Annotated in this window: 126 protein-coding genes; 79 read left to right on the top strand and 47 right to left on the bottom strand. The window is 33.7% G+C overall.

The features are described from left to right. Nucleotides 1-6 precede the first annotated feature (6 nt). From L1276_RS23800 to L1276_RS23830, 7 genes are all read left to right on the top strand, one after another. Nucleotides 7-2187 (top strand): HAD-IIB family hydrolase, encoded by a 2181-nt coding sequence (locus L1276_RS23800; RefSeq protein ID WP_253792205.1) that lies wholly within the window; start codon nt 7-9, stop codon nt 2185-2187. A 123-nt stretch (nt 2188-2310) separates the two neighbouring features. Further along, on the top strand, nt 2311-3828 hold the full coding sequence (locus L1276_RS23805; protein ID WP_253792206.1) for a glycosyl hydrolase family 32: 1518 nt from the start codon (nt 2311-2313) through the stop codon (nt 3826-3828). A 193-nt stretch (nt 3829-4021) separates the two neighbouring features. Next, the gene (locus L1276_RS23810; protein WP_253792209.1) at nt 4022-5830 is read left to right on the top strand and encodes a type VI secretion system Vgr family protein; all 1809 of its coding nucleotides are present in this window, start codon (nt 4022-4024) and stop codon (nt 5828-5830) included. Nucleotides 5831-5856: 26 nt separating this feature from the next. Further along, nucleotides 5857-6858 carry a hypothetical protein gene (locus tag L1276_RS23815; protein ID WP_253792212.1) on the top strand — a complete coding sequence of 334 codons (1002 nt, stop codon included), beginning with the start codon at nt 5857-5859 and terminating at the stop codon, nt 6856-6858. A 3-nt stretch (nt 6859-6861) separates the two neighbouring features. After that, on the top strand, nt 6862-7536 hold the full coding sequence (locus tag L1276_RS23820) for a hypothetical protein (RefSeq protein WP_253792213.1): 675 nt from the start codon (nt 6862-6864) through the stop codon (nt 7534-7536). A 136-nt stretch (nt 7537-7672) separates the two neighbouring features. Continuing rightward, nucleotides 7673-8170 (top strand): hypothetical protein, encoded by a 498-nt coding sequence (locus tag L1276_RS23825; protein ID WP_253792216.1) that lies wholly within the window; start codon nt 7673-7675, stop codon nt 8168-8170. Continuing rightward, complete coding sequence (locus L1276_RS23830; RefSeq protein WP_253792218.1) at nt 8171-8902, top strand: hypothetical protein; 732 nt, start codon at nt 8171-8173, stop codon at nt 8900-8902. Nucleotides 8903-9262: 360 nt separating this feature from the next. Here the strand turns inward: L1276_RS23830 and L1276_RS23835 are convergent, their stop codons facing one another. From L1276_RS23835 to L1276_RS23845, 3 genes are read right to left on the bottom strand one after another with little or no spacing between them, the layout of a single operon-like run. Continuing rightward, nucleotides 9263-10504, bottom strand: a complete 1242-nt coding sequence (locus L1276_RS23835) for an MFS transporter (protein ID WP_253792221.1) — start codon at nt 10502-10504, stop codon at nt 9263-9265. A 5-nt stretch (nt 10505-10509) separates the two neighbouring features. Next, nucleotides 10510-10722 (bottom strand): hypothetical protein, encoded by a 213-nt coding sequence (locus L1276_RS23840; protein ID WP_253792224.1) that lies wholly within the window; start codon nt 10720-10722, stop codon nt 10510-10512. 11 nt (nt 10723-10733) lie between these two features. After that, nucleotides 10734-11327 carry a TetR/AcrR family transcriptional regulator gene (locus tag L1276_RS23845; RefSeq protein WP_253792227.1) on the bottom strand — a complete coding sequence of 198 codons (594 nt, stop codon included), beginning with the start codon at nt 11325-11327 and terminating at the stop codon, nt 10734-10736. A gap of 213 nt (nt 11328-11540) precedes the next feature. Between L1276_RS23845 and L1276_RS23850 the strand changes: the two genes are divergently transcribed. The 5 genes from L1276_RS23850 to L1276_RS23870 all read left to right on the top strand — a co-directional run bounded on the left by L1276_RS23850 (nt 11541) and on the right by L1276_RS23870 (nt 17035). Beyond that, entirely contained in the window at nt 11541-11942 is a 402-nt protein-coding gene (locus L1276_RS23850) for a DoxX family protein (RefSeq protein ID WP_253792229.1), read from the top strand. A 242-nt stretch (nt 11943-12184) separates the two neighbouring features. Continuing rightward, on the top strand, nt 12185-12520 hold the full coding sequence (locus tag L1276_RS23855; protein ID WP_253792232.1) for a hypothetical protein: 336 nt from the start codon (nt 12185-12187) through the stop codon (nt 12518-12520). Between the two features lie 102 nt (nt 12521-12622). Further along, the gene (locus tag L1276_RS23860) at nt 12623-14278 is read left to right on the top strand and encodes a peptidase domain-containing ABC transporter (protein ID WP_253792234.1); all 1656 of its coding nucleotides are present in this window, start codon (nt 12623-12625) and stop codon (nt 14276-14278) included. 2 nt (nt 14279-14280) lie between these two features. After that, nucleotides 14281-15636, top strand: a complete 1356-nt coding sequence (locus tag L1276_RS23865; RefSeq protein WP_253792238.1) for an HlyD family secretion protein — start codon at nt 14281-14283, stop codon at nt 15634-15636. Continuing rightward, nucleotides 15617-17035, top strand: a complete 1419-nt coding sequence (locus L1276_RS23870) for a TolC family protein (RefSeq protein WP_253792241.1) — start codon at nt 15617-15619, stop codon at nt 17033-17035. Before L1276_RS23865 ends, L1276_RS23870 begins: the two co-directional genes overlap by 20 nt. Nucleotides 17036-17121: 86 nt before the next feature. On the opposite strand, the gene L1276_RS23875 is transcribed toward L1276_RS23870, so the two are convergent. After that, nucleotides 17122-17976 (bottom strand): fatty acid desaturase, encoded by an 855-nt coding sequence (locus tag L1276_RS23875; protein ID WP_253792244.1) that lies wholly within the window; start codon nt 17974-17976, stop codon nt 17122-17124. A gap of 208 nt (nt 17977-18184) precedes the next feature. Further along, nucleotides 18185-19060 carry an NAD(P)H-binding protein gene (locus L1276_RS23880; RefSeq protein ID WP_253792246.1) on the bottom strand — a complete coding sequence of 292 codons (876 nt, stop codon included), beginning with the start codon at nt 19058-19060 and terminating at the stop codon, nt 18185-18187. Between the two features lie 80 nt (nt 19061-19140). Between L1276_RS23880 and L1276_RS23885 the strand changes: the two genes are divergently transcribed. Next, complete coding sequence (locus tag L1276_RS23885) at nt 19141-19506, top strand: helix-turn-helix domain-containing protein (RefSeq protein ID WP_253792249.1); 366 nt, start codon at nt 19141-19143, stop codon at nt 19504-19506. A gap of 49 nt (nt 19507-19555) precedes the next feature. Here L1276_RS23885 and L1276_RS23890 read toward each other — a convergent pair whose 3' ends face one another. The 3 genes from L1276_RS23890 to L1276_RS23900 form a co-directional block, all read right to left on the bottom strand. Continuing rightward, nucleotides 19556-21838: a cation:proton antiporter gene (locus tag L1276_RS23890; protein ID WP_253792251.1), complete on the bottom strand. Its 2283-nt coding sequence runs from the start codon at nt 21836-21838 to the stop codon at nt 19556-19558. A gap of 221 nt (nt 21839-22059) precedes the next feature. After that, nucleotides 22060-22449 carry a RidA family protein gene (locus tag L1276_RS23895; protein WP_253792254.1) on the bottom strand — a complete coding sequence of 130 codons (390 nt, stop codon included), beginning with the start codon at nt 22447-22449 and terminating at the stop codon, nt 22060-22062. A 95-nt stretch (nt 22450-22544) separates the two neighbouring features. Continuing rightward, complete coding sequence (locus L1276_RS23900; protein WP_253792257.1) at nt 22545-23108, bottom strand: Crp/Fnr family transcriptional regulator; 564 nt, start codon at nt 23106-23108, stop codon at nt 22545-22547. Nucleotides 23109-23260: 152 nt separating this feature from the next. Between L1276_RS23900 and L1276_RS23905 the strand changes: the two genes are divergently transcribed. The 13 genes from L1276_RS23905 to L1276_RS23965 all read left to right on the top strand — a co-directional run bounded on the left by L1276_RS23905 (nt 23261) and on the right by L1276_RS23965 (nt 53273). Beyond that, nucleotides 23261-24316 (top strand): helix-turn-helix domain-containing protein, encoded by a 1056-nt coding sequence (locus L1276_RS23905; protein WP_253792260.1) that lies wholly within the window; start codon nt 23261-23263, stop codon nt 24314-24316. A gap of 461 nt (nt 24317-24777) precedes the next feature. Next, nucleotides 24778-33792 carry an Ig-like domain-containing protein gene (locus tag L1276_RS23910; protein ID WP_253792262.1) on the top strand — a complete coding sequence of 3005 codons (9015 nt, stop codon included), beginning with the start codon at nt 24778-24780 and terminating at the stop codon, nt 33790-33792. Between the two features lie 60 nt (nt 33793-33852). Beyond that, the gene (locus L1276_RS23915) at nt 33853-34764 is read left to right on the top strand and encodes a type IX secretion system membrane protein PorP/SprF (protein WP_253792264.1); all 912 of its coding nucleotides are present in this window, start codon (nt 33853-33855) and stop codon (nt 34762-34764) included. Nucleotides 34765-34766: 2 nt separating this feature from the next. After that, complete coding sequence (locus L1276_RS23920; protein ID WP_253792266.1) at nt 34767-36728, top strand: OmpA family protein; 1962 nt, start codon at nt 34767-34769, stop codon at nt 36726-36728. A 195-nt stretch (nt 36729-36923) separates the two neighbouring features. Further along, nucleotides 36924-37910 (top strand): hypothetical protein, encoded by a 987-nt coding sequence (locus tag L1276_RS23925; protein WP_253792268.1) that lies wholly within the window; start codon nt 36924-36926, stop codon nt 37908-37910. 1 nt (nt 37911) lies between these two features. After that, complete coding sequence (locus tag L1276_RS23930; protein WP_253792270.1) at nt 37912-38604, top strand: hypothetical protein; 693 nt, start codon at nt 37912-37914, stop codon at nt 38602-38604. A 303-nt stretch (nt 38605-38907) separates the two neighbouring features. Then, nucleotides 38908-39450, top strand: coding sequence for an RNA polymerase sigma factor (locus tag L1276_RS23935; protein WP_253792272.1), 543 nt, complete (start codon nt 38908-38910; stop codon nt 39448-39450). A gap of 88 nt (nt 39451-39538) precedes the next feature. Continuing rightward, nucleotides 39539-40591 (top strand): FecR family protein, encoded by a 1053-nt coding sequence (locus tag L1276_RS23940; protein WP_253792275.1) that lies wholly within the window; start codon nt 39539-39541, stop codon nt 40589-40591. Between the two features lie 162 nt (nt 40592-40753). Next, nucleotides 40754-44320 (top strand): SusC/RagA family TonB-linked outer membrane protein, encoded by a 3567-nt coding sequence (locus L1276_RS23945; RefSeq protein WP_253792276.1) that lies wholly within the window; start codon nt 40754-40756, stop codon nt 44318-44320. A gap of 18 nt (nt 44321-44338) precedes the next feature. Further along, nucleotides 44339-45694 (top strand): RagB/SusD family nutrient uptake outer membrane protein, encoded by a 1356-nt coding sequence (locus tag L1276_RS23950; RefSeq protein ID WP_253792278.1) that lies wholly within the window; start codon nt 44339-44341, stop codon nt 45692-45694. Between the two features lie 11 nt (nt 45695-45705). Further along, nucleotides 45706-47685, top strand: a complete 1980-nt coding sequence (locus L1276_RS23955; protein ID WP_253792280.1) for a TlpA disulfide reductase family protein — start codon at nt 45706-45708, stop codon at nt 47683-47685. Between the two features lie 24 nt (nt 47686-47709). Next, the gene (locus L1276_RS23960) at nt 47710-50307 is read left to right on the top strand and encodes a S9 family peptidase (protein ID WP_253792282.1); all 2598 of its coding nucleotides are present in this window, start codon (nt 47710-47712) and stop codon (nt 50305-50307) included. 149 nt (nt 50308-50456) lie between these two features. Further along, nucleotides 50457-53273 carry a pitrilysin family protein gene (locus L1276_RS23965; RefSeq protein WP_253792284.1) on the top strand — a complete coding sequence of 939 codons (2817 nt, stop codon included), beginning with the start codon at nt 50457-50459 and terminating at the stop codon, nt 53271-53273. Between the two features lie 144 nt (nt 53274-53417). Here the strand turns inward: L1276_RS23965 and L1276_RS23970 are convergent, their stop codons facing one another. After that, nucleotides 53418-53954, bottom strand: coding sequence for a contractile injection system tape measure protein (locus tag L1276_RS23970; protein WP_253792286.1), 537 nt, complete (start codon nt 53952-53954; stop codon nt 53418-53420). 251 nt (nt 53955-54205) lie between these two features. Between L1276_RS23970 and L1276_RS23975 the strand changes: the two genes are divergently transcribed. The 4 genes from L1276_RS23975 to L1276_RS23990 all read left to right on the top strand — a co-directional run bounded on the left by L1276_RS23975 (nt 54206) and on the right by L1276_RS23990 (nt 58649). Next, a complete protein-coding gene (locus L1276_RS23975) occupies nt 54206-54973 on the top strand; it encodes a methyltransferase domain-containing protein (protein ID WP_253792288.1) in 768 nt (255 codons plus the stop codon). A gap of 21 nt (nt 54974-54994) precedes the next feature. Further along, the gene (locus L1276_RS23980; RefSeq protein ID WP_253792290.1) at nt 54995-55633 is read left to right on the top strand and encodes an NAD(P)H-binding protein; all 639 of its coding nucleotides are present in this window, start codon (nt 54995-54997) and stop codon (nt 55631-55633) included. A 141-nt stretch (nt 55634-55774) separates the two neighbouring features. Next, entirely contained in the window at nt 55775-56386 is a 612-nt protein-coding gene (locus tag L1276_RS23985; RefSeq protein ID WP_253792291.1) for a biliverdin-producing heme oxygenase, read from the top strand. Next, entirely contained in the window at nt 56376-58649 is a 2274-nt protein-coding gene (locus L1276_RS23990) for an ATP-binding protein (RefSeq protein WP_253792293.1), read from the top strand. The genes L1276_RS23985 and L1276_RS23990 overlap by 11 nt, the downstream gene beginning before the upstream one ends. Before the next feature lie 3 nt (nt 58650-58652). On the opposite strand, the gene L1276_RS23995 is transcribed toward L1276_RS23990, so the two are convergent. Beyond that, nucleotides 58653-59576 carry a phytanoyl-CoA dioxygenase family protein gene (locus L1276_RS23995; protein WP_253792295.1) on the bottom strand — a complete coding sequence of 308 codons (924 nt, stop codon included), beginning with the start codon at nt 59574-59576 and terminating at the stop codon, nt 58653-58655. A 229-nt stretch (nt 59577-59805) separates the two neighbouring features. On the opposite strand from L1276_RS23995, the gene L1276_RS24000 reads away from it, so the two are divergent. The 6 genes from L1276_RS24000 (at nt 59806) to L1276_RS24025 (ending at nt 66651) form a co-directional block, all read left to right on the top strand. Then, the gene (locus L1276_RS24000; protein ID WP_253792297.1) at nt 59806-61794 is read left to right on the top strand and encodes a GAF domain-containing hybrid sensor histidine kinase/response regulator; all 1989 of its coding nucleotides are present in this window, start codon (nt 59806-59808) and stop codon (nt 61792-61794) included. Nucleotides 61795-61874: 80 nt separating this feature from the next. Next, nucleotides 61875-62240 carry a response regulator transcription factor gene (locus L1276_RS24005; RefSeq protein WP_253792298.1) on the top strand — a complete coding sequence of 122 codons (366 nt, stop codon included), beginning with the start codon at nt 61875-61877 and terminating at the stop codon, nt 62238-62240. Then, nucleotides 62240-63454, top strand: coding sequence for a YaiO family outer membrane beta-barrel protein (locus L1276_RS24010; RefSeq protein ID WP_253792299.1), 1215 nt, complete (start codon nt 62240-62242; stop codon nt 63452-63454). The genes L1276_RS24005 and L1276_RS24010 overlap by 1 nt, the downstream gene beginning before the upstream one ends. Nucleotide 63455: 1 nt before the next feature. After that, a complete protein-coding gene (locus L1276_RS24015; RefSeq protein WP_253792301.1) occupies nt 63456-64277 on the top strand; it encodes a hypothetical protein in 822 nt (273 codons plus the stop codon). 13 nt (nt 64278-64290) lie between these two features. Further along, nucleotides 64291-65724: a glycosyltransferase family 2 protein gene (locus tag L1276_RS24020; protein ID WP_253792303.1), complete on the top strand. Its 1434-nt coding sequence runs from the start codon at nt 64291-64293 to the stop codon at nt 65722-65724. Between the two features lie 147 nt (nt 65725-65871). After that, nucleotides 65872-66651: a polysaccharide deacetylase family protein gene (locus L1276_RS24025; RefSeq protein WP_253792305.1), complete on the top strand. Its 780-nt coding sequence runs from the start codon at nt 65872-65874 to the stop codon at nt 66649-66651. A gap of 46 nt (nt 66652-66697) precedes the next feature. Here the strand turns inward: L1276_RS24025 and L1276_RS24030 are convergent, their stop codons facing one another. Continuing rightward, nucleotides 66698-67057, bottom strand: a complete 360-nt coding sequence (locus L1276_RS24030) for a hypothetical protein (RefSeq protein WP_253792307.1) — start codon at nt 67055-67057, stop codon at nt 66698-66700. A gap of 143 nt (nt 67058-67200) precedes the next feature. Next, nucleotides 67201-67416: a hypothetical protein gene (locus L1276_RS24035; protein ID WP_253792309.1), complete on the bottom strand. Its 216-nt coding sequence runs from the start codon at nt 67414-67416 to the stop codon at nt 67201-67203. A 613-nt stretch (nt 67417-68029) separates the two neighbouring features. Here L1276_RS24035 and L1276_RS24040 point away from each other — a divergent pair. After that, a complete protein-coding gene (locus L1276_RS24040) occupies nt 68030-68632 on the top strand; it encodes a murein L,D-transpeptidase catalytic domain-containing protein (protein WP_253792311.1) in 603 nt (200 codons plus the stop codon). A 131-nt stretch (nt 68633-68763) separates the two neighbouring features. Here the strand turns inward: L1276_RS24040 and L1276_RS24045 are convergent, their stop codons facing one another. The 3 genes from L1276_RS24045 to L1276_RS24055 form a co-directional block, all read right to left on the bottom strand. Further along, nucleotides 68764-69354: an NAD(P)-binding domain-containing protein gene (locus L1276_RS24045; protein ID WP_253792313.1), complete on the bottom strand. Its 591-nt coding sequence runs from the start codon at nt 69352-69354 to the stop codon at nt 68764-68766. A gap of 168 nt (nt 69355-69522) precedes the next feature. Continuing rightward, nucleotides 69523-70218 carry a LytTR family DNA-binding domain-containing protein gene (locus L1276_RS24050; protein WP_253792315.1) on the bottom strand — a complete coding sequence of 232 codons (696 nt, stop codon included), beginning with the start codon at nt 70216-70218 and terminating at the stop codon, nt 69523-69525. Further along, complete coding sequence (locus L1276_RS24055; protein WP_253792317.1) at nt 70215-71789, bottom strand: histidine kinase; 1575 nt, start codon at nt 71787-71789, stop codon at nt 70215-70217. The genes L1276_RS24050 and L1276_RS24055 overlap by 4 nt, the downstream gene beginning before the upstream one ends. Nucleotides 71790-71985: 196 nt before the next feature. Here L1276_RS24055 and L1276_RS24060 point away from each other — a divergent pair, with 196 nt between their 5' ends. After that, entirely contained in the window at nt 71986-74361 is a 2376-nt protein-coding gene (locus L1276_RS24060; protein WP_253792319.1) for an outer membrane beta-barrel family protein, read from the top strand. A gap of 141 nt (nt 74362-74502) precedes the next feature. Here the strand turns inward: L1276_RS24060 and L1276_RS24065 are convergent, their stop codons facing one another. After that, nucleotides 74503-74790 carry a hypothetical protein gene (locus tag L1276_RS24065; protein ID WP_253792321.1) on the bottom strand — a complete coding sequence of 96 codons (288 nt, stop codon included), beginning with the start codon at nt 74788-74790 and terminating at the stop codon, nt 74503-74505. Between the two features lie 251 nt (nt 74791-75041). Here L1276_RS24065 and L1276_RS24070 point away from each other — a divergent pair, with 251 nt between their 5' ends. Beyond that, nucleotides 75042-77513 carry a PAS domain S-box protein gene (locus L1276_RS24070; RefSeq protein WP_253792323.1) on the top strand — a complete coding sequence of 824 codons (2472 nt, stop codon included), beginning with the start codon at nt 75042-75044 and terminating at the stop codon, nt 77511-77513. 33 nt (nt 77514-77546) lie between these two features. Here L1276_RS24070 and L1276_RS24075 read toward each other — a convergent pair whose 3' ends face one another. Then, nucleotides 77547-77978: a response regulator gene (locus L1276_RS24075; RefSeq protein WP_253792325.1), complete on the bottom strand. Its 432-nt coding sequence runs from the start codon at nt 77976-77978 to the stop codon at nt 77547-77549. Nucleotides 77979-78392: 414 nt separating this feature from the next. On the opposite strand from L1276_RS24075, the gene L1276_RS24080 reads away from it, so the two are divergent. Beyond that, the gene (locus L1276_RS24080; protein ID WP_253792326.1) at nt 78393-79163 is read left to right on the top strand and encodes a carboxylesterase; all 771 of its coding nucleotides are present in this window, start codon (nt 78393-78395) and stop codon (nt 79161-79163) included. A 58-nt stretch (nt 79164-79221) separates the two neighbouring features. Then, on the top strand, nt 79222-80043 hold the full coding sequence (locus tag L1276_RS24085; protein ID WP_253792327.1) for an alpha/beta fold hydrolase: 822 nt from the start codon (nt 79222-79224) through the stop codon (nt 80041-80043). 100 nt (nt 80044-80143) lie between these two features. Here the strand turns inward: L1276_RS24085 and L1276_RS24090 are convergent, their stop codons facing one another. Continuing rightward, the gene (locus L1276_RS24090) at nt 80144-80887 is read right to left on the bottom strand and encodes an SDR family oxidoreductase (RefSeq protein WP_253792328.1); all 744 of its coding nucleotides are present in this window, start codon (nt 80885-80887) and stop codon (nt 80144-80146) included. Between the two features lie 103 nt (nt 80888-80990). Between L1276_RS24090 and L1276_RS24095 the strand changes: the two genes are divergently transcribed. The 5 genes from L1276_RS24095 to L1276_RS24115 all read left to right on the top strand — a co-directional run bounded on the left by L1276_RS24095 (nt 80991) and on the right by L1276_RS24115 (nt 83876). Next, nucleotides 80991-81338, top strand: coding sequence for a helix-turn-helix domain-containing protein (locus L1276_RS24095; RefSeq protein WP_253792329.1), 348 nt, complete (start codon nt 80991-80993; stop codon nt 81336-81338). A gap of 170 nt (nt 81339-81508) precedes the next feature. Further along, nucleotides 81509-82126 carry a hypothetical protein gene (locus tag L1276_RS24100; protein ID WP_253792330.1) on the top strand — a complete coding sequence of 206 codons (618 nt, stop codon included), beginning with the start codon at nt 81509-81511 and terminating at the stop codon, nt 82124-82126. A 338-nt stretch (nt 82127-82464) separates the two neighbouring features. Beyond that, entirely contained in the window at nt 82465-82632 is a 168-nt protein-coding gene (locus L1276_RS24105; protein WP_253792331.1) for a hypothetical protein, read from the top strand. Between the two features lie 142 nt (nt 82633-82774). Then, nucleotides 82775-83287, top strand: coding sequence for a PRC-barrel domain-containing protein (locus tag L1276_RS24110; RefSeq protein ID WP_253792332.1), 513 nt, complete (start codon nt 82775-82777; stop codon nt 83285-83287). A 187-nt stretch (nt 83288-83474) separates the two neighbouring features. Next, nucleotides 83475-83876: a response regulator gene (locus L1276_RS24115; RefSeq protein ID WP_253792334.1), complete on the top strand. Its 402-nt coding sequence runs from the start codon at nt 83475-83477 to the stop codon at nt 83874-83876. Between the two features lie 46 nt (nt 83877-83922). Here the strand turns inward: L1276_RS24115 and L1276_RS24120 are convergent, their stop codons facing one another. After that, a complete protein-coding gene (locus tag L1276_RS24120) occupies nt 83923-84915 on the bottom strand; it encodes an SDR family NAD(P)-dependent oxidoreductase (protein WP_253792336.1) in 993 nt (330 codons plus the stop codon). Nucleotides 84916-85090: 175 nt separating this feature from the next. Here L1276_RS24120 and L1276_RS24125 point away from each other — a divergent pair, with 175 nt between their 5' ends. The 3 genes from L1276_RS24125 to L1276_RS24135 all read left to right on the top strand — a co-directional run bounded on the left by L1276_RS24125 (nt 85091) and on the right by L1276_RS24135 (nt 87822). Next, nucleotides 85091-85948, top strand: coding sequence for an AraC family transcriptional regulator (locus tag L1276_RS24125; protein ID WP_253792338.1), 858 nt, complete (start codon nt 85091-85093; stop codon nt 85946-85948). Between the two features lie 172 nt (nt 85949-86120). Further along, complete coding sequence (locus tag L1276_RS24130; protein ID WP_253792340.1) at nt 86121-86615, top strand: hypothetical protein; 495 nt, start codon at nt 86121-86123, stop codon at nt 86613-86615. Between the two features lie 295 nt (nt 86616-86910). Continuing rightward, nucleotides 86911-87822 carry a DUF3387 domain-containing protein gene (locus L1276_RS24135; protein ID WP_253792342.1) on the top strand — a complete coding sequence of 304 codons (912 nt, stop codon included), beginning with the start codon at nt 86911-86913 and terminating at the stop codon, nt 87820-87822. Between the two features lie 208 nt (nt 87823-88030). On the opposite strand, the gene L1276_RS24140 is transcribed toward L1276_RS24135, so the two are convergent. Next, a complete protein-coding gene (locus L1276_RS24140; protein WP_253792344.1) occupies nt 88031-90745 on the bottom strand; it encodes a S8 family serine peptidase in 2715 nt (904 codons plus the stop codon). Between the two features lie 528 nt (nt 90746-91273). On the opposite strand from L1276_RS24140, the gene L1276_RS24145 reads away from it, so the two are divergent. The 5 genes from L1276_RS24145 (at nt 91274) to egtB (ending at nt 96238) form a co-directional block, all read left to right on the top strand. Further along, nucleotides 91274-92104 (top strand): M57 family metalloprotease, encoded by an 831-nt coding sequence (locus tag L1276_RS24145; RefSeq protein WP_253792346.1) that lies wholly within the window; start codon nt 91274-91276, stop codon nt 92102-92104. A gap of 246 nt (nt 92105-92350) precedes the next feature. After that, on the top strand, nt 92351-92803 hold the full coding sequence (locus tag L1276_RS24150; protein WP_253792348.1) for a hypothetical protein: 453 nt from the start codon (nt 92351-92353) through the stop codon (nt 92801-92803). A gap of 45 nt (nt 92804-92848) precedes the next feature. Next, nucleotides 92849-93403: a hypothetical protein gene (locus L1276_RS24155; RefSeq protein WP_253792350.1), complete on the top strand. Its 555-nt coding sequence runs from the start codon at nt 92849-92851 to the stop codon at nt 93401-93403. 653 nt (nt 93404-94056) lie between these two features. After that, entirely contained in the window at nt 94057-95049 is a 993-nt protein-coding gene (locus L1276_RS24160; RefSeq protein WP_253792352.1) for an L-histidine N(alpha)-methyltransferase, read from the top strand. A 10-nt stretch (nt 95050-95059) separates the two neighbouring features. Further along, nucleotides 95060-96238, top strand: coding sequence for an ergothioneine biosynthesis protein EgtB (gene egtB, locus L1276_RS24165; protein ID WP_253792354.1), 1179 nt, complete (start codon nt 95060-95062; stop codon nt 96236-96238). Between the two features lie 145 nt (nt 96239-96383). On the opposite strand, the gene L1276_RS24170 is transcribed toward egtB, so the two are convergent. Together L1276_RS24170 and L1276_RS24175 are read right to left on the bottom strand one after the other, a co-directional pair. Continuing rightward, the gene (locus L1276_RS24170; RefSeq protein ID WP_253792356.1) at nt 96384-96689 is read right to left on the bottom strand and encodes a hypothetical protein; all 306 of its coding nucleotides are present in this window, start codon (nt 96687-96689) and stop codon (nt 96384-96386) included. A gap of 937 nt (nt 96690-97626) precedes the next feature. Continuing rightward, nucleotides 97627-98730 carry a hypothetical protein gene (locus L1276_RS24175; RefSeq protein WP_253792358.1) on the bottom strand — a complete coding sequence of 368 codons (1104 nt, stop codon included), beginning with the start codon at nt 98728-98730 and terminating at the stop codon, nt 97627-97629. A 136-nt stretch (nt 98731-98866) separates the two neighbouring features. On the opposite strand from L1276_RS24175, the gene L1276_RS24180 reads away from it, so the two are divergent. Beyond that, nucleotides 98867-101269 carry a TonB-dependent receptor domain-containing protein gene (locus L1276_RS24180; protein WP_253792360.1) on the top strand — a complete coding sequence of 801 codons (2403 nt, stop codon included), beginning with the start codon at nt 98867-98869 and terminating at the stop codon, nt 101267-101269. Nucleotides 101270-101398: 129 nt separating this feature from the next. On the opposite strand, the gene L1276_RS24185 is transcribed toward L1276_RS24180, so the two are convergent. Continuing rightward, nucleotides 101399-102190 (bottom strand): glucose 1-dehydrogenase, encoded by a 792-nt coding sequence (locus L1276_RS24185; protein WP_253792362.1) that lies wholly within the window; start codon nt 102188-102190, stop codon nt 101399-101401. A gap of 53 nt (nt 102191-102243) precedes the next feature. Then, a complete protein-coding gene (locus L1276_RS24190) occupies nt 102244-102825 on the bottom strand; it encodes a TetR/AcrR family transcriptional regulator (protein WP_253792364.1) in 582 nt (193 codons plus the stop codon). A gap of 355 nt (nt 102826-103180) precedes the next feature. Here L1276_RS24190 and L1276_RS24195 point away from each other — a divergent pair, with 355 nt between their 5' ends. Continuing rightward, nucleotides 103181-103921 carry a trypsin-like serine protease gene (locus L1276_RS24195; protein WP_253792366.1) on the top strand — a complete coding sequence of 247 codons (741 nt, stop codon included), beginning with the start codon at nt 103181-103183 and terminating at the stop codon, nt 103919-103921. A gap of 263 nt (nt 103922-104184) precedes the next feature. Here the strand turns inward: L1276_RS24195 and L1276_RS24200 are convergent, their stop codons facing one another. The 6 genes from L1276_RS24200 to L1276_RS24225 all read right to left on the bottom strand — a co-directional run bounded on the left by L1276_RS24200 (nt 104185) and on the right by L1276_RS24225 (nt 114913). Then, nucleotides 104185-105462, bottom strand: coding sequence for an MFS transporter (locus L1276_RS24200; protein ID WP_253792368.1), 1278 nt, complete (start codon nt 105460-105462; stop codon nt 104185-104187). A 562-nt stretch (nt 105463-106024) separates the two neighbouring features. Then, nucleotides 106025-107785 (bottom strand): alpha-keto acid decarboxylase family protein, encoded by a 1761-nt coding sequence (locus tag L1276_RS24205; protein WP_253792370.1) that lies wholly within the window; start codon nt 107783-107785, stop codon nt 106025-106027. Nucleotide 107786: 1 nt separating this feature from the next. Beyond that, nucleotides 107787-109508 (bottom strand): FAD-dependent oxidoreductase, encoded by a 1722-nt coding sequence (locus L1276_RS24210; RefSeq protein WP_253792372.1) that lies wholly within the window; start codon nt 109506-109508, stop codon nt 107787-107789. A gap of 673 nt (nt 109509-110181) precedes the next feature. Beyond that, nucleotides 110182-111807 carry a hypothetical protein gene (locus tag L1276_RS24215; protein WP_253792374.1) on the bottom strand — a complete coding sequence of 542 codons (1626 nt, stop codon included), beginning with the start codon at nt 111805-111807 and terminating at the stop codon, nt 110182-110184. Nucleotides 111808-111909: 102 nt separating this feature from the next. Continuing rightward, on the bottom strand, nt 111910-113475 hold the full coding sequence (locus L1276_RS24220; RefSeq protein WP_253792376.1) for a hypothetical protein: 1566 nt from the start codon (nt 113473-113475) through the stop codon (nt 111910-111912). 1075 nt (nt 113476-114550) lie between these two features. After that, nucleotides 114551-114913, bottom strand: a complete 363-nt coding sequence (locus L1276_RS24225; protein WP_253792378.1) for a helix-turn-helix domain-containing protein — start codon at nt 114911-114913, stop codon at nt 114551-114553. A gap of 125 nt (nt 114914-115038) precedes the next feature. Here L1276_RS24225 and L1276_RS24230 point away from each other — a divergent pair, with 125 nt between their 5' ends. Further along, a complete protein-coding gene (locus L1276_RS24230; protein ID WP_253792380.1) occupies nt 115039-115482 on the top strand; it encodes a nuclear transport factor 2 family protein in 444 nt (147 codons plus the stop codon). A gap of 522 nt (nt 115483-116004) precedes the next feature. Here the strand turns inward: L1276_RS24230 and L1276_RS24235 are convergent. After that, nucleotides 116005-116568 carry an AAA family ATPase gene (locus L1276_RS24235; protein WP_253792382.1) on the bottom strand — a complete coding sequence of 188 codons (564 nt, stop codon included), beginning with the start codon at nt 116566-116568 and terminating at the stop codon, nt 116005-116007. A gap of 578 nt (nt 116569-117146) precedes the next feature. Between L1276_RS24235 and L1276_RS24240 the strand changes: the two genes are divergently transcribed. The 4 genes from L1276_RS24240 to L1276_RS24255 all read left to right on the top strand — a co-directional run bounded on the left by L1276_RS24240 (nt 117147) and on the right by L1276_RS24255 (nt 120568). Continuing rightward, the gene (locus L1276_RS24240; RefSeq protein ID WP_253792384.1) at nt 117147-117716 is read left to right on the top strand and encodes a Crp/Fnr family transcriptional regulator; all 570 of its coding nucleotides are present in this window, start codon (nt 117147-117149) and stop codon (nt 117714-117716) included. 130 nt (nt 117717-117846) lie between these two features. Continuing rightward, a complete protein-coding gene (locus L1276_RS24245) occupies nt 117847-118641 on the top strand; it encodes a type 1 glutamine amidotransferase domain-containing protein (RefSeq protein WP_253792386.1) in 795 nt (264 codons plus the stop codon). A gap of 95 nt (nt 118642-118736) precedes the next feature. Beyond that, nucleotides 118737-119042: a putative quinol monooxygenase gene (locus L1276_RS24250; protein ID WP_253792387.1), complete on the top strand. Its 306-nt coding sequence runs from the start codon at nt 118737-118739 to the stop codon at nt 119040-119042. Between the two features lie 131 nt (nt 119043-119173). Then, nucleotides 119174-120568, top strand: a complete 1395-nt coding sequence (locus L1276_RS24255; RefSeq protein ID WP_253792388.1) for an aldehyde dehydrogenase family protein — start codon at nt 119174-119176, stop codon at nt 120566-120568. Nucleotides 120569-120705: 137 nt separating this feature from the next. Here the strand turns inward: L1276_RS24255 and L1276_RS24260 are convergent, their stop codons facing one another. From L1276_RS24260 to mnmE, 4 genes are all read right to left on the bottom strand, one after another. Continuing rightward, entirely contained in the window at nt 120706-121332 is a 627-nt protein-coding gene (locus tag L1276_RS24260; protein WP_253792389.1) for an NAD(P)-dependent oxidoreductase, read from the bottom strand. A 1-nt stretch (nt 121333) separates the two neighbouring features. Next, nucleotides 121334-122140: an inositol monophosphatase family protein gene (locus tag L1276_RS24265; RefSeq protein WP_253792390.1), complete on the bottom strand. Its 807-nt coding sequence runs from the start codon at nt 122138-122140 to the stop codon at nt 121334-121336. 80 nt (nt 122141-122220) lie between these two features. After that, a complete protein-coding gene (locus L1276_RS24270) occupies nt 122221-123081 on the bottom strand; it encodes an AraC family transcriptional regulator (RefSeq protein WP_253792391.1) in 861 nt (286 codons plus the stop codon). A gap of 294 nt (nt 123082-123375) precedes the next feature. Next, entirely contained in the window at nt 123376-124776 is a 1401-nt protein-coding gene (gene mnmE / locus L1276_RS24275; RefSeq protein ID WP_253792392.1) for a tRNA uridine-5-carboxymethylaminomethyl(34) synthesis GTPase MnmE, read from the bottom strand. A gap of 182 nt (nt 124777-124958) precedes the next feature. Here mnmE and L1276_RS24280 point away from each other — a divergent pair, with 182 nt between their 5' ends. From L1276_RS24280 to L1276_RS24325, 10 genes are all read left to right on the top strand, one after another. Next, complete coding sequence (locus tag L1276_RS24280) at nt 124959-125792, top strand: universal stress protein (protein ID WP_253792393.1); 834 nt, start codon at nt 124959-124961, stop codon at nt 125790-125792. Nucleotides 125793-125862: 70 nt separating this feature from the next. After that, a complete protein-coding gene (locus L1276_RS24285) occupies nt 125863-127635 on the top strand; it encodes a DNA mismatch repair protein (protein WP_253792395.1) in 1773 nt (590 codons plus the stop codon). A 454-nt stretch (nt 127636-128089) separates the two neighbouring features. Beyond that, nucleotides 128090-129100 (top strand): LacI family DNA-binding transcriptional regulator, encoded by a 1011-nt coding sequence (locus L1276_RS24290; protein ID WP_253792397.1) that lies wholly within the window; start codon nt 128090-128092, stop codon nt 129098-129100. Nucleotides 129101-129384: 284 nt separating this feature from the next. Then, nucleotides 129385-132471: a SusC/RagA family TonB-linked outer membrane protein gene (locus tag L1276_RS24295; RefSeq protein ID WP_253792399.1), complete on the top strand. Its 3087-nt coding sequence runs from the start codon at nt 129385-129387 to the stop codon at nt 132469-132471. A 12-nt stretch (nt 132472-132483) separates the two neighbouring features. Continuing rightward, entirely contained in the window at nt 132484-133998 is a 1515-nt protein-coding gene (locus L1276_RS24300) for a SusD/RagB family nutrient-binding outer membrane lipoprotein (RefSeq protein WP_253792401.1), read from the top strand. 430 nt (nt 133999-134428) lie between these two features. Next, nucleotides 134429-136417, top strand: coding sequence for a glycoside hydrolase family 2 protein (locus L1276_RS24305; RefSeq protein WP_253792402.1), 1989 nt, complete (start codon nt 134429-134431; stop codon nt 136415-136417). Nucleotides 136418-136562: 145 nt separating this feature from the next. Next, on the top strand, nt 136563-138824 hold the full coding sequence (locus tag L1276_RS24310; RefSeq protein ID WP_253792404.1) for a GH92 family glycosyl hydrolase: 2262 nt from the start codon (nt 136563-136565) through the stop codon (nt 138822-138824). A gap of 143 nt (nt 138825-138967) precedes the next feature. After that, entirely contained in the window at nt 138968-141247 is a 2280-nt protein-coding gene (locus tag L1276_RS24315; protein ID WP_253792406.1) for a GH92 family glycosyl hydrolase, read from the top strand. Between the two features lie 6 nt (nt 141248-141253). Next, on the top strand, nt 141254-142717 hold the full coding sequence (locus tag L1276_RS24320) for a glycoside hydrolase family 125 protein (protein WP_253792407.1): 1464 nt from the start codon (nt 141254-141256) through the stop codon (nt 142715-142717). Between the two features lie 23 nt (nt 142718-142740). Then, complete coding sequence (locus tag L1276_RS24325) at nt 142741-143640, top strand: ROK family protein (RefSeq protein WP_253792409.1); 900 nt, start codon at nt 142741-142743, stop codon at nt 143638-143640. A 58-nt stretch (nt 143641-143698) separates the two neighbouring features. On the opposite strand, the gene L1276_RS24330 is transcribed toward L1276_RS24325, so the two are convergent. Further along, nucleotides 143699-144328: a DsbA family oxidoreductase gene (locus L1276_RS24330; RefSeq protein WP_253792411.1), complete on the bottom strand. Its 630-nt coding sequence runs from the start codon at nt 144326-144328 to the stop codon at nt 143699-143701. Between the two features lie 199 nt (nt 144329-144527). Between L1276_RS24330 and L1276_RS24335 the strand changes: the two genes are divergently transcribed. Continuing rightward, entirely contained in the window at nt 144528-145184 is a 657-nt protein-coding gene (locus tag L1276_RS24335; protein WP_253792413.1) for a hypothetical protein, read from the top strand. A gap of 389 nt (nt 145185-145573) precedes the next feature. Here the strand turns inward: L1276_RS24335 and dnaN are convergent, their stop codons facing one another. From dnaN to L1276_RS24360, 5 genes are all read right to left on the bottom strand, one after another. After that, nucleotides 145574-146692 (bottom strand): DNA polymerase III subunit beta, encoded by a 1119-nt coding sequence (gene dnaN / locus L1276_RS24340; RefSeq protein WP_012024781.1) that lies wholly within the window; start codon nt 146690-146692, stop codon nt 145574-145576. Nucleotides 146693-146799: 107 nt separating this feature from the next. Continuing rightward, on the bottom strand, nt 146800-148485 hold the full coding sequence (gldG, locus tag L1276_RS24345; RefSeq protein ID WP_253792415.1) for a gliding motility-associated ABC transporter substrate-binding protein GldG: 1686 nt from the start codon (nt 148483-148485) through the stop codon (nt 146800-146802). Further along, nucleotides 148485-149210: a gliding motility-associated ABC transporter permease subunit GldF gene (gldF, locus tag L1276_RS24350; protein ID WP_253792417.1), complete on the bottom strand. Its 726-nt coding sequence runs from the start codon at nt 149208-149210 to the stop codon at nt 148485-148487. The genes gldG and gldF overlap by 1 nt, the downstream gene beginning before the upstream one ends. Nucleotides 149211-149352: 142 nt before the next feature. Next, entirely contained in the window at nt 149353-149649 is a 297-nt protein-coding gene (locus tag L1276_RS24355; protein ID WP_253792419.1) for a putative quinol monooxygenase, read from the bottom strand. 354 nt (nt 149650-150003) lie between these two features. Next, nucleotides 150004-150831, bottom strand: a complete 828-nt coding sequence (locus L1276_RS24360) for an S-adenosyl-l-methionine hydroxide adenosyltransferase family protein (RefSeq protein WP_253792440.1) — start codon at nt 150829-150831, stop codon at nt 150004-150006. Between the two features lie 182 nt (nt 150832-151013). On the opposite strand from L1276_RS24360, the gene L1276_RS24365 reads away from it, so the two are divergent. From L1276_RS24365 to L1276_RS24390, 6 genes are all read left to right on the top strand, one after another. After that, a complete protein-coding gene (locus L1276_RS24365; RefSeq protein ID WP_089055972.1) occupies nt 151014-151964 on the top strand; it encodes a PhoH family protein in 951 nt (316 codons plus the stop codon). A 181-nt stretch (nt 151965-152145) separates the two neighbouring features. Next, nucleotides 152146-152508 (top strand): DUF1801 domain-containing protein, encoded by a 363-nt coding sequence (locus L1276_RS24370; protein ID WP_253792421.1) that lies wholly within the window; start codon nt 152146-152148, stop codon nt 152506-152508. 138 nt (nt 152509-152646) lie between these two features. Continuing rightward, on the top strand, nt 152647-153471 hold the full coding sequence (locus L1276_RS24375; protein ID WP_253792422.1) for a Cof-type HAD-IIB family hydrolase: 825 nt from the start codon (nt 152647-152649) through the stop codon (nt 153469-153471). Between the two features lie 212 nt (nt 153472-153683). Then, a complete protein-coding gene (locus L1276_RS24380; RefSeq protein WP_253792423.1) occupies nt 153684-154637 on the top strand; it encodes a phosphoribosylaminoimidazolesuccinocarboxamide synthase in 954 nt (317 codons plus the stop codon). 32 nt (nt 154638-154669) lie between these two features. Beyond that, nucleotides 154670-155821, top strand: coding sequence for a glycoside hydrolase family 26 protein (locus L1276_RS24385; RefSeq protein WP_253792424.1), 1152 nt, complete (start codon nt 154670-154672; stop codon nt 155819-155821). Nucleotides 155822-156278: 457 nt separating this feature from the next. Further along, nucleotides 156279-156662, top strand: a complete 384-nt coding sequence (locus tag L1276_RS24390; RefSeq protein ID WP_253792425.1) for an ankyrin repeat domain-containing protein — start codon at nt 156279-156281, stop codon at nt 156660-156662. Between the two features lie 178 nt (nt 156663-156840). Here L1276_RS24390 and L1276_RS24395 read toward each other — a convergent pair whose 3' ends face one another. The 6 genes from L1276_RS24395 to L1276_RS24420 form a co-directional block, all read right to left on the bottom strand. Beyond that, nucleotides 156841-159939: an efflux RND transporter permease subunit gene (locus L1276_RS24395; protein WP_253792426.1), complete on the bottom strand. Its 3099-nt coding sequence runs from the start codon at nt 159937-159939 to the stop codon at nt 156841-156843. 3 nt (nt 159940-159942) lie between these two features. Beyond that, complete coding sequence (locus tag L1276_RS24400; RefSeq protein ID WP_253792427.1) at nt 159943-161028, bottom strand: efflux RND transporter periplasmic adaptor subunit; 1086 nt, start codon at nt 161026-161028, stop codon at nt 159943-159945. Nucleotides 161029-161040: 12 nt separating this feature from the next. After that, nucleotides 161041-162288, bottom strand: a complete 1248-nt coding sequence (locus tag L1276_RS24405; RefSeq protein ID WP_253792429.1) for a TolC family protein — start codon at nt 162286-162288, stop codon at nt 161041-161043. Between the two features lie 88 nt (nt 162289-162376). Next, a complete protein-coding gene (locus L1276_RS24410) occupies nt 162377-163738 on the bottom strand; it encodes a HAMP domain-containing sensor histidine kinase (RefSeq protein ID WP_253792431.1) in 1362 nt (453 codons plus the stop codon). After that, nucleotides 163735-164415: a response regulator transcription factor gene (locus tag L1276_RS24415; protein ID WP_253792432.1), complete on the bottom strand. Its 681-nt coding sequence runs from the start codon at nt 164413-164415 to the stop codon at nt 163735-163737. Before L1276_RS24415 ends, L1276_RS24410 begins: the two co-directional genes overlap by 4 nt. A gap of 61 nt (nt 164416-164476) precedes the next feature. Beyond that, a complete protein-coding gene (locus tag L1276_RS24420) occupies nt 164477-165565 on the bottom strand; it encodes a M42 family metallopeptidase (protein WP_253792434.1) in 1089 nt (362 codons plus the stop codon). Between the two features lie 81 nt (nt 165566-165646). Here L1276_RS24420 and L1276_RS24425 point away from each other — a divergent pair, with 81 nt between their 5' ends. Next, nucleotides 165647-166330, top strand: coding sequence for a DUF4294 domain-containing protein (locus tag L1276_RS24425; RefSeq protein WP_253792436.1), 684 nt, complete (start codon nt 165647-165649; stop codon nt 166328-166330). Nucleotides 166331-166980: the final 650 nt, after the last annotated feature.

Raw genomic sequence — 166980 nt, forward strand, 5'->3', positions numbered from 1 at the left:
GCAAGAATGATGAAAAAATTACGAATATCATTAATTAATATACACGGACTTTTAAAAGGGTCAGGTCTTGAAATAGGAAAGGATGCAGATAATGGCGGACAAACGAAATATGTATATGAACTGGCCGAATTTTTATCGCAGCATAAAGATGTAGAACATGTACATTTATTTACAAGATTGATTGATGATCCGGCGCTTTCACCAGAATACGCTGTTCCTGTTGAAATAGTTAATGAAAAATTGGATATACGCCGAATTCCGTTTCTCGGAAAAAAATACAAACCCAAAGAGCAATTATGGGAAGGACTTGACACTTTTGTAAATGGAGTTGTACAGCATATTAAAGCACATAATATTTTTCCGGACTGGATTCATTCACATTACGGCGATGCGGGATATGCTGCAGCAGAATTATCAGCAGTTTTAAATATACCTTTTGCGCATACAGGACATTCGCTTGGCTTTTACAAAAAGAAAAAACTGCTCGAAAGCGGTTTAAGTGAAGAAGAACTTGATAAAAAATTTAAGTTTAAGGAAAGAATTGCTGCCGAAGAAAAAACATTAGAATTATCTGAATTTATTGTTACTTCGACAGAACAGGAAATAGAAACCTACAAAGTCTATAAAAACTTTGAATTAGGAAAATACCACGCTATTTCTCCCGGAATTGATACAAGAAAATTTGCTCCTTATTATTTTCAGGAAACTGATATTGACAAGCAAATGGAAGAAACGCAGCGAAAATACTGGGTTTCTGAAACGATTTCTAAATTCCTGACCAATCCGCATAAACCTTTTATACTGGCGCTTTCAAGACCAGACCGACATAAAAATCTTCATACACTTATCGACGTTTATGGTAAAGACAAAGAATTGCAGAGTATTGCCAATTTGGTCATTTTTGCCGGAATCCGTAAGGACATTGCCAAAATGCCGGAATCTGAAAAAGACGTTTTAACCGATTTATTATTGCTGATGGATAAGTACGATTTGTATGGAAAAATGGCAATTCCAAAAAAACATGATGTCGAAAATGAAGTTTCCATTATCTATCGTTATGCAGCCGAAAAACGAGGCGTATTTGTAAATCTGGCCTTGCATGAAAACTTTGGTTTAACCGTTATAGAATCGGCAAGTTCTGGACTTCCTGTAGTGGTTACTAAAAACGGCGGACCTTCAGAAATTATTCCGGTCTGTCAAAACGGAGAATTAGTAGATCCGCAAGACGAAAATCAAATTAAAAAAGCCCTTCGAAATATTCTAACCGATGAAAATCAATGGAAATATTATTCGAATAACGGCGCGATAAACATTCAAAAACATTACAGCTGGCTGAGCCATGTTAATCAATATGTTGAATTGGTAAACGAAAATCTTTCTTTGTCCTCGGGCTCGGGAATAAAAAAACTACATTATCCCAATATTAATGTTGATCGTTTAAAAAGAAAAATTGATCATTTATTGGTTTCAGACATTGACGGCACGCTGATCGAGCCAAAACTGAACAATCCGGGACTGAAGGAATTAAAAGCGCATCTTGTAAACCGTACTGATAAAATGGCTTTTGCAATGGCTTCCGGCAGAAACCTGGCGCTTGTAAAAAAAGTTATTGACGAAGAACAATTTCCACTTCCTGATTTTATAATTTGTTCTGTTGGTACAGAGATTTATTATACCAACGGTAAAGATTATATTTTAGATAAAGGCTGGGCTAAATTCTTAGCTGGAAGATGGAAAAGAGACGATATTGTAAATCGTCTTAAAGAAATAAAATGGATTAAACTTCAGGAAGAGAACGCCCAAAATCCGTATAAGATTTCCTATTACTATGAAAAAGAACATTACAATCATGAAGAACTGATTCGGGTTTTAGGAACAGGCTGGTACAAAGTAAATATAATTCCGAGTCACGGACAGTTTCTGGATTTTATTCCCAAACGGGCTTCAAAAGGAAATGCCATAAAGTTTTTATGCCGTAAATGGGCCATTCCGTTAAGTAATGTAATTGCTGCCGGAGATTCAGGAAATGATATTGATATGTTTAGAGGACCGGTAAAAGGGATTATAGTAGGAAACCGAAGTGCAGAACTGGCAGAATATGAAACAAGCAAAAGTATTTATGTTGCCAAAACCTTTGCTTCCGAAGGGATTTTAGAAGGATTAAAACATTATAAAATAATTAAATAACCATGTTGGTTTAATGTGAAAAAATCAACACATGGATAAATAGAAACATCTTTTTCAACTAAAAAAATCTATGTTTCTATGTGTTTTAAAAAAAAAATAACAACCAATTAAATAAGTAATAAAATGTATTCAGGATCAGGATTCAGCAACTGGGAAATAGGAGACGTTGATATATTTATAGACGAAAATGGAATTCATCATTTATTTCACTTGATTATTCCCAATCACGATTATATTGCGCACGCAGTATCAAAAGACGGACTTTCTTGGAAAAGGGTAAAAAATGCTCTTTGGGTAGGAGAACCGGGCGAATGGGATGATGATATGTTATGGACGATGCATGTGAGTAAAATATCGGGTGGAAAAGGATATGAAATGTATTATACAGGACTCAAACGTCAGGACAAAGGAATTGAACAGAAAATAGGAAGGGCAGTTTCTAAAGATTTAATTATTTGGAAAAAAGAAAATTTACACGGATTGCCCTTTAAAAGTGAAGCGCCGCATTATGAAGGCCCATCCAATAATCCGAGGGAATGGATTAGTTTTCGTGATCCTTTTAAATACCATTATAAAGGAGAAGATTACCTGTTAATTTGTGCCCGAAGCGCTTCCGGACCAACTTATAGACGCGGTTGTATTGGTGTTGCGAAACTGGAGAAAGAAGGTTTTGTACTTCAAAAACCACTTCATATTCCGTATGTATATGATGATGTTGAATGCCCTTGTGTGGTCGAAATTAAAGGTTCGCATTATCTTTTAGGTTCGATTAGAGAAGATATTAAAGTGAGATATTGGATGGCTCCTGATTTTAAATCAGAATATTGTGCTTTTCATAATAATGTATTGCTGCCACAAGGAAATTATGCGGCGAGGGTTGTAAAAGACGGCGATCATTTTTTACTCTATAATTTTTATTTTGCAGATGGAAACGTAAATACACATCGTGTAATTCCGCCTCCAAAAGAACTCGATATTGATAAAAGCGGAAGACTTTTGCTGAAGTCATATCATCATTGGAACAATTTATACCAAAAGACCATAGAGCAAAAAGATCTTCCTCAGCCGCTTCCGATTTTGGGAAACCCAACTGCCGAATTTGAAATAGAAAATGAAAGCAAATGGAGATTTGGCTGCAGAAGCGGTTATGAAATTTACTGCTTCGAAAAACCATCAATGGATTTTGTCTGGGAAGGAACTTTATCTGTAGAAGGAATGGGGAAAACCGGATTTGTAATTGAGTGTGATAAAGAAGGTACAGGATATTATATTTCAATAGACTTTATGAATGGTTTTGTGCAGTTTCGAGCTTGGGGATTTAATGAAAAAGATGTGAAGAATAATTTCATTTTTGAAAACATTCAGACTAATCAATTTGAGATTCACGAAAACAAGCAGATTTATTTTAAGATAATTCGTTACGGAAATTATTACGAACTTTCTATAAATGATATTGTGAAACTCACTTTGCTGGATTTTAAATACAGCGAAGGAAAAATAGGAATCTACGTTTGTTCTGCCGTAGTGGCTATTACAGATTCACAAATTCACTCAATTCCGGAACCCGAAAATGAATATGCTGCATCTGACCCTGATAAATATTTGAAAGATTATATGAGAATTACTCAGATTCAGAATTAGGTTTCAAAACAAAAAACTCCCATTATTGAACTGCTCCCAAAAAGTTAGATACTATTTGGGAGTTTTTTTTAAGTTGAATTAGCAGCTTTTTTAATATACCTTATTCTGTTACAATAAAACCTTTTAGCGGCTATTTCTGAAAATTTGTAAAGATATGTTTACAAGTATATTAATTACTAAAAAACATATTCTTATGTCACAATTTTCAGAACAAGTACAAATTTCTATAGAAGGTTTTACTCAAAATGTTATTTATTATAATTTTGAACTGTCTCAAAAAATGGCAGACCATCATTATTTTTCTTTCTTTTGGCAGTATACCGGAAAACCAATTATAGAACCTCATGATCAGGAAAAAGCTTTTAGCAATTATATAGGCAGCGAAGTAATTTTTACTTTTAAAGTAAAAGGCATCAGACTAATGTCTAAAGGAAGAATTACAAAATTAGGTTCTCTTGACGAAGACGGAAGCCCTGCCGGCTTACTGGTATTTGGAACCAGCCATACTATTGCGCTTGACGACAGACCAAAATCCAGAATTTTCCTCGAAAAGAACTTACAGCAGATTGGACTCGAAATTTTTGCCGAAGAAAGTTCTGGAGAATTTTATCAGCGTGAATCTATCGTACCTACTTATACCAAAGAATTTAAATTTAAAACTCAGTATAACGAGACCAATTTTGATTTCCTTAAACGTCTTTCTCAACGATATGCGCAATGGTTTTATTTTGATGGAATGCGTATGCAGTTCGGGAAAATTAAAAATACCGATATCAGGATTGTAAACGAATCTTCACTTCATAAATTAAATATTGAAGCAAATTTAATTTCGCAAAAAGCTTCGTTTGGCGGTTACGATTATACCAATGCTTCTAATATAAAAAATGGTGCCGAAAAAACCACACAGGGAAGCAGAGACAGATTTGCCTCGATAGCTGGTTTTAAACAGCCTTATATTGTGCGTCCGGGGTTAGAAAATGGCGCATACACCAACAATGCCCAAAACAAAGCTGAAATTGAAGAAATGGTAAAAATGCAGACTGCGGGTCATGATGCCAACAGTATATTTTACAGCGGTACCTCTTATTTTCCCATTGGACTGGGACAAACTTTTACCATAGAAAACAAAACAGTAGAACATCATTTACTGGCAGTTGAAATTGTACACCGCTCTGAGGTAAACGGAAATTATACCTGCGATTTCAAAGCTATTCCTGCCGATGTTACTGCTCCGCATTATACCAATGTAAATGTATTTGCCATAGCCGAAAGCCAGTCAGCTGTTGTGATTGATAATAACGATCCCGAAAAAATCGGACGTATAAAAGTACAGTACAATTGGTATACTTATGCTTCTAAAAGCGAATGGATGCGCGTTGCACAATCGTACGGTGGTTCAGGAAAAGGAAATTATTTTATACCCGAAATCGGCGAAGAAGTTCAGGTAAGTTTTGAAGGCAGTAATACCGACTGCCCATACGTATCTGCCTGTTTTTATAACGGAATGGAAAAACCAGATTTTTTTGATCCCAAAAATTTAATTAAAGGCTTAAAAATGAAATTTGGGCAAATGCTCAAATTCGTTGAAAAAGCAGGAATCTGGCTTTCTGACCCAAGCGGAAATGAAATTCATTTGGATGAAGAAACCAAAAGCACCACTTTGACGGTTCCGGAAACCTTGACTCTTAATTGCAAAAACTTAGTCATAAATGCTACTGAAAGTATTATAACGAATGCCGGAACTAATATTCTCGAAACTGCAGGTATAAATAAAACTTTACAGGTTGGAGGAATTATGGATACACAAGTTACAGGAGATAATCTGCTTCATGTAAAAGGAGCTTTTCATGAACAAATTGATGGTGATCTTCATTCTGAAACAAAACAAGATAGAAATACTATAAGTCATTCTGATTTTACTTCGCAAAGTAATGAAAATGCTGAATTTCACTCAAAAAATGATATTCAAAATAATAGTACCGAGGATACAACACAAAATTAAAATTATTAAATTGAAATTAAAAGAATATGTCTAGAACAAGAATTGTAAAAGGAAAAATTACTGAAATTACAGGCGGAACTTCAAGAATTTTTGCAAACAGCATTAAAATTAATTCAGGAGGGAGCATAAATTATTATGCTAAAAATTATACTTACGGTGAACCACAAGAACCGCCTGTATCGAAATTTTTACCTAGAATTTTATATGTAAATGGGCATTTTTATAATGAGGATGGAACTTTTGAAGGAAAAGTAAATGAAGTAGAAAATGAAGGAAGCGTGGAAGATGTTTATGTTTGTGATGGGAAATCAATTTTTAAAAATGAAAAAGGAGAAGAAAGTATTACATATAATGATATTCAGATTTTAAAAGAAAATGATATAAATATAAAACATGGAGAGTTCATTAATAATGCCTATCTTGTTTTTCATGAAGCTTCGATTGCTGGTAATAAAGAGACTGCATTATGGATCGCACATACAGTCAATAATGCTTTGAATTCTAAATATAGAAAAGGCAAAAACACATTCAATCAATTATTTAAAACTGGTTATTCATCAGTAAAAGAATTGGATAAAGTAAAAATTATTCCAACAACCTCAAATAATGAAGCTCATTGTTTTGCACGTTCAGCTATGATAAGCGTATTAAAGGGAAATGAAGATCCTACAAGTAAATCTTATTTTTGGGATGGATTGGATTTATTCACTAGAAGTGGAGATCTGGATCATCCAAAATTCAAACAATATAGGAGTGTTAATATTACGAAAGCTCATTTAAATTTAGCTATTGATTTTTGGAATGTTGATTCCAATAAAGCTAAAGTAAATAAAAATGCAAAAATAAATTCTATTTTTTCAAAAGAGGAATATCCTCTCAAAAATACTGCAGATGGAGTAATTTTAAATGAAGGTGGTTTTTTTTCTGGAGCGAGAACAGCTTCACAAAATAATAAAGCGGTACACGAGAGTTTAAAATCAACAGGTTTTAAATCAGGAACTTTATTTTGGACAACATTTAAAATTTAAAATATGAAATTTATTAGTCTTATATTTCTAATAGGAATATTTTTTACCTCATGTGATAGAACTGAAAAAAAAATTAAAGAAAATAATAATGTTTTAAAAGATACAATTAAAAAACCTATAGATATTTCTTTATACAAGAATTGCTTACAACAAATTCAAGGTTATAAAAATAGATATGGGATTACATTTTCAAATTATTATAAGGATTCTTTTTTAAGTTTTGATTTTGATAATGATAAATTAATTGATACAATTATTGTTTTAAAACCTTATCACGAAATTGATGCTGATTGCTTTACTAGTAATACTGACTTTGATTTTCCCATACTTTTAATTAGTAAAAATGTAAATAATATAAGTAAAATTTTAAAAACATATGCAAACGCTTTGCAGTGTAATACGCCTGTTTATTATGAAGAGATAAGTACTAATAAAGATGGTTTTGTTATCTCTAAAGATATTACAGGAAACAATGGTTTTTATACAAAGACTTATGTTGTGTTTAAGTTTAATGACTTTTATATAGATAGTATAAATGTTCAATCATGGGGACGACTACAATATAATAAAACACTAAAGTATAATGCCAAAATTTTTCCCTTTTCAAAATTTAAAAGAACAGATGTTGATTCTATTCGAAATATCTTAGATGAAGATTTTGATTACAATAAAAGATGATCAAAGCTATAATTACTGGTAATTGTTTGATGTATTACTAAACCGCGGACAGGAAACTTTTTCGTTGACAGACGCTTATGGAAACCTTACTACAGAATCCAGACATGGTTATGGCACATTCTAGCCTACTAATGCGATGCACGACAGTATTGCTTTTCCTGAAAAACCGAAAGAACCGAAGGAGCCAATAAGGTCAGATTTTCAAAGGGAATCGGAATTCAATAAAAAGAAAATAGAATATCAAGAGGATCTAAAAAAGTATGAAATTGATAAGATGAATTACGATATAAGTAATCAACTAAAAAACAATCCTACTCAGGATAAACCAAAAAAACCTGAGCCCCCTGAGAAATCAAAATATACTACTGATGAAGAATATGAAAAGGCTAAATTACAACACCAAAAAGACCTGGAAGCATACAAAATAGACAAGTTTAATTACGATATAAGTAATAAATTAAAAACCATACCTACTTTTCACCACCTAGAGGTTGTATATGATAAAAATAATAAAGTTAGTCCAGAAAGACTTGAAACTTACCTAAATGCAGGACAGTCTGAACGAGGAAAATTATTAAAGGAATTTTATTTATTAGAAGAAAAATTTAAAAATGATGCAAATAAAAACAAATAAATGATAAAAAGAATAATAATGTCAATGATTGTATGCTCTATAATAGCTTGTAGTTCATATAAGGAGAAGAAAGAAAAAGAAAGAAAAAATCATAAAGCTTATGTTAATTATTTAATTTCAAGAAATATAGACACAATAAAAGCAAATGATCTTGATTTTTATGATGATTTTTTTGAATTTAAAAAACAACAAAAAAATCATTTTTTGTTGAATCATAAATATTTAAAGACTAATAAAGTATATGTTTATCAAGGAGACAAAGTAATCACTTTTTGTGTTTATGCAGATAATGGCGAATTATACATAGCAGAAATAAATAAAAAAAGAGATGTATTTTTAGAAGACCCAGAAAACGGAAAAATAAAATTAAGCGAAAGGGTCAATCTTATTTCATTAGGTATTTTTGAATTAGAAAACAATACCATCAAAAATACACGTTACGAGAAAACTCTCCGTAAACAATGGTATGATTGTAATGTTGGAATCGTAAAACAAGATACAATCACAATTGTAGAAGATTACAGAACCAATAAGTACGGAAGTTACAAGAAAAAATGGCTTACAAAAACTCTCAAAACAAATTATAATTTAATTTATCAGCCCGATTTGAAAGCAACAAAATTTAAAAATGAATTTGGTTTTGATTCTTATTTTATTGAAGGTTCATTTAATTTTGAGAGAGACATGAAAGAAGAAAAAATGCTGGAACTTATAAATAGTAGAGAGTATTGAAAATCTAAATATACTTTTTCCCGATCGCGCGGATTTGCAACCAAAGAAGGGGTTGAAATTAATTCAAACGGAAGCTGAATATAAAGAATGGAAACACAATAGTTTTAGGTGGTTTTCTTGTCCTAAAATAGGTTTACACTTTTGTATAAACCTATTTTAGGACAAGAAAAGTTTATTTAGATGAATAATTTCAAAAAATTCACAAGATTCCGGAACCCGAAAATGAATATGCTGCATCTGACCCTGATAAATATTTGAAAGATTATATGAGAATTACTCAGATTCAGAATTAGGTTTCAAAACAAAAAACTCCCAATTATTGATTGGGAGTTTTTTTATATAGATTGTATTCTATAAAAATTAGAATTTATTCGGTTTACTATCCACAATTTTACTCACTTTAAAAACTAAGTAAATCGTAAGTAACATAATGGCAGAAGCGACCATTGCTAAAATATCATAATGTTCCAGCGGTGCATAACTGTCTTTTTGATAGATAATTAATCCGGCAATTACGGCGCCAAAACCTCCAGCCATTTGCTGTAAAGAAGAGTTAATACTCATAAACGCACCACGATCCTGCGGATCCGGAATAGCAGAGGTTAAAGTTGTTGACGGAACCATTCGGCTCATGATCGTTGCCATCATAAATACATTTATAACCAAAACAATCCAGAAAGGCGTAGGGCCAAAATGCGAGTAAATGTTAATTAAAATCACAGCAGATACGGTTGCAAAAGCAAAGATTTTAAATTTATTTACCTTATCACTTAGTTTACCAATAAAAGGCATGGTAAATAAAGTAGCGATTCCTGTAATCATAAACAATAATGGTAATTGCTCATTTGTTACTTTAAGGTTGTTAATAGCAAAAGCACTACCAAAAGGCATCATCATAAAACCTCCAATAGAAAGCAGGGCAGTAGAAAGAAAACCAATCTGATAATTCTTTTTTGAAATAGTATGCACTAAATGCATTAAGGCCGTTTTTTCTTGTTTTAAGTTTAAGTGTTCAGTTACAGGCTGTAATTTTAAATACAAAATCAGAGTGATAATTGCTGCCATTGCTGCAATCCATAAAAAAGGAACATGCCAGCCCCAGGCGTTTGCAATGTATAGACCAATCGGGATTCCAAGAACCTGACTAACACCAAATCCCATTTGAATAAATCCCATTACTTTACCTCTTTGCTGTAAACTGAATAAATCAGCTACAATAGCAAGGGAAATAGAACCAATTACACCGCCAAATAATCCGGTAAAGATTCTTGCGGCAACTAAAAGGAAAAAGTTAGGTGCCAAAGCACAAAATAATGTTCCTATAGTAAAACCGATGTAAAAGAAAAGCAGCATTTTTTTTCGGTCAAATTTATCTGCAAAACCAGCTGTAAGCAATCCAGAGATTCCGGCGCTGAAGGCATATGCAGAAACGGCAACACCAAATTGAGAGGCCGTGATTTTTAAAGTTTTCATCATAATATCTCCAAGAGGCGACATTACCATGAAATCCAGTACAACTGTAAATTGGGTTATAGCTAATAAAAATATAACCAGTTTTTGATAACCATTAAAACTGGAAGCCAAAGTTTGTTTTTCGTTCATATATATTATTGTAGTTCTTTGCAGTCAAAATCGTGAAAATTTAATAAATCGATTATTTGGCCTGCGTTTAGTTTTTCGCTTATAATTCTAAGTACACAATCAATATCTTCCTGATCAATACTCCATTGCAAAATGGATTTATTTGCATTTAAGAATGTTGCGATTTTACTTTTGTTTTTTTCTGTTTTTATATTAGTTGCAAATATCAAGACATTCATAACATAATTATTTAAGGTTTTAGTGCTTTAATTACTAAGCTTAATGCTTCTTGTTGTATTTCGGCTGTTAATTTAAACGGAGTGGAGCCTCCAAGTCCTTTTCCTTTTTCATGAAAACGCAGCAAATTATATAAAGGTCCATAAGCAATACTCCAGAAAACTTCTTTTGATACGGGTACTATTTCTTTTCTTTCAATTGCTCCATGCAAAAACTGCGTCATAATCTCTTTTAATTCCATCAGGCTTTCGTTTACGATATATTCTCCATAATTAGAATTTTGAAGAATTTCCCAAAAAGCAATTTTATCTTTGTTTTTCAGCATAAACTCTGATCGATTTTCCCACTGTTTGGCTAGACCTTCTGCAAAAGGCATGTCTGGCGAGAAATCTTTAAGGGAACTTTTAAAAAAATAAGTACCCATTTCAGTTCCAATTTTTTTGATTAAATCTTCTTTGTCAGCATAATAAATATAAAGAGTCGCTACAGAAATCCCGCATTCCTTGGCGAGGCGGTTCATGGCAAAGCCCTCGATGCCATGCTTTACAATCATTTCTATAGTTTTTTGTTTAACTAATTCTTCTTTATTAACATCTCTCGTTCTCAATCTAAAAGGATTTTAATTGGATGCAAAGATATAATAATAAATGAATGCTTGCTTACTTATGATATTTTTTTTTGGTTAATGATGTTGATAAAGATATTTTGAGAACGTTTATTAAAATATATTTTTCATTATTTTTATACTTAGCAGTTAAATTACACACTGTTCGTTTGTAAGAAACACTGAATTGTTTTACTAAATTTATTAAAAAGAAAGATGAGAAAAAACAACGATTTTGGTTTGCTGATACTTCGTATTGCAATTGGATTTTTAATGCTTTTACATGGTATTTCTAAATTTGGAGGAGGCTTAGAATTTATAAGCGGTATGCTTGTAGAAAAAGGACTTCCGGGTTTCTTTGCCTATGGAGTTTTAATAGGCGAGATCCTGGCTCCAATCTTAATCATAATTGGTTTTAGAACCAGAATTGCTGCCCTAATTCTCGCGATTAATTGCGTAATAGCCGTTTTAATGGCACACAGCGCAGATATTTTTAAAATAAGCGATCATGGAGGCTGGGAATTAGAACTTCTAGGGTTATATTTCTTTGGATCACTTGCTTTGTTTTTTACTGGGGGAGGAAAAATTTCAGCTTCAAAAAACAATAACTGGGATTAAAAAATCTCTTTTTTAATTTAAAATATATAGCGGCCAATGTGCCGCTTTTTTTATGTTTTTATTAGTAAGAAGTCAGTAAAATCTGGGTTTGATAATAATTTGAATTCTAATGTTATTCTAATGTTGCGATAAAAATTTAGTTTTAACTTGCGCCCTTAATTTATTTTTTTACAATGCTTAACAGAATCAAAAATAGCCTTTTATGTAAATGCCTTCAGGCGTTACTAATCGGCTATTTTTTAATGAGCAGTATAAACTTATCAGGTACTTTTGGGCGAATTGTAAATAACAATTCTGAAGTACATTCAGTAAAAGGACTTACCTGCAATTTTTTAAAGAAAATTTTTAAGTGCGATGGAATCCCTGAAGAACTGGACGATTATGAAACAAAAGACACCAAAACGACTAAACTCGCAAAAGGAATTTTGTTATTAGAATATTTAGTTCCGTCGCATACTACAATGGCTGGTTGCAGCTTTCAATTAAAGGAACAAGGAAAAAACTATATAGATAATTCTGTTTTTTCATTTGGGTTTCATGGCAAAATTGATATACCGCCTCCTCGAGTTATCATATAAATACTTAATTTTGTTAGGATTAGGATAATTTTTGTAATCCTTAATACGGTATTTACCGTATATTAATATCTATCTATTAATCTTGTATTTATATATAAATTCATGACACCATTACAACGTTTTTACAACTTACTAAGGCTGGATAAGCGCGACGTATATCAAATTATATTTTATGCTGCTTTTGCCGGTTTGGTCAATCTTTCTCTGCCTTTAGGAATACAGGCGATTATTAATTTTATTCAAAGCGGACAACTTAGTGTTTCCTGGATCGTTTTAGTGATTCTGGTTACTATTGGAGTTGGTTTTGGCGGAATCCTAACTATTTTACAGCTTAGAATAGTTGAAAATTTGCAGCAGCGAATTTTTGTTCGTTCCTCTTTTGAATTCGCTTACAGAATGCCTTTAATTAAATTTAAAGAAATGTATTCTGAATATGCGCCTGAAAAAGCAAACCGTTTCTTTGATACTTTAATGGTTCAAAAAGGAACGGCAAAACTATTACTAGACTTCTGCACGGCTTTCCTACAGGTGGGACTGGGTATTATTTTATTGGTTTTATACCATTCTTTCTTCATGGTAATCGGCCTTTTGTTTATTGCTATTTTGTATATCATCTTTAAATTTTCGTACCGAGACGGACTTGAAACGAGTCTTAACGAATCGAAGTTTAAATATAAAGTAGCGGCCTGGCTTCAGGAAATAGCACGCAACCGCGAAAGTTTCCGCCGAAAAGGAGGTTTTGAATATGCATTAGAAAGAAACGACGGGTATGTTAGTCAATATGTAAATTACCGTGAAAAACACTTTCAGGTAATGAAAAAACAATACATTCAGCTTACTATTTTTAAAGTAATTGTTACAGCTGCCTTATTGTCGATTGGTGGTTTTCTGGTAATTCACCATCAAATGAACATTGGGCAGTTTGTGGCAGCTGAAATTGTAATCGTATTGCTGATCAATTCTGTCGAAAAAATAATCTTTGGTCTGGAATCTTTTTATGATGTTTTAACCTCTGTAGAAAAAATTGGACAGGTTACGGATATGAAAATTTCATGTATTCCCAATACATCTGCGGTTAGCGATACCGGTATTAATATTGAAACCGAAAGTGTAGCCTACAACTATCCGGAACATAATAAAAAGTCTCTTAAAAATATTAACCTGAAAATATCTCAGGGTGAAAAGATTATTTTAAGAGGAACAAATGGTGCCGGAAAAAGTACATTATTACGCTTACTTGCCGGTTTACTTGAGCCGGAAAGCGGTGCTATGTATGTAACAGACAATTATATGAACCGTCTTGACGAAGATACATACAGAGCGCAGGCGGGAACATTTTTACAAGGCGACACACTATTTGCGGGAACGATTAGAGAAAATATTCTTTTTGGAAACGAAACCCTTAATAATGACGATTTAAAATGGGCTTTAGACAATGTTGGTTTAACGCCGGATATTAAAACTTTCCCGAACGGACTGGAACATCAGATTCATCCGGGAGGACGTGAACTTTCGGCTTCAGATGTGCAAAAAATTCTTTTGGCAAGAAGTATTGTGAACAAACCTAATATATTATTCCTTGAAGATCCTGTTGATAAAATGGATGAATTGACTTCAGGTAAAATTGTTGATTTTTTACTTTCTGAAGAAAATGACTGGACGGTAATTGTTACTTCTAAAAATGATATTTGGAAGAATAAATGCGGCCGTATGGTAACAATTGACGATGGAAAAATTATTAACGACATAAAGCTATAATCATGCTCAATATATCAAAAGATAATAATATACTTATAACTCCAGGTAAATACAAATCTATTACAAGTGTTGCCAAGAGACCTCATTACCAAATTTTAAACAGGATAATCATTGTGTTTCTGATATTTTTGGTTGCCTGTCTTTTCCTGCCTTGGACACAGAATATTTCAGGAAGCGGTTCGGTTACGACGTTAAAACCAGATCAAAGACCACAAACGGTACATAATGCTATTGCGGGACGTATCGAAAAATGGTATGTTCAGGAAGGGGATTATGTTAAGAAAGGCGATACGATTGTTTTTATTTCGGAGGTAAAAGAAGATTACTTAGATCCCAATTTGGTTAACAATACCAAACAGCAGGTCGATGCAAAAAAAATGGCGGTAGAATCGTATGGAGACAAAGTAAACTCTCTTGATGTTCAGGCTCAGTCCCTTAATACAGAAAGAGAATTAAAATTACAGCAAGCTCAAAATAAAATTAAACAAGCCCAGCTTAAAATTAAAAGTGACAGTATGGATCTTGAAGCGGTAAAAACGCAGTTAAGAATTGCCAGAACACAATTCGACCGTTCTACGGCGCTTAATAAAGAAGGTTTAAAGCCGCTTACAGATGTTGAGCAGAAAAGATTAAAACTTCAGGAATCTGAAGCGTATATCATTACACAGCAAAATAAACTTTTAAGCAGTAAAAATGAATTAATAAATGCCAGAGTTGAAATTAATCGTATTACGGCTGAATATTCAGAGAAGATTTCGAAATCAAGAAGTGATAAATTTACTGCATTAAGTACACAATACGATACAGAAGCTCAGGTAAATAAACTTCAAAACCAATATGTAAATTATAGTTTAAGAAACGGTTTGTACTATATTACGGCACCGCAGAGCGGTTATGTAAACCGAGCTTTACTGGCTGGGCTTGGAGAGACTATTAAAGAGGGAACTCCAATTGTAAGTATTATGCCTTCAATTTATGATATCGCAGTAGAAACCTATGTTGATCCTATTGATCTTCCGTTAGTTCATCGTGGTGCAAAAGTGAGAGTCTGGTTTGACGGATGGCCTAGAATTGTTTTCTCCGGATGGCCGGGATTATCATATGGAACGTATGGAGGAAGGGTAGTAGCAATCGAAAATTTTATCAGTTCGAATGGAAAATACAGAGTACTGATTTCTCCTGATGGAGTAGATAATAAATGGCCGAAAGAACTAAGCATTGGAGCAGGGGCGCAAAGTATTGCTTTGCTGGAAACGGTTTCGGTTTGGTATGAAATATGGCGAAACCTAAACGGGTTTCCGCCAAACTATTATAATTCAGGTGAAAAAGAAGCAAAGGATGGTAAAGACAAAAAATAAATTGAAATACGCTGCAGTGCTGTTTTCTCTTTTATTTTTATTAGGTTTTTCTAATGTATACAGCCAGGATTTTAATAAAGAGGAATTAAGTTACAGCGAGTTTTTAGGATATGTAAAAAAATACCATCCATTGGTAAAACAGGCAAATCTTGAAATAAGCAACGCTCAGGCCATGCTTATGATGGCACGTGGTGGATTTGATCCTAAAATTGAAGTAGATTACAGCAAAAAAGAGTTTAAAGGAACAGAATATTATTCCTTATTAAACAGCAGTTTTAAAATTCCGACTTGGTATGGAATTGAAATTAAAGCGGGATTTGATGATACAGACGGGCAATATTACAATCCGCAGAATCGTACGCCTGAAGCCGGATTAACTTCTTTAGGAATCAGCGTTGCATTGGGACAGGGAATGTTTATCAATCAGCGTATGGCCGATGTAAGAGAAGGAAAACTACAGTTGAAGTTGAGTGATGCCCAAAGAAAACTGAAAGCAATTGAGGTTTTGTACAAAGCGAGTGAAGCGTATTTTGAGTGGAGAAAAAGCTATAATGAAGCAGAACTTTATAAAAGATATTTAGGTTTTGCGAGCACTCGTTTTCAGGGTGTAAAAAAATTGATTGAACTGGGTGATTCTCCTGCAATAGACAGCGTTGAAGCCGGAATAACAGTGAGAAACCGTGAATTAAACGTAGAGAACGGAAACTTGAAACTGGCAAAAGCTAAACTATATCTTTCTAATTATTTGTGGATTGAAAATGTGCCGGTTGAATTGGATGAACTGGTTAAACCAGAAGAAAATTTAATTCTTACCGTTGAAGGAACGCTTAAAACTGATGCTATGATGGTTGATGTTGAAAGTCTGGAATCTCACCCAAAAATTCAGGCTTTGGAAACCAAAATGGATATGCTTGAAATTGGCAGAAAACTGAAAGCAAATTCATTACTGCCAAAATTAAATGTGGGTTATAATTATATTTCAGAACCTGCTTATTTTGATTCTTTTAATGCCGATGATTATAAGTTTAATGTAGATTTCAGTATTCCGATTTTCCTGAGAAAGGAAAGGGGAAGCCTTAAAATAGCCAAACTTAAAATTCAGGATTTAAAGTTTGATATTGAGCAGCAGCGACTTGAATTGAAAAACAAAATTAAAGCGCAGCAAACAGAAATTGCTTCTTTAAGAAGACAGAAAAATGTAATTGATAATCTGGTAAAAGATTATACAACTATGCTTACTTCCGAAGAGAAATTGTTCTCTTTTGGCGAAAGCTCCATATTCCTGATTAATTCAAGAGAAAATAATCTGGTTAGCGCTAAGTTATCTCAAATAGGAATCGAGAATCAGTTTTATATTTCAAATGCCGAATTGTATAAGATTCTGGCAAATCCGGATTAAGATAATGGTCTTAATTTCTATACATAAAAAAGCCAGCAAATTATTATTTTGCTGGCTTTTTATATAAGATAATGTTTAGCTGCGGCCTATTTTACATTATAAAAAGTGAATTTTTTATCTAATAAAATCCCTTTTATACTTTTTACAGGATTTGAGTTTTTCTCTCTTTTTGTTAATCCAATAGCCAAAGTTAACCATGATAAATTTGGATATTCATGGTGAACATCGTGATTGCCAATACCAAATCCCATTGGAAACCAATAAGTATTTGTTTTGTGCTCTAAAGAAGTTCCCATATGTTCACACCAGCTTCTTACTGCCGAAATGATATTTAAAAATATAAGTGTAAATAAAACAAAATAAACAGGAGGTTGAAGTAACCAGAACCAAATTATACTTATGCAGATGGTAATTAAAAAATACATTCGATTAATTTTTAATGCACTGTTTACTTTTTTTGTGCTTTCCTTATTATTAAAATCAAAAATTAGGTAAAAAGTATACAAAAGAGGAATCGATTCTAATAAAATATATAGAAAGCGATTTTTTTGATATATATATTTAGATTTTGAAGAAGAGAGCGGATCAAAATCGGTATTTGTATATCCGTGATGAATTAAATGATACTTTCTGTAATGTTCCCCATAAAAAGGAAGAAAAACTAAGGCAGAACATAAGTTTAAAATAAAACGGTCCAATTTAGTTTTTGTAATTGCTTTATGAGAACCATCGTGAACCGTGATTATTAAAAAAGAATGAACGAAAAAACCTGCCGGAATAAATGCCCAATAATATCCTTTTTCGTATAAATTCATGCAATAAGCAATTGATAGAGATAGCAGTGAAGCAAGAATTAAAGTAGCTAGAGGAATCAATAAAAAATTTTTTCTAAGTTTTTTTTCAATAGAGATTTCTGTAAGGGCTTGTATTTTATATTTCATGTTTGCGTATAGAATAATTTATGCAAACTTAGAGAGAAGCATTTTAAAAATAGCTGATAAAAGTTATAAAAATGATAAAATAAGTTTTTTTTTAGTTAATAAAAAACTATTAAAAAGCAGAAGGGTTTATTTGTAAACTATTTTTATAAATGAGTAAAACAAAAAAAGCAGCAAGTATGTTTGCTGCTTTTTTTGTTACGAATTGTATTTAGAATTTTAAAGCAAATTCTTTTGCAAAGTCTTCCAGTTTTGTTTTTCCATCGACAGACAGATTGCTTTTTAAGAAATCTTCGGCAATTTTTCCATTGCGTAAACCTGTCCCCATTTCAGTATATAGTTTGGCAATTTCTTCTGGTATTCCTGCTTGTGTCATTCCTTGCAGCGATTGTTCATCAGTAAATTCAACCCAGGGTAAATCTAATTTATCAATGGCAGTTCCTAACACTTTAGCAATATCACCCGGCGTGCGAACATCACTTATAATGTAGCGGATGTTTTTTCCTGATGGAGTTTCTGCTAATTCTTCGGCAGCCGCCTGAGCAATATCTACTGGATGAACTAAAGGTATTTTTGCATCTGAAGGAAAATTCCCGCCCATAATTCCCACGCCTTTAATCATCAGAACATCATTATAAAAGTTGTTAAAGAAGTAACCAGCTCTTAAAAACGTGACAGAAGTATTCAATTCGTTGTACAATTTTTCAATATGGTAAAGTCCGGCAATTGGTCCGTTTCCGGTTGGAAGATCAGCTCCAATGCTGCTTAACATCACAACACGTTTAATGCTTGCCGCTGCTATGGCTTTCGCGAAAGCGCGGCCTGCTTCGGTAGTATTTGCTATTACGTTTTGGCCTCCTAAATTTGGCGGTGTCATTGCAAAAAGCGCATCGGCACCATTGAATGTTTCTGTTAAAAAAGTGCTGTCGCTTACAGAACCAATCGCTGCTTTTGCGCCTAAATTTTCGATTGCGGCTTTTTTGTTCAAGTCACTGCTGATTACCGTTACGTCGTGTCCAGCGTTTATAAGTTTTTCTGCTAAAGGTTTTCCGATGTTCCCTAAAGAACCTGATACTATAATTTTCATATATATAATTTTTTTTATTACAGTTACAAAGGTATCTTTGTACTTACTTTTATACAAGTACTTACCCTAAAGTATGTATTATGACAGCAATTAAAGAAACATCGACTATTCAGGAAAATAAGCAGTATGCTTTAGAAAAATGTCCTGTAACATTTGTAATGGAGAAAATTGGAGGTTACTGGAAACCCATAATTGTTTATCACTTGTCTACTGGTGATATGCGTTACAGCGAATTAAAAAGAGCTATTCCGGCTGTGACCGAAAAAATGCTCATCCAGCATCTAAAACAATTAGAAGCCGACGGTTTAGTAATTAGAGAGGCCAAACCTGTTGTACCGCCTTTTGTAACCTATAGACTCAGCACAGCCGGAGAAGGTTTACTGCCGGTTATTGATGCAATGGCTTCGTGGGCTTTTAAGGTGAAAGACGGTGTTTTTAATATATAATCTGAAATAAAAATGCCTCTTTGTGTGAAAGAGGCATTTTTAGTGGAATTTATTTTTTTTCTTCTGAAATTATTAAAGTGGAAGGAATGTCAGACAGCCATGAAGTTTTGGTGTCTACCAGACGTTTCCAGCCTTCAATAGTAATCAGCATCAGGTTTTGTTCATTTAGGAAATCCTTTTCTACAGGTCTTTCATTTTTTAATGAGAGTTGATTTGGAGCCGCCATTTCCATCAATCTGATTTTTTCTTTAGTGTCTAAATCGGAGATGATTTTTCCTTCGGTATCCAAAACAACAATTTTGCTGGATGAATTATGAATGAATTTTTGGACATAAGGCTGAATCAATTCCCAGTCTTTTGATTCAAATAAAGGAATAAATATCGTCGAAAGATCTTTTAAATCTTTGTCAATCAGGATTCCTACCGGAATTTGAGATTTTGCAATAATCTGCTTTGTTCCGTCATCAAAAAGAGCCGATTCTAATATGTTTTCTTTTCCGGTAACGGTATTAATAAGTTTCTCCGGATTAATGATACGAGTAGTAAAACCAAGCACTTTTCCTAATAAACTTCCTTCATAAATAGAGCGTCCAATTCCAACTAACAGTAAGTCGTGTCTGCTTTTATTGGCAACAGTTACAATTTCGTTATCAATATCTGAAGAAGCCTTAAACATAGTTGTAATGTTTCTGTTTAGTTCTATAGATTCCCCTATAACTTCCTTGAAACTTTCTGTTTCATATGTTTCGGTATTGTAATGATGTATTTCTTCTGTCGGGAGGAAATGCATGGCTGTAATTTCGGAGCTTTCGGTTCTTTTACTGGTCAAACCATCGGCAACTTTAAGCAAAGCTTTTCCAGAATCAGGTTTATCAAATGATAATAAAATGCGGTATTTGTTTTTTAATACAATATCATTTTCTGACTCTTCTTTTTGCCCTTTAAATAACCAATTGATTAAATCTAAAGCTGGTCCGGTCATAAAGGTTGTAGCAAGCGCCATAATTACCATCATTGAAAATAGTTCCGGAGTTAAAACTCCTAAATCGTAACCAATGTTTAAGGCAACTAATTCAGTTAAGCCGCGCGTGTTCATCAGCGCTCCAATAGATAAACTGTCTTTCCAGTTCTGTCCGACAAATTTGGCAGCCAAAGTACTGCTGACGAATTTTCCAATTACAGCAACAAGAAAAATTACTCCGGCTATTTTCCATAAATAAGGTTCATTTAATAACCCAATTTGTGTTCTTAAACCTGTAAATACAAAGAAAAGCGGTAACAAAAGAACCAATGCAACGTCTTCTACTTTTTCAATAAACAGGTTTCTGAAACGTACATTTTCCGGCATTATGGCACCTGCGATGAAAGCGCCAAATAAAGCGTGGATACCAATAACTTCTGTTAAATAAGAAGAGATAACAAGGGTTAAGAAAAAGATTGCTACGATTGGTTTGCTTAACTTTTCGTTTGAGCTGTATAAATCTCCAATTCTTTTTAAGAACGGACGAACCACTTTTACCATTAGTATCACATAACCAATAGCCAGAAGGACTGTGTATATTGCGCTTCCAAAAGATCCGGCTTTTACAATGGCAATTACAACTGCCAATATACACCATGCTGTAATATCATCTGCTGCGGCGCAGGTAATTACAATAGTTCCTAATCTTGTTTTATGAATACCGCGTTCCTGCACAATTCTTGCCAAAACAGGAAATGCGGTAATACTCATGGCAATTCCGGCAAATAACCCAAATGAAGTAAACTGAACATTGGCAGGAGCAAATTCGTCATAAATAAAATAGGCAAGTCCCATACCTAAAACAAAAGGAATAATGATACTTGCATGACTTATAACTACGGCATCGTGGGCTTTGTTTCGAAGAATTTTCATGTCGATCTCCATACCTACAATGTACATAAAGAGGATTAAACCAATCTGGCTTAAAAACTGAAGGTTTCCAAGTGATTCAGCTGGGAATAACATGGCAGAAAATTCCGGAAAATACATTCCTATAAGTGAAGGACCCATAACAATTCCGGCAATCATTTCGCCAATAACGGCAGGCTGTTTCATTTTTATACAGATCCAGCCAAAAATTCTGGCAACGAAAATGATGGTTACGATTTGTGCTAATAAAAGGGCTAAAGGGTGATGCAGGTTTTTAATCAGCGAGTCAAGAAATTCGGCTAATTGGTTTTTATCTGAGGTTTGAATAGTAAGGTTTCTACCGGTTTCGAGTTTTACCCCCATTTGGATTATCCAATACATTAGAAGCGAAAATCCTCCAATAATGCCAACATAAAAAATACTGTTTCTAAATTTTTTCATTTTGCTTTAATTTAAAATTCCCGAAAATCTATTCTGCTTTTTATGGGAGAAAAGAATAGATTTTTGAGAGATTACTCTATAAAATCAGCGCAATTTTAAAACAAAATGAGTTTATCCGAAACAGGCAGTGCCCAATTTTGTAATAACTCAGAAAAACTTTGTAATGAAACAGAATTATGAAGGCAATTGGAGGATTTTTTGACTCTGAAAAAGCAAAAAGTTTATCTAACTACAGTCGCTTCAAGTTCAACTTTTAAGGTTTCGAAGAGGCTTTTTACTTCCATTAAAGTGGTAGCTTGTTTGATATTGTGTTTGGCAGCCCAATCCTGAATGATAGAAAAATGAGGCCAAAGTTCATGGGTTGCTGTTGTGTAGATATTCAATCTCACAATACCGCTGCATTCATAACCCGCCTCTGTGATTACTTGTTCGAGGTTTTTTATGGCAAGCTTTATTTGAGATTCCATGTTTTCATTACTCGAAATTCCGTCGGGGCTTATAGCGGTTTGGCCTGAAACGTATAAGGTTCCCTGCGGATTTTTTACTTCTACGGCTTGTACATAACTGCGTTCATTTTGCCATTCCCACGGGTTTATGATTCTTTTTTCCATTTCTTTTTTATTTAAAATTTATACCACAAAATTGTAAATAAGAAACGGAATTGGGTCTTGACATTAGTCACGAATAAAAAGTGAGGTTTGTCACATTATGACGATAATCGGCTTAAGGTTTCTCGCGAAACGCCTAAATAAGAAGCGATAAGACTTTTGGGTATTCGCTGCGTTAATGACGGGTATTGTTTAAGAAACTGTTCGTAACGTTCTTTTGAGCTTGAAGTCATCCAGGAAATAATACGACGTTGTGAACTTAGGAATCCAAAATTGGCTTTTTCCAGGAAGAAACGTTCCATTTTTTGAAGGCCGCTACAAAGGTTTTTATAGCCTTCAAATGTAAAACAAAGTACTTCGGTATCTTCCAGACATTCTAAAGACATTGTAGCTTCTGTTTGAGTAAAGAAGGCGTAATAATCGCTTTCCCACCAGTCTTCCATAGCAAAAGATACGATATGTTCTTTGCCAGAATCATCGGTGTAAACCAACTTTAAAAGTCCTGAAACTACAAAATAAGAGCAAGGAGCAGGATCGCCTTTTTGAATTATAAACTGATGTTTTTTGAATTTTTTAGTAGAAAAATGCCCGTTTATAAATGAGAATTCATCATTTGTTAACGGAATGATTTTTTCGATATGTTCCCGGAGTTTTGTCTGCATAGTAGTTTTCAAAGTTATTTAAAATTTCTTAACTTCTAATCGCATCTTTTTTAAAGATTATATGCTGGTTATTTTTATTTTTGCATACTAAAATACCTCATGACCATAAGGTCTGCCAAAATAAAATATCCGCCTAGAACTGCTTTAATCTTATGACTTTAGATAATTGGCCTAAACATATTCAAAAATATCTTTTTTTGCTAAAAGATGGTTTTTTTCAATTTCCTTATTTATTTAACTCTCCGCAGATAATGCTGGACAGTATGTTAAAGCTTCCTATTACGAGGCATTTTCCAGAAAAAAGACTTATTACTTTTAATACTTCTTTGTGCAAAGCAAAAATGTATTACAGAGAAATGGACGAAGGATTCTGGCTTTTAACTTTTTATTTAAACATGAAAGAAAACATCATGGCTTTGTCTGGCTATGATGAAAAACAATCCAGTGAATATTATCTTTTGACTTTTTCGATTTTCGAATATAAATTTCCTTTAAAGGATGGAAGTGCATTAAGTCTTTTAAGTACCTGCTGGACAATTAGTAAACCGAATACGGAGATTTCAAGTTATTTTTATAAGCAGGCAGATGGAAAATTCTTTAGTATAGCTATTCGAAAAGACTGGGCAAAAAAGAATTTGACTTCTAAAAAGTTCAAAGAAAGGAAAACTATTTTAAAATTTCTGAATGGCAAAAGAGGTTCATATACCTGGCTCGATATTTCGCAGAAGGCACATGAAGTGGGGGACGATTTATCTGATTTATTAGAAAAAGAAACTAACTCTGAAGCTGATAATATTGCGATTAAAAAGAAATCAATGAAATTAATGACAGAGTTTTTTAATAATTGTTTTATTGACAGCCGAATTGAAGATAATATTTCTTTGAGTAATCTGGACTATCTGAACGTTTCGAGAGCAGAAAAAATTATCCTTCAAAATCTGCATCTTCCTTTTATCGGAATAGAGTATATAGCCAAAGAAGTAAATACATCGCCGACAAAATTAAAAACAAATTTTAAAGCTGTTTTTGGTTTTTCGATGCTGCAATATCATAAAGAAAAAAACATGATGCTGGCACGGCAATTAGTTAAGAAATCAGATTTTGATATTCAGGAAATTGCAGTAATTGCAGGTTACGATTCCCCCGGCAGATTTGCATCGAGTTTCAAAAAAAGATTTGGACAGCTTCCTTCAGAGGCTCGTTTTTAGGGAATTAAAAAACCGAAATGGCAAAAAAAAATATTTTTGCTTACTTGAATACTCTGAGCTTTTCTAATTTGTAAAAATCATAATTATTTAAATAATAGTGTTTTAGAAACACTTATTGCGGTTTTTACGTAGAGTTTTTCTCGCAGGTTATACTGGTTCTTATTGAGACTAAAATATGTCCGAATTGACTATTCACAGCTTTATTTTTGCTCTACATTTGGCCGCGAAAGAAATGGTTGACACTTTTTAGAAATTATATATTTCAGCTGTCAGCCCTTTATCCTTGCTGTTTTTACAGCTTTTTATTAAGATTTTATTACAAACAATAATGCGCCGGATTTCAAAAAATGGGATCTGAGGGTACAGGGATTTTTTATGCTTATTTGTGAATTTTTAATTATTGATTATATATGGTGAACTTTACTTATTTTAAAAACTTAACGTGTAATAAAGATCGGACTTTGAAGCTATTCTTGGTCAGTTTTTTATTTTTGTGCAGCCTTAACGGGTTTTCACAAACCAATATTTCTGGAATAGTAAACAGCTATTTTTCTGTTACAGGAATTAATCAGCCTTCATGTGATCCTTGCGATAAAACGTGTATTAATACCATTACGGTAAGTAATGGTGCAGGTCTTGCCGCAGGAGATAAAGCTTTGATTATTCAAATGAAAGGAGCCGTTGTTGATAATAACAACACTATCAATGGAGGTAAAGTAACGGCAATTAACAATACAGGTAACTACGAATTTTTTGAGATCAAAAGTATTGTTGGAAATGTACTGACTCCAATGTATCCTTTAATAAAAAGCTATACGCTGACCGATATGGTTCAGGTCGTAAAAGTGCCAAAATATACTGGAACCGTAAATATCAATAATATTTTAACAGCTAAAGATTGGACAACTACAGACAAAACAGGTGGTGTTTTAGCCATTGAGGCTGATCGTTTGGTATTTAATGCCAACATTAATGTTGCTGGAAAAGGATATCAAGGTATTCAAATGACTATAAACGGACCTGATAATAATTGTAATTTTGTTCCCAATACACAATATGTTTTAAGCAGTACAGCTACATCTTCATTTACTAAGGGAGATGGTATTGTAATAGATGACCCGGCTCATAATAGAGGACGTGCACCACGAGCAAATGGTGGAGGATCTGGAATCGCAGGAGATTCAGGCGGAGGCGGTGGATCTAATTATGGTGCCGGAGGTGAAGGAGGTAAACGCTGGTGTAATGTTGATGGAGACAATGCCGGAGGTTTAGGAGGAGTTTCTTTATCTACATACTTTGCGCAAGATAGAGTTTTTCTTGGCGGAGCCGGAGGTTCTGGATATGTTACGACAAATAATCCTTCGTCAGCAGCTGATGGAGGTGGTATCGTAATTATTTTTGCTAATGAAATAGTTGGAAATGGTCATTCTATTATTGCTGATGGTTTTTCACCAGAAGCTGTAAACCCTTCTGGAGATCCAGACGGTGGCGGCGGTGGTGGTGCCGGCGGTACAGTAGTTTTAAAAACACCTCTTTTTACTGGTAATTTATCAGTTTCTGCAAGAGGTGGAGACGGACAAGATTTAAATACAAATACACAACACGGACCCGGTGGCGGCGGTGGCGGCGGTGCTTTACTGTATTCATTAGCTGCTTTACCATCAAATGTTACTTTAAACGCTGGTGGAGGTATTGGAGGAGAGCATTTAAATGCTGCACGTAACGGATCGCAGGATGGATCAACTGGAGGAAGTGTTTCATTATATATTCCAATTGAAAATCCAAACTACATGGGAATTGATGATAATGATGGACTTGATATTCAATGTGATTTAGATGATGATAATGATGGAATTTTAGATACAGTTGAAATTCCGACAGGATTAGCAGATCCTTTTGGATATCAGACAGGGTCTAAAAAACCAAATTTTATAAATAAAAATGCACCTGGATTTATAGATAGTAATCAAGACGGTATTGATGATCGATATGATAACGATTTAGACGGAATGATCAATCAGTTGGATCTGGATTCAGATAACGATGGCTGTCCTGACTCAATTGAAGCTTATGGAAATACTAATGCTGATCCTGATGGAAATGGTTTTTATAGTACTGGAAATCCTCCTGCAACACTTGCAAATGGTACAGTAGCAGCAGCATCGTATGCTGCTCCGGTAAACACTACAGGAACATCTAAACCCAATTATTTAGTTTCAAACATTGTAGCGATTACAACCAATCCAGCGAATGCAAATACCAATCTGGGAGGAAACGTAACCTTTACTACAGTCGTAAGCGGTACACATCTTGTATATACATGGAAACAAAGTACTAATGCTGGTGCAACGTGGACAACGGTTACAAATGGCGGTACTAATCCGGCATTTTCTAACGCATCAACAAATGCTTTGACTTTAACAAATATTCCAAGATCATTTAATGGATATTTGTATAGATTAGATGTAACCAGTACTTCAAATGTCTGTGCTCAGCCTAACTCAAATACAGCAGCTTTATCTGTTGCTAACAGAAACCCTGTTGCTTCAAACAACAATTATACAGTTAAAGAAGATGAAACAGTAACTTTAAATCCATTAAACGGAGATACTGATGCTGATGGAGATACATTAGTTATAGAATCTATTAATGGAACAACTTTAACAGGATTGGCACAGTCAATTTCTGTTACTAACGGAACTGTGAATATTTCTGCTGCTGGTGTGATTACTTTTACACCCTCTCTTAATTTTAATTCTGTAACTGCATTAAGTATTCCTTATGTAATTAATGATGGGTTTGGAGGAACAGCAACGGCAAATCAATTAATTACAGTTACAGCTGTAAACGATAATCCGGTTGCCAATAATGATCCATACACAGTTGCAGAGGATAATACAGTTACCTTAACGCCTCTTGCCAACGATACAGATGTTGAAGGTGATGCATTGACTATTACTTCTATCAATGGAACGACATTAACAGGAGGAGTTCAGACAATCACAGTTCCAAACGGAACGGTTAATATCTCAGCTTTGGGAGTAATTACTTTTACGCCTTCAGCGAATTTTACTTCTACAACGCCAATCAGTTTCCCTTATGTGATCAGCGACGGACACACTGGAACAGCAACAGCGAATATCCAAATCACAGTTACGGCTGTAAATGATGCGCCTGTTGCCAATAATGATCCATATACAGTTGCAGAAGATAACACAGTTACTTTAACGCCTCTTGCCAATGATACAGATATTGACGGAGATACATTAACAATTTCTTCTATCAATGGAACAACCTTAACAGGCGGCGTTCAGTCTATCACAGTTCCAAATGGAACGGTTAATATTTCAGCTTTAGGAGTAATTACTTTTACGCCTTCAGCGGATTTTAACTCAACAACAGCGATCAGTTTTCCTTATATAATTACTGACGGTGTTTTAACATCAACAGCCAATATCGAAATTACGGTTACAGCCGTAAACGATGCGCCAATTGCAATAAAAGACGATTACTCGGTAAACGAAGGCGCAACACTTACTGTTCTAACTGTTAACGGAGTTTTATCAAACGACACTGATGTTGAAGGTAATTCTTTAACCGCTATTTTAGTTACAGGACCAGCTCATGGAACTTTAACATTAAACTCAGACGGATCTTTCACTTACACTCATGACGGAAGCGAAACTATAAAAGACAGTTTTACTTATAAAGCCAATGACGGAAACTTAGACAGTAATGTTGTAACAGTTGAAATCACGGTTAATCCAGTAAACGATGCTCCGGTTGCTAATAATGATCCTTACACAGTTGCGGAAGATAATTCAGTTACATTAACTCCATTAAGCAACGATACAGATGTTGACGGTGATGCCTTGACAATTTCTTCAATCAACGGCACAGCATTAACAGGCGGCGTTCAGGTAATCACAGTTCCAAACGGAACGGTTAATATCTCAGCTTTGGGAGTAATTACTTTTACACCTTCAGCAGATTTTAATTCAACAACAGCGATCAGTTTCCCTTATGTTATTACAGATGGAAATTTAACATCAACAGCGAATATCCAAATCACAGTTACGGCTGTAAATGATGCGCCGGTTGCCAATAATGATCCTTACACAGTTGCGGAAGATAATTCAGTTACATTAACTCCATTAAGCAACGATACAGATGTTGAAGGTGATACATTAACAATTTCTTCTATCAATGGAACAACTTTAACAGGAGGAGTTCAGTCTATCACAGTTCCAAATGGAACGGTTAATATTTCAGCTTTAGGAGTAATTACTTTTACTCCTTCAGCGGATTTTAACTCAACAACAGCGATCAGTTTTCCTTATATAATTACTGACGGTGTTTTAACATCAACAGCCAATATCGAAATTACGGTTACAGCCGTAAACGATGCGCCAGTTGCAATAAAAGACGATTACTCGGTAAACGAAGGCGCAACACTTACTGTTCTGACTGTTAACGGAGTTTTATCAAACGACACTGATGTTGAAGGTAATTCTTTAACCGCTATTTTAGTTACAGGACCAGCTCATGGAACTTTAACATTAAACTCAGACGGATCTTTCACTTACACTCATGACGGAAGCGAAACTATAAAAGACAGTTTTACTTATAAAGCCAATGACGGAAACTTAGACAGTAATGTTGTAACAGTTGAAATCACGGTTAATCCAGTAAACGATGCTCCGGTTGCCAATAATGATCCATACACAGTTGCGGAAGATAATTCAGTTACGTTAACTCCATTAAGCAACGATACAGATGTTGACGGCGATACCTTAGCTATCTCGTCAATCAATGGAACAACCTTAACAGGCGGCGTTCAGTCTATTACAGTTCCAAACGGAACGGTTAATATCTCAGCTTTGGGAGTAATTACTTTTACACCTTCAGCAGATTTTAACTCAACAACAGCGATCAGTTTTCCTTATGTTATTACAGATGGCGCTTTAACATCAACAGCGAATATCGAAATCACGGTTACAGCCGTAAACGATGCGCCGGTTGCCAATAATGATCCATATACAGTTGCAGAAGACAATACAGTTACTTTAACTCCATTAAGTAATGACACAGATGTTGAAGGTGATACCTTAACTATCTCGTCAATCAACGGAACAACTTTAACAGGCGGCGTTCAGTCTATTACAGTTCCAAACGGAACGGTTAATATCTCAGCTTTGGGAGTAATTACTTTTACACCTTCAGCGGATTTTAATTCAACAACAGCGATCAGTTTCCCTTATGTTATTACAGATGGAAACTTAACAGCAACAGCAAATATCGAAATCACGGTTACGGCTGTAAATGATGCGCCGGTTGCCAATAATGATCCATATACAGTTGCGGAAGATAATTCAGTTACGTTAACACCGCTTACAAACGATACAGATGTTGAAGGTGATACATTAACTATCTCGTCAATTAACGGAACAACCTTAACAGGCGGCGTTCAGTCTATTACAGTTCCAAACGGAACGGTTAATATCTCAGCTTTGGGAGTAATTACTTTTACACCTTCATCGGATTTTAATTCAACAACAGCTATCAGTTTCCCTTATGTTATTACAGATGGAAACTTAACATCAACAGCAAATATCGAAATCACTGTTACAGCTGTAAATGATGCACCTGTTGCCAATAATGATCCATACACAGTTGCAGAAGACAATACAGTTACTTTAACTCCATTAAGTAATGACACAGATATTGAAGGTGATACCTTAACTATCTCGTCAATCAACGGAACAACTTTAACAGGCGGAGTTCAGGTAATCACAGTTCCAAACGGAACGGTTAATATCTCAGCTTTAGGAGTAATTACTTTTACGCCTTCAACGGATTTTAACTCAACAACAGCGATCAGTTTCCCTTATGTTATTACAGATGGAAGCTTAACAGCAACAGCGAATATCCAAATCACGGTTACAGCCGTAAATGATGCGCCGGTTGCCAATAATGATCCATATACAGTTGCGGAAGATAACTCAGTTACGTTAACACCGCTTACAAATGATACAGATATTGACGGAGATACATTAACAATTTCGTCAATTAACGGAACAACCTTAACAGGCGGCGTTCAGTCTATCACAGTTCCAAACGGAACAGTTAATATCTCAGCTTTAGGAGTAATTACTTTTACGCCTTCAACGGATTTTAACTCAACAACAGCGATCAGTTTTCCTTATGTTATTACAGATGGAAGCTTAACATCAACAGCGAATATCGAAATCACGGTTACGGCTGTAAACGATGCTCCGGTTGCCAATAATGATCCATATACAGTTGCGGAAGATAATTCAGTTACATTAACTCCATTAAGCAACGATACAGATGTTGAAGGTGATACATTAACAATTTCGTCAATCAACGGAACAACTTTAACAGGAGGGGTTCAGTCTATTACAGTTCCAAACGGAACGGTTAATATCTCAGCTTTGGGAGTAATTACTTTTACACCTTCAGCGGATTTTAATTCAACAACAGCGATCAGTTTCCCTTATGTTATTACAGATGGAAGCTTAACAGCAACAGCGAATATCCAAATCACGGTTACAGCCGTAAATGATGCTCCGGTTGCCAATAATGATCCATATACAGTTGCGGAAGATAATTCAGTTACATTAACTCCATTAAGCAATGATACAGATGTTGACGGTGATACCTTGACAATTTCGTCAATCAACGGCACAACCTTAACAGGCGGCGTTCAGTCTATCACAGTTCCAAACGGAACGGTTAATATCTCAGCTTTAGGAGTAATTACTTTTACGCCTTCAACGGATTTTAACTCAACAACAGCGATCAGTTTTCCTTATGTTATTACAGATGGAAGCTTAACGGCAACAGCGAATATCGAAATCACAGTTACGGCTGTAAATGATGCTCCGATTGCCATAAAAGATGATTATACAGTAGATGAAGGAGCAACTTTAAATGTTCCGGTCCTTACTGGTGTTTTATCAAATGACACAGATGTAGAAGGTGATGTCTTAACAGCGGTTTTAGTTACAGGACCATCACACGGAACTTTAACTTTAAATTCAGATGGATCTTTCACTTACGTTCATGACGGAAGTGAAACGATTACAGATAGTTTTACTTATAAAGCTAACGACGGAAACTTAGACAGTAACACTATAACAGTTACTCTTACAATCAATCCGGTTAATGATGCACCAATTGCAAACGATGATACAAATAATGCAATCGCATCAGCGGCAGGAGCAACAACAATCAATGCTTTAACAGCAGCAGATGTTGACGGAACAATTGCTAATTACACAATCCTAAGCTTACCAGCAAACGGAGTTTTAAATTTAGCAGGAAATCCAATAGCTGCAAACCAAGTATTGACACCAGCAGAAGCTGCGACGATTACATACACGCCAAGTGGTGCATTCACAGGAAACGTTACTTTTACTTTTACAGCAACAGATAATTTAGGATTGTCTGCCGTAACACCTGCAACGATAACAATTCCGGTTGGAAATAATGCCCCGGTAGCACATGACGATACAAATTCGCATATTCCTTCCAGAGCAGGAGCAACAGCTATTAAAGCTTTGACTGCGACAGATACTGACGGAACAATTGTAAACTATATCGTAGTTACTTTACCATCTAATGGAGTATTAGCTTTATCTGGAGTGCCAGTTGCAGCAAATCAAATTTTGACACCGGCAGAAGCTGCAATGTTAACCTATGATCCAAGCGGTATATTTTCAGGAAATGATACCTTCACTTTCACTGCGACAGATAATAATGGAGTAGTAGATGCTACACCGGCAGTAATAACAATTCCGGTTGATAAAACAATTTTAGTTGCAACACCAGATCCGGTTGGTTCTGTAGTAGGTATTAATGAAGTGGTTAAAGTAATAAACGTTTTAGATAACGATACTTTAAACAACGATCCGTTATTGCTTACAGATGTTAAATTAGATGTTCTGGTTCCAGATCCAAATAATGTATTAACATTAAAACCAGACGGAACAATTGAATTAATTCCAAATGCTCCGGCAGGAACTTATACTTTAACTTATGAAATCTGCGAACTGGCAAATTCGTCTAACTGTACATCAGCGACAGTTACAGTAACGGTTGAAGCTCCTAAAATGACAGTTACAGCAAGCAGTTATTGTTCAGATAATACACCGTATGTTCAATACAAGGTAACAGCTGACAACTTCATACCAAAAGATCTGGTAACTATTAACTGGATAGACAGCGCAAATAATATTGTAGCGACTCAAACCAATATGCCTTTAAGCGGCAATGTATTATGGCCTGGAACTGTTGTTGACAGCAACAATAAACCAATTGACTGGCCGGGTTGGGTATTGGTTAACGGACAATGGATTGAAGGTAATGACGGTTTCCAATTAACGAGACCAGCCGTTACTATGCAGTTTTCATTAAACCCAACAGAATCAATAACAGTGAATTATCCTGCACCAACTTCTGGTTGTAATGCAAGACCTCATTTTGGAATAGAAGCAGAAAATGACGATGACAACATAATTGCAGATGGACTTAATGGTTCACCAGAAGTAATCAATGTTTTAGACAATGATAAATTAAACGGTGTTCCGGTAAATCCTGCAGATGTTATTTTAACACCTCGTGATTTCCCAACTGGAATTACTTTAAACAGTGACGGAACTATAGATGTAGCGCCGGGAACTAAGGGAGGAAGCCATACTCTGACTTATCAAATTTGTGAAAAAGCAAATAATGCCAATTGTACTGATGCAACAGTTAAGATTTTTGTAGAAGTGCCATCAATCACAGTAGTGATGAAAGTGGAATTAAACGATCATAACAAAAATGATAATGCAGAAGCTGGAGAAACTTTAACCTACACATTTACAATTACAAATAATGGAAATGTTCCTCTTCAAAACATTACAATTTCTGATCTTTTACCAGGAGTTATAATCACAGGAGGACCAATAAATTTAGCAGTTGGAGAAAGCGATTCACATACCTTCACGGCAACTTATACTCTGACTCAGGCAGATATTAACGCAGGAACAGTAACGAATCAGGCAACGGTTTCAGGAACTACTCAAAGCGGTATAAAAGTAGAAGACAAATCAGATTCTGCAAATGAAAACGGAGATGCTCCAACAGCAATTGATGTAAACGGTTGTAAAATCAAAATCTTTAACGCAGTCTCTTTAAACGGAGATAATATGAACGAGAGATTTTACATCAGAGGAATCGAATGTTACCCGGATAATACGGTTCAGATATTTAACCGTTGGGGAGTTTTAGTATTCGAAAGAGACCATTACAACAATAATGATATTGTATTTAAAGGTTTCTCTGAAGGAAGAACTACTGTTAAAGAATCAAACGGACTGCCAGAAGGAACTTATTATTACATAGTAAGATACAAGGATAACAATTCAAGCCCTAAACAAGAGGCAGGATATTTATATCTAACTAAATAATAGTCCAAATTAATACAATGGCTTAGCCATAGGTTAAGCCATTATCTTAAAAATAAGTAAATGAAAAAAATAGTTTTAGTTTTATTGTTTTGTTCTGCCGTGAGTTTCGCACAGCAGGATGCGCAGTTTACACAATATATGCACAATACCATTAATATAAATCCTGCTTACGCTGGTTCAAGAGGAGCTATGAGTATTTTTGGATTATATCGTACACAATGGGTTGGACTTGACGGTGCGCCCGAAACGAGTACTTTATCATTAAATACACCAATAAATAACAGCAATGTAGGATTGGGACTTTCATTGGTTAATGATAAAATCGGGCCGACAACCGAGAATAACATTTCAGTAGATTTCTCTTATTCCATTCAAACATCTGCGACAGCAAAACTTTCATTTGGTATTAAAGGATCGGCTAATATTTTTAACCTTGATCCCAATAAATTAACGCCGGAACATCAGGGAGATCCACAATTTTCTGACTTTAAAAATAAGTTTACACCAAACGTTGGAGCAGGGGTTTATTGGCATTCAGATAAAGGATATGTAGGATTGTCTGTGCCTAACTTCATTCAAACCAATCGTTATGATGATAATGATACGGCCATATTTAAAGAACAGATCAACTATTACTTAATTGCAGGTTACGTTTTCAATTTAGATCGTTACGAAATGATCAAATTCAAACCTGCAGTTTTAGCTAAAATGGTCGAAGGTTCACCGCTTCAGGTAGATGCTTCAGCAAACTTTATGTTCAACGACAAATTTGTTGTGGGAGTTTCTTATAGATGGAGCGCAGCGTTAAGCGCATTGGCAGGATTTCAAATCAACAAAAACATGTACATTGGATATGCTTATGACAGAGAAACAACGAAGTTAAATAATTACAATTCGGGTTCGCATGAAATCTTCCTGCGTTATGAGTTCTTAAATAATTACAGCCGAATTACATCACCAAGATTTTTCTAATTATGAAAATAAAGAAAATAGTATATACACTCTTTTTGTCCCTCTTTTTCTTTAACGGAATAGCACAAAAAGCAATTCTGGCCAAAGCCGAAAAAGAGTACAATGATTACGCTTACGCGGATGCCATTGCGATTTATGAAAAGCTTGCTGCCAAAGGGTATGAAGATGAAAAAATGTTTCAAAGGTTAGGAAACGCCTATTATTTTAATGCCGAACTGCCAAAAGCGGCCAATTGGTACGATAAGCTTTTTGCATTAAATGCACAGCAGGAACCAGAATATTTATACCGATATGCACAATCTCTTAAATCAATTGGAGATTATGCCAGGGCAGATAAAATGCTGGAAGCTTTTAACAAAAAAACAAACACAGACAGCAGAGGTGTTTTGTTCGAAAACAACAAAAATTATCTGGAACAGATTAAATTGAATTCCGGCCGATTTGAAGTTTCAAATACCAATGTAAATTCTGAAAGTTCAGATTTTGGAAGTACCTTTTTAAATAACAATTTAGTTTTTAGTTCAGCCAGAAAAATTGGTAAAACAGAAGGAAAAACATTTAAATGGACCAATAAATCTTTTACCAATTTATACATCGCTTCTATAAAAGCAGACGGAAATGTATATAATCCGGTTCTTTTAAATAAAGAAATCAATTCAAAATTTAACGAATCGACTCCGGTATTTACAAAAGACGGTAAAACAATGTATTTTACCCGAAACAACTATTTAGACGGAAGACGTGGAAAAGACGATAAAAACATCACATTATTAAAGTTATACAAAGCTACGCTGGTTAACGGAAATTGGGACAATATTACCGAACTTCCTTTTAACAGCGACAGATACAGTACAGCGCATCCCGCTTTGAGTTTAGATGAAAAGAAATTGTATTTCGCATCAGATATGCCCGGAACTTTAGGTCAGTCAGATTTGTACAGCGTAACAATTAATACAGATGGAACATTTGGGAAACCGCAAAATTTAGGTCCGTCAATTAATACCGAAGGAAGAGAAACTTTCCCTTTTATTTCGGGAGATAACGAATTGTATTTTGCAACTGATGGCCGTCCCGGACTTGGCGGACTTGATATCGTAGTTTCTAAAATTTTAGAAAACGGAACATTCGATCAGGTACAGAATATTGGTGAACCTGTAAATACAAAATTTGATGATTTTGCTTTTATCATAGACAGCCAGACACGCAAAGGATATTTTTCTTCTAACAAAAAAGGAGGAATTGGAAATGATGATATTTACAAATTCACAGAAACCAAAAAACTGGTTTGCGAAAGAACTTTAACAGGAACTATTTTCGACAGCAAAGCCAATGAAAAAATAGAAGGAGCAAAAGTTATTTTATTTGATGAAAATCATCAGCAGATTGAAGAAGTAACTACAGCACAAGACGGAACCTATTCTTTTAAAGTAAACTGCAACAATAAATATTTTGTTAGAGTTGAAAGAAAACAATATCCGCCAAAAGAAAGCAGTTTTGCGGTTACGACCAATATCGATAATAAGTTAGATTTTACTTTAGAAAAAGAAAAAATTGCCCCTGTCGAAATTCCGGAAATTAAAGCAATCAAAGTAGGAACAGATTTAGGTAAAACCCTGAATATTTCAATGATTTATTTTGATTTAGGAAAATGGAATATTACTGAAGCCGCAGCAGTAGAATTAGAAAAAATATTTGCCGTAATGCAGGAATATCCAAAAATGAAAATCGATATTCGTTCGCATACCGACAGTAGATCATCGGCAAAATCAAACTTGGTTTTATCAGATAAAAGAGCAAAATCTATTGTAGCGTGGCTGGTAAGTAAAGGAATCGATGCTAAACGTTTAAGAGGAAAAGGATATGGAGAAAGTCAATTATTAAACAAATGTAAAGACGGCGTGAAATGTTCTGAAGAAGAACATTTAAAAAACAGAAGAAGCGAATTTATGATTATTTCAATATAACGCAGTCCAATTTTTATTTTATAGTTTTAAGCGAAAAACCGGCAGAGTTAAATCTGTCGGTTTTTTTTATTTAGCAGTAACCATTCATATTTTATGTAAATTTGATTAGAAGGTTGCTTAAAAAATCTTACAGAGGTAAACTTCATAGTTTTGTATACAAATCAAATTTTAGGTTTTAACCCAAATATAAAAAGGATGAAAAAATACCTTTTCCCCGGATTTTGGCTGCTTTATATGCTCTTCTTTGCCATTCCATTTCCCATCATGATTTACTACGCTGTCAACAGCGAATTTGACATAGCAGAATTAAAAGATAAAAATCCCTGGCTCGCATTGAGTCTCGTTGCATTGTCTATTATTCTTTGGCTCATTGTTATAATCCGATTTTTTCAAAAATGGATATTGCATGTTTTTTTAGAAAGAAGAAATCTGGAAGACATAAAAAGAAACGGATTAATTCGCGAAGCTAAAATTGTAAGTGCCGTAAAAATATCTGGCTCAAAAGCCAGGCACAATACTTACGAACTCGAATTATTGTTCAAAAATTTAGCCGATACCGAGATTATTCACAAAACAGAAATTACAGATATAAAACCTCACGAACGTCGTTTTGAAACTGGAAAAAGGTTAAATCTAATATTGAACCGGGAACCCAAAAAACTTCCGGTTTTTGTACTAGCAAATTCAACAGCCGAAATCAATGGCATAAGTTTAATTTTAAGAGTTTTTGGCTGGTTATTCGTAGCAGCACTTGTTACAGGTTATTATTTCTATTCCTATCAGGATGAAAGCCACGGAATGGGCTGGAGGTTTATGAGTTTCGGGCATCCATTACTAGTATGTGCTTTAGTGCTTATTTTTTACAGATATTTATTAAAATTCATTTTAAGCAAACTCACCGGTAGAAATGAAGATTCTGTTTTAATAAAATTTAAAGGAATAAAAACCTGGGCAAAATTAATAAGCGTAAACCAAACCGGAACCTATATTAACGAACAGCCAATGATGCGTTTTGAACTTGAATATACAGATAACAAACATCAGGTTCATCGAAATAATTTAAAGAAAATAGTAGGGCTTCTGGAACTTGATATGACCAAAAAGGAACAAATAGAAATCTTTTATTTAGCAGAAAACCCAAATCAGATTGCCTTTGCAGACGATTTAAATAACATGAAATAGAATGAGAAAATCAATCATAATCATAATTTGTTTTCCTCTTTTTTTAGGATGCGAACAGATCTCTAAAAGTATAAATGAAACATTTAGTCCCAATGATTCAGTGGTAAGTAAACAAAGCAATTCTGATGTAAAAAACGAAGTTCAGGAAGTCGATGTTCAAAAAAATATAAATGATGCAGTTGACAGGCACAATGCAGCACAAAATCAGCTGGAAACGAAAACTATAGTTTTATTAAAAGATACAAATGAATTAAGTAAAGCCGAAGAAACTCTAAAGAAACTTCCTCAATATGCCGGAAAAGAAATCTTTGTTTATTCTACATTATACTTTTACAACGATGGAAGAATAAATGTTATGCTGCAGCATCCGGAAAATAAAAAATACGTTGATGCCTACGAGTATAAAAACGGCGTTTGGTCAGATCCTAAACCCGTTCAGTTATCTATACGAGACGAAGTACAAAAAAGGTTAGTTTCTCTTAATACAATTCGTTTTATAAATGCGGCCAAAGTATTTGAAATCTACAATAAAAAGGCAGAAGAAGTCGAAGGCGCAAGTCCGGCAGCAAACGTTTACATCTCAATATGGGACAATAAAATAAAATGGTATCCGTCATCAATAAACGGAAGCCGGGAAAGATATTCAATACAGTTTAATGACGATGGAAGCCTGAAAACTTTTACACAGGATTAATAATTTTTTTATCTAAAATTAATGCCTGCAGCGTTTATGAAATTTCCTTTGTAGTATAAAGATTATACGATAAAAAAAGCAACCTAAATTTCAGTAAAATTTTTTGTAAGTTTAGTTGTTGCCTCAATAGATAAAAGAAAATTATTCTTAACAATAATTATCAAATAAAAGAAAACTGTAATCCTTTTTTTGAGTTTTGATAATTTTTTATATTGTTTGAAATAATTATGAAAAATTAATTGAAAATTTTTGAAATTCTTTAGATTTGTACATAAAACAAGTCTTAAAGCGGAAGAATCTTCAATGAAGAATGAAAAGAGGGACATAGATTTATGGAGTCAAATAAAAAAAGGAGATGTTCAGGCTTATCATGAACTATATGATCGCTATATAAATATACTTTTTACGTTTGGAATGCAATACACTAATGACGAAACTTTAGTGCAGGACGCCATACATGATATTTTTGTTGATCTTCACCGTTACCGGACAACAATAGCTTCAGATGTTGTGGTGAAATCTTATCTTTTTAAATCACTTCGAAATGACATTTTCAAGAAACTAAAATCGCAGACCAAAATTGTACATCTCGATATTGTTTCAGAAGGAACTTATAAAACAGATTCAGCCGAAGATGAATTAATTGTCAGCGAAACTGCCTTAAATAAAAATGCCAGTTTAGCTTTGGCTTTATCTTCACTTACCCAAAAACAGCGTTACGCACTTCACCTTCGTTTTAGTGAAGATTTATCTTATGAGGAAATTTCTTCTACTTTAGAAATTAGCCTGGAATCAAGCAGAACCTTGATTTACAGGTCTTTAAAAGAACTTCGCGCTAAGCTTTAAAAAAACTTTAAAAAAACATTAATTTTCTTGTCTATGTTTTTGTCTTTTGATTCTTATAGTACTATAGAGAATCTAAAAGAAAAATATTTTGTACCCAAATTTCAAAATTTTACCAGAAAAAGATAAAACGAATCTAAAAGCAAGAATCGCAGAAAGCATTGCATTAGAAAAACAGCAGGCCAGAAGAAAAAGGCTTCGTACAATTTCCTGGAGTGCTGCGGCAGTACTTTGTATAGGCTTGGGAGTTATGGTTGTTCTAAAACAAGAACAAAAAGTAGTAAGCCCAATCGAAAAATTTGCAAAAAGCAATGAAAAAGAGACTTTTTTCGAAAAAAGCGGGCAAGTTCAATTGGTATTATCCAATCAGGAAGCTGTTAATGTCAGCGACAGCACAACGATTGCTTACAACGCATCTGGAAATAAAATTAACGTAAACAGTAAACAAATAGAGCAGAAAAAAACTCTTGAAACACAATACAACACAGTTTTAGTTCCTTACGGAAAAAGAGCACAGTTGAGTCTGGCAGATGGAACTCAGGTTTGGCTGAATTCAGGATCAAAGCTGATTTATCCAACAGCTTTTAGCAGCACATCGAGAGAAGTATATTTAGAAGGAGAAGGCATTTTTGACGTAGCGCATAATGAAGCAAAACCTTTTTATGTAAAAGCAGCAAACCATTACAGCGTGCGTGTATTAGGAACCTTGTTTAATGTAAGCTGTTATACCAAAGATGCCAAAGTTTCGACAGCATTGTTAAGAGGAAAAGTGCAGGTTTCTTATGCTAAAAAAGGTCTTTTTAGTGCAGATACGCTTCAAACCATTCTAAAACCGGGAATGATTGCCGCTCTGGATAAAAAACGTGAAACTATTAAAACCACAACACAAAATGTTGAGTCTTTGTTTTCATGGAGAAAAGGATATTACGAATTCTCTCAGGAAAAACTTCCGTTGGTTTTAGACAAATTAACGCGCTATTACAATGTTGATTTTGTAATGAATAAAAAAGCAAGTCCCACAGAAACTTATTCGGGAGCTTTTAAACTTAATGATGATTTAGAAAAAGTGGTAAAAACATTAGAAGCCACTACAGGTCTCGAATTCGTTTACGATGCCGAAACTAGAAAAATAACTATTAACTAAGTATAAACGACTAAAAATTAGAAATGCCTATGATATAAAATAAAATTTGAAAATAAAGTAATCTAACCAGACCAAAAAAAAACCAAAAGATGCTCGAACATCTCTTGGCTTATGTAAAATTTTAATTGCGTCTGCAATTATTGAAATAACTAAAACAAAATTATGAATAAAAATCATGATATAGGCCTGCTATTGCCTAAAAAAATCATCAACCTTACTTTTATTTTAATTATGAGAGTATTCATTTTAGTTCTGTATTTAGGATTAACCAGTATTTACGCTAATAGTGCCAAAGCACAAAATGAAATCTCAGTAAAGGTTCAGGGAGCTTCTTTGCAAACTCTTTTTACAACCATTCAGCAGAAAAGCGATTACGTGTTTTTTTACAACGATGATTTATTGTCTTCTGCAAAAAAAGTAAGTTTAAACCAATACGCTACCGTTCCTGAAATCTTAAACACTGCTTTGTCAAATACAGGATTAACCTATACTATTATTGACAAACAAATTGTGATCAAAAAAAGTAAAAAGGTAAAACAAGAACAACAACAGGAATTTGAAGTAACAGGAATTGTTACAGATAAAAGCGGTAATCCTTTAGTAGGAGTAAATGTTTTAATAAAAGGAAAACAATCCTGGGATATTACACGTGAAAAAGGAGATTACAGAATTGCAGTTACAGCTTCAGACTCACTTCGATTTGAATATTTAGGCTACAAAACTAAAACAGTTGGCGTAAATAATAAAAGAGTAATTAATGTTATCCTGACACCAGATGTTATGGAACTTACAGGCGTGGCAATTGCAGCTTCAAATGGGTATACCGATATTCCTAAAGAAAGAATAACCGGAGCTTTTGAAGTTATTGGGGCCAAAGAACTAGCCGAAGTTCCAACAGTTGACATTCAGTCAAGACTTGAGGGTAAAATGGCCGGAGTAAACGTAGATCCAAGAACAGGTTCAATAACCATAAGAGGAACAAACAGCTACAGCGGTGTAGGATCGCCTTTAATTGTAATTGATGGTTTTCCGCAGTCTGAAAACGATTTTAAATTTAGTAAAAGAGGCGTTTCTGGTTCTTCGATTTTAAGTTACCTTAATCCTGATGATATTGAAAGTATTACCGTTTTAAAAGATGCTGCAGCAAGTTCTATCTGGGGTTCACGCGCTGCCAACGGAGTAGTGGTTGTAGTGACAAAAAAAGGTAAAAAAGCAGAACCAACAATCAGTTTCAGCACCACAACTACAATTGGCGAGAAAATGGATTTAGGAAAACTGCGCGTAATGAACACCGCTCAATATGTTGACTACGAAAAAGATTTAGTTGCCGGCGGATTTGTGTCAGATGATATCAGCAACTGGCAGGCTAAAAATCCCAGTGCAGCTCAGGAAATCATGTTCAGACAAAACAGAGGCGAAATTTCTATTGCAGAAAGAGATCAGTTATTAAACCAATTATCTCAAAATGACAATCTGGGGCAGATCAATAAATATTTGTTAAGAAATTCTGCTACAACACAATACGATTTATCGGTAAGCGGCGGAAGCGATAAAAGCACATATTACTTGTCTTTAGGATATAATAAAGATCAGGCAGCAATGAGAGGAAATGAATCTCAGTCGTATAATATTACGTTGAACAATTCTTTTCAGCTAAAAAGCTTTTTAAAATTAAATACAGGATTTAATTACGTTTCATCAAACTATCAGGTAAATAATACAGCAAACGAAGCCTTATCAAACGTATCCAGTTTTGCGCTTCGTCCGTATGATATGATTGCAGATGCAAACGGAAAAGGTATTGACCGTTACATTATTTTTAGACCAGAAGTTGCAAAAGATTTTGAATCACAAGGATATCTGCCTTGGTCTTACAATTATTTAGACGAATTAAATTATTCTAATGTAATAACAAAAGGTTCCAACATTCGATTAAATGCCAGCTTAACCGCAACCGTTACCAATTGGTTAAATTTTGAAGCATCAGGAATGTACACTTCAATCGCAAATAAAACCAAATCTTTAAGCGAACTGGACAGTTATTATGCAAGAAACATGATTAACGAAGCCACATCTGTAGATACAGCAGGGAAATTAGTATACGGTGTTCCGGTTGGTTCATATTTGTACAATACAATATCAGATAATAATTCGCAGAGTATGCGTATTCAAATGAATATCAATAAAAATTTCAATGACAATAACAGTCTGCACTTTTTAGCCGGTTCAGAAATTAGAGAAGAACGCAGAGAAGGTTCAAGCCAGAGATTTTACGGATATAATATGGATACCAATTCAGGGCAGTCAGTAAATCCAACTGTTTATTATACTACAGTTTATGGATGGCAGAATATAATTGGAACTTCTGACAACAGCATCAGTAAATACAGAGACCGTTATTTATCGTATTACGGATTAGGTTCTTATGATTTTAAAAACAGATACCATTTATCTTCAAGTATTCGTTTTGACGATTATAACTTACTAGGAGCTTCAAGAAAAAACAGAGCTCTTCCATTATGGTCTGTTGGTACGAAATGGGATGTAAACAAAGAATTTTTCTTAAGAAATGTAAGCTGGTTAAACGACTTGGCATTCAGAATTACTTATGGTAAAGCAGGAAGTGCGCCCGGAGGCGGTTTCGGAAGCCAGAGTGCTGTTATTGGTGTAGGATCAGTTGATTACAACACACAATTGCCAACAGCTTATATTTCAGTTCCGGAAAATCCTCAGATTAAATGGGAAACAACATCAACCTTAAACTTTGGTTTAGATTACGCTGTTTTTAATAATCGCTTACGCGGAAATGCCGATTTGTATTATAAAAAGTCAAAAGATATTTTAACCAATCTGCCTTTTAACCCAACAACAGGATGGGGATATCTAAACTACAATACGGGAACACTAGAAGGGCACGGAGTCGATTTAAATATTGCCGGAACTATTATAAATACCGCTTTTAAATGGAACAGCAGTTTTAATATTTCATACAATACAAACGAAGTTACAGATTCCCGTTTTACAGCTACAACTACAAATCAATATTTATCTGGTGTTACTACATTAGGTAAACCTATTGGATATCTGTATGCTTATAAGTGGGCAGGATTAGATGCAAATGGTCAGTCTACGGTTTATAAAAAAGACGGTACGATTGTCGACTCAAATCAAGGAATTGCAACGATTGATAAAGATGATTTAAAATACATGGGAACTACATTTGCTCCCTATTTTGGAGGGTTTATGAACGACTTCTCATATAAAAATTTCAGACTTGGAGTGCAGATTACCTATTATGCAGGCCACGTATTTAGAAATACAGTATTGCAGAATTATCCTTCTTACACAGGAGTACAATATGGCGCTGTAGCGAAGGACGAACTTATTGCCAGCCGATGGAGACAAGCCGGAGACGAAGCGACTACAAATGTTCCTGGTTTAGCTAACATTAGTTACAACAGTTTGAATCGTTATCAAAATGCAGACATCAACGTACTGCCGGCGGATAACGTAAGATTACAGCAGGTTTCATTAAGCTATAATGTGCCAAGTCAATGGTTAGAAAAAACTTTTATAAGATCATTGAGTTTCAATTTAGCGGCGAGAAATTTAGGATTATTGTGGGTTAAGAATGACTTAGGCATCGATCCGCAATACTTATCAAATGGAAATTATAATACACTTGCACCGCAGCGTAATTATACTTTACAGTTTAATTGTAGTTTTTAATTTTAAAAAACAGATTTTATGAAATTTCTAAAATTCACACTATATATTTTCCTGCCGGTACTTTTATTAAACTCTTGTAGAGATTATGTTGAAGTAGAACCGGTTGGAAACAACAGAATCTTAAAATATACTTCTGACTACAGAGGTTTGGCTAACAATTACACCGATATGACGGCTTCTGGAGGAATTTATCTTTTGGCTAATGCCGATGCCGAATTTCCAACAGCCTATCAAAACGGAGTTAGCACAATTTATAGTAACAGTTATACCTGGCAGGACAAAATATACGATCCTTCACAAGGCGATTCAGACTGGATTGGTTTGTATAAAGCAGTGTATTACAGCAACGTAATTCTAAATGGAGTTATGGGAAGCGAAAAAGGAACAGATGCAGAAAAAAAGGAAATTTATGCCGAAGCCTTTGTACACAGAGCTTTCGCTTACCTGCAATTGGTAAATACTTACGGACCGCAGTTTAATCCTGCTTCTGCCAATTCAGAAAAAGCTGTTCCGTTATTATTAAAACCAGAATTGTTTTCTTCTCTGGAAAGAAGTACAGTAGGGCAGGTGTACGACCAGATTATTTCAGATTTAAAAGATGCATTAGTCAATGATATCCAAGACACACCTCAGTTTAATGTACTGCCTTCAAAAATAGCAGTTTATGCATTGCTGGCCAGAACTTATTTATATATGGGATCTTATGAGTTGAGTTTAGAAAATGCAGAAAAAGCACTTGCAATGCAAAACGGTTTAATTGACCTAAACAGTTTTGCAACAGGATTTAGCTATCCCGTTCTAATTCAGAATCCAGAAGTTATATTCTCAAAAACATTATTAAACGGTTATGTTGGTATTCCTTTGGCAAATGATTTATTAAGCAGTTTCGAAACCAGCGATTTACGTTACAATTATTATACAATGGCAGGAACAAATTTCTTTCCAACTTATACCGGAAGAGGTTTTGGAATACCAAGATACAGCCAGACAACAGGAATCAACGTTGGAGTATCAGTTCCTGAAATGTATTTAATTGCTGCCGAATGTTATGCCAGATTAGGACAGACCCAAAAAGCAGTAGACAATTTAAATATCGTAAGAGCCAAAAGATATAAATCAGGAGAAGCCTATCAGGTTTCGGCTTCAACAAGCAAAGAAGCATTGGATTTAGCTTTAGTAGAAAGACAAAAAGAATTTATAGGAAGAGGATTCCGCTGGTTCGATCAAAAAAGATTAAATCTTGATCCTGCTTATCAAAAAACATATACCCGGGTTTTTAAAGGACAAACCTATACTTTGGCGCCAAACAGCGATGGATATGTATTTCCAATCAATCAAAATTACATCGATTTAAACCCTGAATTAGGGAAATAAAAAACACTGCAATGTTAAAAAAAATAATAAATATCAAATTAATGGTATTGGTATTTTGTGCCTTTACCTTACAAGTTACATGTCAGGAAACAAAGCTGAGATTAACCGGAATGGCAGATATTCCCATTCCGGGCGCAGTTTTAAACATGACCTATGATGCTAAAGGCGGACCACTCGAAAACATAAAAGAAATTAACGGTTATGCCTATGTTTTTAATGATTACAGATGGGAAATCGAAGATCTTAAAATGAAAAAAAATGGAGCTGTTTACAGCGCCGATTTTACAGTTCCAAAAAATTGTGCTTTTATGGCCTTCAAATTTTATGGCAATACAGAAAACGGTATTATTACTGATACTGGTCAAGATAACGGATATCTTTTGGTAGTTTTTAAAGAGCCAAAAGTAAAAATGCCGGGAGCAGATTTGGCTTGGGCAACCTTTAGAAACAAAGATTTTAACGGTCAGTTTGGGGGTTACTTCAAAGATTTTACAATCAACGGAGATGCTACGGAATATTGGTTAAAGAAAGAAGTAGCAGATAATGGAAACAGGTTTCCTGAATTTTTTGATACCTATTTTAAAGTTTTGAAAGTACAAAAACCGGAGAAATTCCAAGAATTAGGAAGTCGTTTTCTGGGAGATTTTACCAAAAATATAAAAGGAATGCCGGAAGAAGTTTATCTTAAAGTTCACAACATTTATTTGTATGAATTAAAAGATAAAGCAAAAGCAGATTCTATTGAAAACGTAATTGTAAAACAATTTCCAAAAGGTGCTTTTTTAAGATTCAAAGCGTATCAAAAAATTATGCCGATTTCAGATGCCGCAGAAAGAAACAAAGTTATCGCTCAGTTTTTAACCGATTTTCCATACACTACAGATGTACCGGATTCTCAAAAATATTTCTATGATAACGTTGTAAAAATGCAGTTTGGATATTACTTTGACACGAAAGATTATAAAAGTGTTTTAGCCTTAATTCCAAACATGAATTTTGCAAACCTAAACGACGCTTATCATCAAAATATTTCAAAAGCCTTGTACCTAAAAGTGGTAGATCCTGCCGTTATCGAAACAATGGCAGTGCCAATGATTAAACTCATGCAGGAAAAAGTAAATGATTTATCCTATATGCAGGGTATTTACTGGTCACCAAATCAGGCGACAGAAAATGCAAAAACACAGTTGAATAACGAATTGGTCATTCAGATTCGTATGTATGATATGCTGAAAAAATACAAAGAAGTTTTAGAAACTTTTGAATTACTTCCGTTTCAAAAACGCTGCGAAAAAGCCAGTATCAACGATATTCACGTAAGAGCTTTAGAAGCTTTAAATAAACCAATTATCGACGTTCTAAAAAATGCGGCAAGAGCCAATACTTTATCAGAAGGATTAACCGCAAAACTAAAAGAAGCCTTTTTAAAAGAAGGAAAAAAAGAAGCTGATTTTTCGGCTTATTTAGAGCAGTTGAAAAAAGAAAACAACTCTGAAGAAAAAATCACTTTAATGAATCCGGTTCCTGCGCCTGCAATTAAAGTTCAGAGTGCCGATGGAAAAACAAAAGATTTAGCATTAAACAACGGAAAAATTATAGTAATTGACTTTTGGGCAACCTGGTGCGGTCCTTGTAAAAAAGCATTTCCGGCGATGCAGCAATTGGTAAACAATTTTAAAGAAGACAAACAAGTCGAGATTTATTTTATAAGTACTCAGGAAACTAAAGAAGGATATAAAAAAGAAGCTTTGGCTTACTTGAAAGAAAAAGGTTTAAAGCTTGACACCTATTTTGATTTAATTAAAAAAGGAGGCGGAACAAACAATGCTTCATTTTCAAATTATGCAGCGATTTTTAAATCAAGCGGGATTCCTAGAAAAGTAGTAATCAAGAACGGGCAGATCAGATTTACATCCGAAGGATATTCAGGAAATCCAGGTCAGCTTGTAGACGAACTTACCAACGTTATCAATACTTTAAAGAACGAATAATTTCTTTTTGAAAAACCAAAAAATATGAAAAAAGTATTTTTACTGTGTACACTTGCTTTGAGTGTACACAGTTTATCTGCACAGAAAAAAACAGTTGATGAATCAGCTTACCAAACCTGGAAAAGAATTAACAATAAATCTTTGTCATATAATGGTAAATGGATGTCATACAGTACCGTATTTCAGGATGAAGAAAAAGAAAACAAAAAACAAATCATTATTCAGGAAGCTCCAAAAGGAAAACGTCTGGTACTTGAAAATATCAGTGATTTAAAATTCATCGGAAAAAAAGACTGGATTCAGTACAGCGTAAACGACAGCACCATTTTGCAAAACCTAAAGACAGGCGTAAAAAAACTTTGGAAAAGCAAACATTACACCAATGCTCTTGAAGGAACAGATTTTCTATATTATACAAGACCGGAATCTCCAAAGGGAGAATTTTTCCTGCAGCGTTTAGTTTGTTACAATTTAGAAAGCAATGACAGTGTGTTTGTAAATAACATAAAATCGTCACGTTTTTTAAAGAACAAATCAATTGTTTACGTTCAGGTAGAAAAAGATAAAGTATTGCTGAAACAAGGAATTCCGGGAGGAAAACAGCAGACAATTTACAGCGCAAAAGCTTCGGAATTTGGTGATTTCCAATTAAACGGAAATGAAAGCGGCGGTACTTTTACACTAAAAACCAACAGCAATGCTGATTTTAATATGGTGTATTATTTCAACTTAAACACCAATTCAGTAACTCCATTATTCAATTACGATGATGTGGTTTTAAATGATCCGGCGTATTCTATTTCAAAAACAGCTTTTGGAGTGGGCGAAAATGCCAATTATATTCAATTACAGCTTTTTGGAAACACACGTCCGGAGAATACTCAAATACCAAAATCAGGAGTTGAAATCTGGAGATCAAATCAGGGAGCTATGGAACGCAGACAAGAATTGTTACGCAGTTCTAAAACACTTCCCAGCGAACAAAAGTACCTGTATGATATCAAAAATAAAAAAGTCATTAAACTGGCTTCAAAAGGAGAATTTGATCAGGTTGCTATACCGGAATCCGGTAATTTTAAAGGCGCTTTTGGATTAGATAAAAAACCGTATGCCGTAGAAGTGGACTGGACTTTTAACGAACGTAATGATATTTACTGGATTGATGCTGCAACAGGAAAATCAACTAAAGTATTGACAGGCGTTTTTGGAAGTCCGTCTTGGAATCCGCAGGGAAGTTTTGCCGTTATGTACGACGAAAAACAAAAAGTCTGGACCATTTTTGACCCTATTTCAATGCAGTTTAAAAATATTTGTTCGCAGATTCCTTACCCGGTTTCAGATGATAATGTAGATATGAAATCAGCCAATACAGCTTTTGGAATTGCTGGCTGGTTAAACAACGGAAATACAGTTGTAATTTACGATCAGTTTGATTTGTGGGCTATTGACCTTACCAATCAAAATAAAGCCTATTCAATAACGCAGGGTTATGGAAGAAAAAACAAAGTTGAGCTTAGATATGGAGAAGAAGGTTTTATTGGCGATTTAGACCAAAGAAAATCAATTTCGTTAATAGGATTTGATACAGAACATAAATCAAAAGGAATTTATAAATTAATCAATAACAGCTCTGTAGCAAAAATATTTGCAAACCCGGATTATAATGTAAGAGTTGATGCCGTTTCAGCAGATAACTCAAGTATTTTATTTTCAAAAGAAAGTTATACGATTTTCCCGGATTTATGGTGGGGAACTGCAGCTTTTGGTTCACAGCAAAAAATTACCGATGTTAATCCGCAGCAAAAAGAATATGCCTGGGGAACTTCAAAATTATTGACTTGGAAAAGCTTTAACGGAAAAGAAAATCAAGGAAATCTGTATCTGCCTGATAATTATGACAGCAAAAAAACATATCCGGTAATTGTTCATTTTTACGAAAAACATACCGAAGAATTTAATGCCTTTCAATTACCTGAGGTCAGCACTTCAAACATAAATATTCCAACTTATGTAAGCAGAGGATATATTGTATTTCAGCCGGATGTTCATTATACATACGGCGATCCCGGAAACAGTGTTTACAATGATGTAGTAAGCGGTGTAGAATATTTAATCTCAAAAGGCATTACCGAAAAAGGTAAAATTGGTATTCAGGGACACAGTTTTGGCGGTTACGAAACCTCGTTTCTAACTACAAAAACAGATCTTTTCAGCTGCGCTATTGTAGGTTCCGGAGTAAGTAATTTTACGTCTAATTATCCGGTTATGAGATCAAATGGTATTTCGACAATGTTTAAATACGAAGCTGATCAATACCGTATGGGAAGTTCTTTATATGATAACCTGGACGGATATATTAAAAATTCGCCTCTTTTCTCGGTTAAGAACATTAAAACGCCAATTCTTATTTTTCATAATGATAATGACAGGGCAGTGCCTTATCAGGAAGGACAGTCTTTATTTTTTGCACTTCGTCGTTTAGGAAAACCAGCTTTATTGGTTAACTATAAAAAAGAAGGACATACTTTAGAAGATGCCGCAAACAAAAAGGACTGGACACTCAAAATGCAGCAGTATTTTGATTATTACTTAAAAGGCGAAAACCGCCCGGACTGGATGTAATATAAGCCGATACATTTATACAACCCAAAGACTGTTATTTGGAGGTCTCTTATGAGACCTTCAAACTAACAGCAGAATTCCCTTATATCATTTTCAAAAATAGAATTCAGAAAAAATCAATCAAAAAACGAACAATAAATATCAACTAAATGAAAGCAAAAATATTTTTAGCGCATTTTATGATACTGGGTTTAACTCAGGTTTCAGCGCAGTTTAAAACCACAATTCCGCTGCGGAAAGAGGTAGTACACGGAACTTTAAATAATGGTATGCAGTATTTTATTCTGCATAACGAATGGCCAAAAGAAAGAGCCGATTTTTATTTTGTTCAGAATGTGGGGGCTATTTTAGAAGATGACAATCAAAACGGACTGGCTCATTTTCTGGAACACATGGCTTTTAACGGAACGGAACATTTTAAAGGAAAAGGCATTATCAATATGCTGGCAAAACACGGCGTTACCTTTGGCCGTGATATAAATGCTTATACAGCTCACGACGAAACGGTTTATAATCTAAGCAATGTTCCGGTTAAGAATCCGGTTTTATTAGATTCCTGTTTATATGTTTTACACGATTGGTCTGGTTTTTTATCCTTAAAAGATGCCGAAATTGATGCCGAAAGAGGTGTAATCCATGAAGAATGGCGCACGAGAAGAAATGCCGATTTAAGAATTGGTTCGCAATTAGAACCGGTACTTTACAACGGTTCAAAATATGGAAAAAGAGATGTTTTGGGCGATATGGATTTGATTGATAATTTCAAATACAAACAACTAAGAGATTATTATAAAAAATGGTATTTGCCAACTCATCAGGCAGTAATTGTTGTAGGAGATATTGATCCTGCAAAAATAGAACAGCAGGTGAAAAAAATAATGGGTTCAATTCCTATGCCTTCAAATCCGGCAGAGCGTACTTATGAATCCATTCCTGATAATGACAAGCTACTGTATAAATTGGCAGTTGACAAAGAAGCCCAGAAAACGTCAATTACATTTAACTTTAAAAAGAATAAACCGCTTGTTCAGGATTTAACCGAATTTGGAAACAGCATTGCAGAACAATTGGCTTTGCAAATGATGAACAATCGTTTCAGAGAATATACGATAAATAACGAAACCGCTTTATTATCAGCAGGCGTAAGTCATTCGAGTTTAACCCGTTTGTCTTCTTTATTTACTTTGACCGTTAATCCTAAAAACGGAAGATTGCTCGAAGCTTTCCAGCAGGCTTATACAGAATATGAAAGAGCAATTCAAAATGGATTTACAAAAGAAGAACTCGATCGTGTAAAAGAAAATATGCGTACCGGTTACGAAAACCAATTAAAGAACAAAGATAAAATTAGTAATGAAAACTGGGCTTCGCAATTGCAAAATTACTTTTTAGAAGCTTCGCCCGTAATGAGTTTAGAAGATGAAGTTGAATTTGTAAAATCGACTTTGGATAAATTAGATATCAATCAGGTTAATAAACAGTTTCGTACGCTTCCAACAGAGAAAAATCAAATTTTAACGGTTTCAGGACCGGAAAAGGAAAATGTAACGTATCCATCAGAAACAGAGTATACAACAGTAATTAAAAAAGTAAAAGAGCAAAAACTAGAACCTTATGCAGAAACCATTGCTAATGCAGATTTAGTTACAGATAAACTGACGGTAAAACCAATTGCTAAAAAGTTTGAAGTTAAGGGAATTGCAGGCGCAAAAGGATATGTTTTAGAAAATGGAGCCAAAATTATTATCTATCCAACAAGTTTAGCGCAGGATCAAATTCTGTTTTCGGCTTTCAGTCAGGGCGGGGTTTCGGTATTGCCGGAGAAAGATTTGCCATCTTCACAAATTGCAACGGTTTTAGCCAAAAATTCAGGATTGGGAGATTTTAAAGTAACTGATCTTCAAAAACAGCTTTCAGGAAAAACAGTTAAAGTGAGTCCGTTTATTGGAGAACATTACGAAGGCTTCAGCGGAAGCGCAGTAAAAAAAGATTTAGAAACACTTTTAGAACTGACTTATTTATATTTTAAAAACCCAAGATTTGAAACTCAGGCCTATAAGCGTATCATTGATTATTACAACAATGCGCTTGAAAATGTAAATGAAAACAACAGTAAAATATTTGGCGATACCATTGCTTTATTAGATACCAATCACAGCAAAAGAACTTTTCTTTTAAGCAAAGAAAACCTAAACCAGCTGAAGTTTGATGATGCTTCTAGAATCTATAAAGAACGCATTTCGAATGCCTCAGATTTTACGTTTGTTTTTGTTGGAAATATTGCTGAAAATGACTTGGAAACCATCAACAAATATTTAGGAAATCTGGCAGGAAATTCAATGCAGGAAAAATTTACAGATCATAAAATTGGAACTGGAAAAGGATTTGCCAAAGAAAAACTGGTAAGAGAAATGAGCGTTCCAAAAACCAGTATTTATGTGCATTTGGAAAACAGAAACGCGGCATTTTCAGAGAAAAACCAAATTATGGCGTATATGCTTTCGCAGTTGTTAGACAAACGTTATTTAGATAAAATCAGAGAAGATGAGGGCGGAAGTTACGGCGTACAAACGCAGAGTTCATTATCTAAAAATCCATCTGCGGTTTTTTCTCTTCGTGTAAGCTTTGACTGTAATCCTGAGAAAGACAGCAAACTGCTTCAAATTGTATACGAAGAATTGGAAACGATTGTAAAAAATGATGTTTCGGCAAAAGATTTATCAGATATAAAAGAAGATTTAATAAAAAGCAATCAGCAGAATATCAAATCAAACTCATACTGGATGAACACGATTGTCGATCAGTTAAAAATGGGAGATAAGTTTGTAAGCAGTAACGAATATGAAAAACTAATTAAAAGTATTTCTGTAAAAGACATTAAAAAATATGCAGGCGAAGTATTGCCAAATGCTGATAAAGTAGAAGTTGTAATGCAGCCAAAAACAAACGAAAGTGCTTTAAAATAGCATTTAGATTGCTCAAGAACGGCAATTCTTTACTTTAATTTTAATAGTCTCTGGAAAGAAAAAAACTTTGTTTCTTTTAAATTTGAATTAGTTATAAAATTTGTAGACTAGAAAGAGCTGTTTTGCCGGACAGCTCTTTTATTTTTAATACGGCCAGAGAACGTGTAAAGGTTTATTCATCCAGGAAAATTTTATAATAGTAAACGAAAATGGAGACCGGTTTATTAAAACATCATAAGCTCTCTTTTCTACCATAAGTTCCCATTTGTCCGGCTGTTCAATAAGAATCCCGTCCCGCACAAACCAATTTCCTCTAAATCCATCTACAGAGCAGTCGCCAATAGCAGACCAGTATTGAATTACGGACTGCATCATACCGTTTATTAAATTTTTTTCGCTGTCTGTGATTTCAATTTCATCACAGACTTTATCAATTACAGAAAGTCCGCATAAGACCTTAGGAAGCGGTAAATATACTTCGTCTGTATTAGGCAGTCCCGTAACAATGTATTGTAAAAACTTTACGGCCTTTTTTTGATTTTCTACACTTGTAAATTGGTTATCTACAGTAAGATGTAGTCTTTCAAAAAGCATTGGGATATAATTATTTATAATTACAACTCCAGCATTCCGTACCGTAATATCATTTTTGGTTGGAGTCTTCATTTTTAGAACTTCCATTTTTGTGGTTTAAATTTTAGTTAATTTCAGCGGATATAAAATTATAAATCTTTTCGTAATAAAACACAAGTATTTATACCTAAAATAAGTAAAAGGCTTATAATTAATTAAAAAAATGCCTAAAAACAGAAAAGTACTTGAATATTTGATAAATCTAAACGTTATAAAACGTGTAAGGAATTTGTATCTTAGTAAAATACTTGTCTGAATCATGCGGCAAGCAGCTGCCTAAATATTTAAAAAGAAAAAAAATGCCTTGGAATCCAGAAATATACAATACCTTTAAAGATATTCGATATAAACCGTTTTATGATTTGGCGGAATTAATAAAGCCGGTCAAGAACATTAAAGCCATTGATTTAGGATGCGGTACAGGAGAGCAAACCGCAATTTTGGCAGATAAATTTAAAGAAGTTGATTTTCTGGGAGTTGATTCTTCTGCTGAAATGCTGGAGAAATCAAAATTGTTAGAAAAGAAAAACCTTCATTTTAAAAAAGCAACTACTGAAGAAACCATAGAGACATCCGAAAAATGGGATTTAATTTTTAGTAATGCTGCTTTGCAATGGTCAAATGAGCATGAAATTTTGTTTCCTAAACTGATAAACTTACTTCATTCAAAAGGACAATTTGCGGTACAAATGCCGGTTCAGCCAGAAAATAAACTCAACAAAATTTTAATTGAATTAGTAAATGAAGAACCTTTTAAAACGTTTCTAAAAGGATTTAAAAGAGATTCTCCGGTTTTGAGTATTGATGAATATGCACAACTACTTTTTGACAGCGGTCTTGAAGATATTCAAATTCTGCAGAAAGTATATCCAATTATTGCAGACGATCACAATACGTTGTACAATTTCATTTCAGGTTCAGCTTTAATTCCCTATATGGAAAGACTTGAAGGTGAACAGAAAGAACTTTTTGTAAAAACTTACAAAGAAAGAATTGCTGAAAGTTTTCCTAGACTTCCGGCGATTTATTCTTTTAAAAGACTTTTACTTTACGGAATAAAAATATAAATTTTCTAAACTCATTACAATATGAAAGCATTAGTAATTGGAGCGACAGGCTCAACAGGGAAATTTTTGACAGAACAGCTTCTTAATGATAACAATTATAGTTCGGTTGTAACTTTTGTTAGAAAACCTTCCGGAAAATCACATCCTAAATTAGCAGAACATATTGTGAATTTTGAGAATGTTGAACTTTTCAAAGATTTAATTACGGGCGATGTTTTGTTTTCCTGCCTCGGAACGACTTTGAAAGCAGCGGGTTCAAAAGAAAAGCAATGGAAAATAGATTTTGATATTCCAGCTGCATTTGCGGTCGAAGCAAGAAAAAACGAAGTAAAATCGTTTGTTTTGGTTTCTTCTTACGGCGCATCGGCTCAAAGCAATGTTTTTTATTCTAAGATGAAAGGTAAACTCGAAGATTATATAGCCAATCTTAATTTTGAACAATATGTCATTTTTAGACCCGGCCCTTTAGTGCGTGAAGATTCAGACCGATTAGGGGAAAAAATCGCGGTAAAAGTTATCAGAATACTCAACGGAATTGGACTTTTTAAGAAATTTAAACCCATTGAAACCTCTCTTTTGGCAGAAAAATTAGTAAAAGCGCCAAAAGTACTTTCTGCTGGAACTACGATAGTTGAGCTTGATGAAATTTTTAATTCTTAAAATTTGGCATTAAAACAGAAAATTGGACAGGATACAGCGCGTACTTTTTTTTAATAATTGAAAATGTTTTTTTATAAATTTGTTTATAAAGAGAAGAAAAAATAAAGTAACTTTTCTAAAAAATAGATATTAATTCTTGCTATGACTACAAATACAAACACTTTATTATCGTCAGATTTTTTAACAGATATAAAAACAAAAACCGCAGATTCTCATAAAAAATTAGAAAGCCTTTCAGTTTCTGCTTCTATTTTATCTCCGGATATGAAAATAGAAGATTACGCTCATTATTTAAGTCTAATGCACGATGTTCATAAAAATACAGAAGAAATTGTTTATCCAATACTTTCGGATATTATTCCAGATTTAGAACAAAGAAAAAAGAAACATCTTATCGAAGAAGATCTTTTATTTCTCAACCACAATAAAAAGGCTTCATCTGTAGTTTTTGATAGAACAGAGATGAGTGTGCCTTTTGCCTTAGGAGTATTATATGTTATTGAAGGTTCAAGTCTGGGCGGACGATTTATATTAAAAAATATTGTGAAAAACCCAACGCTTTCGAATGATCAGGGCGTATCGTATTTTAAAGGTTACGGAGATAAAACAGGCAGTTATTGGAAAAATTTCCTAAATATGCTTGCAGAGTATGAACAGAATAATAATTTCGCAAATAGTATTATAGAAGGAGCTGTATATGCTTTTGATAGTATTTACAATCATTTTGGGAGCATAGAAAAGAATGAAGTTTAAAGATATAGTCAATCGCGGCATAGTTACTTTAACCAACTGTGAGCACGAACCCATCCATATTCCGGGTAGTATTCAGCCTCACGGTTTTTTAATCGGGCTTAATTCTGATTGGAAAATAGATTTTTGTACAGAAAATATTTCCACATATATTGATGTACAGCATACTCAAGTTCTTGGAAAAGACTTTGCCAGTACTTTTGGTTTACGTTCACAGGAACAGATTTTAGAATATATTAATGAAGAAAAAATTCAGGATGTATTTCCTTTAGAAATTAATTTATTAGGGAAGTTATTTCAAGTCAGCATACATAAGAGTTTTGATATTTATGTTCTCGAAGCCGAACCCAAATTTCCGGACAGAGAAAAACTGGCAGATGTTTACACGCAGACGATTCAGTTTGTTACCCAAATGAACAACACTACTTCGCTTAAAGATTTATGTGCGCTCGTTGCTCAGGGAACGCGTGAAATAACAGGCTATGATCGTGTAATGATTTACAAATTTGATGAACAGTACAACGGTGAAGTAATTGCCGAAAACTGCCGTGAAGATCTGGAACCTTTTTTAGGACTTCATTATCCACATACCGATATTCCGGCTCAGGCCAGAGAATTATACATAAAAAATCAGCTAAGATTAATCGTTGATATTGATTATAAACCCGTTCCTATTTTTACAATTGATGATCATAAGGAAAATAAGAATCTGGATTTAAGTCTTTCGATATTAAGAAGTACATCGCCCATTCACGTAGAATATTTAAAAAATATGGGTGTTGGCGCAACACTTACCATTTCACTTATTCATAAGGGGCGTCTGTGGGGATTAATCGCTTGTCATCATTATTCTAAAAAGAATATTTCGCCTGAAATTAGATTAGCCGCCAAACTTCAGGGGCAGTTTATAACCTCTCAAATTGATATTAGACAATCTAATGATGAGAATGTAAGCGCTCAAAAAGCTTCGCTGGCTCTGGAGAAATTAACAGGTCTGGAATTACCGCTTTCAGATGAATCATTAGAAATCATTGTCAATACCCAGGAAATATTAAATTTATGTAACGCATCTGGTGTTTCTATTTCAATAAAGGACAAAATTTATAAAAGTGCTTTAACGCCTTCAGATGATTATATTAAAGCCTTAATAGAACATATCAATAAAGAAATATTTGATAAAACCTTTGTTACCAATAAGCTGAGTGATTATTTTCAGGAAATAGCAGAATGTTCAGATTTTGCCGGTATTTTGTATCATTCGCTAGATAGCGGCAGTCATATTATTTGGTACAGACCAGAAACAATTTCAGAAATTAATTGGGGAGGAGATCCTGAAAAAGCGATTGTAAAAGACAAAAATGGCCTGCATCCGCGAAATTCCTTTAATATCTGGAAACAAATTATTAAAAACCAAAGTAATATTTGGAAACAATACGAAATATACGCAGCAACCCGATATGCCCATGCGCTTCATAATCATTTAATGATGATAATGCTTAGCGAAGAAGAAGAAAAATATCGTACGCAGAGTGAAATATTAAAAGAAACAAATTCAGAACTTGAAAATATCAACTGGATTAGTACACACGATTTACAGGAACCGCTGCGTAAAATTCAAATGATTACTTCAAAAATGCTTACGGAACTCGATGTTATTCCTTTAGAATCAGTTCATAATTCATTGGTAAGAGTATCAAAATCAGCGGGCAGAATGAGAATTTTACTCGAAGATATTTTGAAATTTACCAGAATTAAGAATACAAGAGATGTCTTGCAAAAAGTCGATTTGAACGATATTCTAAAGACAACAAAATCTGAAATGAAAGAAAGCATTAAGGAAAATAATGCTGTTATTGAAAGTGAAAATCTTCCTGAAGTATATGCAGTAAGTTTTTTAATGAGACAGTTGTTTTCTAATATTATTCAGAATTCGTTAAAATATGCATCGGAAGAAAGATCATCGGTTATTAAAATAACGGCTTCTCAGGAACCCGAATTAATAGGTCATTTAAATAAAATCTATTGTCATTGGGTTAATTTTTCTGATAACGGAATTGGTTTTGAACAACAGTATGCCGAAACAATTTTTAAAGTTTTTTCTAGACTTCATAATCAGGATCAATACACCGGATCTGGAGTAGGTTTGGCTTTGTGTAAAAAAATCATGCAGACCGTTGGCGGGAATATTGAAGCTGTTGGAAAATTAGGAAAAGGCACCGATATAAAAATTTATTTTCCGTGCGATCCCGAAGAAACTCTTTTATAAAAGCTATATCCATTCACCCGAAGCATCATAATTATTAGGTAAATAAGTAAGGTATTGCACCATTCTTGGTGTTTCGCCTCTATTTGGCGTAGCACAATGGGGTAAAGTATTATTCCAGATTATAAAATCGCCCGCATTTCCTAATATAGGTTCTGCTTTTAGTGTATCAAGCACTTTATTTCTTGGATTTTCGTCAGGTTCCAGATTGTTAAGCCAGTCGTTTATTTTAGTGTGAAATCCAGGAACACAATGAAACGCACCATCATTTGGCCCGCAATCCGTGAGATAAAGCAGTCCCTGAAGTCCAAAAACGATAGGTTGTTTTAAACTCGTATCCCAGTGAAGGCCGCTTCCTAAAAAGATAAATTCCTCATTTTCAGGTGGGTTAAAACTCACTTTGTCAATGGTTTTGTATATTTCAGTTGAATTGTAAAGCTGTTCGTAAGCTTTTTTTATTCTGGGAGAAAATCGGTTTTTATTTAAAGTTTCATGATCAGAAAAATTCAGCATCAATCCTTTTTGGTCAGAATGTCTTTTGTACCATGTTTCTTTTAGGTCAGGTTTCATATCTAAATAATCCCAAATAGCCTGTTGAGTGGCTTCGCAATCCGTTTTTGAAATGGCGTTTTTTACCACAACATAACCGTTTTTATTCCAAAAATCTAGATCTTTTTCAGAAAGAATATTCCCCGCATCATCTTCAATTATTAATATTTCACTTTTTTGCCTGTTGGTAATCCAGATTTTAAAAGTTTCGAAATCAGGTTTCTCAAAGTATAAAAACTGCAAAGTATCTTCCATGCTTATACCTAATTGGTATAAAGTTTTAATTTCCAAATCCCAAGTTTTGTTTAAAGTGTCTGAATTAGAAATGTTTAAAGGATTAACCGCACGTTTCCATATTTTTTCTAGAATATTCCAAGGCATAGTATGAATATTTTTTCAAGTGAAATTAAAAAAACGAAATGACTTGAAGTACAGTAATTCTACGTGATTTTAGGGAATTGGATAAGCCTTACTGCTGAAAATTCTTTTAAATAAAAATAAAAAACTTAAAAATCTTATTATACTAAGCTTAGTGTGAAAGTTAAGAGTAAACCTAAAAGAGGCTTTATCTCAATTTATTTCTATAATTTTGCCTTTTCCCCATATAGAAATGAACAATTCAGAATTTCCAATACCCGCCAACGAACTAGAACGTTTAGCAGCCTTAAAACGTTACAATATACTAGACTCACTTCCAGACCATGCTTTTGATGATGCCACAAAATTAGTTTCGTATATCTGCGGCGTACCCATTGCTCATATTTCATTTATAGACGAAAGCAGACAATGGTTTAAATCGGAAGTTGGTATAGGTATATCAGAAGTACCGCGCGAAATCTCTTTTTGCCAGTATACAATCATGGAGTCTAAAATGGTTGAAATAAACGATACCTTTTTAAATGAAAGATTTAAAGATGATCCTAACGTTACCGGAGGTTTTAAAGTTAGGTTTTATGCAGGAATTCCGTTAACAACTCCAGATGGTTTTAATATAGGCACTTTATGTGCGATAGATCATGTTACGAAAGAACTAAATGAAAATCAACGAAATGCCCTTTCAATTATAGCGAAACACGTTGTCAATCAGCTGGAATTAGGAACAAAAAACATTGAACTTGATAAGCAGAAAAAGATTGCTGAAAGAGCGGTATTAGCAAAAGACAGCTTTTTGGCCAACATGAGCCACGAAATCAGAACGCCTTTAAATGCTATTATTGGATTTACAGATCTTTTGGCACAAACAAAACTAGATACGGTTCAACGCGATTATATAGAAAGTGTGCAAATAGCAGGAGAAAATCTGCTGTTGATTGTAAATGATATTCTGGATCTTTCTAAAATAGAGTCAGGTAATTTAACTATTGAATTGGAGCCTTTCAATTTAAAAAGTACTCTTAAACATGTTTACAATTTACTTAAAGTAAAGGTGTCTAAAGATGTAGAATTCAATCTTTTTCTGGATGCTGATATGCCTGAAATCGTAATTGGTGACCAAGGAAGATTAAATCAAATATTGGTTAATCTGGTAGGTAATGCACTTAAGTTTACGCAGGAAGGTGACGTGACAGTTTCTGTAAAAATGGTTGAAGAAACAGAGACACACTATGCTCTGAAATTCTCGGTTAAAGATACCGGAATTGGAATTCCGCCAAAAAAACTTAAAACTATTTTTGATCGTTTTACACAGGCAGAAGACAGTACAACCAGAAAATTTGGCGGTACAGGACTCGGTCTTAATATTGTAAAACAGTTGATAGAACTTCAAAACGCCGAGATTAATGTAAAAAGCCAGCAGGATAGAGGTTCGGAATTTTTCTTTGTAATTAATTATAGAAAATCTTTTCAAGCCGAAGAAACAAGTGAAGAATTGACGGTAGAAAGTCTGGGAAAACTTAAAATCTTGCTTTGTGAAGATAATGTTTTAAATCAAAAACTGGTAAAAAGCGTAATTCATAACTTTGGTTTTGAACTGGATGTAGCAGAAAACGGAGAAGAAGGAATCGAACTGTTGTCTAAAAATGATTATGATTTAGTTTTGATGGATCTTCAAATGCCGGTTAAAGATGGATATCAAACTACGGAATATATTAGAAATGAAATGAAATCTTCTATTCCAATTATAGCAATGACTGCTCACTCACTTATGGGAGAACAGGAACGCTGTTACAATGTTGGAATGGACGGCTATGTTCCTAAACCTTTTAAACAGCCAGCTCTTTTAGAGGTTATAAAAACGGTATTAAATCCAGATTTTAGGCTGACAAGAAAAAGAAGGGTGAATTTGTCTTTTATAGATGAAATGTCTAGCGGCGATCAAAACTTCAGGCAGGATATGATCAATCTTTTTATTGAAAAAATTCCGAATGAAGAAATACAGCTGGAGCAAGCTTTTAAAAACCAAGATTATGATACAGTAAAAAATCTGGCGCATAATATGAGATCGAGTTTAGACTTATTTATGCTTGAAGATTTAAGCAATTGTCTGGCAGTTATAGAACAGGAAGCCAGGCAAGAACAATTTACTGCCGAAAGTGCCGATCGAATTGAAATCTTCCATTGCGGTATAATTGAAGTAGTTAAATATTTAACGGAACTATGATAAAAGAGAAATATACTCTAGCTTTACGTTAATTTCTGATATTAGAAATAAAATTTGCTCCAAAGACAAATATTTAACCTATGAGAATAGTTTTAGCCGAAGATAATGATATCCTACGCAAGTCATTATCTTTTTTCTTAGAATCTAAAGGATACACTGTTGACCAGTTTTCTGACGGCAGAGATGCACTTGATGCAATAGAAAAAAGCAGTTACGATTTAATCCTTACAGATATAAATATGCCTGGTATAAGCGGAATGGAAATTACGCAGTATGTCAGACAAACTCTTCATTCTGATATTCCAATAATTATACTTACTTCTTCGGGTGTAGAACAAACTGAACTGGATTCTTTTGACATTGGTGCAAACGAATTTATAGCGAAACCTATAAGTCCGGCAGTACTTTTGGTGAGAATTAATAAATTACTAAAAACACGTGTTTAATGAAGTTTACATATTATTCTATTTTTCTGGTGCTTATTTCTTTTGCAGCAACCGCACAGGAAATTAATATAGACGAAACTCTGTCAACTGCAAAGCGCGAGGCAGAAAAGGAAAGTTATGATAAAGCATTATCGTTAATTGATCCTTTACTCAAAAAGTATCCTGAAAATGAAGATATAAAAACATTTGCAGGACGTATTTACAGCTGGAAAAAAGAATACAAAACAGCAATAGAAGTATTGTCTCCAATGACAGACAGGGTTAATCCCGCACCAGATGCGCTGCTGGCGATTACAAATGTGTATTATTGGACAGAACAGTTTGAGAAATGTATATCGTATTGCGATCGATATCTGGCAATAGATCCCAATAATATTGAGGTTTTAAAAATTAAAGTTACTTGTCTTGAAAAATTAGGAAGAGACAAAGAAGCTTTAGAAATCATTGATAAAACTGCGGTAACAGAAAACAGTACACAGGCATTTAAAGGAATACGAACACTTATTGGACATAAAACGAAAAATGCAGTATCGGTTTCTTATTTAAATGTTTCAACATCAAACCCGGGACAATCTCCATTGCATTATGGTTATGTAGAATATTCGCATAAATTCAGCAAATCGGCACTTGTGGGAAGAGCAAATGCTGGAAGTGTAAATAACGATACTCAAATGCTGTTTGAAGCAGATTATTATCAAACCTTTTCAAAAAAAGATTATTTATATGTAAATGCTGGAGTTTCAACCGGCGAAACGATATTTCCTGCAGCAAAAGCGGGAGTTGAATATTATTTTAGACCGCAAAAAAGATTCGATTATGCTTTGGGAGCCCGATTTATGCATTTTGAAACAGAAGATGTAACATTGCTTACAGGTCAGATTTCGTATAAAGCAGGAAGTAATTCAATCGCTTACAGACCTTACTACGATACAGGAAATGCTTTATTTTCTCATGTTTTAAGTTTTCAAAATACCAACGAAGAAAAAGAACGTATAGTGCGATTTGAACTGCAGTATGGAAACGTTCCGTATTTATATCTTTATAACAACTACACACAACCCCTAAAAGCATATAGAGTAGGGTTGCAATACCAACAGCGTATTGGCGATTCATTTTTTGTACGACCAATATTTCTTTATGAATATGAAGAATATGTGCCGGGAGAATATAGAAACAGGTTTAATGCACAAATAATTATTACTAAACGTTTTTAAGATGACAGATCTCTGGGAAATTTATAAAAGCGGTGTATGGGTCGAGCCTTTCTTAACGTTTTCAATCGGATTGTTTATTGTGGCATCATTATTTTTGTATTTGTTAATTATTAAAAGCCGAAACAGGAATATTAATAAAGAAAAGTACAAGGAAAAGTATGACGCCTTTATCGATAAACTAATGTTTGGGGTCGTTTTTGAAGAGGTTTCTTTTGAAACTGTTTCAAAAAATAATGACTATAGAGCAATGTCTGAAAATAGTTTCTTTAGAGAAGTTATAACGCAATCTATCATCAATCTTCATAAAAATTATGAAGGTGTTTATGCAAAAAAATTAGAGGAGTTTTACAAAGATTCCGGATTGATAAAAGATTCCATGAAAAAGCTGAAAAGCCTAAAATGGGATGTAAAATGCAAAGGAATTACTGAACTGGCCGAAATGAATGTTTATGAAGCTTTTGAAACCATAATTACATTCTCTAAAGCCCGCAAAAAAACGTTGCAGATTACCGCAATCAATGCCTGCATTAAACTAGCAGGAACAAGAGGAATTGTTCATCTTACAGAACATTCGAACCCAATTGATGAATGGACTCAGCTAAACATTATTCATGCTTTTAAAAAACACGATATAGGAGATACAAAAGGAATTGAACTTTTACTGGAATCTCAAAACACAACTGTTGTGGCACTTGGCTTAAAGCTTATTAAGGAATTAAAATTGACACAAAAAGTTCAGTATGTAGAACAATTGGCAGAAAGAGCTCCAAATACTTTAATAAAATACGAAGCCCAAAATGTGCTGCGTACATTAACAGTTTAATAACAGCTTAAAAATGAGTTTCTTTAACAACGAAATAACCGTTTTTACCCATATCTATTTAATCCTGATATTGGCATATGCGATATTGATTATGTCGTCATATTTAATATTAGCCTATCTTTCTGCAAAAGAATTAAGAGGATACCTTAAAAAAAATAGTTTTGTTGATTACGATGTACTGCTTACAAGCGAATTTGCACCCAAACTTTCACTTATTGCACCTGCATACAATGAAGGTTTTACTATTGAAGAAAATGTAAAATCTTTACTTTCTTTAAATTACAATCACTATCAGGTAATTGTGGTTAATGACGGAAGTAAGGATAATTCGATGGAAGTTTTGGTTAGAACGTACGATCTCGTTCTTACAGAACTTGAAATTCATCCTAAAATTGAAACAAAAAAAATCAGAGGTCTTTATACTTCAAGAAATACTGCTTTCAAAAAACTAATTGTAGTCGACAAAGAAAATGGAGGTAAAGCCGATGCCTTAAATGCAGGTCTTAATATTGCACAAAATCCGTATGTAGTTTGTATAGATGTTGATTGTATACTCGACAAAGATTCACTTCTTAAATTAGCAAAACCTTTTCTTGAATCGAGTGGAAAACGTGTTATTGCAACTGGAGGTGTTGTGAGAATCGCAAACCAGTGTATTATTAAAAACGGACGCTTGGTTGAAGTGAATGTTCCGGATGTTATACTGCCTAGAATACAGGTTTTAGAATACTTAAGAGCTTTTCTTTTAGGAAGAATGGCTTGGGGAAGACTTGACGGGTTATTGCTTATAAGCGGTGCTTTTGGTGCATTTGATAAAGAAATAGCTTTACTGGCCGGTGGTTACAGTACCAAAACAGTAGGTGAGGACATGGAACTTGTGGTAAGAATGCGACGTTATATGCTCGAAAACAAACTGCCGTATGCGGTGCGATACATCCCGGATCCGCTTTGCTGGACCGAGGCGCCGGAAGATTTTAATATTTTCAAAAAACAACGCAGCCGATGGATGAGAGGAACAATTGAAACATTATCGCTGCATAAAAAAATGTTCTTAAATCCTAAATACAAATTGTTAGGAATGCTGAGTATTCCGTATTGGACTTTATTTGAATTTTTGGCTCCTGCAATTGAGTTTATAGGTCTTGTAATTACCATTGTGTTTTTAATATTTGGATTACTCAACTGGCATTTTTTTCTTTTATTATTGCTTTTTGTCTACACATTTGCTGTTTTCTTTTCGGTTATTGCTTTATTCAGCGAAGAGAGAACGTATCATAAATATCCCAAACAAGCCGATTTCTTCAAGCTTTTGTTAGCTGCTTTTATTGAACCATTCTATTTTCATCCATTAACGGTTTATGCGGCTTTAATAGGTTATAAAGAAAAAATTATGGGAACTAAAGGCTGGGGCGAAATGACCAGAAAAGGCTTTACAAAAAAGGAATAATGTATTTCATAAAGCATTCTGATTTAAAAAAAATGGTATTTTTCACTACGCTTTAATTGTAAGTAAAATATTCTAAATAGTTTTCTATATTTGAAACGTTATTTCTATAGAAATTTATTTGAAGTTTCACTTAATTCAATCTTATTTATGAAGATATTTTTTTTAAAGACACTATTGTTTTTAATGTTCTTAACCCTTTTTTCCTGTGAAACTAAGAAACAAAAAGCAGAACCTAAAGCTTATAAAGCGGGAGTAATTTTGTCTTTTGATGATGCTTATGTAGATGAATGGGCGGAAGCCGATGCTGCTTTGAAAAAATACGGATGGAAAGCAACCTTTAATGTATGCCGTATAGATTCTATTGGCGAGCCGGAAATAAAAAAACTTCTTCAAATGCAAAAAGAAGGGCATGAAATAGCCGGACATGGTTATCACCATTATAATGCTTTGAAATTTGTACAGCAAAACGGAATCGACGCTTACATGAAACAGGAAATAGATCCTATGATTGTTTCCATGAAAAAGAAATCTTTTAAAGTTACTTCATTTGCTTACCCTTACGGCGAAAGATCGGATGAATTGGATAAAGCATTATCAAAGAAATTTAAAATAATAAGAGGTAGGGCTTTTGGAGGTGAAGCTCCGGAAAAACAAGACAGTTATTTTAGTAATTCAAAAATTGTATTTGCTTTTGATATAGACAACAGTCACATTCATTTTAGTATTCCTTATGTTTTAGAATTACTGGATTATGCTAAAAAGAATAATAAAATATTGCTTTTATGCGGTCATAAACCCGTAAAAAATGTAACTGAAAATTATCAGACTAAAATTGAGACTTTAGAATTTATATGCCAATACATGAAAACGAATGATCTTAAATTCTACACCTTATCTGATTTAGATAATCTGCTTCCTGAAAATTAAAAAAATAAACGACCTTTAAGCTGCATAAAAGTAAAGGTTGTTTATACTAGTTTAATCTTTCAGTAGTTTCTATTCTTAAACAATGCTCTGTTCCTAAATATAGAGGATTTCCGTGTTTTTCAGACCAAAAGCCGTCAAGAACATCTTTAGTTATACATCTGTAAACCGCAACACCTTTATAAGTTTTATTATCATCTTCCTTATAATTGAAATTTATAACGAGAATATTATCTTTAAAGAAACCACGGCCTTTTTGTATTTGAGAGTTGTTAATAATCCATTTGGCAATTATTCGGTTGTTTTCATCCAGTGTTAAACTCAAAATTCCTTCATACGTTATTTGATTGCTTTCGTCCTGATTGCTTCCTGAAATAGAAAAATTACCCGCTAAATCCTGTATAGTCATTTACTTTTTTGATGTAGAAATTAATATTTTTATGCAAAAATATAGAATCTAATACAGCTGTTAAAATATAGATTTAGTTTTAATAGAATAATCCCTCAAAGCAAATGTTAGTTTTGAGGGATTATTTATTTTAAAAGGCGGTTTTAAAGGAGGACTTCTTCGCTTGAGGTATTTTCAGAAATCTCATTTGAATCCTGGCTGCAGTCAAAATTGCTGTTTGCAGGTTTTTCGTCCCAGTCTCCCCAATCTCCCTTGTATGTTTTTACACATATCAATTCATTGTTTTCGCCTGTATATAAACGACTTTTAGAGAGAGGACAGCTGTAGTTCTCATTTCTATTTGTTTTTGAATTTTTCATGATATGATGATTTAAAGTTTTGTTTAAGTAAAGTTGATTTTAGTTTTGATTTAGAGAATGTTTGCTTTTTTAATTACTCAATATAATTGCTATTCTAAATATCTTTTTGATGAAGAGAAACTTCTTTTGGTCACGTTTATAATTTTAATTATCCCTGTGAAGTGTTATATTTATAGTTGTATTATGAATTTTAAAAAACTACATCAATAACTTTTTAAACTCACTATTTTACCACTTTGTTTAATTTGAGATTTCTCCTATTTTTACACTGCTAATTTAAATCGAGTTTTCAATATGTTTTTATATAATTTTACTCTGTGATTATATGATTTTCATCTTTATTAAGTAGTTTTTTGTTGTTCTGTTTTTTAATAAAAACGGAAATCGTTAACGGTAAATCTGCCTGTAAAATCGTTTTTTAACAAAAAAATCATAAAATAAATCAATCTTTATGATCTGCATATCAAATATTTATATTAATTTTAACATGGGAGATATGGGAATTGTATAAAATTTCTACATAATTTTGCAACATCAAAAACTAATGAATATTCAAATTAATTTTTGACAGGCAATCCCAAATCTGCTGTTTAATTAAATACATGGCCTTTATATGAGAATATTTTTTATGGCACTGCTTTTTTCTTTAAGCTCTTTTACAACATACAATGTAAAGGATGAAAAAGATATTTTAAATGAAATTGAACTGGCAAGACTTACTGATCACCTAAATGAGGTTAAGTCTTATGTTTCTACAAACCGCGGCTATAGCAAGAAAATTGCTTTTCTTGTTGATATGAAGATCAAATCTGGAAGAAATCGTTTTTTTGTTTATGATCTTGAAAATGAAAAGATCATAGACCAGGGACTTGTGGCGCACGGTTCAGGATCTGAAACTGGAATTAAAGGTGATATCCTGCAATTTAGCAACGAACCAAATTCAAACTGCACTTCATTAGGACGCTACAGTGTAGAAAAATCGTATAAAGGTGTTTTTGGAAAAGCTTTTAGGCTTGCTGGTTTGGATCAAACCAACAGCAATGCACTTAAAAGAGCTATTGTTCTGCACCGTTACAAAGAAGTTCCGGATGATGAAAAAGAATATTATATTATCAATAGTCACGGCTGTCCAATGGTGAGTGATATTTTCTTTAAAAGACTAGAAAAAATCATAGACACTTCTGATTCTAAAATCATGCTGTCTGTATATTATTAAATCATAGTTCTAGATTATTGAACTTTCACTATCTAGATTTCCTTAAATATAAGAATGCATTAATTACGGTTATAATACGTAATTAATGCATTCTTTTTTTGTTCAATTTTGATTGAATAAAGATCGTTTTATTACTTATTAGTCGTTATGGAGTTAAGTACTGAACCAAGATCTATTCCGATATTTTGAAGCTTTAACCGGCCAGAAAGATCAATTGGAGTATACAGCAGTTTTTTTAGAAAAAGGAGTATAGTATATTTGGAATCAGCATGATCGGCGATAAAAAATATTTCTTCTCTTTTTTTATTATGAGAATCATCACTTTTTTTATTGAGATCAATAGGACTGAAAAGTTTTATAATATGGGCATTGGGAAGAAGTGAGGCCGTAATTTTATAAGTCATAGCATTTTTTATTCCGGAAAATAATGACTGTGGATCAAAAATAAGTGTACTGGTGTGTACAATAATTTTTCCAGTCATATCAGGAAGATTATCAATCACTTTTTTCAATTCGTCTTTAGGTATAAATAGCAATATTATTTCTGCCTGGGCAGCTTCACCTAAGGATACGAGCTTTATTTCTGGTCCTATTTTTTCTGTTACATCCCTAATCAGACTATTGCCTCTTGGATTGTGTATGATAACATCGTAACCTGCCTGATAGGCTCTTCGGGCTATTTCTAGCGTAAAACTTCCAATTCCTATTATTCCTATACTCATAACTTTCCGTAGTATCAATTGCCGTTAATAACTTATACATTCTTCAAAGAATTTTACTAAAATTAATATAACTCATTGATTTTTAAGTAGGTATTTCTACGTGTTTTTAAATTACTTTTAAGAAATACACTTTGATGACCTCAACATTAAAGAAAGAGAAAATTTAGGCTAAATTAATTTCTGCCTGATTTCTTTATATTTTGAACGGCCTACTGGTAATAATTCTCCATTTTTAAGCAGCATATTGTATCTGCCTCCTGCTTCTATAACCAATTTCTCTGCTTCCTGCCAGCAGAGAATATAAGATTTATGTATTCGTTCAAATGTTTTCGGAAGCAGTTTTTCTAATGATTCCATAGATTTATCGTGCAGTTCTACACGGCCGTCTGATAAATACAATTCAGTATAAATTCCTGCGCCTTTTATGTATCTTATATCTTTAATGGTGATAAGTTTAATTGTTTTTGCTTTTTTTACTGCTAAAAACTGAATTTCATGACTGTCTTTTCCTTCTGTAGATGTAAAACGCATAAAAGCCTGTACAAGTCTGGTTTCATCAAATGGTTTGGGAACAAAATCTAAAACACCATAATTAAATGCCGTAATAGCTTTATCTGTATAAGCTGAAATAATAATAGTTTGAAAAGATTTTGCCACTATGTTCTGTAAAACTTCAAATCCATCTTCGCCATTTAAATTTAAATCGAGAAGCAGTAAATCAATTGATTGGTTTTCAATTGTATTTAATCCATTTTCAATAGAATCGCTAAGTAAAATCTGTACTTCTTTATCAAAAAAATCACGAGTCATTCTTTCGATTCGTTTGGCAATTCGGGCCTCATCTTCAATTATAAGAATCTTCATTTTTTATCAAAAATTTTAATGATTGTACACCATCCTTCTTCTACAGCAAAAGAATCAAACTGCCAATTACTGCCATAACTTTCGTTTAATCTGGCTTTAATGTATTTAAAACCGGTTCCGTTACTATTTTCCTTTTTGCGATTTCGGTTTTTTGCCACGGTTATCAAGGTATATTGCTTGTACTTTTTTTCTCTGGTAAAACTCAATGAAAAAGTAATACACCCTTGTTTTGGAGGTAAACTGTGCGTAATTCCGTTTTCTATAAGGGTATGAATCACTGCCGGTGGAATTTCTTCATTAAAATCAATATTTTTTTCTTCCCAGTTGTAACATACTTCTTTTCTAAAAGACATTATTTCTAAATGTTTTCGGCATAATTCGATTTCCTGTTTAATAGGGATCAGCGTGTCTTCGGCAATAGAATTCATAATATCAAATTCATCTGCCAGTGCCTTAATAAATATAACACCTTGCTGCGGCGATTCTTCGATCCAGTCAATTAAGGAAGTCAATGTATTACGAAGAAAATGCGGCTGAATATTTTTCTTGACCAGTTGTAATTGTAATCTTGATGAAAGTAAAAGTGATGCGTTATGTGCCTCTTCCAAAGCTTTGGCTCTAATGGTATGCAGATAAAGCATTGATAAGACTATAATTGTAAAAGCGACAAACAGCCCAAAATCATAAAATATAAATTTATTCACCACCACACTTGCTAATAAACCCAATACGACAATTAATCCGCCTTTAATTTTTCGGTATGCAGCATCGACAGCCACAATCATTGAAAAAATACACATTGAGTAGCTAAAATATATTGCAGTTCTATCATAATGACCATAGTAGGTAATGTAAATAACCAAAAGGCTTACAGCTAAAAGAAATAAAAACAGCCGTTTTTTTTTGAAACCAAACTGCAGCATAAAATACAAGGGAACCAGTATTGAAATGACTAATGTGAGCAGTCCTACAATTTGTAATCGGGTATAAAAATGGGTATATGGAATGTCGATATAAAACTTTATGTATTCAATAATAAGCAGACAGAAAAAGAGCAGACAAATTATTCCGAAAAGTAAAACCGTTGCTTCTTTTCGGGTGCTGTTGATATAAAGAAAAAAGTAATAAATAGACGCAATAAGAAAAGCTCCTGCCATTAGATTCATAAACGACATAACAATTAGCGGCGCACGATGAAGCCTTAAATAACTTTCTAGTTTTACTTTGATGCCGCGTCTGGATTCTCGTAACTCAGTTTGTGTTCCTTTTACTGTTACAATATGCTTGCCTATACTGGCCAGATTTTCGGGTATTTGATAATAAGTTAATTCGGTTCCCGGTATTTCGGCTTGACCTGATTTAGTCATTTTACCGTTGCTTCCCACTAAAATGCCGTCCCAATATACATCAAAAGCACCAAAACCGCACACTTGCAAACCCAGTGGAGTGGAAGTGTTTTCCCTTTTGAGCAATTCAACATCGATATAAACCTTAAATATAGAATCTGCCGACTTGCCCAGAAAATCCTGAGGTTTATCATCGTCAACATAATAAATTACATCCGATTTCACATACTCAGTATACTGTTTACATGAAGAAAACAATACTACTATTAAAACTATAAAAAAGGCTGATCGATACATGAGATAAAGATAAAATAAATATCGAATAGAGAAATGCAGTTTAAAAGCTCTTAGAGCAGTTCACAAGTTTTAAAGTATAGTGAATTATTTTATAAACTAATCTTGTATTGTAAAATCAATAAATATGAAGACGTTAATAACCAGTATTTTAATTTTGTTAATTCCAATGTTTAGCATTGCGCAGCAAACAGTTGTTTCTGGTAAAATTCAGGACAATACAACTCAGGAAGCAATTTCTTATGTAACCGTTTCGATACAGGATAAAAACTTAAAAACTATAGCGGCAGGCGTAACGGACGATAAAGGTATTTTTACTTTTGAAGGACTGCCGATTGGCAGAATGACAATCTTTTTTAGTTTTATAGGCTATCAAAATTATTCTCAGCGATTAGAAATTACTTCGGAGAAAAAACAAATAGAATTGGGAATTATCAATTTAAAAACCGATGCTGTACAATTAAACGCTGTAGAAGTTAATGGGCAAAAATCAAACATCAGTTTAAAGCTGGATAAAAAAGTTTTTGAAGTGGGCAAAGATGTGCTTTCTCAGAATGGCTCCGCTCATGACGTTTTAAATGGTGTACCTTCGGTAACTGTCAGTCCAACGGGAGAAATAAGTCTTCGTGGTAACAGCAGTGTATTAGTACTAATCAATGGACGTCAGTCTGGTTTAACGCAAAGCAACGCACTAGATCAAATTGCCGCTGATCAAATTGATCGTATTGAGGTAATAACTAATCCTTCTTCACGATATGATGCTTCCGGCTCGGCAGGAATTATCAATATCATTTTGAAGAAAAATAAAAAAAGCGGTTTTAGCGGCCAGGTACGATTGGTTGCCGGTTCACCAAATGACAGCCGGCTTAATCCAAGTATAAATTTTAAATCGGATAAAATCAATATTTTTTCCAATTTTGGAATACGTTCTTCAGATTATGTTGGTTTGTATACTACGAATCAATCTACTACAAGTAATGGAATGCCCAATTATATGACTCATGTGCAAAATGAAGATCGCCATGATGATGGTAAATTGATTTATCTTGGGGCGGATTATTATATTGATGAACATCGCACGATTACTGCTGCGTTTTTGAAAAATGCCACAAAAGACGATGACAAAACTCATTTATTGTACAATTACGGTAATGCTGAGAATACTAAGGACAGCGTTTTAACAAGAGAAGGAAAATCATTAGAAAAAAGAGATTATAATCAATTTGAATTTAATTATACCCAGACTTTTAAAAAGCCGTCAAAAAAATGGACTATTGACGTTCAGTATGATTGGTGGAATAGTGATAAAAACTGGGATCTTTCTACACAGCGTATTTATCCGGAAATGTTTGCTTATCCAGGTATTAGAACCAAGTCGATAGGAAGCAGTAAAGATTTGCTTCTTCAAAGTGATTTTATTCAGCCAATAGATTCGGTTTCGGTGTTTGAAATTGGTGTTAAGAGCGAAATTCGCAAAGTTTCCAGCCGTTTTCTGGCTGAGGAGCAAGAAGAGAATATCTGGACAATTTATCAAAATATTGACAATGATTTAAATTATACAGAAACAATTTCCAGTGCTTATGCACAATACAGTAATAAGTTTAAGAGATTTAATTATATGCTGGGTCTGCGTACGGAATTTACCAAAATTGCTATTTCAGATATTAAAAACACTTACAATGATGACAAAAAATACAATAGGTTATTTCCTGCAGTTAATTTGAGTTATAAGTTTGAAACCTCAACATTGCAGTTAAATTACAGCAAACGTATTAATCGTCCGTCGTTATATGCCTTATATCCCTTTAATGAACTAACCGATTTAAATGCACAATACATTGGTAATCCTGATTTAAATCCTTCTTACTCTGATGTGTTTGAATTGGGTTTTCTTAAAACATGGAAAAAGTTTACGCTGAATCCCTCTGTGTATTATCAATGGGAAAGCGGTTATATTCAGGATTTTACGTATCGTGAAAATGATATATTTTTTACAACGCCCATTAATATTCAACATGAAATACGAAGTGGTTTAGAACTTTCGACATTATACAATCCTGTAAAATGGCTTCAGGTAAATCTGGAAATGAATTTTTATCATTTTACGCAAAAAGGAAGCTATCAGGAAGAAAATCTTGATTATGAGGGTAAGACCTTTACCGGACGATTAAACACACAGGTAAAACTGCCTTCAAAATTCAGTTTGCAGGGACGTTATAATTTTCGCGGTGCGCAGCAAAATGCGCAAACAAGAAACGATGTATTGCAATCGCTTGATTTTGGTTTAAGTAAAACTTTATTAAAAGACAAAGCTGCAATTGTATTGGATGTCACAAATGTTTTTGATCTGCGTCAGAATAAAAGCACTACAACGGGTACAGATTATTATATTACAGAAAACAATATGCCTAACGCAGCCCGTTACCGACTTAGTTTTGTGTATCGTTTTAATTTAACCGATGCAAAAGGAATCAGGCAGGCAAATAGTGCCAATCGCAATTAATTTGAATTAAAAGCATTTAGTTTTAAAATGCTGAAATAAAAAAATCCACTTTAAGTGGATTTTTTTAATAGTTCTTTTAACAGATTCAGTCTCTCAGTTCTGATGGATCTGGAATTATTTTGCTTAGGAGTTTTTCCGGTTTTAATTTATCATTTCAAAAGTCCCGGGAAGTTCTTCATTTTCATCATATTCGCCTGCTAGGTTTTCATCTGTATCTTCTTCTTCCCAGTCATTTTCGTCATACTCTGATTCGAAATCATCTTCAAGGTCTTCTTCCAGTTCACCAAGCTCTAAGTTATAATGATTATTCGCCTTTGTTGTAAGACTGCCTTCAAGATAATCATCATAGTTTAATAAAAGCTGCTCTTCATAAGATGTCATATCACCTGCAGATTCATGAGGTGTATAAAAGTAATTTTGGAATGTCATATAAATATATTTTAATGTTAATAGATAAAGTAAGCGGCACATTTTCAAATGAATAAATTAAAATTACAATTATTGTATCGGGAGATTTTATATAATTACTGTTCAGGTTTGTTGAATTATCATTTTTGTGATGTCAAATGCCTTAAGTGAAAATCAAATAATTTGAAATATTTGAAATGCTTCTTTTCCTGAATAATTGCTGGTTTATTAAAATTACTTTATCTTTCGGGTTGAACCAAATCAAATTAGCAGTGCAAGAAGACCAAGTATGTGACTATTCATTTTTAAAAAACGGAGGAGAAGCAGGGACCCTGATATCGCAGAAAGATTGGAGTACTACGCCAGTTGGAGATTTAGAAAAATGGCCCGATAATCTTCGAACTGCACTTGGAATTATGCTTGCTTCCCGTGTTCCTATGTTTATAGTCTGGGGAAGAGAGAAAACGTTTTTTTACAATGACTCTTTCCGTCCTTTTCTTGCGGATAGCGGTAAACATCCAGATTCTTTAGGAAAAGCAATAAAAATTGCTCTGCCGCCAGAATGGCAATTAGCTGCTGATGCAGTTGCAGATAGGATTGAGGAAGGTGTTTATAAATCAGAAACAAATATAGTTTCATCTGTCGTTAGAAATGGCACTTTTCAGCAGGTGTATCTTACTGTAGGATACAGCGTAATATCTAATAATCATGAAGATACTATTGATGGTATTTTTGCTACCTGTATTGAAAATTCTGCCATTATTCCAGATGTAATAGCATCCAGTTCTGTAAGATCACACCTCAACAGTGTAGTAATGCAGTCGAATGCCGGAATTGCGCAGGCTAATATACAAGGACGCATAGTAGAGGTTAATAACCGTTATTGCCAAATGCTGGGCTACAGCAGGGATGAAATTCTGAAAATGAATTTAGGTGAGCTGACACATCCTGAAGATTTGGAGCTTAATATGAAAATGCTGCAAGACTGTATTGCTAATGGAAATGACTTTTTGATTACAAAACGGTATATATGCCGCGATGGATCGATAATTTGGGTAAACAACAGTATTTCTGTAGTAATGGATGCAAAGGGAGAAAAATACATTACAGCCATTGCGATAGATATTACAGCAGAAAAAGAAAAGGAAGAAAAATTGCAGGCAAGTGAAGCACACCTCCAGCTGTTAAGAGATACTGTTCCTGCCATGATTTTTTATCTCGATCACGAACAACGTTATGTTACTTACAATAGTGTATTTAGAGAATGGTTTTCTATTAAAGGAGACGAAGCTGTTGGAAAAACGGTTATGGAGTTTCTAGGAGAAGCGGCTTATGCTAAAACTCTTCCTCATCTTGAAATCGCCTATGGCGGACAACAGGAAAAATATGAGATGTTTGCACCTTCCAGAATGGGAGTGCGCAGATGGCTTAGTATTGTTTATACACCGCACAAGGATAATAGAGAAAAGGTTATAGGTTTGATTGTACATGCTACGGATATTACGCAGAGTAAACTAAGTGAAATTGCGCTTCGGGAAAGTGAATCTAAATTGCGATCTGCAGTAGAGGTAGCACAGCTGGGTACTTGGTCACTTGATATTGCGACAGGAATAAGCACCGTTTCAGAACGTCATGCTGCTATGTTCGGACTTAGTAATACCTTAGTACCGTCTGAAGATGTAAGAGCTTTAATAAAACCATCAGATTATAAGAGAGTAACTGAAGCTTTTTTTGCAGCACAGAAAACAGGTTCCAGCGGAAAATATGAAGCCGAATACAGGATTATTCATGGTTTAAGCGGACAAGAAAAGGTTATTCATGCTGTAGGCCAGACTGATTTTGATGAGACTGGAAAAGCTTTGGTTATAAGCGGAACGACTCAGGATATTACGATACAGAGAGAGCTTCAATTGGCATTGGAGAGTGAGGTAGATGTTAGAACCAAAGAGCTTGCAGTTGTTTTAAAAGAACTGAAAGGAACAAATGCAGAACTCGAACAATCGAATAATGCACTTAAACATTCTAATGAAGAGCTGGCTCAGTTTGCGTATGTTGCCAGTCATGATCTTCAGGAACCTTTGCGTAAAATTCAGATTTTTGCGGCCATGCTGCAAGAAGTAAGTTCAAAACGAGATCCTAAAACTATCATTGAAAAAATTGCATTTTCCGCAGCTCGTATGAGTAAGCTGATATCTGATTTGCTTGCTTTCTCAAGATTGATCCAGCCTGAAAAAAGTTTACAGACTATAGATCTTGCTGAGATAACACAGAATGTATGGCGTGATTTCGAATTAGCTGCAACAGAGAAAAAGGCTGAAATAAGTATTGAAAATCTTCCGGTAATTCAAGCTGTAGGCTTGCAGATGAATCAGTTATTTTATAATCTCGTAAGTAATTCTCTCAAATTTATCAATCCAGATATAGCACCTCAAATAAAAATCAGTTCGGTTTTAGTTTCTCATGATGATATGGTAAAATTTACCAATTCTCCACTGCTTAGTGTAAACTATTATCATATTTCATTTAGTGATAATGGAATTGGTTTTGAAAAAGATCATGAGGATCAGATTTTTGAAATTTTTAAGCGTCTTCATGTACAGACTATTTTTCCAGGAAGCGGGATTGGCTTGGCTTTGTGCAGAAGAATTGTCATGAATCACCAAGGATTTATGTATGCAGAATCACAAGTGGGGCAGGGAAGTACGTTTCATATATTTCTGCCGGATCTTCCTTCAAATCAATAACCTTATAATTACTGCATTTTAATGTACTTAAAATTACCCATTGTAAACAAAATTATCCTTTGTAATAGTTTGCTGTTTCCAGTTTATAGAAAGTACATGCTGCACCGATTTTTTCAAATCGCCAATAGACATTGTTTTTTTTAAATAAAGAGAAGCACCAAGATTAAAACATCTCTGAACTGTTTCAGAATTACTGGCAGTCGAAAGAATAATTACCGGAATATCTTTTAGATTGTCCGTGTTTTTAATTTCCTTAAGCACTTCAAAGCCGTCTTTTACAGGCATATTTAAGTCCAGAAAAATTAACGAAGGCGAAGGCGGTGGATTTTGAAGCTTTTTAAGCATCTGATCTCCTAATTCAAAAAGACTTATACTTTCTCCAATCTGTTGAGCGACTTCTTCAAAAAACATTCTGTCATCTTCATCATCATCAGCATAAAATATAGTAGTCCAATTATCTTTCATAGTGTTATTATCAGCATACAAATATAAAAAAAGAGATATAACTTTATATAATTAGTGGTATTTAAAAACAGTACGACCGCCTTGGTCTCATATACACATCACGATGAAGGTTATCCCGGCAAAAAATCAAATTATTTATATATCACTACAGCGGGTATTTATTTACGAAATATAGCAATTAAAAAAAACGAAATAGATTTTATGTTGTTGATAATCAATGTTTTATTAAATTAGCATACTAGTTGTATTATCAGTTTTCATATTTAGGCACATAAAAAAGTTTTTTTAATTAGAATTTTAATTGATAAAATCTGATTTTCTTTAAATAGGTGCCTTACCCGGATTATACTGCTGTTATAGAAGTAAGATGCGTTAAAATTTATAAACCTCAATTACTCATTAAATATTAATCTTATGACAAAATCAAAATCTATTATCCTGATACATGGAAACTTTGTAAATCAAATCAGCTGGAAAAACTGGAAAGACTATTATGAACAAAAAGGATATACCGTTTATACGCCTGCTAATCCCGGACATGATGGAATTCCTTCTGAATTAAGAAAACAAGTTCATCCTGATTTAACGAAAACGGGTTTTATAGACGTGGTTAACAATTGTATAAAACTTATTGAAACCCTGCCTGAAAAGCCATTAATTATTGGACATTCAATGGCAGGAATGGCGGCGATGAAGTTATTAGAATTAAATAAAGCCGTTGCGGCAGTAAGTATTGACGGTGCTCCTCCAAAAAATGTATTTCCTCCATTTGCAACATTAAAGTCAGTTATTCCGGCATTTGGTTTCTTTACTTCCAAAAAATATTTTATGGGAAGCCGTGATTGGTATGACAAATGTTTTTTTAACACATTGCCAGAAAGAGATAGAGCCAGCGCTTTTGACAGTATTGCAGTTCCGGAAAGTTACAAAGTGAGCCGAGAACTGGTATTAAATTCTTTTTCGAATATTGATTTTAGTAAGCCGCACAATCCTATTTTGTTTATTGGAGGAGAAAGCGATGCTATTTTTCCTTCATCACTTACGACTACATTAGCAAGAAAGTATAAAGATAGAAACAGCAGGGTTGACTTGAAGATTTTTCAAGGAAAAAGCCATTTTATATGTGGAGAACCAGGCTGGGAAGCTGTGGCAGATTATATTTTAGACTGGTACGAAAAATTATAAATAAAGTAATTCGAATAATGTGTAGAGAAATTAATACTAACAATTAAAGCAAAATACAATGAGCAAGATTACAGTAAAAGACGGAACAGAGATTTATTATAAAGACTGGGGAACAGGAACACCTATTTTTTTTCATCATGGCTGGCCTTTAACAGCAGATGACTGGGATGCACAAATGCTGTTTTTTTTAGATCAGGGATTTAGGGTCATTGCATATGACAGGAGAGGACACGGGAGATCTACACAAACTTATTTGGGTAATGAAATGGATACGTATGCGGCAGATGTGGCAGAACTTACTGCATTTTTAGATTTAAAAGATGCTGTACACATTGGGCACTCTACCGGAGGAGGTGAAGCGATTAGGTATGCAGCACAATATGGTAAAAACCGAGTATCAAAAGTGATACTTATAAGTGCCGTGACACCCTATATGATCAAAAACGAAGGCAATCCTGATGGTGTTCCTATTGAAGTATTTAACGATATCCGTTTTAATACGGCCAATAACCGCCAGCAATTTTACCACGATATTACTTTTCCGTTCTACGGATATAATAGAGAAGGTGCTGATATAAAAAAAGGAATTCAGGATAATTGGTGGCGTCAGGGAATGATGGGAGGAATAAAGGCTCATTTTGACTGTATCAAAGCATTTTCTGAAACAGATTTTACTGAAGATTTAAAAAGTGTTGATGTTCCGATACTTATTCTTCATGGTGAAGATGACCAGATTGTACCTTATAATGTCACTGCTTTAAGAGCGATAAAACTGGTAAAAAACGGGAAATTGATTACTTATCCCGGACTTTGTCACGGAATACCAACTACAGATGCGGATAGAGTTAATCTGGATATTCTTAATTTTATAAAATCTTAAGTATTTTTTAGACAAAAAAAGCTAAATCAAAAGATTTAGCTTTTAGTATTAATCAGGTATTTGTCTAACATACAGTTTTATATGTGATAAAAATAAAGATTTATTTTAAAGCAAAGTTTATATATCCTCCATCAGCTAAGAGCTCAGTTCCAGTAATAAAACTTGCATCGTCTGAAGAAAGAAATAATACTGTTTTTGCTATCTCGGCCGGATCGCCCAATCTTTGCATTGCAGTAGCACCTGCTAAATATTCTTTTGCTTCCTCTGGTACCACTTTATGAAGACCAGGTGTAGAAACTGGACCAGGACTTACAATATTGACACGAATTTTTCTGCCTGCCAATTCGTTTGCAGCAATCTGAGCAATTTTATTTAAAGCTCCCTTAGTAGCAGAGTAGATACTGGTTCCTAAATTAGCCGCTGTTGCTACTGTTGAAGAAGTAAATATTACTGATGAACCTTCTGCTAAATGAGGAATTAGTTTTTGAAGTGTAAAGAAATGGCCTTTAACATTGGTATTAAACTGTGCATCAAAATCGGCTTCAGTTACTTCTTCAATTGGGCTGAATACTGCTATTCCTGCATTTAAGAAAAGAACATCTAATTTATTTCCACCTTCTGCAAAAGCTTGTTCCAATACAGAAAGGTTAGATAAGTTTGACGTATCAGAAACTATAGTTTTTAATTTTGAACTGTTAATTTCGGTTGCCGCATTTTCAAGATTTTCGCTGTTTCTTCCCGTAATCCAAACGTTTGCACCTGCTTTTATAAATTCTTTTGCTGTTGCTAATCCAATTCCTGTAGTTCCTCCTGTAATAAGGACATTTTTGTTTGTAAAATTCATTTTGATATATTTTAAATTTATAAAGCAAAGTTAGATTAGTAAAGTTTATTATTGTTACTTTGTAACTAAAAGTAACAGTAACATTTGAGTAACAAAGTAACCTATGAGTAACGAATGTCAGATTGAGCACAGAAGAGAGATAATAGCTGTCCATGATACAATGGATATATTGAATGGGAAATGGAAAATTTCTATTATTTCATCAATCTGTTATCATAATAAAAGAAGATTTACAGATATTTTAAATGATGTAAACGGAATATCTAATAAAATGTTAAGCAAAGAATTAAAAGAATTGGAGATAAATAAACTTATAAAACGAACAGTTCTGGATACTCAGCCTGTAACAATTCATTATCAGCTCACAGAATATGGATTGACATTAAAAACTATCATAAATGACTTGGCCGAGTGGGGAATAAAGCACCGTAAAGTAATTATAGAAGGATAAAAATTAACTTGCTTAAAAACCAGAAAATCTCAGATATTGTATAAACTGGACTATTAACAAGTTAGTAATCCTAACTACTTTTGGGTATAATTAGAATGATAAATTAAATATTCCAGACTAATGCAATTATTTGATTAATGTCTGTTTATCCATAAATAATTTTTTTTACTATGTCAAAATTTCATCTCAATATTCAGAAAGCAGTTCAGGGAGAATTTATACCAAATAAAATAAATTTAGCATTTGTATTTCAAGTAAATTGTCCGGGTTGTTTTATATATGGTATTCCTATTGTGAATAATCTTTATGAATTATTTAGTAACAATGTAGGTTTTATTGGCGTAGCTACAGCTTTTGAAGATTTTGAATATAATAACGAAGCAAACTTAAAGCTGTTATTGAATAATGGTACGCTGGTGGGAGAAGTCAAAAAATATTACAATACAAATTATGGAGTTTCTAACTATTTAGAGAAGATAAAATTTCCAGCAGCTTTTGACAGTATCATATCTTCTCAAGAATTAATAGATTCAGATAAGATTGAATTGATTTGTAATGCTATTCCAAATTTTATAAATTTTTCTGAAAAAGAAAAAAAGATTTTAACCGCAAAAATTAAATCACATTACTCCCATATTCCTTTAATTGCAGAAACCTTTACACTTAACCAATTAAAAGGAACTCCATCATTTATTATCTTCGACAACAATTATAGTATTTTAGGAATGCATTTTGGTCATATAAATGAGGATATATTAAAAAACAAATTAGAAGAACTTTTAGCTTAGTTTAAAAAATAGTTGAGGTTCTAAATTTAAATAGATCATCTATAAAAAATATTTTTTACCGAATAATTCTCTTTCTATTTTAATTCCATTATAACAGCTTTTAGTTTTTTGATCTGATTATTTCCAGAAGGAAGGCTTAATAAATTTTCCTTGTGCATACTTTCAAATGTCATCTCTGTCTTCTCAAATGATATTAATTTTCTTCTGCTGTATTTTGTATTTAAATTTAATCTGCTGGGAATTGTATAACTTCTTGCGGAAATTAAATACTACGAAGCAGTATCTGCATTTGTACCTTTATTATTAAGTTAAAATATTTATAATCAAAATAATAAGTTATGGCAGAAATTAAAATTGAGAAAAAAAAGCCAGTATGGCCATGGATAGCAGTGGTACTGTTAATCGCAGCACTTGTATACTTCGTATTCTTAAGGGATAACGAGACAACAACTGAAAGAAACGTAGAAATCGAAAATGCGGCAAGTACAGACACTATAGCAAATTAATTATTTGTGAGTAAAGCAGTACTTTAAAGTTTAAACACGTTAGAAGATATTTTTGCTGCTAATAGAAATTGACTGTCTGCATTTTAGAGTTTTATTTACTGGAAGCAGCAGAAAAATTATAGTCAATATTAAAAAAAAACATATGGAAAATAAAGAAAGAAATTTATACAGAATGGACGAACTTTCTGGTTACAAAATTGCCTCAAACTATTCTGATGTAAGAGGCTGGAAAATAGTAGATGCCGACAATCGTACTATAGGAACAATAGATAATCTTTGGGTTAATAAAGATATGCAGCGCGTTGTTTATCTTGATGTAAACGTCGATAAAAAATTAATTGAAGATAGTCATAATGAGATACATGATGCTATAGCAAACGACAACGGAAGAGAATTTGTTTATAAGGACGGAGACAGTCATATTATAATACCAATTGGATCAGTAAGTATAAATAAAGACACAAAAATTGTTATGGCTAACAGTATTGCTTATGAAACATTTAGAAACACAAGCAGATATAACAGACAGCATAATTTTGACAGGGATTACGAAAGAAATGTACTGAAATCATACTATCCTAAAAATGATTCAGGTTTTGGATCTGATAGTGATGATGATAATTTTTACAATCGTAGAGAATTTGACAATCACTAAATAAGAGCAATGATTTCGAAACCTCAAAATGGATAAAAAAAAGACCAAACATTTAATGTTTGGTCTTTTTTTTATTGATTAGCAGTGACTCTACTGATTATACGGAATAGCTAATTAATGGAAATTGTATAATAGGAAAACGTAATTGTGTAAAACCTTAAATTTTATTCTCATTTAATTTAGTTGTATGAAGTACAGAAATATATTACTTGTAGACGATGATACTGATGAGACAGAAATATTTGTAATGGCTGTAAATGCAATTAATCAAAAGATTAAATACTCAGTAGAAAATAATGCGCTGGATGCTTTAAAAAAGCTGCAAAATTCAAAACTATCTCCTGATATAATTTTTCTGGATTACCATATGCCTTATCTTGATGGAACTGAGTTTCTTAAATTGCTGCGTGATGTAAAAGAACTGAAAAAAATACCAGTTGTACTTTACTCAGGACATTCAGGCACCATGTTAAAAGACGCTGAAGACAAATTTAAAAAAGTACAATTTTTAAAGAAACAAGGGGATTTTAAAAAACTTATTGAATTATTAAGAGGTATAATTATGCCAGAAGAATCGGCAAAAAAATGATTTTTTTTGTGATCAATATCTTTATTATTAATTTATTATAGATTATTTACTCTGTTTTGAAACTTTTTTTAGTTAAGAGGATTCCAATAGTAGCCGCAATACCTGCGAACAATGCTAGTTTAAGATTATTTGAAGTTTTTGAAGGCGGATTTCCATAAACTCGTAATGGCTCTTTAGAATTTGTTAAAACGTTTCCTGAATCATTTTCCTTCTCCTTATTAAGGCTCATTTTTGCCCGAACAACAGCAGAGGTGGTGTTAATTATCAGTTTTGGAAACAATTTATAAGTGTTTGTAATTGCGGCGGCCCGAAAATCCGGAAACAAATCTTTTTGCGGATGTTTTGCAAGTTCAACCATTTTGGCAGCAGTAACCCTGGGGTCTGAAGCTATAAAAGGAATTGTCATATCAAAGCCGGAGTATTTCGCTGAATGGAGATTACCTGTAGAGTTTTGTAATTGAGGATAAAGGTTGCAGATATGAATATGTTTCTTGTTAGATATTTCTCCCTGAATACATTCCATCATACCCCTGATTCCATATTTAGAAGCCGAATATACGGCACTGTAAGGAGCAGGCATAAATCCTCCAATTGAAATATTATTAATCAAAATTCCTTCATTTTGTTCTTTAAAAACTTTAATTGCGTTGTAAGCTCCATGCATATATCCAAATAAGTTAGTTTTAATTACCTGCTGATGAATTTCTAACGGAATTTCCTCAAATTTTCCACTGGCCATAACACCTGCATTATTAACCCAGATATCAATTTTTCCTCCAAGTGCAAGAGCTTCAGCAGTTACTTTTTCAACATCTTCTGCAATTGACATATCTGCAGAGATACCAATCGCCTGAATATTTAATCTCCGGCAATAGTCCACAGTATCATTAATACCTTTCTGTCCTCTGGCTACTATTACTAAATTACAGCCTTCATGTGCGAATGCTTCTGCTGCTGCACGTCCAACACCGCTGCTTGCACCTGTTATAACAACATTTTTTCCTTTAAGGCCATTTCTAAGTTTTTTTATATCTTCCATATTCGAATACTTTATTGTTTGATTTTATCTCGTAATTTTTGCTGAGAATAAATATTAGTAGAACTAAAGCAGTTTTATCACAGGATTATATAAATTTATGCCAACTTATATGGCTTTAGTTATAAAATTTCAATTGATAATTATTTAATTAGTAGCTTATTATATTTAAAAAGTTATGGTGAACAATTATAGAAAGCACGATTTATATGGTAAAACACTTATTCAGAAAATTGAATTAACATCACCTTTTAACTTTGATTTTCCAACAGCGGAGCAGGCTTGTTTTTTATATGTAAGAGAAGGAGAAGTGGTTTACCAATTTGATGATCAACAGATAAACATTGTTTCAAATTACTCTCTGTTATTAAATTGTGTAGTTTCTGGAAAACAACTGCACAGTTCAAATTTTAGCAGTAATTGTGAGATTGTTATAATTACCTTCTATCCAGAGATATTAAAAAAAATATACGACAAAGAGTTTCCGTTATTGCTTCAGAAGCCCAATAACGTAGTATCTAATAAATCAAGTGAAAAAATAAACAATGATTTTTTGATTCAGAAATATATTGAAGGATTATTATTTTATTTTGAAAACCCATCTTTGATTAATGAAGATATATTGGTGCTAAAAGTTAAGGAGATTATACTTCTATTGTCACAGACACAAAATTCAGAATCGGTACGGCTTATCCTATCGCAGCTTTTTTCTCCTTCTACCTTTAGTTTTAAGCAAATAATTGAAGCCAATTTGCTCTCACAACTTACAATTGAAGAGCTGGCACATACTTGTAATTTAAGCGTATCATCTTTTAAACGTGAATTTGCAAAAATATACAACGATACACCTGCCAATTATATTAAAGCTAAAAAGCTGGAAAAAGCGGCTGAACTGCTTGAGCTTTCTGATAAAAGGATCAGTACAATTGCATTTGACTGCGGTTTTAATGATCTGGCAAATTTCACAAAAAGCTTTACAAGACAATACAACACCAGTCCTACTAATTACCGCCAGAAAAGCAATAATAAACAGTAATTAGCAGTGATTTTTTTTATAGTTTGTAACCAACAAGCATTCTTTAGATTGATCTAAATGGATGTTGTTTTTGTGAACTAAATTGCCAAATAATTGGACTAATCGACAAATCAAATCCCGCTTATGAATCGGAAGTTTGTAGTGTATTTTCAAACAACTTAAATTAATAAAAATGGGATTATCAAGTTTAGGAATTTTTCACACAATTATTGGTATTGCAGCAATTGCAGCCGCTTTAGCAGATTTTATCAAATACGGTAAGATCAATTTAAACATGGCCTCTGGAAAAATATATTTTTACGGAACAATCATTACTTCATTAACCTCATTAGGTATTTCAAAACACGGCGGATTCAATCCGGGACATATTTTTTCTATTTTAATCGTGATTATGGTACTGGGAGCCTGCGTATTAAATTCAAAAAGGAAAACCAGCGCAAGAGCCCGTTATTTTGAAAACTTTTGGTTGTCTTTTAGTTTTTTTCTGTCTCTTGTTCCAACCGTCAATGAAACATTTACAAGAATTCCGCTGAGACATCCATTAGCCAAAGATATAACAGATCCTGTAATTGGGAATACGCTTCTCATTTTATTACTATTCTTTATTGCCGGTTCAGTATATCAATTTAAAAAGCAGAAGCTTATTAATAAAAGAGCAGATATTTAAAGGACAATTATTCATGTTAAACAAAATTTTGCAAACGGAATAAACATAAAAAACCGAAAAGTGGATTAAAAAATTTAACCCGCTTTTCGGTTTTTTTGATTTAGTTCAAAAGGCTGTTAATACCTCAGCTTTCTTTTGGATAGAGAAAGTTTTTGTTTATTAAAGTGCGTTTCCTATTACAGTTTTTTTTTGTAATTTGATCATTTAAAAAACATATTTTTTTCAGGTACAAAGCAGGAAAAAACTAGCTTGATCATATATTTCAATAAAGAAAATATATTTAAAATAATTAATTATGATTTTAGGAAAAATATCCCTGTTTGCCTTGATACTAATAACTGGTACAGTTTACTCACAAAATAAAAGCAGTAAAATGGAAAGTTTTAATTTAAGTGATATATATGAAAAGGTTAAAAGTTTTGATGAACAACCTGAATATTGGCTGTTTTTGCATACCGGTGACTGCTCTTATGTTATTTTATTAGATGATATGCCGGTATACACAGCTTATAATGAGAGTGGTATGAAATCCGTATCACTTCCATTGAATAATTTTATTTTAGGGCGTAAAAAGTCCGAAATTAAAGTTTTGATTTTGCCCAAAGTGGATGATAATGGTCATTTGGATAAGTTATTAGGAAATGAATTTTCATTTGATCTTAGAATGACCAGAACAGAAAATAAAAAGGAAGTTACTGTTTTTGCTAAAAAAATAGATTATTCTGATAAAAATGAATCGTTCAAAAAAGTATATATTCCTTTTGAATCGAATGTTCCTTATAAATTAAATGGATGGACGGATAGTGTTGATTTAACAAAAGAAAACAATGTCAGTTTAAAAAAGGAAGTAGAATCCTTTTATAAGGAGATGATGGATGACTATAGAGAGAAAAGGATTGAAAATATAGCAAAAAAATATTACAACAGACAGCTTGAGAATGCTCAGGCTTTTTATTTGTCTAAAAGAGAAGATTCAGAAAAATTAATCACTGAGATTAATAAAGATATCAATAAGAAACAGGATTTTAATCTAGAGCATTACAAATTAGTATTTTATGGAAATGGGAAAGTAGTAGGTTTGATCAGAACTGATAATGAGTTTTTAGGGAAATCTGCTTTCTTAGGATTAACAGACGAAGATTTTTATATTTATTCACTTCTCCTGCATCGTCCAAAACCTAATGGGGATCTTGAGGTAATCAGATAAAAATTAAGCAGTGATTTTCTTGATTTAGCATATCTGTCAGAATTACTGTAATTGTTCAAAAAACATGAGAAAATTTTTTGAAGAAAAAAATATTGTTCAATCAGCATAACAGTACATCACCAATCAAGCAATGCAAAAATACTTATCCATTTTTGTTTATTTTTTATAGTAACGGGATCATTATGATTCTTCCGAATTCATAAAATGTTTAAAAAACAGCAATTTTTCCTGTCTGCACTGCGCCAGAACTTGTAATGATTTTGTAGATATAAATTCCTGCGGCAGGATTTTTTAGATTAATGTGATTGGTTATGGAACTTAAGGGGGAAGTAATTGTATTTTGTCCGCTCATAGTGTAGAGATAAAAAACAGCGTTCTGCTCTTTTTGAGCTTCAATACTTAATTCTTCATTTTTGCTCAATAATGTAGGATGGATAAAAAACAAATTACTGCCCGAATAATTGGCATCAAGAATTGGAGAACTTACTACATTATTATTATCTAAAATTAAATTTATTTTATATTGATTACTGCCCTTAGCCGGCTCGGTATCTAAAAAGAAGAATGTTTTTGAATTGATTTCATTTATTGTGCTGACAATACTCTGGACATTGTTAATTATTTTTAACAGCTCAATTCTTTTGATATTGTGCAAGCTGAAAAGACTGGCGTCAATCTTCACTTTATTTTCCTGATAAACTTCGGCAAAAGCCAGCTCAAAATAACAATTTGAGTTTTGAGCATACTGTAAAGTGGACTCACTTTTTATTCCTTCGCTGTTATCAAACAATGGGGTAACTGTATAAATCTTTCCATCTGTATAAGTATAACCGGCGCTTGTTGTTTGTTCTTTAAATTCAAAATAATCTCCGTTCAGCTGATAGATATTAAAAGAAGCAGCATCGGCGGGTTTATCCCAATTAACTTCTGTTGTGCCGTCACAAACCAAGCTGGTACGGATATTTAAATCATAAGAAATAATAAAGGTATCAGAGATATATTCAGCATCATCGATGGTCATTTTTAATTTTGCTTTTGAAAGTCTTTTTTCAGAAGGAGTATAGGTAAATTGTCCAGAATCCAGATTGACGCCGTCTGCTATAATTTCCCAAGTTTGTCCATTATTATAGCTGATAGACAATTCTGCGGATTTACCCGAAAAAGAAGAATCCCATTTGAAAGGTGAAATCGTTTTACCATCATAGGGGAAATTATCATTTATAACGGGGTAATTCCATTGAAATTGATTCTTTAATTCATATTCATAAGCGATGCTGTAAGGCTGAGAAGTATTCGAAACATATGAACCCATGATATGGATTGTGCAGGATCCTGATATGGGATTCTCAATAGTTACCTGCTCTATATTGTTAAGTTGGTCTTTTCCCCTCAACGCCTGCTGATCAGGAGCATTGGGGTTAAGTATCCACGGTAAAAAAGCAGTATTGTCAGCCATAATAACTTCCAGGTCTAAATCGTTTACCAAACTGATATTACTGTTGATTGCAGCGGGCAGATCGTTCCAGACTAAGGTGATTTTTAAGTTTTTTGCATTTTCCGGAACATTGATAGTGTGAGCCTCAGTCTGGCCAGAGGTCAAGCTGCCGGATAGGATTCTGTTTTCGCTGATGGTTTTTAAGGATTTATAAGCATTTATATTGCCGTAACCATAGGTAAAATCAGGACCAGGACTACCTAGATCTTTGGCACTGTTAATCAAAATGGCTTTTGTCATGGCATTAGTCAGCGGTCTGTTGTTTATGTTTTTATAATGTTGTTTCATCAGCGTAATAATTCCTGCGGCCAATGCTGTGGAATTTGAAGTTCCCTGTGTACTGAACGCTGCCAGCTCCGGTTTTATCCGTCCGTCATAAGCCGGACCTTTTGAAGAAAAAGGCATAATTACTTCGTTTTGATCAACACAGCCCAATACAATACTGTTTTTGGACTGCTTGAAATTACCAGTAATAGATTTATAACCCTGAAGCCCTGTATTTCCAGAAGAGAAACAATGGGTCAAATCTGAGTTTAAGAACAATTGATTGTCATAAGTATTAGCAAGCGAACCATAGAAATTCTCAATTACTGTACCGTAGGAATGATTTGCAGTGGAAGCTCCTTGTAGAGTTTCGATTGCATCAGGATAAATATTCATAAAATCAGATGATAGGAGCCTTGACTTTGGGGCGACACCTTTTCCTAATAAAGAACTATTGCCTAAACCGCCGATTATAGTAGCCATAGCCGTAGCATGGCTGGATATAACAGCAGATTGTGTTGCAGAAGGAATGTGTTTATTTAAAAGATCAATATCATTTACATCAAAAAAATCATCTTTGATTACCGCAGTTTGATCCTCACCCCTTAAAAGAGGAAAAGCCGCTTGGGCTTTATTGATATAATTAATGCTAAAATTTTGATCCGTTATTTTAGATTCAGCCCGTGGCAGAAGTGATTCCTGCGAAATAGAAGATACACTGCTTAGGGGGATTACCTGATCCATAATTTTTTTGGAATCGCTCTTTATCATTACAAAATGGTTATCGAGTATTTTGATGTCAGAAATGTTTACTGATCTCAAGTCAGCAATTATCCCTTGTAGAGAATCCGAGGCCAGTATATACGTTTTATCCTCTTTATGATTTGAAAAATTAGACGGCAGTTTCCATAAATTATTAGCCGGGAGCATCTTTTCGATAGACTTGTTAAATACAGCACTTTGATTTTCAATAATACAAAATGTACTGTCGAGTTTTTTTACAATTTTATAATGGTTGTGATGTGCATTTTCTAAAGAAGTAAAATAATATTTTTCAAGTTTTATTTCGTTTTCCTTTTTTATGTATTGCTTCCATTGCTCAGGTCTTTGAGAGAAACTGATTGTGCTTATCATAAGAATGAAAAAAGTAATTGTGCTTTTCATGTACTGTAGGTTTAAAGCGTCCGCAGGTTTTTTAGCACCTCTTAATTTTGATTGGGCAAAAGGGAATTTTTACAGCTAATAATTTTCGATATGAACTAGTAATCTGCTGCAAGTGAACCAAAGTTATTAAAATATTTGTAAAAATTTTATTATTTTTTTTCTTGTTAACCATCTATATCTGTTTAAATACTATTCTCTTGCAAGAGTGTAACTATATTTTTGAATCGTAATCAGATTTACAAATAAGTTTTTAACCTCTGCAGAACAAAATAAAATTTTAATAGACTCTTTTTTTAGTAACGTATTGATTTACATTTTACTGTAAATTAAAGGGCTGTGACCAATTTTAAGAGAATTAGGGTTAAAAATCAGCATAACAATAATATAACAAAAAGTGTTAATTTTGTTAAATATTAATTTTATAAGTATTTTAAGATTAAAATTTATATAAATTTGATAATAAATATTACAATATTTTGTAAAAGAACCCCCGTCTATCAATTTATTTAACAAACTAAAGAAATTATTATGAAAAAAATTAAATCAATCCTGATTATGTCATTTACGGCATTACTGCTGTTATCTTGTAATAAAGAAGATGAGGCTGTGGTATCAGGCCAAGAGTCTCTTAAAGTAACACCAGAGGTGTTAAATAAACTTAAATCACTTTCCTTAAACACTTCAGATGTTCAGGTGATTCAGAATACTAATTTAGAGGGTGTCGTTGAAGATGCATTCCTGGTAGAGGGTGATATTATCATCACTCAGGATCAATTAAACAAAATGGATCTTCACGGAGGTATTACTACAGAACAATACCGTACTACAAATTTAGTGTCGGCTCCAAGAACTATTAGAGTAGTTGGATTATCAGGCACTGGTACGACAGCTCTGACTACCAATATGCGTAATGGACTGCAGGCAGCCATAAACAGATACAATAATTTAGGATTATCTATCAACTTTACATTAACCTTCAGCTCAAGTACTTCTGGTGCAAATATTGTGGTGCGGAGACAAACCGGTTCTGCCGGCGGAGTAGCCGGTTTCCCTACTGGAGGAAATCCATATAATTCAGTTACTTTATATTCCGGATTGGATTCTTATTCAACAAATGTAAATGCACACGTAGCAGCCCATGAAATAGGACATTGTATTGGCCTGCGACACACAGACTGGTTCAGCCGTCAAAGCTGCGGGCAGAATTCAAACGAAGGAACTGCAGGTGTTGGAGCAATTCTTATCCCGGGAACCCCATCAGGATATGATGCTACTTCTTATATGAGGGCATGTTTCAGTTCAAGCGAGACCGGAGCTTTCAATGCTAATGATGTTACAGCGCTGAACTATTTATACTAAAAGCTGTTTTAGGGGTCTCTTACAAGATAGGAGAGGCTGTTTCATAATTTATGAAACAGCCTTTTTTTATTGGATATATTTGCTAAATGGCTTTATTATAGTGATAAGACAGTAGAGAAGTGTATGGAAACTCGATTTCAATATGACAAAACAAGTAAATCTACGTGTTACTTTTTAAAGGGATTAGAATAACTTTGAATATGAAAAATATAAAAGACTAAGATTTACATAAAAACCAAGGAAATTATGATAAGAAATCTATTTTATTCGGTCGCCGGATTAACGTTAATGATCTGCCTTATTTCCTGCCAAGGACCGGGAAAATCTGAACGGATCCTGCTGTCAAATAAGGTAATTACGCTTCCAGAAGGCTGGAAGGACAAGTTCAAAGATGCGCAGAAAAGCGAGATATCCGATACCATTGGAACCGCAGAGTCATACGTACAGGTGGAGGCCAGCATAATTACTAGCGGCGATTCGCATTTCATCTCGCAGGCTTCTTTATATAGTGTAGGTACTGGCAGCACTGAGATCAAGGCATCATTCAATGGCATGCCTCTGAACAGAGGTGATAAGCAGAAGATTTCGATGTTCCTGACTGGCAATGTGTTCTTCTACACCGACAAAGGGTTTTCAAAGAAGATGACCGGACGCTCCTTTATTATTAATTCTAACGGTTCAATTGAAAAGAAGCCATAGAAACTGCTGTAAAGAATAATCAAAAAAAATAAACCTTACATTTAAATGAACATAAATATTAAAATCAGCATAATATCTTTTTTTTTAGCTCTCGTAAGTTGCAATACTTCAAATAAAGAAAAAGAATTGGAAATTAGGGAAAAAGAATTATTACTAAAAGAAAAAGAATTGTCTATAAAAGAAAATCAAATTAGCAGGCCTAAAATATCAACAAATGATGCTGTAAGACTTGCAGAAAAACAATTCAAAAATTATTTACCAAAAATTTTGAAATCCCATGATGCGATACTTGATGGTCAAGAATCATATACAGGAGATTTTACAGGCGACGGCATTGAAGATGTTGTAATCTATTTTTCTCTTGTTCCAAGAGATGGAGGAAATGCAATTGTTGGACAGGGTTTAACCCTATATCAGAATAATGGATATGATGTTAAGGTTATTGGAGGATATGATCCCGATACACTATTTAGATTTGATAAAATCAGTAACGGTAATATTTATGTTGAAAAATTAGAATACGCAGAAAACGACGGTCATTGCTGTCCTTCAATAATAACGGAGCATAGACTTACAATTTCAGGAAGTAAGGTCTACTAATTTTGAATAGAATACTTCAAAAATGGCTGCATTTACTATCCCGATTAATTAAACATCGTAAGAATTAAAAGTTTTTGTTTTCGAAGTGGTTTAAATCATGGATATGAGATTTAAAACTCTAATCGGTTTAAATGGAATCAATGTCAGCAGAAAATAAAAAAGATGAGCCGTAAAGCTCATCTTTTTTTTATTAGTTAGTTTTTAGGCTTTATTGAATTATTTTTTAGTATGATTTTGGACAGTAATGAAAAGTGATAAAAAGCATAGTGTATAGTATAAATCCCTTTTTATTTATTGAAAATTTTTGATCTTTTTTTACTTCTAAGCTTAATTTAACAGATCTTGTCCATACCAGGTTTCTTCTTTTCCAAATATAGTTGCGCTGCGATTCTCCCGCATATTTTAGATTGGTGTATTATTTGAAAATCCCGTTCGTTTTTTATTGCAGAAATAGGCATCAAGTTCATTTTTTGTGATCCGTTTGAAATGCCGATATGTTGTGTTTAAAAGTAAAGTGTTTAGTTTTTTAAGTTAAGATTCTGTTTAATAGAGAGCTTTTTTCAGTATGATAAAACATACCTTTAGGTAAGCAGCTTTTTACATTTCACAGATGGTATACTGCCTGTATTAAATAAAACAAAAAATAAAAGACAATGAAATTATCAGATACAGTTGTAAGAGAAAAGATAAGAGTAGAACAGCAAAATGCCAAAACATTTCTTCACGATGTCATTAAAGGACTTAATCAATATCCCAAACAGCTGCAGTCAAAATATTTTTATGACCAGCGAGGAGACCGTCTTTTTCAGGAAATTATGGCCCTGCCGGATTACTATCTTACCCGATGTGAGATGGATATATTTGAAAACAAAACTGCAGAAATAGCCAGAGGAATCAGTGCAGACCAGACCCCTTTTGATCTCATCGAGTTAGGGGCGGGAGACGCATCTAAATCCATGCATGTGCTCCGATACCTCAAAAATCTGGACACGGATTTCAGATATATGCCTATCGATATATCGAGCAATATTCTTTCGATTCTGGATGATAAACTGAAAGAGAATATTTCAGGACTGGACATAGTATGTCTCGAAGGAGAATATTTTGAGATGCTGCACAAAGCGTCGCAGCTTTCCTTACGAAGAAAAGTAATCTTGTTTTTGGGAAGCAATATAGGAAATATGGAGATCGAAGAAGCGTACCGTTTCTGTTCTGAACTGCGCAATAATCTTAACAAGGATGATGTGGTTATGATTGGTTTTGACTTAAAAAAAGAACCCAATACCATATTGAATGCTTACAATGATAAAGATGGTGTTACGGCCTCTTTTAATCTTAATTTATTGGAACGTATAAATAAAGAGTTGCAGGCTGATTTTAATCTCGATAAATTTGAGCATTATGAAACGTATGATCCTCTTACCGGAGCCTGCAAAAGTTACCTGATCAGTCTGCAAGAGCAGAGCGTTTCAATTGGAGATCATGTATTTCATTTTGGAGAGAATGAACCTATTTATATGGAAGTTTCACAGAAATTTTCAATGGAGGATACCCGGAAAATGGCATTGCAGTCAGGATTTGAGCCTGTTTATAGTATTATGGACAGCAGGGGATGGTTTGTGGATGTCTTTTGGAAAGCAGTTTAAAATACTAATTATGAAAGAGACAGCAGTAAAAAAAGATACGCAGGATTTATTGGCGAGGTATAGAAAAATACGACAGCATTCAGAGACAATCTGCAGGCCTCTGCAAACAGAAGATTATGTAGTACAGCCTATAGTTGATGTTAGTCCGCCTAAATGGCATTTAGGACACACAACCTGGTTTTTTGAAACCTTTATTCTTAGTCCTCATTTTTCTGGATATAAGGTATTTAATACGCAGTATAATTTTGTTTTTAACAGCTACTATGAAAGTGTAGGAGCAAGGGTTGTGCGTACAGATCGCGGGAATTTAAGCCGTCCTTCGGTTTCAGATATCTATGCTTACCGAGCTTATGTAGATCAGCAGATGAAAGATTTTTTAGAAAAAGCAGTACTTTCAAAGCAGCTGTACGCTGTTTTGGAATTAGGATTAAATCACGAACAGCAGCATCAGGAGTTACTTCTCACGGATATTAAATATATTTTAGGACATAATCCCCTTTTCCCCGCTTACAGTAAACAGCAGAAGGTTGTTCTTTCTCAGGAAGATAAGGGCTATATTACACTATCTGAAGGTATTTATGAAATAGGATATAACGGCACCGGCTTTAGTTTTGATAACGAGTCAGGACGCCATAAAAAATATCTGGAAACTTTTGAAATTGCATCATCTCTTGTAACGAACTCAGAATACCTCGAATTCATAAAAGAAGGAGGGTATGAGAATTTTAGATATTGGCATTCGGAAGGCTGGGATTGGGTAAAGCAGCAAAAGGCCCAAGCTCCCTTATACTGGCATTTGATAGAAGGAAGTTGGAAGTATTACACTTTTGGAGGACTAACAGATATAGATCCGGAACAAGTAGTCTGTCATGTTAATTTTTATGAGGCATCTGCCTTTGCGGCATGGAAAGGCATGCGTCTGCCTTTGGAAGAAGAGTGGGAAGCGGCAAGTGGATTTTTTAATTGGGGAGAAAGATGGGAGTGGACTGCAAGCGCATATCTGCCCTATCCTCGATATACTAAAGAAGCAGGGGCAATTGGAGAATACAACGGCAAGTTTATGGTAAACCAGATGGTATTAAGAGGCGCTTCTATTGTTACTCCTAAAGGGCACAGCCGTACATCATATCGTAATTTTTTCCATCCAAGACATCAATGGCAGTTCTCAGGGATTCGTCTGGTGCGGTGATGTAATACTGACAGGAAAATTTCCTGCATAGGCAGTATCGTGAACAGAATAACAGCAGCAACCTGCTTGTCATAAAGCAGTTATTTTAAAAATGGAAACTGTTTTTTCTTTTTACAATGCAGCAAAAGTATTTTGAAGTCCCCTTTTAATAATAGGTGGACTCCAAGTACGGATCATAGATATCTGCATCCCACTGATTATCATTAAATTCATCCAAAAAATCATCCTCTGATTCAGGATCAATTATATTCTCGTCTTTGTGTTGGTCAAAAGCTGCATCGCACAAAAATTCGCAGTCAAAGTCTGGTTCATCATCATATTTACGATATAAATCTGTTAAGAGATTTGAATTGTGCATTTCAGATTGAATTGCTGCATCTGAAAAATGTACGTCAGACTGTGTAATGGATTGAGGAACTGATTCGATAACTGGGTTTGTTGATATTTTCATGATTAAATAATTGCTTGTTGTATAAATTTCTTAATTCAAAATTAAGAGACGCAGCAACTTTTTAAGTTATAGAATTCTGCCGTGAAGTTATATAATATCAAATCCACTCGAAAATTTTTATAAATGCTCTTTTAATATTGATAATTGTTATTTTTGAATTAAACATAAAAAGAAATAAACTTTCTAGATCAAAACAACTGCACAATTATGCTTCAAATAGACAAGAAACTTATTGAGGAAATAAAAAAGACTATATGGGTCTCCAGATTGTCCATACAGACAAAATATGGTTTTAAATAAATTTGAAACCTTGTTAAAAAACACAAGAAAAAGTAACCAGAAGGTATTATTAAATATAAGAAAATAAATATTTTTTTATAAGAATAATTATGTTGATACTTTATTCATTGATAAAATTAATATTATGATTAATAACCAATTTACTGATAAAGACAGTATTTTCTAGATTATATAGTTGGCTTATAAGAAGATATTTTCCATCTGACAAATTCTTACAAACAGCTGTCTCGAATATTTTTTAACTTTCAATCTACAAGTTTGAATCAACCAAACGCCACTTCAAAAACGAAGTAGCTTTTGATATTATGCGTCATTTGTAGCAAAAAACGAAATAATGTATCAGTTAGTATGTTTCCGCTGTGAAAGTCAAAAAACTAATTGAAAATCAATATACTATCTCCTCTCTGTATCGACTATTCCAATAATAAATTCCACAATTTGAAACTTAAATTATCTTCCCGTAATACTTTAATATGTACAGAGGCTAATCTTAAAACAAACAGGGAAGTGTAATAACACTTCCCTGTTAATCAGCATTTAAATAATTTATTAGTTTTAAGCTACAGCTATACTAAAAATGGATCGCCTCTGCAGAGTCTTAATACCTTGACCCCGTGTCAATAACTTTTAATATTTTTTATTCTTCCAGTTTGGACATATTTAGTGTTAAAGTTGTTAAGAACTCTAGTCCGGTAGTAGTTAACGCCTTAACAGTGATCTCATATGCACCTGCAGTAAGGGTAGTTTCCTTTTTCACAGTGATAGAGCCGGTTTTTTCATTTATTGAAAATGTGTCGTTACTATCAGTAAATGTCTGACCATCCTTTTTAATACCAGTTATGGCAAACGTTGATTTATAGGTTTCAGGAGATAGGTTAGGCGCAGCTGATACGTAACCGTTTGATAATGCAATATGAAGATTATTCAGTAGTATAGTAAGATCATATTCAGGATAATAGGTTCCAAAAAAGAATTTGATTTTTGGAATGAATATTACACGTAAAGTTGTAGATGCGACACGAAAGCCGTCTTTAAGAAGTACAGGGTTCACTTCATAAGCTTTTTCAAGTTTTTTGTTTGGATCACCGGCATTGGCTGCAAATTTTAGGAAGTTTGAACTTAGGGATACATCCGCTCCGATGGAAGATTGATTTTCTATTGCCCAGTTCATGTCTGCAGAAACATTATAAAGAGTTTCAAGCTCAAAAATAGCGGCATCACCATATATCACATATGCTGCTTGAATGTCAGTCTTGCTGTCTAGGCCTTTTACCGAAATCTTTGCAGGAGTAACCTTAAGGTCAATTGTCTGCTTACCCTGAAAGTTTTGGCCGTCAGAACTTACATTTACTGAAATTTTGTAAGTATCAGGTAATTTTATGTTACTGATGCCGGAAACCGAACTGTTTGCATATAACAGGCCGCTGTTAAGAATTATTTTGCCGGATTCTTTATTTATGGTTACTGCCTTGGCAAGTTTAACATTAAGAAATTCTGAAGCATTAACTTTTACATTTTCATTAAGACTGAAGTCTAAGGTTACCTGAAGATCTGATGCATTTAAGACATCTGAAGGCAGAGCGATTTCCTGCTGTTCGCCATAGACCATAGATAGAGATGAAGGAAGTTCAATTGCAATCTCTTTTTGCGGTGTTTCCTCATTATCACTGCTGCAAGCTGTCAACGACAAGAACAGAAGACCTGTGATTAGCAGTCCTGCGTAATTTTTTTGTTTTCTCATATTTAAAATTTTTGTCAAAAATATATTTAAAATAAATAAAACGCAACAATGTTGCGTTATTTTATCGCAATATAGTTGCGATAAATCTTTTAAACATTATATTTGCGCCCTTTATTCATATAAATTTAATGCGATCATGCCATTTATAACCCGCTCATTTTGTCTCCTTTTCTTTGCCTTTAAATTTGCATACTCGCAAAATATAAAACCTGCTGATAGTGTCAAAGTCAATGTACTGAAGGAGGTTACAATTAATAATATTAAAAAACCAGAGTTGTTTAATTCAAGAAAGATCTCGCGGAAAGAACTTTTAAAAAACCAGTCTGCAACGCTGGGAGAAACACTCAGCCGCGTTCCTGGAATTCAGAATTCCTATTTCGGACCTAATTCAGGAGCTGTGGTGATCAGAAGTCTCAGCGGTAACCGCGTAAAGGTATTAAGTAACGGAATGGGCATGAACGACCTTTCGGGCATCAGTCCAAACCTTAATCTGATTACAGATATGGATAACCTGCTGGGTATTGATATTCATATTAATGATGGAAATGTTCTTTTTGGAGGAAGGGCTATTGGAGGAGCAGTCAACCTTAAAGACAATACGGTGCCAAAAGAAAAGGCGCCGAAGACTCTTTCCGGCTTTGTAAGGGCTGAAGGAAGCACCAATCTGGGATACAAACAATCCTTCGACCTTAACGGCAATATTGGAAAGCGATGGGTGTGGCATGCAGGAGGGATGAACAGATGGAATGATGATATTAGAATACCGGGAAATACAAAAGCCCCAATAGCCTATGATCCGAAAATCGATGACCTGACCGCAGCTATGGCGCAGGTTAAAGTAGAGAAGCAGACAACGAGGAATCTAACATTATATCCCTATATAAGTCAGTTTGTACTGCAGAACATGAATGACCCTGCGTGGGATCTTACCGAGGCAGATTTATACACTTTTGAAGATAAATCATTTGTTAATGGAGCCTATGTGTCAAATCCAAAAAATAGTTTATTTATAGCAGGACAGCCCGCAGGAACACCACTTTCAACGACTACAGTAAAAAGTATAACGGATTATTCACCTGTTAAAAAGGGAGTTATGCCTAATAGTCATTCGAGGAGCTATGCCATAAATTTTGGCACTTCTTATGTTGGTGAAAAATTTAATTTTGGGGCCGGGTTTCGTAAAACGTACGGTTATTATGGTATTCCCGGGTTTGCACTGCGTAAGCTGCCGGGGCATACTCATACCCATGAAGATGGTTACAGCCATGAAGTTGAAGGGGAAAGTATTTACTTACCTATAAATACGCGATCAGAAAGCAATAGTATTTTAATGGAATCTGAGTACAGGCCCAAAAGTATGGGAATTGCAGCAGTGAGGGTAAATTACATGATGCAGTATTCTAAGGACAGTGAACTTATTGATGATTATCTTGCGAATAAATTTTCAGCGGCACGTCATATTGCAAGGCTGGAGATTGACCAGCAGCCACTTGAATTTTTAAACGGAATGTCCGGAGTAGATGTTTCTGTTGCAGCTATAGACGGCACTGGAGAACAGCGGTATCTTCCCAATAACAAAAGCCGTGAATATGGAATTTTTACCCTGCAGCAATTTGCGATAAATTTTTTAAAGTTAAATGCAGGTTATCGTAATGACCTTGTTCAAAGGCGGGCCATGCTCACACCGGGTTACACGCCAAGCAGGGGGCTGGGAGGAGGTAAACTCTCAGACCGGGATTTTCATCTCAATCAGTTTAGCACTTCAGTTCAGGCAGATATTATTAAATCAGGCTATCTGCGCGCTTCCTATACTCATTCAGAACGTGCTCCTGATGTTAACGAATTATACGCAGGGAATAATCATTTTGCTATTATTTTAGAAGAAAATGGTGATGACAGGTTAAACAAGGAAACGTCAAAGACGACCGAATTTGAGGCGGGATTTAACTATGCAGGGCTGAAACTTTCTCTTACACACTACCATACAATGCTCGATAACTATTTATATCTGGCACACACTGGGATTTCACGTTCAGGGGGCTTTTTGGTAAAGGAATGGCGCCAGTCGGATACTAAACTGAGTGGCTGGGAAGCAGAAATGGGATATAATAAGAAACTCTGTGAAAATCTGAATATTCAGCTGGGATCGTATTTCGACCTTGTCAAAAATATCAATGTTTCTGGGGATCATATGAGGGACTGGGCAGAGGGAGATTATATGCCCAATATGCCTGCCAGCAGGTTTGGATTTTCAGCAGGCCTAAGCTTTAAGAAATTTGAACTCAGCGCCACATTTGACCGCTATCTGGAACAGCGCTACCTTGGAAAAAACATTAATCCCGAACCGCCGATGCCCGCATATTCCCTGCTTGCTGCCAGACTGGCCTATAATATGATTTTTAAAGATTATAAAATAGAATATTTTGCTGGTGGAAGCAACCTGCTGAATGTTGAAGCCAGACCGCAGAATTCTCTTTTGAAGTATTTGGCACCGCTGCCTGGCATTAATATCTCTTTAGGACTAACGGTCAGCATATAAAAAAATCTTAATACAGAAACTAATAGTTTAGTTATTAAATCAAGAAATAATTAGATTCATATTTTCATAAATAAAAAAAACGGATTACAGAATATAGCCGTAATCCGTTTCTAAATAAAATCTCTTGATTTATGAATTACCATAAAGGTTTGATTCCCCTCCATCAATTGCAATAGTCTGCCCATTAACATACTGGCATTCATCGCTAAGAAGAAAGGCTACAAGGTTACCCACATCTTCAGGTTTACCTAACTTTCTTGTTGGGTTTCTTTGTGCATATGTTGTTTCAGCTGCTTTTGGGTCGGCAGGATTTACCTGCTTAAAAGCTTCTGCCACCATTGGAGTCAGGATAGCCCCCGGTGCGATTGCATTGGTATATATTCCATCTTTACCATATTCAATGGCAGCATTTTTTGTCATACCTGAAACCGCGTGTTTACTTGCTACATAGGGCATCTGATTAACAACACCCCTGATTCCGCCTACAGAAGCTACGTTTACAATTTTTCCTCCGCCTTGTTTCTGCATTATCGGAATCACGTATTTAAGGCCGTAATAAACCCCCATAAGATTGATATCGATTACTTTTTTAAATACATTGATGTCATAGTCAACTAATGGTGCCTGTTTTCCTTCAATACCTGCATTATTGTAGAATCCATCGATACGGTTAAATTCTTGAACAGTTTTGTCTACATAATTTTTTACAGCCTGTTCATCTGAAACGTCAGCGACTATAGTTATGATCTTTGCATTTGGTGCAATTGACTGGATTTCTGCTTTTGCTTTTTCGAGTGCTTCAGCATTATAATCTATAATAGATAAGTTGGCTCCTTTTAATGCTACGGCTTTACTTGCCGCAAGTCCAAGACCCATAGCAGCTCCGGTAATAATAATTGTTTTGTCTTTAAAAATACTCATGATGTATGTTGTTAAAATATATTAGTTGAAAAATTATTCATTTAAAATTCGAATTATTGACTCATGCCTCTCCAGATCATATCAAAGCAGTCATCAATGAGCTGCTGGTTTAATGGAAATAGCTTTTGTATGATTCCGGTAGAGCAGGAGCGTACAGTACCATCAAAAAAACTGATGAGTATAATGGCATCCAGTGCTTTTATGATTCCTTCTTTCTTTCCTTTTTCTAAAAGATCATACAGCGGTTTATTTTGTCTTTCATACTCTGTCAGTTGTTTTTCAAAATTTAGCTGTATATAACCGGACTGTTGATACTGGTCAATAAATACCGTTTCGTCATAATGCTGCAGTCTGTAGTTAAGCATATTGAAATAAATCTGCTTAAGTGATTGCTTTATTGGTACATTAATATCAAACTCACGGTACATTGCCTGAGCCATTTTATCCTCCACAGCAGCATAGGCCAGCTGTACTGCCTCTTCTTTATTTTTAAAATAGATATACAGAGTCCCAGCGGCAATTCCGGCTGTTTTACTTATACCCGAAATAGTTACACTTGCTAATCCCTGTCTGCCAGTAAGTACAAGTACAGACTTTAAAATTTTTTCTCTTTTATCAGGATCTAATGGTCTCATATTGTAAAGTTAAATGAAATAATATTCATTTAATTAAATGTATGCAAATTATAACTTTTCTTTAAGGGAATTATGCGTAGTAATTTAAATGTTGAGGAGAGCTGCGGATTCGAGCCGTGCTTTTTTTAATATTTTGCTTTGTCGTAACGTTTCAGGCAAGGTCATAGGAATAAAACATAATTTTTGTAATAGCAAATACGTAAAGAATGGATTATAGTCTAATGGATATAAGCATTAGATATGCGTGCCTCTCGTTTGTCTTTTATAACGATTGTTTTTCTATATTTGAAACTCCGCATAAACTAAAGGAAAGTTTTTGCATGGGCTGATAGTGAACTCTAAATTTGGTAGTATTATGAAATTTAACTTTTTTTTTGCTATTGCGATTTTGTGGATAGCAGGTTGTTCTGGACAAGAGGTTTCTTCAAATAAAGTATTTAAAGAAATAGCTTTGGTGAACAGGATTGAATTTATAAATGCGAAATATGACCAGCCAAAATTCAGCTGCGGTTTTCTGATAAAATATAACAATGAAACATTTGCTGTAACAGCAAAACATATACTTAAGATTATTAAGCCCGAAAGTATGACAACCCTGTCGTTGCAAAGCCATATTAAAAATTGGATATTATACCCATTAAACAATAAGTCCGAAATTGTAGTTTGTGATAAATTATTAAATGAAGACAAGTCTGAGTTATTAGAAGCCAAGTCAACTTATGACAATGACTGGCTGGTATTTTCCATAAAGGAAAACTCTTCCGGTATTATACCTTTGGAAATAAGAAACACTCCTTTAATTCAGGGAGAAAAATTATATGTTGTGGGCTGGACCAGAACGATGGAAAATGGTCCTCAAAGAGTATATGAATTTGAATATTACAAAACAATTTCAAATCGGATTTTATTAAAAGATATTCTTGTGCCGGAGAAATTCGGAGGACTCAGCGGGGCTCCATTAGTAGATGAAAATGGTTTACTTGTTGGGATTGTCTCAAATGGGACAGTTGATCCAGATTCAAATAAGAAGTTTTTCTCTCCATGCTCAGTAACAAATTTATTAACTTTTATCGAAAATAGAAAGCTTGATAAATAATAAGCCGGTCATGTAAAAGCGTTTAGAGCCTGTTTAGAGCGAGGTTACTGGTTTATGGTAAAACGAACCCTGAAAATACAAGTAAAAATGGAGGTCGGTAGTATTACGGCCTACGTGTTTTTATAAAATAACAAGAGACGTCCATCAGGTCGTCTCTTGTTATTTTATGTAGTAAGACTTAAAATGTTTCTGGTTTACCCTGGTTTTCAAATCAGGTTATGATAAAAAAATGTATTTTATTTAATATCGCAATTTGTCTTTTTTTAGATTGGCCCCCTTTTAACCTCATTCTCATCAGTCATATCTATAGTTTTTGGATGCAGGCTCACTAGTTGTAAAACGATTGCAGTAAAAACTACAAATAAGAGTAGTACAAAAACGTGTCTCATTCCTCCATTATCAGCTGCTTTTCCTAAAAACTCTGTGATAACAGCTCCGGCCGAAATACCTGCAAAATTCATAATTCCATATCCTGTAGCCCTGTAGCGGGGAGCAACAAACTGACAAAGAATAGGCATATTGTTGGTGTCGTATATTCCAAATCCAAGTCCAAAAAGGACAGCGCCAAAAACAATAGCGGTTATGTCACAGCAATAGCCAAATAAAAACAATGCCGGAATGGTAAGAAACAATCCAACAGCACTGGTGTAAATTCTTCCTTTAAGATGTTTCATCACCCATCTGTCTGAAATGGCACCTCCAATTAAAACGCCAAAAAAGGAAGACATTGAAATGGTTACCGTGGCAATTGGTCCCGCCAGAGACATGTCTAAATGTAAAGTTTCAGTAAATAAAGTGGGTAACCAGTTTTTGGCCGCCCATCCCGGTAAACTTGGTGCAGAGAAATAAAAAAGCAAAACCCAAAAGGAGATATTACCGAATACTATTCCCAGTCCCTTGAACATTTGCCTGAATTCTGTGCGGACAGATGACTTTTTTGTGGGATCTAAGAAGTACGTCTTCTTTTCTTCTATAAAAAATATAAGTATTAAACTGTAAAGCACACCGAATAAACCTACGGAGTGAAAGGTAAAATGCCAGGAAAAATACTTGGATATAGTGGCTCCAAAACCACCGAGTGCTTGTCCTAAATAAATTCCAGTGGTATGAATCGCAATTGCAAAAGAGCGTGTTTTTTCCTGATGGTAATCTGCAATTAAGGATAAGGCAGCCGGAATATAAAAGGCTTCGCTAAAACCCATAATGCCACGCAAAATATAAATCTGATTGAAAGTTTCGGCATAACCCATCGCCATAGTCACTCCGGACCAGATGAAAAGACTTCCTATGATGATTCTTTTTCGGTTAAACCGATCCGCAATAATTCCGGAAACAGGGCTCATAAGTGCATAAATCCAAAGGAAAACAGCCATTAAAAGACCGAAATTTTCAGCTTTAGCCAATTCAGGAATGTCCTCCATCATCGCTGCTTTCATAGTGGAGAGCATTTGTCGGTCTAAATAATTCAATAAAGCAACAATCCATAGCAGGCCGACAACAATCCATGGATAGGATTTTTTTTCATTCAATTTTGCAATCATTCTCTTTTTTCAAAATAAAGGCCGAATATACGAATTCAAACGCAACAGGAAAGAATTGTTTTTCCGTGTTATTTGTTTACTATATCGTATCGCGACTTCTTATATTCAGGTTTTGCTGCATTCTTTATTTTCAATAAGCAGACTTACGCGATTGTACCACAAAACTTTTGTTCGGTTTTATGAATATTGAAAATTATTAGTTAGTTATTAATTTATTATAATTTGTATTTTTAGAATGCTTTTAATTGTTTTTTTGCTGCTAATGGGTAGGTTGGTAGAGGAGTCCAAAGCTTTAATTCTACATTTTAATTTTTTTCTGTTGTACTAAGATTCTGCCAGAATATTAGAATGATGAATTCTTTATAGATTAAACTAAACTTTTTATGGCAGAAGAGGTATCAAGTCCAAAACTATGGTGCCGCAATTTTGCCACAAAAATTTAAAAACGTTACACTTTACAAAATCAGGTAGTTAAACGTCTTTACTATTTTGTGGCAGATTAACTGCAAAGCCAGATTACAATTTTTGCAGATATACTATTTTAAAATTCACCTTTTTTAAATTAACATAAACTCCAGTTTTTATCCAGAAATTCATCTTCTCCAGGCTCCTCTGTTTTATAAGCAATTGATTCAGGGATAGAGGTTTTAGGAATGTTTACATGAACGATGGTATTTTCCTTAATATCCTCAAGACGTCTTAAAACTTCGTCAAGTTCGTCAAGACTGTTGACTTCAAAACCTCTGCCTCCAAATACATCAACGAGTTTTGCATATTTCCAACGGTGCATTTGGTTGTAATCATAAATATTGTTTAGATCGGGAATGCTGTATTCTACCTTTTCTGCACCGCGAAAAGGATTTGGATTAACAAGCATTTGTTCAATACCATAAATTCCATTATCCAAAACAAATACAATGGTATCGTGTTTTAGTTTATTCTGTGTAGATATAGCTTGACAGGTTTCCTGAAAAGCACCATCTCCAACAAATACTACAGGTCTCTTATCAGGTCTGGCACATTTTATTCCGGTGGCTGCGGGAACGGAATAACCTATTGAAAGCCATGATGCCTGCGCTACAAATCCATTAGGTTCAGCAATACGGATTCCCTGGGCACCCAATAAAGGAAAACCGGCATCTGCAACTACTATATGTCTTTCGTCAATAAAAGTATTGATCCGTTTGAAAAAGGTATCATAATTAAGTGTTGGTTCTGCATTTTTTGTAATGCTTTGATCCGCTACAAAAAATGATTCAGGCAGCTTCTCTGCATCATACATTTCATAAGCACTAAAGTTAACTTTGATGAGTTCTTCTTTTAGAAATATCATAAAATCTCTCAACGATACATTGGCCATGTAAGAAGCCCCAATCCTTACACCGCTGTGGTTGGCAAGTACAGTATCATCTTTCCAAACATCAAAACCACCCAGGTTTTTGCCTGTGGTCCATACGCCAAGGCCGATTTTCAGCTGGGCTTTTTCGAATTGTTCCTTGACATCTTTTGGCGATGCCTTGCCATTAAAAACGCCTTTGAATTTAGGATGGTTTTCCGATACAATTGATTTTCCGAGTATGGAAGTCACAAATTCTGTATCGGTTGTTTCGATCAGATCCAGAAATTCTTTTTGAATACCATAGCGCTGGATCTCAATACCTCCCCAGAAAATAATTTCTTTTCCGCGTGCCATAGCAGCTACTCTTTTAGCAGCCTTGCGTGCACTTGATTGACATTTAGAGGACTCTCTTTCTGCCAATGGATTAACAGGGGGATTGCATTCCATTCGCCATGCATCTTCAAAAACTTCTAGATAAACCGGTCTTCCATATAAAATACAGGCATTCAATACTGCATCAATTTTATAAGGAGCATCAGATGAACCTGTGATTTGTTCTGCGGCAACGGTAACGTTTCTAAACACATTAATGTTACTGTACATATCACCTGTCATATGAGATGCCAGCATGCCCTGAACGAGACTTCGCTGCTGGTCTTTGTTGGTTGGAGCTCCATTAATTACAAGCACGGGACAATGCTCTACATAAGAACCTGCAACCGAATTAAGTAGTGTAAATGCGCCTACACCATAGGTTACCGCAACTGCCGCGAAACCGTTTTGCCACGCGTAGGCATCAGTACAATGCCCAGCGTTTATTTCATTTGTGTCGTTAACGATTTTAATTTTTGCTTTTTTGTCTTCGTGAATCGTGTTTAAAAATGGTGCGGTATAATTGCCTGCAATTCCAAACAAATGTGTTAATCCTAATTGTTCAAGGCGTATCTGAAGGTATTTTGCAACGGAGATTTTTTTCTGTGACATCTTAAATCGGATTATTTAGGTTACCGGTATTTTCGTTTACTTCAAGTGCGGTGCGGATTCCTGATTCAATGGCCCCTTCAATCCAGGCATGTTTCAGAGAAGTGTGCTCGCCCGCAAAATGTGCTTTTCCATTCCATTCGGTTGAGATGATATGACGCTGCAATAAGTGTAATTGTCCCGGATTAAATATTGCGGCTTCACCATACGCATATGGATCGCGCATCCAGCTTTGTGTTGCGCCGCCAATTAATTTTCCGTTTTTGCCCTTGCGCTCTTTAATGCTTGAGCTGATTACGGCAAGGTCGATAATACGTTGCTGCTCCTTCTTGTCATCGGAGTGGATAATAGCCAGGTTTTTAAGCGCATAAAAGTACCTGTCATCGTCATCCATAGAATCCCAGCGGCTTGCTTCATCAGACCAGCAGTATGATGCGAGCACAACACCGTGTCCTTTAGTTCCTAAATCATTGCTCGGATAATAGGTGAAACGGTTAGAAAAGTCAGTAATTGTACCGCCGCCAACAATATTATATGGTGCTTCCTGCCACCATTTCTCACGAAATTCCAGCAGTATTTTAGTTGCAGAATCATAGTGCAGTTCGCGGATGGCTTTTCTTTTAAGCTGCTTGAACTGCGGTGTTACATACACATGTCTTAAGGCTGAAAACGGTATTGTGACAATTATTTCATCAAATTCCAGGTCACTAACCGGTGTTTTTAATGCTTTAAATCCTGCGTCTTCATAAAATTGAAAGTCACGCTGCACTTCAATATCTACTTCAACTTTTACTTTATCGTTAACGAGCATCATTTTAGTCATCCTGCAGTCAAAGTAGGTGTTTTCTTCCAGACTGTGAGCTTTGAAGAGTGCATTTGGCAGCAGGTCGCTTCCACCGACAATTTCCAAAAACCGGGTAGAATCCTTGATGATATTCTGTTCGATAAAACTCTGGATAAAGTCATAAGACATTCTGGACTCCAGATTCTGAATAACCCCAATCATCTCGATGGCGTTCTCTGAATACATCGAATTTTCCTTTAAAAAACGACGCATCGAATATTCTCCGTAACGCTCAATGAGTAAAGGCCAGTTTTTTTCAGGATCTTCTGCAATAAAAGCCTTAAGGGGATTAATAAGATTGGCCATTAACTGGTCGGCACGCATGTTCTCGCTCTTGCCCAAATGAAAGTTCAGTAGTTTGTTTACATCAACGACCTTAGTTTTGTCTTTTGGTATATATTCATTCTGTACAACACGTTTGCGGTTAATATAGAAAATAGAATTTCGGGTAACTTCGGGCTCTGGTTTAGCGGGATCTGCCTGATGTGCGACAGCTTGTTCCTTATCAACAGACAGATAATAAAAAGGTTCAGTTTTGAGTCCGAGTTTATCAATGTATTTAAGTACCATTTGATGTATAGTCGGGATGCGCATTGCACCCGCTTCGCCATAGACACTATCATCTTCAAAATATTTTTTGTCTTTAGAGTTCCTAAAAGTTTTGATTCTGCCGCCCACGCGGGTGTTTGATTCGATTATAGTAACATTATGTCCAGCCTGCTTTAACATACCTGCAGCTACCATTCCAGCCATTCCGGCACCAATAATTAATACGTCTTTTGGTTTATCCGTCCGCGGGATTCCCTGGTCAATGTACTTTAAGTACTGCTGGATAATAATGTCATTGTCTTCGTCAAGTAAGCCGTGTAGGTAGTTTTCCATAATCAGTGGGTTTGGTTATTAGTTTATTTTTTAAATGATGTAGGATTTAAAGTCGAATGGAATTTTGTGCTTTATAAATTAGATAAACAGAAACATACATTCTTAATAAATTCATGGTTTGCATACTAAATTGCTTTTAGGTTAGCTTACCCTTAGCTGGTTTTCAGCATCGCGTTTATAATAAGCATCGTAAAGTGCCTGATTGGAATCTAAAATATAACAGATATAAAATAAACTTAAAAGAAATGACACCAAACGGAGATTTTTGGGTATAAGAGTGATTTTATACGCAATAAGATTTTTTAAAACAAAAAATCCAATTGATTTATGAAGGATTAAAATTCTATTTAATTAGAATTTTAGTTTTGGTTCAGATTTAAAAAATAGAATATTTTATCGGATCATTCTAAGCTTGGTTTTAATTCCAAGTCTAATCAAAAAGTTACATCAATCGGAGAATTAGTAACATGCACATTCAATCCTTTTTCTTTGAATAATTTAATGATTGGTCTAAAATATTACAGTAAATAATTTTAAAAGAAAAGTAATAAAAAAAACAGGAATATATTTGTGTAAAGTACTCCTATTGTAGTTATCTGCGCAGCAAACGCTATGACTTGTTTTTATTTAGCAGGCACTCGTTGCAAACGAGCGCCAGTGGGAAAATTTCATTTTATTCCTTTGAAGGATAAACAACACCAACCATTAGTAAAGCGACAGTTTTAGAATGAATTGGAACTGAAATAATTTCTTTTGGATTGTTACTTTTAATTTTTAATTCAACACTATAATTCAAAGGTTCAAATACCACTTTGTCTATGCTGTTATCTACTGAATATTTAGTTAATGAATAATTGTCATTTATTTGTAAAAAAGGTAAATTCAGCAACCCTTCAACAGATAATAAATTAGAATTAAACAATGGAAAAGAATTATTTTTTTTATAATGAATTGTGACTGTAGGTAAATTAGCTGCTAATAGAGCTGAAACTCTGCCAAAATCTCCTCCTTCATCTAAACTGCCCAAATTATATGGAGGTACTGTTACAAAACAAAAACCTGTTCTTTTGTGATCCAAATTTTTAATTGATTGATTAATGGCATCTTCATAAAACCATCCCCAACTGTTGGGTTGTTTATGATTAACTTTATTTTCCTGCTTATTCTCAAGATAACTCAATGGTGAAACAGGAATAAGTACATATCCCTTATATTCAATTTTTATAGTAATCATATTTTCTAACAAATTCGTTAACAGATATGACTGCCCATTTGTAGGTTTAAATATGCTGGATTTATTTTCATCTGCTTCATTATCCTCTAGACTTACTTCATGCAAATTGGTTAAATTAATTTCAATAACTCTATCATGATCATTTAACGAATTTTGAATTTCTGCTATTGATAATCCAATTTCATATGAAGGAGAAAAACTATAGTTCTTACCATCTATTAGATCAAAAGTAACTATTCCACCATTGTTTTTATTAGGAAACCTAGTGTTATTTATAACCTCTGAAAGAATGTTAGAGTTATATCTAAAACTTTTATCGATAGTACTAATAAAAAGATATTCATCAAAATATTGTATGATGTCAAACAGTAATAATGCTCCAGAAGCAGGAATATGCGGCAAAAGCACTTCTAAATTTTTTTCACCTACTAATTGATTAAATTGCAGAGGAGGTTTATTCTCTTTATTCATTCCACTCCATAAATACCCCATTGCGTAAAGAAATATATAATCTAATTTATTATGAACAGAGAGCTTAAAAATTGCTAAGCTTTTATTTGCTTTTTCTATATCCTCTTGACTAATCACACCGAATAATTCTTCATATTTTGAAACGATTCTAGTAACAGAGACTTTTTGCATTTGAATTTGTTCTTCATATTGCAATTTATCTGAAGAATTAAATTGGTATCTTATTGAAGTCATTAATTGTTTGTAAGAATTAGTAAAACTATTTGCAATCGATAATTTCACACTGCCTTTTATTGGTCCAGGTATTACTCTTGAACTTATAAAATCATAAGTGCCTTGATTAAAAGCTTGATTATCATTAAGGAACCAGTAAGGAATACGGCTATGATTTGGATCTATTAAGGGATATAAAATAGCCGAATCATTTTGTGAAAAAAACTTATTTAGTTGTGCTTTCCATTCAAACAAGTAGTTATTATAGATAGAGTAATTATTCTTTTTAGATAAAGTATCTTGAGATAAGATTTTGTCTGAACAAAATATATTAAATAGTATTATAAGGGGAAACCAAAAATAAATTTTATACTTATACATTTCATAAATGATTTAATTAGCTAAAAAGATGTAAAAATTTAAAAAGGAAAGAGTAAAATTCTTTCCTTTTTTTTATATTAATAGAATATTTTAAAAATTCTGCTAACTTTTCCCTGCAACTCCTGGATTTGTTATGGCACCAGCAATTACAAATGCTTGTTTTTGAAATGTAGGTACAGATATAATTTCTTGAGAAGGACTAAAAGTTAGTGTGAATTCTGAATTATTAGAACCTTTTTCATAACTACTGCCAGAGGCTCCGGCGCTGAAGCTTCCTAAAGAAATAAACCCAAATAGTTTCAAGTTACCAGATGTTTTAGTACTCCATGATTCTTTAAAACTATTAAAGTCGGCATTTTTGTATTTAATAATTATTGTTGGATAATTACTAACAATAAAATTATTTGTCCAGCCAAAATTACCACCATCTTTAAATGATTTAAAATCAAAAGGAGGAGGAGTTGAAGAAGAGAATTTAAATCCACTTACATCTTTTCCTTGATTTTCATATGCCTGACGAATTATAGAACCATTATACCAACCTGTGTTAATATCCTGCTGCCAGGCTAATGGACTTATAGGAAGAATGGAATAACCTTTATATTGAACTGTAATTTCAGCATCTTGACTAGTACCCTTAAAAGTAGACATATCATAGCTAAATTGTGTCCCTAATGAGAATTTAAGCCAAGAACCAACAGAAAAGCCTGTACTTCCGTTAATACTTACATTCAGGCTTGATCCAGAAGCTTTTGAAGTTTGCATTTTGAATTCGATAACTCTCGATTCATTATTCAAATCATTTTGAATATCTGCGATTGACTTATTTAGCTTCCATCCAGTTCTAAAATCTTTATCAATACTGCCATCAACTGGATTAAAGGTTTTTATTCCTCCATTATTTTCAGTTGGATTAGAAGTGTTTCTTCTAGCCTGTGCAATTGTCCAAGACCCATCCTGCATTTGAGTTTGAAGTGTATTTACAGTGGCCGTCATGTTTAAATAAATAGAAACGTTATTAATTGTTAGATCAGATGAACCTGGTCTATTTGGTAATAAATCTTTAAGATTTCTAGCGGATGACATTTCGTTATAAGTTAACGGTTGCTTCTTACTAGACTGTGTACCACTCCATTGAGTTCCAAGCACAAAACTAATAATGTAATCATATTTAGTAGCAACACCCCAAGCACCAACAACTTCTTTAGCGGCATCAATTTGTGCATCTGTAATTGTCCCATAAGCAGTTTGATAATCTTGCACAATCGTAGCTTGTTGTGCTTGAGCATCTCCTTGTACTTTGTTCATTGTTATAGTGTCGGCTTTATTCAATGAATATTCAACACCACTTAAAACTTGAATATAATTATTAGGAAATGAACCCGCTGTATCAAGGGCTGCAGCGGGACTTATGTTTCCCGGAGAAACGTTTCCTGTTAACATGTCATAAGTACCTCGATTGAAAATATTATTTAAATTTTGCCAATTGTACAAAAAACCTCCTTGTGCTGGAAATTGTATAGGATAAACAAGATCATTAATGACTCCCTTTACAGCATTTTGTGTTTGTTCTTGTAAGACTTCATAGTACTTATTTTGAACATCTTCTTCTCCATTCAATAAAGCTTTGCTCTCTTTAGGAACAGATTTTTCTACTAAATTACTCATAACTTAATTTATTTGGGTCCCTACTCATAAGGCTTTTCAGGTTTCGCCTCCTTTTATTTAACTAAAAAGGAATAGCACGTTTATTTAAGTGGGTTCTGCTCCACTGTTTTTAATTTATTGTTTCCTCCTAAACATCCCAATAAACAAAGCTTTGTAAATCATGTAAACACATGCAGGTTATTATCGAGAAAATTAATTAGAAACAAATGTTGAAAATAAATTTCGCTGGCTTTCTTTTGTTTTTATTCTAAAATTACAGCAGAAGTAAAATCTGGAATAAAAAAATGGCATGAGACGGGGATTTATACCCATGAGAGAAGTAAAAATTGTAACGAGGCTGTTTTATTTTATTTTACATAAAATATTAGTAATCAATATGTAATTAAATAAACGTTATGTGATTTTTGAATAAAATTAGAAATTGGAATAAAAAAAACATTTCATTTTAGATCATTCCAGATAACAAAAAAACATAGACCTAACAAAGATTTCAGTAAAACAAACGAAATAACCATAGCAAGTATTAATACCACTGGTGATTGTCTGTGACGAGTACTTAATTTAAATAAGAATAAAGCGTTGGGTGTAATTAGTTTTTGATAATAAATTTTTATCAGTTACTAGTAATTTTCGATAGAAAATGTACTGAGAACAGAAAAATTATCATTGAACAATTAGAAATTCTACAGCAGTAAAAAGTAATTAATGAAAGTGAATTACAACTTCAAAAAACAATGCCGCCCGTTTTGAAATACTTTTCAATAAAGGAATTGTTTCGACACAGGAAATCGAAGCTAAAAAACTAGTATATCTTCAGGCGCAGAAGAATTATAAAAATCTCTTATCGTTTGTTTTCCAATTGAAGTCTTCTTTGAATTATAGTTTTAAAGGTTGACGGGACTTCTGGTTTTATTAATGAAAAAGGAGAAATAAAATTCTTAAATGAATTTAAAACAAACTACAGTCCAAAAACTTCAACCAGCATTTATTGTGCAAGCGCCTCTGAAGAATTTTTCTATAATGGCTATGAGATACTATATTCAGATCAGGGCGCAGCCGGGATTTTTCGACTATTTCATTTTGCATACAAATATTTGTGTCGTTTTCCCCACTGTTCCATTTGCTGGATTATCGGTCTTAATTCATAGCCAATTTCTGTTAACTCATATTCTACTTTAGGAGGGACTTCAGCATATACCTTTCTCTTTATTATATTATTTTGTTCCAGTTTTCGAAGCTGCAGCGTCAGCATTCGTTCCGTTATATTTGGTATAGATTTTTTTATTTCGCCAAATCGCATTTTGCCTTCTAATAGCCAGGAACAAATTACAAGTGACCATTGACCGCCAATTATGTTTGCCGCGTATACTTCTGAACATTCATCACCTAAGATTTTCTTATTTTCAAAATTGGTGCTTGTAACCTTAACTTTTGACATAACTTACATTTTTGATAGTTCCTTACAATTGGTTGTCAATAAAGCTAATAGGACTTTTATGTTATAGCTTTGCAGAACTATTCTATTTAAATAATTTAAAGTTCAAAATTAAATCAAAAAAGGTAATGATGAAAAAAGGCTTCATAAATATTTTATTATTGATGGCGGTACTCAACATTTATTCTCAAAATAAAAATTTAAAATTAAAAAAGACAATGACAATGAAAAACACATCTATATTAGTTAATGCAAACGAACATGTAAGAAAAGGAGAATACGAAGCGTACTTATCTTATCTCACTGAAGACACCAAATGGGTATTTGTGGGTGAGAGAACTCTTTTAGGAAAAGAAGCAGTAAGGCAGTATATCAAAGAATTCTATTTGGCACCACCAGTATTTGATATGGAAAAAGCAATAGAGGAGGGCGACTTTGTAACTGCGACAGGTAACATTGCCTTAAAAAATGTAAATGGTGAGTATGATCATTATATTTATTGTGATATTTGGCGATTTGATAATGGTAAAATAGCCGAATTAAAAGCATTCGTTATTGAGAAAAAATCCTGATACATATAAAATCCTGTTTATTTTGTAAAGAATAACAGTTTCATATGTTTGACTTTAGTTTGAATGAAATAAGAAAACTTGCGTACCAAATGAAAAGGTGCGCATTTTTCTCTTTGGTGGAAAATCGGGATAAATACTTATTTAAATTAACCCGTCACGTTCCAGCTCACTAAGGCACTTTGTCAGCACCTTTTGACTTATTCCATTAACGTGTTTCTATAGATTTGAAAATCTCATTTTTAATATTTTTTTGTACTGTGCCACGATTCTGCCACGGAAATTTTCGCTTTTTTTATAAAATTTAAAAGTTACAGAATAGTTTAAATCCGTTTAAATTTGCTTTATAATTTTTTATTAATTCAAAAATAAAAGGAGATTTTTTTATGACAAGCCATGACAAATATTTTTGAAACCTTTCTGTGATGAGTCAGACAATTAGAAAAAAGTATATTGATTATTGCGTAAAAAAGATATCAATTCCATTAGTTTGTTATGGCAAAAAAGGTCTAAAGAGCAATGGAGTTATTGTAAATTGTTTGCTATTGATTTAAGGATAAATTTCACTCTTTCTTCAACTGATATTTTAGGGATTTCTATGATCTTGTAATTAAATTCAATATAAGTATTTTTCATTTTGCAGAAAGTTAATTCTGCTTCTTTCCAGTCTTGTTTTCTTTCGCCATCTGTTTCATAGATTTCTTTCCAAGGTGGTAAAATAAAAACATTTTTGTTGTAAGGATGATTTTCTATTTCTGATAAAATATCTTTTGATATTGGAATGTTTTCCATTTTCATATAACAAATGGCATCTAAAATTCCTCGGTCAAAAAAAGTAATATTTGAAGTATTTTTGAGAGCAATTTCATTGTAGCTATTTATAGAAGCTTCTAACATTAAGTTGGCATAAAGATCCTTGTTTTTCCATGGCAGTCCATCCTTTTGGTTTTCCATCTGCTCTTTGATAATTCTTCTTGCATCTTCGCGTATGGTAAGAAATCCTCCATTAAAGAGTTTGTTTATTAGTGTGGTTTTTCCAACACCAGGACCGCCAGTAATCACATAAAAGTTATTTTTTTTTGTTTCCATATTCTAATAATCAAAACTGATAAAACATATTGTATGGTTTATCTATAAATGCTTTTGTAAGCAAAATTTAATATTTTACATGTTTTTTTTTAATTAAAAATCAAATCAAACATTTAAAAAAAGCATTTATAACTATCTTCAGCAATTTTTCCTTTCGTAGCACCATTAGATTTATATCAAAAGCTTAATGTGATACAAGGTACTGAAAATAGATCCAGTAGTTTAAAAACAGCCTTATTTTTGTTGCAAAAAGATATCCTTTCTACTTTACTGAAGAGGTATTTATAAAATTTTAAAGAGGTTCAAATTCAGGATATGAACTCTTTTGCCTCTTCAGTTAGTATGCATGTCAAATCCTTTATAAAAGTAAGAAGAGATAAGATTAATTTTTAATTTAATGCCCTAAGTTTATGAAACAAAATTAATTCATAAAAAAAAAACAATTAGTTAACCAATACAAAGCTCTTGAGATTTTTATTAAAAAAACATCATTAAAGACATGAATATTTTACACTTATTTAATATGCCTAACCTAAATAAGCTGGCAATCTTTTATCTTTGAAAAGCTAAAAAAAAGTATGGAGAAACTGAGAAAACATATTGAAGAAATCATTTCAATTACGGATGAAGAATTTGAATCGATAAAACCCTTTTTCACGATACGAAGGGTGCTGAAAAATCAATATCTTATTCAGCAAGGTGACGACGCAAAATATGAATACATCATTATGAGCGGCATCTTCAGAGTTTTTTATCTGGATGAAGACGGAAAGGAACACATCGTACAATTCGCCACAGAAAACTGGTGGATGTCTGATTATATTGCCTATTTCAATCAAAAACCCGCAAACATGTATGTGGTATGCATGGAGCCAGGAGAGGTTTTATGCCTGACACTTGAGGGTAGGGAAAAACTCTCTGTTACGCTTCATAAAATGGAACATTTTTTTAGAGTAAAATTGACCAAAGGTTATATGGCGCTTCAACAAAGAGTAATTTCATTGCTTTCTAATAATCCGCAGCAACGCTATAGAGAATTTGCAGATCTTTATCCAAATCTCATGCAAAAAATTCCCAAGAAATATATTGCAGAATATCTCGGGGTAAGCCGCGAAACTCTTAGCAGGCTTTACTCCAATAACAAATAACATAGCTGATAATTCTCAAAGTGTGATTCTCGTCACACTTTTTTTGTGACTTTGCTCCTCGTATTGAGAAGTAGAGCTGGCATAAATTTGCCCTATAAATAATTCATTAACAACTTAAAAATTTATAGAAATGAAAAAGATTATGATTTTATCACTAGCCATTGCCTTTTTATCTTCTTATGGTCAAAGTAAAAAAGAAGACACATCAATAAAACAAAAAACAACCCTTAAAAGCGAAAGAAAAATGAATAAGAAAATTTTAATTATTGTATCGAATGCCAATGCAATTGGACCAAACAACAGAAGAACAGGAACATTTCTTCCTGAAGTAGCACATCCTTATGCCGAATTCGACAAAGCAAATTATCAAATAGATTTTGCTAGTTTAACTGGAGATACGCCGTATTTAGATGCTTTAAATCTGGCAAATGATCCCGATAATCTTGTATTCTTGACTGGTAAGGGATGGGAAGCGATGCAGAAAGCAGTAAAGCTGTCAAATGTTGATGTTAGTAAATATGATGCTGTTTTTGTTCCCGGAGGACTAGCGCCAATGGTTGATATGCCGGAAAATGAATTGCTGAAAAAAGTTATTAAAGAAACTTACGAGCGAAATGCTGTTGTTGGGGCAGTTTGTCACGGTCCGGTATCTTTACTAAATGTAAAACTAAGCAATGGAACTTATCTAGTAAACGGTAAAAATATTACCTCTTTTACAGATGAAGAAGAAAAAGGTTATGCCATTGCTGATGTACCTTTTTTACTGGAAACTGCGTTGACAAAACAAGGAGCAAAATTTCATGCAGCAGCGGTATGGTCGGCTCATAGTATTGCTGATGGTAATTTGGTTACAGGACAAAATCCTGCATCTGCAAAAGGTGTGGCCGAAAAAATGATTACAATTTTAGAAGCTGCAAAAAAGTAATAATTAAATACTATTTATTGGCCTTCTAACAAAATATGGAGGTCAATAGTTTTATTATCATTAAAACCGAATAATAATTATTTTAAAAAATAAAAATGGAAAATCAAAATCCAATTCATGTTTTTGCTACATGGAAAGTAAAAGAAGGTCAGCTTGAAAACGTTTTAAGTCTGCTAAAAACAGTGCATGATCAAAGCATCAAAGAAGATGGTAATTTGTTTTATACAATTCATCAAAGTAATTCAGATATGAATACAATCTTACTATTTGAAGGATATATTAATGAAGCGGCTGTTGCAGAACATCGAAATGCAGCTTATTTTCAAGAATTAGTTTTAGGAAAAATAGTTCCTTTATTAGATAATAGAGAGATTGTTTTAGCGACACCTCTGAAATATTAATTGCCAATATTACCGATTAAGGTATTGTCCTCATTGATAATTTGACTAAATTTAAGGAACAAATCATGAGATATTGAACTTAAAATACTAACAGCATGATTTTTAGAATTACCTATTAAAAAGAACATTTTATGGAAAAGACCACAAAAATAGTATTCCCTTACGATCAAAGTTTGGTAAAAGAATTACCATTAATCGATAAAAAGGATATTGAACAAATATTAAATACCGCTCAGAATTTATTTAATGATCAATCGAATTGGATTCCTGCTTTTAAAAGAATTGAAATTTTAGAAAAGGCCGCTTCAATAATGAATGACAGGATCGAGGAATTGATTCATACAGCGATAAGTGAGGGCGGTAAACCTTATAAAGATTCTAAAGCAGAAATATTAAGAGCGATTAAAGGAGTAAAATTAGCAGCAGAACATATATCACAGATAAAAGGAGAACAAATACCGATGGGACTTACCGAAGCTTCTTTAAACAGAATAGCTTTTACGTTAAAAGAACCTATTGGTGTTGTGGTTGCTGTTAGCGCATTCAATCATCCATTAAATTTAGCCGTACATCAAATTGCCACTGCTGTTGCGGCTGGTTGTCCGGTTATATTTAAACCTGCAAGCAGTACGCCATTATCAGGTCTTGCTTTGGCTGCTATTTTAAAAGAAGCGGGTTTGCCCGAAGGATGGCTTCAAGTAGTTTTATGTGACAATGAAACGGCAGAATTGTTAGTTACAGATTCCAGAATTCATTTTTTCTCTTTCATTGGTTCAGCAAAAGTAGGATGGTCTTTAAAAAGTAAACTAGCTCCGGGAACTCGTGCTGCATTAGAACATGGTGGTGCTGCACCTGTAATTGTAGAAAGTGATGCCGATTTTAATGAAATGATTCCGGATTTGGTAAAAGGAGGATTTTATCACGCAGGCCAGGTTTGTGTTTCGGTTCAGAAAGTTTATGTGAATCAGGAAATTGTTGACCGTTTTGTTGAACAGTTTTCTGAGGCAACTCAGAAATTAATTGTTGGAAATCCATTTGATGAAAAGACAGATGTTGGTTCGCTTATTGCTCCAAAAGAAGTAAATCGTGTTGAAGAATGGGTTAACGAAGCAATTGAAGAAGGTGCAAAATTAATAACCGGCGGGAAACGTATTTCTGATACCACATTTCAGCCAACAGTTTTATTTAATCCATCAGAAGATTCTAAAGTTTCAGCTAATGAAATTTTCGGACCTGTTGTGTGTATTTATCCATTTACAAATAGGGAAGAAGCTATCCAAAAAGCAAACGCTTTAGAAGTTCATTTTCAGGCCGCTGTCTTTACTAAAAATATTGATATTGCATTAGATGCAGCAAAAAAACTAAACGCCACCGCAGTTATGGTGAATGACAATACCGCTTTTAGAGTAGATTGGATGCCATTTGGCGGAAGAGATGCTTCTGGTCTTGGAATGGGCGGAATCTCCTATACCATAAATGATATGACAAGAGAAAAAATGATGGTTTTTAAAAGTAAATCTTTATAAAGAGATGTAATTTACCGCAAAGCACGCAAGGATTTTTAATTTATATAGCTTTGTAAAATGCGAAGTCAGCAAAGCTTTACAAATATAACTTTGTGCATTTTGCGGTTAAATTACATTTGCATTAAATCACAATTCTATTAATTCGTTAATGCAACATATTGATACAGCATTTTTTGATTTTCGGCTTCAGTAATTAAGAAATGAGCAACATTGGCTCTAGAAATTTTTCCAACTTTCATTCCTTTTGAAAGTCCGGATATTGCTTGATAATTTTTGCTTAAATCGCCATCTGTAAGCATTCCGGGTCTTACGATTTCCCATTTCATAGTACTTTTTGTGATTATTTCTTCCATTATCGTTTTATTCTTGTATTGATCTTTTAGAAATAACGAAATGACCGTTCGCATAAAAAAACTTAAATAATTTTTACTTTTTCCTGCTCCAAAACCTGTAATAACCAAAACTGGCGAAGAGAATTTTAAATCATCAGTAACCTTAATCAATGTATTGGCAATATCAGAAAATAGGGTAGTTGCTTTTTTATTTTTTGTTCCAACAGTTATAAGTACGGCATCAGCACCATTTATAGCATGTTTTAAATCTATTGGTGATGATGCACTTCCATTAATTTTAATGAGTTTGGGATGATTTGGAATTTGATCTGTATTTGTTGACAATGCCGTTACGGTATGTCCATTTTTGAGTGCCTGTGTTACGGATTCTAATCCAATACCGGCTCCGGCTCCAATAATTGCAATGTTCATTTTATTTCTGGGATTTAATTTGTAGATATTTTTCTGCGATACTTTTTGATGAGACCAGTAAACTTTCGCTTCCCCATTTCCAGGGATTTCCATCTATTGTCAGGATTTCTGCTCCTGCTTCTTTAGCAATAAGCAATCCTGCAATCCAATTATAAGTATCGAGATCTTCCTGAACAAACAAATCAATTCTTCCTGCACCAACATAAGCCAATTGCAAACCATGTGGTCCGTAATTTCTAACGATTCCAAAATTATTGAGCAGTTTTGTTATAGTAGTACCAATTTTTTCATTTAAATTATTATTTGATTTATCCTGATGTCCATACTCAAAAACGGCAAGCATAACCCCCAAATCTGTTTTACGGCTGATTTGCAGTAACTTTCCATTCATAAAAGCACCTTCGCGGTCTTTTGCCCAAAACACTTCGTTGGCCAAAGGATCATAAATTACAGAAAGGAACGGTTTTCCATCTCGAATAAGTGCCAGATTTATCGTCCATCCTGCAATATGCTGAAGGTATTGTATAGCACCATCCATGGCGTCGCAAAGCCAGTATTCTTCCTCTTCAACTGGATTTCTTTGTGAATCGGTATCAAACTCGTCGCCAATATGCCAAGGTATATTAGGGAATTCCAGAGATAAATCTTCTTTTAAAGAAGTCAGACACAATGTATCTATATCTTCTAATTGTTTTAAAAGCTCGTCCATACTTTGTGGAATAGCATTTTGCTTATAGTCTTTTAAAAAGACATTGCCCACTTTTCGTACTGCATCGAGTATGATTGGGATGTTGATTTCGTTTTGCATATCAATTAAAGTATTAATTACAATGCAAAATTAATTAGAGGATGATTTTTAATGTAGTTTCAATGATGGGAAGGATAGTCCTAATCACGGAATTTTTTGCGAAATTCAAGAGGAGTGAGGTTTGTAATTTTTTTAAAAAGTTTTCCAAAATAAACCGGTTCGTCATAACCAACCTGATAAGCAATTTCCTTTACGTTATTATCTGTAAAATACAAAAGTCTTTTCGCTTCCATAATTGATGCTTCCTGAATATGTACAGATACAGAACTTCCTGTTAAGGATTTTACAGTATCATTTAAATGCGCAACTGAAATCGAAAGTGCCGAAGCATATTGAGCAGGCTGTTTCCAGGTTTTAAAATGCTCTTTGGTTAATTTTATAAAAGTTTCCTTAATGATTACACTGCGATTTTCTTTCGATTTATCATAAGATAAAGTAGAAACAAGTTCTCCTGCGATGAGGTTTAAAAGTGCATTTAATAAGGAATGAATACTTTTTTGAGTGTAATTATTTGTATTCTCTAATTGTACTTTTTCAATTAAATCCAGCAGAATAATAAGCTGCTGACAAAAATTAGATTCGCTTTGCAGTAAAAAAGGATTATTGATTTTATTTTCTAAAAGCTGCAGTACTTCCTTACTAGCTAATGACGGATCAAAGCTGATCATCCATCCTTTCTGATTTTTTGCTTCTTTGATGTAATGTACTTGTTCAGGAAAAACAGTAAGTAAGGCAGGTGCGGTAAATTCCACATTTTCAAAATCAATATTAAGTTTAAATTTCCCATTTACAGCCAACATTAATTGACAGTGATTATCCCGATGAGGTTTAGAGATATCATGTTCGTCGACTTTATGAGTTTCCATATTAACAATCATAATTCCTGCTTTTGCAGAAGATGGGAGTCCGAATTGTTGAATATTTTGATTGTGCCTTTTCAAGGTTATAATGGAATTAATAGCTGCTTGCAAAAATAGAAATTAAAATATTTAAAAAGTTGCCTTAAAATTAATTATGGTTTAATCTTTATTGTTTCCAAAGTGCGGACTTGTGTCATGATTTGGCAAAAAAAATCCATATTTGGAAAAATATTTTCGTGGTACAATAATAGTACAAAAAGGAACGAACTATTTGCAAATAAATTATTTGAAGAGAAAGAAGAATCCCATTTAAAATGTCGTTTTATGACATTTTAAATGGGATTCTTTGTTTTATTATGTGATGTTGTTTGAAGCCTATTTTCCGATGCAGAAATTAGCGAATATGTTACCTAATAATTCATCATTAGAAACCTGCCCTGTAATGAGACCAAATTGATATAAAGCTTCACGAATATCCAATGCAATTAAATCACTTGAAAGATTCGTTTCAAGACCAAATTTCACTTTTTGTATTTCATCTAAAGCTTTTAGTAAAGAGTCATAATGCCTTGTATTTGTAACAATTGTTTCATTGTTGCGCAATGCTCCGGTATTTACAAATGAAAGTAATTCGTTCTTTAGATCATCAACACCAATTTTTTCTTTAGCTGAAATTAATAGAAGTTTTGCATTCAAATTTTCAAGCTTGCTTGTAATGTTTGAAACTTCATCTTCTGATAAAATATCCCTTTTATTTACTACAATAAGTAAAGGTTTTAAAGGATATTTATTCTTGATTTGTTCAATTTCAGAAACAAATTCAGAACTTGAAACCTGAAATTTTAAACCATCAAACAAGTAAATGACAACTTGTGCCTGATCAATTTTCTCGAAAGTTTTCTTGATTCCAATGCTTTCTACAACATCTTTAGTTTCTCGAATTCCAGCCGTATCGATAAATCTAAAACCAATCCCCCCAATAACCAATTCATCTTCAATTGTATCTCTTGTCGTTCCGGCAATATCAGAAACAATTGCACGCTCTTCATTTAGTAAAGCATTCAATAAAGTCGATTTACCAACATTTGGTTCACCAACAATAGCGACTGGAATTCCGTTTTTGATCACATTTCCAACAGCAAACGAATCAATTAAACGTTTTAAAACAAATTCAATTCTATTTAGTAATTCATGAAACTGAGTTCGGTCAGCAAATTCTACATCTTCTTCTGCAAAATCTAATTCAAGTTCAATTAAAGATGCAAAATTTAAAAGTTCTTCACGTAATTTGGCAATTTCATTACTGAATCCACCGCGCATTTGCTGCATTGCAATTTGGTGTGAAGCTTCATTATCAGACGAAATTAAATCGGCAACAGCTTCTGCCTGAGACAAATCTAACTTACCATTTAAGAAGGCTCTTAAAGTAAATTCACCCGCATCGGCCATTCTGCAGCCTTTTCTTAATAATAACTGAATAATCTGCTGTTGAATATAAGTAGAACCGTGGCATGAAATTTCAATCGTGTCTTCTCCTGTATACGAATTTGGACCCTTAAAAACCGAAACCAAAACTTCATCAAGAGTCTTTTCACTATCCACAATATGTCCTAGATGCAAAGTATGTGTCTTTTGTTTCGTTAAGTCTTTATTTTTTATAGATTTAAAAACAGAATTTCCTATCGAAACAGCTTCAGCGCCCGAAATACGGATAACAGCAATAGCTCCAGCTCCAGACGGAGTAGCTAATGCAACTATAGAATCTTGATTTATCATGCGGCAAAGGTAAGAAAAAAGGAGAAAATTCTAAAGCCTTAATAGTTTGTGTTTTCAATTATTAAACTCTCTAAAAACGGCTTTTGTTAAGAAAATATTAAGTGTTAAATTCCTGATAATTATCAGTTCAATTTGTTTTTAGAATGATTAAATTTGAGTAACAAACCTAAAATCTCAACAAAATGAAAAAGATATTATTTCCCACAGATTTTTCTGATGCAGCAACAAATGCGTTTGTTCATGCTTTAGAATTTGCGAAAATAGTCAAAGCCGAACTTGTTTTATTACACACATTTGAGATTCCGGTTTATGACAGCCAATTTTTTCCAGAGAACTACGCGTCGATATACAGTTCTATAGAATTGGCAAAATTTGAAATGTTTAAAGATGAAATTCCAAAACTGAGAGCTATCGCAGCAGAAAGGAAGTTGGATGATATTGTGATAAAACACCGTTTAATGGACGGAGACTTAATTTATAACTTAAAAAATGCAGTTGAAGAAGACCAGATTGATTTTGTAATTATGGGAACGACAGGATCTTCTGACTGGACAAAGTTTTTTACGGGATCTAACACGAATTCGGTTATTTCAGAAGTTAATGTTCCCGTTTTGTGTGTTCCGGTTGATGCTAAGTTCAAGAAAATTAAAACAATTGGATTTACTACAAGATATCGTGAAAAAGACAAAGAAGAACTTAAAAAAGTATTGAAAATTGCAAAAAAAACAGATGCTAAAGTAAAAAGCTTGTATGTAAAGAGTTCAAATACGGATGTTTCAGAAACTACAATTAAAGAATGGGAAAGAGAGTTTGCAAATGAAAATGTAGAATTCCTGGTACTGCCAAGCGATGAGGTTAAAGAAACAATTCTTGATTTTATTCTTTTTAAGGATATTGATATTGTAACTACCATTACGCATAAAAGATCATTTTTTGAAAGTATTTTTGATTCTAGTTTTAGTCAAAAAATTACAAAAGAAGTTTCTATTCCAGTATTGATAATGCATGAGAATTAAATTCTGCCGTAAATGAATAGCTTTTTTGAAAGTGTAAAACCTATATTTGTATTTCATTATAATTAAAAAAATGGAAGCATATTTAAGTAAGGTCGAGCTGTATTCAAAAATTTTTACCCAAATCAACAAAAGATATAACAGCATAAGTCTTTTGAGACTTTTAAGCATATTTTTTTGTTTGTTCATGTTGTTTTATTACATCAAAACCAATGAAAATTTGTATGTCATAATTGCTTTTTTATCTTTTGTTGTTTTTCTTTTTTTAATGAGAATTCATTCAAAATTATCTTTTAAAAAAGAATTGACAAAAGCAATTTTGAAGATTAATGAAGATGAAATATCGTATTTGAAAAGAGAAAAACTTCCTTTTGAAAACGGAATTGAATTCAACGATTTTCATCATCCTTATGCTTACGATCTGGATGTTTTTGGAGAACATTCGTTATTTCAAAATTTAAACAGAACAGCCACTTTTATTGGTAAAAAAACATTAGCAGATAAATTATTGAATCTATTTCCTAATGAAACAATTCTTGAAAATCAGGAAGCCATAAATGAATTAAAAACTAAAATAGAATGGCGTCAGGATTTTGAAGCTCTTGCGATTGTCAGTACTGACAGTAAGAATTCTTATGATTCATTAATTAATTGGATTTCATTTAAAAAAGAATCTTTATCTAAAGTTTTAATTGCGCTTTCAATTATCCTCCCAATTTTATTTTTTGGTTTTGTAATTGCTTATTTTGTCACTTCAAAGACCATTATTCTTTCTTATGTAACCTACATTTTTATTTTCAATTTAATTGTTCTGGGAAGAGCACTAAAGCGTATTCAGTCTGAAATTGCTAAAGCAGATAATATCGACAAAACCATAAAACAATATAGTTTATTGGTTCAGAAAATTGAACTTGAAAAATTTGAATCTAAAAAGTTAATTGAATTGCAAAAACAGCTGGTTTCTAAAAATGCTCCTGCCAGTTCTCATTTGAAACAGCTGTCAGAATTGTTTTCAAGAATGGAGACTATCAACAATTTTGTGACAGCAACTTTGTTTAACGGATCATTTTTGTTTAATCTGCACGTTTTAAGGGCTCTTTTAAAATGGAAAGACAATTATGTTCATGAACTTGAAAAATGGATTAACATAATTGGTGAATTTGAAGCTTTAAACAGTTTAGCCAATCTATCTTATAACAATCCAGATTTTGTTTTTCCTGAAATTAATTCAGAATATAAAATTGGATTTGAAAACTTAAGTCATCCTTTATTAAATCCGTCTAACAGAGTAGGCAATGATACTCATTTTTATCCGCAGTCGTTCATGATTTTAACCGGATCGAATATGTCAGGAAAAAGTACTTTCTTGAGAAGTTTAGGTATCAATATGGTTTTAGGCGGAATTGGTTCAGTTGTTTGTGCTTCAAAAGCTAATATACATCCACTTCCAGTTTTAGTTTCAATGCGTTTATCAGATTCTTTAGCGGATAGTGAATCGTATTTCTTTGCTGAAATTAAGCGTTTAAAACAAATTATGGATGCTCTTGAAGTACGTCCGGCTTTTGTTTTATTAGACGAGATTTTAAGAGGGACAAACTCTGATGATAAACGTAACGGGACAATTGAAGTGGTGAAAAAAGTAATTGCCAAAAATGCCATTGGGGCCATTGCAACACATGATATTGAAGTCTGCTTAACAACAAATGAATATCCAAATATTTTAACCAATCAATGTTTTGAAGTAGAAATTCAAAATAACGAATTGCACTTTGATTACAAACTCCGAAGCGGCATTTGTAAAAATAAAAGTGCTACTTTCTTAATGCAGAAAATGGGAGTTATCTAGAATTTTGATTTAAGATTTTTAGAATGTCGATTTTCCAGCTTTGTCAAAGTTTTTAAGCTTTGACAAAGATTATCAATTATAATAAATAAGTGCCTAATGAATAGTAATATTCTTAAGGCACTTTTTTTATTCTCATATCTATCAGTTTCTATTTATTTTGAAGAAGTGTAGGTAAAAATAGCATTTTTTTAAGCCTTTTTAAAAGTAAAGCGCATTAAAGAATAGGAAAGAAACACATCAAAAACCAATCAAATTTATATAAAAAATACAAAACAAATATTAAAAGTCAAAATGACAATAACTGATCAAAATGCAGTATTTGTTGATTATTCTATTTTATTTTGGCAATAAAAAAACAGTTTATTGAAAATAAATTTTACTAAAACGTTTTTGTAAGTTTCATTTGCATATATTTGTGATGTACTAAAATATCCATTAATAAATTACTTATCAGATGAAAAAGATTACAATTAGAGATATTGCTAAACAGGCAGAGGTTTCTATTTCTACGGTATCTTTTGTTATCAACGGTAAAGGCGAAAAAATGGCGATTAGTCCGGCTGTTATCAAAAAAGTTCAGGATGTTGCGCAAAAACTACAATATAAACCCAGTATGATTGCGAGCAGTTTGAGAACCGGGAAAACACGCTCGATTGGGCTTATTGTAGAAGATATTTCTAATCAGTTTTTTGCTGACTTGGCAAGAGTAATTGAAGATGAAGCAAAAAATATCAATTATAGAGTTTTTTATTGCAGTACCGGCGATGATAATGATCGTTCAGAAGAATTGGTGCAGAGTCTTTTGCAGGCAAATGTTGAGGGATTTATTATTACGCCAACCAGAAATTTAGAGAAAACAATAAGTCAGCTTTTAAAATTGCAGAAACCAGTTGTGTTAATCGACCGATATTTTGCCAATCAAAAAGTAAGTCACGTTGTGATGGACAATTACGAGGGATCGTATTCTGCTGTTAAATTTTTAATTAGTAAAGGACGCAGAAATATTGCTGTTGTAAATAACAAATCTGGAATGATCCAGATGAAGTTACGAGAAAAAGGATATGTAGAATCGTTAAAAGAAGAAGGAATTTATAACGAGAATTATACGCTTCACCTAGATTATCATGCCAATGAACAAAGCAGAATTGAAGCGATTATAAACTTTTTTCAAGAAAACCCAAAGATTGATGCCGTATTGTTTTTGGCCAATTATCTTGGACTTGCGGGACTTCAGGCTTTTAGAACTTTAAAGTACAGAATTCCCGAAGATATCTCTGTTATAAGTTTTGATGATCATGACAGTTTTAAATTACATACACCAACAATTTCAGTTATTGCCCAGCCGATAGAAGATATCGCAGTTAAATCTATACAACTGTTGATGAGTCAGATGACAAATTTTGAAGATTTTAAAATAGAAAAGATTCTCAAGAAGGGAACTTTAATAGTAAGAGAGTCCGTTTAAACAACACAATAATTTAGATTTAAAAATTAGAAAAAGTGAAGGCTTTTTTTAATCGTTTTACTAAAACGATTTAGTGAATATTTTTGCTGATTTACTGGTGTTTACAACTTAGAAAAATACCAGAATTATTATTTATGAAAACCGAAAACAGCCGACGTATTATATTGTAGCCGTGCTGTACTATTGAAAATAGAGTTCAATTTTTTTATTAATTATTTAAAACAAACACAAACACAAACACAAACACAAAACAAAATCAAAACCAATAACCAAAAAAAATGCTTATGAAACGAATATTAGCAGTGTTAGGAGTGATATTGCTTAGCAGTTTAAGTGCTGCAGCGCAAAATCGATTAATAACCGGCATAGTAACAGATGCAGAAAACAAGGGAGTTGTTGCTGCATCAATCGAAGTTCAAGGAAAACCATTTAGTGCTGTTACAGACACCGAAGGACGGTTTAAAATGAATGTTCCCGAAGGTAAAGTTACCCTCAATGTAACATCTATAGGGTTTCAGTCAAAATCAGTTTTACTTCAGGAAAATGACACAAGAGTGGCTGTTACGTTAGTTGAAACGACACAAGAATTAAAAGATGTTGTTGTTACCTCATTTGGGGTTAAGAAACAAAAGAAAAGTTTGGGTTACGCAGTTGGAGAGCTAAAAGGCGAGGACCTGACAAAGAATAAGGAAATTAACTTAGGAAACGCGCTTCAGGGTAAAATTGCCGGAGTAAACGTTTCGGCACCGGTTACCGGGCCATCTGGTTCGAGCCGTGTTGTAATTCGTGGAGCAACTTCAGCATCTGGCCTTAACCAGCCTTTGTATGTTGTAGATGGAATTCCAATTGACAATACACAGCAGGGAAATGCCGGAATGTGGGGAGGAGCAGATAAAGGTGATGGTATGTCGTCTTTTAACCCAGATGATATTGCTTCAATGTCAGTACTAAAAGGTAGTGCAGCTTCTGCTCTTTACGGATACAGAGGATCAAATGGTGTTATCTTAATCACGACCAAAAAAGGTAAAAGCGGAACTGGAATTGGAGTAGATTTTAATACAAATTCGACTTTTAACACGCCGGTAAGCCTTTTAAAATGGCAGGATCAGTATGGAGAAGGAATGCCTATAAATGGTGTCCCAACAAGATTTTCTAATTTACAAGAGGTTAGAGATTACTATAATTTTGCGTGGGGTGATAGATACGATGGAACTCCGTCATTATCTATAGATGGAAAAACCAGACCTTACCAGGCATACGGAAAAGATAATGTTAAAAATTTTTATAGAACAGGATACTCTTTCAGTAATACTTTAGCAATTTCTGGAGGAAATGAAACGACTAATTTTAGATTGTCTTTCGGAAATACAAAAGACGAATCGATTTTACCGGGAACAAACTTTAAAAGAAATAATGTTACTTTGAGTTTAAATTCTGCTCCAAATGAGAAGATTAGTATTGAAACAAATGCACAATATATATCTGAAAAAAGTCATAACCGACCTTATTTAAATGATTCTCCGCGAAATCCTTCTTTTCCAATTACTTTTTTAACTCCGGGATCTGATATTAGATGGTTAACGCCATATGATGAAAACGGCGGTGAAGCAGATTATTTTGCTACTAATGTTTACACAACTAATCCATATTTTGCTACACAAGAAACTTTAAACCAGGATCTTAGAAAACGTTTTATAGGTTCTGCCAAAGTAAATTATAATATAACTAAGAAAATTTACGCAAAGGCCGTAATTGGTATTGATGATATTAATTATGAATATACTGAAATTGAACCTACTGGAATTAACTACACGCCGGGAGGAACTTTTGAAAATAGAGTAGACGGACGTACAGAAGTAAATGCTTCGGGTTATTTAGGCTACAAAGGTGATATTGTTAAAAATCTTTCATTAGATGCTTTTATCGGAGCAAACCGTCAGCATAACAGATACAGCGGTATTAAAATGAGAGGAACCAATTTTATTGTTCCGTTTAAATACTTCTACGGAAATACACAGCCGGAAAAAACAGAAAAATTGTTTTCAGAAAGTGAAGTGAACTCTCTTTTCTATTCGGCAGATCTTGGATACAAAGATTTCTTATATGTAAGTTTAACAGGTCGTCAGGATTGGTTCTCAACTCTAGATCCGGCAAGCAACAGCACTTTTTATCCTTCTGTAAGTACAAGTTTTATCTATTCTGAAATTATGAAATTACCTGAATGGATGTCTTATGGTAAAATTAGAGCAGGCTGGGGTAATGTAGGAGGCGCATTGCCAGAAGCTTATGCCTTAGCTTTAACTTATACAACACCAGACGGACAAACAGATTCATTAGGCCAGCCAATTTTAGGTGTAAATGGAGAAACAATTCCGAATAGAAATTTGAAACCTTATAATGTAAGTACAATCGAATTTGGTTTTGAAAACACATTCTTCAACAACAGATTAAGCACAGATTTGACTTTCTATCATAAGAAAACAACAAATGACATTACAGATGCCGATGTTTCTCAGGCTTCTGGTTACAGAACTACCAAAATCAATGTTGGAGAAATCCTGAACAAAGGGGTAGAGTTTGCAATTAATTTAAAAGCAGTGAAAACTCCAAATTTTAGCTGGAGCGTAGGTTATAATTTTGCTTATAATGATAGTGAAGTAATCAGCCTTTCGGATAAAATTACAACTAAATCATTAGAAGGAAACAGAGACGGTAGAGCTTCTGTGGTATTAGAAAAAGGACAGCCTTTTGGAGTAATTAAAGCCTATGATTATTTAAGAGACGCCAGTGGTAATATTGTATTGGATACAAATGGTAGATTTTTAAGAGGAAATTTAATTATTGCCGGACAAGGTGTTGCGCCAACATCAATGGGACTTTCAAATGATTTTTCATATAAAAACTTTACACTTTCGGTTTTTGTTGATGCTAAATTTGGAGGAGAAATCTACTCTGCTACAAATCAGTTAGGAACACGTTACGGATTAACTGAAATTACACTTCCGGGTCGTGAAGGCGGTGTTGCAGTAAGCGGAGAAGATGTTAACGGAAACGCAGTAAACACAACTGTTTCGGCATACGATTACTGGAGAAGTTACAGTGATGTAACATCAAATTTTGTTTACGATGCTGATTTTGTTAAGCTTAGAGCAATTTCATTTGCTTATAATTTTCCAAAAGCATATTTACAAAAAACACCGTTTCAGTCTGTTAGTTTGGCATTTTCTGCTCATAATATATGGACTATTTATGATAAAGTTCCAAACATTGACCCTGAGACAAACTATTCAAATAGTAATGCGCAGGGTATGGAGAGAGCTTCAATGCCTTTGACAAGAAACTTTGGTTTTGCACTTAATGTCAAATTCTAATATTTAAGAAAGATGAAAAATAGATATATAAAAATATTTTGTGTCGCAATTGTTAGTGCCATGACATTAGCTTCTTGTGATAAAGGATTCGAAGAAATGAATAAGAATCCAAATGCTTTAACAGATCCGGCTGTAAAATCAATGTTTACTCTTGCTGAAATTTATGTAGACGGACAGGATTTTTCTAACACCAGAGGAAATAATATATATGCCGCACAAATCGTACAGCAGTTTTCTTCGCCCGGAGGTGCAGGTTCAAAATACACCTATTCTTCTGAATATTCTGCAGCACTTTTTGGTGAAACTTATGGAAAAGGATTAAATCAAATTTTCCAATTATTATCTGTACTGGATAATACGCCTGAGAATTCTAATATGATTCAGGCTTGCAGAATTATGAAGGTTTTCTTGTTCCAAAAATTGACGGATACGTATGGAGAAGTTCCTTATTTTGATGCCGGAAAAGGATACAACGGAAACGTATTTTCTCCAAAATATGATACACAGGAAGCCATTTACAATGATCTTTTAAAAGAATTGGATGAAGCAGGAACTGCATTAGATGCTGCTAAACCTTTTGTTGGCAATGCCGATTTGTATTACCAAAGTGACGTTGCAAGATGGAAAAAACTAGCCAACTCATTAATGTTAAGAGTAGCAATGCGTTTGTCTAAAGTTAATCCTGCGAAAGCAAAAGAATTTGTAGAAAAAGCCTATTCAAAAGGTGTTTTTACATCAAATGATGACAGTTTGGTTTTAAAACATGATGCCGGTCCTGCAGGTGTTAAAACCAATCCAATTACTTCTGCATGGGTTAGAAATGATTTAAACGGAGGGGAATCGAATATTAAATTCAGTAAAACTTTTATCGATTTATTGAAAAATACCAATGATCCTCGTTTAAGAATCTATGCAAAATTGGAAGCAACTGGAGATAATAATCCGGCAAATCAGCAAGGATTAGCAAATGATGCAAAAGAATTTCCGGGAGGAGATAGAAAAGTTTTCTCAGACCCAAACACGTCAACAGTATTACGTTTAGATGCTCCAACTTTAATTATGTCGTATGCAGAAGTTCAGTTTATATTGGCTGAAGCTTCAGTAAAAGGATGGAGTGTTGGCGGATCTGCTCAGACTTATTATGAAAATGGGGTAAGAGCAGCGATGAATGTTTTAACCATTTTTGGAGATAAAGTGCCTGCGGTTACTCCGGCAGAATACAACACTTACATTACAACATATCCATTTAAATCTGCTGGAACAGAAGCAGAAAAAATCGAACAGATTATTACTCAGAAATGGATTGTATTGTTATTCAACGGTTTTGAGGCTTTTTCAGAATACAGAAGAACAGGTTATCCTGTATTAGTTCCTGTAAATGATGCAACTGGAGAAACACAAGGAACAATTCCTAGAAGATTAATTTATGATCAGTCAGAACTTATTACAAACGAGGCTAATTATAAAGAAGCAATTCAACGTCAAGGTTTAGATTTAATGACTACCAGAATTTGGTGGGATAAATAATTTTTAAAATTGGTTGGTTAGTTAGAATAAGTCGGGTACGAGCTTACCCGACTTATTTTTAAATCATTTTCCTGATGATCTAAAACTGCTCTAATTGATTAGTTTTTGTTGATGCAGATACCTTTTTTTCGCAGCAATACTCTTCTGCTGAAAAAGATGAATTTGTTTCACTTTAAATTAAAATTCAAAATTAGGAAGTTAAAAGTGAATCAATGATTTAAATTAAACGATTCACATCAAACCAAAATAAAACATAAGGCAGTAGTTAAGAAAATATTTCTAGTTGTTTTTTTGAGTTAATAGCGAAAAAATAGATTCTGGTGAGAAGGAATAAACTTAGTACGTCCTGTTCCTTCTCTAAACTGCCAAATGACTAAATTGTGATACCTTTTTAGTATTTTTAAAAGATCTAAAATTATTACTCAGTTAAATGAATTACAAAAATAAACTTCATTGGTTAATCTGTTTTTTTGTTTTAAACTTTACTTCAATTGCCCTCGCGCAAAATATTGATTTGAAGAACAATTGGATGTATCGTGAAGTAAAAACACAAAAGTGGTATCCAGCATCAGTTCCGGGAGAAATCCATACCGATTTGCTTCGCAATAAATTAATTCCTGATCCCTTTTACAGAGATAATGAAAAGAAATTATTGTGGATAGAGCGTAAAAACTGGGAATACAAAACGACTTTTCAGGTTATAAATACCATTTTGAAAAAGAAAAACACAGAATTGGTTTTTGATGGATTAGATACTTATGCATCGGTTTATTTGAACAATCAATTGGTTTTAAAAGCCGATAATATGTTCCGTCAATGGCGTGTTGATGTTAAAAAAGTATTGAAATCGGGCAATAATAATTTGGTTATCGTATTTGAATCGGCACAAAATGTTGTGGATTCGCTGGCTAAAAAAGATTTACCTTTTAAAATTCCAGACAATCCGCGTGCTTATGTTCGCAAAGCGCAGTACCATTTTGGCTGGGATTGGGGACCCAAATACACCACTTGCGGTATCTGGAAAACGCCAAGATTAGAAGCTTATGATGAAAAAACTCCTGAAAAACCATACGTTCTAAATCGAAAAATAGAATTGATACAAGATAAAGATAGTCTTGGGAGCTCTTTTTATTTTAAAATTGATGGAAAGCCGGTTTACATGAAAGGAGCCAATTATATTCCGTCTGATGCTTTTCTTTCCCGTGTAACCAAAAAAGAATACGAAAAGATTGTTTTATCTGCCAAAGAGGCCAACATGAACATGCTTCGTGTTTGGGGCGGTGGTATTTATGAAGACGATTATTTCTACGATTTATGTGACAAATACGAAATAAATGTATGGCAGGATTTTATGTTTGCAGGTACTATGATTCCGGGAGACAAAGCTTTTTTTGATAATGTAAAAGAAGAAGTGCAGTATCAGGTAAAACGACTGCGCCATCATCCAAGTATTGTTTTGTGGTGCGGCAATAATGAATCTGACGAAGCCTTTAAAAACTGGGGCTGGATGAAAAATTTAAAATTATCCAAACAAGATTCTACCCGTTTGTGGCACGATTACGTTCGTTTGTTTCACGACAGTATTCCAAAATGGGTTAAAGAAGTCGATAACAAACGTCCGTATTTAAGTTCTTCGCCTTTGCATCATTGGTCAAAACACAAAAGTATTACCGAAGGAGACAGTCATTATTGGGGCGTTTGGTGGGGACTAGAAGATATTGAAGCGGTACAGAAAAAAACAGGACGATTTGTGAGTGAATACGGAATGTTGTCTATGCCGAATTATTCATCAACAGAAAAATTTACATTACCAGAAGACCGATTTTTATATTCTGACGTAATAAAAGCACATCAAAAATCTGGCAAAGGGTTTATAAAACTGAATTCGTATTTGAATAAATATTTTATTGATTCAACTAAAATTAAAAAGATGAATGTCGAGGATTATACCTATCTAACGCAGTGTTTGCAACATTATTCGATTAAAAATATTGTAGGCGTTCATCGTTCAAAAGCGCCATATAATATGGGAACTTTGATTTGGCAGTTAAATGACTGCTGGCCAGTAGGAAGCTGGAGCATAACCGATTATGATAACCGACAGCCAAAAGCCGGATGGTATGCCATTCGCGAAGCGTACAGAGATGATATAAAATCAGAAATTGACTTTACACGTCCCATAGATTTACAATTAGAAGACCCAAAAATAAGCTGGCAGATAAAAGGAAATAAAGTCATTTTAAAAACCCAAAAGAGGGCAAAATATGTTTATATCTCTATCAAAGGATATACAGGAAAATGGAGTGATAATTATTTTGATTTAAACGCCGGAGAAGAAAAAATAATTTCATTCGAAGGAAAAATAACGAAGCCGGAGATTAAGGTTTTTTCTTTATTTGAGGTTTTAAAAAGATACTAAGGAGCTAAGGTTCTAAGTTGCAAAGTTTTTTTGTAGGGGACGCATCGCAGTGCGTCTAAGACAGAAATTAAAAAAATAGCAGCGTTAATCAGTTTAATCCGTTTCATCAGCGGGCTAAACAATGCGCAATCAAAAATAAAAATATATGAGAATAGTATTTAGCAGTTTTTTAGCTTTAAACTTGTTTTTTGCCAATCCGGCAATATCACAGCAAAAAAAAGGAAAACAAGCAGATGTAAATTATACACAATATGTCGATCCGCTTATTGGTTCGGCTGGGCATGGCCACGTATTTGTGGGGGCAAATGTTCCTTTTGGAGCCGTACAGCTGGGACCTGTAAATATTTTTGAAGGCTGGGATTGGTGCAGCGGATATAATTATGCCAGTAATACTATTTTGGGCTTCACACACACGCATTTAAGCGGAACCGGAATTGGAGATTTAAATGATATTTTGGTGCTTCCTGTCAGCGGAAAAGTCGGTTTGACCAAAGGAACAAAAGAAGATATGGTAAACGGTTACGGTTCGTATTTCTCTCATAAAAACGAAGTCGTAAAACCAGGATATTACAGTGTTTTATTAGATAAATATAAAGTTAAAGCAGAATTGACAGCCAGCGAAAGAGTTGGTTTTCATAAATATACTTTTGAGAACATAAACGATTCACACATTTTAATTGATCTAGCCGACGGAATTGGATGGGACAGACCTGTAAAAACGTTCGTTAAAAAAATAAGCGAAACCAAAATTGAAGGCTATCGTTATTCTGCAGGATGGGCAGCAGATCAGCATATTTATTTTGCAATGGAATTCTCTGAACCAATTTCAAATATTGTTTTGTACGACAGTACAGCAGTAGTAAAAGGTAATCTGGGAGAAGGTTTAAAGATGAAAGCCGTTTTAGACTTTAAAACTTTAAAAAACAAACAAATTTTGGTAAAAGTTGGAATTTCACCTGTAAGTTCTGAAAATGCCGAAGCCAATATTAAAGAAGAAATTCCAAATTGGGATTTTGATAGAATAGTTGAAAAAGCCTCTTCAAAATGGAATAAAGAGCTCAATAAAATTCAGATAAAAGGTGATGAAAAAACAATGAAAGTTTTTTATACGTCATTGTATCATACCATGTTTGCGCCATCAATTTTTAATGATGCCAATGGAGATTATCTTGGAACAGATAAAAAAGTTTACGAAAAAGCCAATTTTACCAATTACACTACTTTTTCACTCTGGGATACTTATCGCGGGCTGCATCCATTGTATACCATTACGCAGCCAGAAAAAATTAATGATATAGTAAAATCATTTTTAGCGATCTATCAACAGCAAGGCAGATTACCGGTTTGGCATTTAATGGGCAATGAAACCAATACCATGAACGGAAATCATTCTATAGCCGTTATTGTCGATGCTTATTTAAAAGGATATCGTGATTATGATGTCAACTTAGCATACGAAGCCATTAAAAAAACGGCAATGCAGACGCGTGAGGGAATGGACTATGTTCAAAAACTCGAATATATTCCTGCAGATAAACTATTAGAATCTGTTGGAAACGCTTTAGAATATGCAATTGATGATTACTGCATCGCTTTGATGGCGAAATCTTTAAACAAAACAGACGATTATAATTATTTCACGAAAAGAGCCAATTTATACAAATTGTATTTTGATAAAGAAACCACTTTCATGAGAGGCAAATTGACAGATGGAAAATGGAGAACGCCATTTAATCCGCTTTCATCTGCACATCGTAAGGACGATTATGTAGAAGGAAATGCCTGGCAGTACACTTGGTTAGTTCCTCAGGATCCGTATGGTTTGATTGATTTATTTGGAAGTGAAGATAAATTTATAGCTAAACTCGATTCTCTGTTTTTAATAACAGATAAAGTCGAAGGTGAAGATGTTTCGCCGGATATCAGCGGTTTAATCGGACAATATGCACAAGGAAACGAACCCAATCATCATATTCCGTATTTGTATGCTTACGCAGGGCAGCCTTGGAAAACTGCAAAATTAATTCGTGAAATCGACGAAAAATTCTACTCAACAAAACCAGACGGATTGTGCGGTAACGAAGATTTAGGTCAAATGTCGGCTTGGTATATTTTATCTTCAATGGGATTTTATTCTGTTAATCCCGCAAACGGAATTTATGTTTTAGGAAGTCCGTTAGTAAATACAGCTGTTATTCATCATAAAAAAGGAGTTTCATTTACAGTAAACGCCGTTAATAACAGCGCTGTAAATATGTATATTCAAAAAGCAGAATATAACGGAAAACCATATACAAAATCTTATATAACACATGAAATGATTGTGGAAGGCGGTGAATTAAAATTATATATGGGAAGCAAACCTTCCTTGACATTTGGAGTAAAGAAGGAAAACAGGCCTAATTGATTTTAGATTTAAGAGTGTAGATTTTAGATTTAAGAACTAAGACCATTCAGTTTCCTGCAAGGTTTTTAAAACCTTGTAGGTATAAAATTAAAGTTTAGTTTAAAACCTATAGCGTATAGCCTAAAGCAAAAAAAGCAAAAACTATGAAAATAAAAAGTTTATTTTTTTTTGGATTAATACAGTATTGCATTTCTGTAAATGCACAAATTAAAGAACCCGTAGAATATGTAAATCCGTTAATGGGAACGCAGTCGCTGCACAATCTTTCAAACGGAAATACGTATCCTGCCATTTGCAGACCTTGGGGAATGAATTTCTGGACACCGCAAACGGGAAAAATGGGCGATGGCTGGGCATATACCTACACCGCAGAGAAAATCAGGGGATTTAAGCAAACGCATCAGCCATCGCCTTGGATGAATGATTACGGTCAGTTTTCGATTATGCCGGTTACAGGTAAATTGGCTTTCGCCGAAGAAGAAAGAGCAAGCTGGTTCAGTCATAAAGCAGAAGTTTCTAAACCGTATTATTACAGCGTTTATCTTGCTGATTATGATGTAACAACCGAAATTACGACAACTGAAAGAGCAGCACACTTTCAAATTACATTTCCAGAAAACGAGCAATCATCAATTGTAATCGATGCATTCGACAAAGGTTCATACATCAAAATAATTCCCTCCGAAAATAAAATTATAGGTTACACTACCCGTAACAGCGGCGGTGTTCCGGATAATTTCAAAAACTATTTTGTACTGCATTTTGATAAGCCATTTACGGCTAATTCTACATTTAATGATAAAACTTTAGAGAAAGATAAATTAGAATTAACCGCCAGTCATGCTGGTGCTGTTGTAGGTTTTAAAACTAAAAAAGGAGAAAAGGTAAATATAAAAATTGCATCCTCTTTTATCAGTTTTGAACAAGCTGAACTAAACTTAAAAAAGGAGTTAGGAACTGCCTCTTTTGAAGAAACTGTAAAGCAATCTAAAAATGAATGGAATAAAGTTTTAGGAAAAATAAAAGTAGAAGATAATAATGAAGATAAATTAAAGACTTTTTATTCTTGTTTATACCGCACCGTTTGTTTTCCGCAAAAACAATATGAAATAGATCAAGATGGAAAAATTGTGCATTACAGCCCATATAACGGAAAAGTTTTATCGGGATATATGTATGCAGGAACAGGATTTTGGGATACATTCCGTGCCTTATATCCTTTATTGAATCTGGTATATCCTTCAATAAATAAAGAAATGCAGGAAGGTTTAATAAATGATTACAAAGAAGGCGGATTTTTACCGGAATGGTCAAGTCCTGGCTTTAGAAATGTAATGGTTGGAAATAATTCTGCTTCTGTAGTTTCCGATGCTTATATCAAAGGATTGCGAGGTTACGATATCAATATTTTATACGAAGCTTTACAGCATGGAGCCAATAATGAAGGACCAATGGATGCTGTTGGACGTAAGGGAGTGCAGTATTATAATACTTTAGGATATGTTCCTTATGATGTTAAGATAAACGAAAACGCAGCCAGAACACTGGAATATGCTTATGATGATTTTGCAATCTGGAAATTAGCGAAGGCATTAAATCGTCCGAAAAAAGAAATTAATGTGCTTGAAAAGCGAATGATGAATTACAAAAATCTTTTTAATCCTTCTATAGGATTAATGAGCGGACGTAATAAAGACGGAAGTTTTCCGCCAAATTTCAATCCTTTTAAATGGGGAGATGCTTTTACGGAAGGCAACAGCTGGCACTACAGCTGGAGCGTATTTCACGATGTAAAAGGTTTAATTGATTTGATGGGCGGTGAGAAAAAATTCACGACAAAATTAGATGCTGTATTTACTACACCCCCAATTTTTGATGATAGTTATTACGGTTCAGTTATTCATGAAATTCGTGAAATGCAAATCATGAATATGGGACAGTATGCTCATGGAAATCAGCCTATTCAGCACATGATTTATTTGTACAATTATGCAGGAGAACCCTGGAAAACACAATATTGGTCAAGAGAAGTAATGAATCGTTTATACAAACCAACTCCAGACGGATATTGTGGTGATGAAGATAATGGACAGACTTCTGCATGGTATATTTTCTCAGCAATGGGATTTTATCCGGTTTGCCCCGCAACAGATCAATATATTCTGGGAGCACCATTATTTAAGAAAACAACTTTAGAATTTGAAAATGGAAAACAGCTTATCATTAATGCTCCTGATAATTCTGATATCAACAAATATGTAAATAAATTAAAATGGAATAATTCAGTTTACACTAAAAACTATCTTGATCATTTTGATTTGTTAAAAGGGGGAGAATTAGATTTTGATATGACAAATTCTCCAAATTTTAAAAAAGGTATAACAAAAGAAGATTATCCCTATTCTTATTCAACTTCAAAATAAAAATATATGCAGTCACGTAGAAAATTCATAAAAAATACAGGAATCTTTTCCGCAGGATTATTAGCAATGCAAACCGATGTTTTTGGATTTAATTCAGATGTTTTTCAGTTTCCTTTAAAAGATTTTGTAACCAAAAGACCGCCGTTAGCCGAAAGAAAATTTACAAGTAAAGCAGTCGAAGCCGCTATTGTAAAAATAAAAAAGCAAATAGCAAATCCTGAATTGGCTTGGATATTTGAAAACTGTTTTCCTAATACTTTGGATACAACTGTTGATTTTGAAATTATTGACGGAAAACCAGATACATATGTAATTACGGGAGATATTGATGCAATGTGGCTGAGAGATAGTACAGCGCAGATTTGGCCTTATATTCCATTTGTAAAAGAAGATCCTAAATTGGCGGAATTGGTAAAAGGGGTAATCAATCGTCAGGCAAAATGTATTTTACTTGATCCTTATGCAAATGCTTTTTATAAAGATTTTACCAAAGAAAGCGAATGGAAACATGACCTGACTAAAATGCAGCCCGGAATTCACGAAAGAAAATGGGAAATTGACAGTTTATGTTACCCTGTTCGATTGGCTCACGGATATTGGAAAGAAACAGGTGACATTAGTTTATTCGATGCAAAATGGAAAGAAGCTATGCTTTTGATTTTGCAGACTTTCAAAGAACAGCAAAGATTAGACGGCAAAGGAGGACCGTATAGTTTCCAGCGTCAAACGGCTTGGGCAACAGACGGAGTTCCGTTAGGCGGTTACGGTTATCCCGTAAAACCTTGCGGCTTAATTGTTTCTACTTTTAGACCAAGTGACGATTCTACTTTGTTTGGTTATCTAATTCCGAGTAATATGTTTGCAATTGAAATATTAGGTTATTTGATTGAAATTTTCTCTTTGCCAGCTTTAAAAGATACTCATTTAGTATCAAAAGCAGCAGAACTTAGAGATCAGGTTCAAAAAGGTTTAAACGAACATGGAATAATAGAGCACCCAAAATTCGGAAAAATTATAGCTTTTGAAGTAAACGGTTATGGCAGTTTCCATATGATGGATGATGCGAATGTTCCGTCATTATTATCATTGCCTTATTTAGGCGCTATTGCTCCAAACGATCCTTTATATCTCAATACCCGTAAAGTGGTGCTTTCAGAAAACAATCCATTTTTCTATAAAGGAAAAGCCGGAGAAGGTATTGGAGGTCCGCACACAGGAGTCGATACGATCTGGCCTATGAGTATTGTTTTAAGAGCCATTACAAGTGTTGATGAAAAAGAAATTAAAGGTTGCATCAGCAATTTAATTAAAACAAATGCCGATACAGGATTTATGCACGAATCATTTCATAAAGATGATGTAAACAAATTTACCCGTAAATGGTTTGCATGGGCCAATACATTATTTGGAGAAATGATTGTACATACGAGTATTCATTATCCTCAAATTTTAAAAGATAAAAATATCTAGTAGTAAAACCAAAACAAGCAAAAATGAATACATCTTACGCCATTGGGCTAGATATAGGCGGAACACATATTACAGCAGGAGTTATCAATAAAACTGAAATGAAAGTTATTGATTCTTCGATATATAAAGAATCGTTCAATTCTAATTTACCCGTAAATGAGGTAATTGATATTTGGAAAAATGTGATCAATACTGCAATTGAAAATTCAAAAGCTGAAAACATTATCGGAATAGCAGTTTGTATGCCAGGACCTTTTGATTATGAAAAAGGAATCTGCTGGATTAAAGATCAATCGAAATACGAACATTTTTACGGATTAAATGTTAGAGAATTACTTTTAGAAAGTCTGAATTTTTCACATGATTTTCCTGTTCTTTTTGAAAATGATGCGGTTTGTTTTGGAAAAGGAGAAGTTTTTAAACAGCAGGAAAACCTATCTAAAAAAGTAATGGCCGTTACTTTAGGAACCGGATTAGGTGCTTGTTTTATTGATAAAGGCGTATCCATAAGCACAGGTAATTCTGTCCCTGCAGATGGTGAAATATACAATCTCCTTTATAAAGAAGGTATTGCAGAAGATTATGTTTCAGCTCGGGGTCTTTTATCTAATTATAAATCTTTACAGAATATGGATCTCAATAATGGTTTGGAACTTTATAATTTAGCCATTAACGAAAATCAATCAGCGATAAAAGCCTTTGAAACACTTGGAGAAGATTTAGCTGAAGTTATTATTCCGTGGATAAAGGATTTTTCCGCAGATCATATTATTATTGGAGGAAAAATAGCCAATGCAAGCGACTTGTTTCTGCCTTCATTCAATAAAAAAATAAAAGAATCAAATTTAGAAATAATGGTTTCTGTTTCTATTGATAATGAAATTGCCGCCTTATTAGGAGCAGTAAGTTTCCTTTGTGATTAAGTTAAAACAAAAACGGATGAGTAAATTACTCATCCGTTTTTGTCTTTAATTAAAAATCTTATTTTAAACCTTCTTTTATGGTCTGAACAAAAGCTTCAACTGGCTGAGCTCCTGAAACGGCATATTTTCGATCAAAAACGAAAAAAGGAACTCCTTGAACACCAATTTCCTGAGCTTCGTTAATATCGTGTTCCACTTCTTTTAGATATAAAGTTTCGCTGTTTAATACTTCTAAAACATCCTTATTATCTAATCCGGCTTTTTCCGCCAATTCTATTAAAGTTGGTCCGTCGTTTAAATCCCTTCCTTCTGTAAAATAAGCTTTAAAGAAGATTTCTTCTATTTCATCGCCTAATTTTTTTGTTTTTGCCAATTGAATAATTCTATGAGCTTCTAAAGAATTTGAAATAACTGCTTTATCAAAATTATAATCCAAACCAACGCTTTTAGCGCGTTCTGCGACACCTTTATGCATTTCTTTTGATTGTTCAACAGACATCCCTTTTCGCTCCGCTAAATACGTATAAACGTCTTTTTCTGGTTGTGCCGTAATAGTGGGATCAAGCTGAAAGCTTTTCCACTCAATTTCAAATTCATTGTTAGGAAACTGTTCTAAAGCCGTTTCCAACTGTCTTTTTCCGATATAACAAAACGGACACATGATGTCCGACCAAATTTCTATTTTCATAATTACAAAGTTAAAAAAAATGTTTCAGGTTTGAAATTTTAGGCTTCATGTTCTTTACACCTTAATCAAAGCTTTTGAATATCAAAAAATATTCATTTCAAAATTGAAAAAAAACTTTTTGTATATAAAAATCAAGTATTTTTATTACAAAAAGTCGATAAAAACTAATCTATTGATTTATATAATTATAAAGCTTGTTATGAAGAAAAACATTTTCTATTTTTTGCTGATTTTATTTTCAATGCATTTAAATGCTCAAGTTAGGGCTTCTATTGATTTAGGGCTTTATCGTCATACAGATTTTAAAGAGTCTGGTTATATTCAAGGCGGATTGGGTTTAGAGGTTAAAGCTTATAAATTTTTAAAACCTGAGGTTGCAGTAAGTTATTACTACGGCAGTCTGGAGGACCACAACAAATTAGACGCATTGGGAAATACTACAAGTGCAGCGAAAGTGAATGGATCAGCTTTAAATTTTGGGTTTACACCTAAAATATGTCTTTCATGTGGTGAGTATGGCGCTGGAGATGCTCTTCTTCAAATCTTGCCTATTTATAATATATCAAGAATTGAAGCGCAGCAAAATTACACAACAATCAATCAGAACAATCCGTCTCAATCAAAAACAGAAAAGGATATTGTTACAGAATGGCAGCAATCTTTAGGTATTGGAATTGGGGTTGATATTATTCTTTCGGATAAAAATTATGATTCATTGGCTGTAAATCTATATTATACAGGTGTAAACATGGGAAAAGCTTTAGGTGAAGTAGAAAGTACCGAAACGAGATACGACAGCAGAACTTTAGGTTTTGGATTGAACTATTATTTCGGGTTTAAGAAGAAGATTGATTAAAAGACTGGTAAATTGTTTCAGGTTGAAATGTGATTAAACTTTGTGCTGATTTTTAAACGCAAAGTACGCTAAGATTTTTTGAGATAGTTTGCATTTACAATGCGCTAAGTTCGCAAAGCTTTGTGTGGATATAGCTTTGCGAACTTAGCGGTTTTATTAAAACCCTGCTCATAAATAAAACTTAGTGTGCTTTGCGTTAAAAAATTAAAGGACATGAAATTTTAAACCTGAAACAAAAAAACGTATTAAAATAAAAAACCGCAACTCTTTTAAAGAATTGCGGTTTCTAGGTATAAAAAATGGTTGGTTAATAGCGATATTTTTTTTACAATGATATGTCTTTAATTCCAAATTAAAAAAAATCCCTGTAACAAAAAGAAGTTTTGATGTTAACTATTTAACATTACGGGCATTACCAACATTGTTACTGTTTCACCTTCTTCTAAACCATCAGCAGGTGTTAAAATCCCTGCTCTGTTAGGTAATGACATCTCCAACATAATCACATCTGATTGAAGATTTGTCAGCATTTCGATTAAGAAACGTGAGTTAAAACCAATTTGTAAATCATCACCTTGATAATCACAAGTTAATCTTTCTTCTGCTTTGTTGGAGTAATCGATATCTTCAGCAGAAACATTTAATTCAGCTCCCGCAATTTTTAAACGAATTTGGTGTGTGGTTTTGTTTGAGAAAATCGCAACACGACGAACAGAACTTAAAAATAAAGAACGATCGATTAGTAATTTATTTGGATTTTCTTTTGGAATTACCGCTTCATAATTTGGGTATTTTCCGTCAATCAAACGACACATTAAGATATAATTGTCAAATGAGAAAGTCGCATTTGAATCGTTGTATTCAATTTTTACTTCAGCATCAGAGCTTCCTAAAATACTTTTTAAGATATTTAAAGGTTTCTTTGGCATAATAAAATCAGCTACCTGAGACGCTTTTACATCCGCACGAGCATATTTTACTAATTTATGAGCATCTGTAGCCACAAAAGTTAAACCTTCTGGAGAAAACTGGAAGAAAACCCCAGACATTACCGGACGTAAATCATCGTTTCCGGCAGCGAAAATAGTTTTACTTACAGCTGTTGCCAAAACATCAGCAGGAACTAAAGTTACAGACGGATCTTCAAGATTTACAGATTTAGGAAATTCTTCTCCGGCAGCATATGCTAGTGCATATTTTCCTGAGTTAGAACTAATCTCAACTGTATTATTGTCTTCAACTGTAAAAGTTAAAGGCTGTTCTGGAAATGTTTTTAAAATTTCAAGTAAAAGTTTTGCTGGTACAGCAACACTTCCTTTACTTGTAGAATCGATTGATAATGTAGCCGACATTGTGGTTTCAAGATCTGAAGCCGAAACAGTCAACTCATTATTGTCTAGTTCAAATAAAAAGTTATCTAAAATAGGAAGCGTATTATTACTGTTAATGACACTCCCCAGAACTTGTAATTGTTTTAATAAGTACGAACTCGATACTATAAATTTCATCGTCTTTTGTTTTATTTTTTGCTCTTTCTCTTAGTTTTTCTGTTACTAAGTAAGGTTTTACAAATATATCGTAAACATTCTTAGTTTCGCAAATTTTTTATTAACATCTATTTACTGTATTTTCTTTTTCTTATAAAGGTAAATACTAACCCGAAAACCAATAAAATAAGGATTGGAAGCCCGATAGTTATGAATTGTGTTATGGTATAATTTTCGTAAACTTTTTCCTTATCCAATAAAGGCAGTTCAACATCTTTACTTCTAATGTTAATAAGTCCAGTATCATCAAGAAGATAATTGATACAATTCATCATAAAATCTTTGTTGTCATATAATCTGCCTGTTCTCTGGTCATAGCCCAATTCAACAGGCATCCCATTTTTATCCAATTGATTTCTGGCAATATCACCATCAGCAACGATAATCATTTTTGTTGGTTTTCCTTTCGTCTGAAATGAATTTTCCTTAAAAGGCAAAATACGATTCTCAAAAGCCGACTGGAAACTGCCTTCTAATAAAACAGAGAGAACTAAATTTCCTTTGTTCAAATAATCTTTTGGAGAAGTTTCTTCTGTTACCATATTCAGATTGATTTCTGACGGCGTTCCAATTATTTTTGAATATTGAGAAGACTGCAGTAAAACTGTTTTTTTGATTCCGTTTTTCAAAGTATCAATAGGGCTTGCAAAATCGAATTTGATTCCACCTAAATTCTTTACAATAGAATGTTTGCTTGTTGGATATACTTCAGGAGCAAACTTCCATCTGAACTCCTGATATTGCGTTGCACTTCCTTGCTCTCCGGTGGCCAGTTTTATAGGACTTCCGTTTTCGTCCTTAACTAAATCAGGATTAATTCTAAACCCGTATTTAAAGAACATATCATTTAAATTCAAATCTCTCGGATAAGCCAATGTTGCCCCCGATGCATTATACAGGCTATCCATATCGGCAGCGACCTGATCGATCAGCCATAATGTTTTACCGCCATTCATAATAAACTGATCGAGAACTTCTTTTTCTTCATCTGAGAAAGTTTCGGTTGGCTTAGAGATAATAGCTAAATCATATTTTTTTAGGGCATTTAAAGTTCCGTTTGGATCTTTAGCAACAGAATCTAAAGTGAAAGGTCCAATGTAATAACTCTCTTTAATTTGTCGTAATAATTTACCAATATGAATTTCCGACAATTCACCATTTCCTTTTATAATTGCAACTTTCTTTTGCCTGTCTTTAGTAAGTTTATTAATCGCATCGGCAATTGAATATTCTAAATGCTGAATCGATCCAATCACTTTTTGAGCAGTCGAAGCACCCATTATGTTTTTTAACAAAGGAATGTTAACTTCTTTGTTGTTATAAACCGCAATTGCCCAAGGAAAAACCATTTCCTGAGATTGTTTTCCTTTATCGTCAACGGTAATATTTACAGGAGTTAATCCTTTTTGGTAAAGTGATTTTACTAATTCCATGCTTTCATCTTCGTTTTCCATTGGATTCACGAATTCAAAAACAATATTATTGTTATAAGCCTGAAATTCCTCTAATAATTGTTTGGTTTCCTGTTGTAAACGTCTAAAATCTGCGGGAAGTTGTCCCTGCATATAAATTTTGATCGATAAAGGGTTTTTAACCTGTTTAACTATTTTTAAAGAAGTTTCAGATAAAGTATATCGTTTGTCTTTGGTCAAATCAAAACGATGAAAAAATAAACTTCCAAGAACATTTAAAACAATTAAAATGAAAATTGTAATACCTAATGTTTTTAAATTTAATTTATTAGATGCCTTCATTACGCTTTAAAAGATTTTAATTGATAAACGGTAAAAGATAAAAACAAAACGCTGATGCTTAAAAAGTAAATTACATCGCGGGTATCAATAACGCCTCGGCTCATGCTTTTAAAATGATCCTGCATTCCAAATGCCGAAATGATATTCGATTGTTCTGGAATTAATGACGCTATTCCTTCGAAACCAAAATAAAACAAAAAGCATAGAAATACGGCAATTATAAAAGCAACGATTTGATTTTCTGATAGAGTAGAAGTGAAGATGCCGATTGCAGAATATGAAGCAATTAAAAATAATAATCCAAAATAAGAACCAATTGTACTTCCCATGTCGATATTTCCTTCGGGTAAGCCTAAACTTGAAATTACTTGCACATAAATGAAAGTTGGAATAATTGCCAAAATAATCAGGAAGAATGAACCTAAAAATTTTCCGTTTACAATTTCCCAAATCGATAGTGGTTTGGTTAAAAGCAGTTCAAGAGTTCCCTGTTTTCTTTCGTCAGAGAAACTTCTCATGGTTACAGCCGGAATCAGGAAAATTAAAATCCAAGGAGCTAAAGTGAAAAACGGAGTCAAATCGGCGTACCCTGTATTCAATATATTGAAATCTCCCTCAAATACCCATAAATATAATCCATTGCTGATTAAGAAAACCGCAATGACCAAATAGCCGATAGGAGAGCCAAAAAAAGATTTTATTTCTCGTAAAATGATTGATTTCATTTGTGTTTTTTGTTTTTATTGTTTCAGGTTTCAAGTTGCTTTACTTTGCGAACTTTATGTTTTATTAAAACCTTATAAATATAATCTTTGCGTTCTTTGCGGTAAAATTTTAGGCTGTTCAATTAACTTGAAACCTGAAACTTTAAACTAAAGAAACCAATTTATCCACACTCCACGCTTCTGGTTTTGCATTGAATAATTTTTTTGTAAAATCCCAAACGGTATTAAATAATTCAGATTGTCTGTAATTTTCTAAATCTTCTTCGGTTTCCCAATAACTATAGGTAAAGAAAATACATTTATCATTTTTATCCTGATATAATTCTAAAAAACGATTTCCGTCTGCATTTCGTATTTTATCTTTTACCGATTCAAAATTCTCCAGAAAATCTGGAATTTTTTCTTCGTGAAAACTCATTTTTACTATTCTTACGAACATATTATAATTTTAGATTTCTGATTTTAGATTGAAAATCGTTTACAGGTGCGCAAAAATACCAAAATTGATTGTTCTTTTTAAGAAAAAATAAAATATTATAAAACCATTTTTTCGGATACTGATATCGTAAAGTATTTCAAACATAGCCCGCGGTTCGACCGTGGGGACAATGCGTATAATAATGTATTCAGAATGTGTTCCCGTGGTTGAAAACGAGGGATATGTTATAATGCAATGGAATAAACTCCTTAGTGAGAATAACATTAAATAGATAAATATCAGTGTAAATCCGCTCAAACAGCAAAATCTGCGGGCTATTTAAACTAAAATCTGAATTCTAAAATCTGAATTTTTTTACGAAAACTTAATCGTAATCACATCACGATAATTCAATCCCAATAAACTATTAGCAGAACCTACTTTAGATGGGTTACTTCTAAAAATGGCAATTTCAAGGAAACCGGCTTCGTTAAAAATAGCCAGTTTTTCGCCTTCATACGTTTTAATAGGATATTTATCTGAAGTTGCGATATCAGAATAATTAGGCAGAATTGTTTTGATACTTTTTGGCTTCATTACAATTTCATAAGGACGTCCTTTTGCCACCTCTAAAAATTGCTGTTTTGAAATATTCGTGACCACGTTTCCAAAATGATCAATATAAATAACGTAACCTTTTAATGAGTTTCCGTCGGCAGCAACTACAGGCTGTAATTCGGTTACTTCTTTTACTGCTTGAATTTCTTTCCCAATAACATTCAATAAACCGCCTTTTGCAATATGGCAGGCAACCTGAATAAAAATATCCAAATCACTGAATTCAATTGGAAAACGATCATGAATATTAATTTCGACAATTTTTTGTGGTACAATCTTCTGCGTAAGCATGCTTAAAATTCCGTTATCGGCACAAATAAAAAAATGATCGTTCCATTGCATGGCAATATGCTGGTTCTCTTTATTGCGTTCAATATCGACTCCAATTAAGTGTACAGTTCCTTTTGGAAAGCTTAGATAGGAGGCACCAATAACGTAACTTGCTTCGGCAGTATTAAAGGGGTCAATATCATGTGAAATGTCAATAATTCTGGCATCTGAAAGTTCAGAAATTATTTTACCCTTCAGCGAACCAACAAAGTGGTCTTTTAAGCCGTAATCAGTAGTAAGGGTAATTATTGACATCATTTTGTTTATAACTATTGGTAGTATTTAACTCGAATTTTTATTAAATTTGAGAAATGCAAATCTAGTAATACTAAATGCAAATTGAAAGCAGAAAAGGCAAATTGCATTTAAAGATATGAACATACCCGACAGCAATAGATTTTCAAAACAAATTTATTTTTAATTTAAATTTATCTCATTTGAACGAAAGAATTATCGAGCTAATAGACATCGCTCCAAAAGACTTTTGGGGCGCGCAGGACTCTCATCTTGAAATAATTAAAAAGTACTACCCGAAGCTTAAAATCGTAGCGCGAGGGACCACTTTAAAAGCCTTTGGCGAAAAAGAAGTTTTAGATGAATTCGAAAAGAGATTTCAGAGGCTTATGCTTCATTTTACCAGATACAACAACATTGACGATAATGTAATTGAACGTGTAATTATGAGTGATGGTCAGGATGAAAAAAAAGCATATGATCATGACAAAATATTAGTTCACGGAGTTGGCGGTAAGATTATTAAAGCCATGACACCCAACCAGCAGTTACTGGTAGATACCATTAAAAAAAATGACATGGTATTTGCAATTGGGCCAGCCGGAACGGGAAAAACGTACACAGGTGTTGCAATGGCTGTTAAAGCGCTTAAAGATAAAGAAGTAAAAAGGATTATATTAACGCGTCCGGCGGTAGAAGCAGGAGAAAATCTTGGTTTTTTACCCGGCGATATGAAAGAAAAATTAGATCCTTACATGCAGCCTCTTTATGATGCTTTACGCGATATGTTACCCAACGAAAAGCTCGAAGATTACATTTTAAAAGGAATTATTCAGATTGCGCCTTTGGCATTTATGCGCGGACGTACGCTTGACAATGCCTTTGTAATCCTGGATGAGGCGCAAAATACAACGCATTCACAAATGAAGATGTTTTTGACGCGTATGGGAAAAAACGCCAAGTTTATGATTACAGGAGATCCTGGTCAGGTCGATTTACCACGCAGAACTATTTCGGGTCTTAAAGAAGCTATTTTGGTTCTTAAAGATATAGACGGTATCGGAATTATTTATCTTGATGATAAAGATATCGTACGTCACAGATTAGTGAAAAAGGTAATCGACGCTTATAAGCAAATAGAAAACCACGACTAATTTCGTGTGTAGATGGTTAATGAATGTTTAATAAATTCTGCCACAGATTAAAATGATTCTCACAGATTATAAAAATCATTTTAATCTTTTAATCTGTGGCAAAATAAATAAAGCTATAAAATATTCGTTTTATTCATGTTATTTAGAACTGAGTAAAACGAATATTTTTTTATATTAAAAAATGAAACAACTAGATGATTTCTACCTAAACCAAGAAGAACCCATAAAAGGAACATTTCTGGCATTAAAAGATATTATCTTAAAACAAGACAAAGACATTACACATGTTTTAAAATACGGAATGCCATTTTTCTGTTATAAAGGAAAAATGTTCTGCTATTTATGGATTCACAAAAAACTGAAACAACCTTACATTGGAGTTGTGGAAGGAAAATATTTTGAAGAATCTTTTTTGATTCAGGAAAAACGTTCGAGGATGAAAATCATGATGTTTGATGTAGATAAAGATCTTCCTTTGGAACAAATTGAATTCGTAATCCAGAAAGCAGTAAATCTATACAAATCAGGAATAATAAAAATATAAATTGTCTAAATCGCAATGTTTAACCAAATAGTTAAATAAATAATAAACTTATCTCAATAATGTCTTTACGGACTTGTAATCTTTGCTCAACTGGGCTTAAAGCTGTAAATTTGCTTATCATAAATATTTGATATTAATATGACAAAGCTTAAAAATATAAAAGTTGTAGTAAGTGATTTAGATGGAACTTTACTCAACCCTCAACACCGAATTTCAGATTACACAAAATCAATTTTCCAGGAACTTCACAATCAGAATTATCTTTTAGTTGTAGCAACAGGCCGTCATCATCTTGATGCTATGGCTATTATTGAAACACTTGAAGTTCCGGTATATTTAGTGAGCTCAAACGGAGCGAGAATTCATTCGCCAAACAAAGAAGAACTTTTTGCTTTTAATTTAAATAGTGATGTCGTAAAGGCAGCTTTAAATGTAGAAATAGATCCTGCAATTACTGTGGTTTTATTTAAAGAAAATGTTTGGCAGACCAATAAATGGAACGAAAGATTGAATTCTTTTCAAGCCGAATTAAAATATCGTCCGGAATTAGTAGACTATAAAACACTGGAAGATTTTGGAGCGATCAAAATTTTCTTTTCATGCGATGATCATGAAAAATTAGTAAAATTAAAAGATGCGGTTTTAGCAAATTCTTCAGAACATTTACACCACGCTTTTAGTTTGCCAACGTGTTTGGAGTTTATGGATAAATCTATTGATAAAGCGGTTGCTATTGAACAAGTTTTAGAAAAAGAAGGTTATACATTAGAACAAGCCGTTTCGTTTGGAGATGGTTTTAATGATGTCCAAATGTTATCAGCATCTGGAAAAGGTTTAATTATGGGGAATGCTCCAGCTGTTTTAAAAGAAACTTTGCCTGATTTAGAAGTTATTAAAACAAATGCAGAAGATGGCGTAGCAAGATATATCGCTTCAAAAATATTAGACAAAGAACTGGTTTAGAGTTTTTTTTTTCACAAATTTCACGAATTTCCACGAATCATTTGTTAAAGTAATTAAGCTGATTTAGCAGCTAAAAAATTCGTGGAAATTCGTGTAATTCGTGGCAAACCAAACCCAATTAATAACATTTCTTATTTATCTTTTTCTTAGATGATGTAACTCTCTGAAATAATTTTAAATTTGCATTCATAAAAAACAACACAACTAAGATAATGAGCAATACAATTACAACCACAAATTTTAATTTCCCGAATCAGAAATCAGTTTACCGCGGAAAAGTTAGAGAAGTTTATAACATCAACGACGATCTTTTAGTAATGGTAGCAACTGACAGACTTTCGGCTTTTGATGTGGTTTTACCGAAAGGAATTCCGTATAAAGGACAAATTTTGAATCAGATTGCAACAAAATTTATGGAATTAACTCAGGATATTGTTCCGAATTGGTTAATTGCAACTCCAGATCCAAACGTTGCTGTTGGGCATTTATGTGAGCCTTTTAAAGTAGAAATGGTTATTCGCGGTTATCTTTCAGGACACGCTGCACGCGAATATGCTGCAGGAAGAAAACAAATCTGCGGTGTAGCAATGGCCGAAGGTTTAAAAGAAAATGACAAATTTCCGGAACCAATTATTACACCAACTACAAAAGCAGATAATGGTTCTCATGATGAAGATATTTCTCGTGAAGATATTCTGGAAAAAGGAATCGTTTCTGAAGAAGATTATTTAGTTTTAGAAAAATATACTCGTGCCTTATTTCAAAGAGGAACCGAAATTGCGGCTTCTCGCGGATTAATTTTAGTTGATACTAAATATGAATTCGGAAAAACGAAAGACGGCGTTATTGTTTTAATTGATGAAATTCATACACCAGATTCGTCTCGTTACTTTTATGCCGATGGATATGCTGAAAGACAGGAAAAAGGAGAAGAGCAAAAACAGCTTTCTAAAGAGTTTGTTCGCCGCTGGTTAATCAAAAATGGTTTTCAAGGCCAGGAAGGACAGCAAATTCCAGATATGTCAGATGAATACATCGAATCTGTTTCTGAAAGATATATCGAGTTATATGAAAACATCTTAGGAGAAAAATTTGTAAAAGCTGATATTGACAATATTGATCAACGTATTGAAAAAAACGTATTACAATACCTTGCTTCTAAATAGTAATTTTCGGGTTTAAACTAACTATTTAAACCATGAAAATTTTTAAAAACAAAAATGCCCTGTTATCCTTATGTATGATAGCAGGGCATTTTCTTTTTGCGCAGATTGATAAAAATGCAACAAAAGAAACTAAAAACCTCTACAAGAATTTAAAAATAATTTCAAAAAAACATATTCTGTTTGGTCATCAGCATGCGCTGGAATACGGGCATGGATGGAGTAATGAACCCAATAGATCTGATGTAAAATTGGTTACAGGCTCACATCCTGCAGTTAATGGAATTGATTTTAGTGATTTTTCAGGCCGTTCTGATGAACAAGCTCAAAAAGCAAAAGAAATCCTGAAACAAAATGTAATTGATACTTATGAACGCGGCGGAGTCACAACTGTTTCATGGCATTTTAACAATCCGGCTTCTGATGGTGGTTTTTATTGGAAAGATGGAGTTTCTAAGGCATCTATCGCTCTTATAAAACCCGGAGGTTCTCATCATGAGGAATACAAGAAAATTTTAAAAACTATTGCTGATTTTGCAAATTCTGTTAAAGCGAATGACGGAACACTTTCTCCAATGATTTTCAGGCCTTTTCATGAATTTGACGGCGATTGGTTTTGGTGGGGGAAAAAATATACTTCTCGTGAAGATTTCATAGAAGTATGGCAGTTTACAATTTCATACTTACGGGATACTTTAAAAGTACACAATTTTATTTATGCTTTTTCACCAGATAACCGATTTAATTCGGAATCAGAATATTTAGAGCGCTATCCTGGTGATGATTTTGTCGATTTATTTGGTATGGACGATTATGGTGATTTTGGACGTGATGGGAAATATGACATAGAATCTGGCGTGAAAAGGCTTAAAATCATTTCAGATATTGCCATTAAAAAGAAAAAACTGGCCGCTTTTACAGAGACGGGTTTAGAGTCTATTCCAAATCCGGAATGGTGGACAGAAGTTTTGTTAAAATCCTTAAAAAAGGAAAAGGTAGAATTATGTTATGTTTTAGTTTGGCGTAACGATACAACAAGTCCAACTCATTATTATGCCCCTTTTCCAGGTCAGACTAGTGTTACTGACTTCATTAAATTCTATAACGATTCTTATACTTTGTTTGAAAATGATCTAAATGACATTTATAAAAGGAAATTTAAGCTTAAAAGAGCTTTGCTTCATTAAAAATACATGTTAAAATGATTATACAATAAAACTATCTCGATGTATAATCAGTTTTTTCTTTCATAAATGTTTTTTACTTACAATTTTAATTTTAATGACTAATCTATAAAAACAAGCTTAATTTTTTGATTTTAATGAAAAAAATCTGCCTTTTTTATACATGTTATTGTTGTATAGTTAAAACAATGTAGTTTTCTTGCTAATTTTTTTGAATTTCAATTGTAAAAAAAAATGAAAATTTTAAGATTTACTGTAACATTTCTACTTTTGCTGCGTCTTTTATAAAGAATCAAAATTTAAGAATTGCAATATTTCGAATTCATTAATTAAAAGTTAAGAATTAGTTAAAACAAGGTACTTTGTTATGCAATATACTGCTTTTTGATTTACATTTGTAGAGAATTTAGAACAGTTTATTATTAATCAAATAATTATCAATCAATTAACAACAATCATCATGAAAAAATCAGTAATTTATTTAGGAGCAGCCTTATTGGCATTTGCAAATGTTTCAATTGCATCAAATGGAAATGAAGCCGTAACAAAAAAAGTTGAGTTTGCAGCTTTTCACAAAACGCCTTTAACTGTAGCGGTTGGAAAAGGTGACATCGAAATCGTTAAAAAATTTATCGAATATGGTGCAGATGTGAATCAAAAATCTGAAGACGATATGACACCTTTAATGATTGCTGCTCGTTATAACAGAGTCGAAATCATTAAATTATTAATAGCAAGCGGTGCACGTACTTACGAAAAAAATGAAAAAGGATATACAGCATTAAAATATGCGCAATTATCTAATGCAGCAGAAGCAATTGCTATTTTGAAAGATGCAAAATAAACTTTAAAAGTTTAAAAAGTTTGAGTTAGTATAACGGCCTTCTTTGAGCGGATGGCCGTTTTTTTATGGTTTAATTTTAGAGAATATACTAAATCAAAAAAGCACCATTAAAAATAATGATGCTTTTTCTTTCTAAACCAAATTAATCTAACCAAATTAATTTTATCGTAAAAACCGTTTATTCTATCGGTGCGTGTTTTTTGCGATTAAATATCCAGAACAATATTGGGAAAACCAATAAGGTTAGGATTGTTGCCGTTATCAAACCTCCAATAATTACAATAGCAAGAGGTTTTTGAGACTCAGATCCAATTCCGGTAGAAATTGCAGCCGGCATTAAACCTATTGAAGCCATAAGCGCAGTCATTACTACCGCTCGCGTTCTGGCTTTTACTCCCATAAAAATAGATTCTTCTAATGAGAATTTTGCCTTGAGATTATGATGAAATTCCGATATTAGAATTACACCATTCTGAATACAAATACCCAGTAAGGCAATAAAACCAACTCCGGCAGAAATTCCGAAATTCATTCCTGTTAAGTGTAAAGCAATAATTCCTCCAATTACAGCAAACGGAACATTGGTTAAAACCAATAGTGAATCTTTGAAATTTCCAAATAATATAAATAACAATACAAATATTCCAATTAAACTAATGGGCACAACCTGAGCCAGACGCGCACTCGCACGAACCTGATTTTCAAATTCTCCTGTCCATCCAGTTGTATATCCAGGCGGCATTTTTACTTCAGCAACTTTAGATTGTGCTTCGGCAATGGTACTTCCCAGATCTCGGTCACGAACAGAAAATTTTACTCCAATAAAACGTTTTGTATTGTCTCTGTATATAAATGCAGGACCAGTTATCGTTTTAATATCGCAAATTTCTTTTAACGGAATTTTTGCACCACTAATTGTTGGAACTTTTAATTCAGCCAAATCTTCTTCGTCTTTACGATATTCTTTAGAAAAACGAACTCTCACATCAAATTTCTTTTCATCTTCATATTTTTGAGTTGCTGTCTTTCCTCCAAATGCTAATTCTAAAACCGCCTGTGCATCACTTAAAGTTACACCGTAAGCAGCCATTTTTTCTCGGTCAAGAATTACGCTAATTTCCGGCTGACCAACATTTCTAAGAATTCCAACATCTTTAATGCCTGGAATGTTTTTAATTTTTTCCAAAACCTGATTGGATAATTCGTCTAATTTATCCAAATCGTCACCGTAAATTTTAACCGCGTTTGAAGCTTTAAATCCAGCAACAGATTCTGCCACGTTATCAATTACGGGCTGCGAATAATTATAAGTAATGCCCTGATGAACTTTTAATTTTTGATCCATTTGATTAATCAATTCATCCATGCTGATTTTTCTTTTCCAATCTGCTTTTGGTTTTAAATCAACCTGAAGCTGGATAAATCCAAATCCGTTAGGATCTGTTCCGTCATTGCTTCGGCCTGTCTGCGAAAGCACATTTTTTACTTCAGGAAAACTTTCAAGATCTTTTCTGATCATTGCTGCAGTTTTTACACTTTCTGGCAGCGAAGTACTCATTGGTAATTCTGCCGTAACCCATAAAGCTCCTTCATTTAACTGAGGTAAAAATTCTGTTCCTAAAAAAGATGCTGAGAAAAAAGTTGCAGTGATCACCCCTATAGAAATAACCAAAGATTTTACTTTGTGTTTAAATGTCCAGGCAAAACCTTTACCTACAATTCTGTCCCAAAAGTTTACAAAAGGATTGTTTTTTTCTTTTACGTTTTTATTCAATAAAATATGAGATAAAACCGGAACCAGAGTAAGAGTGAAAAGTAATGCTCCCATTAAGGCAAAACCTAACGTATAGGCTAGGGGAGAAAACATTTTTCCTTCTACTTTCTGGAAAGAAAATATGGGAAGTAAAGCGGTAATGATAATTAATTTAGAAAAGAAAATAGCCTTACCCATTTCTGTTCCTGTTTTCTTAATAATGCTTCCTTTTGCAATTTTGTTATAAGCTGTCATGCCTAATTGATGTGCGCGGTGATCCAATACTACAAATAATCCTTCGACCATTACAACCGCGCCATCAATGATAATACCGAAATCGACTGCACCTAAACTCAGTAAGTTGGCACTCATTCCCATCATCTTTAAACATAAAAAGGCAAACAGTAAAGAAAGCGGAATAACGATCGAAACGGTAAAAGTTGTTCTCCAGTCGGCCATAAATAGGAATACAACACAGGTAACCAGAATAATTCCTTCAAATAAATTGTGCATTACCGTCTCGGTAGTGAAATTCATAAGATTATCACGATCATAAAAGGTTTCGATTTTAATATCTTTTGGAAGGATATTTTCATTTAAATCTTTAATCTTCTCTTTTATTAAAGCCAGAGTTTCCTGAGCATTTTCGCCTTTACGCATTACAACAATTCCTTCAACAGCGTCATCGTTATTTCCAATTCCAGTTTGTCCCACTCTTGGCATCGAACTTTCATAAACTGAAGCTAGATTTTTAACCAAAATAGGATTTCCGCCGGCCTGATCTACAATAATATTTTCAATATCTTTTCTCGATTTTAAGAGACCAACACCACGAACTACAAATGCCTGTCCGTTTTTTTCGATAATATCCCCTCCAACATTTATATTTCCGGCATCTACAGCATTATAAACCTGAAGCGGTGTAATATTGTATTTGGCCAATTTTACCGGATCAACTCCAACTTCATAAGTTTTGGTCTGACCTCCAAAAACGTTCAAATCTGCAACTCCGGGAACGGCACGTAATTGTTTGTCGATAACCCAGTTTTGGTAAGTCAACAATTCACGGCTGTCACGGCTGTCGCTTTTTACAATATATCTAAAAATTTCTCCAGTTGGTCCGTAAGGCGGTTGAACATCTGGTTCAACATCATCTGGAAGTGTAACATTTTTAAGTAAATTATTTACCTGAAAACGAGCAAAAGTATCGTCAACACCATCATCAAAAATAATTTTGATTACAGATAAACCAAACATCGTAATACTCCTAACGCTTGTTTTTTTCTGTACCGAGTTCATCGAAATCTCGATAGGTGTAGTCACAAAACGTTCTACTTCTTCGGCACTTTTACCATTCCATTGTGTAATGATAATAATTTGAGTATTCGTTACATCGGGAAAAGCATCAATTGGCATATTTTTGAAGGAAATAAATCCGGCAACGGCCAATATTCCTACCCAAAAGAAGGTAAATGCTTTATTCTTAAGTGAAAAAGCAATTATATTTCGTATGAATTTGTTCATGTCTTAATCGTTTAAAGCGCGATAAATAAATAATTGATTATTGGTAATGACTTTTTCATTTTCCTTTAAACCGCTAGAAATATAAGTCGTGTCGCCAACAACTCGGTAAACTTCAACTTGTCTGGTTTCAATATTATGACGATCTTTAAAGATCATGACGAAATTTTTACTTTTATCAAAAACAATGGCGTTGCTCGGTATGGCAATCATTGTTTCATTTTCGTTGTATGATAATTTGATATTAGCATTCATATCTGGTTTTAATAGAAATCCCGGATTCTGAAGTTTAATACGCGCTTGCATTGCTTTGGTTTCAGGATCAATTACGTTGAAGATTTTGTCTACTTTTCCTTTAAAAACTTTATCAGGATAACTTAAAGTAGTTACGCTGGCATCAATTCCAAGTTTAATTTTATTAATGTCAATTTCATTAATATTAGCCATTGCCCAAACTTCGCTGATTTCAGCAATGTCAAAAATATTTTCAGAACGATCAGAACGTAAAAGCATATCCTGATTGATACTTTTTTGAATAATGAATCCACTGATTGGCGCTGTTACTTCATAAATAGAACCTGCTTTAATGTTGTAGATTTTATACGTTTCCTGAATTTTACTCAATTGTGACTGCGCTTTGTTCACTTCAGATTTTGCCTGAAGCACATCACTTTCAGAATTTAATTTTCCGTCAAATAATTCCTGGGCTACTTTTAGGTTATTTTTTGCAACTAATAAATCACTTTTGGCATCGATAGACTGCTTTTCGAAATCAGCAACATCAGTACTTTTAATAGTGGCTAAAACTTGACCTTTTTTTACATAATCTCCAAGTTCAACATTTACCTTAACAACGTTTCCGCCTACAAGCGGATAAACATCAATTAATTTATTATTGTCGGCCGTAATTTTTCCGTAAAAACTCAGTTCGTTTTTTACAGTTTGATTTTCTGCGACAGCAGTAGTTGTAGTTTTTAGCATACTGTCGCTTAAAGCGAAAGAAGTATTGGTTTGAGGATTTTCTACTTCCTTTTTACAGCCGGTAAGCGATAAACTTACTATTGCAATTCCTATAATTAGTGTATGTTTCATTATTATTTAGTTTTAAAATAAATCCTTGTTGATGGTTGTATTCAATTCTTCCCCAGATAAAGCTAATTTTTTCTTCAATTCATTTACCTGAATATTAGCCTGATTATAACTTTCCATAAAATCTGTAAATTCTAATAAACTGATATTTCGTTTTTGAAAATTGGTCAGGATTCCATTATAAACAGCTTCAAAATCTGAATTTACAGTGGGTTTAATAACCGCATAGTTTTTACGTGATTCGTCCCATTTATTCCAAGCCGACGTAATTTCGGTTTCTAATTGAAGATTGAAATTTTGCTTTTCGACTTTTGATTGAGCCAAAACTGCCTGAGCATTTTTAATGTTTCCTTTGTTTTTGTTCCAAAGTGGCAGCGGAATCCCAACAGAAACGTTTGCCTCTCTATTAAAAGCTCCGCTTCGCTGATCGTAATTTGCGCCTACAGTAATGTCAGGAACCGAAAGCGATTTTTGCCATTTTACATTCAGTTCATTAGCTTCAATTTCTTTTTGTTTAGCTAAATAATCCGGACGATTAGCAATCGCTTCCTCTTCAAAAGATTTTAAATCAAAAGGAATAATTTTCAAGTATTTATTAAAATCGTCTTTAGAAACATCAGGAATGATTGTTTCAGTTGAGTTTGTTAATAATTTTAGATTCGCCTGCTCTTCTATACTGCTATTGACAACTTCCATACGTTCGTTCTTGAAATTTAGATACAGAGATTGTAAACGCACAACATCTCGTAAAGGAATATTTCCTTTTTGCGCCTGAATAGAGTAGGAGTTGATTAAATCTTCAATATGAACAAGTTGTTTATCAGTAATTTCAAGACTTTTTGTATTGTAATAAACGGTATAAAAACTCTGGCGTAATTGAAGTTTTAATGTTCTTAATAAATCATTAAACTGCAGTTCTGCCAATTGTTCGTTAGTCTTGGCTAAATTAACCTCATTGCGTTTTTTTCCGCCTAAATAGATTAACTGCTCAATACCAAAAACTTTTTGTCCTTGTTTACCAATGTCAAAAAACTTATCTCTTTCAGGATTATAAGCATTTAATTCGGCAGTAATTGTTGGGTTATCCCATATTCTGGCTTGAATGGTCATGGCTTTTGCAGCATCAATATTATAATGAGAGGCGAGCAAAAAAAGATTGTTTTTAAGAAACTGGCTCTCACAATCCTGAAGTGTGACTGTTTTTTGAGCCATAACTACCTGATTAAGCAGAACAAGTAGTAATATTGCATATCGTTTTCTCATTGTATCTATTTTATTTTGTACAAATATGCTATCACCAGACTTTAAGAGTGCTTAAAATCTACCTTAAAATTAGCTTAAAATAAAATATTTAATGAAAGAATAGTTGGAACAAATTTGTGTTTTGTTCTGGAATAGAGTAAGTTATAAAGCTTTTGTGTAGGGTCAAAATGCGATTAACAATGCGTAAACCAAGCCCAAAACCAGATGTGCCTTTAGAATTTTTGCCTCTCATAAAAGGCTGAAAAAGATTCTTTTGTTCGCTTTCGCTTAAAGTTATCCCTGTATTGAAAACAGAAATAACAAGCTGTTCTTCCTGAGTGCTTATTTTTACCAGAGCCTGTTTGTTATCTGAATAAATACAGGCATTTTTTAAAACATTAATTAAAGCGATTTCCAAGAGACTTTTGTTTCCTTTAACTTCTAATGCTGTATCTAAATTTTCGCTTTCTTCAATTTCAAATAAAATGACAAATTCAGGAAAACTTTTCTTTAAATTTTCGATAGCCGAAAATAGAATTTCATCCATTCGATGAACTTCATTATCCTCATTATTTTTATTGTTGTCGATTTTAGACAATATCAATAAGGAACTAATCAATTCTGTTAAATGATTAACGTCAGATAAAATAGTAGTTAAGAAAGTTTTTCCTTTTTCAGATGTTGCAGGATCAGCAATGGTATTTTCTATTTGTGCTGTAATTCTCGAGAGAGGAGTTCTAAGTTCGTGCGAAGCGTGCGCTGTAAATTCTTTTTGTTTTTGATATGAAATCTCGATACGATCCATCATGAAATTAAATTCATTGGCAATCAGATCAATTTCATCCTTGTTGCTTTTTGAAGCAATACGAGTGTCGAGATTGTTCTCGTTGATGTTTTTTATTTTCTGATGAAATAAACCCAGCGGATTCATGGCTTTTTTAACCATAAACGAAGTTAAAACCCAGCAGATACAAGTAAATAAGATGTAAGATATAATAAGAGTATATCTTAAAAAAAGCAGTTTTCTCTTTCCATAATCATCCGTAGCCGAAATTAAAGCATAAAAATCTTTATCCTTTGTATCATAAAAAACGCCATAAACTTCATAATCTCCTTGTTGCTTAAAGAAAGTTTTATGTTTTTTAAGGTATTTTAAATCCTCAACAGACCAGTTTATTTTAGCATCATCAATACTGCTGTAAATAAGTTTAAAATGAGAATCAAAAACCAAAGTCTTTTCGTCATACAATTTATTGATCGAATTTTGATCAATCATTTTCAAAAGCTGATCGTCGACTTCTTTTACATTAACTAAAAGTTTAATGTTCGAAAGTGCTTTAATTTCTAAACGATCCCGAAATTCTTCTTTTCTAAAATTGGAATACAAAACAAAAATCACCGTAGAAGCCAACCCAAAAAGGATTGTAAACAGTAAACTTACTAAAAGTGATATTCTGTTTTTTAAAGTCATTCTTCGCTGTTTAAATAATATCCGTATCCAATTTTAGTTCGGATAAGTTTTATTTCGTGATCTTTATCGATTTTTTTTCTCAAGAAATTTATATAAACTTCAATCGTATTTTGGTTTGTTTCTATATGATAATCCCAAAGTTTTTCCGCAATAAATTGCTTGGATAAAACTTTTCCTTTGGCATGAGCTAAAATTAAAATCAGTTTAAACTCTTTTGGAGTAAGTTTAATTTCTTCACCGGAGCGAAAAACTTTCATTTCTTCTTCCAGAATTTCTAAATCTTCAATGATAATTTTCTTTTCTGTCTGCTGTGGAATTTCTTTTCGTCGCAATAAAGATAAAATTCGGGCGTACAATTCATCAAAATGAAAAGGCTTAACCAAATAATCATCGGCACCATTATCAAAAGAAGCCAGTTTGTCTTCGATTTCGCTAAAAGCAGTCAGCATTATAATAGGAGTTTTTTTGTCAACCTCTCTAATGCTTTTGCAAACATCAATACCATTTGTTCCGGGAACATTTATATCCAAAATAATTAAATCATATTCGTACGGAAAATATTTCTTCAATAATAAAGAGCCATCATAATAAGGTATACACTCGAATTCTTTAGTCGTAAAGAATGCGGAGATTTCTTTTGATAAAGTAAAATCATCTTCGAGCAGTAAAATTTTCATTTGGTATTTGTTTGCAAATTCGGCTGTTTATTAAACAGCCGAATTTATGTTTTTAAAAATATTATTTGAAATAAGAAAAACTCTGATTGTTTTCGATCTTTAATAAAGACTCATAAATCAGCTGAATCACATTTTCAACATCATCTCTATGAACCATTTCTACTGTAGTATGCATATAACGCAAAGGCAATGAAATTAATGCCGATGCTACACCGCCATTGCTGTAAGCGAAAGCATCAGTATCAGTTCCCGTTGCTCTCGACGTTGCATGACGCTGAAATGGAATTTTATTTTCTTCGGCAGTATCTACAATTAAATCGCGAAGTTTATTTTGTATAGCTGGAGAATAAGCAATAACAGGCCCTTTCCCCATTTTTAAATCACCTTCAACCTTTTTATCAATCATTGGAGTAGTGGTATCGTGGCAGACATCGGTTACAATAGCAACGTTAGGTTTAATAGTATGCGCAATCATTTCTGCACCGCGAAGACCAATTTCTTCCTGGACCGAATTTACAATATACAAACCAAAAGGAAGTGTTTTCTTGTTTTCGTGTAATAAACGAGCAACTTCAGCAATCATGAATCCGCCCATTCTGTTATCAATCGCGCGACATACAAATTTGTTTTCGTTCAAGATCATAAACTCATCAGGGTACGTAATCACACAACCTACATGAACACCCATCGCTTCAACCTGTTCTTTAGTTTCGCAGCCCAGATCAATAAAAATATTACTCAGTTTTGGGATCTCTTCTTTATCACGCAAACGAGTATGAATTGCCGGCCATCCAAAAACACCCTTTACAATTCCTTTTTTAGTATGAATATTTACTCTCTTTGAAGGAGCAATCTGGTGATCTGATCCACCATTTCTAATTACATATAATAAACCGTCGTCAGTAATATAATTTACATACCACGAAATTTCATCGGCGTGACCTTCAATAACAACCTTAAAAGGAGCGTCTGGATTAATAACTCCAACAGCAGTACCGTATGTATCCGTAATAAAAGTATCTACATAGGGTTTTAAATAATTCATCCAAAGTTTTTGTCCTTCACTTTCATAACCAGTAGGCGAAGCGTTATTTAGATAGCCTTCCAGAAAAGAAATAGAAGTATCAGTTAAGATAGATTTTGTACTCATAAAAATATTTTTGTGCTAATTTATAAATTTGGTATTAGAGTTGTATATAAATATATAATTTTACATTTAAATTAAGACTCCATGAGATTTACCGGTTCTATTTTATTTTTATTATTGATTTCATACACAAGTGAAGCCCAAGTCACTCCAAAAGAAAATCAGGAAATGGGTTATATTTTAACCGAACAAGATTCAATTCTGAATGATACGATTCAATTACCCGAAATTATTATTTCGAAAGGAGACAAGATGAGTGCAGAAGAACTGAAACAGTTTCAGATTTTGCAGAACAGAGTTTATAAAGTCTATCCGTATGCAAAATTAGCTGCCGATAGATTGACGGCATTAAATACCGGAATGGCAAGATTAAAATCTAATCGGGAAAAAAAGAAGTATTTCAAAATCGTTGAAGACTACCTTAATAATGAATTTGAAGAAAGACTTAAAAAACTCTCCAGAAAGCAAGGGCAGATTCTGGTAAAGCTGGTACATCGTCAAACCGGAAAAACAACCTATGAGTTGATAAAAACTTTAAAGAGTGGTTTTAAAGCCTTTGTATCTAATACAACAGCAAACTTATTTGATATAAGCTTAAAAACCGAATACAAACCTTATGAAGTAAACGAAGATTATTTAATTGAAACGATTCTAGTTCGTGCATTCGAATCTGGACGTTTAATAAATCAGCCTCCCGCTGCCCCGGTAAATTACAACAAACTTATGACGCATTGGGAAGCAAAAGCAAAAGAGCTCAATAAAAAATAGTATACTATTATATATAGGTACAACCCGACAAGTTTTTAAAATCTGTCGGGTTTATTTTTTATACATATATATGTATAACATTATAATTAAATCCACGAACACTATAATATATAGATATGTCCAGATGAACGAAGTTGAATTTTTTTAAGATTTAGAATTTGGTAAGTTTAATAAGGAGCTGTTTCCCGCTATCCGTTCCAATCTTTTTGCGGCGAACCCCGCCACAAAAAGGATTTCCACTACTATCGGGGCTAGGGCATCGGTTTTCAAAGAAAATTTGCGAAGGAAAAGACATTTTTAGAAGAAAAGACAAAGAAAAAACAAGAAACTTAGCGCCTTTGCGGCTCTGCGAGATTAAAAAATACACTGAAAAACCAGACTCTGCGTCTTAGTGACTTCGCGGCAGAGCCGGACAAAGCAGGGCAGAACAGCCCGAAAAGCTGATAAGGATAAAAACATGAAAAAAACTTTGCCCTGTAAAAACCATCAAACCAGTTAGTTGAAAAAAAGATTGAAATTATATAAAAAAAAGGCTTGTAAATGTAAATAAAGGTGGTACTTTTGCACCCGCAACAACGAGAGACGTTCACTGAAATGCTGACAAGAAAAGAGATCAAAACTGAAAAATTTTTTCAGAAAAAAGATTAGAA

The sequence above is a fragment of the Flavobacterium sp. HSC-32F16 genome, assembly GCF_024171645.1.
In the GTDB taxonomy this organism is placed as follows: Bacteria; Bacteroidota; Bacteroidia; order Flavobacteriales; family Flavobacteriaceae; genus Flavobacterium.

Bases quoted from the DNA above. Each gene is read 5' to 3' on its own strand.
- L1276_RS23880 (WP_253792246.1), bottom strand. From the start codon at position 19,060: ATGAAAATTATAGTATCAGGTTCTTTAGGGAACATCGGAAAACCTTTA.
- L1276_RS23975 (WP_253792288.1), top strand. From the start codon at position 54,206: ATGCCTTGGAATCCAGAAATATACAATACCTTTAAAGATATTCGATAT.
- L1276_RS24355 (WP_253792419.1), bottom strand. From the start codon at position 149,649: ATGTTCGTAAGAATAGTAAAAATGAGTTTTCACGAAGAAAAAATTCCA.
- L1276_RS23930 (WP_253792270.1), top strand. From the start codon at position 37,912: ATGAGAAAATCAATCATAATCATAATTTGTTTTCCTCTTTTTTTAGGA.
- L1276_RS24400 (WP_253792427.1), bottom strand. From the start codon at position 161,028: ATGAAACATACACTAATTATAGGAATTGCAATAGTAAGTTTATCGCTT.
- L1276_RS24235 (WP_253792382.1), bottom strand. From the start codon at position 116,568: ATGGAAACAAAAAAAAATAACTTTTATGTGATTACTGGCGGTCCTGGT.
- L1276_RS24300 (WP_253792401.1), top strand. From the start codon at position 132,484: ATGAAAAATAGATATATAAAAATATTTTGTGTCGCAATTGTTAGTGCC.
- L1276_RS24000 (WP_253792297.1), top strand. From the start codon at position 59,806: ATGAACAATTCAGAATTTCCAATACCCGCCAACGAACTAGAACGTTTA.
- L1276_RS24380 (WP_253792423.1), top strand. From the start codon at position 153,684: ATGAGCAATACAATTACAACCACAAATTTTAATTTCCCGAATCAGAAA.
- L1276_RS24050 (WP_253792315.1), bottom strand. From the start codon at position 70,218: ATGAAGATTCTTATAATTGAAGATGAGGCCCGAATTGCCAAACGAATC.
- L1276_RS23820 (WP_253792213.1), top strand. From the start codon at position 6,862: ATGAAATTTATTAGTCTTATATTTCTAATAGGAATATTTTTTACCTCA.
- L1276_RS24205 (WP_253792370.1), bottom strand. From the start codon at position 107,785: ATGTCACAGAAAAAAATCTCCGTTGCAAAATACCTTCAGATACGCCTT.
- L1276_RS24285 (WP_253792395.1), top strand. From the start codon at position 125,863: ATGGAAGCATATTTAAGTAAGGTCGAGCTGTATTCAAAAATTTTTACC.
- L1276_RS23980 (WP_253792290.1), top strand. From the start codon at position 54,995: ATGAAAGCATTAGTAATTGGAGCGACAGGCTCAACAGGGAAATTTTTG.
- L1276_RS23805 (WP_253792206.1), top strand. From the start codon at position 2,311: ATGTATTCAGGATCAGGATTCAGCAACTGGGAAATAGGAGACGTTGAT.
- L1276_RS24085 (WP_253792327.1), top strand. From the start codon at position 79,222: ATGAGCAAGATTACAGTAAAAGACGGAACAGAGATTTATTATAAAGAC.
- L1276_RS23955 (WP_253792280.1), top strand. From the start codon at position 45,706: ATGTTAAAAAAAATAATAAATATCAAATTAATGGTATTGGTATTTTGT.
- L1276_RS24005 (WP_253792298.1), top strand. From the start codon at position 61,875: ATGAGAATAGTTTTAGCCGAAGATAATGATATCCTACGCAAGTCATTA.
- L1276_RS23960 (WP_253792282.1), top strand. From the start codon at position 47,710: ATGAAAAAAGTATTTTTACTGTGTACACTTGCTTTGAGTGTACACAGT.
- dnaN (WP_012024781.1), bottom strand. From the start codon at position 146,692: ATGAAATTTATAGTATCGAGTTCGTACTTATTAAAACAATTACAAGTT.
- L1276_RS24015 (WP_253792301.1), top strand. From the start codon at position 63,456: ATGACAGATCTCTGGGAAATTTATAAAAGCGGTGTATGGGTCGAGCCT.
- L1276_RS24115 (WP_253792334.1), top strand. From the start codon at position 83,475: ATGAAGTACAGAAATATATTACTTGTAGACGATGATACTGATGAGACA.
- L1276_RS24200 (WP_253792368.1), bottom strand. From the start codon at position 105,462: ATGATTGCAAAATTGAATGAAAAAAAATCCTATCCATGGATTGTTGTC.
- L1276_RS24095 (WP_253792329.1), top strand. From the start codon at position 80,991: ATGAGTAACGAATGTCAGATTGAGCACAGAAGAGAGATAATAGCTGTC.
- L1276_RS24415 (WP_253792432.1), bottom strand. From the start codon at position 164,415: ATGAAAATTTTACTGCTCGAAGATGATTTTACTTTATCAAAAGAAATC.
- L1276_RS24210 (WP_253792372.1), bottom strand. From the start codon at position 109,508: ATGGAAAACTACCTACACGGCTTACTTGACGAAGACAATGACATTATT.
- L1276_RS24135 (WP_253792342.1), top strand. From the start codon at position 86,911: ATGATTTTAGGAAAAATATCCCTGTTTGCCTTGATACTAATAACTGGT.
- L1276_RS24040 (WP_253792311.1), top strand. From the start codon at position 68,030: ATGAGAATATTTTTTATGGCACTGCTTTTTTCTTTAAGCTCTTTTACA.
- L1276_RS24420 (WP_253792434.1), bottom strand. From the start codon at position 165,565: ATGAGTACAAAATCTATCTTAACTGATACTTCTATTTCTTTTCTGGAA.
- L1276_RS23810 (WP_253792209.1), top strand. From the start codon at position 4,022: ATGTCACAATTTTCAGAACAAGTACAAATTTCTATAGAAGGTTTTACT.
- L1276_RS24395 (WP_253792426.1), bottom strand. From the start codon at position 159,939: ATGAACAAATTCATACGAAATATAATTGCTTTTTCACTTAAGAATAAA.
- L1276_RS24145 (WP_253792346.1), top strand. From the start codon at position 91,274: ATGAAAAAAATTAAATCAATCCTGATTATGTCATTTACGGCATTACTG.
- L1276_RS24045 (WP_253792313.1), bottom strand. From the start codon at position 69,354: ATGAGTATAGGAATAATAGGAATTGGAAGTTTTACGCTAGAAATAGCC.
- L1276_RS24060 (WP_253792319.1), top strand. From the start codon at position 71,986: ATGAAGACGTTAATAACCAGTATTTTAATTTTGTTAATTCCAATGTTT.
- L1276_RS24240 (WP_253792384.1), top strand. From the start codon at position 117,147: ATGGAGAAACTGAGAAAACATATTGAAGAAATCATTTCAATTACGGAT.
- L1276_RS23970 (WP_253792286.1), bottom strand. From the start codon at position 53,954: ATGGAAGTTCTAAAAATGAAGACTCCAACCAAAAATGATATTACGGTA.
- L1276_RS23990 (WP_253792293.1), top strand. From the start codon at position 56,376: ATGAAGTTTAAAGATATAGTCAATCGCGGCATAGTTACTTTAACCAAC.
- L1276_RS24250 (WP_253792387.1), top strand. From the start codon at position 118,737: ATGGAAAATCAAAATCCAATTCATGTTTTTGCTACATGGAAAGTAAAA.
- L1276_RS24425 (WP_253792436.1), top strand. From the start codon at position 165,647: ATGAGATTTACCGGTTCTATTTTATTTTTATTATTGATTTCATACACA.
- L1276_RS24220 (WP_253792376.1), bottom strand. From the start codon at position 113,475: ATGAGTAATTTAGTAGAAAAATCTGTTCCTAAAGAGAGCAAAGCTTTA.
- L1276_RS24155 (WP_253792350.1), top strand. From the start codon at position 92,849: ATGAACATAAATATTAAAATCAGCATAATATCTTTTTTTTTAGCTCTC.
- L1276_RS24110 (WP_253792332.1), top strand. From the start codon at position 82,775: ATGGAAAATAAAGAAAGAAATTTATACAGAATGGACGAACTTTCTGGT.
- L1276_RS23865 (WP_253792238.1), top strand. From the start codon at position 14,281: ATGCTCAATATATCAAAAGATAATAATATACTTATAACTCCAGGTAAA.
- L1276_RS23835 (WP_253792221.1), bottom strand. From the start codon at position 10,504: ATGAACGAAAAACAAACTTTGGCTTCCAGTTTTAATGGTTATCAAAAA.
- L1276_RS24410 (WP_253792431.1), bottom strand. From the start codon at position 163,738: ATGACTTTAAAAAACAGAATATCACTTTTAGTAAGTTTACTGTTTACA.
- L1276_RS24280 (WP_253792393.1), top strand. From the start codon at position 124,959: ATGAAAAAGATATTATTTCCCACAGATTTTTCTGATGCAGCAACAAAT.
- L1276_RS24090 (WP_253792328.1), bottom strand. From the start codon at position 80,887: ATGAATTTTACAAACAAAAATGTCCTTATTACAGGAGGAACTACAGGA.
- L1276_RS24260 (WP_253792389.1), bottom strand. From the start codon at position 121,332: ATGAACATTGCAATTATTGGAGCCGGAGCCGGTATTGGATTAGAATCC.
- L1276_RS24035 (WP_253792309.1), bottom strand. From the start codon at position 67,416: ATGAAAAATTCAAAAACAAATAGAAATGAGAACTACAGCTGTCCTCTC.
- L1276_RS24190 (WP_253792364.1), bottom strand. From the start codon at position 102,825: ATGAGACCATTAGATCCTGATAAAAGAGAAAAAATTTTAAAGTCTGTA.
- L1276_RS24150 (WP_253792348.1), top strand. From the start codon at position 92,351: ATGATAAGAAATCTATTTTATTCGGTCGCCGGATTAACGTTAATGATC.
- L1276_RS24335 (WP_253792413.1), top strand. From the start codon at position 144,528: ATGAAGAAAAACATTTTCTATTTTTTGCTGATTTTATTTTCAATGCAT.
- L1276_RS23915 (WP_253792264.1), top strand. From the start codon at position 33,853: ATGAAAAAAATAGTTTTAGTTTTATTGTTTTGTTCTGCCGTGAGTTTC.
- L1276_RS23935 (WP_253792272.1), top strand. From the start codon at position 38,908: ATGAAGAATGAAAAGAGGGACATAGATTTATGGAGTCAAATAAAAAAA.
- L1276_RS24290 (WP_253792397.1), top strand. From the start codon at position 128,090: ATGAAAAAGATTACAATTAGAGATATTGCTAAACAGGCAGAGGTTTCT.
- L1276_RS24185 (WP_253792362.1), bottom strand. From the start codon at position 102,190: ATGAGTATTTTTAAAGACAAAACAATTATTATTACCGGAGCTGCTATG.
- egtB (WP_253792354.1), top strand. From the start codon at position 95,060: ATGAAAGAGACAGCAGTAAAAAAAGATACGCAGGATTTATTGGCGAGG.
- L1276_RS23950 (WP_253792278.1), top strand. From the start codon at position 44,339: ATGAAATTTCTAAAATTCACACTATATATTTTCCTGCCGGTACTTTTA.
- L1276_RS23815 (WP_253792212.1), top strand. From the start codon at position 5,857: ATGTCTAGAACAAGAATTGTAAAAGGAAAAATTACTGAAATTACAGGC.
- L1276_RS23965 (WP_253792284.1), top strand. From the start codon at position 50,457: ATGAAAGCAAAAATATTTTTAGCGCATTTTATGATACTGGGTTTAACT.
- L1276_RS24025 (WP_253792305.1), top strand. From the start codon at position 65,872: ATGAAGATATTTTTTTTAAAGACACTATTGTTTTTAATGTTCTTAACC.
- L1276_RS24265 (WP_253792390.1), bottom strand. From the start codon at position 122,140: ATGCAAAACGAAATCAACATCCCAATCATACTCGATGCAGTACGAAAA.
- L1276_RS23905 (WP_253792260.1), top strand. From the start codon at position 23,261: ATGACTTTAGATAATTGGCCTAAACATATTCAAAAATATCTTTTTTTG.
- L1276_RS23855 (WP_253792232.1), top strand. From the start codon at position 12,185: ATGAGCAGTATAAACTTATCAGGTACTTTTGGGCGAATTGTAAATAAC.
- L1276_RS24030 (WP_253792307.1), bottom strand. From the start codon at position 67,057: ATGACTATACAGGATTTAGCGGGTAATTTTTCTATTTCAGGAAGCAAT.
- L1276_RS24125 (WP_253792338.1), top strand. From the start codon at position 85,091: ATGGTGAACAATTATAGAAAGCACGATTTATATGGTAAAACACTTATT.
- L1276_RS24405 (WP_253792429.1), bottom strand. From the start codon at position 162,288: ATGAGAAAACGATATGCAATATTACTACTTGTTCTGCTTAATCAGGTA.
- L1276_RS23995 (WP_253792295.1), bottom strand. From the start codon at position 59,576: ATGCCTTGGAATATTCTAGAAAAAATATGGAAACGTGCGGTTAATCCT.
- L1276_RS24065 (WP_253792321.1), bottom strand. From the start codon at position 74,790: ATGACATTCCAAAATTACTTTTATACACCTCATGAATCTGCAGGTGAT.
- L1276_RS24325 (WP_253792409.1), top strand. From the start codon at position 142,741: ATGAATACATCTTACGCCATTGGGCTAGATATAGGCGGAACACATATT.
- L1276_RS24305 (WP_253792402.1), top strand. From the start codon at position 134,429: ATGAATTACAAAAATAAACTTCATTGGTTAATCTGTTTTTTTGTTTTA.
- L1276_RS24225 (WP_253792378.1), bottom strand. From the start codon at position 114,913: ATGTCAAAAGTTAAGGTTACAAGCACCAATTTTGAAAATAAGAAAATC.
- L1276_RS23925 (WP_253792268.1), top strand. From the start codon at position 36,924: ATGAAAAAATACCTTTTCCCCGGATTTTGGCTGCTTTATATGCTCTTC.
- L1276_RS23900 (WP_253792257.1), bottom strand. From the start codon at position 23,108: ATGCAGACAAAACTCCGGGAACATATCGAAAAAATCATTCCGTTAACA.
- L1276_RS24170 (WP_253792356.1), bottom strand. From the start codon at position 96,689: ATGAAAATATCAACAAACCCAGTTATCGAATCAGTTCCTCAATCCATT.
- L1276_RS24175 (WP_253792358.1), bottom strand. From the start codon at position 98,730: ATGAGAAAACAAAAAAATTACGCAGGACTGCTAATCACAGGTCTTCTG.
- L1276_RS23890 (WP_253792251.1), bottom strand. From the start codon at position 21,838: ATGAAAAAATTTAGAAACAGTATTTTTTATGTTGGCATTATTGGAGGA.
- gldF (WP_253792417.1), bottom strand. From the start codon at position 149,210: ATGAAATCAATCATTTTACGAGAAATAAAATCTTTTTTTGGCTCTCCT.
- L1276_RS24375 (WP_253792422.1), top strand. From the start codon at position 152,647: ATGACAAAGCTTAAAAATATAAAAGTTGTAGTAAGTGATTTAGATGGA.
- L1276_RS23860 (WP_253792234.1), top strand. From the start codon at position 12,623: ATGACACCATTACAACGTTTTTACAACTTACTAAGGCTGGATAAGCGC.
- L1276_RS24360 (WP_253792440.1), bottom strand. From the start codon at position 150,831: ATGTCAATAATTACCCTTACTACTGATTACGGCTTAAAAGACCACTTT.
- L1276_RS23850 (WP_253792229.1), top strand. From the start codon at position 11,541: ATGAGAAAAAACAACGATTTTGGTTTGCTGATACTTCGTATTGCAATT.
- L1276_RS24330 (WP_253792411.1), bottom strand. From the start codon at position 144,328: ATGAAAATAGAAATTTGGTCGGACATCATGTGTCCGTTTTGTTATATC.
- L1276_RS23920 (WP_253792266.1), top strand. From the start codon at position 34,767: ATGAAAATAAAGAAAATAGTATATACACTCTTTTTGTCCCTCTTTTTC.
- L1276_RS24010 (WP_253792299.1), top strand. From the start codon at position 62,240: ATGAAGTTTACATATTATTCTATTTTTCTGGTGCTTATTTCTTTTGCA.
- L1276_RS24180 (WP_253792360.1), top strand. From the start codon at position 98,867: ATGCCATTTATAACCCGCTCATTTTGTCTCCTTTTCTTTGCCTTTAAA.
- L1276_RS24120 (WP_253792336.1), bottom strand. From the start codon at position 84,915: ATGGAAGATATAAAAAAACTTAGAAATGGCCTTAAAGGAAAAAATGTT.
- L1276_RS24385 (WP_253792424.1), top strand. From the start codon at position 154,670: ATGAAAATTTTTAAAAACAAAAATGCCCTGTTATCCTTATGTATGATA.
- L1276_RS24195 (WP_253792366.1), top strand. From the start codon at position 103,181: ATGAAATTTAACTTTTTTTTTGCTATTGCGATTTTGTGGATAGCAGGT.
- mnmE (WP_253792392.1), bottom strand. From the start codon at position 124,776: ATGATAAATCAAGATTCTATAGTTGCATTAGCTACTCCGTCTGGAGCT.
- L1276_RS24130 (WP_253792340.1), top strand. From the start codon at position 86,121: ATGGGATTATCAAGTTTAGGAATTTTTCACACAATTATTGGTATTGCA.
- L1276_RS23945 (WP_253792276.1), top strand. From the start codon at position 40,754: ATGAATAAAAATCATGATATAGGCCTGCTATTGCCTAAAAAAATCATC.
- L1276_RS24080 (WP_253792326.1), top strand. From the start codon at position 78,393: ATGACAAAATCAAAATCTATTATCCTGATACATGGAAACTTTGTAAAT.
- L1276_RS23985 (WP_253792291.1), top strand. From the start codon at position 55,775: ATGACTACAAATACAAACACTTTATTATCGTCAGATTTTTTAACAGAT.
- L1276_RS23830 (WP_253792218.1), top strand. From the start codon at position 8,171: ATGATAAAAAGAATAATAATGTCAATGATTGTATGCTCTATAATAGCT.
- L1276_RS23895 (WP_253792254.1), bottom strand. From the start codon at position 22,449: ATGGAAAAAAGAATCATAAACCCGTGGGAATGGCAAAATGAACGCAGT.
- L1276_RS24160 (WP_253792352.1), top strand. From the start codon at position 94,057: ATGAAATTATCAGATACAGTTGTAAGAGAAAAGATAAGAGTAGAACAG.
- L1276_RS24310 (WP_253792404.1), top strand. From the start codon at position 136,563: ATGAGAATAGTATTTAGCAGTTTTTTAGCTTTAAACTTGTTTTTTGCC.
- L1276_RS24215 (WP_253792374.1), bottom strand. From the start codon at position 111,807: ATGTATAAGTATAAAATTTATTTTTGGTTTCCCCTTATAATACTATTT.
- L1276_RS24105 (WP_253792331.1), top strand. From the start codon at position 82,465: ATGGCAGAAATTAAAATTGAGAAAAAAAAGCCAGTATGGCCATGGATA.
- L1276_RS24255 (WP_253792388.1), top strand. From the start codon at position 119,174: ATGGAAAAGACCACAAAAATAGTATTCCCTTACGATCAAAGTTTGGTA.
- L1276_RS24245 (WP_253792386.1), top strand. From the start codon at position 117,847: ATGAAAAAGATTATGATTTTATCACTAGCCATTGCCTTTTTATCTTCT.
- L1276_RS24075 (WP_253792325.1), bottom strand. From the start codon at position 77,978: ATGAAAGATAATTGGACTACTATATTTTATGCTGATGATGATGAAGAT.
- L1276_RS23885 (WP_253792249.1), top strand. From the start codon at position 19,141: ATGACAGCAATTAAAGAAACATCGACTATTCAGGAAAATAAGCAGTAT.
- L1276_RS24020 (WP_253792303.1), top strand. From the start codon at position 64,291: ATGAGTTTCTTTAACAACGAAATAACCGTTTTTACCCATATCTATTTA.
- L1276_RS24295 (WP_253792399.1), top strand. From the start codon at position 129,385: ATGAAACGAATATTAGCAGTGTTAGGAGTGATATTGCTTAGCAGTTTA.
- L1276_RS24390 (WP_253792425.1), top strand. From the start codon at position 156,279: ATGAAAAAATCAGTAATTTATTTAGGAGCAGCCTTATTGGCATTTGCA.
- L1276_RS24100 (WP_253792330.1), top strand. From the start codon at position 81,509: ATGTCAAAATTTCATCTCAATATTCAGAAAGCAGTTCAGGGAGAATTT.
- L1276_RS24370 (WP_253792421.1), top strand. From the start codon at position 152,146: ATGAAACAACTAGATGATTTCTACCTAAACCAAGAAGAACCCATAAAA.
- L1276_RS24320 (WP_253792407.1), top strand. From the start codon at position 141,254: ATGCAGTCACGTAGAAAATTCATAAAAAATACAGGAATCTTTTCCGCA.
- L1276_RS23840 (WP_253792224.1), bottom strand. From the start codon at position 10,722: ATGAATGTCTTGATATTTGCAACTAATATAAAAACAGAAAAAAACAAA.
- gldG (WP_253792415.1), bottom strand. From the start codon at position 148,485: ATGAAGGCATCTAATAAATTAAATTTAAAAACATTAGGTATTACAATT.
- L1276_RS23875 (WP_253792244.1), bottom strand. From the start codon at position 17,976: ATGAAATATAAAATACAAGCCCTTACAGAAATCTCTATTGAAAAAAAA.
- L1276_RS24315 (WP_253792406.1), top strand. From the start codon at position 138,968: ATGAAAATAAAAAGTTTATTTTTTTTTGGATTAATACAGTATTGCATT.
- L1276_RS24230 (WP_253792380.1), top strand. From the start codon at position 115,039: ATGATGAAAAAAGGCTTCATAAATATTTTATTATTGATGGCGGTACTC.
- L1276_RS23800 (WP_253792205.1), top strand. From the start codon at position 7: ATGATGAAAAAATTACGAATATCATTAATTAATATACACGGACTTTTA.
- L1276_RS23870 (WP_253792241.1), top strand. From the start codon at position 15,617: ATGGTAAAGACAAAAAATAAATTGAAATACGCTGCAGTGCTGTTTTCT.
- L1276_RS24140 (WP_253792344.1), bottom strand. From the start codon at position 90,745: ATGAAAAGCACAATTACTTTTTTCATTCTTATGATAAGCACAATCAGT.
- L1276_RS23825 (WP_253792216.1), top strand. From the start codon at position 7,673: ATGCACGACAGTATTGCTTTTCCTGAAAAACCGAAAGAACCGAAGGAG.